Origin of the sequence: Enterobacter bugandensis, assembly GCF_900324475.1 — a bacterium.
Lineage (GTDB): Bacteria > Pseudomonadota > Gammaproteobacteria > Enterobacterales > Enterobacteriaceae > Enterobacter > Enterobacter bugandensis.
Genome location: NZ_LT992502.1, coordinates 512,692 through 741,791 on the forward strand (window position 1 = coordinate 512,692; position 229,100 = coordinate 741,791).

A 229,100-nucleotide genomic window follows, 5' to 3' on the forward strand; every position below is an offset into this window, starting at 1 on the left:
GTGGCGGAGGCGATATCCTGCTTCGTTAAGCGGTTTTTAACGCCGTCGCTGCCCTGCGTTTCGACCTTAACCTCAATATTGTGCTCTTTAGCCCATGCAATAATTTTATTCGCCGCCATAAAGGTATGTGCAATGCCCGTTGGGCAGGCCGTTACCGCGACAACTTTCTGTTTCGTCATTGTCATAATTCCCTGGATGTGAAAACAGGGAAAGTATAAAGAGAACCTAAAACAGTTTTTAACGTTTGCTAATACTAATTACGTATCGCGATACGCGTAAATGCAATGTGTGAAGCGCCTTCCAGAGACTATTTCTCTGTTGTGTTAATATCATGCCGGGATTAAACAGGGTGTAATATATGAATTCATTCCAGGGAAGTGAACGCTTGATATTTGAATACATTCAGCATCACGCGTGTAATATTTCTAATATTTCGGCAAAAGAGATTGCCCGTGATACCTTTACAACGACAACATCCGTTAATCGTGTGTGTAAAAAAATGGGGTATAAAAGCTATACCGAACTTCGGTATCGTTTTTTACGCGATCATTTTACCCCTGCGCCTGCAGTGCCCGACGCGGGTCCGCAGGCGGACGACATTGTGGCGGAGGTGTCCAGGCTGCTCATCCATTCCAGCCATATCTATCTGTACGCACGCGGCGCCTCGCTTACCAGCCTCAACTACCTGTCGCGCTTTTTATCGCTGGCGAGCCTGCCGCATCTTATTTTGAATGACATGCACCAGCTGACACGGGTATCGAAGGGGACGCTGGTGCTGATCAGCAAATCCGGGGAGACACAGTCGCTGATAGAAATGGCGCGAAACGCGCTGCGCAAGGGCTTAAAGATTATTGCAATTACCCGTCAGGGGGCGACGCTGGCGTCGATCTCAACGCTATGCTGGCCGTTATCGATCGACATTAACGCGGTATCGCTGTATCAGCGGGAGGGACAGCTTGAACTGTTAAGCGCCGTGGACCGTATCGGCTGCAGGCTGCTGCAGCACGATACGGTGTAGTCAGGCCGTCAGAGCTGCTTCACTATCCCCAGACGTACGGCATAATCATTTTCATGGTTGCCGTCATTGTTGATATAGGTTTTATCCAGTGACACCAGCTCGACGTAAGGCGTCCAGCCATCGTCGAGCTGGTAGTTGAACGCAACGGTATGCTCCCAGTAGGTATCATCCCCGGTTCCCTGATCGACATTATCCTGCCAGCGGAAGCGCGGGTTGTAGGACATACCGAATTTGCCAATATTGTACGCGAACCAAATGTCGAACTGGTGTGACTGACGGCGGGTATAGCCGCTGCCGTCGAGTTCTTTGTCGCTGTGCGCGTCATTGATGGTGTTATAACGGTAACGGGCAGAGAGGTTCAGACCGTTATCAAACGCTTTCCAGCCCTGAATGAAGGGGCGATAGTGGGTATTACTGGGGGTGAAAACCGTCACCATGCCAGGCGCAACGGCAAAGCCATTGCCCAGATTGAAGCGCCAGCGCGTTTCAATCTCCTGTGCCGCCTCCGTTAATCCTTTGTCATCGGGATTATTTCGGTCGGTATCACCAAAAAAGGTGTCGTTATGGTTTTGTGCGGCTTCAACGGAGAAGTAAAAACCGTTATCCGCCTGATGCATAACCTTAATACGAGAATCATTTACGTCAGAGCGCGTATTATGGCCAAAGCGAAGGTCGACGGACGTATTTCTGCACCATCCTTGTGTGCTCAATAATAATGCGCTAATACACGTTACTTTAATAATTGTCTTTTTCATCATGTCCTGCCGAGGTTATTTAATTGGCAGGACTATTTTTATTTTCGGTACGCCGTGATGTAAAAGTTATCGTCGTACATTTAGCGTATCGCTAAACATAAAAAAGGAGATACAGCATGCTGTATCTCCTGACGTTTATTCCTGCACCCACCAGATGGCTTCAAACGGGCGCAGTTGCAGCGTATCGGGACGAGAGGGGACGTCCTCATAGTTGCTGAGTGCGACCTGCCATGCGCCCTGGACCGGGTCCGGCTGCCACTGCTGGCGCTCTCGGCTCAGGTTTGCCACCACCATCAGCGTCTGGCCCTGCCACTGGCGGCGATAGCACCACAGGGAAGGGTGTTCCGGCAGCAGATCGTCGTAATCCCCCCACGTCAGCACCGGGAGGGTTTTGCGCAGACGAATCAGCGACTGATAGGTGTAGAACACTGAATCCGGGTCGTCCAGCGCCGTACGGGCATTCACGGTTTCATAGTTATCGCAGACCCCAATCCACGGCTCGCCCTCGGTAAAGCCCGCATTGTGCGACGAGTCCCACTGCATTGGGGTTCGCCCGTTATCGCGGGATTTACTCGCCAGAATCGCCAGTAATTCATCCGGCTCACGGCCATTGGCCCGCAATTCGGCGAACATGTTCAGGCTTTCCACGTCGCGGTAGTCGGTGATGCGGCTGAAGTGCGGGTTGGTCATGCCCAGCTCTTCACCCTGGTAGATATACGGCGTGCCCTGCATGCCGTGCAGCACCATGCCGAGCATCTTTGCAGCGTGAACGCGGTGTTCCCCTTCGTCGCCAAAGCGCGACACGATGCGCGGCTGGTCGTGGTTACACCAGAACAGCGCGTTCCAGGCTTTGTTGTGCATCCCCTGCTGCCAGTGGCGGAAAAGGGTTTTCAGCGCCACGAAGTCCGGCTTTGCCTTCGTCCACTTTTCGCCGCCGGGGTAGTCCACCTTCAGGTGGTGGAAGTTAAAGGTCATCGACAGCTCGCGCCCGTCGAGCGACGCGTACTGCTGGCAGTTCTCCAGCGAGGTTGACGACATCTCGCCCACTGTCATCAGGTTGCGCGGGGTGAAGACGTCGCGGCTCATCTCCTGGAGATATTCGTGGATGCGCGGCCCGTCAGTGTAGAAGCGGCGACCGTCGCCAATGGTGTCGTCCGGGAAATCCTGATCTTTAGAGATGAGGTTAATCACGTCCAGACGCAAGCCGTCCACGCCGCGATCGGCCCAGAACTCGCATACCTTTTTCAGCTCGGCGCGCACCGCCGGGTTTTCCCAGTTGAGATCCGCCTGCTCGGGCGCGAAAAGGTGCAGGTAATACTGCTCGCTCTCGGCGTGCCAGCGCCAGGCGTTGCCGCCAAACTTGGAGCGCCAGTTGTTGGGGAGCTGCTCCGGCGTGCCGTCGCGCCAGATGTAGAATTGGCGGTACGGGCTCTCTTTGTTCAGCGACTCGCGGAACCATGCGTGCTGCGTGGAAGTATGGTTAAACACCATATCCAGCACGATGCGAATGCCGCGTTCGTGCGCTTCGGCAACCAGCTCGTCAAAGTCATCCAGCGTGCCAAAGGACGGGTCGATGGCGGTGTAATTCGCCACGTCGTAGCCGTTATCCACCTGCGGGGAAATATAAAACGGCGTCAGCCAGATAGCGTCGATGCCGAGGGTTTTCAGGTAATCCAGCCGCTGCGTCACGCCGCGCAGATCGCCGGTGCCGCTGCCGGTGGTGTCCTGAAAACTCTTTGGGTAAATCTGGTAGATGACGCCGTTTTGCCACCAGTGAGGAAGGGTATTCATAGTGCGTTCCTGCAAATGCGAAGGGGCGCAACTGCGCCCCGAAAGATGAAGTTAAACAATCTGCAGCGTGCCCTGACGGAACTTACGCTGGTAAACCACGGTGGTGAGCGCCATGGGGACGATAATCGCCACCGCCATTGCCAGGGCAAACACCTGCCAGAAAGTAGGCTGGATGGAGAGGATGCCCGGCAGGCCGCCGACGCCAATCCCGTTCGCCATCACGCCGTTCAGGCCGCACAGCAGGCCCGCCAGGCCAGAGCCGATCATCGCGCAGAGCATCGGGAAGCGGTACTTCAGGTTGATGCCGTACATCGCCGGTTCGGTGACGCCGAGATAGGCGGAGATGGCCGCCGGAACGGAGATCTCACGCTCGTTGTGCTTACGGCTAACGATAATGATGCCGGTCACCGCAGAGGCCTGCGCAATGTTAGAGAGGGCGATAATCGGCCAGACCGGGGTACCGCCGAGGCTCTGGATCATCTGCATATCGATGGCCAGCGTGGTCTGGTGCACGCCGGTGATCACCAGCGGGGCATACAGGAAGCCAAACAGCGCGGCACCGATTGGCGCGAAGCTGCCGGTCATCAGATGACGCACCGCGAAGGCCACGCCGTCGCCAATCATGCGGCCAAACGGACCGATAAAAGCGTGCGCCAGGAAGACGGCCAGGATCAGCGAGCAGACCGGCACCACCACCAGGTAGAGGTAATCCGGCACGATGCGCTTCAGACGCGTCTCAATAAAGCCCAGCGCCAGACCCGCCAGCAGGGCCGGAATGACCTGCGCCTGATAGCCCACCTTGGCGATGGTAAACAGACCGAAGTTCCATACCTCAGGCACCTGCTGACCAAGTAAGTAAGCGTTCATTAACTGCGGAGAGACCAGCGTGACGCCCAGTACGATACCGAGAATTGGCGTACCGCCCATCTTGCGCACGGCGGACCAGCAGATCCCGACCGGCAGATAGAAGAAAATCGCCTCGCCAATCAGCCACAGGAAGTCATAGATGCTTTGCAGCGCCGGGTACATCTGCGCCAGGGTTTTACCGTCGCTCATTGGCACATCGCCGATGACGTTACGGAAGCCCAAAATTAAGCCCCCGCTGATCAGCGCCGGCAGCAGCGGGAAGAAGATTTCTGCAAAGTGGGAAATCAGCTGCTCGTGCCACTTCATATTCTGGCGCGCCGCCTTCTTCGCCTGCTCTTTATCGGCAGAAGAGTGTCCGGTGGTCGCCAGCAGAGCCTGATAGTAATCGCCCACTTCGGTACCAATCACCACCTGGAACTGTCCGGCGTTGGTGAAGCAGCCTTTCACCATGGAAAGCTCTTCAATCGCCTTCGGGTTGGCCTTGGCCGGATCGTTCAGCACGAAGCGCAGGCGGGTAATGCAATGGCTGACGGTGGCGATGTTTTCGCGGCCGCCGACCAGGACGATCAGCCGATCGATATCTGCTTGTTTGACTTTACTCATCATGAAACCTCATGACAGATGTTGAGGGGGGTAATGACCTGAGCGCAAGCCTACTCCTTCAGCGTGACGGCGAAAATGGGAACGTTCCCGAAATCGGGCGAAGATCACAATAAACGATTCAGGGGGGTTATGAGAGACGGGCAGGAATAACGATCTGGCGCGGCTCGCTCCGCCCGTTGATCTGCTCGATCAGCTGCGCGGCGGCCTGCCTGCCGGACTCGGCGTAGCCCGGATCGACGGTGATAATTTCAGGGTGCAGGAACTTCATCAGCGGCGTGCTGCCGACGCTCGCCACCTGCAGGTTATCAATGCGCTGCTCCTGCAGATACTTGCTGGCACCCAGCGCAAGGGTGTCCGTGGCGCACACCAGCGCGGTGGTCTGCGGCGTCAGGACGCTGGCGACCTGCTCGTAGCCCTGCTTCATGCCCAGCCCCGGCAGGGAGGCCACGGCAGGGAGATTGTGCTTTTTGCAAAAGGCCAGATAGGCCTCGTGGCGGCGCTTGCCGGTGGTAACGTCCGCGTGCGGCACGCCCAGATAGCTGATGTGGCGGTGGCCTTCTTCGTACAGGCGCTGCATCAGGGTGATAATCGCCCCCTCATCGTCATAACAGACGGAGGCAAAGCCGTGGGCATCGCGCGCCAGCAGCACCAGAGACGGCTGCCAGTGTTTCAGCATCTCCTCGTCAATGCCGGTAAAACCAAACAGCACCACGCCGTCAATGTTACGGCGCTGGAGCATGCCGAGATGTTCTTCCACCAGCTGTGGCGAGAACTGGCTCTCCATCATGATCGGATCATAGCCCTGCTCGTAGAAGGCAGGCAGCATGGTCTGAACGGCGAGGTTTTCGGAGAGGGAATCCAGACGCGAAACGATGATCGCAACCACTTTATCGCTCTGCCCGCGCATGGCGCGCGCGGAGCGGGAAGGGGAAAAACCGTGCTGATTCATGACCGCCTCAACGCGCTCGCGGGTGCGTTCGCTGACGCCGCTTTCGTTGTTCAGCACGCGTGAGACGGTTGATTTCCCCACGCCGCTTAAACGCGCGATGTCTTTAATCGTAAGGCGGTTCTGCATGCTGTATTCCCTGTAACAACGACAAAATGGTCAATTGAGCCTAATGCTATAGCGCGATTTCGCTATGGGCAAAGTCTGGTTTACGTACTGTTTATTTGCAGGCGCGTATAATACCGCCCGAATCGTCACAAAGGGTACGCTTAAATCTTTATACTGCGCGGCGACACCCTGTTTTTTTACTTACCGGAGGCTTTATGGATCCCGATCCCGCACCTCTCCTGAACGGGAGAATTTGTTCTTTCCGGTAAGCCAGCTTTTGCTGTCTCACCGGTAATGTGAGGCAGCAACGTCCCAAACGTTCCTGCTTGAAAAATTGAGTGCCTGACAGGTACGGCTTTGCCACGCCTGAAGGGAATGCTGCGTCCGCCTGGCGGATGCGGAGGAATGTCTATGTTTAAAAATATCACCCGGCAGCTGCAGGCGCTGCTGAGCCGCCATCTGCCACACCGTCTTGTTCAGCGCGACCCGCTGCCCAATGCCAAAAACATGGCGGGAGCGGCGATCCCGGCGTCCCTGACCGAACGCTGCCTGAACGTGGCGGCGATGGATGAAAACGAAGTCTGGCGCGCCTTTGGCGGCCATCCGGAAGGGCTGAACGCGTCTGAAGTGGAAAAAATCCGCGCCGTGCACGGCGATAACCAGATCCCGGCGCAGAAGCCCTCTCCGTGGTGGGTGCACCTGTGGCTCTGCTACCGCAACCCGTTCAACCTGCTGCTGACCGTGCTCGGCATCATCTCTTACGCGACGGAAGATCTCTTTGCCGCGGGCGTGATTGCCCTGATGGTGGGTATCTCTACGCTGCTGAACTTCATTCAGGAAGCCCGCTCCACCAAAGCGGCGGACGCCCTGAAGGCGATGGTCAGCAACACCGCGACCGTCTCGCGCGTGATTAACGACCTCGGCGAAAACGCCTGGGTTGAGCTGCCCATTGACCAGCTGGTGCCGGGCGACCTGGTGAAGCTGGCGGCGGGAGACATGATCCCGGCGGATTTACGCATCATCCAGGCGCGCGATTTGTTCGTGGCGCAGGCCTCCCTGACTGGCGAGTCCCTGCCCGTTGAGAAGGTATCGCGCAGCCGCGACCCGCAGCAGATGAACCCGCTCGAGTGCGACACCCTGTGCTTTATGGGCACCACGGTGGTCAGCGGCACGGCGCAGGCAATTGTCACCGCCACCGGCGGCAACACCTGGTTTGGGCAGCTGGCCGGACGCGTCAGCGAGCAGGAGAGCGAGCCGAACGCCTTCCAGAAAGGGATTGGCCGCGTCAGCATGCTGCTGATCCGCTTTATGATGGTCATGACGCCGATTGTCCTGCTGATCAACGGCTACACCAAGGGCGACTGGTGGGAGGCGGCGCTGTTTGCGCTCTCCGTGGCCGTCGGCCTGACGCCGGAAATGCTGCCGATGATCGTTACCTCCACGTTGGCGCGCGGGGCGGTCAAACTCTCTAAACAAAAGGTGATCGTCAAACACCTCGACGCCATTCAGAACTTTGGCGCGATGGACATTCTCTGCACCGATAAAACCGGCACCCTGACGCAGGATAAAATCGTGCTGGAGAACCACACCGACATCGCCGGTAAAACCAGCGAGCGCGTGCTCCACAGCGCGTGGCTGAACAGCCACTACCAGACCGGGCTGAAAAACCTGCTCGACGTGGCGGTGCTGGAAGGCGTGGACGAGGAGGCCGCCCGTACGCTCTCCGGCCGCTGGCAGAAGGTGGACGAAATCCCGTTCGACTTCGAGCGCCGCCGCATGTCGGTGGTGGTGAGCGAGCAGCCGGACGTGCACCAGCTGATCTGCAAAGGCGCGCTGCAGGAGATCCTGAACGTCTCCACGCAGGTGCGCCATAACGGGGAGATCGTGCCGCTGGACGACACCATGCTGCGCCGCATCAAGCGCGTCACCGACAACCTGAACCGTCAGGGGCTGCGCGTGGTGGCGGTGGCGAGCAAATTCCTGCCCGCGCGGGAGGGGGACTATCAGCGTATCGACGAATCCGATTTGATCCTCGAGGGTTACATCGCATTCCTCGATCCGCCGAAAGAGACCACCGCACCGGCGCTGAAGGCGCTGAAGGCGAGCGGCATCACCGTCAAAATTCTCACCGGCGACAGCGAGCTGGTGGCGGCCAAAGTGTGTCACGAAGTGGGGCTGGACGCAGGCGACGTGGTGGTGGGGAGCGACATTGAGCACCTCACCGACGACGAACTGGCGCAGCTTGCCCAGCGCACGACGCTGTTTGCCCGCCTGACGCCGATGCACAAAGAGCGCATTGTGACGCTGCTGCGTCGTGAAGGGCACGTGGTGGGCTTTATGGGCGACGGCATCAACGATGCGCCCGCGCTGCGTGCGGCGGACATTGGCATCTCCGTGGACGGCGCGGTGGATATCGCCCGTGAAGCGGCGGATATCATCCTGCTGGAAAAGAGCCTGATGGTGCTGGAGGAGGGCGTCATCGAAGGGCGTCGCACCTTCGCCAACATGCTCAAGTACATCAAAATGACCGCCAGCTCCAACTTCGGTAACGTCTTCAGCGTGCTGGTGGCGAGCGCGTTTCTGCCGTTCCTGCCGATGCTGCCGCTGCACCTGTTGATCCAGAACCTGATGTACGATGTCTCTCAGGTAGCGATCCCGTTTGATAACGTGGACGACGAGCAAATCCAGAAGCCGCAGCGTTGGAACCCCGCCGATCTGGGTCGCTTCATGCTGTTCTTTGGGCCGATCAGCTCCATCTTCGACATTCTGACCTTCTGCCTGATGTGGTTTGTGTTCCACGCCAACACCCCGGAACACCAGACGCTGTTCCAGTCCGGCTGGTTCGTGGTAGGTCTGCTGTCCCAGACGCTGATTGTGCATATGATCCGCACGCGCCGCATTCCGTTCATCCAGAGCCGTGCCGCGTGGCCGCTGATTATGATGACGGGCATTGTGATGGCGCTGGGTATCGCGCTGCCGTTCTCGCCGCTGGCAAGCTACCTGCAGCTGCAGGCGCTGCCGCTGAGCTACTTCCCGTGGTTGGTGGCGATCCTCGCGGGTTATATGGTGCTGACCCAGATGGTGAAAGGATTCTATGCGCGTCGATATGGGTGGCAGTAAGCTCATTTTGCCACAATCCAAACGTAGGCCGGGTAAGGCGAAGCCGCCACCCGGCATCTGGCTTTCCTCCCAAATTCAACAACCTGTGATCTCCGTCGGCGCATTCGCTTGACGACAATTTGTACGCATGTTAACAGAATGTTTTGCCTGTATTTGGCCCGTCAGATAAGGAACATTCATGTTACGGTACAGTCTCTTAACCGCCGGGCTTATGCTCGGCGCCTCCGCTTTTGCCGCGCCGGCAGGCGACCTTCCCCTGATGCCCTGGCCTGCGAAGGTTGAACGCCCGACGACGCAGGGCGCGCTGGTGCTTAACAATCAACTCTCCGTGAGCGTCAGCGGCGACGATCTGGGGGACGCGGTCAACCGCCTGCGCCAGCGCATTGCGCTGCAAACCGGCTGGACGCTACAGCCACAGGCCGAAAAACCTGACAAGCCGACCATCCGTATCGCCATCGCTAAAAAGGTGAAGCCGCAGCCGCTGCCGGACAGCGATGAGAGCTACAAACTCATAGTGGATGCCAACGGCGTGAACATCTCCGCTAACACCCGCTTTGGCGCATTGCGCGCAATGGAAACCTTGCTCCAGCTGATGCAGAACGGTGCCGAAAACACCTCGATTCCGTGGGTTACCATCGAAGATTCGCCGCGCTTCCCGTGGCGCGGGCTGCTGCTCGATTCGGCGCGCCATTTCATCCCGTTACCCGATATCAAGCGTCAGATCGACGGCATGGCTGCGGCCAAGCTCAACGTCCTGCACTGGCATCTGACTGACGATCAGGGCTGGCGCTTTACCTCGAAGCGTTATCCAAAATTAACCCAGCTTGCCAGCGACGGGCTGTTCTACACCCCTGAGCAGATGCGTGAGATTGTGCGTTACGCAGCCGAACGCGGCATACGCGTGGTGCCGGAAATCGATATGCCGGGCCACGCCTCAGCGATTGCCGTCGCCTATCCAGAGCTGATGAGCGCGCCGGGGCCGTACGCTATGGAGCGCCACTGGGGCGTACTAAAGCCTGTGCTGGATCCCACCAAAGAGGCGACCTACACCTTCGCCGACGCGATGGTCAGCGAACTGGCGGCGATCTTCCCCGATCCGTATCTGCATATTGGCGGCGATGAGGTGGATGACAGCCAGTGGAAGGCAAACGCGGCGATCCAGAGATTTATGCGCGACAATAAACTGGCGGATAGCCACGCGCTGCAGGCGTATTTCAACCGCAAGCTGGAGACGATCCTTGAGAAGCACCACCGGCAGATGGTCGGCTGGGATGAGATCTACCATCCCGATCTGCCGAAAAGCATTCTGATCCAGTCCTGGCAGGGGCAGGACGCGCTGGGGCAGGTGGCGCAGAACGGCTATAAGGGCATTCTCTCAACCGGCTTCTACCTCGACCAGCCCCAGTCCACCGCCTATCACTACCGCAACGAAATCGTGCCGCAGGGGCTGAATGGCGTGGACGTGATAGCGGACACCGACAGCGTCCAGAACTGGGCTTTCTCCATGCCGCGCCTGAAGGGCAAACCGGTGGAAGGCAGCTTTACGCTGGTGAAAGGTGACGCCGGGTGGCGCGGATTTATTGATTTTGCCGGGAAATCGCGTCGGGCGGTGAATAACATTCAGTGGCGCGACGACAACCAGGTGACTTTTACCGTCGACACCTGGATGGGTGAAACGCGCCCGGTGGTCAACGTTGATAACGACAAACTCACCGGCTATTTCCTGGTGGGAAACACCCGCTACCCGATTAGCGGCACGCGTCTGGACGACGTGCCGAAAGGTACCCCTCCGGTCGTGCCGGACGTGGCGAATCAGGCCAACCTGCTCGGCGGCGAAGCCGCGCTGTGGGCGGAAAACGTGGTCGCGCCGGTGCTGGACATCCGCCTGTGGCCGCGCGCCTTTGCGGTGGCGGAGCGGCTGTGGTCCGCGCAGGACGTCAACGACGTCGATAATATGTATACCCGCCTGCAGGCGATGGACAGTTGGTCGACGGTGTCCGTCGGGCTGCAGCAGCATACCCAGCAGCAGGTGCAGTTCACGCGCCTCGCTAACAATGCCGACACCCTGCCGCTGCAAATCCTCGCCCAGGCGCTCGAGCCGGCCCAGTATTACACCCGCCAGCACCTGAAGTTCCAGGCCGGAAACTACCATCAGTTTGAGCCGCTTAACAGACTTGCAGATGCGTTGAACGCCGAAAGCGCCACCGTGCGCCAGATGCACAAGTGGGCGGACCGCCTGGTGAGCGACGCGGAAGACACGGAGAGCGCCGAGGCGCTGCGCCACGTCTTTAACCGCTGGCAGAACAACACCAGCGACGTGCTGGCCTTGAGCGAAAACAGCTATCAGCTGAAGGCCATTAAGCCGGTCATTCTGGAGGTGGATAAGCTGGCCTCGATTGGCCTGAGGCTGACGGATCTGGTGGCGCGTCAGGGGACGCTGGACGACAAAGAGATCGCGTCGATCCAGAGCGAGCTGGACAGCGCGGCGAAGGTGCAGGATGAGGTGGTGATTGCGGCGGTCTATCCGCTGGAGACGCTGCTACGCGCCACGCGAAATCAGTAACACGCATGCCCGGTGGCGCTGCGCTTGCCGGGCCTACGTGGTGTAGGCCCGGCAAACGCAGCGCCGCCGGGCGTAAAGGCCACTCAGTTCTTCAGAACCCACGCCTCTTTCCAGTGTGCGCCAACACCTGGCTCATACTGGTTTGCGGTTGGGCTGTACTGCACGCAGAAGCCGCTGTACGGGAAAGGCTTACATTCGTAGGTCTTACCGTCTTTAGGCTGAAGCACCACGGTACCTGCCTTGTACGACGCGATATTGTCCGGGAAGGTAAAGTCGTGGTGGCCGGTGCTATCCGCAGCGGCATCGTCTTCCAGCATCAGGTTCAGGACGTCCTGCGCGAACAGGGTGCCGTCTTTATTGGTCGCGTAGTATTTCAGCATGTGGTGACCGGCGGTCACGTCGGTCAGGGTCATGGTGACGTCCTGATTGCTGTTGTTCATGTCCTGCTTCAGGTAGCCTTTTTCCGCACCGTGGTGGTTCATCACGTGTGCTTCAAAATTCACGTCACCCTGCGTATTCACGTGGAAGGTCACGGTCGCGTTGCCATGTTCGATTTTGCTGTATTGCAGATCGGTAACGGCGATGGTTTCGCTCACCTGCGCTTTCTGCTCTTCATAAGAGATAGCAACGGACTGTAAGGTGCTGCCGTCTTTCACGAAGACGCTGTTGGCGCCGTGAACCGGGCTGATGTCACCGGCTTCATCCTTCACGCCGACGCGCACGTCGTGCTGCGCGGTGTTGATCTTCTGCGCCAGATCGTAGGACCACTGGTTAGCGTCGCCTTGTTCAGCAGAGCCGATGGTCATCTCGGTGCGCATGGCGGTCACTTCGCCGTGGGCGTCGAAGAAGCGTGCGATAACTTTATCGCCCACGTTCAGGTTATTACCGGCAATCTGGCCGCTCAGGGTTTTGCTCCACTCGGACACAACCGCAGGTGTTTCGTCCGGGGTAACGTTGCCGCCATTCCCGAAATCAACGTCGATAGCCTGATAGAAGCTGTTTGTGGTATCTGCAATTTCCCATACGCCGTAAATTACCTGATAGCCTGTACGTTCAGGAACATTACAGGTCATGGATTTAGTTACGGCTGGCGCCTGGCTATTTCCGTTAATTGTACAGAACGGGGTTAATTCAAACTGATCGCGAGTTAGCGGCTTATTTGGGTCCCAGTTTTGTTTGGTAATGTAATAACGCCAGTTGGTGGTTTTGTGCGGCGCAGTATGGTGCCAGACAAATTCATGCGGGCCCGCGGTCATCGGGTTTTTAGTCCACGCATTCAGGCTCTGCTTATCCAGCTGAGAATATTGAGAGATACCCGCGCTGGCGAGGTGTCCGTCTGCTGGCTCTGCCCCGGTCGGGAAGCCGGAGGTTTTCTCTACGCTCTGCGGTTCATACTGTACGGAGCCGCAATCAATATTTTGACCCAGCTTACACATATAGGCGCGGCTGGCAGGAGATTCAATATATCCGTGAGCAAATGCCGAAGATGCAACGGTCACTGTTGCGAGGGCAAGTGCAATTTTTGAAAGTTTCATTACTCATCCATTATTAGAGAATATTACTAGGCGAGGGAGAGTCTAATAATGGATCTGGCTCTGTGTCATTTTACCCGGAGAGTAAAAATAACCGAAATAAAAAAGGCAGCCCGAGCTGCCTTCTGTTTATTGAAATGTATTAACGACGTACGGCGATCGCTTCAATTTCAATTTTCACGTCTTTTGGCAGACGCGCCACTTCCACGCAGGAGCGCGCCGGGAAGGTGGCGTTGTGCTCGGTGAAGAACGCTTCATACGTAGCGTTAACGGTGGCGAAGTCGTTCAGATCTTTCACGAACACCGTCGTTTTGACGATATCACCCACTTTCAGGCCCGCAGATTCAACGATAGCCTGCACGTTTTCCAGCGACTGACGCGCCTGCGCCGCCACGTCGGCCGGTACTTCACCGGTTTTCGGGTTTACCGGGATCTGGCCAGAGGTGATGATCATGCTGCCCAGATCAACGCCCTGAACGTATGGGCCGATAGCCGCTGGTGCATTTTCCGTCGCGAGTACTTTGCTCATTTTTTCTCCAGAATTACAGCGTTAAGAATGTTCCCGGCCATTATAACAGCCGGGATTTCATTACCAACCTCAATTAGTTGGCCAGCACCACATAATGGGAAAACTCTTTTTCGCAGTATTTGCATTTGAGCGCGATGTCATTGGCGCGCTTTTTCACTGCAAAGCTGGACGAAACCGGCTCGGCGTGGCTGATGCAGTTGCTGTTCGGGCAGACCAGCACGCTTTCGATGCGCTCCGGCAGGCTCGGGCGGGATTTGCCCACCACGTCGTAATCGTCGATGCGGTTAACCGTGGCCTCCGGCGCGTACAGCGACAGCTGGTTGACCTGCTCGTCGGTCAGGAAGGTGTTCTCGATCTTGATCAGATCTTTACGGCCCATTTCGCCGGAAGGCAGGTTCAGGCCGATGGTGATGCGCTGGTCGGTTTCGGTCAGTTTGAACAGCGTCAGCAGCTTAAAGCCCACCTGCGCAGGGATGTGGTCAATCACGGTGCCACGCTTGATGGCTTCAACCTGGAGTTTGTTATCGTGTGTCATGGTCGTCTCCCCTTACAGAGCTAATTCGCGATTCAGAACCAGTGCCAGTAACGCCTGGCGAGCGAAGATGCCGTTTCCGGCCTGCTGGAAGTACCAGGCGTGCGGCGTTTTATCCACGTCGGTGGCAATCTCATCGATGCGCGGCAGCGGGTGCAGCACCTTCATGTTGTCGCGCGCGCCGTCGAGGTCGCTGGCGCGCAGCACGAACTGCGCCTTCACGTTGGCGTATTCGGACGGATCCAGACGCTCTTTCTGCACGCGGGTCATATAGAGAATATCCACGTTGCCCACCACCTCTTCGATGCTGGCGTGCAGGCTCCACGTAATGCCTTTCTCGTCCAGCATGTCGAGGATGTACTGCGGCATCGCCAGCGCGTCCGGGGCGATGAAGAAGAAGCGGTTGCCGCTAAATTTCGCCAGCGCCTGGGTCAGGGAGTGGACGGTGCGGCCGTACTTCAGGTCACCGACCATGGCGATGTTCAGGTTTTCAAGCGTGCCCTGCGTCTCCTGAATGGTGAACAGGTCCAGCAGGGTCTGCGTCGGATGCTGGTTGGCGCCGTCACCGGCGTTCAGCACCGGAATGCCGCCAGAAAACTCGGTCGCCAGACGCGCCGCGCCCTCCTGCGGGTGGCGCATCACAATCGCGTCAACGTAGGTGCTGATCACTGAAATGGTATCCGCCAGGGTTTCGCCTTTTTTGCCCAGCGACGTGTTGCTGCTGTCCGAGAAGCCCACCACGCTCGCGCCCAGGCGGTGCATGGAGGTTTCAAAGGAGAGGCGGGTGCGCGTCGAGGCTTCAAAGAAACAGCTCGCGATCACCTTGTGCTTCAGCAGCTCCGGCTGCGGATTGGCCTTCAGTTTTGCCGCGGTTTCCAGAACCAGTTCCAGCTCTTCGCGGCTGAGGTCGTTTATGGAAATGATGTGTTTTTGATAAAGCGGATTCATGTTTATCTCCTGACGCCGGGCAAAAAAAAGCCCCTCAAATGAGGGGCTCTGGGAATAGGTTTAGCAACGGGAAGAAAAACGGCAGGCCAGCGTCTGATTTCAGACGCGGTAAGACGTTATGTCGTACACGCTTGACCATGCTTCCTCCCGGCAAATTGTCGGGCATTATACGCAGCTCGTTTTTGGGATCAAGCGATTTAATGCACGCTTTACTCAATGCAAACGGTTCTTTATGAATATTAATGCATTCTGAGTAAATAATTAATTTGCTTGTGCACCAGCGCGGTACGCTTCACCACCCGGGGCGCGACCCAGACGATACTGCTTCCCGCCACCACGCCTAAAATTTCCGGTAACTGGTGATAATCCAGAATACGCGCCACCGCGCGGCCATATCCGGCAACGGTATGAATAAGGATAAATTCGCTATTGTGCTCCACGCTTACCACCATTTCGGAGACGGTACGCGCGGCGTCGGGGGCAGGGCGCAGCTGGGGATTCAGCGAATAAATCTTTAGCCCTTTGGCATTGCGAATTTTTATGACGCCAAGCAGCTTGAGCAGACGTGAAACGGTGGACTGGCTGATGGTCTCAAAACCCCGCTCCTGCAAGTCGCGGCGGATCTCTTCCTGAGAGAGATAGCTCTTTTCCGCGATCAGACGCTGGCAGACCGTTAGCTGTAGTTGCTCTTTGGGAGAGTACTCTTCGTAATCCATCATAGTTCCCATATCAGTTCCCGAAATAACCGGTGGCACCGCACCGATCCGTAGGCCGGATGAGCGCAGCGCCATCCGGCAAATCACAACAACGCGCCCAGGCTTAACGCCACCATAATCACCACCGTCAAAATCCCCAGCAGCGGCGCGACCCATTTCAGATAACGCACGTAGGGCACGCGGGCGATAGCCAGCCCGCCCATCACGACGGCAGAGGTGGGGGTGATAAGGTTAACGATGCCGGACGCCGACTGGTAAGCCGTAACCACCAGGTCGCGGTTGACGTTAGCGAAATCGGCAAGGGGCGCCATGATCGGCATCGTCAGAACGGCCAGGCCGGACGAAGAAGGCACAAGAAACGACAGCACCACCTCCAGCCAGTACATCACGTTAATGAACGCCACCGTCGACAATCCGGTGACCATCCCCTCGGCGCTGTGCAAAATGGTGTGGGTAATCATGCCCTTATCCATAATCACTACGATACCGCGCGCGATGCCGATAATCAGCGCGACGCCCAGCAAATCTCGCGCGCCGTTGATAAACGTCGACGTCAGCTCCTCTTCGCTCATGCGGGCGATAAGCCCAACGATAATGGCGCTGGCGAGGAACACCGCCGAGATCTCCGCCATCCACCAGCCCAGCACCGCCACGCCGTAGATCATCACCGCGAAGGCGAGGGCGAAAATCACCAGGATGAGTTTGCGCACCGGGGTAAATTCCAGCGACTGCTCGCCCTTGTTGCCGAGGAAGTGGGCGAGGTTCTCCTCCTGTTTATCCGCCACGATCGACAGGGACGGATCTTTGCGCACCTTGCGGGCATAGCGCATCACCCACGCCACGCAGATGATCCAGCCGATGACCAGCAGCGCGATGCGCAGCATGATCCCATTGGTGAAGGGGATCCCGGCGGCGTTAGCGGCGATCACCGTCGCGAACGGGTTAATGGTGGACCCGAGCGTGCCGATCCCCGCCCCGAGCAGTACGGTGGACGCGGCAACCACCGGATCGAACCGCGCCGCCAGCATCACCGGCACCAGTAAGGTATAGAAGGGCAGCGACTCTTCGGCCATGCCGTAAATCGTGCCGCCTGCGGCAAACAGCGCCATCAGGATCGGGATCATCCACTCTTCGCGCCCGCGCAGCTTAGTGGTGACGCGCTCGATCCCGGCGTCAATTGCCCCGGTTTTGGTGACGATCCCGAGAAATCCCCCGATGATCAGGATAAACAACGCAACGTCGATCGCCCCGGCCTGGCCGGACTCCGGATCGTACAGCCCGGCAATCGGCGCCATCAGCACCGACACCAGCCCCTGCGGGTGCGATGCCACGTGCGCATAGGTGCCGGCAACCGGCACCTCTTTGCCGAGCGCCTCGTTCATCGCCATATGGTACTGCCCGGCCGGAACAATCCACGTCAGCACGGCAACCACGGCAATCAGAAAAAAGAGAATGGTGTAAGCGGAGGGAAACTTGAACTTGCCCATGATGTTCTCCTGAATCCCGGCGCACCCCGCGGCGCGCCGGGCGGTGATTAGTCGCCGAGTGTCGCCACCATGACCGCCTTAATGGTGTGCATGCGGTTTTCTGCTTCGTCAAAGACGATGGAGTTCGGTGATTCAAAGACCTCTTCCGTCACCTCCAGCCCCTTCAGGCCGTACGCCATCTCGATCTCGCGGCCCACTTTAGTGTGCTCGTTGTGGAACGCGGGCAGGCAGTGCATGAACTTGACGTTCGGGTTGCCGGTGGCCTTCATCACGTCCGCGTTGATTTGATACGGCTTCATCAGGCTGACGCGCTCGGCCCACGCCTCCTTCGGCTCTCCCATGGAGACCCACACGTCGGTGTAGAGGAAATCGGTGCCCTGCACGCCTTCTTCCACATCGTCGGTGAGGGTGATGCGCGCGCCCGTTTCTTTGGCGATGGCGCGGCACTGCTCAACCAGCCCGGCTTCCGGCCAGAAGGATTTGGGCGCGACGAGGCGGATATCCATCCCCATCTTGGCCGCGCCGACCATCAGGGAGTTGCCCATGTTATTCCGCGCGTCGCCGAGATAGGCAAAGCTCAGCTCCGGCAGAGTTTTGCCCGGTGAATGCTCCAGCATGGTCATCAGATCCGCGAGAATTTGCGTCGGGTGGAACTCGTCCGTCAGGCCGTTCCATACCGGCACGCCCGCATACTCGCCCAACTCCTCGACGATGGCCTGGCCGTAGCCGCGGTACTCGATGCCGTCATACATGCGGCCCAGCACGCGGGCGGTGTCTTTCATCGACTCTTTATGGCCGATCTGCGACCCGCTTGGGCCGAGGTAGGTGACCTGCGCGCCTTGGTCAAACGCGCCCACTTCGAAGGCGCAGCGGGTGCGGGTGGAGGTTTTTTCAAAGATCAGGGCGATGTTTTTCCCGACCAGCGTCTGCTTTTCGCGCCCGGCTTTTTTGGCCGCCTTCAGCTCGATGGCGAGGTCGATCAGGTACTGAATTTCCGCCGGGGTGTAGTCCAGCAGTTTGAGGAAGTTGCGGTTTTTCAGGTTGATGGTCATGGCTAAATCCTTTTTAAATGAGTGATCAGTTACGAATCAGCGTGCCTTTCTCGCCCGCGAGGATCTCCGCGCCGTCGGCCAGCGCGCCGATCCCGGCAATGCCGTTGCAGGCCTCAACAAATTCGCGGCAGGCGGCCACTTTCGGCCCCATCGATCCGGCGTCGAACGGCATGTCTTTAAGCAATTCCGGCGTCACCTGCGCCAGCGGGCGCTGGGTCGGCTTGCCCCAGTCGAGGTACACCGCGTCGGCATCGGTGAGGATCAGCAGGGCGTCGGCCTCGATCTGGCGCGCCAGCAGGGCGGCGGAGAGGTCTTTGTCGATCACCGCTTCAACGCCGCGATAGCCGTTGGCGTTTTCCACTACCGGCACGCCACCGCCGCCGTTGCAGATGACCAGGTGGTCACGCTGGATCAGCGCCGTAATGGCATCGCTCTCGACGATGCGCTTCGGCTGCGGAGAGGGCACCACGCGGCGGAAATAGGTGCCGTCGGCCCTGAACGTCCAGCCTTTCTCCGCGGCCAGCGCTTTCGCCTGGGCCTCGCTGTACACCGGGCCGATGTATTTGGTCGGGTTGCTGAACGCCGGATCGGCGGCGTTCACTTCCACCTGGGTGAGCAGGACGCTCACCTCACGCTGGGGCAGATTGTTTTTCAGCGCCTGCTGGAGCATGTAGCCGATCATCCCCTGGCTTTCCGCGCCGAGAACGTCCAGCGGGTAGGGCGTCACTTTGTCGTAGGCGCTGTTCTGCAGCGCCAGCAGCCCGACCTGCGGCCCGTTGCCGTGCACCAGCACCACGCGCCACTGCGCCGTCAGCCCGGCGATGATGCGGGCGGCCTGCTCGATGTTCTGGCGCTGGATATCCGCTTCCAGCGGCTCGCCGCGCTTGAGCAGCGCGTTGCCGCCCAGGGCCACAACCAGAGTGGGTTTTCGTTCCATGATGGCTCCTTAAATTCCGTCGCGTTCCAGTGGGCAGCTCATGCAGCGCGCGCCGCCGCGACCGCGTCCCAGCTCGTCGCCGGGGATCGGCAGCACGGTAATGCCCGCTTTGTCGTACTTCTCGTTGGTCCAGACGTTACGCTCGTAGCCGATCACTACGCCCGGGCGGATGGTCAAAACGTTGTTGGCGTCGTTCCACTGCTCGCGTTCCGCTTCAAAGGCGTCGCCGCCGGTGGTGATCAGGCGGACCTGGTTAATGCCGAGGGCTTTTTCGATGGCGTGCAGCAGGTCGGTTTCCTGCGTGCGCAGCAGGCCGCCGCGTCCGTCCGGCGTGAGCGTCCAGCACTGGGCATCTTTGCGCACCACTTCCGGATAGACGGAGAAGGTGTCCACGTCGATGTGAGTCATCACCGTGTCGAGGTGCATGCAGGAGCGATGTTTAGGCAGCTCAACGGCGATTACGCGTTCGGCCTGACGGTGTTTAAACAGGCTGTTGGCGAGGAACTCCACGCCCTGCGGCGTCGTGCGCTCGGACATGCCGATCAATACCGCGCCGCGGCCAATCACCAGTACGTCGCCGCCTTCTAAGGTGGCGTGGTCGTAATTAATATTCTCGTCGCCGAAATACTTAATAAAATCGCCGTCGGCAAATGCCGGGTGCCAGCGATATATCGCGCGCAGATTATTGGTTTCACGCTGGCGGGCGGGTTTCGCCATCGGGTTAATGGAGACGCCGTTATAAATCCAGCAGGAGGTATCGCGGGTAAATAAATGGTTCGGCAGCGGCTTCATAATAAAATCATTCGCCGTGTGGGTATCCACTACCATATTTTTAATGGCTGCCGGAATTTCGCCGTAGGTTAATCCCCCGCTTAATCGCCGCGCCAGTTCGCGGTGCGGCATATCCGCCAGCCAGCCGCGCACGTCGCCGGCAAAGGTTGGCCCGAGGCGATAGTCGGAAATTTGTGTTTCAAGAAGCCAGGCTTTCGCTTCTGCGATATCAAGGGTTTGCGTGAGCAGGTCGGTCAATAGCAGGACTTCCACCCCCTGCTCGCGCAGCGTGTTGGCGAAGATGTCATGCTCCTCACCCGCCCGTTCAACCGACAGTACATCATCAAATAACAGTTCCTGACAGTTTGAGGGCGTTAACCGCTTCAGGCTTAAATTAGGGCGGTGCAGCATAACGCTACGCAATTGACCAATTTCAGAACCGACGTAATGCTTTTCCATAATTATTCCTTTAACTGTTTTTCAGAATAAAAAGGGCATGCGCCATGTGGTGTGTTTAATTACATGGCGGCTAAGCTCAATTGATTTCGTGATTTATACTAGGCAGTTAAATAATCCGTAATGTGATATTGCTCACGCGAAAATTGATATTAATGAGTTTGTTTTCATTTGCATGATTCGCATCAGATAATGATTAATTTCATATTATTGGGAGTTGAATAGCTAAGCAGGATCCGGTGGCATTATTTGAGGTTGTTATTATTTTGTAGAATTACACATTTTGTAATTATTAGTTATCCATTTGATTTTAAAAGATTAAATAAAATGGAAGGAATGGCTATGCAATAATGGCAATTAACTATTTTTGACTTAAGTAAAATCCATAAATAATTATGGGCTTATAACGGAAATTATCAAAGTCGTAAAATGTGATACGGCAGCGGGTTTTGTTATTAAGCTCTTTATTTCAGTGGGTTATGTGAGAACCTTAGCGCGCGCGAAATGAGGTTATGCATAACCGCTGCATAATTGCCTGGGCAGGGTTAACAGTGGGTTAACACCTTTCCCGATAAACATGCGCTCGCGCAAGCCTCGTCGAAAAAGGGCTGGTATGGCAGGCTTAACTCTCGTATAAAAGACAAAAATGAAACGTTGTTTTACATCGAGAGGTTTCCCATGATTATCGGCAACATCCACCATCTGCAGTCCTGGCTGCCTGACGCGCTGCGCCAGGCCATTGAGCACGTTAAAGCCCACGTCACCGACGCCACGCCGCTCGGCAAGCATGACATCAACGGCAACAGCCTGTTTTATCTGGTGTCAGAAGACATGACCCAGCCGTTCGCCGAGCGCCGCGCCGAGTACCACGCGCGTTATCTGGATATCCAGATTGTGCTGAAGGGCCAGGAAGGGATGACGTTCAGCACCCTGCCGCACGGCACGCCGGACACCGATTGGCTGGCGGATAAAGACATCGCGTTCCTGCCGGAAGGCGAGCAGGAGAAAACCGTGGTGCTGAGTGAAGGGGATTTTGTGGTGTTCTGGCCGGGTGAAGTGCATAAGCCACTGTGCGCGGTGGGGGAGCCTGCTAAGGTCAGAAAAGTGGTTGTTAAAATGCTGGTGGAGTAATTTCCCCTCACCCCAGCCCTCTCCCATGTACGGTCCGGGGACATAGTGAACACTTGTTCGGGGACATGGTAGACACTTACAACTGAGGCATAAGAACCCGTTTATGGAGTCACTTATGCCCTGGGATGCGAGAGATACCATGTCATTACGTACCGAGTTTGTACTGTTCGCCTCGCAGGACGGGGCGAACATCCTTTTCCTCTGCCGTCAGTTCGGCATTTCTCCTGCCACCGGCTACAAGTGGCTTCAGCGCTGGGCTGAGGAAGGTGCCTCCGGTCTTCAGGACCGCTCCCGCGCACCTCATCATTCCCCGAACCGCTCATCTGACGACATCACGGCCCTGCTGCGCATGGCGCATGACCGTCATCAACGCTGGGGCGCCCGCAAGATTAAGCGCTGGCTTGAAGACCAGGGGCACCGTATGCCCGCCTTCAGCACCGTCCATAATCTGATGGCCCGTCACGGTCTGCTGCCGGGCGCATCACCGGGCGTTCCGGCTACGGGACGCTTCGAACATGACGCGCCGAACCGGCTCTGGCAGATGGATTTTAAGGGCCACTTTCCCTTTGGCGGTGGCCGCTGCCATCCGCTCACCCTGCTGGACGACCACTCCCGTTTTTCCCTGTGCCTGGCGCACTGTACCGATGAACGGCGCGAGACCGTGCAGCAGCAGCTGGTCAGCGCGTTTGAACGCTACGGCCTGCCGGACAGGATGACGATGGACAACGGCTCACCGTGGGGCGACACCACCGGCACCTGGACGGCGCTGGAGCTGTGGCTGATGCGCCACGGTATCCGGGTGGGGCACTCCCGGCCTTATCATCCGCAGACGCAGGGCAAGCTGGAGCGTTTTCACCGCAGCCTGAAGGCGGAAGTGCTGCAGGGAAAATGGTTCGCGGACAGCGGAGAGCTGCAGCGCGCTTTCGATCACTGGCGCACGGTGTACAACCTTGAACGCCCGCACGAGGCGCTGGATATGGCGGTACCGGCCTCGCGTTATCAGCCGTCTGCCCGGCAGTACAGCGGCAGCGTAACGCCACCTGAGTACGATGAAGGCGTGAAGGTCAGGAAAGTGGATGTCAGCGGAAAGCTGAGCATACAGGGTGTCAGTCTGAGCGCAGGCAAGGCGTTCAGGGGAGAACGGGTCGGGCTGAGGGAGACACAGGATGACGGCTGCTATGAAGTGTGGTGGTACAGCACGAAAGTGGGGGTGATCGACCTGAAGAAAAAGTCGATCACCATGGGTAAAGGATGTTAAAAAGTGTTCACCATGTCCCCGAACACCTGTCTACCATGTCCCCGGACTGTACACCCACAGGGAGAGGGCTGGGGCACCAGACCGCACCCACGCATAATGTGATCCAGCTTAAACTTCCCGCACTCCCTCCTCATCTCCCATTTACCTCCCCTTTTTCTGCGTCATAGTATGATCGTTAAATTAATGAACGCTGTTCTATAATGTAGAACAAAATGATTCAACAAGGAGATCTTATGCCGCAGTCCGCGTTGTTCACGGGAATCATTCCCCCTGTCTCCACCATTTTTACCGCCGACGGCCAGCTTGATGAGCAGGGCACCGCCGCGCTGATCGACGATCTCATCAAAGCAGGCGTTGACGGCCTGTTCTTCCTGGGCAGCGGCGGCGAGTTCTCCCAGCTCAGCGCCGAAGAGCGTAAAACCATTGCCCGCTTTGCTATCGATCATGTCGATCGTCGTGTGCCGGTGCTGATCGGCACCGGCGGCACCAACGCCCGGGAAACCATTGAACTCAGCCAGCACGCGCAGCAGGCGGGCGCGGACGGCATCGTGGTGATCAACCCCTACTACTGGAAGGTGTCGGAAGCGAACCTGATCCGCTATTTCGAGCAGGTGGCCGACAGCGTCACGCTGCCGGTGATGCTCTATAACTTCCCGGCGCTGACCGGGCAGGATCTGACTCCGGCGCTGGTGAAAACCCTGGCCGATTCGCGCAGCAATATTATCGGCATCAAAGACACCATCGACTCCGTCGCCCACCTGCGCAGCATGATCCTCACCGTTAAAGCCGCTCATCCGCACTTCACCGTGCTGTGCGGCTACGACGATCATCTGTTTAATACCCTGCTGCTCGGCGGCGACGGGGCGATTTCGGCCAGCGGCAACTTTGCCCCGCAGGTGTCGGTGAATCTTCTGAAAGCCTGGCGGGATAAAGACGTGGCGAAAGCGGCTGAGTATCATCAGACCCTGCTGCAAATCCCGCAGATGTATCAGCTGGATACGCCGTTTGTGAACGTCATTAAAGAGGCGATCGTGCTTTGTGGTCGTCCTGTCTCCACGCACGTGCTGCCGCCCGCCACGCCGCTGGACGAGCCGCGTAAGGCGCAGCTGAAAACCCTGCTGCAACAGCTCAAGCTCTGCTGAGCCGGACGATAACGATGACCATTGAGAAAATTTTCACCCCACAGGACGATGCGTTTTATGCGGTGATCACCCACGCGGCGGGGCCGCAGGGCGCGCTGCCGCTGACCCCGCAGATGCTGATGGAATCCCCCAGCGGCAACCTGTTCGGCATGACGCAGAACGCCGGGATGGGCTGGGACGCCAACAAGCTGACCGGCAAAGAGGTGCTGATTATCGGTACCCAGGGCGGTATTCGCGCCGGGGACGGACGCCCGGTTGCGCTGGGCTACCATACCGGGCACTGGGAAATCGGCATGCAGATGCAGGCGGCGGCGAAGGAGATCACCCGCAACGGCGGGATCCCGTTTGCGGCCTTCGTCAGCGATCCGTGCGACGGGCGCTCGCAAGGCACGTACGGCATGTTCGACTCCCTGCCGTATCGTAACGACGCGGCGATCGTGTTTCGCCGTCTGATCCGCTCCCTGCCGACGCGCCGGGCGGTGATCGGCGTGGCGACCTGCGATAAAGGGCTGCCCGCCACCATGATTGCGCTGGCCTCCATGCACGACCTGCCGACCATTCTGGTGCCGGGCGGGGCGACGCTGCCGCCGACCGTGGGGGAAGATGCGGGCAAGGTGCAGACCATCGGCGCGCGCTTTGCCAACCATGAGCTCTCATTACAGGAGGCTGCCGAGCTCGGCTGTCGCGCCTGCGCGTCGCCGGGCGGCGGCTGCCAGTTCCTCGGCACGGCGGGCACCTCGCAGGTGGTGGCGGAAGCGCTGGGGCTGGCGCTGCCGCACTCCGCGCTGGCGCCGTCCGGGCAGGCGGTGTGGCTGGAGATCGCCCGCCAGTCGGCGCGGGCGGTGAGCGAGCTGGATAACCGCGGCATCACCACGCGCGATATCCTCACCGATAAAGCCATCGAAAACGCCATGGTGATCCACGCGGCGTTCGGCGGTTCCACGAACTTACTGCTGCACATCCCGGCCATTGCCCACGCGGCGGGCTGCACTATTCCGGACGTAGAGCACTGGACGCGCGTCAACCGCAGGGTTCCGCGTCTGGTGAGCGTGCTGCCCAACGGCCCGGACTACCACCCGACCGTGCGCGCGTTCCTCGCGGGCGGCGTGCCGGAAGTGATGCTCCACCTGCGCGATCTCGGCCTGCTGCATCTGGACGCCATGACCGTCACCGGCCAGACGGTGGGCGAGAACCTCGACTGGTGGCAGACGTCCGAGCGCCGTAAGCGCTTCCGCCAGTGCCTGCGCGAGCAGGACGGCGTGGAGCCGGATGACGTGATCCTGCCGCCGGAGAAAGCAAAAGCGAAAGGGCTGACCTCGACGGTCTGCTTCCCGACGGGCAACATCGCGCCGGAAGGTTCGGTGATCAAGGCCACGGCGATCGACCCGTCGGTGGTGGATGACGATGGCGTTTACCGCCACACCGGCCGGGTGCGAGTGTTTGTCTCGGAAGCGCAGGCGATCAAGGCCATCAAGCGGGAAGAGATTGCGCAGGGCGATATCATGGTGGTGATCGGCGGCGGGCCGTCCGGCACCGGCATGGAAGAGACCTACCAGCTCACTTCCGCGCTGAAGCATATCTCCTGGGGCAAGACGGTGTCGTTAATCACCGATGCGCGCTTCTCGGGCGTATCGACGGGCGCCTGCTTCGGCCACGTGTCGCCGGAGGCGCTGGCGGGGGGACCGATTGGCAAGCTGCGCGACAACGACATCATCGAGATTGCCGTCGACCGCCAGACATTAACAGGCAGCGTGAACTTTATCGGCACGGCGGATAACCCGCTGACGCCGGAGGAGGGCGCGCGCGAGCTGGCGCTGCGGCAGACGCACCCGGACCTGCACGCCCACGACTTTTTGCCGGACGACACCCGCCTGTGGGCAGCATTACAGTCGGTAAGCGGCGGCACCTGGAAAGGCTGTATTTATGACACCGATAAAATTATTGAGGTAATTAACGCCGGTAAAAAAGCGCTCGGCATTTAATTATTTTTCACGCGATTGTCGTCTACGGAATATATTCCGTGGGCGGCTTTTTCGTATCTGTAATTTGTTAATTTAAACAATATGTTGCGATATATCGTTGGCGTCACAAAAGCAAAATAACATAATTCAGAAATAAGATATGACCATTGCTGGTTAATTGAACAGCTCATTACACTCCATTAACACGATGTTGTAATTCAGCACACTACCAAAGGGTGTAATTCTGATGACGCAATTAACCATGAAAGACAAAATTGGCTACGGGCTGGGTGACACCGCCTGCGGCTTTGTCTGGCAGGCCACGATGTTCCTGCTGGCCTATTTCTACACCGACGTGTTTGGTCTCTCTGCGGGCATTATGGGCACGCTGTTTTTAGTCTCCCGCGTGCTCGACGCCGTGACCGACCCGCTGATGGGGCTGCTGGTAGACCGCACCCGCACGCGGCACGGCCAGTTCCGCCCGTTCCTGCTGTGGGGTGCCATCCCGTTTGGCATCGTCTGCATGCTGACCTTCTACACGCCGGACTTCTCCGCGCAGGGCAAAATCATCTACGCCTGCGCGACCTACATTCTCCTGACCCTGGTCTACACCTTCGTTAACGTCCCGTACTGCGCCATGCCCGGCGTCATCACCGCCGACCCGAAAGAGCGCCACGCCCTTCAGTCCTGGCGTTTCTTCCTCGCCGCGGCGGGCTCGCTCGCCATCAGCGGCATCGCGCTGCCGCTGGTCAGCATCATCGGCAAGGGGGATGAGCAGGTGGGCTATTTCGGCGCCATGTGCGTGCTGGGGCTGACCGGCGTGGTGCTGCTCTACGTCTGCTTCTTCACCACCAAAGAGCGCTACACCTTTGAGGTGCAGCCGGGTTCGTCGGTGGCGAAAGATCTCAGGCTGCTGCTCGGCAACGGCCAGTGGCGCATCATGTGCGCGTTCAAGATGATGGCGACCTGCTCCAACGTGGTGCGCGGCGGGGCGACGCTCTACTTCGTGAAATACGTGATGGATCATCCGGAGATGGCGACCCAGTTCTTACTTTACGGCAGCCTCGCCACCATGTTCGGCTCGCTCTGCTCCTCCCGCCTGCTGGGCCGCTTCGACCGCGTCACCGCCTTCAAGTGGATCATCGTCGCCTACTCGCTCATCAGCCTGCTGATTTTCTTTACGCCAGCAGAGCATATTGCCCTGATTTTCGCCCTCAACATCCTGTTCCTGTTCGTCTTTAACACCACCACGCCGCTACAGTGGCTGATGGCCTCCGACGTGGTGGATTACGAGGAGAGCCGCAGCGGGCGTCGCCTCGACGGGCTGGTGTTCTCCACCTATCTGTTCAGCCTGAAGATTGGCCTGGCGATTGGCGGGGCGGTGGTGGGCTGGATCCTGGCCTGGGTGAACTACTCCGCCAGCAGCAGCGTGCAGCCGGTTGAGGTGCTCACCACCATCAAAATTCTGTTCTGCGTGGTGCCGGTGGTGCTCTACGCGGGCATGTTCATCATGCTGTCGTTCTACAAGCTCACCGACGACCGCGTGGAGGCCATCAGCCAGCAGCTGATCAAACACCGCGCGGCGCAGGGCGAGGCCGTACCCGACGCCGCGACAGCCGCATCCCATTAACCGGAGGCAACATGGAAATTACTAACCCGATCCTGACCGGCTTCAACCCGGACCCGTCTCTCTGCCGTCAGGGCGAGGACTACTACATCGCCACCTCGACCTTCGAGTGGTTCCCGGGCGTGCGCATCTACCACTCCCGCGACCTGAAAAACTGGTCGCTGGTCAGCACGCCGCTGGACCGCGTGTCGATGCTGGACATGAAGGGCAACCCGGACTCCGGCGGCATCTGGGCGCCTTGCCTGAGCTACGCCGACGGCAAGTTCTGGCTGCTCTATACCGACGTGAAGATTGTCGACTCGCCGTGGAAAAATGGCCGCAACTTCCTCGTCACCGCGCCGTCGATTGAGGGGCCGTGGAGCGAGCCGATCCCGATGGGCAACGGTGGGTTCGATCCGTCCCTGTTCCACGACGACGATGGCCGCAAATACTACCTCTACCGTCCGTGGGGGCCGCGCCACCACAGCAACCCGCACAACACCATTGTGATGCAGGAGTTTGACCCGCAGACCGGCACGCTCTCGCCCGAGCGCAAAACGCTGTTTACCGGCACGCCGCTCTGCTACACCGAAGGGGCGCATCTTTATCGCCACGCGGGCTGGTACTACCTGATGGTTGCCGAAGGCGGCACCAGCTACGAGCACGCGGTCGTGGTACTGCGTTCAAAAAATATCGACGGGCCGTACGAGCTGCACCCGGACGTGACGATGATGACCAGCTGGCACCTGCCGGAGAATCCGCTGCAAAAGAGCGGCCACGGCTCGCTGCTGCAGACCCATACGGGAGAATGGTATATGGCCTACCTCACCAGCCGCCCGCTGCGCCTGCCCGGCGTGCCGCTGCTGGCCTCCGGCGGGCGCGGCTACTGCCCGCTGGGGCGCGAGACCGGCATCGCCCGCATTGAATGGCGCGACGGCTGGCCGTACGTGGAAGGCGGCAAACACGCGCAACTGACCGTGCCCGGCCCACAGGTGGCGGAGCAGCCCGCAGCCGCTCAGGGTAACTGGCGGGATGACTTCGACGGCAGTACGCTTGACCCGGAGCTGCAGACCCTGCGCATTCCGTTCGACGACACCCTCGGCTCGCTCACCGCGCGCCCGGGCTTCTTACGGCTCTACGGCAACGACTCGCTCAACTCGACCTTCACCCAGTCGACCGTGGCGCGCCGCTGGCAGCACTTCACCTTCCGGGCCGAGACGCGGATGCAGTTCTCGCCGATCCACTTCCAGCAGAGTGCCGGGCTGACCTGCTACTACAACAGCAAAAACTGGAGCTACTGCTTTGTGGATTACGAGGAGGGGCAGGGGAGGACCATCAAGGTGATTCAGCTCGACCACAATGTGCCGTCGTGGCCGCTGCACGAGCAGCCCATTCCGGTGCCGGAACATGCGGAGAGCGTCTGGCTGCGGGTGGACGTGGATACGCTGGTCTACCGCTACAGCTACTCGTTCGACGGCGAGACGTGGCACGCCGTGCCGGTGACCTATGAGGCGTGGAAGCTGTCGGACGATTACATCGGAGGGCGCGGCTTCTTTACCGGCGCGTTTGTGGGGCTGCACTGCGAGGACATCAGCGGTGACGGCTGTCACGCGGACTTCGACTACTTCACCTACGAGCCGGTATAGCCCAGCGCACGTGACAGCTCGAGCCCGGCCTGCTGAAGCTCCTCGCGGAAGCGGGCCAGCTCGGCGTCATCCACGCGGGAGGTGAGCGTCGACAGGCTCAGGGCGGCAATCACGTGGGATTCGTGGTTCCACACCGGCACCGCCACGCAGCGCACGCCCTGCTCGTTCTCTTCGCTGTCCAGGGCGTAGCCCTGCTCGCGGGTCTGCGCCAGGGCGGTCATTAACGCTTCACGAGAGGCGAGGGTCGCGGGAGTAAAGGTGGTGTAGTGATAGCCCTCCAGCAGGGCGTTCAGCTCGGCCTCGCCCAGCCAGGCAATCAGCACCTTGCCGATGGCGGTGGCGTGAACCGGCAGGCGGCGGCCGATGCGCGAATAGGCGATGGCGGCCAGCTTGCCTTCAATCTTCTCGATATAGACCCCTTCACGCCCGTCCAGGATCCCCAGATGGGTGGTCTGCCCGGTACGCTGGGACAGCTCCGTCAGCCAGCCTTTCGCCTTCTGGCGAATATCGATTGAGCCCACGACAAAATGACCGCGCTCGACCAGCTTCATGCCGAGGCGATATTTGCCGTTCTCCGGGTTCTGATCGATATAGCCGTGAAGCTGGAGGGTTTTCAGCAGCGAGTGGAGGGTACTCTTGCTCAGCCCCATCAGTTTGCTGATGTCGGTGATCTTAAGCTCGGTGGCCTGCTCGTTGAACAGGTCGAGGATCTGCAACGCACGTTCAACAGACTGAATAATCGGCATAATGCTGGCATGTCCACGCTGGAATGAAGGCGAAAACGTACCTTTTTTGGGGTGAAAAATCAATGAAATGGAGCCGGTTTGCCCGGCGGCGCTTCGCTTGCACGGGCCTACGGGTTTTGTAGGCCGGGTAAGCGCTGTGTCACCCGGCAGGAAGATCGCACCGATCCAATATCATGTCAGTACGTTGTTTGGCTCAGTTCGGTTTAGTCAGGTTTCTTGAAAATTCAACAGCAGAAACCGACTGCACCTTCCATAAGTTGTTTTCTTTAACCATGCAGTCTATGACTACGTGGTCCTGCTTTTTACCGAATGCAATGTATACGTTGACACAGACTGGATCGGTATCCCCGGCTATGGCTGTTACATTCTGCGGCCAGTCATCGCCGACGTATTGCGCTTTTAAAAATATATCAGCCTCGTAAAAGTCTTCGTCTGAATAGCGAGGATCCTGCGCGTGACGGAGTTTTTTCATTGTTGATGCTGTGACATATTTATCTATTTCGTTTCCATCAGTGATGGGAAATACGTCTTTGTTGATTTGATTTACGTACCAGCTGTTAAATTTTACAGCACGCTCAATCGGATCAGAATGGCCAGCCATTGCAGAAAAAGAGAATATGAAGAGAAGCAGTAAGATATTTTTCATATCAATAGTGCCTGTAAAGGGTGATTTTGGGCTGTATCTTCCGATATGTCTGGCCGGGATAAAGGCTATTCTGTTTAAAGTCTGAATACCAGGTACCCGATCCGTCGTAGATACAAGCATGCCCGTTCTGATGCGCTCCAGGTAATGCGTCAATGACTGCAACATCACCCTCAATAGGGGTGCCATACACTTTACTGAATCCTGCCTTCTCAAGAGAACGCCAGAAGTTTTTGGCATCAGCGCCATCAATCTTCAGTCCTCCGGCGCGGATAGCTGCAGCAACGGCGCGGGCGCAGTAACCGGTACTTTTATGATGTGCGTGGCTGCGGGCATACGATACAGCTTCATGCTTATTCCATGACATAAATAATCCTTATTAACGAAATGCAGCAATAAGGAAATATTACGCCGATAATATACGGTGTTTTGTAATTGATAATGACCTGATATTAACCATTATCTACTCAATAAATAATGGTTAATAAAAACATAAATTCTTATTATGGTTAATGCCTGGCTGAGAAAGCGTCAGTAAAATGAATTTTTCTGCCAGACCATAACGCTATTGTCGTTTTTAGGGTTTTCTCCCTCTCCCTGTGGGAGAGGGCCGGGGTGAGGGCACCAGCGCGCAGAGGACCCAATCACTCCCCAAGCGTCGCCACCATCACCGCCTTAATCGTATGCATCCGGTTTTCAGCCTGATCGAACACGATGCTCGCCGCCGACTCAAACACCTCGTCCGTCACCTCCATCCCGCCGTGCAGGTCGAACTCCTTCGCCATCTGCTTGCCGAGCGTGGTCTGGTCGTCATGGAACGCGGGCAGACAGTGCAGGAACTTCACGTTCGGATTGCCGGTCAGCGCCATCATTTGCGCGTTCACCTGATACCCCCGCAGCAGCGCAATCCGCTCAGCCCACTTCTCTTTGGCTTCGCCCATCGACACCCAGACGTCGGTATAGATAAAGTCCGCGCCCTTCACGCCCGCCGCCACGTCTTCCGTCAGGGTGATTTTGCCGCCGTGCTTCTCCGCCAGCGCGCTGCACTCCGCCACCAGGCTCTCTTCCGGCCAGCAGGCCTTCGGGGCCACCAGGCGCAGATCCAGCCCGGTCAGCGCCGCCGCTTCCAGCATTGAGTTGCCCATGTTGTTGCGCGCGTCGCCCGCGTAGACCAGCGTCATCTCGTTAAACGCCTTGCCCGGCAGGTGCTCCTGCATGGTCAGCAGGTCCGCCAGCAGCTGCGTCGGGTGAAACTCGTTGGTCAGCCCGTTCCACACCGGTACGCCCGCATACTGCGCCAGCGTTTCGACGACTTCCTGGCCGTGGCCGCGATACTGAATGCCGTCGTACATCCGCCCGAGAACCCGCGCGGTGTCCTTAATTGACTCTTTATGTCCAATCTGGCTGCCGCTCGGCCCTAAATACGTGACGCGCGCGCCCTGGTCAAATGCGGCAACTTCGAAAGAGCAACGGGTACGGGTCGAGTCTTTTTCGAAGATGAGCGCGATATTTTTACCGGTAAGTTTCTGTACTTCCTTGCCATTTTTCTTATCGGCCTTGAGCTGTGCGGCAAGGGTCAGCAGAGAAGTGAACTGTGCAGGGGTAAAGTCGAGCAATTTCAGAAAGTGTTTCTTGTACAGATCAGACATTTTATCCTCGCATGGCGAACGCCACTTATTGAATTAAAATTCACTTTATATGTGTAATTATTCATTTGCAACCCCGTTTCACAAATCTTTCCAACAAAGGTGGAGGCAAACCCGTCCGTGTGTGAAAATAGAAGTATCTGCCGCACTTTAAAGAGGATTGAGCCATGGCAAACCCGGAATTACTGGAAGAGCAACGCGAAGAGACGCGTCTGATTATTGAAGAACTGCTGGAAGACGGTAGCGATCCGGACGCGCTGTATACCATCGAACACCATTTCTCTGCGGACGACTTTGAAGCGCTGGAAAAAATGGCCGTGGAAGCCTTCAAGCTGGGTTACGAAGTGACCGAGCCGGAAGAGCTGGAAGTGGAAGAGGGCGATACCGTCATCTGCTGCGACATCCTGAGCGAAGGCGCGCTGAAGGCGGAGCTGATCGACGCGCAGGTTGAACAGCTGATGAACCTGGCCGAGAAGTTTGAAGTGGAGTACGACGGCTGGGGAACCTACTTCGAAGATCCAAACGGTGAAGACGGCGAAGAAGGCGACGACGAAGATTACGTCGACGAAGACGACGACGGCGTGCGTCACTAAGTGATTCAGGCGGTGGCGCACGCCACCGCTTTTTTCAAGGCAGAACCATGGATTACCCGCAGATACTCGCCCCCGTACTCAACTTCCTCCAGTACCCGACCCCGCAAGCATGGATTGATAAAGCCCGAGACCCGTCGAACCTGCCGCTGCTGCTCACCGACCATATGGTGTGCGAGCTCAAGGCCGCCCAGACCGCGCTATTACTCGTGCGTAAATACGTCGCCGACGAAAGCGGTGCCGACGCGCTGCTCGACTGGCTCAAACCCTACGAACAGTTCACCTTCCGCGACGGCCCGGAGCCGGACTTCATCGCCCTGCATAAGCAGATTGGCAAAAGCGTAATGCCCAAAACCGACGACCCGTGGGGCCAGGCGCTCATCGACAGCATGGTGCTGCTGATTAAAGAGGAGCTGCACCACTTCTGGCAGGTGCGCGAGGCGATGCTGGCGCGCGACATTCCGTACGTCAAAATCACCGCCAGCCGCTACGCCAAAGGGATGCTGAAGGAAGTGCGCACTCACGAACCGCTGACGCTGATCGACAAGCTCATCTGCGGCGCCTACATCGAAGCCCGCTCCTGCGAACGCTTCGCCGCGCTGGCCCCGTTCCTCGACGATGATTTGCAGAAGTTCTATCTCTCGCTGCTGCGCTCCGAAGCGCGCCACTATCAGGATTACCTGACGCTGGCTCAGCAGGTGAGCGACGACGATATCTCACCGCGCATACAGCATTTTGGCGAAATTGAAGCCACACTTATCTCGACACCGGACCACGAGTTTCGCTTCCACAGCGGCGTGCCGGTGTAAACCGGCATAACGCAAGGATAAGGATGCGAGATGAAAAAAACGTGGATCAGTACGGTCATTGTTGTTGTCGCGGCTGCCGCCGTGGCGTTCTGGGTCTTCTTCGACAGACAGCGCGCTCCGGAAGCGCAAATTGATACTGCCCTTAACGCGATGCCCGCCTGGCAGGTGATTAAGGAGCAGGAGCCTGTGCTGCATCAGCGCATCCTCGACCAGATGGCCGCCCTGCAAAAGGCCGGCGAGCCGGAGCAGCACATTATCGACACCATCCAGCCGCAGATCCTGCATTTGCAGATGACGCGCCTGCAAAATGCCCCGGACGCCAACGTGGTGAACTACATGACCATCAACATGGAGCAGACCGCCGCCATCCAGAAGGTGAGCGACGACGCCTGCTTCCGCTTCCTCTACCCGATGGTGAAGGGCGGCATCAACCCGATGCGCATGCTGGATAAAGACCTGATGACCCGGCGCATGCAGGCCGATGCCGACATGATGCGCGCGGCCTACGGCAAAAACCGCCACACCGTGACCCAGGCCGAACGCGAGGCGGCCGTCGAGGATGTGCGGCCAATTATGAAGGCGCTTGCCGATAAGTACGGCGAGGACATTCAACTGTTGCAGATGCCGGAGAAGGCGGCGGGCAAAGAGAAGCTCTCCTGCGATATGGTGCAGGAGATGTGGGCGAAGGTGCTGGCGCTGCCGGAGCAAAAGGCGGCAGGGGTGATTCGGCTTGCGGTATCTGAGCTGGAGTGAAAGGGCGCTGGTTTTTTGGGCACTTAGAGCGGGTTTCGCGCGTCGTCGCTTGCATGGCGGCGCGCGACAGGTATAATCCACAACGTTTCCGCATCCCCTTCAGTGCCGAAGTGGCGAAATCGGTAGACGCAGTTGATTCAAAATCAACCGTAGAAATACGTGCCGGTTCGAGTCCGGCCTTCGGCACCATAAAAAGCTTTTTTTAAGTCTACTAACGTCTACTTTAGTCCATAAAAACAGTAAGTTAAGCATGTATCTGGCTTTTCTTAGTCTGTCCACGTCTACTCAATTCCTTGAACATATACCAACTGATGATGGTATAACTGATGGTATTCCCGGTTCGATTGATTTTGGTACCAACACTGGAGGTATCAACTGATGGCTCTCACCGATATCAAAGTTAGGACTACCAAGCCCTCTGACAAACCCTTCAAACTTACTGATGGGCAGGGTATGCACCTGCTGATCAATCCTAACGGCTCGAAGTACTGGCGATTACAGTACCGTTTCGACGGCAAACAGAAAGTTTTAGCATTGGGTGTTTATCCAATGGTCTCTCTTGGTGAGGCCCGCAGGAAGCGAGATGAAGCCAAAAAGTTGGTATCTGATGGTATCGACCCTTCTGAGAAGAAAAAAGCCGACAAGATCGAGCAGAGCGAAGCTCTTACTTTTGAATCTGTTGCCAGGGACTGGCATAAGGCTTGTAAAAGAAAATGGTCAGATTCCCACAGCGAGAGAGTTCTAAAAAGCATGGAAGATGGTCTCTTTACTGCCATTGGTAAAAGAAAAATATCCGAGCTTAATACCAGAGATCTTCTTGCCCCTATCAAGGCTGTTGAAGCTTCCGGGCGATTGGAAGTTGCTTCCCGCCTACAGCAAAGAACAACAGCAGTAATGCGATATGCCGTCCAAAATGGGCTGATAGATTACAATCCTGCTCAGGAGATGGCAGGAGCTATTGCGGTAGCTAAAAGAGTCCACAGGCCAGCTTTACCATTCGAACGATTCTCAGAACTTTTAGAACGAATTGATAGTTTCAAGGGTAGAAAACTCACGAAGTTAGCCGTGAAACTCACATTGCTCATTTTCATTCGGTCAAGTGAACTCAGGTTTGCTCGTTGGTCCGAGATAGATTTCGACAATGCCATGTGGACTATCCCTGGGGAACGTGAGCCATTGCCAGGGGTCAAACATTCTCATCGAGGCTCAAAAATGAAGACCCCACACCTCGTGCCGTTAAGTCGTCAGGCTTTAGAACTCCTCAAAGCTATCAGAGAAATCAGCGGTGAATGTGAACTTGTGTTCATTGGTGATCATGATTTTAGAAAGCCTATGAGTGAAAACACGGTAAACAAGGCTTTAAGGTCTATGGGCTACGACACTACTGTTGAAGTATGTGGACATGGTTTTCGTGCGATGGCATGTAGTGCGTTGATCGAATCGGGAAAATGGTCAAGGGATGCTGTTGAACGGCAGATGAGCCACCAAGAGCGAAACTCCGTTCGTGCTGCCTACATTCATAAAGCAGAACACCTTGATGAAAGAAGGCTTATGTTGCAGTGGTGGGCTGATTACCTTAATGCCTTGAAAGATAGGTTTATCAGTCCCTTTGATTTTACAACAAAGTAGCTTGATCAACGATTAACTATCCACTGGCATAGCCGTGTGATATGATTACAATGGCTATATTTTTAATTTAAATTTAATAGGTAAAAAATGTCCACAATTAACCCCGCAATTTTTTCTTTTTTCTCTGGTTCAGGATTTCTTGATCTTGGATTTGAAAAAAATGGTTATGAAGTGGTTTTCGTGAATGAATACCATGCTCCGTTTATGGATGCATATAAACATTCGAGGAAAAAATTAAATATAGCACCACCTCGTTTTGGGTATGCAGAGTGCAGTATTGAAGATGTAGAACATGAAAAAATTAAGTCTTCTATGCTTCAACTTAAAAATGAGGGGCGATTGACTGGATTTATTGGTGGTCCACCATGCCCGGATTTCTCTGTAGCGGGTAAAAATAAAGGTCGAGATGGTGAAAACGGTCGGCTTTCACAAAGCTATATTGATATCATTCTTGAAATGAAACCAGATTTCTTTCTTTTTGAGAATGTTAAAGGTCTATACCGTACCAGTAAACATAGGGAGTTTTTTGACCATTTAAAAACTCAATTAGAATCGGTTGGTTATTGTTTGCATGAAAAACTAATAAATTCTATTGAGTATGGTGCTCCTCAAGATAGGCAACGAATCATATTGATTGGTTTCCTTGATGAAAAATACGCAAGTCAGTTCAATTGGGGGCAAAGAGTCTACCCTGAAAGAACTGCATTTGAATATAAATGGCCGACGACAAACCAATTTTCAGAAAACACTTCTGTTATAAAACCAAAGGGTATCCCAGAAGAGTTAACAGTAGAGCATTGGTTCAAGAAAAACCAGGTTGATAATCATCCAAATGCAAAGCATGTATTCGCGGCAAGAGCAGGGCTTGCGAGGTTTTTGACTGTCGAAGAAGGGGACGATAGTAAAAAATCCTATAAAAGGTTGCATAGATGGAGATTTTCACCAACTGCTGCTTATGGTAATAATGAGGTACATTTACATCCTTATAAACCAAGAAGAATTACTGTTGCCGAAGCATTAGCAATTCAGTCTTTACCAAAAGAATTTGAATTACCTGCTTATATGACTCTGTCTAATATGTTTAAAACAGTCGGTAACGGTGTACCCTACTTAGCAGCGGCCGGTATTGCCAAATCTATTATAGAGCATTTAGGAATCGAATATGAGAGTAACTGCGGCGAACTTAGCACAGGCGATTGCCAATCTACCAAAAAACACGCAGTTTAATTATGTAAATGTGCGAAATTCGGGAAGAATCATTGTAACGAATGTCCAACTTCCCGAAGGCCCAATAGAATTTAAAAGATTCGATCCAAAAAAGGGTGAGACACTACATAGTTCTAAATCGGAAAGTATCTCCACACAAATGTTGTGGAGATTGGCTAATGCTTTACAGGAAGATGTCCCTGTCAATTTGGATCGTATTTTTGGTGCAAGCTATAATACACGTGCTGTTCTCGAAAGCCTTTTGGCCCATACTCCTGAGTTTTATTGGTGTAAGCTTGATCGCCTTGAGGTAATGAACACTCAGAAAAACATTAAAAAAGGTCACAAGCACCTTATTTATAGACCAAATGACCCACATGAAAATGGTGTAGCAATAGAACATATTACTAATGTTATAATTTCTGAAATGAATTTAGATGTTGTCCATCAATCAGTTGATATAGAGACAATCTTACCTACTAAAGGAATGACGATTGAGGAAAAAAGACGTCATGCACAAATTCAAATCTCATTAGTAAAAATAGGTCATTACTTAGGTTATCGAACATGGGTTGCAGCAAATGATCGAGGCCTCCAATATAATGGAAAATCTATAGCTCAAATGGATGGGGTCATAGATAATTTAAGAAATGAACAAGTGCTTCAATCATATGATAAAGCTATCAAGGAAGCTCGGCTTATAGATTGCATTTGGTTTCGAAATGGAAAATTAATGCCTGCAGTTATGGAGATTGAACATAGCACTGGTATTAAAAGTGGTTTGGTAAGAATGAAACAATTTTATGATTATGCACCACAGTTAAAAAATATACGTTGGACCGTTGTGGCACCTGACGAATATAGAAATAAAGTTATAGAGTTTTCTAATATGCCACAGTTTAAAGAATTAGACACTCGATTCTTCCCCTATTCTGCTGTAGAGGAACTCTATTCATTATGTGCAAGAAGGAATCCTCAAGGAATTACAGACGATTTCCTCGATGCATTCATGGAAAAGTGTGTGACACATTAGTACTCCATAATCAGTTACCAGAGCAAATTACTTTGCTCTGGTTGGTTAACTGAAAATTAGTATTGAAATATGAAGGTGTTTATTTTATAAATAAATATCAAATTTAATGTTATTTTCAATAATTATTTCTAAGAGCGGTTTATGAGAGCAATTAGCCCCTTTGAGGAATTGAAGAACTGGTTTAATCTTGATAACTACGAACCGATAAAATCGTTTACAATCAAGGAACTGCATAGAGAAATTGTCTTTAGAGAAGTGATTTTTGATAGTATAAATTTTGAATGGGAAGATGAAAATCAAAATTTGAAGTCAATCCTTGACGGTAATCCTATTTTAAGTAGACAAGAAAATTATTATGATCCCTATGTTAAGGGACAAAAACATGTTGTACAGATAAGTTTCGGTGATATAGAAAAATTAGAGAAAAAACTAATAATGTTTGATATGGATTTCTTTGAACAGAATGGTGATTTCAAGAAAGAATTAAAAAATAAACCCATAACACAAACCATGAGAGACTTTTTTCTCAACAAAAATAGCAGCAAGATGTGTGTATCATTTGATTTGGGGTTATCTAGTGATGAGGAAATTATATCAGCCCTGCAAACTATGCTTCCAACTCTAAGGAAAGAATACGAGATTGATCCAGTAAAAACAGAAAAGATAGGGCTCGCAAAAATAAGAAAACTTGTCGATTACAACATTATTCCTATGATGGACCTACTAATTTGGTCAAAATTCAAAAAAGCAAAAATCTCAAATATGGTCTTGTCTCGTGTGTTGTATCCTGATTTCACTCACGAGATTAGAGGCGAAGATCACATTAAAGATACAGATAGGCCCGTTGCTGAGAAGGCTTTAAATGGAGAGATAACTCGTAGTTTGGAGTACTTTCTTAGTAAAAACAGTCATCTCATCAACATACCGATTTCAGAACTCGGATCTCTCTAGCTATAAATCATCATGCAATTGTCAAGGGGATGGTGAAAATATTTTTCTTCCCCTAAATTTCTCTCCATTCTTCCCTCATCTAAATTTTCAGTTATCAGCACTCCCTTCATAGATACAAATCTGTGTGGCTAATATCTCCTTAACGGAAGCGGAGGAGACAGCCAAATGAATACAATCAATCAAAGCTTAATTCGTTTACCAGAAGTCTTGAAACGAACTGGTTTCGGCAAGGCCTGGATCTATCGTCTGATCAGTGAAGGTCGGTTTCCGGCACCCGTTAAGATCGGAGTTCGTGCCGTTGCTTTTGTCGAGAGTGAAGTTGACGAGTGGATTCAATCAGTTATCGAAACAAGCAGAATTAAAGTTGCTTAATTAAACCTGGGAGAGATTTTTATGAATATCGAAGAATTTATGAATGAAGAAAACCATATGTGCAATTTAGGCGAGGATCTTTTTTGCAAGATCTTCCAACCCGGAGCTATTTATGATTTGCCGAATAGCGATTTTAATAAAGAAATCATTTACTGGCTCAGTCAGTATCTTGTCGGAAATTTGAGACAACCTTTAGACGCGATCTCTGAGCTTGATATTTTCGAGCAGTTTTATGTTTACGAGACATGGTTCTCACTAATCAAATGCCCTGATGAAATTAGAAATTTATCGAAACGGATAATTCGATATCAGATTGGGTTGAAAACAATTCTTTGAATGAATCAATATTTAGTACTATTTTGTAAATTGCATTGTTGAAATGATAGTGCTATTTACTTTTTAATTTACAAAACACCTCTAATTCCTTTTAAAATAATGGGTTAACTATTTCAAGTGAAAAGAAAGGATTATAATATCCCTCTAGAGGGATATTATAAATTTTCGACCGGGATGCGTCATTGTAAAAGGGAATAATGTTAAATTCAGGAAAATATATTTGTAAATTGCTTATGTTATATGCTTTATTTATTTTCACTGACGATTAAATGTAAATAGAGGTGATATGACTTTGAAATATAAAATAAAAAGATTGAAGAATAAGGATGGTATCAGAAGTTGCATTATTATTAATGAGAGCAACGGATTACCCTTGGTATATCCTAACTTATATATGAGTGTTATTTCACGAACAAATAGCTATTCATTTTCAACAATGGAAGCAATAGCAAATGCTTTGCTTTTATTTGAAAGATATAATGCTGACATGAATGTGGGTGTTTTTGATATGGTAAATCATGATATCGAAAAACTTGTCTCGAACAGAGGATATTTATTCGGGTTAATGAATGCCCTTTCTTACAGAAACGACTTAGAGAATGTTACAAGCATTCTTAAAGAACAGCATGTCTCTAAAAGAACCCTTTATTTCAAGATAATGACAATTGAAAATTACGTCAAATGGTTTTTTGATAACATTGCTATCAATAATATTGATTCTTCTCGTTATGAAACAATCAGTCGAGCATTTGATTTTATAAAGCCAAGAATAGAGAACGGAAAGAATTACAATATCGAAAGCGAAAGCAAATCATTGACAAATGAGCAGGTTACAACTTTGACTGATATGGTAAGTGTTAAATCTAAGATTAATCCATTTTCGGAGCATGTAAGGTTTCGAAATAATCTAATAATTGAAATTTTGTTAGAGACAGGTATTAGGGGAGGGGAACTACTTAATATTAAGTTGGTTGATTTTGACTATGTCCACAAAAGTCTATGCATAGTAAGAAGGCCAGATGATCAAAACGAACCACGATTAAGGCAACCATTGGTTAAAACTTTAGAAAGAAAAATACCATTGAGTATAGAATTGACTGAGTTAATACAGAATTATATTAGTGATTTCAGAAGTAAGCAGTGTCATGCAGGGGAGCATGACTATCTGCTTGTTACTCATAGCAGTAAAGGTCAATTAGGTCATGCATTGACTATTTCAGGTTATCAGAAAATTTTCGAACAAATTAGGAAAAATAGTAATGTATTGAGCGATATTGTGGGGCATTCGCTAAGACATACCTGGAATGTGAAATTCTCAGAAATGATACTCATGAATTCGAACTATCAGGATTATATTACTTATGAGAAAGTAAGAAATTATCTTATGGGGTGGAAGAAGAATAGTACAACCTCAGATATCTATAACCAAGCATTTATAGCACAAGAAAGCCGAAAAATAATGGCTGTTATTAACCCACTCAAAAACATAGTAGAGGACAAATCCAATGTTTCAAACTCTAAGAAAGCTACAAGAAAGTCAATATTCGGTTTTTGAAACCAAGGATGGTAATTTCAAAGTGAACTTTTCTTATTCCAAGTGGAAGATAAGTGAAAGTATAACATTGAACATTGATTCTTTAAGAATGGTCATCAGTGCATATATACCTATCAAAACCACTTTGGCATATTTCGCTATAAATTATAGTGCCAGTTATACTAAGAAAATGTTTTATGCAGTAAAACATTACATTAAGGCCTGTAATACGAATGATAGCTTGTTTTCTAAAGATTGCATAAAGTATTACTATAAAGTTGTGAGCTCATTAGATTACACACATGCAGAGACAGTGAAATATTTTTTTATGAAGATGAGTGGTCTTTACCCATCTTTGTTTTCGTCAGAAGCAATCATATTTTTAGAAAATATTAAAGTTAAAAAAACAAATGCAAACAAGTCTATAAAGACACGTGATTATAAAAAAGGTCCCTTTAGTGACTCGCAATTAAAGGTAATTATCGATTCTGTAGCGATAGCTTATAAGGAAGAAAAGATAAGTCTGTCAAACTATCTGCTAACCTTCCTTGTTGCATATTCCGGGCGGCGACCTATGCAAATATCTCAACTTGAAGCTGGTGATCTCTTAGCTTTTAATGGAGAGTACTTTCTCAATATCCCAAGAATTAAACAACGAAATGGATATAGAAAAGAGTTTAGAAAATTACAAATTCCAGAAGAGCTTTTCAGCCAATTGACATATCTCGTTGAAGCTGTGAATTCGCTGGTCAATGACACATTAAAAATCGATTTAAGTGAAAAACAAAAGAGAAAACTACCAATTTTTATAAACACATATCCATTCAAAAAAGGATGTGTTGAGCTAAACATGATTGAAAGTGGTGGATTAAAACTTAACCCCTATGCCATAACACTAAAAATAAGGAACACTATAAATCGTTCAATAAATGAATATCAAGCCTATCTGGGGTGTATAAATTCGCGCAGATTTAGATATTCATTAGGCACTAAGGTTGCACAATTGGGTTATAGTCCTTCACTGATAGCAAATGTTTTGGACCATTCTTCAATCAATTCTGTTATGAGTTATATAGAAAATACAGCGGAAAATGGCAAGAGGATTAATGAAGCTGTAAACGAACTAATGAAGCCACTGGCTAACAAATTTATTGAGGGAAAAGAGCTTCAGCAAGAGTTAGATTCTTTGAAGCATTTGATAGAAGAATACTGCGGTGGATCTAAAACTAACTCTTTTGATAATACAGCAATATCGTTAGTAACTAATTCTATCGACGATATGATCAATAGCATTTAAAAGAAGGATAAAGTGATGAAAGAAATCCATGATAAAATGATCAATAACTTCATTATCGCTAATAAGGCTCATGCGAAAAATTTTGGAAATTTTGAGTGGGATAATTCAAGTTGGGGAGGCGGAATTACATTTTTTAGCGGAATCAAGGTTAGAATGGGGAACAAGAATAAGAAATTAATGAATTATAACATTGCAGAGTTCGCAAAAGCATATGTATGGCATGAGTGCTTTCATGATTTATCTGTAGCTTTCAGAGTGCTGAGATTATTTAGGATGTTAGAAATTGCCATAGTTAAAACAAATAAAGAAGTTAAGGATTCAAGTATAGATCATAAAGTATTAGATGAAGTTATGACTATTGTTCAAGAAAATTTTGCAATATCCACTTCTTATAAAATATATTTAGATCTTAGGGTATTATGTTCTTTTATGTCTAAGAACGAAATGTTGCCAGAATCCATTACACGATGGTCATATCCATTTAAGGCATATGATGCTTACACAAATAGCACAATGGATTCGATGGGAAATTTATCCAATCAGAAAAAACTTCCTGATGAAAAGGCTATAGATTTTATTGGTAAAATATTTAGCTCTAATCCAGTTAATGAAAGGGACATATTTACATCTTCTATTTTTGCATTGCTCTTATGTGCTCCATCTCGAATTAGTGAAATTATGCTTTTGGAAGAGGACTGTGAAGTTATAGTTGAAGATAGTAATGGCATATCAAGATATGGTTTGCGATTTCTTTCTCTGAAGGGCTTTGGATACAATACCAAATGGATTCCAGACTGTATGGTTCCTGTAGCTTCAAAGGCTATCATGCGATTGAAAAAACTTACAAGGAATGCAAGGGTTGTTTCACGGTTGATAAAAGCAGGGGAAATAAATTTATACGAGTCATTAAACAGAAGTGCATTTGATTGTTTAACAATTGAAGATCTCCACAAACTTGGCTTTGTTATAAATCAATTAAATATCTCCCAAGAAAATCTAAAATTCTTGTCTAAGATAAAACATGGCACAGTCAGTGTAAAAGCATTTTGGATTTATATACAGCGAAAGAATGTTAATTCTGAAGATATTAATGCTAATTTATGCTCCATAAATCATAATTTATTGGACTCTATCAAGGGTGCTGATATTTTCACAACAATTAAGGCATCTTCAAAGTATTTTAGAGGGGATTTTCGCACCGATAATATGAATAACATATTTCATAGGAATATACATTTTAACTGTGATAGTCCTGTTTTAATTTTCCGCAGCCATCAAATTAGACATTTACTTAATACTATAGCTCAACGAAGCGTATTGCCAGAGATACAAATTGCCCAATGGTCTGGGAGAAGGAGTGTTAAGCAGAATTCAGTATATGATCATATGTCTCACGACGAGTTATCAGAACTATCAAGGAAACTATTGAACAGAAACACCTACGAAGAAACAAAAATTTCAGAATCTTCATTTAATGAACAATCGATTATTATGAATTTGATTAAAGATAAATTTGAAAAACTAGAATTAAAAATCCAAAATTCAGATCCAAGAAAAAGAAAATATATTCTGGAAAAAATTAAAGATTTAAGATTGGAAATTGAATGCATATTAATGTGAGGAGATTATATGGCAAGAAAATTTTATGATAAAGAAATAAAAGCTATCGTTAAACTTATTGAAACCTGGAGTAAGCCTAATTTTACTTGGGATTCTTTATGCGTGGCTTGCAAAAAAATTTTAGGCAAAGTACCTACACGGCAAGCATTAAGCCAGCATAGTGAGATTGTCGTTGCGTATAGGACCAGAAAAAGATCTGGTATGGTTAAACGTCAAAATACGAAGTTACCCGGTAGCCTGAGCCTTGCGGCGAAAAGAATAGAACGACTTGAAAATGATAACTCGGCACTAAAATATGAAAATAATAATTTACTGCTTATGATTCAAAGAATGCACGAAAATGCTTACAGGCATAATATATTGGCTTCTATTCTTGAAGAAGAATTTCAACAGAGAGCAAGAAAATAATATTTTGATAGGTTTTACCTATTGACAGGTTATGTTAATATGGTATTTGTATATATAGTCAGGAAGACAAAACTAACTTGCAAGGATGCAATTTATGGACAAACAAAACAACTTTCCAGTGGTAACACTGGAAGAGCAGCTTATCGTCATCGTAGATAAATATATCTCTAAGCAATATCAGCCACATGATAAAAGTTTCTCCTATCATTTATACTTAGTGTTCGTTGGCTATCACTTAAAGTATTTCTATCCAAAACAACTATACACCCGTTCTAACCGAAACATAGACAATATTATGACGATGTTTAGTTCTGTGTATAAATGCCTTACGAGTAATCTGTTACAGCGATTAAACAATAAAGAAGCTGTTCTCAGAGAACTAAACTCGCTTGTTAACTACATAGATAGCAATCAAGAAAGAGCCGAAGGGATCTATACTGTTGTAAAAGCACAGTATGAAATGAAAATTATCGAGAACGAGTTGACCCATGAAGTTCGAGTGAGAACCGTCAGATTATAGGCAATAAAAGCCCCTATGCAGGGGCTAAAAGAGACTTCTCGATATAAACTACTACTGAACTTCTTTCCAGACACCATCAGCTTTCACAAGCTTAACAGGCCTTGTCTGTTTCATATTGCTAATGGAGGCATCAACTATGCAGTTATAAACATTGTTTGTTTTTTCTGTGCAACTTACTTTCTTCACATAGTCGATTCTTAGAAGGTCTTTTTCTGAAACTCTTGAATCAAAAGCTTTCATACTTGCATTTGATCTATCTACAACACTTTTGAATACATTATAGATGTCTTTATCGGAAGGTTCAGAATTACAGGCTGTTAATAAAAAAGTTGAAAGAATGATTGTTATGATAGCATATGTTTTCATTTTCTTATCCAGAAATAATTAATTGAGAATGCCTGATTTTGTATTGTTATTATCAGTAGAGAATGTCCATTTGCTGACAATTTCGCCTTTGAAATCTATTTCAAGAGTTTTAGACTGAGTCTGAGAACCGCCAGTTAGCAAACCGACAACAGGGATAAAAGTCGAGGCATTGAACTGATTGTTATACATGAAGTATCTCCACTGCTCGTTGCCATCGTCAAGAGTCGTTCTTGTATCTGGTTCACCTAACTTAGCGAGTAGATCGTTCTTAGTAGTCTTGTTTTTAATGATCTTTGACTGAAGACTTTGTGCAGTTTCATTTTTAATTTGTTGGTTCCCTGATGTTGAGCAGCCAGAAATTAAAAATATTGCAATGAAAAAGGCGGTAACAATAGATTTATTCATTCTATCTTCCTTATTATATTTGGTCAGGGTTAACTTTTATATGTGAAAACGGCTCTGTGGGCAAATTTCTTGCGTAAATAAAATCTTAAAGAAATTGCTGAGGCAAAATAGATAACGACAGTTAATATAAAACTTTGACTGATAGCGAATATGAAGAAAGCAATTACTAACAGCACAATTCCTATGAGTAAAGCTAACCAGGATGAAACGGCTCCATATTTGATAGTCGAATGACAGCCAGTGCAGACACGAACACCATGTTCGCTTTCTTTAAAGCAAAATGGACACTTTATTGTTTCATTTTTCATAGCTATCCCAATCTGGAAGATTAAATGCTGTTTGTAGGGATTCTCGATGGCTGGCTGGCTAAAGTAAAATCACTTGTACCGATCGATGTTTGAATCATGATAGGTAAAAGCTATCGTAACTAGTTTATTGATCTGTAATAACGATCAATTTGTTATTGACTTATCCTAAATTAACCACTACCCAAACGATATTGCTGTCAGGGATAAGCGGTAAGATTTTGTTTATAAATGAATTTTCCTTTCTTTATGTAAAGGTCGTGTTACATAGAGATTTGAGAATCCTGGGAGGGGCTTGTGAAGAATGCTCTTACCATAGCTTCGGAGAAGCTCTGCAAGCCTTCTAAGAAATGGAAGCCAGCCGATAAGCCTGAGATGCTTTTGCTGGTTAACCGCATTCTTTTGGAGAATCTTCTCAATGATCTCGTTTCGTCTGTCTTTTCTGAGTCGCAGTTCGAGTTCAGCAATTTTTTCACTGATACTTTCCTTTCTCTCAGTGGTTTTTAAAATGGTTGCAGGAGCAGGAGCAGGAGCAGGAGCAGGAGCAGGAGCAGGAGCAGGAGCAGGAGCAGGAGCAGGAGCAGGAGCAGGAGCAGGAGCAGGGTGGTCTTTTGTCGGTGTGTTGGTTCGTATAGCTTCTAAGTGGTCAGGATTGTAGTTAAGTTGCTTTTGAAGATTTGCCCAAGAGTAACCCTTGCCTAACTGTGAAGCTTTGAAAGCAATATCGCGGTAGGAAAATGAGAACCCGTTCATTTTACCTGTGCTTGCGACATTTGCCGTCCAGCCGACTTCTGCTTCTTCCAGTCGTTTTGTGAAAGTTAGAAGGTCCGGCTTATCAGATAAACTTTTATCAAGTATCTGCTGCAGAGCTTCTCTTGGTGAAAGCACCCCGGTTCGTTCCGATAGCATTTTCTCATTACGGGACACTCTCTTCCGCTTCGGTTGTGCTTGCGAGGGGGGAGATGCAGTTTTTGTCACTGTCAGGCCATGAGCGACTTCGAGTTTACTGATGATCTGTGTGCTGATGAGATTTTCATTCCTACCCAAGTACAGCTTCCCTCCATTAAGATCTATGCGACTTGCAATAATGTGTATGTGCTGACCAGCCGGATCGTCATGAAGCACATAGCAACGGAGATGAGTATCACTGAATCCCATTCTCTCCATATAGTCATCTGCGATGCTGGACCACTGTTCAGCCGTTAGTGATTCACCATCCGGTAATCGAAGCGAGTTGTGCCATACGGCCTTCTGAACATCTGGCCGAAGCTGTTTAGTGCCATCAAATTCAGCGATCAGTTCAAAGGCTGAATCACCTAACATGTTCCCGCCAATGACGATTGGATCACTTGTATGATGTGAATCTGGCTTCAATGCATACTGGACCACACCTGAGAAGTTCTTACCCCTTTTGATCTTCTGCATACCCTTCATCGGAGTTGCTCCATATGTCAGCATTTATCAGGTGATGGCGAAGCTCTTTAATTAATCTTCTAACAGCAAATAGTTCAGTATGGGTAAGCTGGCTATCTTTGCTCTTACCATCGATATGGATCGTAATTCTTTTTAGCTTTTGAGATATTTCAGATAATACTTTCCAAGTTTCATTGTTAATGGATGGAACAGTTGGTGGGATTTTTTCTAGTGCGATTAAACGAAGCCACTCTGCTTTGCTTCTTTCTCCTCTTTTAAAATTAAGAACTTTTAATTCTTCATCATTAAATCTAACACTGATGCAATTATTCCTTAAATTAGGATCGCGAGATGTTCTTTTTGTTTTTAGATTATTGGTATAATAAAATAAATTATAATTTCCATTGTTCATATGAATTCCTTTTCATATAGTTGAAGTCTTAGTTAAACCACAATATGAAATAATGTCAATATCCATTATTAATAGCACCAACATATTGACTTTTACTGTGGATTGCTAAAAAATTAGTCAATGGACAATATTTTTTAAAGAAATGGCTAGGAAAATCAGATGGTTGGGTCTTCGATAGTGATAAAAGAGCATTTAATAGAATCAAAAAAATATGTGATCAACCCCAAACATAGATGTAATGCAGCTAAAGCTGATTGCACCCAATGGACGGTTACTGAAAACGAAGAGCTTGTTTGCTTTGGTAACTCCATAGTTAACAATTACTTATGCCCATCCCAATGCTATTGGTGGGTAGTTGATAAAGAAACTAGTCAGCGATTAGGGAAAACTGATATTGACGATGCCTATATTGCTAAATTCGTCGTTGATAATAATGCAACATGGCATGGATATCCAGTCACAGGGAAAAGAGAGTTGGATATCCCTGATAGTTCTATTTTGAGTATTTGGGGAAACAGTGGTGTTCTTAAAAAGAAATACATAAGAAATATAGCAAAAAGGATGGGGTATGTCTGATATCGCACTTAATTTAGAAATTGAAGGTGACTATATTGACTCATTTATCTATATGGGTGTTTTATTTTTAGTTGATTTCGATTTCAATATTCATTCATATCAATGGAATGAAATTTGTGATTTTATTTGGAGACGGAATGGATTTAATGATAAAAATAATGCTGAATCGGTTATATCCTATTTAACAAAAGGTAGATACAGTAGTCAACGAAAGCATGATTTGATTGATACACTTATTAATCAAGATGAGTTAAATTCACTTAGCTCTGATAAACATCATATAGGATATTATCCCTCAGATATATATATATATTCTAAGAAAATATATTACACTCATGAGAAAGGTGTTTATTTTTCAGCATTAAAGCATGAAACAGGAGGAGTTAGTGGTAATAACCCTGTCAAAATTTTTGATACAAGATGTTTTTCAATATCACCTAATACTTTAGATCGCCTCGCATTAGCTGCAGGTCGGGAAGGAGTGCTAACATGCGAAGCTGGCTACTTTACTAATTTCCGGAAAAATAAAGACTTCAAGCAAATTTCAAATAGTGACTCCATTGATATCGAGTGGATTGATAACTATTTAATGATAAATAATACTGGGAAAAATGTAATAGTTAATAAATTCAAAGAGCAGCCTAAAGACGAAGACTTTATTTTGAATAAGGAATTATTGCTGAATATTCTTAAGGAAAATAACAAAACAAATCCCGAAATTATGGAAGCATTCAAAAGTGAGTCTGGAATCCCAGATAAAATAAAAAAAGAAATCAAAAGAATTGTAGTATCTCTAAGTCCGGAGGAAATTAAGACTGATAAAAATTATGTTTACTCATGGACATCTGGAGATTTTAATTTCTTTTTAGATGACAATCTAGCAGTAGATATTTTTAAAGACAATACACTCTTAGAAACTAAGAAATTCATTAACATTCTTGATAAACAAATCGATAGGGTCAGAACCTCCGGTTGTGGAACATATTTAGAAAGTGATAATAAATTGCTCTCTTTGAATGATGATAAATTAACCATGGTTGATGATGATATTGTCAATTGGCGAGTATTTCCAAGAGCAAAAAAACATTGTAATCATTTGCATATAATTAAAGATGATCTGATTAACATAAAAGTTTTTGATATGAGTCCAGATGATCCTTTTAAATCATATCTTAAAAAGCATAATTAGAGATATAAGGCGGAATAAGGAGCTGAGATTTATCGTCTTATCTTTTTAAAAAGCAAAGCGCATTAAAAAGCAAGGCAACCAAAAGAAGCAGAGCTTCTTTTGGTTAGCCCTTGCTTATTCATATGATTTGTATTTCTTTTCATCTACTAAATTTATTATGGACGATGAGGTTTTATATATCAACTTTACATTGTGTAAAGATATATTGTGTTTGCTAATAACATATAAGAGATCCAATAGCATCTGTTCTTGCCGTTCTTGTGGAAACTCTAATTTTACGATTGGAGTAAATTCAACAATAAAACCACTATTCAACAGTAGTTTTATGTAGCTAAATGAGTTTGGCGTAACTGTTTTGATTTTTATTATTTTATTATTAATTAGATGCTTATGGTTTATAATAATGTGAGGGTTGAGCAGTGCCATATCATATGACATGAATGTTAAACCATGACTATCTATTATGTTCAAGTCGATACCAAGTTGTATAAACAAATCGATTATTGCTTTGCTAAGTATCCAGTTATAAAATAACGGTGTCCTTCCATAGTTATCTAAATGATATAGGTCGGCTCCTGCAGCTAAAAGAGATGTTGTAAGTAAATAATCATTAGAATAAAATAATGGTGTACGACCACAATTATCCTTTAAGTTTATTAAACCATTGTCTATGAATATATTAGAAATTATTGTGCATTTTACCTCCTTTTATCATTATGTATATTGAAAAAAGGAGGTTGTCAATATTCAGAGGTTAGTTAACCACCAAATGTTTTTTTCTTAGGTTGTGGGGGCTCTGCATTAAGTATGATAGTTTTAATATTTGCATTTATTTGATTGATATTATCAGTCAAAATATTAATAACTGATAATGCTTCTACAGGTGTGCTAAATGGTGATTCTAAAAACACGCCTGAGCCTTTCAAAAATATATGGTAAGTGAGTATACCATTTTCTTCATTTTCATAGATATCATAAACTTCATTTACTGTTTCGTACAATTTCATTATTATACTCCTTGATAATAATGGTTTATTTCAATGGGCTCGCGATATCACTACCTTATAAATGATCTCCAATGTGAGCAATAGCGATTTGTGCCGGTCTATCAGGAATTCTATTAAAGAAGCCAAAGTATATTCTATTGTAGTAATAAGTTCCTTTTCGATTAGTATTGTCCATGTATTCAAGTTTATAATGGAATTCACAATTCACGTCTTTATAGATACAATCACCCACTTTAAAATCACGTTTTAATTCCCCTATGGCTCGTTTATTTTTGCCGCCACCTTCTGGTGTTACAAGATAAGGTAACGATGAATTCATAATTCTAATGTTATTTTGTGAGTCATTAGGTATAATTGTATAGTTATTAGCAAAATAAAGAAATTCAGTGATGCTTTTCAAAAAATTTTCATATCCACCTTCAATTTTCCTAATAAAATTAAAGGATTGTGGTGGGTTATCCAAAAAAATGACATTCTTGAAAATGTTTTTAATATTGTCAGCATATTCATCACAATCCGCTGGGAATTCATCAAGGATTTTCTTAGAAAGATCAATTATTTCACTTTCACTAGAAACTGTATTATCCTTTTTTAAAGGTATGTCTGGAGATTGATAGGCACAGAGTTTTCTTTCGGCAAGTATCGATGGGGGTGTATTGATAATATTTAGAAGTTCATTGCAGCCTATTTCATCCAATAAACTAATTTGGCCTATTTTATAATACTCATTAACAAGGCCACCGTAATCAGGGTTTGTTGAAAATAATTTAGTGACAAATTTTCCATCAAATTCATTGGAGCGAAGAAACTTTATAAAATCTGAATCCACTCTCTCTACAAGTGCTTTAAGATCTTTAATCTGGTTAAAAATCTTAATTTGTTCTTCTTCAAGAGAAAAACTATCTATGAACAAGCAAACACCTGCTTTCATGAAATCCCCTTAATTTTCAATATCAGGAGTATTAAATGATCCTGTCATAATGGTATACATATCAATTGATTGCTGGTCAAAGAATCCTTTCGGCCAACTAGACAGTTTTCCATCTTTGCCAATAGATATCTTTTCTGCAGTAGATTCATTATTCTCATGTGAAATATAAAATAACGAAATTAGCTCAGGTGAAAAGTCAGGAGATGTTCTTGCTACGACACGGATTCCGTTGAGAAGGTGATCGCTATGAGTTTCTATCAATACCTGTACTCCCGCTTGAGCAGTGTAAGCTATTAATCTACCCATATAGCTTTGTCCTCTAGGGTGCAAATGGGCTTCCGGGTTTTCTAAAACTACTAATTCGCCCGGTTTTGCTAAAAGTAATGCTGAAACAATACTCAAAGCATAGCTATAACCAAAACCAATGTTTTTGGGTTTAGTTTGTTTTCCTGACTCAGCCTGTATTGTGTTATAAGCAATGTTTGCACTAACTTCCAATTTTGGCTGTATTTTATAATTTGGGGATATTTCATCCATCCATGCCTGTATATTATTCGCAACCCTGACATTATTATAATTATGATGTATTCTTGGGTCGTCTTTGTTTGGATTATCATCTTTCAGTATTAGTCTATCTTGTCTATTCATTATATTGTCTAATACTTCGATGACATATTCACCTTTTTTCCCCAACCAATCGCTATGAAAATTGTGTTGTGATAAAGAAATATTGTCTCTTGGACCAATACGTTCGGCTTCAATATATTGAAAATTACTTGCATTTATAAAGTCTTTAATTGTTTTAATGCTATCCATACCTGAAATACATGGAAGTTCATTACGAAGATTTGCTGAGTCCTCTTGTGTAACCCCCCAACTGACTTCACATTCTTTAACTGATAGAGTGATTTTCAGTTGATCATCATCTGAAATAAAGTCATTAATAATATCGTCAATACGACCAATGTTTATCAGTTCACCATTTAACTTTATATCATTTTTACTACCAAAATCAGACTGTAACACCATACCTATGGCTTGCATTACTGTACTCTTACCGACAGAGTTATTACCACAAAATACATTTAGACCTGACAAATCAAAAGATTGCTCTTTGTATGATTTAAAATTTTTGAGTTTTATCGATTTAATAGGGAGCATTATCAATTACCCTCATTAGCATTAACAATCTTAATGCCTGTGCTTTGTTCAAGAATTTTCGCAAAAGAATTGAATCTATATAATATAGTTATTTTCTTTCCTGTTGAGGTAGAGATAGAGTCCTTGAACCCTCGCTCTGCTTCAATGTAAGTCTGTGAATCCCATTTGGCATATTCTTTTGAATTGCTATCAATAGCAGAATAAAGGGTATCAACCAATTTATCAGAATTTTTCAGCAATAATTCTTCTTGTTCCTCAGTAACATAATAGAAATAGTAAATTATCACTTCATAAAGTTGCTTACTTATAGGTGATGTATTAGAGCCAATCTCTTTTATGAAAGCTAAATCACCGAAAACATCATAGGCGAGGTTTAAAGCCCTCAAATATTTTCTTTCTATTTGAAGATACTCGTTGCATTCATTCGAAATGTACGCACTTCCTAAATCTATTTCTTTTTCGTTTAATAAGTTTAGTTTATATAGATTTAAGTTTTCCATGGCTTTTGATAAAAACTTATCATAGGAATTAAAATTATAATTTTTAAAGCCAATATTTATAAATGCAAGAGCAGCAAGGCAAAGCTCCATATCCTTTTGTCTATCAGGCTTAACCTTACCATGCGTTGCTTGTTTGAATTCGTTTTTGGATGCCAGATACCGTAAAAACTTAACACTTGAACCTTGATTCAGGGCCGAACGAATTTCTTGATCACTTAACTTAACACCATATGTATTGATACGGTGGAATAATTCAACTATGAGATCAGTGCTATCTTTATTCATTTCTATAAAGTAAGCCGTGATTTCATATTCTCTTATGGCTCTTTGTTCAGTGCGAGTAAGCTCACCAAACTCTTTACCATTTAAATCCTCAAGGATATCAAGTTTAGAAAGTTTAAATTCTCCACTCATAAAATCATAAATTGTTGTGATCCGTTGTAAACCATCAACAACGACCCACTTATCCTCTGCGATTCGATTACCAAAATAAAATACAGGAAGTGGGAGTTTTAAGAGAATAGACTCGATTAATTTAGACTTCTTCTCATTATTCCAAATACGATCTTTTCTTTGGAAGTCAGGTTGTAGTTCAATATCACCAAAATGAACCCGATCAAAAATGAGAGATAAAACTGGGGTCTTGGAGGTAATTCTTGCAACACCAAGTTTAGCTTGTAGAGTTTTTAATTCCAAGTTCAACTGTGATGATGTTGTATCATTTTCACCCTCATCTACTCCATAAGTATTGGGTGACTCTATAAGTTCTTCTACGGTAGTATTATTACTAATTTTTAATGTTGGCACCTCTATATTATAATCAAGAGTCACAACTGAGTTAGCCATATCTGCGGAAAGCTCTTTAAATCTATTAAGAGTAACCTCAACCTTTTTTGAAGCAATTTCAGATGGGAATTTCTTCAAAACTATTTGATAAGCATCATCAAGGCTTTGAACTAATTCAACCTGCTGTTCATAAATTTTCCCAAGATTCAAATTGAGAAAATTATCAATTTTTTTTCTTAAAACCCTAAATTCAGAGCCTTGAACTTCTGATAATGTCGCTGCCTCATGGACATTATGACTACGCAATAACAGATGTTTTTTGTTTTCATACTTGAAATGTTGAATATAGGGTAAGTTAGCAAATATTGTTTCTGGTTGGTTCCTGCTTGAAGAGCTACCGTAAAGAACCTGCTCTACATTACAAAAACCTCTAATATTTAAATTGCTGTAAATCGATTCAAGCTCTGATAATGAACGTGTTTTAGATTCAGAATTAGAAGAGACTTTATATTTACCGTTTTCACGATCAATGCTTGTAATACATAGTGGAGGCGTAGAAGGATTAATTGGCTGTAGCTGTTTGCCAAAAAGAAGATTTTCGATGTCGTTTAGCACTTGTTCAAAGTTAAGCATTAGTGCTTCCTAAATCCATGTTAGAATTGAAAACCATCCTGTAGGATACCATCATTTGGGTATTGGTTCAATTTATATCTTTACTTCAATAAAAAATTGCGTTATGCGTTTAAATGACTATGTTGCGTGATGGTATTTATGATGGTATTGATTATATTGTATTCAGAAAATGACATATAAACCAATGAGGTAAGTGCGATGTTCGAGTCCGGCCTTCGCACCATAAGATGCAAATCAAAGTCGCTTAAGGGCGGCTTTTTTTGTGTCTGAAATCCAGTTACTACAAGCTTTACCGTTTCTTTGTCTTTGAAAAAATTACAATTTTGTTCTAGGGGTAGATGAATCCAGTTGCGTAGGCTGCTTATATCCTTAAAGCTGTTCTTTTGAAGATGAATCAATCGATTTGAGAGTTCTTCCTAAATGCATGTTGGTTGAGAAGAATTAGTCTGATTGCCCTTATCATAAATCTTCAGTGTGTTTGGTAAACAAAACAAGAATCGATAATGTATTCTTGAATAGTTTCCAATTGTTTTTTATAAATAGATCAGGCTTCCTTTTAAGAGATGCACTATGAAGACTTTCGATACCCAACTTGCTATGAGCATTGTTTCGCATTCGACTGGCGGATTTAGCTATGACACCCTTGCTAGGGCATTGATTTCAATGGATAAAAGTGAAGACTCAACAAAATTACTCGAGAGTTGTAGGGTTTTTTGCCTTTCGTTGGAAGAGAAAGGAATTTTGAGACGATGCCATAAATGCACTTACTCACAAGATGAATACTTTGAGTATGTTGCTCACTAACAATAACCAACCAAAAAAATCACGGTGAGTAGCAATTCGTTTCTTGCAACATCTCTTTTTCTGAGGTAGCTTTGGCTGCACAGTTTCAGGAGAGCGATTGTGAGTAACATCAATTTAATAACAACTTGCACAAATGGTAAAAACAGTGATGGCAAGGCTATATTGAGTTTAGCCCACTATACCTCTGGACAGACCCCTCCAAATGTATTGGTGAACTCTTGGTGTAATGCTTTAAATGAATCCCTAAAAACATCTGCTACAGTATGTGCTGTAGATCTGTATAAGGGGGGGCACTGGGCTACTGCTAAAGAAATATTAAAATCCTATCATGTTGATTTATGGGTTGTTTCTGCAGGTCTTGGCCTCCTTCACTATACTGATCAAGTCGTACCCTATAAAGCAACATTTGCGATTGGGTATGATGAATCAATACCGCTATACTCACGTGAATATGTAGGCAAATCTTTCCATAGAACATGGTGGAAAGAATTAACAGAGAGATCTCCATTCATTTCTGAGCATCCATCATCAATTAAAAGTTTGATGAAAAAAAACAAGGAACATTATTATATTATTTGTGGTTCTCCTGATTACATCAATGCCATTGAATTAGATATCATTAATGGTCTTGAGTATCTGGTTGATTCTAAAAAGCAATTGCTAATTATCACATCAAAGGTAATTAACGACAGGCTGATGAGTTATTTATTTAAAACTAACCACGATATGGCTCAATGGTTAAAGTGCAATATGCTCATGCTAAATGTGAGTATGGCAAAGCATATTATTCGTGAGTTTACTGAAAGAGGCTTGGATAATTTAAGTGATTTTTCTCAGAGGTTATCAACTGAATTAAATGAATTGCCTGCGCGAGAAGTAAAAAAAGGAATTAGGCGTAGTTCTGAAGAAGTTAAGTTGTACATTTTGAAAATTTTGCAACATCAACCAAGTATCAGTGCAACACAGGCCTTGCGCGAGTTTCGTGACTTAGGGAATTCATTCGAGGAAAAGCGGTTCCGTGTGATTTTCAAGAGTTTGACGGGCAGCAAAGCTTGATGCCACTGGTCAGGTTTTCATGATAGAATCTTCCGTTTTTTGAGGCTTTGCAGTGGCGTCACAGGAGAGTAAGTTGTCGAAGCTTAAATATTTTTTCCCGGATAGTCAGGATTTTATCGATCCTAGTTTCGACTTCTTCCATGAAACGCGAAACGAACATCGCGTTCGCCAGCGTGACGATCATTATCCACATGAGGTATTTTCTCGGCCTTATGACGGCATGCTGGTTTCGAAAGCAGTAGTTGACGGTCTTGGCAGTGGAGAAAGTAAATATACGCGAGCCCAGCGCTTACGCTACTTCCGTAATGGCATGAAGCACTTCTTCCGCTTGCCGGAAAATATGGAAACTATGGGTGATTGCGGAGCCTTCACCTATGTTAACCAAGATGTGCCGCCATACCGAGTGGAAGAGGTTATTGAATTCTACGAAACCTCCCGATTTAACCATGGTGTTTCTCTCGATCATATCGTTTTTGGCTATGAGAAACCTGGTGAGGCATTCAGTGGCGAAGTATTGACTGAGTGTCGCCGACGCCAGGATATCACGTTGACCTTGGCTCAAGAGTTTTTAAATAAGTCTCAAAAGTCCTGTTTCACCCCCTTTGGCGTTGCACATGGATGGAGCAAAACCTCCTACCGTCAGTCAGTAGAGGCTCTGCTGGCCATGGGATACAAAAATATCACCATGGGGGGGATGGTGCCGTTGAAAACGGCGCAGATCCTTGAGACTCTCGAAGAGATTAAGCCGCTGCTGAAAAGTGATACACGTGTTCACTTGTTAGGTATTGCTCGTCCAGAGAGTTTCGCCGACTTTATCAAGTTTGGTGTGACCAGTATTGACTCGACTACACCGCTTCAGCAGGCCTTCAAAGATCGAAAAAATAACTATCATACGCCTGATGGCCCGGCCTATACCGCTGTGCGAGTCCCTCAGTTTGATGCTAATCCAAGTTTAAGCCGCAAAATAAAATCTGGCGTTATCGATCAGGATATTGCTCGACATCTGGAAAAGGATGCCATGAATGCCCTGTTCGAATACGATAAAGGGACTTTGTCCCTTGAGAAAACTCTTGAGGCAGTACTGGCTTATGAACGCCTGCATTCAGGTGAAAAAGAGGCCGATAAAATCCGTGCGGATTATGAACGCACACTCGGTGAACGTCCCTGGAAACAGTGCCAATGCAATATTTGCCAGGCTATCGGTATCAACGTCATCATTTTCCGCGGAGCAGAACGTAACCGTCGCCGCGGTTTCCATAATATTCAGGTGTTGTACAACCGTTTACAGCACACATTGTCATTACGCTCAGAGGAACTGTCATGAGTGAATATCGTGTTCCCGCCCTGCGAATCCGACAGGGTGAGGAGAGGCAACTCTATAGCCTTGCGATAGAAGGTAAACAGATCAGCAAAATTGCAGCGATTTCGCGTATTCGTCGCGGCGAAGAGAATTTGGTTGGCTATCAGCGTCCAGAAGTACGTAACCATATTCGCGAAATTCAGCGCTATATTGAGAGCTCAAACCCGATGATACCAAACCCGGTGATTATCGCTTTTGATAAGCGTGTGCGTTTTGAACCACTTACAGATAATGGCGACATGGGGCATCTGGTAATACCTTTCTCCGAAGATAAGGATTTTGAGAAGCCAGGATTTATAGTGGATGGTCAACAACGTACCGCTGCTTTGCGGGATGCGGAAATAGACTCGTTTATGATGCCGGTATCTGCATTTATCGCTAATGATGCAGAAGAACAGCGTGAACAGTTCATGCTGGTTAACTCCACAAAACCGTTGCCCAAAACGTTGTTATACGAACTGGCACCGCATACCCACGGTCGTTTGCCATCCGATCTGCAAATGCGTAAGTTTCCTTCACTGCTAACTCAACGACTGAACTTCGGCGAAGGTCCACTTGCAGGGCGCATCAAAACGGCGACCAACCCTGATGGGGTTATTGCTGACAACTCGATGATCAAAATGATCGATGCCAGTCTTCGTGAGGGAGCATTGTATCGCTTTCGTGACCCCGCGACAGGGTTGGGGGATGAAGGGAAGATGGTGAAACTGCTGAATAACTTCTGGTCGGCTGTGGAAACTGTGTTTACTGATGACTGGGATAAAAAGCCTCGTTATTCCCGCTTGCTACATGGCGTTGGTATTCTTGCGCTTGGCAGTTTGATGGATGAAATCGATCAGGTTCATCAGGACTATAAAGGTGAACCAGGCTGGACTGAGATCCCTTCCTATACTCGTTTTGTCGAAGAGTTAAACCGTATTAAGCCGCTTTGTGCATGGAGTAGTGGCGTGTGGAACTTCGGCACAGATGTTGATGGTCAGCCTATTGTTCGTAAATGGAATGAACTGCAAAATCTTTCAAAAGATATATCTTTGGTTACTGATTATCTTGTAACCAGCTATATAAAGACGGCAAACGCAAACATCTAAAAAAATAAGGGGCGAATGCCCCTTATTTTTTATACGTCAATACTCATGGGTTGTTGAAGACGTGCAACAAAGGCATTGAGAATCGAACCAGCACCTTTACCTTCAGGATAAATGAGATCGCGACGATGAGGCGTTATCGCATACAGTGCCTGATGTTTTGCGCTCGCAGCGGCAAAAATAAAGTAATCAGCCTGTTTTGCTAAATTGACCAGCTTATCGGTTGCGTTATGGTCATGATTCACATCTACTCTGATCCCCTGAAACAACACTTCAATCATCCCCTTGGCCCGGCGGGCAGATCCTTCTGTCAGGGTATAAATGGCGACACGTTTGCCCGAGAGATCCGGAAGTGTTTCAGGCTCGCTATCATCGCTTCGTGCCGGTTCCGGAGGAAACGCTGAATCAGCACCATTGCCCAATACGTTGATGGCCAGACTACGCATGATGGCTCGGGTTGAGTGATCGAGGCGCGGCCATACACCAACGGCAAAAGTCTGAATATCCATCCATAGCGCGTTTCGTGTGGCGTTATCGTGCTCCGGTGCATCAAGAAACAGTTCGATCATCTCTTCAAGCGAGGTCAGATTTTTAAGTGAACTGCAGCGCTCAATAATAAGTTGCAATGTAGCAACAAAATTCTGGTATTCAGCCAGGGTGAGAGGACCTTGCAGGAAATATTCGGTTGCTAGGGTCGCCAGTTTGATGTCCGCCGGACTGACGCTTTGTTCCATCGCCAGAACATCCATCCATTTCAGCCATGTTGTACTCTGCAATTGCAGCTGGTTTTTCCCCAGCCACTCGATAAAGGCGGGCATGGCGTTGCGTAGTGTTGAAAAGGCATGCGGCGGAAAATCCTGCGCCAGCAGGTGAACAAAAGCCGATTCTTGGAAGGAGGCGACTGGCCAATGCTCGCTCTCCAGCGCGACAATTTGCATCAGAGCGTTTCTATCGGCATCGGGTTCGCGCAGGCGCGAGAACCAGTTGTCCCAGCCGGTGATGCTCGCGGCAGTAAGCCGGTTGATGCTCTCAATCAGCGTTTTTAGAAGAGGGGTTTTCTGAGCTTGCTCATACAGTTGTGGATCTATCTTGCTGAGCATCTCAGCATAGCGCCCCAGCGTTTCGGCTGTGGCTGTCAACGACGTTTGTAGATAACTGGCCAGAGATTCAAGTGTTGTTGGCGGCAGCGACAACGAGACAGGAGATGAGGCTGGAGTATCGTACGCGGTGCTCTTGAGTTCGGCCCAGTGCTGTAATTCCTGAAGCCATCCTGATTTCAGCGTGTCAGGTATTATGCTGAGCAGGTTTTGTTCACCCACCAGCGCCACGCCAATCGCCCAACTTCTCCAAGAGTTAATTTCCCCTTCCTCGCTTCCTAGCAGTGGAACCTGCGTAAAAAGCGGTTGGAGGGCAAGGAAGGCTGGGCGCAAAGCCGATGGCGTCTCCTGCGTGTAGCTAAGGGCATCATGGCCCAGATAGCGGTGCTGATAAGCGGCAAGCAGCATTCTGGTCAGCGACGAGGGAATGCGCCCTCTGATCAGATCTGGCAGGTCTTGGTGGTTTAGCAGGGCATCCCAATTTTGCCATTTCCCGGCCTGCTGAAGCTCAAGTAGCAGTAGATTGCGTTTGGAGAGCAGACCGTTATCACGCAGTTCTTGCAGAAAGTCATTGCTGGCCTCCACCTCTTTTTGATTTGTTGCCAGCATGAAATCGCTAAGGATACGACCAAACGGGCGCTTGCGGGTGCGAACGAGAGATGGACGCTTTCGGAACAGGTCAATCAACTCTTTCAGGGCGGCAAAAACCCTTTTGCCTGCTTATCCTCACGTTTACCTTCCAGCAACTCAATACGAATAAACCCTGCTGGGCTATGTTCGAGCAATGCGGTTTCTGCCGTAAAAGTCGGGCCAGAAGTCGGACTCAAGTAAATTCGGCGGTCGGGCTCAACGTCAGCTGAACCAAGCCGGGCATTGATAACTTTGGTGAGTTCCTGCAGGGTGCGCTCATCTTCTGCCATCGCGAAGAAAACCCAGTGTTGGCGGTCGCACCAAGGCAGAATAATGGGCCATTCACCGTCAAGCGCGCTCTCCACAAGAGGCAACAGCGCATTTTTCTGCTCAGGCGCGTAAGCACCGGGGGAGTCGCTTAGCAGTTTATCAAGGCTGAGCAAATTGCTTTCGCCAAAGAAGGCCCTAATCCAAGAGGGGATATTATTCATCACTGTCACCGAAGGTATATTGTCCACCGAATTCAATCAGTGCGTCAGAAATGAGGGTTTTGTTGCTAGAGAACAGCAAATGCTCATCGTTAAGGTTCGCACCGCTCCAGGTATAGTTCATCGAACCTTTCAGAAAGAAGTGCTTTGTTAACATGCCTTTGGCATGTAGGTTCTCATAATAGGAGCATTGCATATCATGATTCGGCGAAAGTCTTGCCTGCAGTCGCTCAACGAACACTTTGTTAAGCGTGTCCGGGCGAGTGACTATCCTGAGTGGACAGCCGTTATTCACTGCCGTCGCCAGAAGCTCCTGGAAACTGACCATTCTGGCACCCCACGACGGATCAAGAAAACTCCATTGCCCCCCGCGATTATCAATGACGTCAAAATCGCTCATCCATGGCGAGATCAGCCAGATGAGTTCAGGGTACAGGATAAGCCCACTGAACTGCGCACTCAGTACTTCCCTCAGTTGTCGCTGTCCGAGAGGTCCATGGAGAAATATTTGTCGTTGCTCTTCCATTCATCGTTCTCCTTACTGCAGGGCTTCAGCCAGTTCGACTCGCAACACGATGTTGCCGCCTCGATAGTCGACGGCCCCAATTCTCGGGTAGAGGTGCAGGCCGAAATAATCGACAGGTACCAGTTGTAACGCGGATACGGTCTGTACCACCTGTTGGCGGGCTTCCCGGGGGATCAGTAATTCAGCAAACCCTTCGCGAGAGATCGCCGTGTGGATCTGCGAAAGCCAGTCGCTGTCTGTCACATCAATCTGCGTCGCAGGTTGCCAGAACAAGGTGCTGAGCAGCAGCCTTTCCGTGAGTTTTGGCCCGTTATCAAAGGGGTTGTAGTAGCTGAGTATCGACTGGCGGATAGTATTGCCACGCTGCCACAGCATGCCCTGAATCTGGCAAAAACGGTCGAAAATTTTTGTGACGTTCGCTCCGGGAAGTTCCTGAATTGCCTGAGTATGGGCAAAAATGTTCAGGTTAATTTCATAACCGGCTTTGGCCTCCAGCGCCCGCCATTCGCGCAGATAGTCCAGCAAGCGCCGATCGTGAGAAAGCTGGCTGCCAGGGCGAAGGATGCGGGTATGCAGCACAGACATAAAGCTGTGAGAAAGCGCAAATCCTTGTTTTTTTAGCTCAGTACGTAGGTTTCCATTCGCAACCCGACGATCATGATGACTCTCCGCCAAGCGTAAATCGTTCAGCGTCTGCTGCAATGTGGTGTTTGAAGGGAGTTGCGAGAGCAGTTCGAAGAGATCGTCATCGATCTGCTCGTAGTCGCTGGCGGCAAAGCTACGAATAAACAGATTCAGCAGGGCGACCGGATCGCCGTGGAACGCTTCTTCGAGGCGGGTGATAATCCCGCAGCCCCCAGGCTCTGATTCGGTGAGCCAGATATCGAGTTGCTCCCCATCAAGAACGGCGTCAACAAGCAATCCTCTGTCGTCCACCTCAGGCAGCAACATATGGCTGGTCTGTTTTACGGCACCTGAGAAGGTGCTTATCAACAACGTCTGGAGCCACTGGCAAAAAGAGGCATTTTGGCTGAGGTCGTCAGTTAACACGGCGCTATGCGTATCAAGCATTGCAAGCAGTTCCGGCTCGTTGAACAGGCTCCTCAACTGCTGCTGTAGCTCCTGGCGCTCCGCTGAGCCCTCTCCATCTTCGTTGTTTTCAAAAATATTTTCGGCCTGGAACAGCGAATCGGCAATTGTCGCCAGCGACTCTCTGCCCTCCGGCGTGCGCAGAGCGTGAATTGCATCCGCGAGGGCTGTGCTGCTGACAATTTCTTTGGTCAGCGCCGCTATATAGCACTCGTAGATCCAGTCCGCGGTGAAACTGTCATATTCAAAACGAGCTTCACTGCTAATACAGTGGCGGAAATAGAGCGTTCTGAGAGACCCGGCTAACTTTGTATCATTCATGACCTGCTGATGCAGTGCGGAAGGCAGCGTAAAACTCAACTTCATGCCATCCACCCACTGGCGGGCACCTACTGCGACCGGGTGACCGTTTTCGACCCATCTAAAATTCACCCAGGCCTGCTGTTTGCTTTTACTCCGCAGCGAAGCGCTGGCGGCGGTGGCATAACGCGTCAGCTCAAGGGGGGTCATATGTTGATGTGTATAAAACGTGGCGGACCGCAACACTGTGCTCCATGGCCCCGCGGGGATCGCCATCGCTTCGGCATGGGCATCTGCGGAAAAGTGAGTGTGCCACGTCAACTGAGAATTACTCTTCTCCGTCAGATTCTGTTTGAAATCAAGAGCTCGGGTAAGAATTTGCAGAGGACGAATGACTTTTAGCTGCGATGCATCCGCAAGGGTTACCAGACACTCCGGCTGCCAGGTATCACCAAATGCCTCGTTGATCTCGAAATCGACGTCTGAAACCTGGTTCAGTTGCGGCACAAAATTGTTTGGCACCAGCCAATCGGCTTCCAGATCCGAATAAATGGCGTAGCGCTTGGAGATGCGGCCCGGTGCAAACTCCTTCAGGCCTTGAATAAATGGCAGATTTTCATATTTCGCAAAGCGGCGTTCAAGCTGGATGCTCAGTTCAGGCAAGTTCAACTCACTGAAGAGGGCTGCTGGAATAAACGAAGGTAGAGGTGAACGCCCCATCGATCTGTCTGCGCCGGGAATACCCATCAGCGACCACCGGGTGGTCAATTGGCGCTTCAAGGTCGGGAGCATCTCCATCATGATAGAGCGCGGCGGAGACCACATAACGCGCTGAAGTTGCGGCTCGGTTATTTTGAGCGCGTAGAATAAGTATTGTTCCAGTTCCTGCTGAGAGACATTCTTTTCCAGCACGGCGGAAATCAAAGTGAGTATGCGCTCTAGATGCCCTTGCTGCTCTTTGCTTTTGGGCGGATTGTTCAATAATGACCAGATGTTACTGCCAGGGATCTTCATGCTTAGCCAGTCCAGAGTTGCCATCGCTGCCTGCATTTTCTGGATATGGATATTGCCTAGAGGAAGCGACTGGCCCTTGATTTCCGGTGTCACTAACTCCTCATAACGTTGGTACACCACGCGATCGCGACCGAATTCTGACAGCACGACCACCATCCAGGGGCGCATGGTTCTTGAACGCCCGGCACGGCCTTTGCGTTGCAGATAAGAGGCGACATTGCGCGGTGCTTTATGCTGAATCACTACCCCGACTGAAGGATCGTTAAAGCCGACTTCCAGCGAGGCGGTTGCTACGACAATGTCGGCTTTAGGATTGACTCCAGCGTCCTGGCTGGATGTCCGCGCCACTATGGCACGATCGTGACCATCAAGAGGATGCCCAATATCGATCACCATTCGCCAATTTTGACCGGCAAGGGTCAATGCGTCGAGAGCACCACTGTTTTCGTTACGCTGAGCTGCGAGCGGAGTTTCGTTAGGCAGAAGTTGTTGTCCGCGCGTACGCCACCCTTCGGCATCGCAAAGCTGGTGGTAGAGGCGGTTATTGATATCAAGATCGTCGGTAAAGACGAAGGCTTTGCGACCCCAGGTGCCGTGCGACGCGGCTTTGCGGGTATCCATAATCCGGCGTGCCAGCATACTGGTTTGGATGGTGGTTGAGAGCAGAGCCGTTTGCGAAACGGGATCGCCCCGCAGTGCCAACAGATATTCAGCCCCTTCGTCTACCATCTCCTGGAAAGCGGGCTCAATGAGCATGACATGTTTTTTGTTGGCTCCTACCAAGTCTGCGAAGAACCGCTCAGCATCGCTCAACGTTGCCGAGAGGCCAACAAAATGCGGGCGGCAGCGCGCCAGTTGCATCCAGCGACGAAGTAGATAGGCAGTTTGCGCGCCGCTGTTGCCTGAATAGGTATGGACCTCATCGAGCAAAACCACCGGCGGTGCAATTACGTTCATGCCGACGCCGAACAGATGGCTGGCCTTGTTGTTGCCTAGATGCTGGTTGAGCATTTCAGTGGTGGTAAACAAAATATCCGGTGGGTTATTCATCAATGAGACGCGGGTGAGCACCACTTCATCTTCACCCACGCTGTGCGTGCAGTGCGTACAGCGCAAGATCTCTTTGCCCTGACGGATATCTTCCGCTTTCCAGCGCATTTCGCCTTGGCATTTTGGAGTGCTACAGCGTAGCAGATCAAAAGGAAGATCTTTGTCTTTATCAACGTACTGGATGCTGTACGGCGTATCGCCAAAGAATGAGCCAATGCGGATTTTTCGCCCTGAAAGTTTCTGTGCCTGGGTATCCACTTCACGGCATTTTACCCAAGTCTCCATAAACTGATCTTTAAGCAACTCTTTACGCGGATAAAGAGCCAGTGAGCGAACCCGCGCCGAGCAATCGCGTTGCAGATCGTTGATAAGTGACGTTAGAGCAGGCAGATAAAACGCCAGGGTTTTACCGCTGCCAGTGCCAGCACATACGATGGTGGCGGTTGCTTCTTTGGCGTGTGGGTGGCGGCTGTGAAAATCCCATGCCCTCAGGATGCGTGCCGTCGCCTTGGACTGAAAACCGGCTATGGAGAAATCACCGATAAGCGTTTGCAGGGCCTGACGTTTAATGTCGTTCATCCACTCAACGTCGGACCATTGATTCAGTACCTCTTCAGCCGGATGTATCCTTGCCGGGTAACTGCGCGGGCGGCGTATAAAGCGATAGTCAGCCACCAGCGACCGCGTGCGATTCAACTGCTGGCCGCGAAACCACTGGCGCTGATGGCGAAACAGATGAACAGATTCCGCCATACGAGTGCGATAAAGCCTCATTCCCTGAGTATTGGGGATGCTAAATAACATCGCGGCGTCTTGAAGATCCTGCATCAGCACTTTGCCGTTATCATCAGGAAAATGGTGGGCAAACAGGGACAGAATATCCGCATCCGTAAAGGCACCTTCCGTGTCTCCCCAGACTAGCAACTCGGCTTCGCGCCCTTCGAGCACGTCCAGCGCCGCATGCAGACGACTTATATCCTCAACAGTCATGTCACTATTTCCTTGTAATCACAAAGTCTTCCAACATGTCTTCATCTCGAAGCCACTCAAACACTTCTGTTGTCAATGCGCTCAGCGTTGGTTTGTTTCGCTGCGGGCCATTGATGCGATCAAGGAAGTTCTGCACCGCTTCTGGCCAGTCAGTTTTCATCATGCCGCGCAGGGTGTTCAGGTGCTCCGCCATTGCCCGGATCTTTGTCACGCTCTCGCCGTTCTCAGGCAAAGGTTGGATCAAGGTGTCAAACTTGTCGCGCAGGCTTAGGTATTCGTCAGCAATCTCTTTCAGTTTCTCGAGTTTCTGCTGAGCATCGAGGGTTTTGCTGTCTACCTGAATCTGCTGATGCAGGATTTGTTGCCACTCTTCCCATGCGTTTTTCAGCTGGTCGCTCAGAGTGCGGTGCAGGCTGAGCGCCTGGCTCACGCAGTTGGTCAGGGAGTCATTCTGAATGATGTCATATGCTGTAGGTTCCTGCGTTGCGATCACTCCATCCAGCGGTTCATCCGAGGCTTGCGTATCGGCAGCTACTTGGGTCTGATTATTCAGCCAGCGTCTCCACTGAGACAGCAAGTTATTGACACCGTTAACCACATTTTTGAGTTCATTTCGTTGATCTTCTCTCCAACTGACCCTCAGTTCAGGCGGCAGAAGTTGTAGGGCCGGGTACTGGTATTTAAGGCGACAATAATGTCCAGCGACGGTGTCAGTTTTTGAGAGCACTACGCCGCATTTCTCAATAATCTGCGTGGCTTTACTTGCTTGGACGCTTAAATCCAGTTGCTTCTGCATCTCTGCAAGCTGTTGGCGTAATGTACTCATTCATTCACTCCAGAGGCGCTGATATCAGCCGCCAGATTTTTCAGTCGCTCTTCAACTAGCGTGCAGGCATTTTTCAGTTTCGGTGCGTCACCCTTACTGTTTATCTGCTGTAGCGTAAAGCTGATTTTCGATTGAATATTCTGCCATTGCGCAAGAAGGTTACCGATACGGCTGACGTAATCACCATCCAGATGGGAAATGTCATGCCACAGCATGAAGGCATCTTTCTGTCTGACGAGGGAATTAAGCGTGAGCAGCGTGTTCAGGCTGGCCTCTGCGTCTACTCTTAATGCTTCAATTTCACCCAGCAACCATGATGAGTTTCTGATCTGCTCGGATTCCGAAGGGTAATATTGGGTGCGTACCGCTTCGATAAACATCTGCCACTCATCAAGAAGGGCAATGAAGTCATCCTGATTTTTTATATTTTCAAAGAGTTGTGCATTTTCGATAGTTGATGCGATCTCTTTGCGGGCTTTCTCTGCCGCACGCTGCACATCCGCTCCAAGCGGTTCCTTCTGGATCTCTCGCAACGCGGAGGTTACCACTTCGGCTTCAAGTGCTCGGACTGAGGTGAGCCCGGAACTTAATTCAGGGACGGCAACCAGAGAAAGCCATGCGTCGCGGGCGTCGTCCCACCCCTGAAGTGCTGCCTGCCGGGCTTCAGCCACTTTTATGCTGGAATGTGGTTTCTGGTTGGCCTCGAGTCCGTAGAAACAGAGATCGGATGGGCTTGTTTTGATTGTTCGTCCTTGATTCTTACCCTCAGTTCGACCGACGCCTTTCTGCGTCAGGCAAAGTGCATCAATGAGCTCCGTCGGATTTTCTTTGCCAGTCAACAGGCCCAACAGCAGCGCTTTTTGGTAATGATTACGCAGCGCAGGCTTCAGTTTCCGCGCCCGGGCATGGTTGATTGCAATCTCCGCGGTCTGCGGCACCCACCAACTGGCAAAGTTTTCATAGTGGGCGTAGTCTTCCATAGCTTCAGGGTAGCTAAGCCCTTCGCTTAAGTTGGCGTAATGCTGGATACGCAAAATCGCCAGCGACACGTTGTAGATCTCTATCCTGCGTAGCGGATCGTTGAGGTCTTTGAGTTCATAGAATTTCACAATAGCGTTCGAGGGATCTGAAGCCGCCAGTGGCAGGCTAATCAAAGGATTACGCTCAATCAGTGAAGGTCGCTCTGCCATACTGGAAAATTCCACTTGGGCATAGAGTTCATAGCAATTGTTAAGTCCTGCGCGCAGATCACTGGCAATTAATTGAGGTAAAACGGTTTTTTCATCGACCCAGGCTTTGAGATGTTTGATGAAAGCTAGCTCAGATTTCGGTTCAGGTTTAGGTTCAGGAACTGTAATACCGGTTGGTTTGTTAAGTTTTTCATCATCGTTGCCTCCTGCTGGTGGGGCAGAAATTTTACCGTTAATACGTTCGGCCAACTCAGTGAGACCAAAAGCTTTTGCTACTCCCGGCGGCAGTTGATTGCAGACTTTTTCCCAAGAGTCGCAGCCATAGCTCCAAAGTGCGGTCAATGACGCTGCACTGGTAACTCTGTTTCTGGTTAACTGATTTATGTTGTGAAGTATTTCTGTGCCAACGTCAATTCCTGCAAGGTTCGGCGGTGGAAATAGCCCGCGCTCTGCCTCAACACGGCAATCACGCAAAATATCCAGCAGGATACGGTTAATCACAATTCGTGGGTTAAAAGTCAGTTGGCCGCTGCTGTCACGGCAGTTTTTATCAGCCAGCGCACGGATAGCTTCGCGGTTAAACGGGAACAGCGGAACTTGCTGTTTGTCTGTCATACCAAAGTCCTTCAACCATTCCGGCTTTTCTTCGTCTTGCCAGACAGTCGGCCAATTTGCCTGGTTTTGCGCCCGCGACTGCTTCAGCGCCGTTGCGCCATGGCGCGCTGCATTCAGATAACGACCGCACAGTGACACAATACGCCCTTCGTTGTTGTCTCTGTCGGTGTGCTCAATGATCCACTCGTAGCCCGCTCGTGTCATCAGCGTTTCCTGACGCCGTTTGTAGCCCGGATAGTTATCGGTAACGGCAATAACCGAATGCACCGGGCATAGTGTTTTCACTCCATCACGCATGCCTTCTTCGATCAGACTGTCAATCAGTACATCTTCAATGGCCGAAATAGCTGCCATATCTTCCACCAAGATCACAAGGCGGCGATCTTGTGCGAGCAACTCACGGCGAATCTGCTGGAACAACTCCTGGAAGTTACCGCCGTTGAATGTAAAGAGTTTGGCAAATAGTGATTTTAACGCCGCATGCATCGCTTCATTCAGAACGCTTACAGCCTGAATGCGGGCTTTTTCATTATCATGTTCATCAATACGCGAGTGTCGAATATATTCACGAGCAAGCGACGACAGGTCATCTATGTTGTCTTGGAAAAAGAGATCGGCGGGTGCCAGTTCGTAATTATCGTGATCCTCATCCTCCTCTTTAAGCCCATCGCTCATTCGACTGGCGCGTTTATAGAGGCAATGATCTTGTTTGAGCAGATTCAGCTTAAAGTTAGGGTCAGTAATCAGGTTGCCAATGCCGTTTTCGACTTCTTCAATGATGGCTTCGAGTCGGTTCAGAAGATCTGCCGGGATCTCTTTCCCTTGCGATTCGTAATCTTGGCCGATCTTCATCGCTTCGTTATACATGCTTTCTAATTGATGAGACATCATGGTCAGCATCAGATCAGCGAGATCTTTAGCGGAGTGTTGTTCAGCCACATCATCAACACGCTTACGCGCGTCATCAAAAATTCCACCGTGCAGATTTTTCAGGATCAGCAGCAGAACCTGACGCAGGCTGGCGTTTTTCGGAATACGGACAATTTCCCACTGTGCCAGTTCGCCGTTTGCATGCAGATGGCTTTTTAGACGACAGTCAAGCCAGCGCACCAGATGTGATTTCCCCATCCCTGAACGGCCGATGAGTGGGATAGCCCGCTCGGTGGTGAGCAGTTGTGTAAACATGTCTTCGTCGCGGAGGGCTACCTGATTGTTGTTAACATCACGACGGGTAAGCACCATTGGCTCATGTACCGCTAGTAGTACATCATCCTGCAACTCTTCGGCTTCGTTACGGATGCACTGCTCGATATTTTCAAGTGACGGCCAGTAGTTCATGATACTCATTGTGCGGCCTCCCTGAGACGGACCTGGCTGACTGGGCGAATCTCACCATTGGGCAATTGTAGCGATAATGATGCGGCGTCATCGCTCCCAACGATCAGCTGAATTTTCTGGTCGATTTCCAAGCGACGCAGCGCAAGTGATGTGCTGGTGCTGATATTTTTACCTTCCGGAGCAGACCAGTTGCGTTCGCTCATGATCTCCTGCATTTTTACCCGGAATTCACCGCCGTCCATCATTGGCATCACTTCAGCCATATTGGCCATGAAGGTTTTAATGGAGAGGCTATTTTGTTCGCCAAAAATCTGCGGCAAAAAGCACTGAATCGCCCGGGTTGGATCGGTATAGTAGTTCTGGTCCGGCGCTAGTTCCAGAAAGCCCAAATAGCGTCCATATTCCCTGACCAGCTTTTCGGTATTGGAGTTAACGGTTTCGGTTGGAAGCCATCTTTGCAGTTTTTCAGTGATGATATTTGGGGCCAGCGGTTCCTTGCCGCCTAATGAGTGCTGCTGAAGATTCATCAAACAGGTTAGCACTCGCCACAATGGTTCACATTCCTTACCTTCAGCGATACCTTTTTCTTTGCAGGCATCAATGGTGCATTGCAGCACGCGCTGATAGAGCGGACGAGTCTCATTGGGCTGCGGCAGAATCCTCTCTTCTTCCATAGGCCAGAGTCCCAGTCGGCACCAAAAGGCGAGGTTCTCTCTGATTTTTCCCCAAGCGTTATCGTTAGCGGGCAGGTTATTGGGCCGATAGCGAGCCACAACCGCTTCCGGGGAAAGCGGTGCCTGGGCATTTTGTACAATGCGATCAAATAAGGGGATCAGCACCAGGCTGCTTCCTGGGTTTGCGTTATTGATGATTGACATGCTGTAGTTGCCTGATAAAAGTGTCCAAGGGTTGCGCGTTGCCTGCGCTTTCCCACCATTTTCTGTAAGGATGCTGCGGATCGGCCAGGTGCTGCGGGGCGATGATGATGCGTTCATATCGCGAGGCCGGTAGGTCCGGTAGCGCAGTGGCAGTGTTAGACACAATCACAATTTCCGCACTGTCCGAAGTGGGTGCAGCAAGTTTTTGCACGCACCAGAAGCGAGAGATGGAATCCAAGGCGCGTTCCAGATGCCTGAAATCGGCCTTATCTGCTCGGATGGTCTCGTAATCGCCAGAGCCGATCAACTGACGAAGCGGTACGCGGAGTTCTGATAGAAGAGCCCTCATTTCCAGTTCATCGGTGTAATACACTTTCCTGACGGCACCAGCGAAGCGCGCTCGTTTCTTCGGCGTCGCTCGTATAATTTCCACATCGGCCCCAACTGTTGGGGAGAACGCGCCTTTACCCTGAGCCCGACACCCCGGGCATCCGCCGCAAGTGATTTCTGGCGCATGGTGCTGATAAATATAAAATTTTCTTAGTATCTGGCACAGGGGAGGTCGAGGGTCGAGGATCCACGTTTTTAACAAGGTAAATGCCGCGCGGCGCTTAGCTAGTTCTTCTTGGCGGGCCCTATCAACAAAGGTGTTCCAATACTCTTCAGAGTGGTGCGAGTCGTTGCAGTGGCGAATATGCACTTTGTTGTAATACTGGGCAAACCAGTCGTGAACTGCCTGAGCGTTTTCTTCTTCATCTTTTCGCAGGTTTTCTGGCAGCTCAGGGGCTGCGAACACTAGCTCAATCAGCCCGGTGCGCTGCATCAATAGTAAGGTTCTGCGGTTCCAGGCTTGATTTCGATCGCCCTGATAGTCGATATGATCGGGTTTAGTATCCAGTGAGATGCTGTAACTGGCGATGTCGCTGGGCTGGTACCGCTTAAACATGGCCATCCAACGCTGGTAGCCTTTTTCGACGCTGATAAGTTTTTCAACCGAAAGGCTTTCTGCCGTCTCCATTTGTGCACTATGCCAGACCAGATGCGCCTGGCAGGCTTTGCCATCACGCCCGGCGCGTCCACATTCCTGATAATAGCGATCGATATTTTCCGGAATGGCGGCATGAATGACCGAACGGACGTTGCTTTTATTCATTCCTACCCCAAACGCCGAGGTGGCAACCATGATGTCCAGTTGGTCGCTTGCCCATTGTGAAATCAGTTTTTTGCGAGCTAGGGTTTCCGTGTCGCCATGGAACAGGCCAACACGCTGGTATTGCTGTTGCTGAAGTCGGAGATGCCAGTTTTCCGCTTCTTCCTTCGTGGTGCAATAGAGGATGAGCGGGCGTGGGAGCGTCATTAGCAACTGCTCCACGCGCTGCTGATGCGCACCAGGGGTGGGCTCAGCATGTACGAAGTATTCGGGTTCGGGGCGCAGGAAGTTCGCTGTAATCTCAATCAGTTCGCTGTCATCTGAGCGGAACTGCTCAACAATCACATCACGGGTGTTCTGGCTCCAGGTGGCGGAGAGCAGCAGGGTGCGAAAACGGCATCCGGGCTGGGCTTTTAATGAACGAATCAGCGGCGCAATCAGCTGAAAATCAGGGCGGAATTCAGCGCCCCACTGGTCTATAAGATGGGCTTCGTCGATAACGACGGCACCTATTAGGTTATTTTTCGCCAGGTCAAACAGTACCGGAACCAGCGACGATTTTGCCGCCTCCGGCGAACAAAAGAGCACGCGCTGTGAGCCGTTTCTCAACCGCTCTTTCAGCGTCTGGCGCGTTGTGTGATCCTGACCGCCAACCCAGGCATAGGTTCCTCCGTGATCCTGCTCAGCCTGCCGCAGCATGTCCCGCATAAAATCCGCTTGTTCTATGGCGAGGGCGACCGTTGGGACAATCACCAGCGTTAACGAACCGAACGGCGCACTGATGGCCTGGATTTGCGTGATAAGGCTTTTACCGCAGCTGGTGGGGAGATTCACCACCAGAGTGCTGTTGACGTCGGAGGTGAGCAGCGTGCGGATTGCCGCCTGCTGTCCGAAGCCACGGTAGTGCGTATGGGGCGTGTCGACCAGCAAGTTCTTGAGCGCCGGATCCATTTCCGGCTGCAATAAGTTACGTCGGGTTCGGCTCTGGTAAGTGGCCCGGGTGCTCGTCAGGTCCGCTTCAGCAGCGAGTGACAATATCTGTCCCACGACGGATTTTTCCAGCCCCCAAAGTGGGTCTGGGGTCTCCGTCAGCGACGGTGGAGAAGGCAGCCAGGGATCTTCGATGCCGTTCACCTGTGCAGTGCGAAGGGCATCGGCATAGCCGGCAAAAATATCATTCAGGCCTGCAGTAGGGTCGATGATGATATTCATTAACCGCATGAAGAAGGGATTTTCAATCCCCTCTTTGAAGGTAACGTCATCGGTAAAATAGGTGGTTAGCGCAAACTGCAGACGTGACCATTGTTCCGTCATCAGGCGACTCCAGATAAAATATTGCTACTGCAAAGAATGATCGCTTTTACCGACATCAGCTGGATATAAGCGTTGGCTTGAGACAAATCACGCTGTTTTTGCAGCGCTTTATCATATACCTGCTCAACCTGTTCTTTCCACGCATCAGCGGAAATCAGCTCTTCAATTTCTTGCCATCTAGTGGCTCGCAGATTGAGGTCCACATAACTTTTTGTGGCAGAAGGGGTCTTGCTGTACTCGCTGTTCAGCATTCCAAGCAGTTGTGGATTTGTCACCTGAGAACCGTCTGCAGCTACCCACTCCTCAACAATGCGTGGCGGCTCCAGTTCATCGCATTGACGAAGAGTGGCGTAAGGGCTTAGCGGATCGCAGCCAGTAATGAGCCAACTCATCTGAAAGAAATAGCGAGGTTCATTTAGTTCTGCGTTAATCATACGTAGCATCGCCACCGAACTGCCCCGCGCGTCCTGATTCAGTAACTGCCAGATCGCATCGACGAAAGGTTGGCCGTAACGCAAGGGATAAACCGTTGTCCCGTCAATGGCAGGGATACGTTCTGCACTCATTAGATGGGTAGACGGTGGATTGCCTCCCTCTTTGTCGAAGCTGAGCATGCAGGTTGACAGAAAAGTTTTAAAATCTACCAGCGTCCCAGAACTGCGTTCAGCTAGTTCAAAACTAAAACGCATCCCTTCTTCAGCATTTCCTGATGAACGGAAACGCAATCCTTGAGAGATCCATGGCGTAAGTGCTTTACACTGTTCTGCTGCAATGAGATCGTCATTACTAAGTTGCTGAGCGAAAAGTGCCGCTTGCGAGACTTCTTCATCCATCGCCAGCAATTTTTCCTGCATGTTGATTTTGTTGGTCTCTCTGACCAAAACGCCATTTTCGCCAGGAAATTCTGCCGCAAGGTTTCCCAGCACTTGTGGGCCTTCGAGGAATAGTCTGTTCCAGGCATCACCGATATAGTCATCCAGTACGAACTGCAGGCTAGCGATGGTATTGTTAAATACGCCAATGCTGTTCACCAGAATGTCGGCCCACTGATTGCGTAAGCTATCGGTCACATGGTTTTTTAGTATCAGGCTTTGAACCGGTTTGATACCACGCAGGTTGGCGCTGTAGCGGTTGAGACGGCCCAGACGTTGCTCAATCCGACTGCAGGATCGCGGCAAACCATAATGAACGGCCAGACGACGTCCTCCGTGGAGATTCAGCCCATCCTCGCCGCTTCTATCGCACAATAGAACCCGAACGGGGGTTTGAGCCTGAGTGAACTGTAGTGGTTGGCCTGGCTGATAGCGTTCTATCGGGTAATCCAGCAGAATGCTCATCTTAACTGACAGGTGCTGCGCTAGTTCAGGACGATCGCAGAAGACAATAGCTTTGCCATCTGGAAATTGATTTAACCAATCATTAAGCGATGCGGCCAGCATATTGTCGATAGCTTGTTGCTCATTTTTAGCCGTCGAGACGATATGTTCCAGTAAGGCTTGCTCATCCTTGGGCAGTCCAGTTGACTCTGTGAGAATGGCTTTTGCCCGCTGCAGAACACAAATCGGACTGGAAAAGAGATCGTCAATCCAGGCGATGTAGTTCGCTTCTTTTAACGACCAATGCTGGTTTTGCGGTAGTACGGCCATAGCGCGATACTCTTCCAGCAACTCATCCAGGGTTAGTCCTTCGGTTTGCCAGTGAGATTCCCTCACTCCGTTCAGACCAGGGAAGAGAAGATCCAGATTCAGATTTTTGCTTTCATCCTGACTCAGTGCAACCTGACGGCGATTTCTCAGCAGACGGTGGTGGATGCGGTAATTCTCGCCAAGATGTAGTCTTATCGCTTTAATACCCGCTTCACGTTCAGGAGTTGGCTGAGAAAATCTCCCAATCAGTGGAAACAGTCCTTGGCATAACGTTGCCAACTGATGGTCGTCGGGGAATTGCACCAGAACCTCTTCAAGGTTACGGCGAAGACTAATATTAGACACAGATGGAACTAGAGAAGAGAAAACACCGCCAAGGCTCTCACGGTTTTTCACTAGTTCGGTGAAGGCATGCAGATGGTTTTCATCAATCTGGAATGCTTCCGGATTGATGCAGTGCAGCATCGACAGGAAGTTGCGCTCATGGCCATGCAGCGGCGTACCGGTGAGAAGCAATGCGTAATGTGCTTTCTGACATGTTTGTGATATCAGTTTGAAATCATCACGCTGTTCTTCGTCCGTAGACCACGGCCAGTCGGCAATTTGATGGACTTCATCAATAGTAATCAGGGATGGTGAGAATCCTCTGCTCAGCAGGAGGCATGCCTCAGAATAACTACAGATAACAATCCCTTGTGCAGCACCATCTTGCTTTAACAAGGAGAGCATTGCTGAAACACCAACGAGCAACTGTTTTAGCTGAAAACGTTCACCTAATTCTTCCCGCCACTGGCTGACGAGTTGGCTTGGCACGGCGATAAGCATACTGACATGCCCCGCTTCTTCCAGAGCATGTTCACGGATAACCATACCTGCTTCAATGGTTTTCCCAAGACCCACTTCATCTGCCAGAATATATTTCGGCGTTTTATCTTGTAATACTCGCCGTACAACGGCCAGTTGATGTGGTTCCAGTTCGACAGCGCTGCTGGAAATGGATGCTAGACCCCGGCAGGAAGCGCGTTGCTGGATATAGGTCTTGATGAAGGAGTGTCGGCGAGGAAAGAAGAAGGGAGCGTCATTGGCCTGGTAAGCCAGAAAATGTGCAGGATTAATAGGTTTATCGGGTGCTTTGTTCAGTATGAAGATCTTATCGATAGGCAGCGTCGTTGCGTCATCTTCGCGAAAAATGACCAAAAAATCACCATTAGGTCGCGATCCACCGAATCGAGCGCGCGTCCAACGTTGACTTTGTGGTTCAAGACAGTAGACGACAGCTTCTTCATGGGGAAGGGTCGGTGTCAAGTTCTCAAGGCTAATCGCAACCTGACGTGTATAGGGGTGTGCTGGTGACTCAAAAAAAGCAACAGTTGCATTATTTGCCTCAATATCAATGCTGACGACTTTTCCGATACCGTCAAAACTCTCGGAAGCAACCAACGACCCTATAGGTAATATGTTCATCATCACAATCCTTGAAATTATCTTCGCATGTATGATTTGTGCGAAAAATGAACAGTCATGGGATGAAGTAAGGGGTTTCCATGCCTGAACGACACACATTGAGAAGCAAAAGTTCAGTCGATACTGACAGGATACTGAGATGAATCCCATATTCAAGTGAAAAAAATCAAAGTTCTTAGTAGATTCACAAATAACACAGTAAGTGAATAGCTTTCTTTGTAGTGATTGATTTCTATACGTAAAACCCCATTTCCAACTACTATTTTTCGTATTAGTAGTATCGAGTTTAACTTAAGACTCATTAAATTGATCTGAACTAGGTGATTAATCAATTGCAATATATGAAATATTCTTGCTGTAGTACTTACATATAACAATGGGATTTTAAAAGAATAGATAGCCAATATAATTTTGGCTATCTAGATAAGTTATTTTATGCCGCGATAAATGCAGCCTGCAGAGCATGTCTCTTTCACGACGACTGCGCTAAGGATCGGGAGTTGAGGTTTAATCTGATTCCAAATCCATTCAGCAAGCACTTCGCTGGTAGGGTTTTCCAGGCCTGGAATGTCATTGAGATAGTAATGGTCCAGCCTATCCAAAGTAGGTTTAAAAATCGCTTTTAGTTCGGCGAAATCAATAATCCAACCAGTGTGCTTATCCACATCATCGGTTATCTCGAGTCGCACGACAAAGGAATGTCCGTGTAAGCGACCGCATTTATGGCCTTCCGGAACATTCGGAAGACGGTGTGCGGCTTCAAAGGTGAAATCTTTGTATAACGTAGTTTTCATAGTGACCTCATTTTTTTGTTATACAGTAACAATAAGAACCAAGATCTCCTAGCATTTCTGAGTTAGCTGCCACTACTCTTTTGATAGACAAAAACAGTCCGGTCTAGCTATACCGGACTGTTTTCGATTGTGAGCCTTTAGGCGGGATGGGCATGACGCTAAATTGTGGGTTATCGGTAGCCACAGCCGAACGTTGAACACTTTATTTGATGCCCTCTTAATGGTGTTAAAATGGTGGAAAGGAAAAACCTCAAGATTTTCAAATGGTCACAGTTGCTAGTTGGCTGGCGGCTCAAGTACATCAACTCAGGAAGTAACGTTCACCATGTAATCGGCTGCATATTGTGAGCATTACCAGCCGACTTTACTGACCCTGGGAAAAGGAGGTCTGGTCTAAACCCTATCAGGTAAAAGGGGACATTTTCTATCTGTACTTCAATGCCACCACGGGTGAAGTTGAGCTGACCAAGGTGATAAATGACTGAGTTAATTTACTCCGTATCGATTAGCACCGCCTGATAATCAAGCGGCGTTTTTTCGTAATATTCCATTCAGCCATGTCTCATCTCTGTCCGGTCGGTTATCCTGCGTCGCCCACAGCGAAGCGCTCTCCATCCCCGGAACCGTCTTCAGCAACTCCCGCAATCCCTCTTCATCCAGGTCCGTAAACCGTCTTTCCCCCTGCACACGCTCACCATTGCCATACTTAAACGACACGTACCAGACGCCGCCAGGCTTAAGCGCATCCGCAAGCTTCTGCATCACCGCAGGCAACTCAGAAGAGGGGACATGCAGCAAAGAGGCACAGCACCAGATCCCATCGAACTGCGCTTTACTCTCGATTTCTGAAAACGCCATCAACTGCACGGGTAACCCGGTATGTTGCCTTGCCAGCTCCACCATCGCGGGAGAGGCATCAAAAGCATCCACCAGATAACCCATCTCATGAAAGGCTTTTGCATCCCGGCCAGAACCGCACCCAGCATCCAGAACCCGGGCACCGTGAGGCAGATGTTGGGTAAAAGCCTCGTAAAGCGGGGTCATATCGACATTGACCGTGCCATCGAAGAAATCCTGTGCGTGATTCTGATAGTAGTGAAGTGTCATTAAAACGTTGCCTCGCCTTCCACGTTGGGTTTCCAGGTATGGATAAGTTTGTCCAGCGCGGCCTGCCAGTTACGCTGAAGAAAGCTTCTCCGTGCTTCAGGACGTTGCCCTGTCTGTAGAACAATCGTCTCATGCAACGGCAGTTTGCTCTGAATAAAATACTCATTGCGGGTGTGTAACCGTTGCAGGAGCCTGAGGTCGGGAATGCGTGCATATTTACCTTCGACGCCACGGTTACAACATCGACAGGCCAGCACTAAGTTCCATACGCCGTTAATATTGCTCACTTCATTGCGGGCAGCCCAGGGAATAAAGTGGTCGACGTCCGCCAGTTCTGCATCTCCCGGTACTAGGCTGATGGGTTTGAAGCAGTAAAAGCATCGTCCTTTCTGGTAACCATTAAGGCTGTCGCGGCAGCTGGTGATGTCTACGCGACGCGCGTTCACCCTCGTGAACAACAGCTGATTATCTTCGTCGAACTCCACGCCCACAAGATTACGAGAAATCCCCATCGACCAGGCCTGTTCTACCAGGTTCCAGCGGGCATTGGTTTCAAAAGCGAGGTTTTTATACTGCAGGCGTTCGCCCAGTAAAAAGAAGTTATCCGTCAGGCGGATCCCATTGTTGGTTTTGCGCTCATCGAGGAAAAAACGTTTATCGATCTCGCCCTGGTTGACGTAGTGAAAGGCATCAATCACGTTGTTAAAGCCAAGGCGCACCGTCGCTTCAATGAGCTGGGCGTGGGTGATTTCACCTCTGTTGAACTTCAGACAGGTTTCCAGAAATTGGCTGCTGCGGGAGGTGATCTGTTTTGGCGCATGTTTCAGGTGCTCGCAAAGATAGCGGCTAAACGGCACGGCAAGCTGGTCGAGCGTTATCAAATCGCTGCCCGTCTTATCCACTTCATACAATGCTGACGCCAGCGCAAATTTGTAAGATGCGACGTTCCTTCCAAAGAGGATCACACCACGCCAGTAGTTCTCAAGCGTCGGATCGGCCTGATAAAATTCCATCAATGAAGTCCTGTTACGGTTGGCTGGGCAGGGCGTTACTAAAGCCTGTAACAGGATCACATAACAAAATCAGGGTGATGTAAATCGTTAATCTATAGGTCTGATGAATTTTTGTGGGATCTGAGAAGAAGGGCTGGATGCGACGGATTTGTCGTTAAAGGCAAGTTAGCGAATGAATAGATTTATGGATGAGGAAAATAAGACTGATTTTTCAAGCCTGCGATTTACCAGTATCCCCCAAACCCATTCCCTGAATCCCCCTTGTATTTCCCAATTTTACCTGTCGCAAAACCGCTGTATTTATATTCAGTTCTGTATAATAGGCAGCGGTAATTACGCCAGTCGGAAAAACGCCTCTTCATGGGGATGTCCTCATGAGGCTTATGAAGACATTACTAGCATCAGGGAGCAGGTCACTCTGCCAGCGGTTCGGTCATGCCCCTGAGGGCACATGGTCAACTTGATAAACCTAGCTTCCTGACACACCTCTGATGTTACCGCCTAACGGCCTTACGCGTTGTCTTACCACCAACGGGCTATTGTCTGAAAATCAGAGGTCTCTCGGAAGAAAACCTTCTTATGTCCGATTGCGTAGGAGTACGATAAGCCAACAAATCATTATAGATAAAAGGGTTATCTATGGCTCTACATGGAAAGTTCGTAATTAATGATGCGTACTATTCCCCGTTATCGTTTCCTGGTATAGGCACGTTTTTAGCTTTCTCTGGTAATGGTGCTTACCGTAATCGTGGGGCATGTGGAATGATGCCCAAAGAGGGGCCAGTACCAGCGGGTAAATAATGGATTGTTGACCGCCCTCAAGGTGGACTCAAGTCACAGCTAAACACAGTGGGAAGAGACATTTATAATCACTTCGCCAATGGTACAACATTCAAACATTCTGAATGGTTCGCATTATGGCGTGATGTTTGGGGGATCGACGATTACACATGGATTGAGAGCGTTCAGCGTGGCAATTTCCGTTTGCATCCAGGCGTACTATCAGAAGGTTGTATCACTCTCCCACATGATTCTGATTTTGCCATGTTGCGTAATGCTCTGTTGAGAAGCCAGAGAATAGATGTTCCTTGCATGAGGAAGCTACAGGCATACGGCACGATTGAGGTGATTTCCAATGGCAAAACATGCCCTTAGTTTATTCATCAAGATAGTGCTGTTCGCTGTTGTTGTGCTGATCGTTGCTGAAATGGTTCCGTATGATGGATTAGTTAATTCTATTACGGGGCTTTTTGATTTCCAAAGCGCCGACAAGTTTACCCGCTTCATTTTGGGTGAACCTGATTCAGAAGTTTGGGAATCGTTAGACGCCTATTTTAGCATCTTAATCAATACGTTAATCAGCGTACCTGTCATGAGCGCCATTACCACGGCGTACAGTGGCACGACACACAAAGTTAGTCCAGCTGGTATCCCCAGAGAGTGGTTCAGTTCCACATTGCGACGGTTAGCTAAAATCTTCGGGTTTACCTTCCTGTTTTGGGCGTTGTTTCGCTTGCTGCCTTATCAGTCTTTATTCCCGGATCAAACGTATTCAAATTTCACAATAGCGGCGATTGTGGGCTTTCAGTTGCTCTTAACGATTGTTTGCTACTGGTTCATCACGATGAAAATCACAACTAAAAGGAGTTTGTAAAATGCCTATTCCGGCTTACATGTGGCTTAAGGACGATGGCGGCGCAGACATTAAAGGAGCTGTAGACGTTCAGGATCGTGAGGGGAGTATAGAGATTGTTGGCTTTAGTCATGGGCTGAACATTCCAGTAGACAGTGCCAACGGGAAGATTACTGGCAAGCGTTCACATTCTCCGATGATGATTAAAAAGGAGTTTGATAGCTCCAGCCCGTATCTATACAAAGCCGTTGCCACCGGCCAAACGTTGAAAAGTGCGGAGATTCGCTGGTATCGCATTAACCATGCAGGACAAGAAGAGTGCTACTTCGTCATGACCATTGAGGGTGTGAAAGTGACGGGCATTAACCCAGGGATGCCAAACGCTAAGATGGCAGGAAACTCACAGATCAACCACATGGAATCTGTTTCCCTGATGTATGACAAAATCACCTGGCGTTATGTTGATGGTAATGTCCAGTATACGGACGATTGGAACGTAAGAGCGTAACAAATAGAAAGGAGGCATTGAGTGCCTCCTCTTTATTAACGCTTATCCTCTCAAAGGAGCCTGTCCGTAATGCTGTGTAACTGCCATCGTATTAAAGGCGATCGCTCAGTCGGTCACCGAACTTGATAATAAAACGACTCATTGCCAGCCCGCAGAGCGGCGAATGGTTGCTCTGAGGTCCATGCGGGCGCTCACCTTATATTCTGATAGTCCTCGCTGCGTAATTTCCCTGACCCAACCCTTTTCCTGAATCCCCCTCGCAAATTTTAAATTTACCCCGCACCAAACTGCTGTATTTATATTCAGCCCTGTATAATGGTCACCAGAATTTACGCCGAATGGCAAAGGAAGTATCAAAGAATATTTAACGAGAGAATTCGCGATATGAAGGTGCTGCAACACCCCCATACCGCTAACCACAACCAACTTGATAGGAGTTGTATATGGCTGCGACGAATTTTAAGCCAGAGTTTACCGTTTGCAAAACAGAATCAGACGCTTTCACCGGCATGATTGAAAACCGCGAGTTGGTACGCAAAAACAGCGCCCGCCGTCTTCACGGCAACCCGCCTAACGCGGCGCCCGTCCATCCCCGAGCGGAAACGCCGCAGGACAGTGCCGCCTGCTGCGAACTGTATGCACGCATAGACATGAAATATCTTCTTCTGGGCGGCGAGTGGTTAACCCGTGCAGGCTTTATCAACGGCATGCCGGTAAAAATCCGCGCCATGAAAGACTGCATTGTGATTACACCACAGCATACAAGAGAATTATGGGGATGCCTTGAAGGGATGAGCATGGTGAATATAAATAAGCAGAAAGTCGCGCAGTGGTTGAAGACCTTTCCGGGAGCGCTGAATGATACAGGTGATATACCGGCTGTTAAACGTGGAACAGGGAAGGCGATGTCGGAGTAACCGTGCTTCCCACCTCATGTAATCCTTGAAGCAATAAAACGATACGGGCATGTTATCCCATGCCCGTAATCTTCAGAAATCACTCGTGCTTTACCTGCTCTTTCACAGCCTTAACCAGCACAGCGTGAAGTTCGCCGACGGTTAAATCGCGTATAACAGGTTCGGGTATGCCATGCAACCAGCGCATAAACCTACAGATGCCAAAAAAATCTATACCCTCGCCCGTAAACAGATACTCATTCTCAGCAAGAGAGAACGTTTTCATATAGCCATCTTCTTCCGTGGTAAGCTGAACGCCAAACGCTTCTTCGCAGTCTTCCTGTAGGTCTTCGCCGTCCCTACCACAAATATGCAAATCGGCCTCAATTTAAGGTTTATCACAACAAGAGCTTGAGCTTCTCTCAAAAAACTTAAATTGATGCCTTCTTTTGCCATTTCCAGGTGTTGGTTCATAGAGCCTGAATGTCCCTTTGGATATGTTTTCCATGAAATAAATCCTGCATCTACCAATTCGTCATGACTTTTCCCTGGATAAACAATCATTGCCTCATGTTTGTAATCATCTGTATAAGTCCACCCTATAGTTTAAACGTAAGCTTTTTTTTCTCGTTTCAGGATTTAGAGTTATAAAGTACCGTCCAGATGTAAATTCTTAGGTTTTCGAAATGAGAAAAGGGGCATTATATATTTAATCTTCATTTAAAGCTCTCCTCCTGAAAGCTGAAAAATTAAATCGTCCGAGTAGAATGTTTTACCTATGAGCATTTCTAAAAGATGTGCCTGTTTTTCGTTTATATTATAAACACCGATGCCATACGAGAAGTCGGCTTCATCTTCCTCTGAAATACCCATAATGTCATACAGCGCAGCTACATTTCGCTGAGAGATTATGATTTCATAAAGTAAAAGTTCATTTGTTTTACTGTATACATCTATAGAGTAAACGATCATTGTTTAAATCCTAAAAAATCACTTAGACTTGAAGCAAGGTTTACCATGAGGCTGACACCACTCTTTTACTTCCTGGACAACGCCTTCCGGGCTATCATCTTTTCCATCTTCAGGATAAAAATAAGATCTGTGCCAGAAGGATGCTCGGCAAGTCGTACGAACTCTTTAACCTGACGATTACCATCTTCCTCTGTTTCACTTGTGGCGGTACAAATTTTTCGCACCAGACTTAGAAATTCACTTTCAGTATAATCTCTTAAATCCTTCATTGTTTTTAACTTTTTGAATTTTATTGTACACATTCCGCGCCCGAAAGCGCGGGAGTCTCAAAGATTGTTATTCTTTAAATCCGGATTTACTATTTTCTTTACGCCACTCCTTAACTTCTCTAACAATACCTTCTGGACTATAATCTTTGCCCTCTTCAGGATAAAAAATCAGGTCAGAGCCTGCGGGATGCTCGGTAAGTCGTTTAAATTCTCTAACCAATCGATTCTCGTCTTCTTCAGTTGGTGCGTCCGCATTGCAAATTTTGCGTACCAGTTCTAAAAATTCTTCTTCTGTGTAATCACTTAACAGTCTCATATCACTCTCCTTTATGAATTTTGATGTGATGTTTTGGAGTGGTTATTCCCATATTATCAACGTCATACACCTTACCGCCCTGACGGATAGGTTGTATGTGATGAATTTCATAACGTTCTCTTTTTCCAACCGAGTCAGGTGTGCGTGTGAAAGGGGCGTTTCCTTTACGCATACTTGCGCGGTTATTGCTGATAAATTGCTCCAGCAGTCCCGGATCCCTCGACACCTCCAGCCAAAACGCCTTACGAAACTGGTCAAAGTCCGTAAATGTCTGACCACGTAACCGATCCGCTATCTGGCTTGGAATAGGAGACCCATTCCCCGCATTCGCATCAGATAACCAAACCCCGCTAACTTTTTGCCCCTTGCCTGTGACCTGTCCGGGATTGTGGCGGATATAAACATAAATCGGCGGCACCCCGCCCACCGGCAGAATCAGAATATAATCCGCAAACGTCTTCTCTTCCGGTGTCGGGCTGGTCGTCGCACCAATCCCCGTATCCTCCGGCAGCGGATCTACCACAACCGGGTTCGGTATCCGTACCGGGTTGTGATTGCCCGTATCCCACGGCTTACTCTCTCCGGTGCGGTCCGGTGTCCAGATGAGGGTGATGCCAGGGTCTTCTTCGGTAGTAAAGGTGTACGCCTGGCGTCGGCTATCCCACTCCATCGTGCGAACGCGCACGCTGTCTTTGCCGGGCGGCGTATGCCAGCCTCGCGGTGTTGGGTTGCCGCTGGCGTCGTTCTCCCAGGTGAAGCGAACGCGGGTAGGGGCTTCCCGCATCTGTTCGGCGCGCATCCTGTCGATAAAATCCTGTTCGCCGTCGTTCAGCTTGCCGGGGTACATTCCTATCAGCAGCCCTGCGACAGGGGCACCAAGGCCTCCCGTGGCTATCTCGCCAAATGCAGCGCCGCGCACGGCCCAGGTGCCAGGAGTGATTGTGCTCCCGCCAACCAGAACAAGTTCGCTGGCATCGGCGATCGCGGTCCGTGCAATCCAGGCCCTTTCTTCGTCCGCAACGGCAGCCTGATAGTCCATCTCCTCGTGATGCCCATTCCACCAAAGATAAAGCGCGCTGCGTTGCTTCGGCTTTGGGATCGCCTTACGCTTTGCCGCCTGAGCGTGTTGCGGGGCGTCGTTAGGCATGGCCTGGTAAAATGCCATCTCGGCGAAGTTGGTGTGCGGCTCGCTTCCGGTACCCGCATCGTTACATCCTTCACCACGCAGGCAGGATTTCGCAAAGACCCGATTGCGATCGCGTTCTTCTGTTCGCCGCAGCGCTTCGGCCTCTTGCTCTTTTTGGCGCGCTGCGAGCATGGTCTGATGCTTTTCCTGTGCGATCTGTTCAGGAGAGGGACCGAAGCCGAGCCACTCTCCCGATGGGGCAATCACGCGGTTGGTTCCGTGCGGGCAGCCACAAATAACGACAGAACCATCGACGGCTGAGGCTTGCCCCATCCAGTTAACGCGAGGTTCACCGTCTGCAACAACGCCCTGCTTGCCGCATTTAAGGCATGCAGTGGTTTTATCGCCGACGCGGATAACGCCGCGACCGTGCTCGGTGCAGTTGGGCAAGGTACTACAGCATATTGCGCCGGTGGTCGTTCTGTCGCCGTGCAGCGCCTGTCCGCGGCCGTAGTTCGTTGAACGGTAGCCCATGGCCTATTCTCCGGGCCAGGTTAAGAAATCCTCTTGAGGTGGAATCCCTTCGCGGGTTACCAGATAAGTACTGCCGAGCGGTGTGCTGATAATCTCGTCATCGTTATCAAGCAGGCTACCAACCAGGGCAACGCCGTGTCCTTTCCACGTAAACGCGGTTCCTGATGAGGTCATAATCGTGGCGAGCGTTCCATCCGGATAGGCCACACAGTCTCCTTCGACAATCGGGCTGGTGTAACTACCATCGTCCATGAGCATTGTGGCTTCACGATCGACGGGAAGTACCATGCCGCCCATTCGGGTCTGGCTGCCAGCCGTGGCAATCCGCCAGATGGCGGTGACGGGATGTAGTCGATGAAAGGCTTCCTGTTCGGCAATAATGGCGCGCGCGTCCTCAGGCATGGCGGCCAGTTGTTCATCGGAAAAAGGCGAACGATCTATTTCCGCTTTTAACTCAGCGGTAAATTCATTGGTATAAAGCTGCATGACAATTCCTTGTAGGGGTAGAAGAGTAAATGCAGCAATGCTAGGTTTTAGACTGTATGGCGAATATACATAAAGTGGTTAATAAACCGGGCTAAAATCCGAAATAAATATCCAGATTGATGTCGGTCATGTTCCAAGCAGGGGTTGTAATGGTTCCTGTTAATTAAAAATGTAATACTCTCTGAGTTGCCGATAAATAATATTATGCAGCGCATGTAATATTTGAATGCATACGCTGCATGACGTTATTTCAAAACACCGGCACCCCCAACCCAACCTTCATCTCCCTCAACGTCTCCTGCGTCACCCCCTGCGCCCGTTCGGTCCCGCGCTTCAGCATCGCCATCAGCTCCCCCTTGTCCTGCATATACATCGCCCGCCGCTCCCGCATCGGCGCAATCAGTTCCTGCAGGCACGCCTCCAGTTCGTTCTTACATACCCGGTCACCCAGCCCGCCCGCCTGATAGTGCGCCTTCATCGCCGCCACTTTCTCCTTGTCCGGATGAAATGCATCTAGATACGTAAACACCACGTTCCCCTCAATCTGCCCCGGGTCGCTTACCTTCAGGTGGTTCGGGTCGGTGTACATCGCGCTGACCGCACGGTGAATGGTCTCTTCACTGGCCGAAAGGTGCAGCGTGTTGCCCAGCGATTTCGACATCTTGGCGCTGCCGTCGATGCCGGGCAGGCGGCTGGTGTCGCTCAGCATCGCCTTGCAGTGGCGCAGCACCGGGGCGGGCAGCAGGCTGTTCATCTTGTGCACAATCTCGTTGGTCTGCTCAATCATCGGCAGCTGGTCGTCGCCGACGGGCACGCACTCGGCCTTGAACGCTGTGATGTCCGCTGCCTGGCTGATGGGATAGGCCATAAACCCGACCGGCAGCGAGCGGGCGAAGCCTTTCTGCGCAATCTCATTTTTCACCGTCGGGTTACGCTCCACGCGGGCGACGGTGACGATGTTCATATACAGCATCGTCAGCTCGGCGAGGGCGGGCAGGGCGGACTGGAGGCAGATCGTGGTCAGGTTCGGGTCGATGCCGGCGGCGAGGTAGTCGGCCAGCACTTCGGGGATGTTGTCGCGAATTTTTTGCGGGTTGCTGCCGTTGTCGGTCAGCCCCTGCAGGTCGGCAATCAGCACAAACTGGTTGTGTGTGTGCTGGAGCGCCACGCGCTGGCGCAGCGATCCGACAAAGTGGCCGAGGTGCAGCGGGCCGGTTGGGCGATCGCCGGTGAGGATGGTGGGTGCGTTCATAAAGACTCCTTAACGTTGTAATGCCGAAAGGGGTCTTAAAATGTGAAAGCCGCCTTTCGGCGGCTATCTGAAAATGGGGAAAACTACTCCGTGCCGCCTTTAAGAAGGCAGCCACCAGCGGTTTACGGTGAGGACGGCGTGGTTTATGTTCATCTCTTTACCGTACCACGTCCGGCGCGAAAAACAAAAGGGCACGTCATGCTGCAATCACTCAACCACCTGACCCTCGCGGTCAGCGACCTGCAAAAAAGCGTCACCTTCTGGCACGAGCTGCTGGGACTGACGCTGCACGCCCGCTGGAATACCGGGGCCTATCTCACCTGCGGCGATCTGTGGATCTGCCTGTCGTACGACGAGGCGCGCCGGTATGTGCCGCCGCAGGAGAGCGACTATACCCACTACGCGTTTACCGTGGCGGAGGAGGATTTTGAACCGTTCTCGCAAAGACTTGAGCAGGCGGGCGTCACCGTCTGGAAGCAGAACAAAAGCGAGGGGGCGTCGTTTTACTTTCTCGATCCGGACGGGCACAAGCTGGAGCTGCACGTGGGCAGCCTCGCCGCGCGGCTGGCGGCGTGTCGCGAGAAGCCCTACGCGGGCATGGTGTTTACCTCAGACAAGGCTTGAGGCACGCACCTTCAGCCTGCCCGCCAGCGTCACGTGCGTGGCGGCATCTTCCTCATTGCACAGGTACTCCACCGCCAGTCGTCCCAGCTCGCTGTAGGGCAGCTGAATACTGGTCAGCGGCGGGGTGAGCTGCTCGGAGATCTTCTGGTCGTCGTAGCCCGCCAGCAGCATATCCTGCGGGATGCGCACGCCGTTCACCGCCAGCGCCTGATAGCAACCAATCGCCAGCCAGTCGCTGGCGCAGAAGATGGCGTCCGGGCGCTCGGCCAATTCCAACAGGGCTGTGGTGGCGGTAAAGGACTCGCTGAACTGCCAGTTGGTCTGGCGCACCAGGCTATCGTCGCAGGTTAATCCGGCCTGCTGTAGCGCTGCCCGGTAGCCCGCCAGACGCTGGCGGGAGGCCTCCATCCAGCTCTCGCCGGTGATGTGGGCGATGCGCGTGGCCCCGCAGGCGATGAGGTGTTTAGTCACCTGGAAAGCATTGGCGTAGTCGTCCGGGATAAACGACGGCAGCAGCGGCGAGCCGGGGTCTCGCTGGTTGAGTAGCACCAGCGGGATGCGGGTGCAGTCGTGAAACGCCGTCATGTCCACCAGCGTGGTGACCGGAGAGGCGAGAATAATCCCGATGCAGTTGCGCTTCTCCAGCTGGCGGATAATGTTCAGCGCCAGCTCCACGTCGTCGCCGTAGTCGTAGACGGTGAGCAGGGTCTCGTTGCGCCACGCGGCTTCCCGCGCCTGGCTGATGGCGTCGATAAACGGGTCAAAACTCTGCAGCGAGCTGACCAGCAGGGCGATCTCTTCCTGGTTGCGCGGGGCGTGAACGGCGGGGAGGCGGTCATAGCCGAGCTCGGTGGCGACGCTAATCACCCGCTGGCGGGTGTCGTCGCTGAGCTTGATGTTGCGGGACTGGTTGAGCACCAGCGATACCGTTGCCTGCGACACCCCTGCCGCCCGCGCAATATCGTTCATCGTCACTTTTGTTTTTCGCTTCATCCGTCCTCTCCCTTTCGCGACTTCGCATCATACCCTAACCGCACGCTTTAGCGCCGTCGATCACGTTTCTCATTCATCGAAGCGTGAACTTTGTGAGGGGCATCGCTTTTCTAAACGCCGTGATTTGCGCATTTATCCTGCAGCTAATATTTATTAGCTAAACATTATCAGTAAGAGGATGCGTAATGAAAGAGCAGTGGAGCAGGGAGCAGGCACAGGCGTGGTATGAGCAGAAAGGCTGGCTGTGCGGGTTTAACTATTTGCCGTCGACGGCGGTGAACTGGACCGATATCTGGCAGGCAGAGACCTTCGATGCCGCAACCATTGACCGCGAGCTGGGCTGGGCGGCGGAGGCGGGCTATAACACCCTGCGCATCAACCTGCCGTTTATCGTCTGGGAGCATGACCGCGACGGGCTGATGGCGCGCATCGACCGCTTTTTGACGATTGCCGACGGTCACGGGTTCAGCACCATGCTGACCCTGATGGACGACTGCGGCTTCTCCGGTGACGAGCCGTACCTCGGCCCGCAAAAGCCGCCCGTGCCGGGCAAGCACAACAGCCAGGCGGCGGCGAGCCCCGGTCGCGATAAGGTGTGCGATCCCGACTGCTGGGCAGACATTGAACGCTATATCCGCGACGTTGTTCGCCAGTTCCGCGACGATAAGCGCGTGCTACTGTGGGATCTCTATAACGAGCCGGGCAACCGCGGCATTTTCGCGACCGGCACGCAGGAGGTGCAGTACGACGCGAAGCTGGAGACCTGCGCCCACGCGCTGATGAAGCTGGCGTTCCAGTGGGTGCGTGAAGAAGACCCGACCCAGCCGCTCACCGTCTGCGCGTGGCGCGTCCCGCCGGAAGAGGAGGGCGAGACGTTCTTCCAGCACCCGCTGGACCAGACCGCGCTGGCGCTCTCGGACGTGGTGAGCTTTCACGCCTACACCCACACGGGGCGCATGACGGCGATGATTCAGCAGCTGCAAAAGCTCGGTCGCCCGCTGTTCTGCACCGAATGGCTGGCGCGCCACGTGGGCAGCACCATCGAAGAGCAGCTTCCGCTGATGTACATGGCGAAGGTTGCGCCGTATCAGTGGGGGCTGGTGCGCGGCAAGACCCAGACGTGGCTGCCGTGGCCGGTAGTGATGAAGGAGTCCACGGACTACTGTCGCCTCTGGTTCCACGACGTGTTTGAGGAGAACGGCATTCCGTTCTCACGCGCTGAAATTGCGCTGATGAAGAAGCTGCGCAAAATCGCCCCGAATCCGCAGGGCTAATAATAACGACCCGGCGCGCTGTCGCCGGGCAACCAGGTACGCACTATGACAACGACAATGAAAATACCGTCTCGCGAGTTGTGGTCTTATTTTGGCTATGGTTTAGGTCAGTGTTTTAGCTTTGGTTTAGTGGGTTCGTTTATTAACTATTTTTACACCGACGTGCTGGGGATCTCGGCGCTGGCGGCGAGCACCATCTTCCTGATTGCCCGCGCGTGGGACGCGGTTCACGATCCGCTGTTTGCCAGCATAATGGACACCATTAACAGCCGGTTCGGCAAGTTTCGCCACTTTTTGCTGATCGCGCCGCTGCTGATTACCGGCGTCACGCTGCTGTCGTTTTATAAAATCGAAGCGGACATGACCACCAAAATCCTCTACGCCGGGGTGACGTATATCCTGTGGGGGACGCTGTACGCCATCTCCGATATCCCGTTCTGGTCGATGTCGTCGGTGATGACCAACGACTCCGCCCAGCGCACCTGCGCGGTGACGGCGGCGATGCTCGGGGTGAACGCCGGGATTGCCTGCGCCAATATCTTCTTCCCGAAGCTGGCGGCGTTCTTCGCCCAGTACAGCAACGATAAAGGCTACTTTATGGCGGCGCTGGTGATGATGCTGGTGGGCCTGCCGCTGATGCTTAACGGCTTTATACAGATCAAAGAGCGTGTGCCGCCGAGCCCGGAAAAGGTGACCATCCGCGACACCTTCCACAACCTGCGCCAGAACAAGCCGCTGTTTATCGTCCTGTTGTCGTTCTTTTTTTGCGTGTTCCACAACGTAGCGGGCGGGCTGTATATCTACTTCTTTATCAATAACCTGGGCGACGGCAGCCTGCAGATGGCGATTGGCGTGATGGGCATTGTGGCGGCGGTGCTGTGCCTGGTCGCCCCGATGCTGACGCGCCGGATGCAGAAGCGGAAGCTGTTTATGATCCTCTGCGGGCTGGACGTGGCGGTGCGCGTGGTGATGTGGTTTGTCGGATATCAGCAGGTGACAATGCTGTTTATTCTCCTCGGCCTGAGCACGCTATTCGTGATGATGACCAACATCCTCACCTCGTCGATGATTGCCGACACCATCGAGTACGCGGAGTACCACACTAACAAGCGCTGCGCGGCGATCACCTTCTCCGGGCAGACCTTTACCGGCAAGATGTCGGTAGCGGTGGGCGGCGGGTTAATTGGCGTGTTCCTGACGATGATCGGCTACGTGCCGCAGGCGCAAATCCAGAGCGAAGGCGTGCTGTCGGGGCTGTTCTTTGGGATTTGCCTGCTGCCGGCGATTGGGTCGCTGATCCGCATGGGCTTTATGTCGCGCTTTACCTTTACCGAGGAGAAGCATGCGGAAGTGTGTCGGCTGCTGGCGGAGCGCAGGCGGGGGAGCGAGCAGAATGGCATCGGGGATGAGGCGTTGACCCGCCCGGTATCGGTCAATTAATCGCTTCAGACGCCTGCTTTGCAGGCGTCTGTTTCTAATTCCGCAGCTTCAGGGACTCGGGGAGGTGGAGTATCGAGTTCTGAATACTGGTTCCGATGGTAAAAGGGACGACCCACAAACGTAGCGCATGGCTGTCCGGCTTATGAAGTTCGAAGGGATGGGGAAGCGCATCGCTAAAACCGTCATACTGCGGGTAGATCAGGATCATATCGCCGCGGCTATCGAGATATTTCGTTCCGTAGGCCAGCATCTGGTAAAGATCGCTTTGCGAAATGTTAAAGCCAGGTTTATGAGGCTTAATCTTTTTCCATTTCGTATCGCAAATAATTGAAGAATGTTTCGACGTGTCATACGGGCGAAGCCAGATATCCGGCTTGAGTCTAAACATATACCTGGTGTGATAGCGAGCCAGAGTGTGTGTTTTTGCTTGGGTATCAATTTGGTAACGTTGATGATGATGATGCCTCATCCACGCCGCAACAAAGGATTCAAATACCGCTTCCATTGGAAAGAGCAGCGATATGGCATCAGCATGACCCTGCATACAAAGTGGTGACTCCCCGTGTAGGATCAATTTGGCCCACTCCAGCGCCTGTTCATAGTGATGCATATGCCTGTCGAGGCGAACCAGATCGAACGCGTGAGCGGTATCAACAACGGGAGGAATACCTTCGAAGGCCGACTGCAAGGGGCGAAGCTGCTGGATGAGCTGAGGGTTGCGGGTCAGGCGCGAAACCGTATCGATGGCCGTTTTGAGAATGCGGTTCTCCGGTCGGTCAACACTGTACTCGTCATACTCCACCTGAAAGCGATCCCGGCGAACGCTATTTGTCGACAGTTGTGCTGAAACCCGCAGTTTTCCCTTCATCCACGGTAGATTCTCCTGCTGGCGAAGGTAGTCACGCTTAAGACCCTGCTGCAGGACCGCCTGGACGCTCTGGATAAATTGATGAATAAAGATATCCATCAGCGGCATGCGCGAGGTTTTGATACTGGCGGAGGTTGTGGCGATGTGCCGGAAGGTTTTCAGCGTGCGCAGCATCATCATCAGCTGTTCGCGGGCGTTATCATGGCCGGTCTTTGGCAACACCTCGATGAACGCTCCTCCCGGCAGCGCAATGACGCCGACATAGTTTTTCACCTGCAGCACCTTCACGCGCCCGACCGTTTTCAGCGTTAGCAGGCGCGCGTCGTATTCCGCATCGTCGTTCAGGCAGCATTGCTCCAGCCACGCAAAACAGGCCGGAGGAAGCTCCACTGCGTCCTTAACCCGGCCGCTGTCCTCTTTACTGACCAGATAACCGTATTCAAAGGTGGACCACTGCCGCCGCCCGGTCATTCGTCGTTCTCCGCGCCTCGCGCACCTGCATCGTAAATCTGACGCCAGGCGATGGCATTATTCCAGACAGGATCGTCTTCGCCTGCAAGGTGATAGCGCTCTCCCTCTTCCTGCAGATCGTCCGATGCATCCGTTCCAAACAGCCGCTGAATATTTCCCTCGTTTTTGATCGAACGGATGAAGCACAGGGCGGGATCCTGCTTCTGGTTATCTCCAAGGACCAGACGAATTTTCTGCCAGTCGTTGTAAAAGTACTCCTCCAGCAGCGGCAGTACTTTATTTTTCATCACCCGCTGCAGACGGGCGAAAGCAATGTCATCGTCCTCCGTCTCAATTACCGGTATGAAAAAAGCGTGCCCGAGCGTGTGCTCGCTATCGTACAGCGCCTCAATGCGTTCATTGAGCATCTGCAGTAGCCGTTTGAGATCGATACCTTTGATGACGTGGCCTTCCAGAATGGAGGCTTTCGGCAGCATGGCCTTAAACTCGAAGCGGCGGCGCAGGGCGGTGTCCAGAGCGGTCAGGGAACGGTCCGCGGTATTCATGGTGCCGACCAGGAACAGGTTGTTTGGCACGCTGAATTTTTCGCCCGAATAGGGTAGCGTCACGCTCAGGGCCTCGGGTTCACCCATGCGCTTGGATTTCTCAATTAAGGTGATGAGCTCTCCGAAAATTTTGGAGATATTGCCACGGTTAATCTCGTCAACAATCAGCACGTAGTTCTGGCGTTTTGCCGGTGCATTTTTTTTCGGTGTGACGGGAAGATTATAATTATCATGAAGATAGTTGAGGATACCCCGGACATACGACTCGTTGTGGATATCAATCCCGTTGTTCTGATACCAGGCTTTGATGTCTTTCACGTAGGCGTTGTATCCATTCCCCAGATCCCCTTTTTTGCTGTTTAAAGGGAAGATGCCGAAGTTCGTTTCACTTTTATAGGTGACGCCGAACGGTTTACCTGATGTCGTTTTGAGCGTGGCGGCTTCGCCATTAAGCAGTTCTTTTTGAAACTTTGATAGCGCCTCGTTCAGCGCCAGCTGTTCACCTGCGTAACCAAACGCCGCATCCTCACAGATTTGCTTAAAGACGCCGGATTTAATGTCATAGCGAACGTTACCGTCACGGGTGGTATCGGCGCGTAGCCCTTCAATAAACTCTTCATAACCAAAGCTTTGGTGGAAAGTGACAAAGCGGATGCGCTGTTCGGAGACCAGCCGGTCATAAAGCGCTTTAAGTGCGTTCCGGTAATCACTGCCCTGAAGGCCATCCAGCAGGCGGGAATACTCAGCGGGTTCACAGGCGCGGACGGCATGCTCAACGGTGGAATAGGTTTTACCTGTCCCCGGAGGGCCATAGAGAATGACGTTCAGTGGAACATCCGCCACGCTCTCATCCGTATCCTGATCGTCGTCTTCGGCCCAGGACTCGCTACCTACCAGGCCGATATCACTTTTATCTTTGATGAAATGCGTGTAGAGATGCCACAGCGACATATTGAGTTCGACAGGGTCTACATGGCCGCCCAGCTCGCGGTTCAGAGCCGCCTTCAGCTCCAGGTTTTTTTCAAACCACGTCCCTTTCCCGGCGAGCCCAAGCCCGAAGCGGTTATTACAGTAGTTATAAATGCGGGAAAACATTTTGGTATTTACCACGTTCGAAACCCGCTCAGGGTACAGCGTGGCAAAAGCCCGGTGACACAACGCCCAGTACTGTTTCTTGAGAATGGATTTGGCCTTAAGCGCCTGTAGCTTGTTGACCACCTTTTCATAAACGGCCGGGGTGCAGCCCTGTGCCATCAGGGTTGTGATTTCCCGCAGGTGAATCTGGGCCGCATTGTATTCGTTCTGCGACATTCCACCCTGTTTAATGCTGGCGACGCCGTTGGAGCGTTCATACCAAAGTGCCTTGATAAGGCTTTGATCACGAAACTCGGGCCGCTCTGTCGCTACGCGTTTGACCATCTGGTGATAGGCTGGCCCCCATTTAGGGCTGTATCGGCTGTTGTTATTGATATGCTCATTAAAGAAGGGGGCTAACGCGGTGCGATCCTGAACCATCACAAACTCCGGAAGTCGGGTAAAGGCGGTAAAGGTCAGTATTTTATAGGATTAATCTGAATAGTGTCACTGCTTGTTCAGGTGGGTTGAGGTGATAAGGGGGCTGTCGCCATTGGCGTCAGCCCTCAGACTTACAGCGACTTCACAAACGCCAGCAGATCTTCGTTGAGCTGATCCTGGTGGGTCAGCGCGAAGCCGTGCGGCGCGTTGTCGTACACCTTCAGCGTGGCGTTTTTGATCATCTCCGCCGCCAGCTTGCCGGTGCTTTCAAACGGCACGATCTGGTCGTTGCTGCCGTGGATCACCAGCGTCGGTACGTCGATTTTCGCCATATCCGGGCGGAAGTCGGTTTCGCCGAAGGCGGTCACGCAGTCGATGGTGCCCTTCAGGGATGCCAGCAGGGCGATGTTCAGCGTCTGGGTCAGGGCACCGGCAGAGACGGTCTGCCCGGCGTTGGTGCCGTAGAACGGCGTCGCGAAGTCGCTGATGAACTGGGCGCGATCTTTACGCAGTCCGTCGCGAATACCGTCGAACACGCTCTGATCCACACCCTGCGGGAAGGAGTCGGATTTACCGAAGATTGGCGTGACCGCGCCCAGCAGCGCCAGACCGGCCACGCGCGCGCTGCCGTAGTTGTTGATGTAGCGGGTCACGTCGCCGCCGCCCATGGAGAAGCCCACCAGCGTCACGTCCTGAAGGTCCAGGGTAGTAATCAGGTCGTTGATATCGGACGCAAAGGTATCGTAGTCGTAGCCGTTCCACGGCTGATCCGAGCGGCCAAAGCCGCGACGGTCAAAGGCGATGGCGCGGAAGCCGCGCTCCGCCAGGTAGTTCAGCTGGCTGTCCCACATGTCGCCGTCCAGCGGCCAGCCGTGGCTGAAGAGAACCGGTTTGCCCGCGCCGCAGTCTTTGTAGTAAATCTGCGTGCCGTCTTTTGCCTTAAACGTTGCCATAGTGTGTTCCTGTACAGGTGATGGTTATGGTTATACCGGCGCGACCAGATAGCGAATTGCCGGTGATGTTGTGCCCTGATGAAAAGCCAGAACGCGGCTCTGCAGCAGGAGGTCATTCATGGTATGGCGCTCCTGCTGGCGCAGATGCTCAATCCAGGAGCCCATCAGGAAGGTCTCGATAAACAGACCGGGGCGCTCAATATCCTCGTACACCGCCCAGCTCATCGCCCCGGCGCGGCGGCGCACCCGGCGCAGCTCGTGTACCGCCTCCAGGAAGGCTTTCGCGTTCTGCGGGTCGATGATGTACTCGTGCGACACCAGCACCGGGCCGCGCTCGTTCGGCAGCTCAATCTCCACGCCGTCCAGCGGCTGGCCGCTCAGGTCGAGGTTTAAATCAGGATCTTTCTCCAGCTTCCAGCGGAACACCGTTGCGCTTGCCAGCACCATCCCCAGCGTGGCGACAACCAGCGAGGTCGGGGTGCCAAACTGCGAGGCGATCTGCCCCCAGATGGCGCTGCCCGTGGTCATCGAGCCGAAGAACACCGTCAGATAAACCGCCAGCGCCCGGGCCTTCACCCAGCGGGCGGCGCTGCGCTGTGCGCCGAGGTTGAGGGTGGAGAGCACCGCAATCCACGCGAAGCCGGTGAAGAACTCAAACAGATTGAGCAGCCAGACGTGGCGCACGAACGCCAGCGCCAGCATGGTGAGGGCAAAAACCAGGCTCGCGGCCACCATCAGCCGATCGGCGTTCAGCCGCTGGCGCAGGCGCGGCAGCAGGATCGCCCCGGCAATGGCGCCCAGGCCGATGCACGCCAGCATCACGCCGTAGCCCGCCGGGCCTAAGCCCAGCTCGCGGCGCGCCACCAGCGGCAGCAGCGCCCAGCCCGCGCTGCCGAAAACGAAGAACGCCACGGTGCGCACCAGCACGTTGCGCAGCACCGGCGCGGCGTGCACGTAGCGAATGCCGGAGCGCACCGCAGAGAAGAAGTGTTCCGGCGGCAGGCGCTGCACGGACGGCGCCGGACGCCAGCGCCACAGCACCCACGCCACGCCGACCACGGACAGCGCGTTCAGGGCAAACACCATCCACGGCCCGGCGAGCGAAAGCAGAAAACCGCCCAGCGCGGGGCCAATCGCCCGGCTGATGTTCACCCCGAGCGAGTTCAGCGCCACGGCGGCACCCAGCTCCGGCTTGCTCACCAGATCGGGCACCACGGCCTGGAACGGCGGCGAGCTCATCGCCGCGCCCACGCTCAGCAGGAACGTCGCCACCAGCAGAACGGTAGGGGTGACGTGTCCGGTGAAGGAGAGCACCGTCAGCCCGGCGGCGGCGATGAACACCCACAGCTGGGAGAAGAGCAGGTATTTACGCCGGTCAACGATGTCCGCCATCACCCCGGACGGCAGGGAGAAGAGGAACATCGGCAGGCTGCTCGCCGCCTGCACCAGCGCGATATCCAGCGGATCGGCGCTGAGCGTCAGCATGCTCCAGTTGATGCCGACGTCGCTCATCCATGAGCCGACGTTAGAGACCACCGTGGCGATCCACAGCATGCGGAACACCGGCTGGCTCAGCGGCTGCCACGGCGAAGCCGCCCGCGCGGGCGTCGTCTCAACGTGTGCGTCGCGAACGTCGTTAACCTGGGTCATGCGAACCTCTCCGTCGCCTTACGCTGCAGCCGCCACTGGCCCGGCCCGGTGAGGGCGAGAGTGGTGAAGATAATCAGCAGCAGCCAGCCAAACTGCCCTTCGGCAATCGACCAGTCCGGGTGTACCGCCAGCATCGCCACCAGCAGCACGGCGATAATCGGCAGGCACGCCAGGCGGGTGTAGACGCCCGCAATGATCAACAGCGGGCAGATCACCTCGGCGACGATCGCCGGGATCAGGCTCGCGTAAGGCCCGAAGCCGAACGGATCTTCAATGCGCGTCAGCTCTTCGCTGAAGTGGAGCACCTTCGGCAGGCCGTGCACGTAGAGCAGCAGCAGGCTGCCGGTGAGGCGCAGGAAGAACAGCCCCAGGTCGACCCGGGGCGGCATAGTAGTGTTTTTCATCAGAATGCAAAGCAGCTGCAGCCCAGCGCCCCCCAGAAAGCGTTATCGTCGGACACCGGCATCTCTGACGTGCGGGCGAAATCATGCTGGTGGCTGTGAACCCCGCACGGGCCGCTGCAGTGGTGAGCCACACTCAAGCCGACGCGCGTAGCCTGCGGCGGCGCGCTGCGGTAGTGGCCCGGTACCTTCACCACCGGAGACCACTCGGGCAGAACCGGAATGGCCGGTGGCGCGAGCGGGCCGAAGGTGCCTGCGGCGTAGACGATGTCGCCGTTGACCACCGTCAGGACGGACTCGATGCCCTTGATCTCCTCTTCCGGCACGCGGAAGTAGTCTTTGCTGAGCACCGCCAGGTCGGCGAGCTGGCCGACCTTGATCTGCCCCTTCTGGTTCTGCTCGCTGGAGAACCACGCGCTGCCCTGGGTCCAGAGCATCAGGGCTGTGTCGCGGTCCAGACGGGCGCTATGATCGTACATCTGCATCCCGCCTACGGTGCGGCCGGAGACCAGCCAGTAGAGCGCGGTCCACGGGTTATAGCTCGCCACGCGGGTGGCGTCGGTACCTAAGCCCACCGGCACGCCGGTCTCGAGCATTTTTGCCACCGGCGGCGTGTGGCGGGTAGCTTCGATGCCATAGCGCTCGGCAAAGTACTCCCCCTGGAAGGCCATGCGGTGCTGGACGGCAATGCCGCCGCCCAGCGCTTTGATGCGGTCTATGTTGGCCTGGGTAACGGTTTCCGCATGGTCGAAGAACCAGTGCAGGCCGTTGAACGGAATGTCGCGGTTAACTTTTTCGAACACGTCCAGCATGCGGCTGATGGATTCGTTGTAGGTGGCGTGCAGGCGGAACGGCCAGCGGTGCTCCACCAGATGGCGCACCACGCGCTCCAGCTCGTCCTCCATGCCCGGCGCGAGGTCCGGACGCGGCTCGAGGAAGTCTTCAAAATCGGCGGCGGAGAAGACCAGCATCTCGCCCGCGCCGTTGTGGCGGAAGAAGTCGCTGCCCTGGCCCGGCGTGAGCATGTCGGTCCATTTTTCAAAGTCTTCCAGCTCGTGGCCCGGACGCTGGGTAAACAGGTTATAGGCGATGCGGATGGTCATCTGCTTTTTCTCGTGCAGCTCGGCAATCACCTCGTAATCTTCCGGGTAGTTCTGGAAGCCGCCGCCCGCGTCGATGGCGCTGGTCAGCCCCAGACGGTTCAGCTCGCGCATAAACTGGCGCGTGGAGTTGACCTGCTGCTCCAGCGGCAGCTTCGGCCCTTTCGCCAGCGTGGCATAGAGGATCATGGCGTTCGGACGGGCAATCAGCATCCCGGTCGGGTTGCCGTTGGCGTCGCGCTGGATCTCGCCGCCCGGCGGGTTCGGCGTCTCTTTGGTGTAGCCGACCACCTTCAGCGCGGCGCGGTTGAGCAGGGCGCGGTCGTACAGGTGCAGAATGAAGACCGGGGTGTCCGGCGCGGCGTCGTTAATCTCATCCAGCGTCGGCATGCGGCGCTCGGCAAACTGGAACTCGCTCCAGCCGCCCACCACGCGCACCCACTGGGGCGACGGCGTGCGCAGGGCCTGCTCTTTCAGCATCCGCAGGGCATCAGCCAGCGACGGCACGCCTTCCCAGCGCAGCTCGAGGTTGTAGTTCAGCCCGCCGCGGATCAGGTGCAGGTGCGAGTCGTTCAGGCCGGGGATCGCGGTGTGGCCTTTCAAATCCACCACCTTAGTGCCGTCGCAGTGGTGCTGCATCACCTCGGCGACGGTACCCACTTCCAGAAATTTTCCGTCGCGCACGGCAACGGCTTCCGCGACAGGGTTCTCGCGATCGACGGTGTGAAACTGGCCGTTAACCAGAATGAGATCGGCTTTACCGAGGGTAACCATAACTGCTCCTGACTGAGAGGGGGAATGGTCAGGATTATGGGAACCGGTTTCGGCAAAGATCCAGTTATACAATAGGATAGGTATACCAAAGTATAACTATACCTAAGGTTAACTATACGAAGAGATAATTACGCGCGGCGACGGAAATCCGCAGGATGAGGGTGACTTTATCGTCGCGGCGCTCGCGGCGATTTCTACCCTTAACCACTGGAAAATGCTATGACCTCTTCAAAGCTCGAAGTGTTAACCCCTGCGAACTGTCAGATCATCTTTATCGATCACCAGCCACAGATGGCGTTTGGCGTGCAGTCTATTGACCGCCAGGTGCTGAAAAACAACACCGTGGCGCTGGCGAAAGCGGCCAAAGTGTTCAACATCCCGACCATCATCACCACCGTTGAGACAGAAAGCTTCTCCGGCAATACCTATCCGGAGCTGTTGGACGTCTTCCCGGGCCAGGACATTCTGGAGCGTACCTCCATGAACTCCTGGGACGACCAGAAGGTGCGCGACGCGCTGAAGGCTAACGGCAAGAAGAAGGTGGTGGTTGCCGGCCTGTGGACCGAAGTGTGCAACAACAGCTTTGCCCTGTGCGCGATGCTGGAAGGCGACTACGAAATTTATATGGTGGCGGACGCGTCCGGCGGCACCTCCAAAGAAGCCCACGACTTCGCGATGCAGCGCATGATCCAGGCAGGCGTGATCCCGGTGACCTGGCAGCAGGTGATGCTGGAGTGGCAGCGCGACTGGGCGCGTAAAGAGACCTACACCGCGGTGATGGATATCGTGCGCGAACACTCCGGCGCGTACGGCATGGGCGTGGATTACGCCTACACCATGGTGCACAAAGCACCGTCTCGCCAGAAGAGCGAGCACCGCACCTTAGCGCCGGTCCCGGCTCGCTAAGTTCCGCTGGCGGGCTGGTCCCTCATCCGGCTCGCCGCTGCCTCTTTCTCTGGAGTTCACAATGAGTACTGGGCTGATATCCCTTGCCGCAGGCGTGTTGATTGGCCTGATGTATGCCGTGCTGAAGGTGCGCTCCCCCGCGCCGCCCGCGCTGGCGCTGATTGGCTTGCTGGGGATGCTGGCGGGTGAACAGGCGACGCGCCATCTGTTATCCCGCGACGGCGCGCCGCCTCCTCAGGTAACGGTTCCGCAGGTGAAATCGCAGACGGGAGCGACGTCATGAGAGCATGGATAATTTCGCTGGTGTGCGGCGTGGTTGCTGGGGTAATTTACGCCCTGCTCGACGTTCATTCCCCGGCACCGCCGGTTGTCGCCCTGCTTGGCCTGTTTGGCATGCTGGTGGGTGAACAGCTCATCCCGGTGGGACGGCGTTTACTGAGTCGCGAACCGTTTACCCTCGCCTGGTTTCGTCACGAATGCGTGCCGAAAATCAGCGGCACGGCGCCCCCCGCGCCCGCGAAGGACGATCGCGACGTTTAATGATTTTTTTGAGGAAAGACAGCATGACGCTGCCGTGGCGCATTGCCATCATTGATGACGAACGTTCCGTCCGCAGCGGGCTGAGTAATCTCCTGGAGTCGGAAGGGTATGCCGCCGATACGTTTGATTCGGCAGAGGTGTTTCTGAGCCATCCGCTCGCCCTGTCCGGCGCGGCGCTGGTGATCGCCGATATCAAGCTGCGGGGCATGAGCGGCCTGGAGCTGTTTGAAAAGCTGCGGCTGCTGGCCGTCCCCCCGCCGCCCGTGATCTTTATCTCCGGTCATGCTGATGAAAATATGCAGCGGTACGCTCTTAGCCTGGGCGCCGCTGCATTTTTGCGTAAACCCATTAACATCGATATTCTGCTGGATCATATACAGCGGGAGCTGGCCCGCCGACGATAAGGATCGCGGATGAACGAACACGAGCAGCCTGCATTCTGGCCCGCCCAGGGGAATCTTCACCAGGGGCGGGTTTTTGTCCTTAAAGAGGATGTGATTTTTACCGTGCTGGCGCAGGAGGGCGGTATCGCCTGGATGCACGCGCGCCATCCCCATTCAGGCGGCTCGTTCATCATTGCCACCGCGGTGAGCGACGAAGAGGAAGAGCGGGCCACGCGGCTGCTAAAAAACGAATTTGCGCTGCGTGACGTGCTGCAGGACAGCTGGGCCATCCGCGCTGTTGCCTCCACCCAGTACCGGGGACGATTCGCGCTGGTGTATGCGCCGTTTGCGTTTGAGCTGCTGGCGCGACGCGCGGGCAGGGCGATCTCGGGGATCTCGCGCTTTATTGAGATGGCGATCCAGATCTGCGTTCCCCTGCGCCAGATGCACCTGCAAAACCTGATCCACGGCGATATCAAGCCCGGCGCGATTTTTGTTCATCACGATGCCACCTGCCGTCTGGGCAGCTTTGGCCTCTCCTGTAGCCTCTCCGGTGCCTTCTCCCAGACCCGGCTTGCCGTTTCAGGCGGTACGCCCGCGTATATGTCGCCGGAGCACACCACCCGCACCCGGCGTCCCGTTGACGGCCGCAGCGATCTCTACAGCCTCGGCATGGTGCTGTATGAACTCCTGACCGGACGCCTGCCGTTTGAGTTGGGGGAGGACGATCAAACCAACTGGGCGCACTACCATATTGCCTCGGAGCCGCTGGCCCCGGACGTGATTCGCCCGGACGTGCCGGGGATGCTGTCGACCATCATCCTCAAGCTGCTGGAAAAGCACCCCGATAACCGCTACCAGACGGTCGACGGGCTGATTGCCGACCTCCGCCGCTGCCAGGCGACGCTGACCTGCGAGGGTGAGATTGTCGCCTTTACGCCCGGCCAGCAGGACCGCACTCCCGCGATCCATCTGGCGGACTCCCTGTTCGCGACGCATCCGCAGGCGAATGACGTCATTGCCGCGTTTGAGCGGGTGGGGCAGAACCTGGTGCCGGAGCTGGTGACAATCGGCGGGCCGTCGGGGATTGGCAAATCGTCCATCATCGCGACGGCGCTCAAAACGCTGCAGCAGCGTCAGGTTTTGCTGGCGGTGGGGAAAGTCGATCAGTTCTCGCCGTCTTTACCCTACGGCGTATTAAGCTCCGCGTTCCGCACCCTGACGCTGCACCTGCTGGGGCTGCCCGCGGAAGATGTGGCGAAGTGGAAAATCCGCCTGTCGCGCGCCCTGGAGGGGTACGAAGCGCTGGCCGTCAGCCTGGTGCCCGAGCTGGGGCTGCTCCTTGAGAGCAAGCTGCGCTACTCGGCGGATACGTTTTCCATTGATGCCCGGGCGCGCTTCAGCCATATGGTGCTGGCGCTGGTTAAAACCTTTGCTTCTCAGGGCTGCCCGCTGGTGCTGGTGCTCGACGATCTCCAGTGGAGCGACGCGGCCAGCCTGCATACGCTGAAACATCTGCTGGTGACCTGCGGCGCTATCCCGCTGCTGCTGGTGGTCGCCCACCGCGATATCGGTTCGTTGTCTGAACCGACGCTGCAACAGCAGCTGGCGAGCCTGCCGGAAGCGGCGCAAAACGCGACTGAAATTGTCCCGCAGGCGCTGTCCGTGAAGGCGGTGGCGCGCTGGCTGGCGACGATATTTCGTGCCCGCAGCGCGGCGACGACCGACCTCGCCACGCTGATCCACGAGAAAACCGGGGGTAACCCGCTCTTTGTGCACGAGTTTTTCCGCCGCATCGTGGATGACGGGCTGGTGGTGCACAACAAATATCAGGATAAGTGGCACTACGATCTGCAGGCGATCCGCGCCCGGCACTACACCGAAAATGTCGTTACCCTGGTGCTGGAGCAGCTCGAAGAGCTGCCCGACGAGACGCGCCGCCTGCTGGGCAGCCTCGCCTGCCTCGGCGGCACGGGCGAGATGGAGATGATCTGCCGGGTGGTCAGCATGTCGATGGCGGAAATGCGCTATGCGCTGCATCCGGCGGTGATGGCCCAGCTCATTGTGCTGACGGAAAAAGAGTACGCCTTCACCCACGACCGGGTGCAGGAGGCGGCCTTTGCGATGCTGGATCAGCATGAGAAAAGCCATCTTCACCTGACCACCGCCAGCCTGCTGGCCGACGCCGCGCGTCAGGCCGCGGGGAACGAACTGCTGTTCCGCGCCGTTCACCACGTCACGGCCGCGCTGGACTGCATCCAGCCCGTGCCGCAGCGCCAGATGTTCCGCGAGCTGAGCCTGCTGGCCGCACGACGGGCAAAGCGTTCGGGGGATTATCCATCGGCGCTCAGCTATATCCAGACCGCCAGAGCGCTGGGCAACGCCGGGACGGTGTCAGACTTTATGCTTGATATCGAAGAGGCGGGCTGCGAGTTTGCTCTGGGGCACCTGGAGCGCACCCGCGAGCTGTGTGACGCCATCCTCGGCTGCCCCGGCGGGCTGACCGAAAAGGCGCTGGCGGCCAACCTGCTGGTGGAAGTGTACATTCGCCAGTCGGACAGCCGTCTGGCGCTGGAGGCGGCGCTCTGCTGGCTGGGGATTTTTGGTATTCAGATTGGCCGCCACCCGGAAGATGCCGACTGCGACGAGGCCTGGGAACACTTCTGCAACCGCACGGCCGACGCGCCGCAAAGCCTTTTTGCCCAGCTGTCGCGGATGGATAACCCGGAAACCGAAGCGGTGATGAACCTGCTCTACAGCGCCAGCATTTGCGCCAGCTTCATCTGCCCGCGCCTGCATTTTTTGCTGCTCTGCCGCATGATGCACCTCACCCTCGACCACGGCATCACTGGCGCCTCCACCACGGCGATGGCCTGGTTTGGCGTGCTGATTGGCCAGCGCTACGCCGAGTACCGCCTCGGGTTCCAGTACGGCACCCTGGCCCGCGAGCTGGTGAACCGCCACGGCTACGACGCGTTCGAAGCCAAAACCCTGCTGCCCCTCGACCAGCTCAGCGTCTGGACCCAGCCGCTGTCATTCACCATTGAGTGCGCAACAGCCTGCTTCACCGCCGCCGTTACCCACGGCGATATGACGGTGGCCTGCTTTGCGGCCTGCCATCAGGTCATTAACTTCCTCTCTCGGGGCGATCACCTGGACGGAGTGTTGACCAGCATCGATCGCGGCCTGGCGTTTGTACGTAAAACCCACTTCCAGGACGTGGAGACCATATTGATGCTCCAGCGCACCTTCGTGGAGTTTTTGCGCACGCCGACGATCGGCACCTGGACCGCGTCGCAGGCGCTGCCCGAGGCGCTGCTTCCCGCGTCGCCGGAGCAGGCCCCGGAGCAGACCTCCACTATGCTGTTCTGGTACTGGCTCTACCGCGGCATGGCGCACTTTACCTGCGGCGAGTATACCGACGCGCAGGCGGATCTTGAGATGGCGGGCTGGTACGCGTGGTCTGCGCCGGGCCATATCCATCTGCTGGATTACCATCTCTACAGCGCGCTGGCGCTCTCACGTCAGCTGACGCCGGAGACGTTTTCGGCAAATCACCGCCGCAGCATTCACGCTCACTACGACAAAATCGCCCTCTGGGCGCGCATTAATCCCGGCACGTTCGCGGATAAAGAGGCGCTGATCTACGCCGAAATTGTCCGTCTGGACGGGATGAACAGCATTGCGCTTGAGCAGTATGAGAAGGCGGTCCGGCTCTCCCGCGAGGGTGGCTTTAACCCGATTAACGCCCTGGCCCACGAGCTGGCGGGCCGCTTTGCGCTGGCCTGCGGCTACCCGACCGCATCAGACGCGCACTTCCGCGGCTCGATTGCCGCCTGGGGCCGCGCGGGCGCGCAGGCCAAGGTGCGCCAGCTGGAGCAGGATTTCCCGCACCTGCTGGCCTCCGGGCAGGCCAGCGCCTACGACACGGTGGCGTTTGCCCAGAACGAGACGATCCGCGATCTGCAGAGCGTGATCAAGGCTTCCCGCGCGCTGTCGGAAGAGATCAATCTTGAGCGCCTGATTGAAAACCTGATGACCATCCTGCTCGAACGCGCCGGGGCGCAGCGCGGCTTGCTGCTTCGCGTGAACGATAACCTGATCCCGGAGATCGAGGCCAGCGCCTGGACCAGCACCGACGGCGTGCGGGTGCGGATCCTGAAAGACGTGCCGATGGCGACCGACATGCCGCTGTCGGTGCTGGCTGCGGTGATCCGCACCGGGCAGGAGATCCGCACCGGCAAGCCGGAGGAGTTTCATCCTTTCAGCCAGGACCCTTATCTGGTGACCTCGGGGGCGGCGGTGATGTGCGTCCCGATGTTCAAACAGGCGCGGCTGGTGGGCGTGCTCTACCTGGAAAACCGCCTGATGCCGGAGGTCTTCACCGCCGAGCACTCGCGCGTGGTCAGCCTGCTGGGCGCGCAGGCAGCGGTATCCCTGGAGACGGCGCGGCTCTACGCCGAGCTGCTGGCGGAGAACATTCAGCGCCGCCGGGTGGAAAAAGAGCTGCGCGCCAGCCAGACCTCGCTGATGCTGGGCGAGCAGATCAGCCACACCGGCAGCTGGCGCTGGGAGCTGGAGCAGGATCTGATGTTTGTCTCGGAAGAGTACGCCCGCATTCTCGGCCTGCCCGACCAGCAAAAGATGATCTCCATGGCGGAGTTTTTAACCTTCGTCCACGAGGACGATTACGCCCGCATCAGCGCCATCGTCACCCAGAGCGTGCGCGACGGGCTCTCCATGCGTGCGGAGTTTCGTATAAAGCGCACCGACGGCTCAACGCGCTACATCCTCGGGATTGGCGATCCGGTGGGGGTGGGCAGCGAGGTGAACGAGTACTACGGCATTATTACGGATATCACCAGCCAGCGCGCCGCGGAGGATGCCATGCGGGTGGCGCAGGCGGATCTGGCGAGGGTGTCCCGCGCCACCACCGTCGGGCAGCTGACCTCCTCCATCGCTCACGAGATCAACCAGCCGCTGATGTCGATCGTCTCGAATGCCGGGGCGAGCCTGCGCTGGCTCAGCCGCGAGCCCGCCCGCCTGGATAAAGTGCGCGAAGGGCTGGAGGAGATCGCCGCGGAAGGCGCGCGTGCGGGGGAGATCATTCGCAGCATCCAGTCCCTGACGCGCAAGCAGGATCCCACCTTCTCGCGCATTGATATGCACTACCTGATCCACCATATCATCACGCTTTCGCGCAGCGAGCTGGAGCAGAGACACATTAGCGTTGATTATCTGTTGAACGCCAGCGACAGCTTTATCACCGGGGACAGCGTGCAGATCCAGCAGGTGCTGCTGAATCTGGTGATGAATGCGGTAGAAGCGATGGCCGAGGTGAGGGATCGCGCCAGCACCATCATCCTCAGCACCGCCAACGCGGAAGGGAAAGTGCTCGTTGAGATCGCCGATACCGGGAGCGGCATTGAGCCCGAACGGCTGGAGCAGATTTTTGACTCGTTCTACTCCACCAAGCCGCAGGGGATGGGGATGGGGCTGACCATCAGCGCCAGCATCATCGAGCGCCACTGCGGAAAGCTGAGCGCGCGCCGCCGGGAGCCGCACGGCACGGTGTTTACCTTCGCGCTGCCGCTGGCCGCGCAGGAAGGGTAAACGTTACTCAGCGGGCTGGCTTTTGGTCAGGCGCTCAACGGCCCTGACCAGCTCGGCCACGGAGCGCACCTGCATTTTCTCCATCACGCGGCGGCGGTGCACTTTCACCGTGATCTCGCTGACGCCCAGCTCGGCGGCAATCTGCTTGTTGAGCTTGCCGGTGATGGCAAGCTCAAGCACCTCGTGCTCGCGCGGCGTGAGGGACAGATGGCGCTGCTTCAGGGCGTAGTGCTCTTTATTGCGCACGGCGTTGTTTTCCGCCAGCTGCAGCGCGGACTCAATGGCGTCGATCAGCGCGGCGGATTCGACGGGCTTGGTGAGAAATTCGTACGCGCCGCCTTTGATGGCGCGCACCGACATCGGGATAGTGCCGTGGCCGGTGAGAAAAATAATCGGGATCTCGCGCCCGCTGTCTTTGAGCGCGTCCGCCACCTCGAAGCCAGAGATGGCGGGCATCTGCATGTCGAGGATCACGCACGACGGCAGATCCTCAAACCGGTGTTGAAGAAACGTTTCTGCTGATGAAAAGCCGATGGCGTTTAAGTCTGCCGATTCCAGTAGCCCGATTACGGACTGCCTGACCGCGTCATCGTCATCAACCACATACACAATGTGTTCCATTCACCGCCCCGGTGCTGATTTAAATGTCGAGGATGCAAACAGTCTCAACGGTGGCGTAAGAGACTGTTTATGCTGACTTTCATCTTAACACATTAAATATCATTATCATTTAACAATATGATAACCATATGAAGTATAGCGAGCCGGGGCGGGGGTGGTGAAGGAATGAAACGCTGTTTTTATGCACCGACAAGTTCGATGCGGTTGCCGTCCGGGTCCGCGATTACCGCTTCATAAAAGCCGTCCCCGGTCATGCGCGGGGCGCTGAGCAGCGTGCCGTTTGACTGCGCCCGCTCGGCCATGCTGTCCACTTTTGCCTTGCTGCCGACGTTAATGGCGATATGCGCCCAGCCGATAAACTCCGGGTGCGACGGGGCGTCGGGCAGGTCCGGCAGCGTCATCAGCTCGAGGGTCGGCCCGTCATCCAGGGTAATAAAATGGGATTCAAACCCCGGACGGTTTTTGCTGACGTAGCGTTCGTTACTGCGGCCATTAAACACCGTTTCCCAGAACTGAACCTGGGCCTCAAGGCTGCGGGTCCAGAGTGCGACATGTGCAATATTCATAAGATCCCTCGTTATTTGTCTGTGAGGACTTTCACCGATAAAACAGGCTACACTCTGGTTTTGAGCGCGACAAGCTGAGGAAACAACAATGCACTACACACTGAAAGAAAGCGACAAGGACAAAGCGGAAGGGTCAAGCGGCGCGGGCGCTCTGCAGCAAAAACTGCTGGAGTCCCGTTCGATTGTTATCTCCGGCGAGATCAACCAGGAGCTGGCGCAGAAGGTCATTACCCAGATGATCCTGCTGCAAAGCGTCAGCAACGATCCGATCAAGCTGTACATCAACAGCCAGGGCGGCCACGTGGAAGCGGGTGACACCATTCACGACTTCATCAAGTTCATCCGCCCGGAAGTGCACGTCATCGGCACCGGCTGGGTGGCGAGCGCCGGGATCACCATCTTCCTGGCAGCGAAAAAAGAGCACCGCTACTCGCTGCCGAATACCCGCTTTATGATCCACCAGCCGCTGGGCGGCGTGCGCGGTCAGGCGACGGATATTGAGATCGAAGCGCGCGAGATCATCCGCATGCTGGATCGCGTCAACAAGCTGATCGCTGACGCCACCGGCCAGCCGCTGGAAAAAGTGAAAAAAGACACCGACCGCAACTACTGGATGTCTCCGGCAGAAGCGCTGGACTACGGCATCGTGGGCAAACTGATTACCCATTACGACGAGCTGAACCTGGATTAAGTTTTACTGCCGTGTACGTGTCGGGTAGCGGCTTCGCCTTACCCGACCTACGCGCGCTCGTTTGACCCATGACAAGTTCCCCCTCTGCCTTCTTGCCTATAATCGCGCCTGTTTCCCCTCTCACTGGTGCTACCCATGGCGTATCAATTGAACCTGAACTGGCCGGAATTTCTTGAGAAATACTGGCAAAAACAACCCGTAGTGCTGAAAAATGCCTTCCCGAATTTTGTCGACCCGATTACCCCGGACGAGCTGGCAGGCCTGGCGATGGAGCCGGAAGTCGATAGCCGTCTGGTGAGCCACGCTAACGGCAAATGGCAGGCCAGCAATGGTCCGTTTGAGCACTTTGACGGTCTGGGCGAAACCGGCTGGTCGCTGCTGGCGCAGGCGGTGAACCACTGGCATATGCCCGCCGCGGAGCTGGTGCGTCCGTTCCGCGCCCTGCCAGACTGGCGTCTGGACGATCTGATGATCTCCTTCTCCGTGCCGGGCGGCGGCGTGGGTCCGCATATCGATCAGTACGACGTGTTTATCATTCAGGGGATGGGCAGCCGCCGCTGGCGCGTGGGCGACAAGCTGCCGATGCGTCAGTTCTGCCCGCATCCGGCGCTGCTGCACGTGGAACCGTTTGAGCCGATCATCGACGAAGATCTTGAGCCGGGCGATATCCTCTATATTCCGCCTGGATTCCCCCATGACGGCTTCACCCATGAAACGGCGCTGAACTACTCCGTCGGCTTCCGCGGGCCGAACGGCCGCGATCTGATCAGCAGCTTTGCCGACTACGCGCTGGAAAACGATCTGGGCGGCGAGCACTACAGCGATCCGGATCTGACCTGCCGCGAACACCCGGGCCGCGTGGAGCAGTATGAGCTCGATCGTATCCGTCAGATGATGATCGACATGATTAGCAAGCCGGACGATTTCACGAAATGGTTTGGCAGCTTCGTCTCCACGCCGCGCCACGAGCTGGATATCGCCGCCGCCGAGCCGCCGTATTCGGCAGACGAGGTGCTGGACGCGCTGCAGGGCGGCGAAACGCTGTCGCGCCTGAGCGGCCTGCGCGTGCTGAACGTTAACGGCAGCGTCTTCATCAACAGCGAACAGCTGGAGACGGTAGACGCGAAGGGCGCGGATGCGCTGTGCCGCTACACCGAACTCGGCCAGGCCGAGCTGGGCGATGCGCTGAAAAACCCGGCGTTTGTTGACGAACTCACCGGGCTGATTAACCAGGGGTACTGGTACTTCGACGAGTAACCGGAGGCGGCGTTTAGTCAGCCTAAACGCCGCTACGTTCAAACCAGCATATTACACGCCTTCCAGTAGTTCAAAAGCCGCTCGTCGTCGCGTTCTTTCTCCGCTTTGATTTTCATCGCCTGGGCGAGATTCTCTCGCGATAACTCATGGCCTTTTTGCACGATGTCCAGGACCGCTTCACCAAGAGCCAGCGAAATTTCTGCCCGATTATTGTTGCGAATCGTCATAAATACCTCCTCGTTGGTTGCGATAATTTAATTATGATCGGGAAATAATCAGTCGGAAATAATTCATCTCATTCTTATTTTATTCACTTCGGCGTTAAATAGACATCATATTCCATTCTGTCAATGATGTTTCAAAATGCTAATAAGCCTTTTAAGCCTGAATTTATGCGCTACAGTTATTTTTCGTGCAACAGGCAAATAACCGAAACAGGAGAATGATTATGGTAGATAAAAGCGCAATTAAGGATCACACTCAGGTTGTCGCCAGCTGCGGAACGCACGTCGGGGTTGTGGACCATTTAGACGGCGAGCGTATCAAGCTTGCTAAGAGTGACCCTGAATCAGGCGGCAAGCACCACTTTATTCCTCTCGGCTGGGTCGATAAGGTCGAAGATAATAACGTTATCCTGACCAAAAACCATAAAGAGGTTTTTGCTGAGTGGCAGGAAGCATAAATATATTTCTCGTAAAGAAATATATATCTTCGCTCCGGCTTTGTCCGGAGCGTAATAGTGTCTGCGCCCGGTGATTGCTGACATGGCAAATGGATGGTACTGTTTTGCCTGTCCTTTTCCCGATGCAGGCCCCGAATTATGCTCCAGAGTGAAAATAGATCAGCGAAACGCATATTTTTTGTTGAGGATTTTCAGGTATTCGGCGAGCGCTACGGCATCGACTACCGTTTCCCGCTGTTAAAAGGGGAGCAGATCAGCGGCAGCCCGGTGTTGCAGGGGAATGTGGAAGAGATGACGCTCTCGTCCGGCATTTCGCTGACTCACTCCGACGTGCATGTATTACAACCCTACGAAACCACATCCCGCCACAGCAGCCCGCTCTATATGCTGGTAGTCCTGGAAGGGTGCGTTACGATCGCGCTCAATGGCATCGACTATCACGTTCGTCCCGGCATGGCGTTCAGCGCCCGTCTGAGTGAGGAACAGGTGATGAGCGCGCGTCACGACGCCGACAGCGCGCTGAAAACGCTCTCGTTTGGCGTGTACCCGCATGAAGCCGGGCGTGAAGCCCTGCTTGAGTCGCTGCTGCTGGAATGGCAAAACCTGAATACACCCACGTTTGTCTGGCACGTTCCCGAGTTTGTTATGTCAGGCATTCAGCATGCGCAGCAGCAGAGGGGAAGCGTGCTCGCGCGTAAGCTATTGCTGGAGGGGCTGATGTACCAGCTGCTCGGCCACGGCCTGAATCAGCGCCAGCAGCCCTGCCCGAGCCGCCCTGAGCATGCGCGCCTGGAACGCGTACGGAGCATGCTGGAACAGTCTCCTGAACGGGATCATACTCTCGCGCAGCTGGCAGCCCTGGCTGCAATGAGCCCAAGCAGCCTGCGCAGCAAGTTCCGTCAGCGCTACGGCTGTACCCTCTTCGATTATCTTCGCGACTGTCGCCTTGCGCTGGCGCGTCGCTATCTGCTGGAAGGCCACAGCGTGCAGCAGGCGGCCTGGATGTGTGGGTATCAGCATGCCACCAACTTCGCTACCGCGTTTCGTCGTCATTACGGGATTTCTCCGGGCGACGTGCGCAAACTCCGCTAACGTAATTTCGCCCATCGCGCGAACGCATCCCGTGCGGTTTAGCATCGCGCATACGTAACCTGGCGGCGCGCATAGCCGTTTGCACTCTCAAAAAGGTAATAATTCTTATTAACAATAAGAAATATCTCTGGAGAGGGTTATGTTTGCTAAATCGCGTCTGGCACTGCTGGTGGGATGGGTTACCGGTAGCGTCGCTTTTCCTTTACTGGCGCAGGATGCGCAAAAAACTGACACCGTGGTGGTGACCTCGCAGATGCAGTCTGCGGCCACCAAGCTTGAAACGCCGGATATTGAAACTCCGCAGTCGGTCTCTATCGTCACGCGCGAGCAGTTCGAAGAGCAGGGCGCAACCAGCGTGCGTCAGGCCGTGAGCTACACGCCGGGTGTCTACAGCAACCAGATTGGGGCGTCTAACCGCTTTGACTACATGGTGCTGCGCGGCTTCTCTGACGGCAGCCTGGACAACGTCTACCTGGACGGCCTGAAGATGATGGGCGACACCAACTCCCACAGCTCGCTGGTGGTTGATCCGTGGTTCCTGGACAGTATCGAAGTCGTGCGCGGTCCGGCCTCCGTGCTCTATGGCCGTTCATCGCCGGGCGGGATTGTGGCGCTTACCTCCCGTAAGCCGTCGTTCGATCCGGGCGGGGAGATCAAGCTCTTCGCCGGGAACAATAGCCAGCGTGGGGCGATGTTCGACGTCACTGGCCCGGTTGATGATAATGACCGCGTGGCGGTGCGCCTCAGTGGGATGACCCGCTATGCCGATTCCCAGTTCGATCCGCTGAAGGAAGAGCGTTACGCGCTGATGCCGAGCCTGACCTGGCGTATCACCGATAACACCCGTCTGGATCTGATGGCCTACCTGCACCGCGATCCGGAAGGCGGCAGCCACTCCGGCCTGCCGTACGAGGGCACGGTTGTGCCGCACAGCGGGAAGAAAATCTCCAACACGTTCTTTGAAGGTGAAGACGATTACGACAAGTACGATCGTCGGGAAAACATGGTCGGCTATAACCTTGAGCACCTGTTTGACAGCGGCTGGTCCGTGCGCCAGAAGCTGCGCTACCTGCACACCAAAGTGGAGCTGAACCAGGTGTATGCCGCAGGCTGGCTGAATGACACCGAGCTGAACCGCGGCTATTCCGGCTCTGACGAGAAGATGAACGCCATCACCCTGGATAACCAGGTCGACGGCAGCTTCGACACCGGGGCGGTGAACCACCGCGTGCTGATCGGCATGGACTACCAGGACCGCACCAACAACGTGACCGGCTACTATGGCGGCTTCCCGCCGATTGACGCCTTCCACCCGGTTTACGGTGCGAAGCCGGACTACATCACCCAGTACAGCAGGGAAAAGCATAAGCTTCGCCAGACCGGTTACTACCTACAGGATCAGATGTCCGTTGACCGCTGGCGCCTGACGCTCGGCGGGCGTTACGACCAGGTGAGCGTGTCGAACGTCGACAACTTTAACCACACCCGCAGCGATCTGGATAAAAACAACTTCAGCAGCCGCGCGGCGCTGCTGTATCTGTTTGATAACGGCGTTGCGCCGTACGTCAGCTACTCCACCGCCTTTACGCCGACCAGCTTTGCCGACGAGCAGGGCAATATCCTGGATCCGATGAAGGGCAAGCAGTGGGAAGCGGGCGTGAAGTATGAGCCAGAAGGGATGAACAGCCAGTTCAGCGCCTCGGTGTTCCGCATCAACCAGAAGAACATTGCCACCAAAGAGGAGCCGACCGATCCGTACCGTTCCATCGGTGAAATCGAATCCGAAGGCGTTGAGCTGGAGGCGATTGGTCAGCTGACCGACAGCCTGCGTATGCAGGCGGCGTACACCTACACGGATGTTCGCTATAAGAAGAGCAGCCCGGAAGAGGAGGGCAAGCGCGCCGTCTATGCCCCGCGTAACATGGCCAGCGCCTGGCTGAGCTACGACGTCAAAACCGGCCCGCTGGACGGCCTGACCGTCGGCTCCGGCGTGCGCTATGTCAACGGGATCGCCAGCGATCGCCAGAACACCCATACGCTTCCATCGTACACGCTGGTGGACATGGTCGTGGGATATGACCTGTCGAAAGTGGGGCTCACGGGCGTGAGCGCGCAGCTGAACGTCAATAACCTGACGGACAAAAGCTACGTTGCGGCGTGTAACTCGCTCTCTTACTGCTACTTCGGTGCAGAACGCAGCATTGTGGGCAGCGTTTCGTGGAAGTTCTGAGTCGTTGATTTTGCCGGGTGGCGGCTTCGCCTTACCCGGCCACTTTATTCCGTAGCGCCACCGGCGCTAAAAAACGTACTACTCCTCCATCGCAATCACAATCGCCTCGCCCATCTTCTTCAACGCCTCGCGATGCTTATCCGTCGGCGGCAGCGCCACGTTGATCCGCAGGCAGTTGCGGTACTTCCCTGACGCGGAAAATAACGATCCGGCCGCCGCCTGGATCTTCAGCCGGCACAGCTGCTTGCTGACGCACACCATATCCACCTTCTCTGGCAGCTCAACCCACAGCAGGAAGCTCCCCTGCGGGCGCGTGACGCAAATCTCCGCCGGAAAATACTGCCGCACCCAGCAGGTGTAGGTTTCCATATTCTGCTGATAAATCTGGCGCATACGGCGCACGTGGCGATGGTAATGGCCGTCGCGAATAAACGCCGCCACCGCCATCTGGGTGCCCGGCACGTTAAACCCGCCCGCGGCGTATTTCATGTGCATCACCCGGTCGTAATAGCGTCCCGGCACAATCCAGCCGACGCGAAGGCCCGGCGCCACGGTTTTGGTAAACGAGCTGCAGAGGATCACGCGGCCATCGATGTCCATCGAGTGAATGGTGCGCGGGCGCGGGTACTCCGCCGCCAGCTCACCGTAAATGTCATCCTCCACAATCACGATATCGTGCCGCTGGGCGAGGGCTAAAACCTGTTTTTTCCGCGCTTCCGGCATGATAAACCCGAGCGGGTTATTGCAGTTGGGCACCAGGATCACCGCCTTGATCGGCCACTGCTCCATTGCCAGCTCTAACGCCTCAATGCTGATCCCGGTTTCAGAGTCGGTGGGAATTTCAATCGCCTTGATGTCAAACCCGCGCAGCATCTGCATGGTGCCGTGGAACGACGGCGATTCCACCGCCACGATGTCCCCCGGCTTGCACACCGAGAGCAGGGCGATCGACAGCGCGCCGTGGCAGCCGTTGGTGATCACAATGTCGCTTGCCGAGACGGTAGAGCCGCCGTCCAGCATCAGGCGGGCGATCTGCTCGCGCAGCTCAAGGCGGCCGTCGAGCACGTCATAGCTCAGCATCTCGCTTGGGTTATGCTGCGCAAGGCGGCTCATCTCGCGCCACAGGGGCTTCAGGCTCGGCTGGTAAATGTCCGGCGAACCGCCGCCAAAGGAGATCATCTCTTTGTCGGCGCGGGCGTCCAGCAGCATCATCACCTCATCCCACTGGGTGACGTCTACCGGGCGCTGCACCGGGCGCGTCATCGCCGGGACGGGCGGCTGGGCTTTGCGTTTCGAGACAAAATAGCCGGAGCGCGGCTGGGGGGTGATCAGCTGAAGGTTTTCGAGGATCTGGTAGGCCTGCTGTATGGTGCTGATGCTCACGCCGTGCTCCTGGCTCAGGGCGCGCACCGACGGCAGACGCTCGCCGCTGCGATACAGCCCTTGTTCAATGCGTTCTGCCAGAAGGTTGGCCAGGTGTTGATAGCGTGTCATGCTGTATCCTTTATTTTCACCATACAGATTATTAAACCAGTACAGATTGCCGCAAAAAACGGCATGCAGATACCGTTTTAGCGGATCTGTATGTTAAACAAAAGTTGTTTTTGCATCTGTATTGCGCAGGTCGATTTGCAGGAAGATAACCCCACTGGCACAGTGAGGAGAGCATTATGGAATTCTACGAGAATCGTTCAAAACGTCCGTTTATTGTGTTTGTCTGGATCGCAAAAACGCTGCGTAACTGGTACCGCATCAACCGGACCCGCCGCATCCTGAGCCAGATGAGCGACGAGCAGCTCAAGGACGTTGGGTTATCCCGCAATGATATTTAAACCGTGGCCGGGTAAGGCGCAGCCGCCACCCGGCGTTTTTCAGCTCAACAGCGCGAGCGTCTGCCGTTTCGGCCTTTCCAGCAGCTCCACCGCCTCCTGATACGTCCGTACGTTGTTATAGCCCATCACCAGCCCGTAGCGTTTGCCCGACCCGCGATACCACTCCGAGAGCGCATTGACCTGCAGCTGCTGTTCCTGCCAGCAGCGGGCCATTTCCCGGTCGCAGCTACCTTTGGTGAGAAACGCCACGATATGCATCCCGCCGTCGTTTTGCTCGGTGAAAAACAGATCGCCATACACCTCGCGCAGGGCTGTAGTCATCCAGTCGCGGCGGGTCTGGTACAGCGCGCGCATCTTTTTCAGGTGACGGAAAAAATGCCCTTCGTTGAGAAGCGCGGTGAGGATCTTCTGCGTCAGCACCGGCTGGCCGCTGGTGGTGATATCCGCGCAGTCGGTAAAGGCCCCGACGGTGCTGGCGGGCATCACCACGTAACCCATGCGCAGCGACGGCATGATGGTTTTACTGAAGGTGCCCATAAAGATCACCCGGTCGTGCTGGTCGAGGCTTTTCAGCGACGGCAGCACTTTGCGGGTGTAGTGAAACTCCCCGTCGTAATCGTCTTCGATAATCCACGCCTCGTTCTGGCTGGCCCAGTCGAGCAATTGCTGCTTGCGCGGCAGGGAGAGCGTCACCGCCAGCGGGCTCTGGTGCGAGGGGGTGACGATGGCAAAACGCGCATCACGATGGTGACGAAGCAGGTAGTCCGTATCAATGCCGCAGCGATCGACCGGCGCCGTATGCAGGCGCGGCACGATCCGCTTCAGCAACTGCTGACCCATAAAGTAGCCCGGATCTTCAAACACCACCTTGTCGCTGCGGCTGGCGAGGGTGTCAAGGATCAGCCGCAGGCTGCCGCTGTAGCCGCTGGTGATCAGCACCTGTTCGGCGGTGCAGGACAAGCCGCGTGAGATATTGAGATAGCTGGCGATGGCCTGCCGCAGCGGATACCAGCCCAGGACGGGCGGGTTGAGCATCTCCTCCTGACGCATGGCGCGCGTCGCCTGGCCCGCCAGCAGCAGCCATTTTTTATACGGGAAGCTGTCGAGGGCGGGGATGCCGGGGCGCAGAAAACCGGCCCGCTCGCGCTGGCTGATAAGCGAGGCCGGAAGCGTGCCGGTAGGCTGTTCTGCAGGGGCATTGTTATCCGGCAGCAGTAAATCCGGGTTGACCCGCGTGCCGCGCGCGCCCTGGCTCACCAGATACCCTTCACCCGTCAGAATGGCATACGCCGTTTCGACGGTTTTGCGCGCCACCTTCAGCTCTTCCGCCAGTACGCGGATGGCAGGCACCTTATCGCCCGGCTTCAGCACGCCGCGCGTGATGTTGTCGCGATAGCGGGAATAAATGTCGTGATAGCCCGGCTTCATGTCCTACCTCATTTCACGCTTTTTGTATCTTTTTACTATGTCATGAACGGCGTAGATTTGCCTCATCGCACGGCACATGCCGCACAAAAAGAGGAAAGACAATGAGCACTCGCGTTAACCACCATAAAGTTACACCTGCCCTCGCCAACGCGCTGTCTGCCCTGAGCATGGAGGTGGCAAAAACCTCCATCGACCCGGCGCTGAAGCACCTGATCGACATTCGCGTGTCGCAGCTGAACGGCTGTACGTTCTGTCTGGATATGCACTCTAAAGAGGCCAAAATCGCCGGGGAACGCGAGCTGCGCCTGTACCATCTGGCGGCCTGGCGCGAGTCCCCGCTGTTCAGCGCCCGCGAGAAAGCCGCGCTGGCCTTCACCGAAGCGCTGACCCAGATTGGCGTTCACGGGGTGAGCGACGCGCTGTACCGCAGCGTGGCGGAGCACTTCTCGGACGTGGAGATTTCAGAGCTGAACTTCGCCATCGTGGCGATCAACGCCTGGAACCGTCTGGGGATCACCTCCCGCATGGCGCCCGGCTCGCTGGACGCGGCTTACGGGCTGAATAAGGCTAACCTGGAATAATCCCGCGCTCGCGGATCATCGCCACCAGCGCCCGCAGTCCCGGCGGGACGTGGCGATGGCCGGGGTAATACAGGCGCAGCCCGGCAAAGGGCTGCGCCCAGTCGTTTAAAACGCTCACCAGTTCTCCACGCTCAAGCTCTTCCCGGATATACAGTTCCGGCAAAAATCCTACCCCTAATCCCGCCTTTACGGCGCGGATCGAGGCGAAAAGATCGGATGTCGCAAAGCGCGGCGGTACGGCAAGGGCGTACGTTTCCCCCCGACGCGCCAGCTCCCAGCGGTAGATCCCGCCGTGGGCCATGCGCATGCCGATCCCCTGATGTGAAAGCAGATCGTCCGGCGTCTGCGGAGTACCGTGACGGGCAAAATAGTCCGGCGTGGCGGTCACCAGCTGACGGATCTCGCCGGTCAGCGGCACGGCGATCATGTCCTGCGGCACGGACTCCTCGAGGCGGATCCCCGCGTCGTAGCCTTCCGCGACGATGTCGATCATGCGCGCTTCGCTGACGGTTTCCACGCGCATCTTCGGGTAGCGGATCATAAAGTCGATCAGCAGCTGGTCCAGAAACAGGGTGCCGATATGGTTCGGCACGTTCAGACGCAGCGTGCCGGCGGGTTCCCCGGTGTCGCTGTGGATCTCCTCGCTGGCGAGGCGGATCTCCTGCAGCGCCGGGCCAACGCGCGCCACGTAGCGCTGTCCGGCGTCGGTGAGCGCCATGCTGCGGGTAGTGCGGTTAAAGAGGCGGGTATCCAGGCGGCTCTCCAGCCCGGCGATGGCGTTACTGACCGCCGTGGCGGACATGCCGAGCTCCTGCGCCGCGCCGCGAAAGCTGCCGCGCCGCACCACCGCCATAACCACTTCCAGCTCTGTCAGACCTGAACGATGCATAGATTATCCTGAAAATCGAAACAACCCTTGCAGCATAGCGTGGATTATCGCAACGGAGAAGCCGTGCCAGACTGTGCTCACACAGCCTGAGGAGGTTTATATGCACACTATCGAACAGATCTTTATTAACGGCGAATTTGTTACCCCGCACGGCACCGAACGGTTTGATTTATACAATCCGGCGACGGCGCAGGTCATCGGGCAGGTACGCCTGGCGGATGAGGTTGACGCAGCGCGCGCCGTTGCGGCGGCAAAAGCGGCGTTCCCCGCGTGGTCGCAGACGACAAAGCAGGAGCGCATTGCCGCGCTAAAACGTATGCACGCCGCCGTGGCCGCTCGTCACGACGATCTGCTGGAAGCGGTCATCGAAGAGTACGGCGCGCCCGCCTCGCGCTCGGCGTGGATGGCCAGCTATCCGGCGGAGGTGATTGCTCAGGCGATTGAGGCGCTGGAGGCGTTTGAATTCGTCACCCACGCGGGCGTAGCCACGGTGCAGATGACGCCGCTTGGCGTGGCCGGGCTGATTACGCCGTGGAACAGCGACGCAGGATTTATCTGCGGCAAGCTGGCGGCAGCGCTGGCCGCGGGCTGTACGGCGGTGATTAAGCCGAGCGAAATGAGCGCCCTGCAAACGCAGATTGTCACCGAAGCGCTGCGCGATGCGGCTCTGCCGCCGGGCGTGTTTAACATCGTCACCGGGCGGGGTGAGACGGTCGGTGACACAATCAGCCGCCATCCGGACGTGGCAAAAATCTCGTTTACCGGTTCGACGCATACCGGCAAGGCGATCCTGCGCAACGCGGCGGAAAGCTTTAAGCGCGTGACGCTGGAGTTAGGCGGGAAATCGCCGACGATCCTGCTGGATGACGTGGATCTGGCGCAGGCGATCCCGCTTGTCATTCAGGCCGGGTTTATGAACAGCGGGCAGGCGTGCGTGGCCGGTACGCGCATTCTGGTGCCTTACTCGCGTAAGGCGGAGATCGAAACCGCGCTGGCGCAGGCCGTAGCGGCGGTGAACTCCGGCGACCCGCGCGATAAATCAACGGACGTCGGCCCGATGGTCAGCGCAAAGCAGTGGCAGCGGGTGCAGGGCTATATCCGCAAAGGTGTCGAAGAGGGGGCGCGCCTGCTGGCGGGCGGCGAGGGGCGGCCGGAAGGCACGCAGGACGGCTGGTTTGTGCGCCCGACGCTGTTTGCCGACGTGAACAACCAAATGACGATTGCCCGCGACGAGATTTTTGGCCCGGTGCTGTGCGTAATTCCCTATCGTGACGAGGCGGAGGCGATTGCCATTGCCAACGACACGGACTACGGCCTGAGCGCGGTGGTGCTGGGCGGTGCGGACCGCGCGCGCCGCGTGGCGCAGCAGATTGTTTCCGGTCGCGTGCTGGTGAACACCCTGGCCCATGAACCGAAAGCGCCGTTCGGCGGGTTTAAGCACTCCGGCGTGGGGCGCGAGATGGGCGAGTGGGGGATCCGGGCGTTTATGGAGCCGAGGTCGGTTCTGGGCTAAAGCTTCGCTCTTTACCGAAGCATTGTGTTTTTCCATCCTGCATTCTCTCCTCAACATCACAGCGGAGAGACCATCATGATCGCAGTCCTTTTCGAAGCCAAAGCCGCGCCTGCCCATCAGGCGCGCTACCTCCAACTTGCCGCAGAGCTTAAGCCTTTGCTGGCCGACATCGACGGCTTTATCGATATCGAACGGTTCCAGAGCCTGACGACCGACGGCAAAATTCTTTCCCTTTCCTGGTGGCGGGATGAAGAGGCCGTCCGCCGCTGGAAGCAGAACGTTTTCCATCAGGCGGCGCAGGCCGAAGGGCGGGAGTCGATTTTCTCTTTCTACCGTATTCGCGTGGCGCAGCTGGTGCGGGAGTACAGTTCTGAAACGGGAGGGCGCGCGAATGTATGACGTTCACGTGATTTTCCGCGACGGACCCGGCGAGCTGGCGCGCTTTGGACAGCTGTTGGGGCGCAACGGCGTAGGGCTTGAGGGGGGCGGCGTATTCGGTACCGATGCCCATTTCCTGGTGGAGGACGGGGAAAAAGCCCGCCGCGTGCTGGTGGAGGCCGGGTTTACCGTGCAGGCGGTGCGCAGGCCGGTTATCAGAAAACTCAGGCAGTCGCGTCCCGGCGAGCTGGGTGAAATCGCGGCGGCGCTGGCGGCACGCGGCGTGTCTGTTCTTACCCAGTACAGCGACCATGCGAATCACCTTATTCTGCTGACGGATGATGATAAGCTGGCCGCAGAGATCACCGAACCCTGGGCAGCACATGTTAAAGACAAGCTTACCGACTGATAACGGCGCGGCGCTGGAGCAGGCCATTGCGGCGGTGGCGGCGGCAATGGCCGATCCGTCGCGCGTGAAGATGCTGTGTGCGCTGATGGACGGGCGGGCGTGGACCGCCACCGAACTGAGCACCGCGGCAGACGTCGCCCCCTCGACCGCCAGCGGGCATCTCGCCCGGCTGGTGGAGGGAAAGTTGATTACCTGTCTGTCTCAGGGGCGGCACCGCTACTATCGTCTGGCGGGGCACGACGTGGCGGAGCTGATCGAACAGATGATGGGGCTCTCCTGGAGCCGCATTGCGCCGCCGGAAACCACCGCGCCGAAGGCCATGCGGGAGGCGCGCACCTGCTACGATCATCTGGCGGGCGCGGTGGCGGTAAAGATCTACGATTTCATGCAGGCGGAAGGCTGGCTTGAGGCAGACGGTTCAGCGCTCACGCTGTATGGCCGGGAGCAGTTTCTGAAGCTCGGCGTGTCGTTAAGCGCTCATCCGCGCCGCAAGGCCTGCTGCGCCTGTCTGGACTGGAGCGAGCGGCGGTTTCACCTCGGAGGCGAAGCTGGCGCGGCGCTGCTTATTCATCTGGAAAGCAAAGGGTGGATCCAGCGGGTGGCGGGGTATCGGGAGGTGGTGGTGACGGCTTCGGGAAAAAGTGCCGTCAGGAGGCATTTTAGCCGCTAAACTCCACTGCGGGCTGGTGCCCTCACCCCGACCCTCTCCCACGGGGAGAGGGAGACATCGTTTTCGCAATTCCTGCGCTTTTGCCTCTCGTTTCTTGATACTTACCCTGATAACTATTATCTTGGCCGCGTGTGACGAGAGGTTTCCCCATGAGTGAAGAAGCGCTGTTTAGCCGCAGGCCGATGGGCATGCGGATGGCGATGATCGTGCGCCAGTGGCGTGCGGTGATCGATGATGCCATTCTCGATACCGGCTTAACCCAGTCGAGCTGGACGGTGATGATGCAGCTTCATCAGCTCGGGGATAACGTCTCAATGAGTGAGCTGGCGGAGGTGCAGGGTATTGAACTGCCGCCGCTGATGCGCACCCTGACACAGCTGGAAAAACAGGGTTACCTGCTGCGCACCACATCGCCTTATGACAAGCGCATCCGGCTTCTGACGCTGACGCCTGAGGGAAAAGCCATATTAAAAAGGCTCACTCAGGTGATTGAGACCTATCAGGCGCGCGTGTCGCAACACATCGCGCCGGAGCATATTGAGATTTTCAGCGCCACGTTAAATCAAATCGCCTGCAATTTGCGGACAATCCGCGAAGAAGACAACAAGACCGAAAAATAATGACCCCTGAACAAAAGTTTGCCCGCTGGGTAAGGGTGAGTATTGCCTCTTTCCTGCTGATGTTTATCTATTTTGTCGTCGCGGATATCTGGATCCCGCTGACGCCGGACTCCACCGTCATGCGCGTGGTGACGCCGGTTTCTCCGCGCGTCTCCGGCTACGTGGCGGCGGTACATGTCCACAACAACAGCCAGGTGAAGAAAGGCGATCTGCTGTTTGAGCTCGACGACACGCCGTTTCGCAATAAAGTGGAAGCGGCGCAAATCGCGCTGGAGCAGGCGCGTCTCTCTAACGAACAGCTGGACGCGCAGATCGCCGCCGCGCAGGCCAGCCTGAAAACCGCGGTGCTGACCGCGCGTAACGACAAGGTGACCTTCGAACGCTATCAGAAGCTGAGCACGTTACAGAACGTCTCGCAGGCGGATCTGGATAAGGTCCGCACCGCCTGGCAGAGCAGCGAGCAGTCCGTCAGCACGATTCAGGCCAACATCCGGAACCTGCGCATCCAGCGCGGCGAGCGCGAAGAACACCGCAACGTGACGCTGCAAAAATACCGCAACGCGCTGGATGAAGCAGAGCTGAACCTCGGCTGGACAAAGGTCTACGCCCAGGCGGACGGCACGGTCAGTAACCTGCAGTTAAGCCCCGGTTTTTACGCCTCATCCGGCTCCGCCGCGCTGGCGCTGGTAAACAACCAGACCGATATCGTGGCCGATTTCCGCGAGAAGAGCCTGCGCCATACCCGTCAGGGCACCGATGCCGCCGTAGTGTTTGACGCCTTCCCGGGGCAGGTGTTCCGCGCCCACGTGGCCAGCAGCGACGCGGGGATCCTCGCAGGCCAGGAGGCGGTTAACGGCCAGCTCTCCCAGCCGGAGACCTCTAACCGCTGGGTACGAGACGCTCAGCGCATGCGCATTCACGTCACGCTGGATGAGCCGCTGCCGAAGCCGCTGCCAACCGGCGCGCGGGCGACCGTGCAGCTCTACAACAGCGAAGGGCCGTTTGCGCGCTTCTTCTCCGGAATGCAGATCCACCTGGTGAGCCTGCTTCACTATGTCTATTAATACGCTGGCACGGGTCTTTACCCCGCACGGCAACATCGTCTACACGGCAAACGACTTTCGCCAGACCCTGCGCATCGTTTTTGCCGGGATGATTGCCTTGAGCATATCGAGCTTCTACAACACCAGCTACGGCGTGTTTTTCGTGGTCTATCCGATCATGCTCCTCTCGCTGGTGCCAGTTTTTAACCGCCACGTGGCGAAGCAGTTTATCTTCAGCGCATCGCTGAACTGCGTCGAAATGGTGATTATCATCGGCTATCTTTCCCAATGGCCGGTCATCATGACGCTGGTGGTATTTGCCCTTTACGTGATGCGTTTTCGCTTTATGAGCAAAGGGCCGCTGTTCCTCTTCGGCTCGATGGGCGTTGTGTGTCAGAGCGTAATGCTCAACTTTATGAGCTACCCCACCACAAACTGGCACACGCTGCTGTTTTCCAACATTGAAGCGAGCGTGATGGCGGTGTGCCTGAGCGCGCTGATGAACTACCTGCTGCCGGACGTGGAGCCCCGCAAGCCGCCGCCGCTGATTGAGAAAGACGACGCCCGCGTGCGCCACGAGTCGCTGCTCTCCGGCAGCGTCGCGACGATGATTTTCGTGGTGTTTCAGATTAGCGACTTAAGCGATTCGCTCTCGGCGCTGATGGCAGGAATTCTGATCTTGTTCCCTATGCACTACCGCGGCGCGGTGATGAGCTCCATCTGGCGCGTGGTCGGGGTAGTGCTGGGCTGCCTCTACATTCTGGTGGTGCAGCTTATCCTCTACGATCACAGCAGCCATATGCTGCTGATGATGCCGCTGATTGGCCTCGGCCTGGCGTTTGGCGCGCGGCTGCACGTGATGGAGAAAGTGGGCGCGGGCGTGGGGTTTTCCAGCATCACGACCATCGGCATTATGTTCGGGCAGAACATGCACCCGGACAGCGACCTGGTGTTCAGCGATCTCTATCGCATCACCTCCGTGACCTTTTCGCTGGTGGCGACGCTGACGATGGTCTTTCTGGTGCATTTGATCCTGAACCGTTTCGCCGCCACGCGCTACGTCATTCAGGGCTGATAGCGTTTGCCGCCGCTGAAGCTCCAGTCCTCAGCGGCCGTAAACTGGATAACGACCATCACGTCTCCACCTTCAATGCCCATCTTCTCATTCAGTTGCGCAGCCAGCTGGTGGTAGAGGGCAGATTTCTGTTCAGTGCTCCTCGGCTTACCAGCAACGATATTAAACAGTATCGCCCCCTCCGTTCTGCCCGTGCTGAGATAGTGCCGATCAATGTATCGATCCCCGGCTGCGAAGCATTCAAAAAAATGGAATCTGTCCTGTGCGGGAACGGCGAAGGTTTCCGTCAGCGCCTGGTGCAGAATGTCCGAGATCTGCTTTTGCTGCATCTCGCTATAGCGGTCACCCGTCATGATACGAACAAACGGCATTATTGTTTCTCCTCTGCAAGGCTGCTCAGCGCGCTGACGGCGGCCGGCCAGCCTGCGTAAAACGCCAGATGGGTAAACGCTTCGGCTATTTCGTCGTCCGTCACGCCGTTTTGCCGGGCGAAGCCGATATGCCAGGGAAGCTGCGCGGTGCGCCCCAGGGCTGCCAGCGCGGCAAGCGTGATCAGACTGCGATCCCGCGGGGCTAGCTGCGGACGCTGCCAGATATCGCCAAAAAGTACCTGCTGGCTCAGTTCAGCCAGCTTAGGGGAAACCTGCGCAAGCGTGTCGCGATTCAGTGTTGTGCTCATTTTTATTCCTCCTGTCGTCTGGAAATCACTCTCGCAGGCTGCCACCATAAATAAAATCGCAATGTTCAGGACTGAATGTCCTGAAAATGAGGATGATATGGATAAACGCTTTTCAGCATTAGACCTGGACGCGCTGCGCAGCTTTGTGGAGGGGATCCAGTCCGCCAGTTTTGCCGAGGCAGCGGACAGGCTGTGTCGGTCCACCTCTGCGGTCAGTGCCCAGTTAAAAAAGCTGGAGCAGCAGTGTGGCGTGGCTCTGACCGTTAAGCAGGGGCGTACGCTGGCACTGACCCGAGAGGGTGAAATTCTGCTGAGCTACGCCCGACGCATGCTGGTATTAAATGATGAAGCGCTCCGGGCTATCAGAGGTGAGTTGCTTCAGGGCGAGGTACGGCTGGGTATGCAGGAGGACTTTGGCGAGTCCGTGATGCCGAAGGTCCTCGGCGATTTTCACAGACAACACCCTGAGCTTCGCATGACGGCACGTGTCGATCGCAACCCGCCGCTGCTGCGCGGCGTGGCGGCGAATGAACTCGATCTGGCGCTGGTCTGGCAGGAAGGTCGAGAAGGCGACTACGTGCGAAGCGAATCGCTGGCATGGATTTGCCGGTCCCGCGAGGACATTGAGGTCCTTCTGCAACGAGGTGAGCCGCTGCCGCTGGTGATGTTTGACGCGCCCTGCCTCCTGCGAAGCCGGGCCATCGCGGCACTGGATGCCGCAGGTATTCCCTGGCGTATCGCTTATACCAGCTATAGCCTGAGCGGGCTGTGGGCGGGAGTTAGCGCGGGGCTGGGTATTACGCTCCGCACGCGTATTGGTCTGCCCGAGACGTTACGGATCGACAGCCACCTGCTGCCAGATGCAGGAGAGCTGGGGATCGCGCTGCATCAGGGGAGCGCCTCCCCCGATGCAGCTATTACCAGCATGAAGGCGCTGATCCTCAGGACGCTGAATGGATAAGCGTTGGGACTTGCGAGAGTAAGAACAGGATTAGGCCTATCGTCCCGCCCACCAGCGTGCCGTTGACGCGGATGAACTGCAGGTCTTTGCCGATGTTCAGCTCAATCTGGCGGGACATGTCTTTGGCGTCCCAGCTTTTGACCGTGTCGCTGATGTGGCGGGTCAGGAACGCGGCGAAATCCGGCGCGACGCGGTGCGCGGCCTGCTCCAGATGCTCGTTCAGCGACGCGCGCAGGCTGGCGTCGTTTGTTAGCGTTTCGCCAAACCACAGCCCGGCGTTGGCGATGCGCTGCTTCACGCGCGAATCCTCGCTCTGCATATCCGCCTTCAGCCACTGGCGCAGGTCAGCCCACATCTCGCCCAGATAGCGGTTAAACGCCTCATCGTTTTTCAGGTAGTGCTTGATGTTGTCGGCTTTCGCCGCCATTTCCGGATCGTTTTTCAGGTTGTCGATAAGCTTCAGCGTGGCGCGGTCGAACGCCTGACGGATCTGGTGCGTGCGGTCGTGGCTGATATCGTCCAGCAGCGTGTTCACCGCGTTCGACACCATCTCCGCGCTTTGATCGCCCAGCCACTCCGTGGGGAGCACCATCGCCTTGCGGGGATGCTCGGTTTTGAGCCAGTGGACGATCTGATCGGCAATAAACTCCCGCGTGCTTTCCCGCTGGATCAGGGTAATCAGCCGGTTGATGATGGCGTCCAGCAGTACCTGATGGCGGTTGTTTTTGGTCATGCTCTCCAGCATGACGGCGCTGGTTTCGGTGAAATCCACCTTATCGATGGCCTTATGCACCGCCCGTTTTAGCAGGCGCTGAATACGTCCGTCATCGGTTAACTCAAGAAAACCGCTCATCACCTGCATCAGATGCAGCCCGACGCGCTGGGCGTTGTCGGGCTTGCTGAACCAGGCGCCAATCATTTGCGCTGGCTCATAGCGCCGGATCAGCGCCACAAGCGACTGAGTATCAAGAAACTTCTCCTGCACGAACTGGCCGAGATTGTCGCCGATTCGGTCCTTATTGCGCGGGATGATCGCCGTATGGCGCGAAATAAACGGAATGGGAACCCGGCGGAACAGCGCGACGACGGCAAACCAGTCCGCCAGCGCGCCGACCATCGCCGCCTCGGCAATGGCTTTGACGCCGCGCACCCAGAAGGTCTGCGGCAGGAAGAGGGTGGTGACAAAGGCCGCGGCGGCAATCAGCAGCAGCGACAGCGCCAGCAGCTTGGCGCGTTTGAGTTCAGCGATTTTTTCCATGGGTTAAGGATAGAGGGAAGCGGGGGAAAAGTGCAAAAATCGCCACAGCACCCACCCGCCAAACCCCATCAGCACCACCCCCGCCGTGCGCTCTATCAGCCACAGCGCACGGCTGAGCTTCTGCTGGACCGCGGGCAAACCCATCAGCGACACCAGCGCCAGATCCCATACCAGCACCACCATCACCATCCAGAGACCGCAGGTCGACTGCTGAAGCAGCGTCACGTCCGGTCCCAGTAGCGCCGTCATCAGCGCCAGATAGAACAACGCGTTCTTCGGATTAAGCAGCGCCGAGCCGAGCCCCAGCAGGATCTGCTTGCGCAGCGAGGGGCAGCGCTGACGGGGTTCATTCAGCGCCAGTGCCTGCGGTTGGCTGCGCACCAGATGCGAGCCGATCCACAGCAGGTACAGCGCCCCGCATACCTCGATAAGCGTAAACAGCCACGTTAACTGGCGCAGCGCGCTCCAGCCGATAATCACCAGAACAATATAGAGCGCGTTACCCGCGGCGATGCCGACGCACAGCCCGGCGCTGCCGCGCAGCCGATAGCGCGCCGCGTAGCCCACAAGCAGGAAAAAATCCGGGCCCGGGCTCAACAGCGCAACAAAATGCGCCAGCGCCAGAGCGAGAAAAGCGGAAGGGAAGAACAGTTCCATAGCGACCTCAGTTAACCATCTGAGGACAGGCTACGGCGCTGCAGAACCTATTTATTGTCTGATATTGATCGGCCCGTGGCGTACTGGCGCGGCGTGGCGGCGGTATAGCTGACGAAGGTCTTGTGAAAATGGCTCTGGTCGGCAAAGCCGCTCTGGTAGCCGACGTCGGCGATGTCGTCCCCGGCACGTAGCCGCGCTTTGGCGAACTCCACGCGGGAGATGTTGAGGAAGCTGCCCGGCGTCAGGCCGGTGTCCTGCCGGAAGGTACGGATCAGCGTCTCCTTGCGCAGCGAGAAGCGTTGGGCAAGTTCGTCAAGCGAAGGCGGTGCGGCCAGGTCGGCAAGAAACGCCTGCCGCACCTGCTGGCTGGTGGGCCGAAGCGCGTCTGCGTTATCCGCGCAGCGGGGAAGGGCAGAAAGCAGCGCCTCCACGGACGCTGGAGACATTGTCTTAACGACGTCCAGGTAACGGGCAAACAGGGCAGGGTTACGAATCACCTGTAGCGCCAGAGGAAGATCGGTGTCGATATAGAGCATATGGTAGCTGCGCGGCTGCCCGTCGACGGGGTTGCAGCTGTGCGGCACATAAGCCGGGATCGCAATGAGGTCCCCCGGATGAAGAATGTACTCTTGGTCATGACACACGCAGCAGGTCTGGCCCTCAACAATCGCGCCGATGGAGAGTTGAGGGTGACAGTGGCGTTTGTACGCCTGCGTGCTTTGCCAGGTGCTGCGCAGCTCAAGGCCCCTGGCGCGGTGAAAAGTCTGGCGAACGTGTCGGGTATCGGTCATGGAAACTCCTTCTGGACGTTTTTTATACCACGTCAGCGAACTGTCCGGCACTGCTTAACTCAGAACCTTCCGGATATACCCAACTTTACGTCCACAGCCAGTCATGTTGACTACCCTTAATACCCTAAGCGGTAAAACATGGAGATTCGATATGGCTTATCAGACAGTAAATCCTGCCACTAACCAGCTCATCAAAGAATACCCCTCACATACCGACGCGGATATCGAAGCGGCGCTGAAGGCGGCCGATGCGCTTTACCATTCGGAATGGGCGAAAGGCGACATCAGCCAGCGCCTGCCGGTGCTGCATAAGCTTGCCGACCTGATCGACGAGCGCGTGGAGGATCTGGCCAAAATCGCCAGCCAGGAGATGGGTAAGCTCATCGAACAGAGCCGCGGCGAGGTGAAGCTTTGCGCGCAGATCGCCCGCTACTACGCCGACAACGCGAAGCAGTTCCTCGCCCCGGTGAAGTACGACTCTGAACTTGGGGAAGCGTGGGTGGAGCATCACCCCATCGGCGTGCTGATGGCCGTCGAGCCGTGGAACTTCCCGTACTACCAGCTGATGCGCGTCCTGGCACCAAACCTGGCGGCGGGTAACCCCGTTATCGCCAAGCATGCCAGCATCGTGCCGCACTGCGCCGAGACCTTTGCACATCTGGTGCGCGAGGCGGGCGCGCCGGAAGGGGCGTGGACGAACCTGTTTATCTCGTCCGAACAGGTGGCGAATATCATCGCAGACGATCGCGTGCAGGGCGCAGCGCTAACCGGCTCCGAAAAGGCGGGCAGCGTGGTGGCCGCGCAGGCGGCGAAGCACATTAAGAAATCGACCCTCGAACTGGGCGGTAACGACGTCTTCGTGGTGCTGGACGACGCGGACCTGGATAAAGCGGTTAAGATTGGCGTGAATGCGCGGCTCAACAACGCCGGGCAGGTCTGTACCGCGGCGAAGCGCTTTATCCTGCACGAGAAAATTGCCGACGCGTTCCTCAGCAAATTTACCGAGGCGTTTAAACAGGTGAAGATTGGCGATCCGCTGGACGAGAGCACCACGCTGGGGCCGCTCTCTTCCAAAGATGCGCTGGAAACGCTGACCAAACAGGTTAACGAGGCGGTGAAAAACGGTGCCACGCTGCACTATGGCGGCAAGCCGGTGCAGCGCGACGGGAGCTTCTTCGAACCGACTATCCTGACGAATATCTCCCGCGATAACCCGGCGTACTTCGAAGAGTTCTTCGGCCCGGTTGCGCAGATGTACGTGGTGAAAAACGACGACGAAGCGGTCGCGCTGGCGAACGACTCCCACTACGGCCTGGGTGGGGCGGTGTTCAGCCGGGACATTGAGCGCGCGAAGAAAATGGCGTCGCGGATCGAGACCGGGATGGTGTACATCAACTGGCTCACCGATACCGCAGCAGAGCTGCCGTTCGGCGGCGTGAAGCGTTCCGGCTACGGACGCGAGCTGTCGGATCTGGGGATCAAAGAGTTTGTGAACCAGAAGCTGGTGGTGGTGCGTAAGTAAGAGGTAATAAAAAAACCTGCCGGTTGGCAGGTTTTTTCAGTTGATTACTGTACTTCGATCTTGTCCCAGCCGCTTTTGAACATGCAGCTGTCGACTAACGTATCCCGGCGATATTCATTCGCGTCTTCAACCGTGTAGCTCGTGGAAATATCCTTTTTCTTGTTCTTTTTGTCCGTTTTTTCCGAGCTCGAACCGGTCACCACGTTATCCGGAGGCAGATCGATCAGGGCCTGCGCTTCGCATTCCGTAAGCTTTTTATTCATCTCAGCGTCGCTCACGCCCGGTTTTACCCATTTGTACTGGACGCAGCCGGTGAGCATCAGCGTGAGGCTCAGAACGCAAAGCGCGGTAACGCGGTGTTTCATCAGAAGCTAACTCCACCGCCGACATATGCGCCATCAATCAGGGTGTGGTTTGGACGACCATCTTTGCCGTCAACGCTCACGTGGCGGTAGCCTACTTTCAGCGTAACCGGTTTGATTGGGGTCCAGCTTACGCCGCCGTTAGCTTCAACGTAGTTTTTCACGCTGTTGTTCAGGCCTTCTGGTGCCGCATAGCCTTCGCCATAGACGTGGATGCTGTCGGTCAGCGCAACGTTTACGCCGCCGCCAATCGGGAAGGCCACGCCGTTATCGCCTTTTTTCGGGCCGATGTAGATGGCTTTTGCGCCCGCATTCAGCATCACCGGGCCCACTTCCAGGTTGTAGCCTGCGCCCACGCCACCGGTCTGGGTACCGTCGTCGGTGTTTTTCAGCCAGTTACTTTCGAGATAAACACCGGATGAGGATTTGCCCATTTCCAGGTTGAGGTTGGTAAAGTTTTTACCCTGCTCAATGCTGCCGCCCATTGCCAGTGCGGAACCCGAGATGGCGGTCAGTGCAGAAAGAAGAAGAATGTTCAGTTTTTTCATGTTTCGTGCCTCATCATCAAATTAATCTGGGGGCACCTTAACAAGCGATGTTTATGACTGCAAATGTGATGCAAATCGACTTTTCATGCTGTAATTGTTAATTCTTTTATCTTTATTTGTAACGCTTAAGTTGGGTTGTCGGTGTGTCAACGCGCAAATTTCAGGTGTTGAGGAACAGTTTAATTTTTTGACTAAACGAAATCTGAACGAGGCAGGGATAGTGATTTGAGACGCATTAATTGCGCTTCTAATAATTTCCAATTCCATTTCTAAAATCACATAAAAAAACAAATTTTTACATTTTTATGGTCATTATTCGTTCAGATGTCCGGCCACGTTTCCTTTCCATGTCATTTTTCTGACACGTTTGTTCATTACGTTGTGGGCTTCACTTTCCGGATGCTAACAATATGAAAAGAAAAATCATTCCTGTGCTTATCGGCTGTACGCTCTCTTTCTCTGGCCTGGCGGCGCAGCCCACGGCTGAGCGCTATGTTGTCAGCTTCCCTGACGGCTCACACGTGAAATACAGCGGCGCGTTTGCCGGTGCGTTTCCGAATGGACTCCCGGTAGGGATTGGCTCCGGCCTGCTGTTTACGGGCAAGCAGGGCGATGCTCTGACCTTCGCGACCGTGACCGATCGCGGTCCTAACGCCGATGCGCCCAAAATGGGTAAAAACGAAGCCAAAATTTTTGTCACGCCGGATTTCGCGCCGCTGCTGATGACAATTCGCGTTCAGAACGGCAAAGCGGAGGCAACGGATGCCCGCCCGCTGCATGATGATAAAGGCGAGATTAACGGCCTGCCGCTGCAAAGCGGCGTGATCGGATCTACAAATGAGGTGGCGTTCAGCGATACCCTCAACATTCTGAAGGGTGACAACCGCGGGCTGGACACGGAAGGCATCACCCCGGACGGCAAGGGCGGCTTCTGGCTGTGCGACGAGTATGGCCCGTTCCTGATTAACGTCGACAGCAAAGGGAAAATTCTGGCGATCCACGGGCCGCAGGCGGCGGAAGGGGAAAAATCCATCGCGGGCGGTCTGCCAAACGTTATCAAATGGCGCCAGCCGAACCGGGGCTTTGAAGGCCTGACCCGGATGCCGGACGGGCGGATTATCGCCGCCGTGCAAAGCACGCTGGATATCGACGGTAAGAGCAAAAAGCAGGCGCTGTTTACGCGTCTGGTCAGCTTCGACCCGGCGACCGGGAAAACGGCGATGTACGGCTACCCCATCGACAGCGCGGCCTACAGCAAAAACAGCGACGCCAAAATCGGCGACATCGTGGCACTGGACGACCAGCACATCCTGCTGATTGAACAGGGTGAGGATAAAAATGACGCGATGCGTAACCTTATCTACAAGGTGGATCTCAGCAAGGCGAGCGACCTGACCGCTTTCGACAAGCCGGGCGAGTACCCGGAGTTTGATGATGAGAAAACCCTGGCACAGCGCGGCATTACCCTTGCTGCAAAAACGCAGGTCGTCGATCTGCGCGCGCTGGGCTGGCAGCAGGAAAAGGCCGAAGGGCTGGCGCTGATCGACGGCAAACGGCTTGCGGTGGCGAACGATAACGACTTTGGCGTGAAGGTGGCGATGCAGCATCCGGTCGAGGGCAAAAAGCTCAAGGACTATCGGGTGAACGAGGAAGGCAAGCTGACGCTGGATGATAAACCGGTGGAAACCACGCTCAGCGTGAAGCCGCTGAAGAAGCCGGAGTCAGAGAGCGAGCTGTGGATTGTGACGCTGCCGGAGGCGTTGAAATAATTTTACCTCTCATCCTTCCCCTCTCCCCACAGGGGAGAGGGGAAGCAAGGCGGTTATTTCTTCAGACCTGCAAACGCTGCTCGGATTTCTTCTTCCGGCAGCTGGATACCAATAAACACCATCACGCTGTGCGGCGCTTCATCGCCCCACGGGCGGTCCCAGTCGGCGCTGTACAGGCGCTGTACGCCCTGAAACAGCAGGCGGTTCGGCTCGCCGTCGATCCACAGCATGCCTTTGTAGCGCAGCAGCTTGTCGGCAAACGACAGCAGCAGGTTTTCCATTACCCGGGAGACTTCGCTGATGTCCACCGGGTAGTCCAGCTCCACCACAATCGACGCCACATCGTTTTGCTTGTCTCCCATAAAGTGGAAGCGCGGTTTCGTGGTGACGTTCTCCTCCAGCATAAAGCCGTTGGTGTTAAACAGCTGGGATAGATCGATATCGCCATGCGTCACCGTATAAATCGGCGCGCGCGAGTTGATGCGCGTCAGGCGCTCGCGGAGTTTTTCGCTGTCGCCTGCCACGTCGGTTTTGGTCAGCAGGATGCGGTCGGCGTAGCCCACCTGAGACTGGGCAATGGTGAACTGGTTCATCTGCTCGTCGGCGTGGACCGCGTCTACCAGGGCAATCACCCCGTCCAGCAGGTAGCGCTGGCAAAGAATATCGTGAGAGAAAAAGGTCTGAATAATCGGGCCGGGGTCGGCCATGCCGGTGCACTCGATCACCAGGCGGTCGAAGCCGATGTCACCGCGATCGCGGCTGTCGAGCAGGTCCAGCAGGGCGTCTTCCAGCTCGTTAGAGCGGGTGCAGCAGATGCAGCCGTTGGTCAGGGTTTTGATTTGCGTGGCGCGGTCTCCGATTAATTGATCGTCAACGGAGACTTCGCCAAATTCGTTTTCGATGACGGCGATTTTGAAGCCGTGCTGCTCGTTCAGAATGTGGCGCAGCAGGGTGGTTTTACCGGCGCCGAGGAAACCGGTCAGCAGGGTAACGGCAATCGGGGTCATGGTCTCTCCTTTAGCAGCATCGGACGCCGCCTTCTCCACTTCCGCCGTAGCGCGCTTCCTGACGCTCGCGGAAGAATTCGGTGTAGGTCATATACGGCTTATCCGGATGGTTGGTCTTCATATGCTCAACGTAGTTGTCATAGTCCGGAATGCCAATCAGCATCTTCGCCGCCTGACCGAGGTATTTTTTTGCTTCGCCTAAGTTACCAAACATAGTCCATCCTGATAAGAACAAAGCCCCGCCGGAGCGGGGCTGAATACAACCAGATTAATGGTGTGAAGAGGTCTTCACGCCGCCTTCCGGCACCGGCACGTACGGGGTCTCTTTATCCGTACGGCCATCGGTGTTGCGCACTTTCATCCAGGTTTTGATGCCGTAGAAGATAATGCTGTACACCACCACCAGGAACAGAATGCTCAGACCCGCGTTGGTGTAGTTGTTCACCACGATATGGTTCATGTTAGCAATCTGCTGCGCGGTCAGATCCGCGCCGCCTGCGGCAATCTTCTCTTTGTACTGGTTAGCCATGAAGAAGAAGCCTTCCAGCTGCGGGTTGGTGCTGAACAGCTTCAGGCCCAGCGCCCAGGTGGTGCAGAGCAGCAGCCACAGCGCAGGAACCACGGTCACCCAGATGTATTTGGTGCGTTTCATCTTCACGAGGACGACGGTACCGAGCACCAGGGCAACGGCTGCCAGCATCTGGTTAGAGATACCGAACAGAGGCCACAGGCTCTTCACGCCGCCGAGCGGGTCGACAACGCCCTGATACAGCAGGTAGCCCCACAGCCCTACGCACCCGGCAGTACCCAGAACACCCGCTACCAGAGAGTCGGTTTTCTTCAGGAACGGCACGAAGTTGCCCAGCAGATCCTGCAGCATGAAGCGGCCCGCACGGGTACCGGCATCCAGCGCGGTGAGGATGAACAGCGCTTCGAACAGAATACCGAAGTGATACCAGAAGCCCATGTCCGCCCACGGCAGCACTTTGTGGAACACGTGTGCGATACCCACGGCCAGCGTCGGCGCGCCACCTGCGCGGTTCAGCACGGACGGTTCGCCAATGTCCTTCGCGGTCTGCATGATCTGCTCAGGCGAGATCACGAAGCCCCAGGAGCTGACGGTCGCCGCCGCGTGTGCGCTGGCCTCTTTCAGCTGCGCCATGATCAGCGCGGTATTTTCCCCGCCCATCTCATGCAGGTTTGGCATGGTGATGCCCAGACCCGCCGGTGGAGTGTTCATCGCGAAGTACAGGCCTGGCTCGATAATCGAGGCTGCAACCAGCGCCATGATCGCCACGAAGGACTCCATCAGCATCGCGCCGTAACCGATAAAGCGCGCGTCGGTTTCGTTAGCCATCAGCTTCGGCGTGGTGCCGGAAGCGATCAGCGCGTGGAAGCCTGAAACGGCGCCGCAGGCGATGGTGATAAACAGGAACGGGAACAGGGCGCCTTTCCACAGCGGACCGGTGCCGTCAATGTACTGGGTCACCGCCGGCATTTTCAGCTCAGGGTTGATGATCACAATCCCGATCGCCAGCCCGACGATGACACCGATTTTCAGGAAGGTCGCCAGGTAGTCGCGCGGAGCCAGAATCAGCCACACCGGCAGCAGGGCGGAAACGAACGCGTAACCGATCAGCGCGAAGGTGATGGTGGTGTCTTTAAAGGTCAGCGCCGGGCCCCAGTACGGGTCGTGCGCAATCACGCCGCCGAAGTAGATGGAGGCGACCAGCAGCACGATACCAATGACCGACACTTCACCCACGCGGCCAGGGCGCAGGAAGCGCATATAGATGCCCATGAACAGCGCAATCGGTACGGTAGAACAGACGGTGAAGACGCCCCACGGACTTTCGGCCAGCGCTTTCACCACGATCAGCGCCAGCACCGCGAGGATGATGATCATGATCAGGAAGCAGCCGAAGAGGGCGATAGTGCCCGGCACGCGGCCCATCTCTTCTTTGATCATCTCGCCCAGCGACGAACCGTTACGGCGCGAGGAGATAAACAGCACCATAAAGTCCTGCACCGCCCCCGCCAGCACCACGCCCGCCAGCAGCCAGAGCGTACCCGGCAGGTAGCCCATTTGCGCGGCCAGTACCGGGCCAACCAGCGGGCCAGCACCGGCGATAGCTGCAAAGTGGTGACCAAACAGCACGTAGCGGTTGGTTGGCACGTAGTTCAGACCGTCATTGTTAATGACCGCCGGGGTGGCGCGCGTCGGGTCGAGCTTCATGACCTTCTGCGCGATGTATAAGCTGTAGTAGCGATAAGCCACAAGGTAGACGGAGACCGACGCGACCACGATCCACAGGGCGCTGACGTGTTCGCCCCGGCGTAATGCGACAACCGCCAGACAAAAAGCGCCGAGGATCCCGAGTAAGGCCCAGGGCACGTGCTTAAGTAGTTTTTTAGTATCCATAGTAAGACCTGGTTTTTTATGTAAAGAAAAAAGGGTCAGGGTTCGTTGTGAGGAGGTATTGATTAATGCTGGAGCGATCGTGCCAGATCCGCGCGCGCGTAAAGGACGGTAAATGAGTGAGTGGTTGAAAGTGATGGGTGAGCGGTCAAAGGACGCGGCGAGTGGTTCAGGCTCGCCGCTGGTCGGGGAAATTATGTGATTGAGATCACGTGGTTTTCCGGGCTGCGCTCCATCGACAGGTAGCTTTCCAGCGTCTTGATGAGCTTCTCCTTCAGCCAGCTTGGCTCCAGGATCTGAATATTCGGCAGCCAGTAGAACAGCAGCGGCAGGATCTGGTTTTCGTGTGCCGCCTGGCAGCGCAGCGTGACGCCGCCGCGCCGCTCCTCCAGCAGCTCCTGTTCCGGCAGGAGATCGCGGCGCAGGAAGTAATGTGAAATATTATCCTTAATGAATATTTTCACGGTGAAAGTAGTTTCGGACACCCACGGGTCGAGGCTTTTTTCCAGCAGTTCCCGAACATTTTCATCAGGAGTAAAAAAGGTTTTTTGAACATCAAACCAGCTAATCTGGCTTAATGAAAAGGATTTCAACCGGCTATTTTCGGTAGCTTGTAAATACCATATATTTTTTTTGTTAATGAGTTTATAGGGATTAATCAGACGGGTTTTACCCTTATAAACGATCTGACAGACATTATGGTTCTTAATCGATTTCTCGATTTTCGCTAAATGGCGGCGGATATCTCGCTGCACCGTGTGCTCTGCGTCATTACCGAGGATAAGAATATGGTTTTCGTCGACGCGCGCCTCCAGCTTTTGCCAGAAGTCAGTATTTCTTTCAGGGAAAAAATTATCGGCATTCAGGAAGTTAGCCAGAGCATGATGTAATCCCTGCCCGCCGGGAGATTGGGCGGAGTGGATCAGTCGATATAGCCCGTTACCGGTATGTTCAACAATGGGCGAGAGCGCATTTAAATCCCGGTAGACGGTACGCTCGGTAATTTTAAATCTCTCCATTAGCGCACTGCGGTTTACCACCCCGTGTAAATGTAGCTCAAGGAGAATATCGACCAGACGTTCAGCCGAGCGGCTCCGCGTCGTTTTAGCCATAAGGTCTTCCTGTATATTGGGTATGCGCTGAACAATGCAAAAGCACTGACCGGAGATGTCAGTATTCAGGCACAGAAAATTTCTCTTATGGATATATAACGGCGTGATTTAGCGGAAACCTTAGGAATTTTTGTAGAAAGCGGCGCTGGCCCGAAAAAAGGCCAGCGCGAGGGGGATCACACGACGGCTTCCATCTCCATCATCACCGGGTGGAAACGGCGCTTAAAGTAGATCAGGCCGTGTCCCGCGTCACTCAGGATGATGTTTTTCACTTCGACAAGATAAACCAGATGCGTGCCGATGGTTTGCACCTGGGTAATCTCGCCTTCCAGACTCGCCAGCGCGCCTTTCAGCACCGGCTGCCCCAGCGGGCCTTTCTGCCAGCAGGAGAGGGCAAAGCGCTCCTCCATTGCCATCCCGGTCATCCCGGCGAAGTGGCGGGCCATGATCTCCTGCTCGTGGTTTAGCACGTTGACGCACAGCCTGCCGTTGCCCTGAAAGACCGGGTTCATGGCGCTGTTGGCGTTAATGCAGACCATGACCGACGGCGGGGTATCCGTCACCGAGCAGACGGCGGTGGCGGTAATGCCGCAGCGTCCGGCGTCGCCCTCGGTGGTGACCACATTGACCGCCGCCGACAGGCTGCTCATTGCGTCGCGAAAACGCAGGCGTTGTTCATCTGAATGCATTGTAACCTCCCGCTGCGCTATTTCAGCAGCTTGTCGAGCATGTTGATATCGCTGTTGTTGTGCAGGTGCGGCACGGTCCAGCCGTGCTGGTCGTACTCGGACATGCAGCGGTCGACCATTGCCATCATCTTGTCCATATTCCCGGAGCTTTGCGCCTGACGCAGGCATTGCAGGCGGATCTCATCCTGGCTGCCGGAGTAGTTGATTTCGTACAACTCGTGACGACCCCCAAACTCGCTGCCGATGGCGTCCCACATCAGTTTCAAAATCTTGATGCGTTCGACGTGATCCATTCCGTTAGAGCCGCGCACGTACTTCGCCAGATACTGGTCGATCTGCGGGTTGTTAAGGTCCCGCGCGCTGGACGGCAGATAAATCAGCCCGGAGGTCACGTTACGTTCGATGATGTTCTTGATCTTCGCGTAGGCCATCGGGGCCATCACGCGGTAGGTTTGCAGCGCCGCGTGGTCCGGCAGGTACGCGCCGTTCACCCACGGCGTCGCTTCTGAGCACATGGAGTCGCTCAGCGCCCAGAACATATTGCGCCAGGCCACTACTTCACCGAGATCCGCCTGCACGCCGCGGAACTCCAGGGTACCGGTGCACTCCAGGGATTTCTTCAGAAGGGCGGTGATGAAGTCGAGCTTCACCGCCAGACGCACGCAGGCCTGCAGCGGGTACATGCGGGCGAAGCCGCCCTCCATCGTCCAGCGACGGCAGCGGTCGAAATCGCGGTAGATCAGCACGTTTTCCCACGGGATCAGCACGTTATCCATCACCAGGATCGCGTCGTTCTCATCGAAGCGGCTGGAGAGTGGGTAGTCGTACGGGGAGCCGGTTGCGCCTGCCACCATCTCGTACGAGGCGCGGGAGATCAGCTTCACGCCTTCGGCATCCATCGGCGCGACGAACATCAGCGCGAAGTCCGGGTTTTCGCCCATCACCTGCGCGGAGCCAAAACCTATCATGTTGTAGTGGGTCAACGCCGAGTTGGTCGCCACCACCTTCGCGCCGCTGACAACGATCCCGGCGTCGGTCTCTTTCTCCAGCTTGATGTAAACGTCCTTCACCTCGTCCGCCGGCTTGTGGCGGTCGATCGGCGGGTTGACGATGGCGTGGTTAAAGTACAGGCCGGTTTCCTGAATGCGGGTGTACCAGCTGCGGGCGTTCTGCTCGAACTGACCGTAGAAGGCAGGGTTCGCTCCCAGCGCGCAGCCGAACGCCGCTTTGTAGTCCGGCGTGCGGCCCATCCAGCCGTAGCTCAGGCGCGACCACTCGGCGATGGCGTCGCGCTGCTGGCGCAGGTCGTCGGCGCTTTTCGCCACGCGGAAGAATTTGTGGGTGTAGCCGCCGCTGCCGGTGTCGGTGCCCCAGCACAGCGTGTCCTGCATGTCCGGCTTGTGCAGGGCGTCGTACATCTGGGCGATGGACGCCGCCGCATTGCGAAACGCCGGGTGGGTGGTGACGTCCTTAACGCGCTCGCCGTAGATATAAATCTCGCGTCCATCCTGCAGGCTTTTTAAATACTCTTCGCCGGTTAACGGACGTTTGGCATCAGCGCGGAAATCTTCAGGCTTCATAGGGACCTCGTATCGGAAGATGATTGTTAAATTTATGTTTTGTTTTTGTTGTTTAATTGAAGCGTGAGAGGGGCGGAACGTGAAGGGACGATTGGGACAACGGCGGGTACTTTTCGGGCGGAGAAGGGATTTGTGATCTGTGCGGGTTTTTGGCGGGTGGAGCTGCGCTTACCCGCCCTACATACCGCGATGCGCTCAGGAAACCGGTACTTTCTGCGCCCGATACGCGCTGGGCGAGCAGCCCGTCAGGCGATTGAAAAACCGGGCGAAATAGGCCGGATCTTTAAATCCCAGCTGCCAGGCAATCTCGCTGACCGCGCTGTCGGAAAACAGCAGCAGGCGCCTGGCCTCGCGCAGCTGCCGGTCGAAGATCAGCCGTTTCGGCGAGCGGTTGGCGAAGCGGCGGCAGATGTCCGTCAGGCGGGATTCGGTCAGGTGCAGTTCGCTGGCGTATTCCGGCACCGTCCAGTGCTGGTGATAGTGGGTGTCGATCAACTGGGTAAAGCGCTGAAACAGCTTCAGCTCGCCGCGCATCCCGCTGGCCGCGTGGTCGTCGAGCTTCGCGTTGCGCAGCAGCAGGGTAAATACCGCCTGCGCCAGCAGGACCAGCGTATGCTCACGGCCCGGCAGCTGCGCCGTGGATTCCCGGGCGATGAGCTGCCAGTAGTGCTTCAGCGCCGCCAGTTCGTCAGGCTTGTCGGCAAGCGACAGGCAGATCCCCGGCAGGCCGAACGCTTCCCGCGTGCCGGGGTAGAGCACCTCCAGCAGCGGCCAGATGAGATCCTCGCGCACCGTCAGCACGTGCCCGTCGCTGTCGGATTCGGTGATAAACGCGTGCGGCACCGACGGCGGCGTCAGCACAAACAGCGGCGCCTGCACCGAATAGCGGTGGTCGTCGAGCTGGAGCTCAATCTGCCCGGTGTCGAGAAAGTGCATCTGAAAATACTGGTCGTGACGATGCGCCTGCATGTCGCGGCCAAAAAAGGCCGCCATGCGGGCGAACGATTGATAGTGCACGTCGTCGGTGCCCAGGCTTTCGTCGTACTCCTTGCTGATATCAATGTTGGCGATAGGGCTCTGGCACATGATCGTTCCTATGTTGAACCCGCTGCGTCATCGGGATACGCGTCAGCACCAGCGCGCCGACCACCAGCAGACCCGCCACGAACCACAGCCCGGAGCTGAAGCTGCCGGTCGCGTCGCGCAGGATCCCAATCAGCAGCGGGCTAACGGCGGATCCGACGTTACCGATGGCGTTGATCACCGCCAGCGCCACCGCGCGGGATTGCAGGCTAATAACCTGGTCCGGTGTGGTCCAGAATATCGCCATGGCGGTAAACGATCCGGTTGAGGCCATGATGATGCCAAGCAGCTGGATCAGGCTGTGATCGGTCGCTGAGGCCAGCATCCATCCCGCCGCTGCAAACAGGTACGGCAGGATGGTGTGCTTTTTTCGCTCTTTCAGCCTGTCGGAGCGGCGACTCCACCAGATCATCCCGAGGATGGTACAAAACTGCGGGATCGCCGCCAGCAGGCCAATCACGATATTACTGCTGCCGGTGTTGAAGCTTTGCAGGATCTGCGGCGTCCAGATGTTGATCGCGCTCAGCGTATTGGTCAGGCAGAAGTAGGCCAGCGTGTAGAGCAGCACGGCGGGCGTAAGCACCTCGCGAAGCGTCGATCGCGGCGTGACGGATTGGGCGATGGCGACCTCCTGCTCGCGCGCGATCATAGTTTTCAGCGCCTGCTTTTCGTCCTCATCCAGCCAGGTGGCCTGGTCCGGCGTGTCGTTGAGGTAAAACCAGGTCACCACGCCGAGCACCACCGACGGCAGCCCCTCCAGCAGAAACAGCCACTGCCAGCCCTTCAGGTTCCACAGCCCGTCCATCGCCAGAATATACCCGGAGAGGATCGAGCCAAGCATCATGGTCACCGGCATGGCGATCATAAACAGCGCGTTGGCGCGGGCGCGGTGATAGGCCGGGAACCACCAGGTGAGATAGACCAAAATCCCCGGCAGGAAACCGGCTTCCGCAATGCCCACCAGCATGCGCAGGACGTAAAGCGTTTCGGGGCTGGTAGCGAACATGGTGCAGGTGGAGGCAATGCCCCACACCACCATGATCCCGGCGATCCAGCGGCGTGCGCCGACCTTCGCCAGCATGATGTTGCTGGGGATCCCGCACAGCACGTAGGTGACGTAAAACAGCGTCGCGGCCAGGCCAAACATGGTCGACGTGAGGCCCAGATCTTTGCCCATCGTCAGCCCGGCAAAGCCGATGTTAATGCGATCGAGAAACGAGAAAACAAACAGGATAAAGAGAAACACGATCAAACGACGGAACAGCTTATTTATTGCGCGATGTTCTACATCTTTATTATGCAGGGTTGAGGTCGTCATGTTGCGCTCCACATCGTACGTTTAGTAGACGGATTTATTGTTATCAACTGCTGTGGTGACGTCGGTAAAGCGGGCCGCCAGCGCTTCGGCGCTGCGGGCGAGCAGGGTGGTATCCACACCGACCGCCACAAACAATGCGCCGAGGCCGAGATAGCGTTTCGCCAGCTGTTCATTCGCCATCAGGATGCCGGGCGCTTTGCCCGCGCTGAGGATCTGGGCGATCGCCTGCTCGATGGCGGCCTGCACCTCCGGGTGCTGCGGATTGCCGGCAAAGCCCATGTCGGCGCTCAGATCCGCCGGGCCGATAAACACGCCGTCGACGCCTTCCACGTCCAGGATCTGCGGCAGGTTTTTCAGCGCCTCGCGGGTTTCGATCTGCACCAGCACGCACATGGCGTCGTTAGCCTGATGCAGGTAATCCGGGATGCGATTCCAGCGCGACGCGCGCGCCAGGGCGCTGCCGACGCCGCGAATGCCCGCAGGCGGGTAGCGGGTGGCGCTTACCGCCAGCCGCGCCTCGTCAGCGTTTTGCACCATCGGCACCAGCAGGGTTTGCGCCCCCACGTCCAGCAGCTGCTTGATCTGCACCGGATCGTTCCACGACGGGCGCACCACCGGCTGGCTGGGATAAGGGGCGATAGCCTGGAGCTGAGTCAGGACGGTTTGCACGCTGTTCGGCGCGTGCTCGCCGTCGATCAGCAGCCAGTCAAAACCGGCCCCGGCCAGCAACTCAGCGCTGTAGCTGCTGGTCAGCCCCAGCCATAAACCGATTTGCGGGCGGCCCGCCTTCAGCGCCGCTTTGAATGCGTTTTGCATGGTCGCCTCCTTATACAAAGCGACAGCTGATGGAGCCCATGTTGCCGTAGTCAACATGGAAGGTGTCGCCCCTGCTGGCGGCAACCGGACGGGTAAACGAGCCGCCGAGGATGATTTGTCCGGGCTCAAGCTGCACGTCGTACGGCGCGAGCTTGTTCGCCAGCCACGCCACGCCGTTCGCCGGGTGGTTAAGCACGCCAGCGGCGACGCCGGTCTCTTCGATCACGCCGTTGCGGTAGAGCAGGGCGGAGATCCAGCGCAGATCCAGCGCGTCGGGCTTAATCGGACGACCGCCGAGGATCACCCCGGCGTTGGCGGCGTTATCGGAGATGGTGTCGAACACCTTGCGCGGGCGCTGGGTCTCCGGGTCAACGTTGTGGCAGCGGGCGTCGATCAGCTCCAGGGCGGGAATGACGTAATCCGTGGCGTTGTAGACGTCGAAGATCGTGCAGTTCGGGCCGCGCAGCGGTTTTGCCAGCACGAAGGCCAGCTCCACTTCGATACGCGGGACGATAAAGCGGTCGACGGGAATGTCGCTGCCGTCGTGGAAGAACATGTCGTCCAGCAGCGCGCCGTAGTCCGGCTCGCTAATCTGCGAGCTGGCCTGCATCGCTTTCGAGGTGAGGCCAATCTTGTGGCCTTTCAGCACGCGGCCTTCGGCAATTTTCAGGCTCACCCATTCGCGCTGTACGGCGTAGGCGTCTTCGATAGTGATCTCCGGGTACTCCAGCGAGATCGCGCGGATCTGCTCCCGGGACTGTTCCGCCTGATGCAGGCGGTGGGCGATCAGGGTATGGGTGTGTTTGTCGAGCATGGTGATATCCTGTTTTTGCCGGGTGGCGCGTAGCGATCCCGGCCTACGTTCTTGGCCGTTGTAGGCCCGGTAAGCGAAGCGCCACCGGGCGAGCAGACGGCTACTTAAACAACGCGTGCACGTTGTTTTGTTTGTAGTTGAGCGTCGGATCGAGTTCTTCCATGGCGAACGACAGCGCCAGATAGCGCTCCGCCATCAGCTCCGCGAAGTGGGTTTTGATCAGCGCAAACAGCATCTCCCCCACGGCTTCCCGGCTCTCCAGGCTGCGCCCGGCGCCGATCTTCAGCGTCATATGCACAAAGGCGTAATCATGCTTACCGTCCGCCATCTGCCAGGTGTCCAGCCAGTGGGCGCGGCTGCGGATGCCGCCGAGCGGGAAGATGCCCGTGGCGGCCAGCGCCTCGTTCACTTTGGCGAACAGCCCCGGCAGGTCGGCCTGCGCGCGGATATTGTCGGTACATTCAGCAATAAAGTGCGGCATAACGGCTCCTTATGCGGGAAGCGGGAAAACGGCGTTGACCTGGCCGGTGCCGGAGCTGGCGAACAGCTCGGTGAGGAACTCCACCTTGCCGTCGTATTTATCCCAGCCCAGCATCCCCAGCAGCATCACCGTGTCATGCATGTTCCCCTCGCCGTAGCAGTAGTCGGCGTACTCCGGCAGCATGCTGCAAAACTCTTTAAACTGGCCTTCGCGCCACAGCTTGACCACCCGCTCGTCCATCTGACGGTCGAACTCGCGGGTGTAGCTGTTCATCCCTTCTTCCGCACGCTGGTCGTCGATAAAGCGGTGCGACAGCGAGCCGCTGGCGAGCACCGCCACGGTGCCGTCGTACTTTTCGATGGCGCTGACGATGGCCTCGCCCAGCCTGCGGCTGTCGGCGAAGTCGTGAACCGTGCAGAACGCGGAGATGGAGATCACTTTGAAGTGCTTATCCGCGTTCATGTAGCGCATCGGCACCAGCGTGCCGTACTCCAGCTTGAGGCTCGGGATGTTGTGCGCCTTGGCGCGCACGCCGAGCTTCACCGCTTCGTCGGCGATCAGCTGCCCGAGCTCCGGGTTGCCGTCGTAGTCGTAGGTCATGTCGCGGATAAAGTGCGGCAGCTCGTTGCTGGTGTAGACGCCCGAAAAATGCTCCGCACAGTTGATGTGGTACGCGCTGTTCACCAGCCAGTGGGTGTCGAACACGATGATGGTGTCCACGCCCAGTTCACGGCAGCGCTTGCTGATCTCTTTATGCCCGTCGATGGCGGACTGGCGGCAGCCGTGGTTTTTCCCCGGCAGCTCGGAAAGATACATCGACGGCACGTGGGTGATTTTTGCCGCTAACGCTAGCTTGCCCATTGTCAGATCCCCCATTTTGGAATCGGATGGTCGCCCATGGAGATGCAGACGTTCTTCATCTCCGCGAACACTTCAAAGCTGTATTCGCCGCCTTCGCGCCCGGTGCCGGAGGCCTTCACGCCGCCAAACGGCTGGCGCAGGTCGCGCACGTTCTGGGTGTTCACGAACACCATGCCCGCTTCAATGCTGCGCGCCAGACGGAGCACCTTGCTGACGTCCTGGGTCCAGATGTACGACGCCAGGCCGTACTCCACGTCGTTCGCCAGACGCAGGCCTTCCGCCTCGTCCTTAAACGGCAGCAGGCAGGCCACCGGCCCGAAGATCTCCTCCTGCGCCACGCGCATGCGGTTGTCGACGTCCGCCAGCACCGTCGGGCGCAGGAAGTTGCCGCCTTTCAGGTGTGCAGGCAGATCCGTCGGTTTGTCCGGGCCGCCCGCCAGCAGGGTGGCGCCTTCCTCGATGCCGAGGCGGATATAGCCGGAGACTTTCTCCCAGTGCTGCTGGCTGATGAGCGCGCCAATCTGGGTGTTCGGATCGGTCGGATCGCCCACGCGCAGGCGATTGGCGCGTTCGGCGAAGCGCTTGACGAACTCCGGGTAAATGCTCTGCTGGATGAAGATGCGCGAGCCCGCGGTGCAGCGCTCGCCGTTGATGGAGAAGATGGTGAACAGCGCGGCGTCCAGCGCGCGCTCGATGTCCGCATCTTCAAAAATCAGCACCGGGGATTTTCCGCCCAGCTCCATGGAATATTTCTTCAGCCCGGCGTTTTTCATGATGTTGCGCCCGGTGGCGGTGCCGCCGGTGAAGGAGACGGCGCGCACGTCGTGGTGGCGCACCAGCGCGTCGCCTGCCGTCGCCCCGTAGCCCTGCACCACGTTCAGCACGCCCGCCGGAATGCCCGCCTCCAGCGCCAGCTCGCCCAGACGGTCGGCGGTCAGCGGCGAGAGTTCAGACATCTTCAGTACCGCGGTATTGCCCAGCGCCAGGCACGGCGCGACCTTCCAGGTGGCGGTCATAAACGGCACGTTCCACGGCGACACCAGCGCGCAGACGCCCACCGGCTGCACCAGCGTGTAGTTGAGCATTTTGTCGTCGACCGGGTAGGTTTTGCCGTTCATCTGCTGGCACACCTCGGCGAAGAACTCGAAGTTGTGCGAGGCGCGCGGGATGAGCACATTTTTGGTCTGGTGGATCGGCAGGCCGGTGTCGGCGGTTTCCATGGCGGCGATCTCGGGCACGTTCTGGTCGATCAGATCCCCCAGGCGACGCATCAGGCGCGCGCGCTCCTTCATCGGCAGGTTGGCCCATTTCGGGAACGCCTCTTTAGCGGCGGCAACGGCCTGATGAATTTCCGCTTCACCGCCGGAGGCGACTTCCGCTAATACCTCGCCGGAGGCCGGGTTAGTGGTATGGAAGTACTCGCTTCCGGCGACGTTTTTACCGTTGATCCAGTGGTTAATCTTTTTCATTTTGCAGTCTCCTCGCTGACAATCCGGTTCACCAGGCGGCCCACGCCTTCCACTTCCACCACCACTTCATCGCCCGGCACCACGTCGGACAGCCCCTTCGGCGTGCCGGTGGCGATCATGTCGCCCGGCTGTAGGGTCATAAAATCGCTCAGATACGCAATCAGGTAAGGAATGCTGAAAATGAGATCGGCGGTGGTGCCTTCCTGACGCAGTTCGCCGTTGACGTAGGTGCGAAGACGAAGGTTATGCGGGTCAGGGATGGCTTCTTTCGGCACGATGTTCGGGCTGATGGGGGTTAATCCGTCGCGGCTTTTGACCCGCAGGTTCGGGCGGTAGTAATTTTCCAGGTAGTCGCGGATGGCGTAGTCGTTGCAGACCGTGTAGCCCGCGACATACTCCATCGCCTCGGCTTCGCTCACCTTACGCGCGGTTTTACCGATGACCACCACCAGCTCCGCCTCGTAGTGCATGTATTCGATATTGTTCGGGCGCACCGAGGTCTGGTTGTCGCCATTGAAAGTGTTCGGCGCTTTGATAAACACCAGCGGCTCGGTGGGAGGCTTGAAGTCCAGCTCGCTGGCATGATCGGCGTAGTTAAGACCGAGGGCGAACAGCGTGGCGTGTTCAGGCGTGCGGTGGGAAAGGGCAACGTCGCGCTCGTTCACCACCGGGTTTTCCAGTGGCGGGAAACCTTCCGCCAGAATCCGCACGCGATCGCCCGGGCGGATCTCCACGCGGCTTTGCGGCGTGCCGAGCAGGATCGCATCGCCGGGATTGAGGGTGGCGAATTCGCTCAGGGCGCTCAGCAGTTCGGCGGCGCTGCGCTGCAGATCGGCGGTGTTCCAGTGGTCCGCTTCGCGGCCGTTGATCTCGGTGATGATGGTCAGGTTGCCGACGTTATCAACGGCGGCCAGTTCGCCAAGCGGGCAAAAGCCGTCCCGGCATTTGGCCTTAATGGCCGGGCGGTAGAAGCTCTCTTCCGGCAGGCTCACCTCGTTGGCCAGCGCGTACCCGGCGATGTAGGCCGCGGCGTCCTCTACGCACACCCTGCTGGCGGTTTTACCCACAACCAGCGCCACCGTAGCGCCGCTTAACACCGTTTCCCCCTGCGGGAAAGGAATGGGCTCGCCCGCGCGAATCACCGTGTTGTGCGGTTTGATAAACCACACCGGCGTTTTTGGCGGCGTGTTGTAAGGGGCTTTTTCAAACGCCTCAGCCCAGGCTTCTTGCTGACTCTGGTGGTTCAGCGCGACGGCAAATACGGTACCTTTCATTCACCTACTCCTCACCCCGACGGTCCGGGTTATGATTTCATTAATATGTTAATGATCTGTTTTTATGCTTTTGCTGTTTATTTCGCAATCAGAAGTGAAGAATTTGTGATATGAATAACAATAAATTTACATGTTGGATTTTAATGTCATCTAAATCAGTTGCTTAATAAAACAGAATGGTTTCTGTTAGACTTTCTGGCAGGAAACGTGTTGTTTATAAAAACATCTTTTATGAATCGTTTACTTGTTAATGATGTGAAGGGGAGAGGCTATGCATGATTCATTAACCATCGCGCTTTTGCAGGCGCGGGAAGCGGCGATGTCGTACTTCCGTCCGATTGTGAAGCGGCATAACCTCACCGAGCAGCAGTGGCGCATCGTGCGCGTGCTGGCTGAACATCCGTCGATGGATTTTCACGATCTGGCGTTTCGCACCTGTATTCTGCGCCCGAGCCTGACCGGCATTCTGACGCGCATGGAGCGCGACGGCCTGGTGCTGCGCTTAAAGCCGGTGAACGACCAGCGCAAGCTGTACGTGTCGCTGACCAAAGAGGGAAATGCGCTGTACGAGCACGCCCAGGCGCAGGTGGAAGAGGCGTATCAGCAGATTGAGGCGGAATACACGCCGGAGAAGATGAAGCAGCTGACGGCGCTGCTGGAAGAGTTTATTGAACTCGGAAACCGGCATAACGCAGCGCGGGAAGAAGAGTAAAAACCACAAATTCCAGGATGATTTTCGTAAAGTTTTCCCTTTCCAGGCCGAAAATTCTGTATCTGTCTGAGGAAAGAGAAAACATGTTAAACCGTATCAAGATTGTCACCAGCTTAATGCTGGTTTTAGCGATATTTGGCCTTTTACAACTCACATCCGGTGGTCTTTTCTTTAATGCTCTGAAGAATGACAAAGAGAATTTCACCGTCCTGCAAACCATTCGTCAGCAACAATCCACCCTTAACGGGAGCTGGGTTGCGCTGCTGCAAACCCGTAATACCCTGAACCGCGCGGGCATCCGCTACATGATGGATCAGAACAATATCGGCAGCGGCGCGACCGTTAACGATCTGATGCAGATTGCGTCTGCCTCGCTGAAACAGGCGGAAAAAAACTGGGCTGACTATGAAGCCCTGCCGCGCGACCCGCGTCAGAGCGACGCCGCTGCGCTGGAAATTAAACGTAACTACGATATCTACCACGGTGCGCTGGCTGAGCTAATTCAGCTGCTGGGGGCGGGCAAAATCAACGCCTTCTTCGACCAGCCGACCCAGAGCTACCAGGATGGATTCGAGAAGCAGTACGTGAGCTACCTGCAGCAGAACGACAAGCTGTACCAGATGGCGGTTGAAGACAGCAACAGCTCTTACACTCAGGCTATCTGGGTGCTGATCAGCGTGCTGGTTGCCGTGCTGGTGGTGATCGTGGCCGTCTGGCTGGGTATCAAGCAGGCGCTGATCTCTCCGCTGACGCGTCTCATTGACAATATTCGCCACATCGCCAGCGGCGACCTGGTGAAGCGCATCGACGTGGAAGGCTCTAACGAGATGGGCGAACTGGCCGACTCGCTGCGTCATATGCAGGGCGAACTGGTGCGTACCGTGGGCGACGTGCGTAACGGCGCGAACGCTATCTATAGCGGCGCGAGCGAAATCGCGATGGGCAATAACGACCTCTCTTCCCGTACTGAACAGCAGGCCGCTTCACTGGAAGAGACCGCTGCCAGCATGGAGCAGCTGACGGCGACCGTTAAGCAGAACGCCGAGAACGCCCGTCAGGCGAGCCACCTGGCGCTAAGCGCGTCTGAAACCGCGCAGAAGGGCGGCAAGGTGGTGGACAACGTGGTGCAAACCATGCGTGACATCGCGGGCAGTTCGCAGAAAATTGCCGATATCATCAGCGTGATCGACGGCATTGCCTTCCAGACCAACATCCTGGCGCTGAACGCGGCGGTAGAAGCGGCGCGTGCGGGCGAACAGGGCCGTGGATTTGCGGTGGTGGCAGGGGAAGTGCGTAACCTGGCCCAGCGCAGCGCTCAGGCAGCACGTGAGATCAAGAGCCTGATTGAAGACTCCGTGGGACGCGTGGAAGTGGGTTCAACGCTGGTGGAAAGCGCCGGTGAAACCATGGGTGAGATCGTGAACGCGGTGACCCGCGTGACCGATATCATGGGCGAGATTGCCTCTGCGTCCGACGAGCAGAGCCGCGGTATCGACCAGGTGGGCCTGGCGGTGGCAGAGATGGACCGCGTGACCCAGCAGAACGCCTCGCTGGTGGAAGAGTCTGCCGCAGCGGCTGCCGCACTGGAAGAGCAGGCAAGCCGTCTGACCCAGGCCGTGGCGGTGTTCCGCATTCAGCAGGAGCAGATGAAGGCGCGTGAATTCGCTTCGGCGAAAGCCGTTGCCGCACCGGTAATGACGCGTAAAACCGCTACTGCCGATGCAGGTGATAACTGGGAAACGTTCTAACGCCGTGCGTTGTGCCGGGTGGCGGCTGCGCCTTACCCGGCCCACTGTTCAGTGTTTTGTAGACCCGGTAAGCGCAGCGCCACCGGGCGATATTACAGAGGCAGGCGCATGGCGCAGCGCGTTTCATACGCTAAACCGTGCGCCGTCTCTTCTTCCCTTTTCTGACGCAATTCAGGCGTCAGCCTCGTCATCATTTCAAACCCCAGCCGCGCATAGAACGGCGCATTCCACGGTACGTCCCTGAACGTCGTCAGCGTCAGCGCGGTCAGACCCCTTTTACGGGCGCAATCTGCCACGCAGGCGATGAGCTGTCTGCCAATCCCTTTTCGCTGCCAGTCCAGATCAACCGAGAGTTCGACAATAAACAGTGATGACGGGTGGGCTTCGGCAAGGACAAACCCGACGGGCTGGTCGTTTGCCAGCGCCAGCCAGCTGAGCCCGCGTTCGGCATAGTCGAGGTGTTGCTCAGCGGGAATGACCTCGCCGTCGGCAAGCCAGGCGAGTTCCGGGATGTCGCGGAATCGCCCGGCCGCCGCGCGTTCAATGGCGGACAGGGCGGCAACGTCGCTGAGGGTGGTGGGGCGAATGCGAATAGTCATGGCGGCAAGTATAGCCTGACCCGTCGACATTATTCCGAGCAGATCAGCACCGGCGAATAAAAATTGCTGATCACCAGCGCGTCTTCCGGCGTGCGCTCTATCGTCAGAAGCCTTTTATTGCCCAGCGTCAGGCCGGCAACGTATTTTTCAAAGACCCCGGGCGGCATCGCGTCATGGCTAAAGCGCTCCACTTTTTGAATGACGATCTCATACAGTTCGTCCTCCACGTGACGCCATTTAAACATCTCCTGGCGAGAAACCTCCCAGCTGCGCGGGGCATTCACCACGTTGCCGTTAACCGTGATGTACCCCGTTTTGTCGGGGTGAAAGCGCATAATGACCTCACCGTCAAAGGTGAAATTGTGGCTGTCGCGCTCGTCGGTAAACGTCAGGTTTCCGTCGCAGGTTACCGACAGCGGAGGCGTGTGAAAATACCACGCCAGCGCGGTGCCCAGCAGCAGCAGGTTGAGGATCAGGATTAGCCAAACTTTTTTCTGTCTCATATCACCACTCGTAATAGTAAAGCGTACGACAGGCGCTGGCTTTACCCCGCGTGAGGGAGCATTGGGAGAGCACCAGCCGCCCTTCGTGGCCGTAGAAAAGCGTTCTCTGAATGTGCATGTAGAAAATCGAATTTTTCAGACACGGAAGGTGACCGTCCTTTTGAAGCGTTTGCGCGAGCGTAATCGCCTTCCCGTGAAACACGTCCGCCAGCGGCGTAAAGGTGTAAACCGGACAGGTGCCGATATGCGTCAGCAGATGGATCTCCCGCTGCGGGGCGTCTGGCTTGATGAGCACGATCCAGATGCTTAGCGCAACGACGACCAGCGTGAGCGCGCCGCAGAACAGCCATTCCGGGCGAACGCGCCATGCAGGTTTCACCGTTTTGGCGATCGGGGGGGCCTCCTCCAGCGGAGTGACGGTGACGTCTGCGCTGAGCATAAAGCCCGTTTTCGGTACGGTAACGATAAACAGCGCGTCGGGAAGCAGGGTCGCCAGCATCTTGCGCAGAATGCTGATGTACTGGTTTAAGGAGTTGTTAGACCCCTGGAGTCCTCGACGATCCCAGACTTCCTGGAGAAAGGTTTCCCGTTCGACCACGTTCCCATGATGCTGAACCAGCAGCCTCATGATGGTATTGGCCGTGCAGGTGAGGAGCTGCGCATCCTCATCCGGCGCATTGATAAGAGAAACAGAGCCGTCCTCGTCGTTATAGACGATGGCGTCAGCAAGCAGGTATTTCATAAGTTGTTGTAATAAAAACAGAGATAATGAATGAAAAAAGGCTTACGCCCTCAAGGCTGCATTGCTGGCTATTTTAACGCCACTGTTACCGATAACATTGATCCAGACAGGTTTTTGGGTGATTTAATAAGTCAGCGTGATAATCACGTCATCAATAAACTCCCCGGTACCGGTTAGCGGCTGTGCCGGGACCTCGCCGTAAACGGTGTAGTTCTGGGTGCCGCCTGCAGGGTTGGTGACCTGCAGCGCATCGCCGCTGCTTTGATCTCCCCAGCGTTGCGTGGCCGCCTCATCCTGCCAGAGACCGTAGCGCAGGCAATGACCCTCGCTGTTGCAGAGCTGCCGCTGGTTACCGCTGGCATGGTTGCCTTTTCCCATGGCAAGGGTGAACGCGGTTCCGGCCGGACAGCGCGTGGTGAGGGTGGCGGAGGATCGCGTCGGGCTCAGGGTAGCGGTGCTGGTCAGCGTGCCGAAGTTAAGCGGCGTCACGCGCTCGATGTAGCACCCCTGGCTGATTTCGGCCTGCGCGCTGGTGCCGCCCTGCACCTGCTCCCCCTCTGCGGAACCGTCCGAGCAGTTTTGCAGCGCGTCCTGGCGCAGGGCGCTGTGCCAGGCGATGCGCAGATTCATGTTGTAGTTGTAATAGTGATAGGCCGGAAGCTGGCTTTGCCCTGGCGGAATGGTAGCGATAAGCGGAAAGGTACCGCTGACGTTGGCATTGCTTTCCGCGGCGAGGGTCTGCTGAATCAGGTTCCCGTTGCTGACAGGCCCCAGCTCCTGAGAGCGCGCTGCGCCGTTAAGCAGGCGGAAGAGAAGGGTGTACTGTTTCCCCTCCTGATCTCCCTGGGAGATCATCTCAAAGGGCGGGGCGTCTACGCTGCTCAGGCAGACGTTAATATATTCCGTCCTGCCCTCGTTGTCGGCCTGGCAGCTAAATTTGACCTCGGTGTTGACGGAGGTGGTATTGCCCGCCACGACGTTGCCAAAGTTAATGGCGGGCATGGAGGTTATCCAGCAGGCTGCCGCCATCGCCTTCACGGACAGGACGAGCAGCAATAATAACGGCGCTCTTAATGACACAGTTGTTCTCCGATATTCTGTATAGATGACGCGGTACGGGGCGCCGGAAGCGTGACCCGGCACTCTCCCTCACCGGTCTTAACCACCAGTTCGCCCGGCAGGGGCGGATCTTCAAGCCAGATAAAGCCGTCGCGTCCCACGATGGTGGCACCCTGCGGCGTTGACACGATGCTGCCCAGCGGGAGCGGCCTGCGGCGGCTGTCGACCAGCCGGGCCTGAACCGTGACGGCGTGATGGACGTTAAACTCGACTTTCACCGCGCTGCTGTTGCCCGGTCTGGCATGCATGTCGGTAACAGGGGCGATCACATCGGCGGGCAGATCGAGCGGGTTAATGCTGACTTTGCTGTTGTGGTAGCGCGGCAGGTCGGTCAGCAGGAGATAACCGTCTTCATCCGTTTCACCGGCCGGGCGGTTTTCCAGCATTACCGGTACGTGCCCAATGCCGTGGGTGGACACCAGCGCCATGCCCTGCTGGATGTAGCGCAGCGGGTACAGGCTGCCGTCCAGCAGCGTCAGGCTGCCTTCGGCGGAGGCGTACTGGTTGCCCTGGTTGGCACCTTGCTGCAGCCCAACGTGCCATTCGCCCGCTCGGCCTAGGTAGCCGAGGTCCGCATATCTTTCACGTCGTTCGCCGAAGCCCTGGCCCAGCTCCCATGACCAGCCGCCGGCCTCATCGTCCGGCTGGTGGCGGTAATCCATGCGCGGCGTATCCCGGCTGACCTGAGCGGAGAGCGTGTCCTCGCGACCCAATGGGACGGAAAGCAGCAACTGAACGTGGCTCGACGCGTCCGTAAACGAGCGGGTGTAGCTCAGCGTGGTGGAGATGTGTGCCGGCAGCGATACCGACCAGGAGGCGTTGAGGTAACGCTCTGTGCTGCCCTGAATGTTCTGCTGTACCCAGCCCGCGCCCACGGTACCGAAGTGGGGGATGGACTGGCTTACCCAAACGCTGTCGCTGCGTCTGACGGGCGCGGCACCGCTCATGCGGGCGTTGTCGGCGAAATCCGCCTCGGTACGGACGGTGCTGGCAGAAATGCTCGTTCCCCTGCCGTTCCACTGCCAGCCAAGGCCCCACTGAACGCCCTGACCGTAAGGGCTGTCGCTCACGGCAACGTGCTTGCTGACCACCCCCACGGCGGGAGAGACCAGCCAGTCAGTGCCCATACCCACGTTGCGCAGCCTGCGCTGCTGTTCCGTATGCAGCGCCAGCGTCAGGCTATTATTCACCCCATAGCGCCAGCCCGCGTCCAGCAGCGGCGAGGCGGCATAGTCGTCGGAGCGCAGGGCGTAGTTTTCGCGCATCCAGCCGATGTCCAGCGAACCGCTGCTGAACCCTTCCGCCAGCATGCCCGGCGCGCCGTAGAGGTCGAGCTGTACGGTGCGACGCTGGCCGTTGATATCGGTAATGACCACCTCCGCCTGTCCGCTTCCGGTGAAGGAGGGCAGGGTATCCAGTAGAAAGTCTCCCGGCGTGACGCGCTGGCTGCTCTGCTTAAGGCCGTCGATATACAAATCGACCGTGGAAGGCAGCACGGCCGTGTCGCTGTAGCGGCTGCGCGGTTCGGTATTGAGCTGGGGATTGAGCTCAAAGTTACGTGCCCAGTGCAGCCCGCCAAAGCGTACCTGTCGGCTCCAGCCGGTGCCGGTGGTGACGCTGTCGCCCAGCGCCAGCGTGGTCAGCGAGTCGGTGTTGTCCCACTGCCAGCGGGTTTCGAGACGCGTATGGGTCGGTCGACCGGCGCTGTTTTCCTCCCCGACATGGCTTGAAAAACTGCTGCTGAACGTTCCGGGTAGCCCACCGGACGCGGTCAGCATGGTCTGGGCGTTAAGCTGGCGCTTCCCTTGCACGTCGCTGGCGTAGAGCGCATATCCGAGCGTATAGGCGTTGACGGGCTGCGCATCAGGATAGCGGTACATCGGCGTGGGCCTTGAGACGGTCAGATGCTGCTGGCCCTCGAGCGCGTCTGCCTCTGCGGTAATCGACACCTGCTGGGACAGCACGTCGAGATTGACGTTCAGGCCCGGCAGGGAGGTCAGCTCAACCCACTCTGCGCGATCGTCCGGGGCGTGAAGCCCCAGCTTTTTCATGTCGCTGCGGCTTATCCATAGCGCATTATCCACCACCCGGCAGGCCCATAGCTCGCCTCGCGGGGCGTGGTTCACGGTGATGGCCAGCCATTGCACGGTGTCGGCGGGCTCAGTCCGGGCTGACAGCATGAGCGGTAGCCAAAACAGGAGCGCGAGAAGCGAGCGGGCGCAGGGGTATCTGGCTGGCATGATGGTCATCATTAAGATAGACGCGCAGCGAGCTGAGCGCGTAACGTGTGGGCTGCTTGAGCGATAAAAGGGCGGTTTGTCCCGGGAGCACATAGCCCGCCAGGCCTTTAATCGACCCGACAACCTTCCCATCGGCCGTCAGGGCCTCAAGGTGGCTCAGGCGGATGTGGCGGTTTCCGGCGTTAAAGCAGCGGAGAGTGGCCGGTATGTCTGCCTGCTCACAGCTCAGGGCATCGTGGCTGACGGGCGCGCTCTGGCTCCCGGCAATAAACACCGGAATCGAGTAGCGCAGCAGGAAGTGTACCGCGGAGGGGTTGGCGGCACGGGACGCGGCGTCCGGCAGTTCATCAATAACCAGCCGGTAACTTTGCTCCTGCGCACGGATGCCGGGCTGCATGACGATAATGCGCACCAGTTGCTGCTGGCCCGGCGCCAGTGAAGTCATCGCCGGGCTGGTGACCACCTCCCCGGTGGACACCAGCACATCTTTACCGTTTTTTTGCGTCCATTCGTATACCCGAATCTGCGCATTGATGGCCGCTCTCCCACTGTTTGTGAGATAGACCGCCGCTGCCCGCTGGTCGCTCTGCAGATCGAGCGTTACCGGGGCCACCTGAAGCGTGGCGGCCAGCGCGTAGCGCGACAGCAGCGCCAGCATCATGAGCCACAGAATGAAGCAGGGAAGGTAGCGACGCACGATCAGTACTCCAGGTTTAACGTGATATCGTCGCTGTAGTTCCCTGCCTGGGCGGTTGTCAGCGCCCCGGCGTCAATGACGCCATACAGCGTTTCTTCCTGTTCCGCACCGTTGCCGGTATCGTCCAGACCAGTCGTCTCGTTGATTTGCTTCTGTTTGCCTTCGTCAGCAAAGAGTTTCCACGCAATCTTCTGCGCCCCGGTTTCGCCGTTTTCCGGCTTCAGCCAGAAGGTGCCGCTTTCGCCGTCGGGGCTGGTGGCGGTGAGGGTGAACGGCGTGCCGTTGGTACAGACGATATCGACCTGCGTTTTGGCCAGGATTTCGCTCGACTCATCGGAGCCGTGACGCGAGAAGTTGAGGTCGTTGGCTTTGAGGGTGCACGACTTCACGACCTCAAGTGATACATGCATCGTCGCGCTTGCGGTACTGTCTGCGGCGATCGCAGCAGCAGGAAGCAGGAGCGCGGAACAACATACAGCGGTGGGAATAATTTTCATGATCTTATTTCCTGACGTGAGTAACAGTGCAATTACAAAGCGAATGACTGAGCGTCCAGCAGGCAGCGTTTTTGATGGCATTCCGCCAGGGTATGGCAGCAAAAAGTGGGGCAAGGCCATAAGCAGGCGTTGCCGCGCAGAACGATGACCCGATCGCCAGCATTCAAAATGAAAGGGGTCATTTTCTCCCCCACAGATAGCCCTGGCCGTAATCGGCCGCGCTCGCGCAGGCCAGCGCGAAATCACCCGCGGTTTCGATGCCTTCGATCAGCACCTTGCTGGCGACGCGCTTGCACTCGCGGGTGAGATGCAGAAACTTCGCCTGCTCGGTCCGTCCGTTCCAGAAGGTATGTTTGTCAATTTTGATGCCGCAGAAGCGGATCTGGCTGGTCAGCAGGTCGGGAAGTAGGTCTTCGCAGACATCGTCTGCCCACACTTCTATCCCCCACTGATGGAGCGTCGCGATGCATTTCCTCAGCGCCTGGCTTTGCGTAACGTCGAGTTGGACCATCGTATGGAGATCGGTGATCTCGATAGCAAGTTTCTCCGGGCACGGGGTTTCTTCTTTTAGCCTGTCGAGGAAGTCCGTTTCCAGCAGTAAATCCGATGCTGCATTGAGGTAATACTTGTCGCCATCCTTGCAAAACATGGCGTGACGAAGCTGCGCAAAGAAGTGCGCTTTACGCTGCGTCGCCGACATCGAGCCAAAGTAATCTTCAAGATTGACGTTGGGCTTTGCCGTGGACAATACCTCCCAGGCAATCACATTTTCAGTGCGCAGTGCCCAGATGGATTCGAACTTATAGCCGGTTAGCATGATAAACGTGCGTAACGCTCCGTGGTGATTTAAGGAGCTTGGAATTTTACGGATATGGATTTTGGCGGGATATTTATAGATTAAAATGGCTGATATAAAGTGTTTTAATCTAATTTATAAGAATATTATAGGATTATTTATTTTCATAAGCGCCCGGCAGAACGCCGGGCGCGACGCGTCTTAACCCGCTTTGCTGACGATTTTGATTTCGACCATGCCGATCCCGAGCTGGCGCGGTGAATGGCCGAGAATATTTCCTTCATTGGTGGACTGCGGGTCTGGCGGCACAATCACCAGGGTACTGCTGCGCGATGGATTCTCAAAATGCAGGGTGTGAGTGCTTACGTCATTTCCAAGCGTAAGCGTCTGCTCTTGATCGCCCACGCGCACCGGTACAGGTTTATTCGCGTTAGGCCCGTACGCCCTGGCCGTGATCACCAGATCAAATTGCTCCGGCAGCGGATGGGTGTACTCAATTTTCACCTCGTTACCCAGCTGCGCGTTTGACCAGCGTCCCCACGACTCCGGACGGGAGATGCCGCTAAACTGCTTCACCTCTTCGGGCGCGCCGGCCACGTTAAAGATAAAGCTGTCCGCTTTATAGCGGATGTCGTTGTCGACGATTTTCAGCATGTCGATGTTGTGCTGATAGCGAGCCGTATCAATCACCGTATCTTTAAAGGCAGTTTTGCCTTTCCACTGGGCTTTGTCGACATGCTGCACGGTTTGCTCCCCGCCAAGCTGGCCCTGAGAGACGCACCAGTCCGTAGAGAGCGCCAGCGGCTGCGACCAGAGCTGACCCATTTTGTAACACCGGTCAATCCAGACGAAGTTATCGCGAGGGGCGAAATCGGCCAGCTGGAAGCGCAGCGGTGCGGAATACTCGCTTTCCGGCAGCGGTTCGACGCGACTATCCGACACGCGCACCAGCAGCGGCAGGCGGAAATTGCTGCCGGAGAAGGCAACGGTGTTTTTATCCCGATCGACGGTGAAGTCTTTCATCTCTTTCGGGAAATTCCACAGGCGGATGATGTCGGGCTTCCAGGCGAGGATTTTCTCCTTCATGTTGAGGAACACTTCCGACAGGGATTGCCCCGACAGCGTGCTGCGCCCGAGGCCAATAAAGTTGTCGCCCCCCAGAATGTCCAGCACGGTTGCGCCGTTATCCATGGAGTTGCGTTTGGTGGCGATTAACTCCTGCTGCGGCTGGTCGCCGCGCAGCACGAAGAACAGGTTGCTGCGATCCTGCTTGCTGAGCTGGTCCCACGCGCTGTTTTTCATCGCCAGATGGTCAGACGATACGACGATGACGGTGTTTTTAAACCAGGGCGAGGCTTTGATTTTCTCGACCAGCGCGGCGATGTGCTCCTGGCTACAGGTCACGGCGCTGAAAGACTTGTTGTTTTTGCCGTCCACGTCATAGCTTTTTCGCTTACAGGTGCGCGAGACGAACCCGTCCGGATGGTGCGTATCTACCGTCAGCGCAAAGAGAGAAAAACGCTTCCCGGCACGGGAAAGTTCCTCGAATTTCTTCCAGGTTTCGTCCAGCACCGTATCGTCATAGAAGCCCCAGTCGTTGCGGTAGGTGGGATCGGCAACCGTCGTTTTTAACTCTTCTGAGCCATACAGGTGGTCAAAACCGTGGGATTTCAGGAACACATCTTTTCCGGCAAAGCGCAGGTTTGCTCCCTGCATAAAGTAGTTTTCATAGCCGGAGTTTTTCAGGATATCGCCCAGGCAAATATTCTGCGGGAAGAACGTCGACATCGAGGCGGAGGCGTTGCCTTCAAAAGGTGCGAACAGCGGGATACCGCACTGGGAGGCCACCATCCCGGCGATAGTGTAATCCGTGCCGGGTAACTGCATGGTGTGGCTGAAATCGAGGCCTTCGTTTTTCAGCGCGCCCAGTTCCGGCGTGAGGTTCGGAAACGCATCGTTATCAAAGTAGGTGCGCTCCAGGCTTTCACCGTAGATGTAGACCAGGTTGAGCTTCGGGTTGGCGATCGTTTTCGACGGCTCTTTATAGTAGGCCACGAAGTCCGGATCGCCGTCGCGCGACTGGGATTTTACAAGCTCGGTGATCTGATGAAACGCGGGGCTGGCGTCGACGGAGGCCAGCGCCAGGAAAAGCGCCAGCAGGCTGTAGCCATGATGGTGAGGAAGATGGCGACGGCGGCGCAGCACCCAGGCGAGCGCGCCGAAAATCGTCACCAGCGCCACGATCAGTCCCAGCCCCGGAAGGATGTATTTACCTACTCCCGCGCCCGTCAGGCTGTTCGTCAGGGTGTAGAGCACAGCATCGTTAATGCCGTCGCCGGTGAAGTAATCGCTGGCGTATAAGGTAATGTTTAAAACGATAAAAATGCCGAGCACCACCAGCGTGGCGATAAACCACCAGGTGTTACGGCCGGCTTTCCAGGCATAAACGCCGACGGAAGCCAGAAAAAGGATAAGAGAGATGAATTCTGACAACAGCATATCCTCATGACGCCAGGTGCTTCGCTGGCTAACTGTTTATTTTTGGTAAGACAATGTAATGGCGATGTCGTTTAGCTGCAATTTTAGTGTCACGAAAGTGTGCTGTTGTTAGGATTTGGTTTATAAAATCGTTTTTATGAGGATGGTCGCATCCTGACAAACGGACGCTGAGACGGTGGCAGGTAGGAAAAACGCTCGTTTAACGCCGCGATGCAAGCCTATCGCATTAAACGCGGCGTGTTGTGGCAGAAAATGGGGCGGATCAGGAGATGAAATTAACGCCTTGTTTCAGCACCAGATCGCAGGCTTTGGTTTTCACCTGTTTTGCCAGGGCGGAGTTGCCGAGGGTGCTCAGGTTAAGCTGTTGGCCGTTTTGCGCGTTAAGCAGGCCCTGAATGCCGTCCATATAGCTGGTATCCGCTTTTTGCTCCTGCGTGTCGAGACCCAGTTTACCCAGCACCTGGTTTTTCACGTTTTGCGCGTCGGTCACCGAGGCCAGCTTTTGCTTAGCGCAATATTCCAGAATCCCCGCCGCGTTGTTCATCGTGTCCGCGCTCAGGCTCTGGGAACTGTTGCTCAGCAGGCTGGTGAGAGAAGAGGCCGAGAGCCCGCCCTGGGCGCTGCTGCTCTCTTTGGTCAGCTCATTCGCGGCGCTTGACAGGGACTCCTGCCACGAAGCCGCTTGTGCTGCGCCGGTAACCAGCAGCGCGCCTAAAAAGGTGCTGATAAGAATCTGTTTTTTCATAATGGCTTTCTCAAAAAGGTCCGTTTTGGGCCGGAAGGGGTTCCAGTATATACCTGCGCCCTGCTGGCGATTCCTGGAACTGTCTTAATACTCTTTGCCGGTGACGCGGCTGCGGTAACTGTCCCAGTCGAAAATGACATACAGACTGTTGCCCAGCTTCATGCGGTCCATGACGCGTTCACCCAGTAAGCGGGTCATCTCGTCAATGTTGTGGTTCGTCAGCATCCCGGTGGGACGTTTGGACGAAGAGCGGCGATCGACTATCTGGTTAATGATGACCTTTTCATAACGGGATTCGGTCTGAACGCCAATCTCGTCGATGACCAGTAGATCGACATTGCTCAGATCGTTAAGAAGCTGCTCTTCGCTGGTTTCACGGTTGCTGAAGGTGTCTTTCATGGCGGACATGATATCGGCCACGGTGATGATGAGGACCGATTTACCGCGCAGAAGCAGTTCGTTGCAGATGGCGGCCGCGAGGTGGTTTTTACCTGTGCCCGGCTTGCCGCTAAAAATGAAGCTGGCGATATTGCCGTCAAATTCATCCACGTACTGACGCGCGGCGGCGAGCGCGTTCATCTGCCCGCTGGTCTCAATTTTATAGTTATCAAACGAGCAGTTCTGATGCAGGGGACGAATACCGGAGCGGTTAAAGGTGCGCTGCATTTTCATTGCCCGGTTTTCGCGGGCGAGCGCGGCGGCACGAATTTTACCTTGCTCCTTTTGCCACGCCAGCAGCTCTTCACCCGTGGTGAAGGCGGGCTTCACGTTGGCTGGCATCATCTTTTGCAGACGTTTCATCAGGTCGCCGACGTTCTTCATTTCGCACCTCGGAATCCACTTGGGATCTGTTTATCCGGTTCTGAAAACGTGTTGATATCGCGCTTAGGCTGGCCATTGTTACTGGCGCGGGTAATTTGAAGATGACGCGCGAGCTTTTGCTGCCACTGAATGTGGGTGAACACTTTGCCTTCCGCCTGCCACCAGGCGATAAACGCGGCGAGCTCTTCCGCGGTGGCTGGCTGAGTTAACGCAATGCCCCACAATGCTGCCTGCCGCTGAAAATCTGCGTCAGGCTGCCAGCCCGCGTACAGGACAAATTTGCCCATCGGAACGGTTAGCGGGGTATTAACCGGTTCTTCAAAAAACTGGTTATCCAGCGTGACGTCGCTTGCCGGACGTGACATCTGCGCTTCGATCTCCAGAAGCTGCGCCAGACGTTCCGGCGTGATTGCGTAAAACGCCGGCGCGTTGTCGGCAAAAACCGCAACCGTGCCGCCTTCGGCGTGGGTCAACACACCGCGTGGGTCGCGCATAAAGGCATCAATGCCAGCAATGCTGGTGGTCAGAATTCTGGAGGACATAACGCTTACTCAACTGATTACTACGGGCGTGATATGGGCTTATGGTAGCACAGAGAGGGGAGGGGATGGAGGGGATTTCCCCGGTGGCGCTGCGCTTACCGGGGCTACAGTCGTAGGCCTGAAAAGCGCAGCGCCATCAGGCAGTTATCACGCGATAATATTCAGGATCACGTCGATGTTGCCACGGGTCGCGTTAGAGTACGGGCAAACGATATGCGCCGCATCGACCAGCTTTTTGGCTTCCGCAGGATCCATACCTTCAACGTGGATATTCAGTTTTGCTTCGATACCAAAACCGGTCGGCAGCGGGCCGATACCCACTTCGCCTTCAATAAACGCCTCTTTTGGCAGGGTAAATTTGTCGCGAGTCGCCACAAACTTCATCGCGCCCAGGAAGCAGGCAGAGTAACCCGCAGCAAACAGCTGCTCAGGGTTCGTGACTTCTCCACCCATACCGCCCATCTCTTTGGGCACGCCCAGTTTAACGTCCAGAACTCCATCGGAAGAGGTCGCGCGGCCGTCACGGCCCCCGGTTGCTTTTGCTTTGGCGGTATAAACAACTTTTTCTAAAGACATGGCAGGTTCCTCATCTTACTTTTGTATGTGCTATTAAATAGCGTGCGATGTATATGGGTAAATAAAAACGCGTAAAGTATAGCCTTACGCGCGTTGAATCTGTTGTCGTAAAAGTTCCAACTGCTGCTTGAGCGCCAGCATGGTGTCGGTATCACACTGTGCGGCGCACCCCACCGCGTGAGGGATACCCAGTGCCTGCTGCTGAAGTTCACGTCCGGCTTCAGTCAGCGTGACGGCGACCTGACGTTCATCTTTACGCGAGCGGTGGCGGTTGATTAGCCCTGCGCTTTCCAGACGCTTCAGAAGCGGCGTCAGCGTTGCGGAGTCAAGGAACAGCCGTTCACCGATGTCCGACACCGTCACGTCATCCTGCTCCCACAGCACCAGCATCACCAGATATTGCGGGTATGTCAGGTTTAGCGGCGCCAGCAGTTGCCGGTACAGCTTATTAAGCGCCAGATTTGCTGAATAGAGGGCAAAACAGAGCTGGTTATCCAGCAGGAGCGCAGCGGTCGTGTCGTTCGTTTTTGCGTTCATGAAATGAATATAGATTGTGCGCGATTTAATTGCAAGCAATTTTAGGGGCAGGTATAACGCAGCGCCACCTGAACGGCCATTTTACGGTAGTGCTGGCGCTGGGCCTGCTCGTCTGCACCCTCTTCAAACAGCAGGGTGAAGGTGTAGCTGTTGGCAACGTAGTGAAAGCTGAAGCTGCTGATCAGACGGTGAAGGTCGCGGGCGTCAACCGTCTGGCTGAAAAGCTGTTTTTCTTTGCCCCGACGCAGGATACCTTCCAGCAGGTCGAGCGCGCTGCGGTTGACCTGCCGCAGATAGTTTGACTGCTGCATGAAACGGCCGCGCTGCATGTTTTCCATGCAGATAATGCGGATGTAATCCGGGTGGCCGGCATGATAGTCAAAGGTGGCTTCAACCAGATGGACCAGCGCTTCGACGGGAGGCATATCCGCCAGGCTAAGCGCCTTTTCACTGGCACGAATTTGGGTGTAAACGTACTCCAGGACGAGCAGGTAGAGATTTTCTTTGTTTTTAAAATGGTAAACGACCATGCGTTTGGTGGTACCTGCTTTCTCCGCGATCTGCTCCATGCGGGCGCCGTTCAGTCCAAATTCGGCAAACAGCGCGATAGCGCTCTGAAAAATTTTCTCTTTCAGGCTCGATTCTTCACTGTGATCGGGGTGTTCGCTGCCAGAGTTAGCCACATCCTTTCCTTATTTTTACCAAACGGACCAGAAAGATTATCTCCACGGCAGCGAAATAACACAAATATCAAACGCGCGGGCGTTTGCGGTAGAGCCATAGCCCGGGTATCGACAGCCCGATAGAGAGCGCACCGACGATGGAGGACGCCTTAAGAAAGTTGCTAAGGAGAAGGATCATCTGCGGCTCGGTGTAGCCAAAATGGCTGATTTTCACCGCGGAAATCATCGCCGTATAGGCAGATATGCCGGGGAACATCGGGATAACGGCGGCGACGGTGAACACTTTCGGATGCGCCAGATACCAGCGCGACCACTGAATACCGATGCTGCCGACCAGCATAGAGGCGATAAACGTCGACCATTCGATGTTAAAGCCCGCCGTCATCATCACCATTCGCGAGCCGTGGCCAATTGCGCCCAGCAGCGCACACCACGGCAGAGCGCGTTGCGGAACGTTAAATACCATCGCAAAGCCGACGGCAGGAATGGCCGCCAGGGCCATGTCCTGTGCCAGCGCCAGCAGAAAATCTATCACGCCCATCCTCGTAACCCCCACAGCGTCATCGCCATCACCACGCCGATGCAGGTCGCCAGCGTCAGCAGGCTGGCGATAGCCCAGCGTGCCAGCCCGGTATTGATGTGCCCTTTAAACATGTCGGCAACGGCGTTAATCAGCGGGAAGCCCGGCACCAGCAGAAGCACGCTGGCGGCCATCGCAATCGTCGGGGTAGCGGCAAACTGCGGCAGGCGCAGCAGCAGGCCAGACACCGTAGTGGCAACAAACGCGGTAATGCAGAAGTTAATTTGTGGGTGCAGCTGCCGGTGCGTCAGCAGCTGGCGCACGTACATGGCGATGCTGCTGGCGAAAAAGGTGACGATCGCGCCGTCCCAGCCGCCTTTATTGAGCTTACAAAAACAGGCGCATGACAGCCCCACCATGAGCACGACCAGCCAGCGTGGATAACGTAATGGCTTGATTTGGTTAAAACGTTTTTCAATCTCCTTGAGATCGAGAAGCTTATGCTCAGCCAGGATGACGATGTGCTGGACCTCGGTTACAACGTGCATATTAATGCCGCGGTCGTGGTTTTTACGGGTGGACGTAAGACACTGCCCGTCTTTAATGGTGGTCAGCACAATGGCGTTGGACGAGATAGCGCTCTCAACGCTGTCCATCCCCAGCGCCAGCCCCAGCCGGGTTGAAAGCTCCTCGACCAGCGCGCTTTCCGCGCCGTGCTGGAGCAGAAAAAGACCGCACTGAATACAGAGCCGCGTGATAGCACGCTGCGTTGACCGATCTGCCTGCATGTATTATCCCGAAGATAAGGTGAATAGTTGCCGGTTGGCCCGTAATGCCTACTTTTAGCATAAAGTGCAGTGGCTCTTGCTGTGGGTCAGATCAAGGTTTATGCAAACAGTTACCCCCCTCGTCACGACGACTTACAGGATTAATTTATTAATACGCTGAATTATTAATTTGAAATAATAAAATATTTGTATTTAGAAATTCTAATTTTATTTTGTTGTTATTTTAATGTCTGCACAATTAAATTGATTTGCGCTTTGTGAGATATTAGCGCTGTTTTAGGCATTTCCTAAACTAAGAACATATCTCATCTTCTGCTTGTATTAATCTTTTTATACTCAGGGAAGAAAATATTTATACCTTGGTGCGTTTTACATGACGCACCGAAGGAAAATGGACACGGAGGGTCTATGTTGTCGTTGCCTGGTAAGCATGGCGTTGTCATTAGCCGGATACCCGTCATGCAGAATGGGTTAGGGGACGTGATGGCACGTCATTTCCCCGATTTTGAATTGACCTACTGCCGCTCACTGCAGGAGTTAACCCTGCTTCAGTTGCGCCGCGCAGATGTGATTATCGCCGACGTTTCAGGCGAATACAGGAACCCACGGGGTACGCTCGAAGAGTATTACCGCTTACTGAACCAGTACCGGGAAATCCACTGGATCTTTTTGGTCTCCCGGCCGTTTTACCCTATTGCCGTTGAGCTGCTTATGCGGCCGGAAAGCACGCTGCTTTCTGATATGGAACCTATCGAAGGTGTCGTTAACGCTATCCGGGCAGGGAGTGAACGCGCAGAACGGATAAGCCAGACGTTATTAACCCCAGAACCTGAGGAAAGTGAGGATGACGACGAACACTTTATTGCGCTCACGCACTCAGAACGTAAGGTGCTTCGCCTGTTAGGCAAAGGGTGGGGGATTAACCAAATCGCTACGTTGCTTAAAAAGAGCAATAAAACGATCAGTGCGCAGAAAAACAGTGCGATGCGAAGGCTCTCATTGCGGAGTAATGCCGATATGTACGCCTGGATCAACAGTACACAGGGAATGAGAGAGCTGAGTTTAATGTCAGCCTATGGAGAGTTCGAGGAATGGAAAAAACCGATTCAACAAGACATATCGCCATCATCGAAAATTGCTCGATGAGTGCGGTCGGGCTGCAGCATCTTTTTACGCAGCCTGAACTCAGCCAATATCAACTGCACCTGTTTAATGATTTTGATGGCTTTAAGAAAGCACTGCAACACGTGAATTTTTTCTCGCTGATCTATTCGCTTTCCGATGCGCGAGAAGAACGACGTAACTGCCTGGCGCATCTGCGGGATCTCGCGTTTACGCATAGCCATATTCAGCGCATTATCCTGGTCTCGGATGAGATGGAGGCGAGATTGATTAGCCATCTTTCGCCTTCACGTCTTCACGGTGTGGTCAGTAAATCGGTGACCCTTGAACACCTGCTGAAGGAGTTAGTGGTATTGTTGAGCGAAACGCTGCGCATTAATGACAATATGCTTAACCACTGGTACTGCAGTCAGAACCGGATGTTAAGCCCAACGGAAAGAGCAATTTTACGTTATATGTCATGCGGATATTCCATTCCCGAAATCGCGGCGCAGCTTGAACGCAATATCAAGACTATTCGCGCGCATAAGTTTAATGCGATGGTGAAGCTAGGGGTGAATTCTGACGTAGGATTGCTTGATGCAGCGGATATTCTTACCCATCTTCCGGTTAGAGAACCGCGAACTGTGGGGCTAAGCAAACCGACATTTTTGTAACCTGTGCCTTTTGCGCGCCAGATATGCCCTGGCGCGTCGTCATTCAGATGCACACATCAACCCACTTTGCTGAAGTCAGCTCTGCCATTCTGTCCGGAGAAATACGTACGGCACTATGGATAGCGCCAGCGGCGGGGAGCACTTCAGCGTATTGTTTTAAAGAGATATCGCAGTAAACCGCAAGTGGGTTTTCAAGCCCAAACGGGCAGACGCCACCAACGGGATGACCCGTCACGGTAACCACTTCATCACTGCTGAGCATGCGTGCTTTCGCGCCAAACGTGTCTTTCAGTTTTTTGTTATCCAGACGCGCATCACCCTTCGCCACTACCAGAATCACCTCATTTTTAACCTTCAACGATAGGGTTTTGGCGATTTGTCCCGGCTCTACACGGTGGGCGGCAGCAGCCAGCGCAACGGTAGCCGTACTCTGGCTAAGTTCTATTACCTCTATTTCCGGCGCGTTGTCGGCAAAAAACTGCTGTACGGACTGCAAACTCATTGTTTCCTCCTGACAAATATCCTGCGTAATCTGTCATAAGAATTTATGCTCTGTAAATATCTCTTAAGTAACAAATATCCCGGATGGCTGATTTCTGGATCCTCTTCACAATCACAGAAACCGGTTACAGTAACCGGTTGCAGAGCGTGATGCGTAGATTAATACTGAGTATGTAACGTCCCCTGTATCCAATAATAAGAGCCAATTATGAAACCATTTCGTCTGAGCAGTACCGCTGGTACGCAAGCCAGCAAGGTTGTGAAGCTGATTTATGGAACAACGTGCGGCGCGAGCGCGCCTGTAATAAACGTCTGACAGGAGATCAACCATGTCTGCCAACCATGCTGCGTTTAATCTGATATTCCGTTTCGTTGAAAATTACGTGAGCCCGATCGCCGGGCGGATCTCGTCCCAGCGTCATGTCATGGCTATCCGTGATGGGTTCATCTCTGCGATGCCGTTCATGATTGTGGGTTCATTTTTATTAGTGTTTGCTTACCCACCGTTTTCGCCTGATACCACCTGGGGTTTCGCGCGCGCCTGGCTGGATATGGCGAAGCAGTTTGAAGGCCAGATCCTGACGCCGTTTGATATGACCATGGGCATTATGTCCATTTATATCTGCGCGGCCATCGCCTATAACCTTGGCAAACATTATGTCAAAACGCACCAGCTGGATCCGTTCATGTGCGCCATGCTGTCGCTGATGGCGTTTCTGCTGGTTGCCGCCCCGAAAACCAAAGGCACGCTTCCCGTCGATAGCCTGGGTGGAACGGGTATTTTTACCGCCATTCTGGTGGCGATTTACTGCGTTGAAATGATGCGTTTCCTGAAGGCGCATAACATCGGTATTCGCCTGCCGGACCAGGTGCCGCCGATGATCAAAAACTCCTTTGATCTGCTGATCCCGGTGCTGGTGGTGGTGTTAACGCTTTATCCGCTGAGCCTGGTGATTCAGTCTCAGTTTGACATGCTGATCCCGCAGGCAATTATGTCCATCTTCAAGCCCCTTGTTTCCGCGGCGGATTCACTGCCCGCGATCCTGCTGGCGGTGTTGATTGGCCACCTGCTGTGGTTCGCCGGGATCCACGGGGCGGCTATTGTCTCCGGGATGCTGCAGATGTTCTGGCTGACTAACCTCGGAGCGAACCAGACCGCGCTGGCCGCCGGCCATCCTCTGCCACATATTTTTATGGAAGCCTTCTGGACGTTCTTCATCGTGATTGGCGGGTCGGGTGCAACGATGGGTCTGGTGATTTGCTATCTGCGCAGCCGTTCAGCGCATTTACGCTCTATTGGCCGATTGAGCGTGGTGCCCAGCTTCTTCAACATCAACGAACCCGTTATCTTCGGTACGCCGATTGTAATGAACCCGGTGTTCTTTATTCCGTTCCTGCTAGCCCCGATGGTTAACGCCGTGCTGGCCTGGGCGGCGATGACGTTTGATCTGATTGGTCGTGTTATTTCAGTGGTTCCCTGGACGGCACCGGCGCCGATAGGCGCAGCATGGGCCCTGGGCTGGGATTTCCGCGCGGCTATCCTGGTTGTGGTTCTGGCCTGCGTGTCGGCAATCATCTACTACCCGTTCTTCAAGGTGTACGAGAAGCAGCTGCTGGAGCAGGAAGCGGAAGAAGCACAGCGTAATGGGGAAGAGGACAATCAGCAGGTGGCTTAAAGACGTTGTGCCGGGTGGTGGCTGCGCCTTACCCGGCCTACGAGTCGAGGTTTTTGTAGGCCCGGTAAGCGAAGCGTCACCGGGCAATTCACTGCACTACTTTAGCGTGCAATCCCCGCACTGCTTAACGTCCGGCAGGCGATAGCGCTGGCAGCAGGTACGGCGTACCAGAAGTCCGTCACGGAGCACAACGGTACGGAATAACGGATTATCGCGACCATCGGAAAGCTGTTTGGCAAAGAAGCAGGACTGGCGCAGGGCCTCCACTTTCTCATCGCCAAGCAGCGGCTTCATTTCTGTTAAATACCAGTGAATTAAATACCCGGTATTACTCCAGATAAGCTTCCCGTTGATCTCGCCCGTTGCTTCAAGTGCCTCTACCACTGGGATCAGGGCCTGGATGACAAGCTGTTCCAGACGTTCCTGAGCAGAGAACTGCTCTGCGCCGCGATCTTCGTGCAGATCAATCCAGAAGCAGGCTGCTCGGCCGGTTTCGTGGAACTCGACATGAAAATGATCCGGGGAGAGCGCCAGCATGCTCTTTTGGGTTAATACCGCCAGCATGAGCGGGGGAACCATCAGCCCGATATACCACTGTGCCCACAGGGAAAGCAGAGGTTTATTTTCCCGCGTTAGGGTCGGCTGATTGCGATAGATATGGTCGGAATAGGTTGCAAGCAGCGACTGCAGCGTAGAGGGCTGCTGCCACTCAGCGAGCGTCATGGCGTGATGCGGGGGCGCTTCATCAAGCCTGATAAAGTCCAGCAGGTGGGCGCGCGTCTTAGCAATCTTGTCCCGTATGGCATCCGCAAGCGACGCATTCCCGCTGGTGAGGGGCGCTCGCCAGAGGAGTGGTTCAACGATGTGTGCGGTATGCGTAGCCATAGTTGAGATAGAAATCTAAATGATAATGATTGCCAATCCTAACTATTGCTCATACCAATGGCAAGACTTTTGTCCTGATTAACCGAAGACGCGCTTAAGCGGTTTGTAGCTCTTCACTCAGCAGAATGTTATTGCGACCTAAATGCTTTGCTTCATAGAGGGCTCTGTCCGCTCTCTCCAGAGCGCTTTCCACGTCCTCGTTTTCGAAAATGGCAATACCGATGCTGATGGTGACATTGGTGGCGACGCTTTCGTTGAACAGATGGGGGATTTTCAAATCATAGACTTTTTGACGGATCCGCTCTGCCGTATGGCGGGCGTGTTCAAGTGAAATATTCGTCAGCAGCACCATGAACTCTTCCCCACCGAAACGCGCCACAATATCGCGCGAACGGACGGCATCACGAATTGCCGCAGAGACGCGCTTCAGCGCCTGGTCACCCATCATATGGCCATAATGGTCGTTATAGGCTTTGAAGTGATCGATATCCATCAAAAGAACAAAATGTTCGCCGTTTTCTACCGCCGGCAGGTTCTCCAGACGGCTCTGCAGGCCGCGACGATTATAGAGCCCGGTTAGCGGGTCCATCATACTGAGATCGGTCAGAGTTTCCCGTTCTTCCAGCAGGCGAGAGAGCAGCTCCTGGGCGAAGCGATCGTTGCGCCGTTGCAAAATGTTATGAATAGCAATAGCCACCACAGGAAGTGCGAAAGAATAGGACATTCTTAGCCATATATCCTGGTCACTTAACCACAGGCAGACAATAAAGGCGGGGAGCGAGTGCAGCGTAAATGCTTTGATATTACTGGCGAAGGCCAGCGTTCCGATAAAAAGCACCGTGAGTAAAGCTATTATCAAATACATCGCCTGGTCATGGGTAATTAGCGAAAATTTCGAATCTATTTGCCAGGCCCACAAAATACCAAAGATTGCTGAAACGGCAGGAATATTTATCTTCCGCGCGCGTTTTTTCCAGTGCCAGACGAACAGGCCAGTACTGATCGCGAAAATAGCAATCAGAGGGGCAGAAAACACGCGTACAGAATAGAGCGGGTTTGTTACCGAGAACACGGCTGACGTTGCGTTCAGAAATAAAAATAAACGTAACGATAATTGATATTTTCTTTGAACCAAAGACCGCCAGGATTGTGATGTCATAGTCGTGCGTTTTTATTAAAACTTAATTAAAACAGATGAATAGGTGTGGTTTCGCACTTAATTATGCAAAAAACTCAAAGCGTAATTATAAGAAAAAGTTTATGTGTAGTTAACAGGTGAGCAATTTATCACCTTAGGAAATTTCTGTCATTCTACATAAGGGGAAAGGGCGATTTTTTTTGCTTCACCGCGCTGACAAATGATAATTTTTATCATATGATATTGTTTATCATTATCGTTATGAAAGGGCGATGTATGTTGAACAGGGCGCTGGGAAGTGCATGGGGAGTATTGCTGCCGGGCGTAATCCTTGGCGGTTTGATGTTTGCCGATCTCTCCATCGAAAGCTGGAAGGCCATCATTGTGGCAGGGCTGCTGATGACGTCAGGCATGATCTGGCACAAGCACCTACGCCATTATGTGTTACTGCCATCATGCGTCGCATTAGTCAGCGCAATTCTGGTGATAATGATGAGTTTGAAATAACAGGGAAAATAAGAGGTATTACAGAAGGGAGATAAGATAATTGGTGCGAGGGGGGGGACTCGAACCCCCACATCCGTAAGGACACTAACACCTGAAGCTAGCGCGTCTACCAATTCCGCCACCTTCGCACAGTCATCTTACTATTTTTGATATCGCCTCGTTGGTGCGAGGGGGGGGACTCGAACCCCCACATCCGTAAGGACACTAACACCTGAAGCTAGCGCGTCTACCAATTCCGCCACCTTCGCCCAGTGCGAGCAATATCAACGTGATTTATGGTGCGAGGGGGGGGACTCGAACCCCCACATCCGTAAGGACACTAACACCTGAAGCTAGCGCGTCTACCAATTCCGCCACCTTCGCATACCATCGATACTGTAAAAGTATCGTAACCACGGAGGCGCATTCTAGATGTTTTCAGCTTTACGTCAACAGAAAAGTGCGCGCCTTTTATTGATTGCTGCAAAAATGGACGGAATTGCGACGCCTGCTTGCCGGATGGCGCTGGCGCTTATCCGGCCTGCATTGTATGGCGAATTATTTTTTTGCCTGACGCGTCATCACGGTGCGGTAGACCTTAAAGCGGCCCGTCTGGGCGATCACTTCGTGGAAGCCGAAGGTTTCGTCCAGCACTTTCGGGTACGCCAGGAAGGCGTTCGCCACGATGCGCAGCTCGCCGCCGCTGTTGAGGTGACGAGTCGCGCCACGGATCAGGGTTTGCGCAGCTTCGAGGCTGGTTTCCATCCCGTCGTGGAACGGCGGGTTAGAGATGATCATGTCAAAGCGGCCGGTGACGTCAGAGAAGACGTTGCTGGCAATCACATCGCCTTCAATGCCGTTGGCCGCAAGCGTTGCGCGGCTGGCTTCTACCGCCGGGGCGCTCACGTCACACAGGGTTAAACGCACTTTTGGTGAATGGCTGGCAAGCACCGTTGAAAGCACGCCCGCGCCGCAGCCCACGTCCAGCACTTTGCCTTTGGTGTGCGGTGTCAGGGTGGAGAGCAGCAGCTTGCTGCCCGTATCCAGCGCGTCACGGCTGAAGACACCCGGCAGGGTTTTGATGGTCAGACCGTCAAGCTGGTACTCGTCCCAGTATGCCTGCGCATCAAACGTTGTCTGCTTTTCCAGACGGCCATGATACAGACCGCAGCGACGTGCGCTGTCGACTTTGGTCAGCGGCGCGTAGGCTTCCAGCATCTGCTCGGCGCTACGGACACCGCTGCGGTTTTCACCGACCACGAAAATATCGCAGCCAACCGGCAGCAGGGAGAGCAGGTTCATCAGCTGGAACTGGGCTTCTGGCTTGTTCTTCGGCCAGTAGTAGATCAGCGTATCGCAGTCGGCAATATCGCTCTGCTCCGCCACCAGGCTGAAGCGTGCGCGCTCGCCCATCTGGCGGCTCAGCACCTGCCAGTGGTGGTAGTATTGGGTGTGGGCACGGCTTTCAGCACAGTCGAAACGCGCGGGCAGGTCATCCTGCATATCTCCGGCAAACAGAATACGGCTTTCTTCGAAATCATCACTGTGACGCAGCAAGACTTCACTTGCCGGGGTAAATGCAGACATGAATTGTTCCTCAATAAACTCAGGCGGGGATTATAGTAGGTAGATGGCGCACTTTCGACACATTTGCTATATTTGCGCGCCTGAGAGACAGGAGTTATCCCTATGACATCCCGACGAGACTGGCAGTTGCAGCAGCTGGGCATCACCCAGTGGGCTTTGCGTCGCCCGACGGCGTTGCAGGGCGAAATCGCCATCTCCATCCCCGCGCACGTTCGGCTGGTGATGGTGGCGGAAGAACTGCCTGCCCTGAATGAGCCCCTGATCGGTGATGTCCTTCGCAGCCTGAAGCTGACGCCCGACCAGGTCTTACAGCTGACGCCGGAACGGGTTGCCATGCTTCCTCCTGATAGCCGCTGTAACAGCTGGCGCATCGGAGAGACAAACGACATCTCTCTTCAGGGGAGCCAAATCAGCTCACCAGCGCTGGACGAGCTGAAAGCCAATCCAAAGGCGCGCAGCGCGCTATGGCAACAAATCTGCGAATATGAACACGATTTCTTCCCTCACGACGCCTGACCTGACCGCAGCGTTCGCGATTGAAACACGCGCCCACGCTTTTCCGTGGAGCGAAAAAACGTTTGCCAGCAATCAGGGCGAGCGCTATCTGAACTACCGTCTGGACGTTGACGGCACTCTGGCCGCGTTTGCCATCACGCAGGTGGTTCTTGACGAGGCGACGCTGTTTAACATCGCCGTCGACCCGGCGTTTCAGCGCCGTGGGCTGGGCAGAGAACTGCTTGAGCATCTCATTCGTGAGCTCGAAACCCGCGACGTTTTCACCCTGTGGCTGGAGGTGCGCGCGTCGAATGTCGCCGCCATCGCGCTCTATGAAAGCTTAGGCTTTAACGAGGCGACAGTCCGACGTAACTACTACCCCACCGCAGAGGGACGTGAAGACGCCATTATCATGGCTCTGCCAATTGGATAACGAATATAAGGTTGTAACGATGAAATGGGACTGGATTTTCTTTGATGCCGACGAAACGCTGTTTACGTTTGACTCGTTCGGCGGCCTACAGCGGATGTTTCTCGACTATAGCGTGACCTTCACCGCCGAAGATTTTCAGGACTATCAGGCGGTGAACAAGCCGCTGTGGGTGGATTACCAGAACGGTGCCATCACCGCGTTACAGCTACAGCACCAGCGATTTGACGTCTGGGCGGAGCGCTTAAAGGTCAGTCCGGGGACGCTGAACGAGGCTTTCCTTAACGCCATGGCCGATATCTGTGCGCCCCTGCCGGGCGCGGTTTCCCTGCTGAATGCGTTGAAAGGCAAGGTGAAACTGGGGATCATCACCAACGGTTTTACCGCCCTGCAGCAAATCCGCCTGGAGCGCACCGGCTTGCGCGATCATTTCGATGCGCTGGTGATCTCCGAAGAGGTTGGGGTGCCGAAACCGGATCCGCGAATTTTCGATTATGCGCTGGCGCAGGCCGGTAATCCCGACCGCGATCGCGTGCTGATGGTGGGTGATACCGCAGAGTCTGATATTCTTGGCGGTATGAAGTCAGGTTTGTCGACCGTCTGGCTGAATGCGCATGGCCGCGTGAAGCCTGAAGGCATCGAGCCAACCTGGACCGTCACGTCATTGACCGAACTGGAGCAACTCCTGTGTAAACAATGATTGCCTGCCCCCCGTTGATGGGTAAAATAGCCGCAATTTTGTATTCCATGATGCGTAGCGTGCTGCCGCGCTTATAAAAGAAGATTTAATTATGACGTTGTCTCCTTATCTGCAAGAGGTGGCCAAGCGCCGTACTTTTGCCATTATCTCGCACCCGGATGCCGGTAAAACGACCATCACCGAGAAGGTGTTGCTGTTCGGACAGGCGATCCAGACTGCGGGTACCGTTAAAGGCCGTGGCTCCAGCCAGCATGCAAAATCTGACTGGATGGAGATGGAAAAGCAGCGTGGTATTTCGATTACCACCTCCGTGATGCAGTTCCCGTATCACGACTGCCTGGTGAACCTGCTGGACACCCCGGGGCACGAAGACTTCTCCGAAGATACCTACCGTACCCTGACGGCGGTGGACTGCTGTCTGATGGTGATCGACGCCGCGAAGGGTGTAGAAGATCGTACCCGCAAGCTGATGGAAGTTACCCGTCTGCGCGATACGCCGATCCTCACCTTTATGAACAAACTCGACCGTGACATCCGTGACCCGATGGAGCTGATGGATGAAGTGGAAAACGAGCTGAAGATCGCCTGTGCGCCAATCACCTGGCCAATTGGCTGCGGTAAGCTGTTCAAAGGGGTTTATCACCTCTATAAAGACGAAACTTACCTGTATCAGACCGGTAAAGGCCACACCATTCAGGAAGTGCGCATTGTGAAAGGTCTGGACAACCCGGATCTCGATGCCGCCGTTGGCGAAGAGCTGGCCGCGCAGCTGCGCGACGAGCTGGAGCTGGTGAAGGGCGCGTCTCACGAGTTCGACAAAGAGCTGTTTCTGAGCGGCGAAATTACCCCGGTCTTCTTCGGTACCGCGCTGGGTAACTTCGGCGTTGACCACATGCTGGACGGTCTGGTGGAGTGGGCACCTCAGCCGATGCCGCGTAAAACCGACACCCGCGAAGTGGAAGCGAAGGAAGAGAAGTTCACCGGCTTCGTCTTTAAAATTCAGGCCAACATGGACCCGAAACACCGCGACCGCGTGGCCTTCATGCGCGTGGTGTCCGGTAAGTATGAGAAGGGCATGAAGCTGCGCCAGGTGCGCATCGGTAAAGATGTCGTGATTTCCGACGCGCTGACCTTTATGGCGGGCGACCGTTCGCACGTTGAAGAGGCGTATCCGGGCGACATCATCGGTCTGCACAACCACGGTACGATCCAGATCGGCGATACCTTCACCCAGGGCGAGATGATGAAGTTCACGGGTATTCCGAACTTCGCACCGGAGCTGTTCCGTCGCATTCGTCTGCGCGATCCGCTGAAGCAGAAACAGCTGCTGAAAGGCCTTGTTCAGCTCTCTGAAGAGGGCGCCGTGCAGGTGTTCCGTCCAATCGCCAACAACGATCTGATTGTTGGCGCGGTCGGTGTGCTGCAGTTCGACGTGGTGGTTGCGCGCCTGAAGAGCGAATACAACGTGGAAGCGATTTACGAATCGGTCAACGTGGCGACCGCGCGCTGGGTTGAGTGTTCTGACGTGAAGAAATTCGAAGAATTTAAGCGTAAGAACGAAATTCAGCTGGCGCTCGATGGCGGCGACAACCTGACCTATATCGCGCCAACGATGGTCAACCTGAACCTGACGCAGGAACGTTATCCAGACGTTCAGTTCCGCAAAACGCGCGAACACTAATCCCTCCCGGAGCACGGCAATCGCCGTGCTCATCTTTTATTCCTGTCTTATTAGTCCCTTGCGGAATGTTCTTAATTCACCGCAAATTCACGCTATTCGCGCGTTTTTTACGCAATTCTGAAAGCGGCATTGTGAGAGTGATCTATATTTAACTCAGTGTTTAGCACCGGGCATGGATGAATTAACTGTTCAATGCATGTCGATTGGTTCTCCATTTCACCCGTGTGTTTATTCGCGATATATAAAACTACTAAGGAAGTATTTAGCCCGAATAACGGGTAAAACACAGGAATACATCGATGAATATGACAAGACTGAAGATTTCTAAAACTCTGCTGGCTGTAACACTGGGTAGCGTTCTGGTTAGCGGTTCCGCCCTGGCGGAAAGCAGCACCATGGATAAAGCACAGTCCACGGCCGACACCGCAGGGCAAAAAATCGATAGCTCTATGAATAAAGTCGGTAATTTCATGGACGACAGCTCTATCACAGCAAAAGTGAAAGCCGCACTGGTGGATGATGAAGCCATCAAGAGCACCGATATTTCCGTTAAGACCGACAAAAAGGTCGTTACCCTGAGTGGCTTTGTTGAAAGCCAGGCCCAGGCCGAACAGGCTGTGAAGGTGGCGAAGGGTGTCGAAGGTGTCGCATCCGTGAGCGATAAACTGCACGTTCGCGACGGTAAAAACGCCTCGGTGAAAGGTTATGCCGGTGATGCCGCTACTACCAGCGAAATCAAAGCTAAACTGTTAGCAGATGACATCGTGCCGTCTCGTAAGGTGAAAGTGGAAACCACCGATGGCGTGGTTCAGCTTTCCGGTACGGTTGATTCACAGGCGCAAAGTGAACGCGCCGAGTCAATTGCGAAAGCCATTGATGGTGTTAAAAGCGTTAAAAACGATCTGAAAACGAAGTAATTCTGGACCATTCGCCCGTAAGGTTTAACCCTGCGGGCGAAATAAGAACGACTCTGGAAAAACGCCGGTGAGTGACCTGAGCGCTCACGTTTAGCGGCCGACATTAACTATGGTAAAGGAGAAGCTTATGTTTCGTTGGGGCATTATATTTCTGGTTATCGCGTTAATTGCCGCCGCATTGGGCTTTGGTGGTCTGGCAGGTACGGCGGCATGGGCAGCTAAAATTGTCTTCGTCGTCGGTATTATTCTGTTCCTGGTCAGCCTGTTTACGGGTCGTAGACGTCCGTAGCAAACGCAATATTCCTTCAACAAAATAAAGCCAGTCACTGCGACTGGCTTTTTCTTATTTGCGTTACAGGTCGGGTGCGTTACTGTGGAGTGATAAAATAATCAAAACAGGAAAGCAGAGGTGGGGCAACGAATTCCCGTTACGCTCGGCAATATTGCGCCGCTGACGTTAAAACCGTTTAGTGCGGGTCAACTCGCACTTGTCTGCGAGGGGGGAGGACAGCGCGGCATTTTCACCGCTGGCGTGCTGGATGAATTTATGCGCGCGCAGTTCAACCCGTTTGACCTCTACTTCGGCACGTCCGCCGGGGCGCAGAATCTCTCTGCGTATGTCTGTAACCAGCCCGGCTACGCGCGAAAAGTGATCATGCGCTTCACCACGGCGAAAGAATTTTTTAACCCGGTGCGCTTCGTGCGCGGCGGCAACCTGATCGATCTCGACTGGCTGCTGGAGTCGACCTCCAGCCAGATGCCGCTGGCCATGGATACCGCTGCCCGCCTGTTTGATAGCGGCAAAGAATTCTGGATGTGCGCCAGCCGGGGGGATGACTATTCGCCGGGCTATTTCTCACCGCAGAAGGAGAACTGGCTCGACATCATCCGCGCCTCCAGCGCCATTCCCGGTTTTTATCGTACCGGCGCGTTGCTGGACGGCATCAGCTATCTGGACGGCGGCATCAGCGACGCGGTGCCGGTGCAGGAAGCCGCGCGACGCGGGGCGAAAACTATCGTGGTGATCCGTACCGTTCCATCGCAAATGTATTACACCCCCCAGTGGTTTAAGCGGATGGAGCGCTGGCTGGGCGACAGCAGCCTGCAGCCGCTGGTGAACATCGCGAAGCAGCATGAAACCACCTACGGCGCGATGCAGCGCTTTATTGAAAAACCCCCGGGCAAGCTGCGCATCTTTGAAATTTATCCGCCTAAGCCGCTGCTGAGCATGGCGTTGGGCAGCCGGTTGCCTGCGTTGCGTATGGATTACAAAACGGGGCGGCTGTGCGGGCGTTACTTCCTGGCGACCGTCGGGAAAATGCTGGCCGAGCAACCGCCTCTGCATCGGCATAAACGCATTATTACGCCACCTGCAATTGTCGCCAATGACGCCCTGACCATGCCGCTGGTGGACATTCCGCAGGCGAATGACGCTTTACTGGATAACGAGGATCTGGCGTGACGCACCGCTTTGTTGATACCCACTGCCACTTTGATTTCCCGCCGTTTACGGGGAATGAAGCGCTAAGCATTGCGAAAGCTGCCGAAGCCGGCGTGCAGGCCATCATTGTGCCGTCGGTTGAAGCCGCCTATTTTACCCGCGTGCTGGAGCTTTCCGCGCGATACTCCGCGCTTTATGCCGCGCTCGGCCTGCATCCGATTGTGATTGAGCGCCATCGTGATGAGCATCTTGAAGAGCTGGATCGGGTGCTGCAACGTGCAGGAGAGAAACTTGTCGCCATCGGCGAGATCGGCCTCGATCTCTATCGCGAAGATCCGCAGTTTGAACGCCAGCAGACGATCCTCGACGCGCAGCTTCGGCTGGCAAAACGTCACGATCTGCCGGTGATCCTCCACTCCCGACGCACTCATGACAAACTGGCGATGCACCTGAAGCGCATCGACCTGCCGCGACGAGGCGTAGTGCATGGTTTTTCCGGCAGCCTGCAGCAGGCGCAGCGTTTTATTGAACTGGGCTATAAAATTGGCGTCGGTGGCACCATCACCTATCCGCGCGCCAGTAAAACTCGTGACGTAATGGCGCAGCTGCCTCTCTCTGCGCTGTTACTGGAAACGGATGCCCCCGATATGCCGCTGAATGGTTTTCAGGGGCAGCCGAATCGCCCGGAACAGGCGGCGCGGGTATTTGACGTGCTGTGCGAACTACGTCAGGAACCTGAAGAGGTCATTGCCAGCGCGCTGCTCGAAAATACCCGTGCGGTTTTTGGTATCACGCTATAGATAAAGCGCCGGACGAATCACCGTTATCTTCTGTTTTTCCAGCGCCCGCGCCAGCGGTTCAATATCCTCCTGCGTGGCGCTACGCCATGACGCCGCATCGCCGTAAACTCCGTGTGTATGAAACGCGTTAATACGCACCGGAACATTCCCCAGCCCGTGGATGAACGCGATCAACGGTTTGATATGTTCCAGATAATCACACTGTTCCGGGATGACCAGCAAGCGGAGCTCCGTCAAACGGTGACGGTCTGCCAGCCAGCGAATGCTCTCCTTAATCTGCGGGTTTTCGCGTCCGGTCAGGAAGCGGTGATGTTCATTCCCCCACGCTTTGAGATCCAGCATTGCGCCATCCAGCACCGGCAGCAGTTTTTGCCAGCCGGTTTCGCTTAGCAGACCGTTGCTGTCTACCAGGCAGGTTAAATGATGTAGCTCAGGATCGGTTTTGATCGCGGTAAACAGGGCGATCAAAAACGGCAGTTGGGTTGTGGCTTCGCCGCCGCTCACGGTGATCCCTTCGATAAAGGGCGCGGATTTACGGACCTGAACGAGGATCTCGTCGACGCTCAGGCGGTGCGCCATGGGCGTGGCCTGCTGCTGGCACAGGCGCAGGCAGGTGTCGCACTGCTGGCAGTGACTCTCCTGCCACCAGACGCGTCCGGCCTGAATGGTCAGCGCGTCGTGCGGGCAGTGGGGCACGCAGTCCCCGCAGTCGTTGCAGCGCCCGATGGTCCACGGGTTGTGGCAGGTTTTGCAGCGCAGGTTGCAGCCCTGCAGGAACAGCGCCAGGCGGCTGCCCGGCCCGTCCACGCAGGAGAAGGGGATGACCTGACTAACTAAAGCGCATCTGCTGTTCATGGCTTATCACGCGCGGCTGACGTTCCAGAATACGGGTATTGCGTGCGGCCTCTTCCCCCAGCCACGTGGTGTTCGTTCTTGAACCCGCTTCCCGGTATTTCTCCAGATCCGACAAGCGAACCATATAGCCGGTCACGCGTACCAGATCGTTACCGGCCACATTCGCGGTGAACTCACGCATACCGGCCCTGAACGCCCCCAGGCAAAGCTGAACCACCGCCTGCGGATTGCGTTTTACCGTCTCATCCAGCGTTAAAATATCGCTGATCCCGGAATGATAGTGTTTATGGTGCGGCGCTACGGCCAGCAGATGACTGACAGGATCCGGCTCGTCACCGTACGGCAGACGCGCCCCCGGCGTGGTGCCCGAATCGGAGCTGATGCCTGACTGGGCGTGCAGCATCGCGCGATGCTTCCAGCCGTGCTTCACCGGCGTATTTTCAACAAACGCCGCAAGCTGTTCGCTGATGCGATAACCCAGCGCGTTGGCCTGCTCGTCTTTCCCGTAACGCCCCGCCATGCCTGCTTTCTCACACAGTACGTTCACCGCTTCGGCAAGACCGTACATGCCAAACATCGGCACAAACCGATCGGCATCAATCAGCCCCTCTTTCACCAGGAAGCTATTCTCAAAGAAGCCGGATTGCCCGTACAGAAAATCGCAGCGCGCATCGATGATGGCGATTTGCTGCTGGCAGTAGTGCGGTAGCGTGCGGGTGAAGAAGTCGTCAATGGATGTGCTGTGTTCGGCGATTGTCTTGAGGTTAAGGCGCACCAGGGTGCTGCCACCGCCCGCCAGCGGCAGAGAGTTGTAACAGCTCACCACGCCAAAACGGCCTTTTGTGAAAATTTTATCATTCACTGGGCCGTTTGAAATATGCGGTTTGCTGCATTCACAAATGTTTTTTGCCACCTCAAGCAGTAAATCGTCTGGGGTGATCTCAGGATCGTAGATAAAGGTCAGATTGGGCGCAACCTGCTTCAGTTCAGCATCTGCACGCAGAATGGCACGGGTGACAGGGCCGTCGGCGGGCCCGATGTTGGCGTGCATAAACGCATCGGGCAGCGTTCTGTCGAGATAGCGCCAGAAACGTTTTATTCGGCTATCGATTTCTTCTTGTGTTAGAATTCTAACATACGGATTCAGTAGCGCATCAAGCTGCCCCAGATAGACCGGCATTGATGTCACTGAAGGAACATGGTGATAGAGAATAGTTAACAGAGAGAGGGCGTCATCAAGATCTTTCGCGCCTTCCAGCTCCAGCCATTCCGAACCGTTAGCCAGGAATTTTTCATAATCCGGCAGCACGTAGCGCGGTTTGTAGGGCGCATGGCCTTCGTACATGTCGCAGATAAACCCCTCGTCCAGCGCGGCGCGGGCGGCCGGAGATAGCGTCGGGTAGGGCAGATAATTTTCCGCTTCCAGCGCCAGAAAATGACGTTTTTGCTCCGGGGTTAACAGCGGGCTTGTCACAATGTGCTGGCAACGTTGTTGCAGGGCGTCGGGCATGTTCACTTCCTTGAATGTTCTGCGGATGATGAACGGATTGTAGGAAGCCAGCCTGCCGGCGCTTTTGATCCAACAAGGGGTATCGCTGCTTTAGTCAGCAACTTGCACGCTAAAGTTTGAAGAAGATCTCATTACAGTAATGCAAATTTGTACGCAGTTTTCATTAACTGTGATGAATGTCGAAGTGTGGATGCGGGTGAATGTTAGAATACTCACAGACCCGCAAGGTAAAATTTATACGGCACTGCCGTTGGAGAATGTTATGACCGATTTAACTGCAAGCAGCCTGCGCGCGTTGAAGCTGATGGACCTGACCACCCTGAACGATGACGACACCAATGAAAAAGTCATCGCCCTGTGCCATCAGGCAAAAACGCCAGTGGGTAACACCGCCGCCGTCTGTATCTACCCGCGCTTTATCCCGATTGCCCGCAAAACGCTGAAAGAGCAGGGCACGCCGGACGTGCGCATTGCAACCGTGACTAACTTCCCGCACGGCAATGACGACATTGAGATTGCGCTGGCGGAAACCCGCGCGGCAATTGCCTACGGCGCAGACGAAGTTGACGTGGTGTTCCCGTACCGCGCGCTGATTGCCGGCAACGAGCAGGTCGGTTTTGACCTGGTGAAAGCCTGTAAAGACGCGTGTGCGGCGGCAAACGTGCTGCTCAAAGTGATCATCGAAACCGGCGAGCTGAAAGAAGAGGCGCTGATTCGTAAGGCTTCAGAAATCTCCATCAAAGCCGGTGCGGATTTCATTAAAACCTCTACCGGTAAAGTGGCGGTCAATGCGACCCCGGAAAGCGCGCGCATCATGATGGAAGTTATCCGCGATATGGGCGTGTCCAAAACCGTTGGCTTCAAGCCTGCGGGCGGCGTACGTACCGCGGAAGACGCGCAGCAGTTCCTGGCGATTGCCGACGAACTGTTTGGCGCTGAGTGGGCTGACTCCCGCCACTACCGCTTCGGCGCGTCCAGCCTGCTGGCCAGCCTGCTGAAGGCGCTGGGTCACGGCGACGGTAAGAGCGCAAGCAGCTACTGATTGCCAGACAATGCCGGATGGCGCTTCGCTTATCCGGCCTACAGGATCGCAGGGCGGGTAAGCGTACCCGCCGCCATTCACCCGATTCCGCATGGGGGTTACCGTGTTTCTCGCACAAGAAATTATTCGTAAAAAACGTGATGGTCTTGCTTTAAGCGACGAAGAAATTCGCTTCTTCATCAACGGCATTCGTGACAACACCGTCTCAGAAGGGCAGATTGCGGCTCTGGCGATGACCATTTTCTTCCACGATATGTCGATGCCTGAGCGCGTGTCGCTGACCATGGCGATGCGAGATTCAGGAACCGTTCTGGACTGGAAAAGCCTCAACCTTAACGGCCCGATTGTGGACAAACACTCCACCGGCGGCGTGGGTGATGTGACTTCGCTGATGCTCGGCCCTATGGTGGCAGCCTGCGGCGGTTACGTTCCCATGATCTCCGGGCGCGGCCTGGGCCACACCGGCGGTACGCTCGACAAACTGGAAGCCATTCCGGGCTTCGATATCTTCCCGGATGACAATCGCTTCCGCGATATTATTAAAGACGTTGGCGTGGCGATTATCGGCCAGACCAGCTCTCTTGCTCCGGCAGACAAGCGTTTTTACGCGACGCGTGATATTACCGCCACCGTAGACTCCATCCCGCTGATCACCGCCTCTATCCTCGCCAAAAAACTGGCGGAAGGGCTGGACGCGCTGGTGATGGACGTGAAGGTGGGCAGCGGCGCGTTTATGCCGACCTATGAACTCTCTGCTCAGCTTGCCGAAGCGATCGTTGGCGTCTCCAACGGCGCGGGCGTGCGCACCACCGCGCTGCTGACCGACATGAACCAGGTGCTGGCCTCCAGCGCCGGTAACGCGGTTGAAGTCCGCGAAGCCGTGCAGTTCCTCACAGGTGAATACCGTAACCCGCGCCTGTTCGATGTCACCATGGCGCTGTGCGTGGAGATGCTGATTTCCGGCAAGCTGGCCAAAGACGACGCGGAAGCCCGCGCGAAGCTTCAGGCGGTGCTGGACAACGGCAAAGCGGCGGAGATCTTTGGCCGCATGGTGGCGGCGCAAAAAGGCCCGACCGATTTCGTCGAAAACTACGCGAAATACCTGCCAACCGCGATGCTCAGCAAAGCTGTTTATGCGGATGGCGAAGGTTTTGTCTCCGCCATGGACACCCGCGCGCTTGGCATGGCTGTTGTATCTATGGGTGGCGGTCGTCGTCAGGCATCGGACACTATTGATTACAGCGTCGGCTTTACCGACATGGCCCGTCTGGGCGACAGCGTTGACGGCCAACGTCCGCTGGCAGTGATCCACGCGAAAGACGAAGCCAGCTGGCAGGACGCGGCGAAAGCGGTGAAAGCGGCAATATCTCTTGACGATAAAGCACCGGAAACCACACCGACGGTCTATCGTCGTATCACTGAATAGCGGTATACTGATCTGATCGCATTTTTATGAAGCACTAAGTACGGAGAACAATTATGAAACGTGCATTTATTATGGTGCTGGACTCATTCGGCATCGGCGCAACCGAAGATGCAGAACGTTTTGGTGACGTGGGTTCCGATACCATGGGTCACATCGCGGAAGCCTGTGCAAAAGGCGAAGCGGACAACGGTCGTAAAGGCCCTCTGACTCTACCTAATCTGACCCGCCTCGGGCTGGTAAAAGCGCATGAAGGCTCTACCGGTAAAATCGCAGCCGGTATGGACGGCAACGCGGAAGTGGTGGGCGCCTACGCCTGGGCGCACGAGCTCTCTTCCGGGAAAGATACCCCTTCCGGTCACTGGGAAATCGCCGGTGTGCCGGTGCTGTTTGACTGGGGCTACTTCTCCGATCACGAGAACAGCTTCCCGCAGGAGCTGCTCGATAAGCTGGTGAAGCGTGCCAACCTGCCGGGCTACCTCGGTAACTGCCACTCTTCCGGCACCGTGATTCTGGATCAGCTCGGCGAAGAGCACATGAAAACCGGCAAGCCGATTTTCTACACCTCTGCTGACTCCGTGTTCCAGATTGCCTGCCACGAAGAGACGTTTGGCCTGGATAAACTCTACGAACTGTGCGAAATCGCCCGTGAAGAGCTGACCGAAGGCGGCTACAACATTGGCCGCGTAATCGCGCGTCCGTTTATCGGCGACAAAGCGGGTAACTTCCAGCGTACCGGTAACCGTCATGACCTGGCCGTTGAGCCACCGGCACCTACCGTGCTGCAAAAGCTCGTCGACGAGAAGGGCGGTCACGTGGTGTCCGTGGGCAAAATAGCGGATATCTACGCCAACTGCGGTATCACCAAAAAAGTAAAAGCGACCGGTCTGGATGCGCTGTTCGATGCCACTATCAAAGAGATGAAAGAAGCGGGCGATAAGACCATTGTCTTCACCAACTTCGTGGACTTCGACTCCTCCTGGGGCCACCGTCGCGATGTAGCCGGTTATGCTGCGGGCCTGGAACTGTTTGACCGCCGTCTGCCGGAGCTGATGGAGCTGGTGGGGGAAGATGACATTCTGATCCTGACCGCAGACCACGGCTGTGACCCAACCTGGACCGGTACCGACCACACCCGTGAGCACATTCCGGTACTGGTGTACGGCCCGAAAGTGAAGCCAGGCTCGCTCGGTCACCGTGAAACCTTCGCGGACATCGGCCAGACCCTGGCGAAATACTTTGGTACGTCTGACATGGAATATGGCAAGGCCATGTTCTAAACGGATTGGGTGCGGCCTGATGCCCTCACCCCGGCCCTCTCCCACAGGGAGAGGGAGAACAGAATGTAAGCCGGGTAAGGCGTAGCCGCCACCCGGCAAAAACAACAATGTAAAAGGAACTGAAGATGGCAACTCCTCACATTAATGCAGAAATGGGTGATTTCGCTGACGTCGTATTGATGCCGGGCGACCCGCTGCGCGCGAAGCACATTGCAGAAACTTTCCTCGAAGACGTGCGTGAAGTGAACAACGTTCGCGGCATGCTGGGCTTCACCGGTACCTATAAAGGCCGCAAAATCTCCGTTATGGGCCACGGCATGGGTATCCCATCCTGCTCCATCTACACCAAAGAGCTGATTACCGATTTCGGCGTGAAGAAAATCATCCGCGTAGGCTCCTGCGGTGCGGTGCGTATGGACGTTAAGCTGCGTGACGTGGTGATCGGCATGGGCGCGTGTACCGACTCTAAAGTTAACCGCATCCGCTTTAAGGATCATGACTTTGCGGCAATCGCTGACTTTGACATGGTGCGTAACGCGGTTGACGCGGCAAAAGCGCTGGGCGTTGACGCGCGCGTGGGCAACCTGTTCTCTGCCGATCTGTTCTACTCGCCAGAAGGCGACATGTTCGACGTGATGGAAAAATACGGCATCCTGGGCGTGGAAATGGAAGCGGCGGGTATCTACGGCGTGGCGGCTGAGTTTGGTGCGAAAGCGCTGACCATCTGCACCGTGTCTGACCACATCCGTACCCACGAGCAGACCACCGCTGCCGAGCGTCAGACCACCTTCAATGACATGATCAAAATCGCGCTGGAATCCGTTCTGCTGGGCGATAAAGAGTAAGAGCTGTTGTGCCGGGTGGCGGCTTCGCCTGACCCGGCCTACGGTTTTCCAGGCCCGCTAAGCGCAGCGCCAGCGGGCTTTTTTACTAGCGTACTGCCTGCGCAATCCATGCCGATAAGTCCCGCAACTCTTGTTCCTGCTCCGGGAAATCCCCCATTAACGCGTCGCACTCCTGCTGCAGCATATCCGCCCGATACAAACAGCCCTGCAAGCGGGCCGCCAGCGCTTCCAGCGGTGCCGGGTTGAGGCTGTCCGTAAACACCTGCGTGCGGGTAATGTGGCCTTTCTCCACGTCAAAGTGCAGCTCCACGCCGCCCCAGGTAAAACGTTCGTCCAGCAGGTGTGAAAACGCCGGTGCCTGGCCGAAGTTCCATTCCCAGCTGCTCTGGCGTGCAAATGTTTCGGCGAAGTTGGGCAGATCCGGGGTCTTATCCGGTGAAATCACTTCCGCATCCACGCGCTCGCCGTAATGTTCAAAGAACGCTTCACGGATCGCGTCGCAAATCTGCTCGTGCGTAATCCCCGGCAGCAGCTCCACCAGATTCGCCACGCGTCCGCGCACGGAGGTAATGCCCTTAGCCTGGAGCTTTTTCTTATCAGGATTAAGGTAGTTCGCCAGACGGCTCAGGTCGGCGTTCAGCAGCAGGGTGCCGTGGTGGAACCCGCGATCCATCGTTTCGCGGTAGGCGGAGCCGGAGATCTTGCGGTCGCCCTCGGGCGTTTTGACCACGAGATCGTTCCGCCCCGAGGCTTCAGCCGTCACGCCGAGCGCATTGAGCGCATTGAGCACAATAGACGTAGAGATAGTTTTGTCGTATTCCGGTTTTCCCGCCATAAAGGTAAAACAGGTATTGCCCAGATCGTGAAACACCGCGCCGCCGCCGCTGCTCCTGCGTGCGAGACGGACGTTGTCCTCTTCCATACGCCGGGTGTTGCACTCTTTCCACGGGTTTTGCGCGCGGCCGATGACCACCGTATCGGCGTTACGCCAGAGAAACAGGACGCGCTGGGTGGCGGGCATCTGGCGGAAGATGCACTCTTCAACCGCGAGATTAAACCAGGGATCGTGAGAGTCAGAGATAAGCAGGCGTAACGTCGTCATGGCAGAGTTCCTTTTCCATATCTTTCGCCTACTTTATCACTATTCCTTCTTCTCGCTCTCTTCGTCTTCGGGAACCGACCTGCTGGCGGTCAGCAGGAACGGCGACTGCTGCCAGCGGGTACGCTTGCCCTGAAGCAATGTGCGCGCCAGCACGACGCCAATCGCCAGCGAGAGTAACAGCATCAGGCGCAGAATATTGGTGGTGTTATCCACCTGCTTAGCTTCTGTTGGCAGGGTGTGGGTATCCAGCGTCAGGCGCAGATACCCCAGCGGGCCATTTTTACCCTGAACGGGTTCGACAATCTGCTGGTTGAAATAGCCTCCGGCTTTTTTGCCGTCCAGCGCCAGCCTGTCGCGCACGTCGACGTGCTCACCGGCGCGGACAATCAGGTCGCCTTTTTCATCGTACACGCCCGCATCCAGAATGCGGCTGTTTTCCGTGAGCTGACGCAAGACCTGGCCTATCCGCTTATCGTCCGGCGTTTCATTGCGCATCAGGGGCGCAACGTTAAGCGTCACCTGACGCGCCAGGGTACGGGCCAGCTCTTCAAACTGCGGGTTGCGCTGCCGCTGATGATTCTGGCTAAACCACGATGCCCCTTGCATCAATGCGACTAACAGTGCGAGACAGATCAGGACAATCACGGCGCGATGAAGCCGGAATTTCAGTTTTGCGCGAGCCATATTCCACCTGCTGAAAATTTAGGGCTTAATGTTGCCAGAAGTGATGGTTACAGGGTAGCCTCATGCGTTATTTTCCCTCTGGAACCTTCCGGCGCGAACAAAATTACAGGAGCTTTAATGCCGAACATTACCTGGTGTGACCTGCCAACGGATGTCTCTTTATGGCCAGGATTGCCGCTCTCGTTAAGTGGCGATGAGGTGATGCCTCTGGATTACCACGCTGGCCGTAGCGGCTGGCTCCTCTATGGACGCGGTCTGGATAAGCAACGCCTGACCCAGTATCAAACCAAACTGGGCGCGGCGATGGTCATTGTTGCCGCCTGGTGCGTGGAAGATTACCAGGTCATTCGCCTCGCGGGTTCCCTGACGCAGCGCGCCACGCGTCTGGCGCATGACGCCGGGCTGGACGTAGCGCCTCTCGGCAAAATTCCGCACCTGAAAACGCCGGGTCTGCTGGTGATGGACATGGACTCCACCGCTATTCAGATCGAATGTATTGACGAGATTGCTAAACTGGCAGGCAGCGGTGAGCTGGTGGCGGAAGTCACCGAGCGTGCGATGCGCGGCGAGCTGGACTTCACCGCCAGCCTGCGCCAGCGCGTGGCGACCCTGAAAGGGGCCGATGCTAACATCCTGCGCCAGGTGCGCGACGTGCTGCCGCTGATGCCGGGGCTGACGCAGCTGGTGCTGAAGCTCCAGTCCCTCGGCTGGAAAGTGGCGATCGCCTCCGGTGGCTTTACCTTCTTTGCGGATTATCTACGCGAGAAACTGCATCTGACCACGGTGGTCGCTAACGAGCTGGAAATCATGGACGGCAAGCTGACCGGCCAGGTGATCGGCGATATCGTGGATGCTCAGTACAAAGCCAATACCCTGACGCGCCTGGCGGAAAAGTATGAGATTCCGGTCGAGCAGACCGTCGGCATTGGCGACGGCGCGAACGATCTGCCAATGATCAAAGTGGCTGGCCTTGGCATTGCCTACCATGCCAAACCAAAAGTGAATGAAAAGACGGAAGTCACTATCCGTCACGCTGACCTGATGGGGGTGTTCTGCATTCTCTCCGGCAGCCTTAATCAGAAATAACGAGGTAAACCGTGGCGAAAGCTCCAAAACGCGCATTTGTCTGTAATGAATGTGGTGCGGATTATCCGCGCTGGCAGGGGCAATGCAGCGCCTGTCATGCCTGGAACACCATCACCGAAGTGCGTGGTGTGGCGGCTTCGCCGAGCGTGGCCCGCAATGAGCGCCTGAGCGGCTATGCGGGCAATGCAGGCGTGTCGAAGGTGCAAAAGCTTTCTGATATCAGCCTGGAAGCGCTGCCGCGCTTTTCCACCGGCTTCAAAGAGTTTGACCGCGTGCTCGGCGGCGGCGTGGTGCCGGGCAGCGCGATTTTGATCGGCGGTAACCCAGGGGCGGGGAAATCGACCCTGCTGCTGCAAACGCTCTGCAAGCTCGCCGAACAGATGAAAACCCTGTACGTGACGGGTGAAGAATCCCTCCAGCAGGTGGCGATGCGCGCTCACCGTCTCGGCCTGCCGACTGGTAACCTGAACATGCTGTCGGAAACCAGCATCGAGCAGATCTGCATGATTGCCGAAGAAGAGCAGCCGAAGCTGATGGTGATCGACTCCATCCAGGTAATGCACATGGCGGACATTCAGTCCTCGCCGGGCAGCGTGGCGCAGGTGCGTGAGACCGCCGCTTACCTGACGCGCTTTGCCAAAACGCGCGGCGTGGCGATTGTGATGGTCGGCCACGTTACCAAAGATGGCTCTCTGGCGGGTCCGAAGGTGCTCGAACACTGTATCGACTGCTCGGTGATGCTCGACGGCGACGCGGATTCCCGCTTCCGCACCCTGCGCAGCCACAAGAACCGCTTCGGCGCGGTGAATGAGCTGGGTGTGTTTGCTATGACCGAGCAGGGGCTGCGCGAGGTCAGCAACCCGTCGGCCATCTTCCTGAGCCGCGGCGATGAGATCACCTCCGGCAGTTCGGTAATGGTGCTGTGGGAAGGGACGCGCCCGCTGCTGGTTGAAATTCAGGCGCTGGTGGATCACTCGATGATGGGTAACCCGCGGCGCGTGGCGGTCGGTCTGGAGCAGAACCGCCTGGCGATCCTGCTGGCGGTGCTGCACCGTCACGGCGGGCTGCAGATGGCGGATCAGGATGTGTTCGTCAACGTGGTTGGCGGGGTGAAAGTCACTGAGACCAGCGCAGACCTGGCGCTGCTGCTGGCGATGGTCTCCAGCCTGCGCGACAGACCGCTGCCGCAGGATCTGGTCGTCTTCGGTGAAGTGGGTCTGGCCGGGGAAATCCGTCCGGTGCCCAGCGGCCAGGAGCGTATCTCCGAAGCGGCAAAACACGGCTTCCGTCGGGCGATCGTTCCCGCCGCCAACGTGCCGAAAAAAATCCCGGAAGGGATGCAGGTCTTTGGCGTTAAGAAACTCGCAGATGCGTTAAATGTCTTTGACGACTTATAATTACGTATTCGATTTTGCAGGAGGCACCGTAATTTATGTCATCATTTGACTACATCAAGACCGCGATCCGCCAGAAGGGCTGCACGCTGCAGCAGGTGGCGGACGCCAGCGGCATGACCAAAGGCTACCTGAGCCAGTTGCTGAACGCCAAAATCAAAAGCCCCAGCGCGCAGAAGCTTGAAGCGCTGCACCGCTTTCTGGGGCTGGAGTTCCCGCGAATGCAAAAGAACATCGGCGTGGTGTTCGGCAAGTTTTATCCGCTGCATACCGGGCATATCTATCTGATCCAGCGCGCCTGTAGCCAGGTGGACGAGCTGCACATCATCATGGGCTACGACGAAACGCGCGATCGCCAGCTCTTTGAAGACAGCGCCATGTCGCAGCAGCCCACCGTGCCTGACCGTCTGCGCTGGCTGCTTCAGACCTTTAAGTACCAGAAAAACATTCGCATTCATGCCTTTAACGAAGAGGGCATGGAGCCGTACCCGCACGGCTGGGACGTGTGGAGCAACGGCATCAAAGCGTTTATGGAAGAGAAGGGCATTGCACCTAACTGGATCTACACCTCTGAAGAGTCCGACGCGCCGCAGTTCCGCGAGCATCTGGGCATCGAGACGGTGCTGATCGACCCGAAACGCACCTTTATGAACATCAGCGGGGCGCAGATCCGCGAGAACCCGTTCCGCTACTGGGATTATATTCCGACCGAAGTGAAGCCGTTCTTCGTGCGTACGGTGGCTATTCTGGGCGGCGAGTCGAGCGGTAAATCAACGCTGGTCAACAAGCTGGCGAACATCTTCAACACCACCAGCGCGTGGGAGTATGGACGCGATTACGTCTTCTCTCACCTCGGCGGCGACGAGATGGCACTGCAGTATTCCGACTACGATAAAATCGCGCTCGGGCACGCCCAGTACATTGATTTCGCGGTGAAATACGCTAACAAAGTGGCGTTTATTGATACCGATTTCGTCACCACGCAGGCGTTCTGTAAAAAGTACGAGGGGCGCGAGCACCCGTTCGTGCAGGCGCTGATTGACGAATACCGCTTTGACCTGGTGATCCTGCTGGAAAACAACACCCCGTGGGTGGCCGACGGCATGCGCAGCCTGGGCAGCTCGGTGGACAGGCGCGAGTTCCAGACCATGCTGGTGGAGATGCTCAACGAGAACAACGTTGAGTTTGTGCATGTGGAAGAGTCGGATTATGACACCCGCTTCCTGCGCTGCGTCGAGCTGGTGAAGGAGATGATGGGGGAGCAGGGGTAATAACTTCCCCCTCGCCCTTTTGGGGTGAAGGGGGAATACCTCAGAACTCAACCACCACCTTCCCGCGCATATGCCCCTCCAACACCTTACGGTGCGCTTCGGTAATGCTTTCCACGCTCAGCCCGTGCAGCGTTTCGCTGAGCGAGCTTTCCACCACGCCGTTATCCACCAGCTTCGCCACCTCATTTAAGATCTCACCCTGACGCGCCATATCAGCCGTCTTGTACATGCTGCGAGTGTACATAAACTCCCAGTGCAGGGCGGCGGATTTGGACTTCAGCTTGTCCTGGTTCAGCGGATGTTCATTCTCAACGATGGAACAAATATGCCCCTGCGGCGCAATCAGTTCGCTGACCGCATCCCAATGCCCGTCGGTGTCGTTGAGGATGAAAATATAATCCACGAAGGTAAGCCCCTGCTTCGCCAGCTCGCCTTTTAGATCGCGGTAGTTGACCACTATGTCAGCACCGCGATCGCGGCACCATTGGGCGGAATCTTCTCGTGAAGCGGTTGCGATAATCTTCACCTTGCTGTTGTGCTTCGCAAACGGGATCGCCAGCGATCCCACGCCGCCCGCGCCGCCGATGATCAGCAGGGTTTTGTCCGCTTCGGCGTCCTGAATATTCAGCCGTTCAAACAGACCTTCCCACGCGGTGAGCGCAGTTAAGGGTAGCGCAGCGGCTGCCGCCCAGCCGAGGCTGGCAGGTTTGTGGCCGACAATGCGCGCATCTATCAGCTGATGAGTGGTATTGCTGCCCGGGCGGGTGATGTCGCCCGCGTACCACACCTCATCACCTGGTTTGAAACCGGTGACGCCAGCTCCAGCGGCTTTGACGACCCCGCTGGCATCCCACCCCAGAATTCGCGGCTCGTTCAGCCCATTTTTGGCGATGCCTGCATGCACTTTGGTATCAACCGGGTTAATCGATACGGCTTTCACCTCTACCAGCAGATCGTGTTCGCCAGGCGTCGGCATTGGCGGTGTGATTTCAATGAAGGTGGACGGATTTTCTGGGTTAACGGCAATGGCTTTCACTGACATGGTGTGCTCCTCAATGGAATGCGTTTTGTTGAGGCTAGTCTATTAAGTGGCCAGCCGCATGATAAGATGGACAATCATGAACTCAGCGTTCGTACAGGGTGAACAATCATGTTTAAACAGCTGCAGGATATGGCGCTGTTTGCGCTGGTGGCGGAGATGGGCAGTTTCACCGCGGCGGCGCAGAAAGCCGAACTGCCGAAATCCAGCGTCAGCCAGCGGATCAGCCAGCTGGAACAGCAGGTGGGGATCCGTCTGCTGAATCGCACGACGCGCAGGATCAGCCTGACGTTCGCGGGCGAGCACTATCTGGTGCACTGTCGGGAGATGCTGGCGGCCAGCGAGCGGGCGGAGTATGCCATTCAGCGCCTGCGTGAAAACCCCAGCGGCCGGCTGCGTATTACCTGCCCGGCGGGGATTGGCGCGACCCTGCTGGCGCATATGAATGCCGAGTTTCAGCTTCGCTATCCTGACGTGTCGCTCGATGTATCGATCTCTGACGACGTGGTGGACCTGGTCGAGTCCGGTTTTGACGTGGCGCTGCGCACCGGCAAGCCGCAGGACTCCTCTCTGATTGGCAGAATGATCGGGCACTGCCCGCGCTACATGCTGGCCTCGCCGGATTATCTGGCACGCCGGGAGCCGTTAATCCATCCCCGACAGCTGGTGGAGCACCGCTGTATTACGCACCGGGCGTGGTCGGAGTGGCTGCTGCGAAGCGAGGGTGAGGATTACCGCTACCTGCCGGACAACGGCCACATGACCGATAATCTGGTGTACGCCCGCGAATGCGCGATTGCCGGGGCGGGGATCACGCTGCTACCCGCATTTCTGCTGGAAGATAAGATCGAAAAGGGGGCGTTGGTTCAGGTGCTGCCGGAATGGCGCGTTGAAGGTAACGATCTCTGGCTGGCCTATCCGAGCCGGAAGCTGAATTCGCCCGCGCTGATGAGCTATATCGAGTTTGCGATGCAGTTTGATGAGGTGAAGCGGTATTACGTGGGTGGGTGATGTTGTGCGGTCTGATGCCCTCACCCTGAATAAAAAACGGCAACCGAGGTTGCCGTTTTGCTTTTATTTCGCAATACGCTTGTACTTAATACGCTTCGGCTCCAGTGCGTCTGCGCCCAGCGTGCGTTTTTTGTACTCTTCGTATTCGGTGAAGTTACCTTCGAAGAACTCCACTTTACCTTCGTCCTGGTAGTCCAGGATGTGGGTCGCGATACGGTCCAGGAACCAGCGGTCGTGCGAGATAACCATGGCGCAGCCCGGGAACTCCAGCAGGGCGTTTTCCAGTGCGCGCAGGGTTTCGATATCCAGGTCGTTGGTCGGTTCATCGAGCAACAGAACGTTACCGCCCACCTGCAGCAGCTTCGCCAGGTGCAGACGTCCGCGCTCACCGCCGGACAGCTCGCCCACGCGTTTGCCCTGGTCGGTGCCCTTAAAGTTAAAGCGGCCAACGTAGGCGCGGCTTGGCATCTCGGTGTTGCCGATACGCATGATATCCAGACCGCCGGAGACTTCTTCCCACACGGTTTTGCTGTTATCCATCGCGTCACGGAACTGGTCAACGGAGGCCAGCTTCACGGTTTCACCCAGGGTGATTGAGCCGCTGTCTGGCTGTTCCTGACCGGACATCATACGGAACAGGGTCGATTTACCCGCGCCGTTCGGACCGATGATGCCAACGATAGCGCCTTTCGGTACGGAGAAGGTCAGATCGTCGATCAGCACGCGGTCACCGTAGGACTTACGCAGGTTGGTCACTTCAACCACTTTATCCCCCAGACGTGCTCCAGGTGGAATAAACAGTTCGTTGGTTTCGTTACGTTTCTGGTATTCGGTGTTGTTCAGTTCTTCAAAGCGTGCCAGACGGGCTTTGCCCTTAGACTGACGGCCTTTCGCGCCCTGACGAACCCACTCCAGCTCTTTCTCGATAGACTTGCGACGGGCCGCTTCCTGAGAGGCTTCCTGCGCCAGACGCTGATCTTTCTGCTCCAGCCAGGAAGAGTAGTTGCCTTCCCACGGAATACCTTCACCGCGGTCCAGCTCCAGGATCCAGCCGGCGACGTTGTCGAGGAAGTAACGGTCGTGGGTAATTGCCACCACGGTGCCTTCGAAGTCGTGCAGGAAGCGCTCCAGCCACGCCACGGATTCCGCATCCAGGTGGTTGGTCGGTTCGTCGAGCAGCAGCATGTCTGGTTTTTCCAGCAGCAGGCGGCACAGCGCCACGCGGCGGCGTTCACCACCGGAGAGATTCGCGATTTTCGCATCCCAGTCCGGCAGACGCAGGGCATCCGCCGCGCGCTCCAGCTGCACGTTCAGGTTGTGACCGTCGTGCGCCTGGATGATCTCTTCATATTTGCCCTGCTGAGCGGCCAGTTTGTCGAAGTCCGCATCCGGCTCGGCGTATTTGGCATACACTTCATCCAGACCTTTCAGCGCGTTAACCACTTCGGATACCGCTTCTTCAACGGATTCACGTACGGTGTGTTCCGGGTTCAGCTGAGGTTCCTGCGGCAGGTAGCCGATCTTGATGCCTGGCTGCGGACGGGCTTCACCTTCGATGTCTGTATCGATGCCGGCCATGATGCGCAGCAGGGTGGACTTACCGGCACCGTTGAGACCCAGCACACCAATTTTTGCGCCCGGGAAGAAGCTCAGCGAGATATTTTTAAGAATATGACGTTTCGGCGGGACAACTTTGCCGACACGATGCATGGTATAAACGAATTGAGCCACGTGGACTTCGCCTCTTTTATCGTAAATGAGAAGGAATTTCAGCCTCGAAGTGTAGCCTTTTTCACGCCCTAATCCCAGCCAGGAACGTCGGGAGTGTTAAAACGCGCAAGAAAGGTAAAAAAGTGTCCATGACGTGGCGCGTTGCTGGATGCCTGGTTAGCATAAGTTGTTGTGACTTTGACGTGGCAAGACGCTGCAATTGACGAAAAAACAATGAGGAAGAGCTTGTGGAAAAAGCCAAACGGGTGGTCTGGCGTCTGCTGGCTGCCAGCGTATGCGTAATGGCGGTAAGCCAGGCGGTGCATGCCGATTCACTGGATGAACAACGTAACCGCTACGCCCAGATTAAACAGGCGTGGGACAACAAGCAGATGGATACCGTGCAGGCGCTGATGCCGACGCTGAAGGATTATCCGCTGTATCCGTACCTTGAGTATCGCCAGATCACGGACGATCTCATGAATCAACCGACCGTCACCGTGAATAATTTCATTCAGGCGAACCCGACCCTGCCGCCTGCCCGAAATCTCCAGTCTCGTTTTGTGAATGAGCTGGCGCGGCGTGAAGACTGGCGCGGCCTGCTGGCGTTTAGCCCTGACAAGCCGAATACCACCGAAGCGCAGTGTAATTACTACTATGCGAAATGGGCGACCGGGCAGCAGGAAGAGGCCTGGGCCGGGGCGAAAGATCTGTGGCTGACCGGCAAAAGCCAGCCGAACGCCTGTGATTCCCTGTTCGGCGCATGGCGCGCTTCCGGCAAGCAGGATCCGCTGGCCTACCTTGAGCGCATCCGCCTGGCGATGAAAGCCGGCAACACGCGTCTGGTGACCGCGCTGGCAGGGCAGATGCCGTCCGATTACCAGACGATCTCCTCGGCGGTTATCGCGCTGGCAAACGATCCGAACAGCGTCCTGACCTTTGCCCGCAGCACGGGCTCGACCGATTTTACCCGCCAGATGGCGGCGGTAGCTTTTGCCAGCGTGGCGCGTGACGATGTCGAAAACGCGCGGCTGATGATCCCGCAGCTGGTGCAGGCGCAGCAGCTGAATGAAGATCAAACCCAGGAGCTGCGCGACATCGTGGCCTGGCGACTGATGGGCACGGACGTGACCGACGAACAGGCGCGCTGGCGTGACGATGCGATCATGCGCTCAAACTCGACCTCGCTTGTCGAGCGCCGCGTGCGCATGGCGCTGGGCACCGGCGACCGCCGTGGCCTCAACACCTGGCTCGCGCGTTTGCCGATGGAAGCCAAAGAGAAGGACGAATGGCGCTACTGGCAGGCCGATCTGCTGATGGAGCGCGGTCGTGAAGACGAAGCCAAAGAGATTCTTCACTCGCTGATGCAGCAGCGCGGGTTCTACCCGATGGCGGCGGCGCAACGGCTGGGCGAGGAGTACACGCTTAAGATCGACAAAGCGCCCGCTAACGCGAACCCCGCTCTGACGCAGGGGCCAGAGATGGCGCGCGTGCGCGAGCTGATGTACTGGAACATGGATAACACCGCGCGCAGCGAGTGGGCCAACCTGGTGACCAGCCGCACCACGGATGAAAAAGCGCAGCTTGCCCGCTATGCGTTTGATAATCGCTGGTGGGATCTGAGCGTGCAGGCGACGATTTCAGGCAAGCTGTGGGACCATCTCGAAGAGCGTTTCCCGCTGGCGTATAAAGATCTGTTTGACCGCTACACCAGCGGCAAAGATATCCCGCAAAGCTACGCCATGGCGATTGCCCGTCAGGAGAGCGCCTGGAACCCGAAAGTTCGTTCACCGGTGGGTGCCAGCGGGCTGATGCAAATTATGCCGGGAACGGCGACGCATACGGTGAAGATGTTCAACATTCCAGGTTACAGCAGCCCGTCACAGCTTCTCGATCCGGATACCAACATCAACATCGGCACCAGCTATTTGCAGTATGTCTATCAGCAGTTTGGCAATAACCGCATCTTCGCGTCGGCGGCGTATAACGCCGGTCCGGGCCGCGTGCGCACCTGGCTTGGCAACAGTGCAGGACGCATTGACGCAGTGGCGTTCGTGGAGAGCATTCCGTTCTCGGAAACGCGCGGCTACGTGAAGAACGTGCTGGCTTATGACGCCTACTATCGCTACTTCATGGGGCAGAAAGATACCCTGATGAGCGATGCCGAGTGGCAGAGACGTTACTGATCGGCATGGGTTGTGTTATGCTGTACTCGCTAAAGAGTACAAGAGGCAGCATAACATGACCCAGCATTCCCCGTATTCCTCGGCAATGGCCGAACAGCGTCACCAGGAGTGGCTTCGTTTTGTGGAGCTGCTTCGCCAGTCTTACGAGCAGGATTTGCACCTACCCCTCATGCAGCTGATGCTTACGCCGGACGAGCGTGAGGCGCTGGGCACGCGCGTGCGGATTATTGAAGAGCTATTGCGCGGTGAGATGAGCCAGCGCGAGCTGAAAAACGAGCTGGGCGCGGGCATCGCGACGATCACCCGTGGATCGAACAGCCTGAAGTCTGCGCCGGTTGAGCTGCGCCAGTGGCTCGAGTCAGTCTTATTGAGCGATCAACGATAAATGGCGTTATGAAACGGGCTCAGCGCCAGGATCACCGCCTGATGGTAAACCCCTGAACGCGTGAGCTTACCCGCCGTAAAGACGCCAATCGCCCCTTCTTTACGCCCAATCTCATCAATGCCGGTGTACTGTGACATCACCGGCCCGAGCGCTTCACCTGCACGGACTTTTTCCAGAATGATCTCCGGCAGCGGCAGGGTGGCTGAGCGCGCTTCGCCGCGCTGCTCACGGCTTTCAATCACCACCCAGCTAAAGGTTGCGCCTTCGTCGATGCCTGCTTCAATGGCGACCCAGAAGTCAGCCTTCGGGGCCGCGGCTTTTGCATTTGCCACGCGATTTCGTGCGCCAGCGCGCGTTTCCTCGCTGCCAAACGGCTGTTCAGGTACGCCACTCTCGACGCCGATGGCCTCAATATGGCAGGATCCTTCGCCGAAAATCTCTTCAAAAGCCTTTAGAATTGCCTGAATTTTGGCAGGATTGGTGGTAGCAGAGACAACATGGTGCATAATTAAGCTCGATTCAAAAAAAACTCATCGCAGTATAACGGAAAAAAAGCATGTTACAGGTATACCTTGTTCGCCACGGTGAAACGCAGTGGAACGCCGAGCGACGTATTCAAGGCCAGTCAGACAGTCCTCTCACCGAGAAGGGTGTGCAGCAAGCGTGGCAGGTGGCGGAACGCGCCAGAACGCTGGGCATTACCCACGTTATTACCAGCGATTTAGGTCGCACACAGCAGACGGCGCGCATCATTGCCGACGCCTGCGGCTGCGATGTGATGCTTGAGCCGCGCCTGCGCGAGCTGGATATGGGCGTGCTGGAAAAGCGCCATATTGATACGCTGACGGAAACGGAAGAGGGCTGGCGCCGCACGCTGGTGAACGGTACCGAAGATGGTCGTATTCCTGAAGGGGAATCCATGCAGGAGCTGAGCGTGCGTATGCATGCCGCGCTGGCTGAATGCCTCAAGCTTCCGGCAGGCAGCCGTCCGCTGCTGGTGAGTCACGGTATCGCGCTCGGCTGCCTGGTGAGCACTATTCTGGGGTTACCGGCTTACGCTGAGCGTCGGTTACGCCTGCGTAACTGCTCCATTTCACGGATTGATTATCAGGAAAGCGCGTGGCTGGCGTCGGGCTGGGTCGTGGAGATGGCAGGGGACATTTCGCATCTCGATGCCCCTGCGCTTGATGAACTGCAGCGTTAACGACGGACAGGAATCAAGAATTCCATACGCAGATTGATTGGGCCTTCTTCCGGTTTGGCATCCTGCGCCGGGTAGTAGCGCTCGATATCCTGACCTTTACGGCGATTCAGATTCAGCATTGGCATGCACGTCCCGTAAACGGTCAGGATAAACTCCTGGACGCCCGTACCCAGTCCTTCATACGAGAACATCACGTACTCGCCGCCTTCCAGCACGACCGGCTTCGAACCCTGAATGTAGCCATTCGCCAGCTCCGGCGTCAGCGCGGTGGTGTAAAACACCTCCTGCTCGTCGTCTTTTTCCTGGCTTGGATGCGTTTCGTTGAGGCCATACAGGATCGGCGGAATGGCCGGCGCATGGCTCAGGAAATCGCGCCAGAACTGGACGCGCATCTGATGGCGGAACTCAGAAATCTGCTCCAGAGAGCACGAGTAGCTCTGGGTTGTACCGATCAGATGGGTTTCCGGCAGAGTGACCATTTCGTATTTCGGCATCGCGAACTCGCCCAGACGCAGCGGCGGACGCATGCCAAACGAGCTCCAGTCAGGCGAGCGGCGATAGAGCGCTGGCGTCAACGAGAACTGTTTTTTAAAGGCACGGGTGAAGGTCTGCTGCGAATCAAAACGGTACTGCAGGGCAATATCCAGAATTGGCCGCGCGGTCAGGCGCAAAGCCACCGCAGATTTCGATAAACGACGTGCGCGAATATAGGCACCGATAGCATGACCGGTGACATCCTTGAACATCCTTTGCAGATGCCACTTGGAATAGCCCGCTTTAGCCGCCACATTATCCAGTGACAAAGGCTGGTCGAGATGACCTTCCAGCCAGGTGAGCAGGTCGCGAATAATTCCAGCCTGATCCATATACTATCCTCATCCTTAAAACAGCAGGTGCCTGATAACAGGTTAGCGGATAATAGCATTTTTTGATGTTTTAGCATTCAGTGTTTTTTTTGCGCATTAATGCCTTTTCTCTCTCATTTTGGGTGAATATATTCTAATCCTGTGATCTTGCTACATTTTTGACTAACGTGTTGAATAATCGCTCAAAGCAATTTTAAAGAATGGTAACAATATGAAATACAAGACTTTGCTTCTTACTGCCCTGTTGCTGGTAGCGGGCCGTGCGGCGCAGGCGGAACAGATTGGTTCTGTCGATACCGTGTTCAAAATGTTCGGTCCGGACCACAAAATTGTGGTGGAGGCGTTTGACGATCCGGACGTGAAAAACGTCACCTGCTACGTCAGCCGCGCGAAGACGGGCGGTATTAAAGGCGGCCTGGGGCTGGCGGAAGACACTTCCGATGCGGCGATCTCCTGTCAGCAGGTGGGACCGGTTGAGCTGAGCGATAAAATCAAAAACGGCAAAGCGCAGGGCGACGTGGTGTTCCAGAAACGGACCTCGCTGGTGTTTAAAAAGCTCCAGGTGGTGCGTTTCTATGATGCGAAACGCAACACGTTAGCTTATCTGGCTTATTCCGACAAAGTCGTGGAAGGCTCACCGAAAAACGCGATCAGCGCGGTGCCAATTATGCCGTGGCATTGATTTTCCTGAATATTATTGATCGTACCAATGACATTATTACCTTATTAAATATGCGGTTTTAGGTGTAATGAAGTCGGTGCGATCAATTTTTAAAAGGAAATCAGCTAATGGCCGTACCCGCTCATCTCTGGCTTTATGACATAAATGGTTCACTTATCCCGGGAGGGAGTGAAGTCGCAGGAAGAGAAGGCAGTATAGAAATACAGAGTTTTGTTCATGGATTACATGTTCCCTTTGACGGTAATACTGGCCGGCTGACGTCTACACGTGTACACAACGTGATGAGTATTGAAAAGGAGTTCGATAAAGCCTCTCCGTATCTTTACCGTGCTGTAGCGCAAGCCGAGAGATTGCAAAGAGCACAAATTCGGTGGTATCGAATAACAACTTCAGGCACGGAAGAGGAGTTTTTTCATATTTTGCTTGAGGATATACGTCTCATCCATATAAATCCTTCGATGCATAATTTCAAACAGCCCATTGGGCAGCTTTCGGTTCCAACGGAGTCTCTTGGCCTGGGGTATGCACGTATCACCTGGAAATATCTCGACGGCAACATTCAGTTTACCGATGAATGGAATTCACGCATGTGCGCTTAAGGTTGAGAGAAATGATCTATTGTGAGTTCAATTACAACGAGCATTTTTCAGCAAATAGTTTAATGCTTCGTTGCGCTGGTGTAGGCACATTCCCGGTATTTTCTGGCCTGGGCGCATTCATGAATATTTCTGAGTATTCCGGACACCGTAATGGACCGATACCGCTGGGTAAATATTGGATTGTAGACAGGCCTATGGGAGGGATTGGCTCAATGGAAAGAATGGTGGAGAAATGGTTCAAAACGGGGAATCGCTACTGGGAATGGTTTGCCCTGTACCGCCAGGATGGTTTGATAGACGATAGGACGTTTGTCGATGGCGTGATGCGAGGAAATTTCCGTCTTCATCCACTCCGTCCAGACGGCAGTGGCGTATCTGATGGTTGCATCACGTTCCGTAATCAGGCTGATTTCGATCAGCTGCGTCAGGCGCTTCTTAAAACGACTACCCAGGTGCTTCCCCATAGCAAGATAAAGGCTTATGGAGAGCTCAGCGTGATTGGGATGAGGCGGGCATAAAGTGAAACGGTACTTGCCCCTGCTGGCGCGTATATGCATGGCTCCCATGGGTTTTGTGCTGATTGGTGTTCTGGCTGTTAACTCACTGGATTTCGGCAGTTACGCATGGGGAGGATATCAACTAACGTATGCCCAACTTCTTTTGGCTCTTTGCGTAAATCTCTTTCTGGCATCAGTCATTCTAATAGCCTGTTATCTGTGCATTCTGAAGATAGCTGGATTGTGGGTCAGAAAGGAAATTTATGTAGGCATCTTTTACATCTGCGTCTTTCAATTGTTCTTTGCCGTTTTCACCATTATGGATTGCGACGTTGCTTTGAAATCGGCTGTAGAGCATTTGCTCCATCTTTGTGGCAAGTGGGAGTGGGCGGAATCCCTTGATTTTGATAAACAAGAAGCACAAAGAGAGAGCCGGGATGCCTGGATTACATTAATTTACCTCGCAGGCAATACCGCGCTTTCGCAGGTGTCGACGATGATATTCTCCAGACGTATGTAGATAAAAAAAACGGCGCAAATGCGCCGTTTTTTACTGCGTGACGTGACGGATTATTCCTGCAGATCACCGCAGAAACGGTACCCTTCGCCGTGGATGGTGGCGATGATTTCCGGCGTATCCGGCGTCGATTCGAAATGCTTACGAATACGACGGATGGTCACGTCTACGGTACGGTCATGAGGCTTCAGCTCACGACCGGTCATTTTCTTCAGCAGTTCTGCACGGGACTGAATTTTGCCCGGATTTTCGCAGAAGTGCAGCATCGCGCGGAATTCGCTGCGCGGCAGCTTATACTGCTCACCGTTCGGGCTAATCAGCGAACGGCTATTGATATCAAGTTCCCAGCCGTTGAATTTGTAGCTGTCGACGCTACGACGCTCTTCGCTGACCGTGCCCAGGTTCATGGTGCGGGACAGCAGGTTGCGTGCACGAATGGTTAACTCGCGAGGGTTGAACGGTTTGGTGATGTAGTCATCCGCACCGATCTCCAGGCCAAGAATTTTATCAACTTCGTTATCACGGCCCGTCAGGAACATTAACGCGACGTTCGCCTGTTCACGCAGTTCGCGCGCCAGCAGAAGACCGTTTTTGCCCGGCAGGTTGATATCCATGATCACCAGGTTGATATCATTTTCAGAAAGGATCTGATGCATCTCTGCGCCATCGGTCGCTTCAAAGACATCGTAGCCTTCTGCTTCGAAAATGCTCTTTAACGTGTTGCGTGTTACCAACTCGTCTTCAACGATAAGAATGTGCGGGGTCTGCATGTTTGCTACCTAAATTGCCAACTAAATCGAAACAGGAAGTACAAAAGTCCCTGACCTGCCTGATACATGTCGCAAATTAACATGATCGGCTTAACGTGACTAAAGTACGTAATTGCGTTCTTGATGCACTTTCCATCAACGTCAACAACATCATTAGCTTGGTCTTGGGTACTTTCCCTTTGGACCCGACAGTGTCAAAAACGGCTGTCATCCTAACCATTTTAACAGCAACATAACAGGCTAAGTGACACCAGACACCCAATAAAACTACGCTTCGTTGACATATATCAAGTTCAATTGTAGCACGTTAACAGTTTGATGAAATCATCGTAGCCGAATGCTAGCCTTTGTCACAATTTTTCAATAAACCAACTAGTTGCGGAGATTGATTTATAAACAAAGCGAATCCAATCAGAACAGGGTATTCACGTTGCCATTATCATTATAAAACATAGGGATAATAGGCTTCTGTTAACATTCTAACTGATTGTTCAGACACAAAATAGTTTAGCGTCTTTAATTTGTTATGAAACGCTATTTCGGTGATTTGTGTTGCAAATTTGTAAATTCGTGCTGCGTAATATGTTGAAGTGCATCACACTTTTCTCCGCTAACTGATTAAAAAGAGAGCATAAATGCATCTGTCGATTGTACTGGTCGCTCCAGCCAGAGCCGAAAATATAGGCGCTGCGGCGCGTGCCATGAAGACCATGGGTTTTACCGATTTACGTATTGTGGACAGCACTGCGCACCTGGAACCTGCCGCCCGCTGGGTGGCGCACGGTTCGGGGGATATTCTCGATAATATAACGACTTACGCTACGCTTGCCGACGCGCTGCATGACATTTCATTTACCGTTGCCACCACAGCACGCAGCCGGGCGAAGTTCCACTACTACGCCACGCCTGCTGAACTGGTGCCCATGCTGGAAGAGAAAAGCCAGTGGCTTGAGAAAGCCGCGCTGGTATTTGGTCGTGAAGATTCCGGGCTCGCCAACGAAGAGCTTGAGCTGGCGGACGTTCTCACCGGTGCGCCGATGGTAGCCGATTATCCTTCCCTGAATTTAGGCCAGGCGGTAATGGTCTATTGCTATCAATTAGCTTCCCTAATGCAAATCCCTCAATCCCAGACAGAAGCCGCCAATGAAAATCAGCTGGCCGCGCTTCGTGCTCGCGTAGAGCGTCTTTTATCGAGCCTTGGCGTTGCGGACGATCAAAAAATGGCCGACTGGCTACAGCAGCGCCTTGGACGTCTTGAGCAGCGGGACACCGCCATGTTGCACCGTTTGCTGCACGATATTGAAAAAAAATTGGCCGAGTAAAATGCTGTCATAAGTTTTTACTATGGCGAAATGGTCTGTCGTGGAGGGTTGGGGCTGGGGGATTCGGATGAAAATAAAACGTCATGCAGCGTGACGTGAACGTCCGTGGAATTGTGATCAAATTAAAAATTCATTGACTTAAGGTGCCCGATCCTTTAACCCTAAAAGAATACAGCACAGACAGATAATAATGACAGAGTACACAACATCCATGAAACGCATCAGCATCACCACCATTACCACAACCATCATCATTACCACAGGTAACGATGCGGGCTGACGCGTACAGGAAAAACAGAAAAAAGCCCGCACCTGAACAGTGCGGGCTTTTTTTTCGGCTAAAGGAAACGAGGTAGAACCATGCGAGTGTTGAAGTTCGGCGGTACATCAGTGGCAAATGCAGAACGTTTTCTGCGTGTTGCCGATATCCTGGAGAGCAACGCCAGGCAGGGGCAGGTTGCGACCGTGCTCTCTGCCCCGGCAAAAATCACAAACCATCTGGTGGCGATGATTGAAAAGACCATCGGTGGCCAGGATGCACTCCCGAACATCAGCGATGCCGAGCGTATCTTCGCCGAGCTGCTGCAGGGGCTGGCAGAAGCCCAGCCTGGTTTCCCGCTCGCGCAGCTGAAGTCCTTCGTTGAGCAGGAGTTTGCTCAGATCAAGCATGTGCTGCACGGCATCAGCCTGCTGGGCCAGTGCCCGGACAGCGTCAACGCGGCGCTGATCTGCCGGGGCGAAAAACTCTCCATCGCCATCATGGCGGGCGTGCTGGAAGCGCGCGGCCACAACGTTACCGTGATCAATCCGGTTGAGAAATTGCTGGCAGCGGGCCACTATCTCGAATCTACCGTTGATATTGCCGAATCAACCCGCCGTATTGCCGCGAGCAAAATCCCCTCTGACCACATGATCCTGATGGCGGGCTTTACCGCCGGGAACGAGAAGGGCGAGCTGGTAGTGCTGGGCCGTAACGGCTCCGACTACTCCGCCGCCGTGCTGGCCGCCTGTTTACGCGCTGACTGCTGTGAGATCTGGACTGACGTCGACGGCGTCTATACCTGCGATCCGCGCCAGGTGCCGGACGCCAGGCTGCTGAAGTCGATGTCCTACCAGGAAGCGATGGAGCTTTCCTACTTCGGCGCCAAAGTGCTTCACCCGCGTACCATCTCCCCCATTGCCCAGTTCCAGATCCCATGCCTGATTAAAAACACCGGTAACCCGCAGGCGCCAGGCACGTTGATTGGTGCCAGCAGCGATGAAGATGGTCTGCCGGTGAAAGGCATTTCCAACCTGAATAATATGGCAATGTTCAGCGTCTCCGGTCCGGGGATGAAGGGGATGGTCGGCATGGCGGCGCGCGTTTTTGCGGCCATGTCACGCAACGGTATCTCGGTGGTGCTGATCACCCAGTCCTCTTCCGAATACAGCATCAGCTTCTGCGTGCCTCAGGTCGACTGTCTGCGCGCCCGCCGCGCGCTGGAAGAAGAGTTCTATCTGGAGTTGAAAGAGGAACTGCTGGAGCCGCTCTCCATTCAGGAGCGCCTGGCGGTGATTTCCGTGGTTGGCGACGGTATGCGCACGCTGCGCGGTATCTCCGCCAAATTCTTTGCCGCGCTGGCGCGGGCCAATATCAACATCGTGGCGATTGCCCAGGGCTCGTCCGAGCGTTCAATCTCCGTGGTGGTGGATAACGATGACGCCACTACCGGCGTGCGCGTGGTTCACCAGATGCTGTTCAACACCGATCAGGTTATCGAGCTGTTCCTGATTGGCGTGGGCGGCGTCGGCGGTGCGCTGCTGGAGCAGGTGAAGCGCCAGCAGGAGTGGCTTAAGAAAAAGCACATCGATCTGCGCGTCTGCGGAATTGCGAACTCGAAAGCGCTGCTTACTAACGTTCACGGTCTGAACCTGGAGAACTGGCAGGCGGAGCTGGAAGAGGCGAAAGAGCCGTTCAACCTGGGGCGCCTGATCCGTCTGGTGAAAGAGTATCACCTGCTTAACCCGGTTATCGTTGACTGTACCTCGAACCAGGCGGTGGCCGACCAGTACGCCGACTTCCTGCGCGAAGGCTTCCACGTGGTGACGCCGAACAAAAAGGCCAACACCTCGTCGATGGATTACTATCACCAGCTGCGCCTGGCGGCGAGCAAGTCGCGCCGCAAGTTCCTGTACGACACCAATGTCGGTGCCGGCCTGCCGGTCATCGAGAACCTGCAAAACCTGCTGAACGCGGGCGACGAATTGCAGCGTTTCTCCGGCATCCTCTCCGGCTCCCTGTCGTTTATCTTCGGCAAGCTGGATGAAGGGATGAGCCTGTCGGAAGCCACCCGTGCCGCGCGCGAGCTGGGCTACACCGAGCCAGATCCGCGCGACGATCTCTCCGGGATGGACGTGGCGCGCAAGCTGCTGATCCTGGTGCGCGAAACGGGCCGCGAGCTGGAGCTTTCGGATATCGTGATTGAACCGGTGCTGCCAGCTGAGTTTGACACCAGCGGCGATGTCAGCACCTTTATGGCGAATTTACCTCAGCTTGACGATGCCTTTGCCGCACGCGTTGCGAAAGCCCGTGATGAAGGTAAGGTATTGCGCTATGTTGGCAACATTGAAGAGGACGGCGTATGCCGGGTGAAGATTGCCGAAGTGGATGGTAACGACCCGCTTTATAAAGTCAAAAACGGCGAAAACGCCCTCGCGTTTTACAGCCACTATTATCAGCCATTGCCGCTGGTGCTTCGCGGCTATGGCGCAGGGAATGATGTGACGGCGGCGGGCGTGTTTGCCGACCTGCTGCGTACCCTGTCATGGAAGTTAGGAGTTTAAGATGGTTAAAGTATATGCCCCGGCTTCCAGCGCCAATATGAGCGTCGGATTTGACGTGCTGGGTGCGGCGGTGACGCCGGTGGATGGTTCGCTGCTGGGCGATACGGTAACGGTTGAGGCGGCAGAAAGCTTCAGCCTGAATAACGTCGGCCGTTTCGCCAGCAAGCTGCCGCCTGAACCACGCGAGAATATCGTTTATCAGTGCTGGGAGCGCTTCTGTCAGGAGATCGGCAAAAACGTGCCGGTTGCCATGACGCTGGAAAAAAGCATGCCGATTGGCTCGGGCCTGGGCTCCAGCGCCTGCTCGGTTGTCGCCGCGCTGGTGGCGATGAACGAGCACTGCGGCAAGCCGCTGAATAATAGCCGTCTGCTGGCGCTGATGGGCGAGCTGGAAGGGCGCATCTCCGGCAGTATTCATTACGATAACGTGGCGCCGTGCTTCCTCGGCGGCATGCAGCTGATGATTGAAGAAAATGGCATCATCAGCCAGCAGGTGCCAGGGTTTGATGAGTGGCTGTGGGTGCTGGCGTATCCGGGCATCAAGGTCTCTACCGCAGAAGCGCGTGCGATCCTGCCTGCGCAGTATCGTCGCCAGGACTGTATCGCCCACGGGCGTCATCTGGCGGGCTTTATCCACGCCTGCTACACCCGTCAGCCGCAGCTGGCGGCGAAGCTGATGAAAGACGTCATTGCCGAGCCGTACCGTACGAAGCTGCTTCCCGGCTTTAACGAGGCGCGACAGGCTTCAATGGATATCGGCGCGCAGGCGTGCGGCATCTCCGGCTCCGGCCCGACGCTGTTCGCCCTGTGCGATAAGCCAGACACCGCGCAGCGCGTGGCGGACTGGCTCTCTAAACACTACCTGCAAAATCAGGAAGGCTTTGTTCATATTTGCCGTCTGGACACGGCTGGCGCACGAGTACTGGGATAACGAATGAAACTCTACAACCTTAAAGATCATAACGAGCAGGTCAGCTTCGCGCAGGCGGTGACTCAGGGGCTGGGCAAAAATCAGGGGCTGTTTTTCCCGCACGACCTGCCGGAATTTCAGCTGACCGAAATCGATGAGCTGCTGAAGCTGGACTTTGTCACCCGCAGCACCAAAATTCTGTCTGCGTTTATTGGCGATGAAATCCCGCAGGAGCTGCTGGAAGAGCGCGTGCGTGCGGCGTTTGCTTTCCCGGCTCCGGTTAAGCAGGTTGAGCCTGACGTCGGTTGTCTGGAGCTGTTCCACGGCCCGACCCTGGCGTTTAAAGACTTCGGCGGCCGCTTTATGGCGCAGATGCTGACCCACATCAGCGGCGACAAGCCGGTGACCATCCTGACCGCGACCTCCGGTGATACCGGTGCGGCGGTGGCACACGCGTTCTACGGCCTGAAAAACGTCCGCGTGGTGATCCTCTATCCGAAAGGCAAGATCAGCCCGTTGCAGGAAAAACTGTTCTGCACCCTCGGCGGCAACATTGAAACCGTGGCGATCGACGGCGATTTCGATGCCTGCCAGGCGTTGGTCAAGCAGGCGTTCGATGATGAAGAGCTGAAGGCCGCGCTGGGGCTGAACTCGGCGAACTCCATCAACATCAGCCGCCTGCTGGCGCAGATCTGCTACTACTTCGAAGCGGTGGCTCAGCTGCCGCAGGAAGCGCGCAATCAGCTGGTAGTTTCCGTACCAAGCGGCAACTTCGGCGACCTGACGGCGGGGCTGCTGGCGAAATCTCTCGGTCTGCCGGTGAAACGCTTTATCGCTGCCACTAACGCCAACGATACCGTGCCGCGCTTCCTGAAAGACGGCAAATGGGCGCCTAACGCCACGCAGGCGACGCTCTCCAATGCCATGGACGTGTCGCAGCCGAACAACTGGCCGCGCGTGGAAGAGCTGTTCCGCCGCAAGGTGTGGCGTCTGGGTGACCTGGGCTACGCTGCGGTGACGGACGAAACCACCAAAGCCACCATGCGCGAGCTGAAAGCGGTGGGCTACACCTCTGAGCCGCACGCGGCAATTGCGTACCGCGCGCTGCGCGACCAGCTTAACCCGGGTGAATATGGCCTGTTCCTGGGCACCGCGCATCCGGCGAAGTTCAAAGAGAGCGTGGAAGATATTCTGGGCGAAACGCTGCCGCTGCCAAAAGAGCTGGCCGAGCGCGCCGACCTGCCGCTGCTGTCTCATGAGCTGCCGGCGGATTTTGCGGCACTGCGGAATCTGATGATGACGCGCGCGTGATTTTGTTGCCCGGTGGCGCTACGCCTTACCGGGCCTACAACGACGAGATGACCGTAGGCCGGGTAAGCGCAGCGCCACCCGGCTTTTTTATGAAGAAATTAAGGAGAAAAATTGCAGGAAAAAAGCAGAAATTCCCAATAAATGCGGTCACTTAGCGTTTAGGATTGCAGAGAATAACATCCACCGTTCCCCTCGCGTACTCTCCTTACATCGGCCCACGTTGGGCAAGAAGAATAAGGAGTCACCTGTGTCTACACTAAAACCTGCACTCATCGCGCTTTCTCTGGTGCTGGTCGCCCCCATGGCGGTACAGGCATCTGAAATTACTCTCGTACCTGCGGTAAAACTGCAGATTGGCGATCGGGACAATAGCGGGCATTACTGGGATGGCGGCCGCTGGCGCGACCACGACTGGTGGAAGGCGCATTATGACTGGCGCGATAACCATTGGCGTCCGCATGACGAGCATCGCGATCGTGATGACCGACACGACCATCATCACGACGACCACCGTCCGGGCCCGGACTGGAAGCACCATTAACGCAAAACCCCGCCAGATGGCGGGGTTTAGTTTTACTGCTCGTGGCGCTTAAATACCAGCTCACCTTTCCCTGACGACGACTCGTCAAAGAAATAGCCGTCGGTGTTGAATCCCGTTAACTGCTCCGGCTTCGTCAGGCGGTTCTGAATGATGTAGCGGCTCATCAGGCCACGCGCTTTTTTCGCATAGAAGCTGATGACCTTGAACTTGCCGTTCTTCTCATCAAGGAAGACCGGCTTAACGATCTCCGCGTTCAGCTTTTTCGGCTTCACCGACTTGTAGTACTCATCGGATGCCAGGTTAACCACCACGTTATCACCCTGAGCATGCAGCGCCGCGTTCAGCTTGTCGGTGATGATGTCGCCCCAGAAATGGTAAAGGTCTTTGCCTTTGGCGTTTTCCAGGCGAATCCCCATCTCCAGACGATATGGCTGCATCAGATCCAGCGGGCGCAGTACGCCATACAGGCCCGACAGCATGCGCAGATGCTGCTGGGCAAAATCAAAGTCGGCTTCGCTAAAATCTTCCGCCTGCAGGCCGGTGTAAACATCGCCCTTAAACGCCAGGATCGCCTGGCGCGCGTTGGCGGGGGTGAAATCCGGGTGCCACTCGTGGAACCGGGTCGCGTTCAGGTCTGCCAGCTTGTCGCTGATGCTCATCAGCGAGGCGATTTGCGGCGCAGAGAGCTTGCGCGCTTCGCGGATCAGCTGTTGCGAATAGTCCAGCAGTTCTGGCTGGGTATAACGCTCGGTGGCGAGCGGGCTCTGGTAGTCGAGCGTTTTTGCAGGTGAAATCAGAATCAGCATATCCAGTCCTTGCAGGAAATTTAGAGCGACTTTAACAAAAAATCGCCCTGAATTGATCGATAGCTGTTATCGCCGGGGCAAATCATCCCAGGTGCCGGGGGCAAGCTGTGACTGAATTTCGGGATAGCGTGCGGCATCAAATACCGGGGGAACGCCCAGCTTGCGCTGGCGAAGATAATCCCTGGCAATAAGGTTCACAACGGGCGAGAGCAGCAGGATCGCCGTCAGGTTAGTGATTGCCATTAGCGCCATAATAACATCCGCCAGCTGCCAGACCAGCGGCATATTCAGAAGGGAGCCCGCGATCACCATCAGTACTACGCCCAGGCGAAGCAGGAGGATGGCTGGACGAGAGTCGTATTTCAGGAAGATAAGGTTATTTTCGGCATACAGGTAATTCACCACAATCGAACTGAAGGCGAACAGCATCAGAATGAGCGAGACAAATCCCGAACCCCAGCCGCCGGTCAGGTTCACCAGCGCCTGCTGAAGAAGCTGTATTCCGTCGATATCCGAGTCATGCGCCACAGGACCGGCCAGCAGGAGGATCATGGCGCTGGCGGAACAGATAATAACGGTATCCATAAACACGCCTATCATCTGCACGATACCCTGCGCTGCCGGGTGCGGCGGCCAGGAAGAGGCGGCCGCGGCGGCGTTGGGAGTAGAGCCCATCCCGGCTTCATTGGAGAACATGCCTCGCTGAAAACCTGCCATCAGCGCCTGGCTCAGGGTGTAACCCAGCGCGCCTGACGCCACCTCACGCCAGCCAAAGGCGCTTTTAAAGATGGTCGCAATCACGCCCGGAACCTGGTCGGCATGCAGCGCAGCGACGACCAGGCTCGCGGCAACCCAGAGCAGAGCCATGATGGGAACCAGCCACTGCATCATGCGGGCAACGCCTTTCAGGCCGGCAGAAATGGTGAACAAAACAAAGAGGGCTAAACCGATGCCGGTGATCCACTCCGGGCAGGAGAAGGTATAGCGCAGGGCATGGGCGACGGAGTTTGACTGCACGGTATTAAAAATAAGACCGTACGCGAGCAGTAAAAAAAGCGAGAACAGAACGCCCATCCAGCGCATTCCTAAGCCACGCGCCATATACCAGGCCGGACCGCCGCGAAACTGCCCGTTTCTGTCTTTCTCTTTGTAGAGCTGCGCCAGTGAACTTTCGGCAAAAGAGGTAGCCATTCCGAGAAGCGCCGTGACCCACATCCAGAACACCGCGCCTGGCCCACCGGCGCTGATGGCCAGCGCAACGCCCGCCAGGTTTCCGCTACCGAGGCGGGCAGCCAGGCTGGTACACAGCGCCTGAAAAGACGTTAATCCGCCCGGCTGGGGCGTGACGCTGTTTTTCAGACTTCTGCCAAACTTGCGAATATAGCGAAACTGGATAAACCCACTGCGTAGCGTAAACCAGATACCTGCTCCCAGAAGCAGGTAGATCATTATCGAACCCCAGAGGACTTCGTTAATAAAGAAAAGGAAATCAGGCATTAACGTCCCTCTTGTTGATGCCAACGTGAATATGTAAGCGCTACCACTGATTGGGCATGCTGTTGCTTAGCAGCCTGTTAATATTTTGAGTTTATCATACTCTGCCTAAGCGCACTGTCTGCGGTTGCGCTACCCCTCCGTCGTGTTATCATCAGGGCAGACCGGTTACATCCCCCTAACAAGTAAACCTGTCATTTTTCCGCTGCAGGCATGCTGTCGGTAGCGTGAATTATCCAGGGCACGTTAAAAGAGAAACACTATCATGACGGATAAATTGACCTCCCTTCGTCAGTTCACCACTGTCGTAGCTGACACCGGAGATATCGCGGCAATGAAGCTGTACCAGCCGCAGGATGCCACAACTAACCCTTCTCTGATCCTTAACGCCGCACAGATCCCTGAGTATCGCAAACTGATTGACGAGGCTGTGACCTGGGCGAAAGCACAGAGCAATGACCGTGCGCAGCAGGTTGTGGATGCTACCGATAAACTGGCAGTGAACATCGGTCTGGAAATCCTGAAGCTGGTTCCGGGCCGTATCTCTACCGAAGTGGATGCACGTCTCTCCTACGACACCGAAGCGTCAATCGCGAAAGCAAAACGCCTGATCAAACTGTACAACGATGCGGGCATCAGCAATGACCGTATCCTGATCAAACTGGCGTCGACCTGGCAGGGCATTCGCGCTGCCGAGCAGCTGGAAAAAGAAGGCATCAACTGTAACCTGACCCTGCTGTTCTCCTTCGCGCAGGCGCGTGCATGTGCGGAAGCAGGCGTGTACCTGATTTCTCCGTTCGTGGGCCGTATTCTGGACTGGTACAAAGCCAACACCGACAAGAAAGAGTACGCGGCGTCTGAAGATCCAGGCGTGATTTCCGTGACTGAAATCTACGAATACTACAAACAGCATGGCTATGAGACCGTGGTTATGGGTGCAAGCTTCCGTAACGTGGGCGAAATCATTGAGCTGGCTGGCTGTGATCGTCTGACCATCGCCCCTGCGCTGCTGAAAGAGCTGGCAGAAAGCGAAGGTGCTATCGAGCGTAAGCTGTCTTACACCGGCGAAGTGAAGGCGCGCCCGGAGCGCATCACCGAATCCGAGTTCCTGTGGCAGCACAACCAGGATCCAATGGCTGTAGACAAACTGGCGGACGGTATCCGTAAGTTTGCTATCGACCAGGAAAAACTGGAAAAAATGATCGGCGACCTGCTGTAATCATTCTGCGTGACCGGGCTCCCGGTCACGCGTCTTCTTCTGTCCTCTGTCTGAATTTTCCCTCTGCGTGTATCATTCCCTTTAATCAGTACTTTTTGAATGGAATGGATATGAATACCTTACGCATCGGCTTAGTGTCGATTTCTGACCGCGCCTCCAGCGGCGTTTACCAGGATAAAGGCATCCCCGCTCTGGAAGAGTGGCTGGCAAGCGCGCTGACCACCCCGTTTGAGATCCAGACTCGCCTTATCCCCGACGAACAGCCGATCATTGAGCAGACCCTGTGCGAGCTGGTGGATGAGATGAGCTGTCACCTTGTGCTAACCACGGGCGGAACCGGCCCCGCGCGTCGCGACGTGACGCCGGACGCGACGCTGGCTATCGCCGACCGTGAAATGCCGGGCTTCGGCGAACAGATGCGCCAGATCAGTCTACACTTTGTCCCGACGGCAATCCTTTCCCGCCAGGTGGGGGTGATCCGCAAACAGGCGCTGATACTGAACCTGCCGGGGCAGCCAAAGTCGATCAAAGAGACGCTGGAAGGATTAAAAGCCGAGGACGGTCGCGTCATTGTGCACGGCATATTTGCAAGTGTACCGTATTGTATACAGTTGATTGACGGGCCGTACGTGGAAACTGACGACAAAGTGGTAGCAGCATTTCGTCCTAAAAGCGCACGCCGCGAGACAATCTCCTGAAATTTACTAAAATGTGACATTAGCGCCAGCCGCAGTAGCGTGTAAATAGATTTACGATATAGTAATTTTTTCTTTACGATTGCTGTAAAAAATAATCCACAACACATGCACAATGGTTCGCTATGTCACATAACACCCGACCTCTGAATCGACAGGACTACAAAACGCTTACGCTCGCCGCCTTAGGTGGCGCGCTGGAGTTTTACGACTTCATCATCTTTGTCTTCTTCGCCGCCGTGGTGGGGGCGCTCTTCTTCCCGGCGGATATTCCGGAATGGCTGCGTCAGGTGCAAACCTTCGGCATCTTTGCTGCCGGGTATCTGGCACGTCCGCTGGGCGGCATCGTCATGGCTCACTTTGGCGATCTTGTCGGGCGTAAGAAGATGTTTACCCTGAGCATCCTGCTGATGGCGGTACCGACGCTGGCCATCGGCCTGCTGCCCACCTATGCCTCCATGGGCATTCTCGCCCCGCTATTGCTGCTGCTGATGCGCATTCTTCAGGGCGCGGCCATCGGCGGGGAAGTGCCGGGGGCCTGGGTGTTTGTGGCGGAGCACGTTCCTGCCCGCCGCATCGGGATCGCCTGCGGAACGTTAACGGCGGGGCTGACCGTCGGGATCCTGTTGGGGTCGGTGGTGGCGACGATAGTCAACACCAGCATGACGCAGCAGGCCGTGCACGACTGGGGCTGGCGTATTCCGTTCCTGCTGGGCGGGGCGTTTGGCCTGGTGGCAATGTACCTGCGCCGCTGGCTGCAGGAGACGCCGATTTTCCTCGAAATGCAGCAGCGTAAAGCGCTGGCGCAGGAGTTGCCAGTCAAAGCCGTTGTGGTGCGTCATAAAAAAGCGGTGGTGGTGTCGATGCTGCTCACCTGGTTGCTGTCGGCGGGCATCGTGGTGGTGATTTTGATGTCGCCGGTGTGGCTGCAGAAACAGTACGGTTTCGCCCCTGCCGTGACCTTACAGGCAAACAGTATTGCGACAATCATGCTCTGCTTTGGCTGTCTGGCCGCCGGGCTGGCGGCGGATCGTTTCGGTGCCAGCCTGACCTTTATTGTCGGCAGCCTGCTGCTGGCCGCGTCGAGCTGGGCGTTCTACCATCTGGCGGGCAGTCATCCTGAACAGCTGTTCCTGCTGTACGGCGTGGTCGGACTGTGCGTGGGCGTCGTGGGGGCTGTGCCTTACGTCATGGTGCGCGCCTTCCCGCCGGAGGTTCGCTTCACCGGGATATCGTTCTCTTATAACGTCGCGTATGCCATTTTCGGCGGGCTGACGCCGATAGTGGTCACGGTGATGATGGGGGTGTCGCCGATGGCGCCTGCCTGGTATGTACTCGCGCTCTCGCTGATGGGGCTGGGATTAGGCGTTTGGCTTCGTCAGGCGGGGGAATATCGTGCCCGCGAGGCGGGCACGACAGAGGGATCAGTGTTTTTCACCAATAGGTAAAATGGTGCGGTCAAACTGTTCGTTCAGCACTTCACCCATTGCCAGGTAGATAGCGCTTGCGCCGCACACCAGGCCAATCCAGCCTGCTACGTGAACGATGCCTTCGTTATCCGCCAGGTGGCCAATTGCCAGCAGAGCGAACAGTACGGTCAGGCTCAGGAAGACGAACTGCAGCGCGCGGTTGCCTTTCAGGGTGCCGAAGAACATGAACAGGGTAAAGACGCCCCACAGGCCCAGATAGACGCCCAGGAAGTGTGCGTTTGCCGCGTCTGCCAGGCCCATTTTAGGCATCAGCAGGATGGCGACCAGGGTCAGCCAGAACGAGCCGTAAGAGGTGAAAGCAGTTAAGCCGAAGGTGTTGCCTTTCTTATATTCCAGCAGGCCCGCGAAGATTTGCGCGATACCGCCGTAAAAAATGCCCATCGCCAGGATTACGCCGTCCATCGGGAACATCCCGATGTTGTGCAGGTTCAGCAGAATGGTGGTCATGCCAAAACCCATCAGGCCCAGCGGAGCCGGATTAGCCAACTTAGTGTTGCCCATAAGTCCTCAAAAAAATCATCATTAAAATGGTGAAATGGTTAAACCCGCGTCAATACTCCCTGACGGGGCGCGGCATCATAATGGGCGGCATCGACGCCGTCTATGATCTCATCAGGGTGAAATTAAAATTTTTTTTATGCTTGCCCCTTGATGGATGCCGTCGCGACCCCATCTTGTAGTCAACCGCAGTGTGTGGACCTGAAAAAAATCAAATCTGGGCAGTTGAAAAAGCACGTTCTGCCCTTATTACAGGTACACAACCACATGTTGACTGAATTTTTAGTGGAGACGTTTAGATGGGTAAAATTATTGGTATCGACCTGGGTACTACCAACTCTTGTGTAGCGATTATGGACGGCACTACTGCACGCGTGCTGGAGAACGCCGAGGGCGATCGCACCACGCCTTCTATCATTGCTTATACCCAGGATGGTGAAACTCTGGTTGGTCAGCCGGCTAAACGTCAGGCAGTGACAAACCCGCAAAACACCCTGTTTGCGATCAAACGCCTGATTGGCCGCCGCTTCCAGGACGAAGAAGTTCAGCGTGACGTTTCTATCATGCCTTACAAAATCATCGCAGCAGATAACGGCGATGCGTGGCTTGATGTGAAAGGCACCAAAACGGCACCACCGCAGATCTCTGCTGAAGTGCTGAAAAAAATGAAGAAAACCGCTGAAGATTACCTGGGTGAGCCGGTAACTGAAGCTGTTATCACCGTTCCTGCTTACTTCAACGATGCTCAGCGTCAGGCAACCAAAGATGCTGGCCGTATCGCAGGTCTGGAAGTAAAACGTATCATCAACGAACCAACCGCAGCGGCGCTGGCTTACGGTCTGGATAAAGAAGTCGGCAACCGTACTATCGCGGTTTACGACCTGGGTGGTGGTACTTTCGATATCTCTATTATCGAAATCGACGAAGTTGACGGCGAAAAAACCTTCGAAGTTCTGGCAACCAACGGTGATACCCACCTGGGTGGTGAAGACTTCGATACCCGTCTGATCAACTACCTCGTTGACGAGTTCAAGAAAGATCAGGGCATTGACCTGCGTAACGACCCGCTGGCGATGCAGCGCCTGAAAGAAGCCGCTGAGAAAGCGAAGATCGAACTGTCTTCTGCTCAGCAGACCGACGTGAACCTGCCGTACATCACCGCAGACGCGACCGGTCCTAAACACATGAACATCAAAGTGACCCGTGCGAAACTGGAAAGCCTGGTAGAAGACCTGGTGAACCGTTCTATCGAGCCGCTGAAAGTTGCACTGCAGGATGCTGGCCTGTCCGTATCTGACATCCAGGACGTTATCCTGGTGGGTGGTCAGACCCGTATGCCAATGGTTCAGAAGAAAGTGGCTGAATTCTTTGGTAAAGAGCCACGTAAAGACGTGAACCCGGACGAAGCGGTAGCTATCGGTGCGGCGGTTCAGGGTGGTGTATTGACCGGTGAAGTGAAAGACGTACTGCTGCTGGACGTTACCCCACTGTCTCTGGGTATCGAAACCATGGGTGGCGTGATGACTGCGCTCATCAACAAAAACACCACCATCCCAACCAAGCACAGCCAGGTGTTCTCTACCGCTGAAGACAACCAGTCTGCGGTAACCATCCATGTGCTGCAGGGTGAGCGTAAGCGTGCGTCTGATAACAAGTCTCTGGGTCAGTTTAACCTGGACGGCATCAACCCGGCACCGCGCGGCATGCCGCAAATCGAAGTTACCTTCGACATCGATGCTGACGGTATCCTGCACGTGTCTGCGAAAGACAAAAACAGCGGTAAAGAGCAGAAGATCACCATCAAGGCATCTTCTGGCCTGAATGAAGCGGAAATCGAAAAAATGGTTCGCGATGCCGAAGCTAACGCGGAATCCGACCGTAAGTTCGAAGAGCTGGTTCAGACCCGTAACCAGGGTGACCATCTGCTGCACAGCACCCGTAAGCAGGTTGAAGAAGCGGGCGATAAACTGCCAGCAGAAGACAAAACTGCTATCGAAGCTGCACTGACCGCGCTGGAAACGTCTCTGAAAGGCGAAGACAAAGCGGATATCGAAGCGAAGATGCAGGAGCTGGCACAGGCTTCCCAGAAGCTGATGGAAATCGCTCAGCAGCAGCACGCACAGCAGCAGGCAGGCGCTGATGCTTCTGCGAACAACGCGAAAGACGACGACGTTGTCGACGCTGAGTTCGAAGAAGTTAAAGACAAAAAATAATCGCCCTGATGCAGGGTAATTAATCGGCACGGGCGTAGGAGAACTCTCCACGCCCGTGCTCGCATGTTAAGGGGCTTAAAAAAACCAATGGCAAAGCAAGACTATTACGAGATTTTAGGCGTTCCGAAAACTGCGGAAGAGCGTGAAATCAAAAAGGCGTATAAGCGCCTGGCCATGAAATTCCACCCGGACCGTAACCAGGGTGACAAAGAGGCTGAAGCAAAATTTAAAGAGATCAAAGAAGCCTACGAAGTCCTGACCGATGCACAAAAACGTGCGGCCTATGACCAGTACGGCCACGCGGCCTTTGAACAGGGCGGTATGGGTGGCGGTGGATTCGGTGGCGGCGGCTTTGGCGGCGGTGCGGATTTCAGCGACATCTTTGGTGACGTGTTCGGCGATATCTTCGGCGGCGGTCGTGGTCGTCAGCGCGCATCGCGCGGCGCAGACCTGCGCTACAACATGGATCTCACTCTTGAAGAGGCCGTTCGTGGCGTCACGAAAGAGATCCGTATCCCGACGCTGGAAGAGTGTGACGTTTGCCACGGCAGCGGCGCGAAAGCGGGTACCCAGCCACAGACCTGTCCAACCTGTCATGGCTCCGGCCAGGTACAGATGCGCCAGGGCTTCTTCGCGGTACAGCAGGCCTGTCCGCACTGTCACGGTCGCGGTACGCTGATAAAAGATCCGTGCACCAAGTGTCACGGCCACGGTCGCGTTGAGAAAACCAAAACCCTGTCCGTTAAGATCCCGGCTGGCGTTGATACGGGCGACCGCATCCGTCTGGCGGGTGAGGGCGAAGCAGGCGAGCACGGCGCACCGGCAGGCGATCTGTACGTTCAGGTTCAGGTGAAGCAGCACGCCATCTTCGAGCGTGAAGGCAATAACCTGTACTGTGAAGTGCCGATCAACTTCGCGATGGCGGCTCTCGGCGGTGAAATCGAAGTGCCGACGCTGGACGGTCGCGTCAATCTGAAAATCCCTGGTGAAACCCAGACCGGCAAGCTGTTCCGCATGCGCGGCAAAGGCGTGAAATCCGTTCGCGGTGGTGCGCAGGGCGATCTGCTGTGCCGCGTCGTCGTGGAAACGCCGGTTGGCCTGAACGACAAGCAGAAACAGCTGTTGAAAGAGCTTCAGGAGAGCTTTGGCGGCCCAACGGGTGAGAAAAACAGCCCGCGCTCCAAAAGCTTCTTTGATGGCGTCAAAAAATTCTTCGATGATTTGACCCGCTAATTCGTTAGCTGTGTCTAACTTCAAAAAGCCCGGAAGCGATTCCGGGCTTTTTTTTGCAGTTATAGATCGGTAAAACTGAGTCTATACCCAATATTAATCTGTTTTTGCCGAGCTATTTGGCTTGGTATTATGGTTTTATCGAGGTATCGTTGTAAAAGAGAGAACAAAAATGAAATTACTACACCGTTTCTTTAGCAGTGAGGCGTCCGGTGGTGTGATCCTGATTATTGCCGCGGCCGCCGCGATGGTGCTGGCTAACCTGGGCATGACCCGCGATCTCTATCACGCATTTCTGGAAACGCCCGTCGAGCTGAAGGTCGGAGCGCTGGAAATTAACAAGAACATGCTGCTGTGGATCAACGATGCGCTAATGGCGGTGTTCTTCCTGCTCGTTGGTCTTGAGGTTAAGCGCGAGCTGGTGCTAGGTTCGCTAGCCAGCCGCCAGCGCGCGGCGTTCCCGGTTATTGCCGCGCTCGGTGGGATGGTCGTTCCAGCGCTGCTCTTCCTCGCATTTACCTGGCAGGATCCTGTCGCGCGTGACGGCTGGGCGATCCCGGCCGCAACGGATATCGCCTTTGCGCTCGGTGTCTTAGCTCTGCTCGGCAGCCGCGTGCCGGTTGCGCTGAAAATCTTCCTGATGGCGCTGGCGATCATTGATGACCTGGGTGCCATTGTGATTATCGCGCTGTTCTACACCAGCGATCTGTCGATCCTGTCCCTGAGCGTAGCCGCAGGGGCGATTGCGGTGTTGGCGGTGCTGAACATCTTCAACGTTCGCCGCATCGGTATCTATATCCTGGTGGGGATGGTGCTGTGGACAGCGGTGCTGAAATCCGGCGTGCACGCCACGCTGGCCGGCGTGATTGTGGGCTTCTTCGTGCCGCTTAAGCCGCAGGACGGTAAGTCACCCGCTAAACAGCTGGAACACGTGCTGCACCCGTGGGTCGCCTTTATGATCCTGCCGCTGTTTGCGTTTGCCAACGCGGGCGTTTCCCTGCAGGGGGTCACGCTGGACGGGCTGACGTCTGTCCTGCCGCTGGGCATTATTGCCGGGCTGTTTATCGGTAAGCCGCTGGGGATCAGCCTCTTCTGCTGGCTGGCGCTGAAGATGAAGCTGGCATCGTTGCCGAACGGTACAACCTTTAGTCAGATCATGGCCGTCGGCATACTGTGCGGTATTGGATTCACCATGTCGATCTTTATCTCGACGCTGGCGTTTGGTGCAAACGCGCCAGAGCTCATCGTCTGGGCGAAGCTCGGCATTCTCATCGGGTCATTACTGGCGGCAGTGATTGGGTATACTTTGTTGAAGGTGAAGTTGTCCGGACAGGCCGTCCAGGCATAACGGAACACCGGGAGAAGGTCACTCTTCTCCCGATACACACTCAGGGAGCGAAGACGCGATGCCTCATTTGAATTACAACCATCTTTACTACTTCTGGCACGTTTACAAACAGGGCTCGGTCGTGGGGGCTGCAGAGGCGCTTTACCTGACGCCGCAAACCATCACCGGGCAAATCAAAGCCCTTGAAGAACGGCTGCAGGGTAAGCTCTTCAAGCGCAAGGGCCGTGGGATTGAGCCCAGCGAACTGGGGGAACTGGTTTTCCGCTATGCGGACAAAATGTTCACCCTCAGCCAGGAGATGCTGGATATCGTCAACTACCGCAAAGAGTCGAACCTGCTCTTTGACGTGGGGGTGGCGGATGCACTGTCCAAACGGCTGGTAAGCGGCGTGCTGGATGCCGCCGTGGTAGAGGATGAACAAATCCATCTGCGCTGCTTTGAATCCACACACGAGATGCTGCTGGAGCAGCTGAGCCAGCACAAGCTGGACATGATTATCTCGGATTGCCCCATCGACTCCACGCAGCAGGAGGGGCTGTTCTCGGTGAAAATTGGCGAATGCGGCGTGAGCTTCTGGTGCATCAATCCACCGCCGGAGAAACCTTTCCCGGCCTGTCTGGAAGAGCGTCGCCTGCTGGTGCCGGGAAGGCGTTCCATGCTCGGACGCAAGCTGCTGAACTGGTTTAATTCGCAGGGGCTGAACGTGGAGATCCTCGGCGAGTTCGACGATGCGGCGCTGATGAAGGCCTTTGGCGAAGCGCATAATGCGATCTTCGTGGCGCCAACGCTCTACGCGCACGATCTCTATTCAGACGATAAGATTACGGAGATTGGCAGAGTAGATAACGTGATGGAGGAGTACCACGCCATATTCGCCGAAAGGATGATTCAACACCCGGCGGTGCAGCGAATCTGCAACCGTGACTACTCGGCGCTGTTTACGCCACCGGCATTCTGAAGACATAAAAAAACCCGCGTTAAGCGGGTTCTTTAAACAAGCAACAACAAGTAGCGATTAAGCCAGTTTGTTGATCTGCGCGGTCAGGTTTGCTTTATGACGCGCTGCTTTGTTTTTGTGGATCAGACCTTTAGCAGCCTGACGATCCACGATTGGTTGCATTTCGTTAAATGCGTTCTGCGCTGCAGCTTTGTCGCCAGCTTCGATTGCTGCGTATACTTTCTTGATGAAAGTACGCATCATAGAGCGACGGCTTGCGTTGTGCTTACGAGCCTTTTCAGACTGAACGGCACGTTTCTTAGCTGATTTGATATTAGCCAAGTCCAACTCCCAAATATGTTCTATGTGGACAATTCAAAGGCCGAGGAATATGCCCTCTTTGCCTTCTTTTGTCAATGGATTTGTGCAAATAAGCGCCGTTAATTAGCGACGCTACGTTACGTAGTGATGGCGCAGGATTCTACCAGCTTGTCTTTCGTGAATACAGCCTTTCGGCGTAAAAATCGCAGTTCACGGGCAGATTTTTTCGCTGTGAAAGGTCAGCCTGATGAAATCATTACGGCTTTCTGTTTTGCGCGAACAATCGCCGGTTAACCTTAACCGCTGTACAAGGTATACTTTGGCGATTTTCACTGTTTTGAGCCAGACATGAAGCTGATACGCGGCATACATAATCTCAGCAGAGCGCCACACGGGTGCGTGCTGACCATTGGTAATTTCGACGGCGTGCATCGTGGTCATCAGGCGCTGTTGCAGGGATTGCGTAAAGAAGGGGAGGCCCGTGGCCTGCCCGTTGTGGTGATGATTTTCGAGCCACAGCCGCTGGAGCTGTTCGCGGGCGATAAATCTCCCGCTCGGCTCACTCGCCTGCGCGAAAAGTTGCGCTACCTGGCGGAGTCCGGCGTGGACTACGTATTGTGTGTGCGTTTCGATCGCCGCTTTGCCGCACTGACAGCACAAAATTTTGTCAGCGACCTGCTGGTTAAGCGTCTTGGCGTTCAGTTTCTCGCCGTGGGGGATGATTTCCGCTTTGGCGCTGGTCGTCAGGGCGATTTCTTGCTATTACAGAAGGCTGGTCTGGAGTACGGTTTTGACGTCACCAGCGCGATGACCTTCTGTGAAGGCGGCGTGCGCGTCAGCAGCACGGCGGTGCGGCAGGCGCTGGCTAATGATGAACTGGAGACGGCAGAAAATTTGCTGGGCCATCCGTTCACCATCTCTGGCCGCGTGGTTCATGGCGATGCGCTGGGCCGCACGATTGGTTTCCCGACGGCGAATATACCGCTGCGTCGTCAGGTTTCCCCGGTTAAAGGGGTCTATGCGGTGGAAGTGGCAGGACTGGGCGATAAGTCGTTTTACGGCGTTGCCAACATTGGCACGCGTCCTACCGTTGCCGGTGTGCGTCAACAGCTAGAAGTGCACCTGCTGGACGTTGTAATGGACCTTTATGGTCGCCATATAGATGTAATACTGCGTAAAAAAATACGCAACGAGCAGCGATTTGCTTCGCTGGATGAACTTAAGGCGCAAATCGCGCGAGATGAATTAACGGCCCGCGAGTTTTTTGGGCTTTAGAACCGGCTTAACTGCCTACGTGATAAATACGGAACCGAGAATCTGATGAGTGACTATAAATCAACCCTGAATTTGCCGGAAACAGGGTTCCCGATGCGCGGCGATCTCGCCAAGCGTGAACCGGGAATGCTGGCGCGTTGGACCGATGATGACCTGTACGGCATCATTCGTGCAGCCAAAAAAGGCAAAAAAACCTTCATTCTGCATGATGGCCCTCCATATGCGAATGGCAGCATTCATATTGGTCACTCTGTAAACAAGATTCTGAAAGATATTATCGTGAAGTCCAAAGGACTCGCGGGATTTGACTCGCCTTACGTGCCGGGCTGGGACTGCCACGGTCTGCCGATCGAGCTGAAAGTGGAGCAAGAGTTTGGCAAGCCAGGTGAGAAGTTCACCGCTGCAGAGTTCCGCGCGAAGTGCCGCGAATACGCGGCCACCCAGGTTGAAGGCCAGCGCGCTGACTTTATCCGTCTGGGCGTGCTGGGCGACTGGTCGCACCCGTACCTGACCATGGACTTCAAAACTGAAGCCAACATCATCCGTGCGCTGGGTAAAATCATCGGTAACGGCCACCTGCACAAAGGCGCTAAGCCGGTGCACTGGTGCGTGGACTGCCGCTCTGCGCTGGCAGAAGCGGAAGTAGAGTATTACGACAAAACCTCTCCATCTATCGACGTGGCGTTCCATGCCGTCGATCAGGATGCGGTGAAAGCCAAATTTGGCGTGTCGTCCGTTAACGGCCCAATCTCTTTGGTTATCTGGACCACCACCCCGTGGACCCTGCCAGCTAACCGCGCGATCTCCCTGTCCGGTGAGTTCGAATACGCGCTGGTTCAGGTTGAAGGTCAGGCGCTTATCCTGGCGAAAGATCTGGTTGAAAGCGTGCTGAAACGCGCGAATATCACCGACTACACCGTGCTGGGCACCGTAAAAGGCGACGCGCTGGAGCTGATGCGCTTCAAACACCCGTTCCTGGACTTCGACGTTCCGGCGATCCTGGGCGACCACGTCACGCTGGACGCGGGTACCGGAGCGGTACATACCGCCGGTGGCCACGGTCCTGACGACTACAACATCAGCCTGAAATACGGCCTGGAAATTGCCAACCCGGTAGGCCCGGACGGTTCTTACCTGCCTGGCACCTACCCGGCGCTGGATGGTATCAACGTCTTCAAAGCCAACGACATCATCGTTGACATGCTGCGCACCAGCGGCGCGCTGCTGCACGTTGAGAAAATGCAGCACAGCTATCCGTGCTGCTGGCGCCACAAGACGCCGATCATCTTCCGTGCGACCCCGCAGTGGTTCGTCAGCATGGATCAGAAAGGCCTGCGCGAGCAGTCTCTGAAAGAGATCAAAGGCGTGCAGTGGATCCCGGACTGGGGTCAGGCGCGTATCGAATCCATGGTGGCTAACCGTCCTGACTGGTGTATCTCTCGTCAGCGTACCTGGGGCGTGCCAATGTCGCTGTTCGTGCATAAAGAGACGCATGAGCTGCACCCGAACACCCTGGAACTGATGGAAGAAGTGGCGAAGCGCGTCGAAGTTGACGGCATTCAGGCGTGGTGGGATCTCGACGCCCGTGACATCCTGGGCGCGGACGCGGACAACTATGAGAAAGTGCCAGACACCCTGGACGTGTGGTTCGACTCCGGGTCGACTCACGCCTCCGTAGTTGACGTGCGTCCGGAGTTTGCCGGTCACGCTGCCGACATGTATCTGGAAGGTTCCGACCAACACCGCGGCTGGTTCATGTCATCCCTGATGATCTCCACCGCGATGAAAGGTAAAGCGCCTTACCGTCAGGTACTGACCCACGGCTTCACCGTGGATGGTCAGGGCCGTAAGATGTCTAAATCTATCGGCAACACCGTTTCGCCGCAGGACGTGATGAACAAGCTGGGCGCGGACATCCTGCGTCTGTGGGTAGCCTCAACCGACTACACTGGCGAAATGGCAGTGTCTGACGAGATCCTGAAGCGTGCTGCCGACAGCTATCGTCGTATCCGTAACACCGCGCGCTTCCTGCTGGCGAACCTGAACGGGTTCGATCCAGTGAAAGACATGGTGAAACCGGAAGAGATGGTCGTGCTGGACCGCTGGGCGGTAGGGTGCGCGAAAGCGGCGCAGGAAGATATCCTGAAAGCCTATGAGTCTTACGACTTCCACGAAGTGGTGCAGCGCCTGATGCGCTTCTGCTCCATCGAGATGGGCTCGTTCTACCTCGACATCATCAAAGATCGCCAGTACACCGCGAAGGCGGACAGCGTGGCGCGCCGTAGCTGCCAGTCCGCGCTGTTCCACATCGCAGAAGCGCTGGTACGCTGGATGGCGCCGATCATGTCCTTCACCGCGGATGAAATCTGGGGCTATCTGCCGGGCGACCGTGAGAAGTATGTCTTCACCGGCGAGTGGTATGAAGGTCTGTTCGATCTCTCCAGCACCGAAGCAATGAACGATGCCTTCTGGGACGAGCTGCTGAAAGTGCGTGGCGAAGTGAACAAGGTTATCGAGCAGGCGCGTGCGGATAAGAAAGTTGGTGGCTCTCTGGAAGCGGCAGTGACCCTGTACGCCGAACCGGAGCTGGCGGCGAAGCTGACCGCGCTGGGCGATGAATTGCGATTTGTCCTGTTGACCTCTGGTGCAAAAGTTGCGGATTATGCCGAGGCTTCTGCTGATGCTCAGCAGAGCGAGTTGCTCAAAGGCCTGAAAGTCGCACTGAGCAAAGCCGAAGGTGAGAAGTGCCCGCGCTGCTGGCATTACACTACCGATATCGGCCAGGTGGCGGAACACGCAGACATCTGCGGACGCTGTGTAAGCAACGTCGCCGGTGACGGCGAAAAACGTAAGTTTGCCTGATGAGTAAAACTCTCTGTTCAACAGGACTGCGCTGGCTGTGGCTGGTTGTGGTGGTGCTGATTATCGATCTGGGCAGCAAGTTCCTGATCCTCCAGAATTTCGCTCTGGGGGAGACGGTTTCGCTGTTCCCGTCGCTTAACCTGCACTATGCGCGCAACTACGGCGCGGCGTTTAGCTTCCTTGCCGACAGCGGTGGCTGGCAGCGCTGGTTCTTCGCGGGTATCGCTCTCGGTATCTGCGTGGTACTGGCTGTGCTGATGTACCGCTCGAAGGCCACGCAAAAGCTGAATAACATCGCCTACGCGCTGATCATTGGCGGCGCGCTGGGCAACCTGTTTGACCGCCTGTGGCACGGCTTTGTGGTCGATATGATTGACTTCTACGTCGGCGACTGGCACTTCGCGACCTTTAACCTGGCCGACACCGCCATCTGCATCGGTGCGGCGTTAATCGTGCTGGAAGGCTTCTTGCCTAAACCCGCAGCGAAAGAGCAGGCGTAATTGTCAATGCCGGGTGATGCGCTGCGCCACCCGGCACAACATTAAAGAGCAATGTGTATGTCTAAATCCGTACAGAGCAACAGCGCGGTTCTCGTTCACTTCACGCTGAAGCTGGATGACGGCTCCACGGCTGAATCCACCCGCAATAACGGCAAACCTGCCCTGTTTCGTCTCGGCGATACCTCCCTGTCTGAAGGTCTTGAGCAGCAGCTCCTGGGCCTGAAAGAGGGTGAGAAAAAAGCGTTCTCGCTGGAGCCGGATGCCGCGTTTGGCGTGCCAAGCCCGGACCTGATTCAGTATTT

217 protein-coding genes, 4 tRNA genes, 5 pseudogenes and 1 other annotated feature (2 of these 227 only partly in view) are annotated in these 229,100 nt (G+C 54.4%); of the genes and pseudogenes, 107 read left to right on the forward strand and 119 right to left on the reverse strand.

Annotated elements, in window-relative coordinates:
• On the reverse strand, positions 1 to 179 hold the 5' end (the start) of the coding sequence (locus DG357_RS02500) for a PTS fructose transporter subunit IIC (RefSeq protein ID WP_088204680.1). The gene continues 1,219 nt to the left of window position 1, outside the view; only the first 179 of its 1,398 coding nucleotides appear in the window; it begins with the start codon at positions 177 to 179; its stop codon lies beyond the left edge, outside the window.
• Positions 180 to 358: 179 nt separating this feature from the next.
• On the opposite strand from DG357_RS02500, the gene DG357_RS02505 reads away from it, so the two are divergent.
• Positions 359 to 1,018, forward strand: coding sequence for a MurR/RpiR family transcriptional regulator (locus tag DG357_RS02505; RefSeq protein WP_041911449.1), 660 nt, complete (start codon positions 359 to 361; stop codon positions 1,016 to 1,018).
• 8 nt (positions 1,019 to 1,026) lie between these two features.
• Here DG357_RS02505 and DG357_RS02510 read toward each other — a convergent pair whose 3' ends face one another.
• From DG357_RS02510 to treR, 4 genes are all read right to left on the reverse strand, one after another.
• Entirely contained in the window at positions 1,027 to 1,773 is a 747-nt protein-coding gene (locus tag DG357_RS02510; RefSeq protein ID WP_088204693.1) for an oligogalacturonate-specific porin KdgM family protein, read from the reverse strand.
• A gap of 135 nt (positions 1,774 to 1,908) precedes the next feature.
• Positions 1,909 to 3,564 carry an alpha,alpha-phosphotrehalase gene (gene treC / locus DG357_RS02515; RefSeq protein ID WP_088204679.1) on the reverse strand — a complete coding sequence of 552 codons (1,656 nt, stop codon included), beginning with the start codon at positions 3,562 to 3,564 and terminating at the stop codon, positions 1,909 to 1,911.
• A gap of 51 nt (positions 3,565 to 3,615) precedes the next feature.
• Positions 3,616 to 5,034: a PTS trehalose transporter subunit IIBC gene (gene treB, locus DG357_RS02520; protein ID WP_045259643.1), complete on the reverse strand. Its 1,419-nt coding sequence runs from the start codon at positions 5,032 to 5,034 to the stop codon at positions 3,616 to 3,618.
• Between the two features lie 127 nt (positions 5,035 to 5,161).
• A complete protein-coding gene (gene treR / locus DG357_RS02525; protein ID WP_028015312.1) occupies positions 5,162 to 6,109 on the reverse strand; it encodes a trehalose operon repressor TreR in 948 nt (315 codons plus the stop codon).
• Positions 6,110 to 6,499: 390 nt separating this feature from the next.
• Here treR and mgtA point away from each other — a divergent pair, with 390 nt between their 5' ends.
• Both mgtA and DG357_RS02535 read left to right on the forward strand, forming a co-directional pair.
• A complete protein-coding gene (gene mgtA / locus DG357_RS02530) occupies positions 6,500 to 9,208 on the forward strand; it encodes a magnesium-translocating P-type ATPase (protein ID WP_088204678.1) in 2,709 nt (902 codons plus the stop codon).
• 178 nt (positions 9,209 to 9,386) lie between these two features.
• Entirely contained in the window at positions 9,387 to 11,771 is a 2,385-nt protein-coding gene (locus DG357_RS02535) for a beta-N-acetylhexosaminidase (protein ID WP_088204677.1), read from the forward strand.
• An 83-nt stretch (positions 11,772 to 11,854) separates the two neighbouring features.
• On the opposite strand, the gene gbpA is transcribed toward DG357_RS02535, so the two are convergent.
• The 5 genes from gbpA to DG357_RS02560 all read right to left on the reverse strand — a co-directional run bounded on the left by gbpA (position 11,855) and on the right by DG357_RS02560 (position 15,451).
• Entirely contained in the window at positions 11,855 to 13,306 is a 1,452-nt protein-coding gene (gene gbpA / locus DG357_RS02540) for an N-acetylglucosamine-binding protein GbpA (protein WP_088204676.1), read from the reverse strand.
• A 139-nt stretch (positions 13,307 to 13,445) separates the two neighbouring features.
• Positions 13,446 to 13,832, reverse strand: a complete 387-nt coding sequence (ridA, locus tag DG357_RS02545) for a 2-iminobutanoate/2-iminopropanoate deaminase (RefSeq protein ID WP_003863373.1) — start codon at positions 13,830 to 13,832, stop codon at positions 13,446 to 13,448.
• Between the two features lie 73 nt (positions 13,833 to 13,905).
• Positions 13,906 to 14,367 carry an aspartate carbamoyltransferase regulatory subunit gene (pyrI, locus tag DG357_RS02550; RefSeq protein WP_048960123.1) on the reverse strand — a complete coding sequence of 154 codons (462 nt, stop codon included), beginning with the start codon at positions 14,365 to 14,367 and terminating at the stop codon, positions 13,906 to 13,908.
• 12 nt (positions 14,368 to 14,379) lie between these two features.
• A complete protein-coding gene (gene pyrB, locus DG357_RS02555; RefSeq protein WP_028015316.1) occupies positions 14,380 to 15,312 on the reverse strand; it encodes an aspartate carbamoyltransferase in 933 nt (310 codons plus the stop codon).
• A gap of 34 nt (positions 15,313 to 15,346) precedes the next feature.
• Entirely contained in the window at positions 15,347 to 15,451 is a 105-nt protein-coding gene (locus DG357_RS02560; protein ID WP_022646880.1) for a pyrBI operon leader peptide, read from the reverse strand.
• Between DG357_RS02560 and DG357_RS02565 the strand changes: the two are divergent.
• Positions 15,431 to 15,548: pseudogene (locus DG357_RS02565) on the forward strand (hypothetical protein). The gene DG357_RS02560 and the pseudogene DG357_RS02565 sit on opposite strands and share 21 nt — an antisense overlap.
• Before the next feature lie 3 nt (positions 15,549 to 15,551).
• Here the strand turns inward: DG357_RS02565 and DG357_RS02570 are convergent.
• From DG357_RS02570 to arcA (DG357_RS02590), 5 genes are all read right to left on the reverse strand, one after another.
• Positions 15,552 to 16,031: an arginine repressor gene (locus DG357_RS02570; RefSeq protein WP_028015317.1), complete on the reverse strand. Its 480-nt coding sequence runs from the start codon at positions 16,029 to 16,031 to the stop codon at positions 15,552 to 15,554.
• A gap of 80 nt (positions 16,032 to 16,111) precedes the next feature.
• Positions 16,112 to 17,515: a YfcC family protein gene (locus DG357_RS02575; RefSeq protein ID WP_045259604.1), complete on the reverse strand. Its 1,404-nt coding sequence runs from the start codon at positions 17,513 to 17,515 to the stop codon at positions 16,112 to 16,114.
• A gap of 47 nt (positions 17,516 to 17,562) precedes the next feature.
• Complete coding sequence (argF, locus tag DG357_RS02580) at positions 17,563 to 18,567, reverse strand: ornithine carbamoyltransferase (RefSeq protein ID WP_003863360.1); 1,005 nt, start codon at positions 18,565 to 18,567, stop codon at positions 17,563 to 17,565.
• Between the two features lie 25 nt (positions 18,568 to 18,592).
• Entirely contained in the window at positions 18,593 to 19,504 is a 912-nt protein-coding gene (gene arcC, locus DG357_RS02585; protein WP_088204675.1) for a carbamate kinase, read from the reverse strand.
• Between the two features lie 9 nt (positions 19,505 to 19,513).
• Entirely contained in the window at positions 19,514 to 20,734 is a 1,221-nt protein-coding gene (gene arcA, locus DG357_RS02590; RefSeq protein WP_008501384.1) for an arginine deiminase, read from the reverse strand.
• A 675-nt stretch (positions 20,735 to 21,409) separates the two neighbouring features.
• Here arcA (DG357_RS02590) and DG357_RS02595 point away from each other — a divergent pair.
• The 6 genes from DG357_RS02595 to DG357_RS02620 all read left to right on the forward strand — a co-directional run bounded on the left by DG357_RS02595 (position 21,410) and on the right by DG357_RS02620 (position 29,475).
• Positions 21,410 to 21,862, forward strand: coding sequence for a YhcH/YjgK/YiaL family protein (locus DG357_RS02595; protein ID WP_028015322.1), 453 nt, complete (start codon positions 21,410 to 21,412; stop codon positions 21,860 to 21,862).
• A 115-nt stretch (positions 21,863 to 21,977) separates the two neighbouring features.
• Positions 21,978 to 23,120, forward strand: coding sequence for an IS481 family transposase (locus tag DG357_RS02600; RefSeq protein ID WP_456298247.1), 1,143 nt, complete (start codon positions 21,978 to 21,980; stop codon positions 23,118 to 23,120).
• Between the two features lie 233 nt (positions 23,121 to 23,353).
• The gene (gene yagE / locus DG357_RS02605; RefSeq protein WP_047367011.1) at positions 23,354 to 24,262 is read left to right on the forward strand and encodes a 2-keto-3-deoxygluconate aldolase; all 909 of its coding nucleotides are present in this window, start codon (positions 23,354 to 23,356) and stop codon (positions 24,260 to 24,262) included.
• Between the two features lie 14 nt (positions 24,263 to 24,276).
• Positions 24,277 to 26,244 (forward strand): xylonate dehydratase YagF, encoded by a 1,968-nt coding sequence (gene yagF, locus DG357_RS02610; protein WP_088204668.1) that lies wholly within the window; start codon positions 24,277 to 24,279, stop codon positions 26,242 to 26,244.
• A gap of 226 nt (positions 26,245 to 26,470) precedes the next feature.
• Positions 26,471 to 27,853, forward strand: a complete 1,383-nt coding sequence (locus tag DG357_RS02615) for an MFS transporter (protein ID WP_028015325.1) — start codon at positions 26,471 to 26,473, stop codon at positions 27,851 to 27,853.
• 11 nt (positions 27,854 to 27,864) lie between these two features.
• The gene (locus tag DG357_RS02620; protein WP_088204667.1) at positions 27,865 to 29,475 is read left to right on the forward strand and encodes a glycoside hydrolase family 43 protein; all 1,611 of its coding nucleotides are present in this window, start codon (positions 27,865 to 27,867) and stop codon (positions 29,473 to 29,475) included.
• Here DG357_RS02620 and xynR read toward each other — a convergent pair.
• The 5 genes from xynR to argL all read right to left on the reverse strand — a co-directional run bounded on the left by xynR (position 29,460) and on the right by argL (position 32,578).
• Positions 29,460 to 30,221: a DNA-binding transcriptional repressor XynR gene (xynR, locus tag DG357_RS02625; protein ID WP_088204666.1), complete on the reverse strand. Its 762-nt coding sequence runs from the start codon at positions 30,219 to 30,221 to the stop codon at positions 29,460 to 29,462. The two genes, DG357_RS02620 and xynR, sit on opposite strands and share 16 nt — an antisense overlap.
• A gap of 193 nt (positions 30,222 to 30,414) precedes the next feature.
• Positions 30,415 to 30,867 (reverse strand): DUF3828 domain-containing protein, encoded by a 453-nt coding sequence (locus DG357_RS02630; protein ID WP_088204665.1) that lies wholly within the window; start codon positions 30,865 to 30,867, stop codon positions 30,415 to 30,417.
• A 1-nt stretch (position 30,868) separates the two neighbouring features.
• Positions 30,869 to 31,231 (reverse strand): hypothetical protein, encoded by a 363-nt coding sequence (locus DG357_RS02635; RefSeq protein ID WP_063867255.1) that lies wholly within the window; start codon positions 31,229 to 31,231, stop codon positions 30,869 to 30,871.
• 277 nt (positions 31,232 to 31,508) lie between these two features.
• Complete coding sequence (gene argF, locus DG357_RS02640) at positions 31,509 to 32,513, reverse strand: ornithine carbamoyltransferase (protein ID WP_023299201.1); 1,005 nt, start codon at positions 32,511 to 32,513, stop codon at positions 31,509 to 31,511.
• Entirely contained in the window at positions 32,483 to 32,578 is a 96-nt protein-coding gene (argL, locus tag DG357_RS23070; protein WP_213083700.1) for a putative translational regulatory protein ArgL, read from the reverse strand. The genes argF (DG357_RS02640) and argL overlap by 31 nt, the downstream gene beginning before the upstream one ends.
• A 99-nt stretch (positions 32,579 to 32,677) precedes the next feature.
• Here argL and rraB point away from each other — a divergent pair, with 99 nt between their 5' ends.
• The 15 genes from rraB (at position 32,678) to DG357_RS02715 (ending at position 45,568) form a co-directional block, all read left to right on the forward strand.
• Positions 32,678 to 33,103: a ribonuclease E inhibitor RraB gene (gene rraB, locus DG357_RS02645; RefSeq protein ID WP_017694625.1), complete on the forward strand. Its 426-nt coding sequence runs from the start codon at positions 32,678 to 32,680 to the stop codon at positions 33,101 to 33,103.
• Between the two features lie 47 nt (positions 33,104 to 33,150).
• On the forward strand, positions 33,151 to 33,909 hold the full coding sequence (gene miaE / locus DG357_RS02650) for a tRNA isopentenyl-2-thiomethyl-A-37 hydroxylase MiaE (protein WP_088204664.1): 759 nt from the start codon (positions 33,151 to 33,153) through the stop codon (positions 33,907 to 33,909).
• 30 nt (positions 33,910 to 33,939) lie between these two features.
• Positions 33,940 to 34,662, forward strand: coding sequence for a topoisomerase II (locus tag DG357_RS02655; RefSeq protein WP_088204663.1), 723 nt, complete (start codon positions 33,940 to 33,942; stop codon positions 34,660 to 34,662).
• Between the two features lie 104 nt (positions 34,663 to 34,766).
• Positions 34,767 to 34,851, forward strand: a tRNA-Leu gene (locus tag DG357_RS02660).
• Positions 34,852 to 35,040: 189 nt separating this feature from the next.
• A complete protein-coding gene (locus DG357_RS02665; protein ID WP_080168690.1) occupies positions 35,041 to 36,291 on the forward strand; it encodes a tyrosine-type recombinase/integrase in 1,251 nt (416 codons plus the stop codon).
• Positions 36,292 to 36,378: 87 nt separating this feature from the next.
• Positions 36,379 to 37,518, forward strand: coding sequence for a DNA cytosine methyltransferase (locus DG357_RS02670; protein WP_001399625.1), 1,140 nt, complete (start codon positions 36,379 to 36,381; stop codon positions 37,516 to 37,518).
• Positions 37,454 to 38,530, forward strand: a complete 1,077-nt coding sequence (locus DG357_RS02675; RefSeq protein ID WP_088204662.1) for a restriction endonuclease — start codon at positions 37,454 to 37,456, stop codon at positions 38,528 to 38,530. Before DG357_RS02670 ends, DG357_RS02675 begins: the two co-directional genes overlap by 65 nt.
• Before the next feature lie 141 nt (positions 38,531 to 38,671).
• Positions 38,672 to 39,481 (forward strand): DUF6387 family protein, encoded by an 810-nt coding sequence (locus tag DG357_RS02680; RefSeq protein WP_088204661.1) that lies wholly within the window; start codon positions 38,672 to 38,674, stop codon positions 39,479 to 39,481.
• A gap of 165 nt (positions 39,482 to 39,646) precedes the next feature.
• A complete protein-coding gene (locus DG357_RS02685; protein ID WP_088204660.1) occupies positions 39,647 to 39,853 on the forward strand; it encodes a helix-turn-helix transcriptional regulator in 207 nt (68 codons plus the stop codon).
• Positions 39,854 to 39,874: 21 nt separating this feature from the next.
• Positions 39,875 to 40,189 (forward strand): hypothetical protein, encoded by a 315-nt coding sequence (locus DG357_RS02690; RefSeq protein WP_088204659.1) that lies wholly within the window; start codon positions 39,875 to 39,877, stop codon positions 40,187 to 40,189.
• Between the two features lie 286 nt (positions 40,190 to 40,475).
• Entirely contained in the window at positions 40,476 to 41,744 is a 1,269-nt protein-coding gene (locus DG357_RS02695) for a tyrosine-type recombinase/integrase (RefSeq protein WP_088204658.1), read from the forward strand.
• A complete protein-coding gene (locus DG357_RS02700; protein ID WP_088204657.1) occupies positions 41,695 to 43,020 on the forward strand; it encodes a tyrosine-type recombinase/integrase in 1,326 nt (441 codons plus the stop codon). Before DG357_RS02695 ends, DG357_RS02700 begins: the two co-directional genes overlap by 50 nt.
• A 15-nt stretch (positions 43,021 to 43,035) precedes the next feature.
• Positions 43,036 to 44,640 carry a hypothetical protein gene (locus tag DG357_RS02705; protein WP_088204656.1) on the forward strand — a complete coding sequence of 535 codons (1,605 nt, stop codon included), beginning with the start codon at positions 43,036 to 43,038 and terminating at the stop codon, positions 44,638 to 44,640.
• 9 nt (positions 44,641 to 44,649) lie between these two features.
• On the forward strand, positions 44,650 to 45,048 hold the full coding sequence (locus DG357_RS02710) for a hypothetical protein (protein WP_088204655.1): 399 nt from the start codon (positions 44,650 to 44,652) through the stop codon (positions 45,046 to 45,048).
• 94 nt (positions 45,049 to 45,142) lie between these two features.
• Positions 45,143 to 45,568, forward strand: coding sequence for a hypothetical protein (locus DG357_RS02715; protein ID WP_088204674.1), 426 nt, complete (start codon positions 45,143 to 45,145; stop codon positions 45,566 to 45,568).
• A gap of 51 nt (positions 45,569 to 45,619) precedes the next feature.
• Here the strand turns inward: DG357_RS02715 and DG357_RS02720 are convergent, their stop codons facing one another.
• The 4 genes from DG357_RS02720 to DG357_RS02740 form a co-directional block, all read right to left on the reverse strand.
• Entirely contained in the window at positions 45,620 to 45,934 is a 315-nt protein-coding gene (locus tag DG357_RS02720) for a cell wall-binding protein (protein ID WP_088204654.1), read from the reverse strand.
• 18 nt (positions 45,935 to 45,952) lie between these two features.
• Positions 45,953 to 46,339: a hypothetical protein gene (locus DG357_RS02725; RefSeq protein WP_088204653.1), complete on the reverse strand. Its 387-nt coding sequence runs from the start codon at positions 46,337 to 46,339 to the stop codon at positions 45,953 to 45,955.
• A 530-nt stretch (positions 46,340 to 46,869) separates the two neighbouring features.
• Positions 46,870 to 48,078 carry a relaxase/mobilization nuclease domain-containing protein gene (locus DG357_RS02735; protein WP_108780312.1) on the reverse strand — a complete coding sequence of 403 codons (1,209 nt, stop codon included), beginning with the start codon at positions 48,076 to 48,078 and terminating at the stop codon, positions 46,870 to 46,872.
• Positions 48,047 to 48,469 (reverse strand): hypothetical protein, encoded by a 423-nt coding sequence (locus DG357_RS02740; RefSeq protein WP_088204650.1) that lies wholly within the window; start codon positions 48,467 to 48,469, stop codon positions 48,047 to 48,049. The genes DG357_RS02735 and DG357_RS02740 overlap by 32 nt, the downstream gene beginning before the upstream one ends.
• 159 nt (positions 48,470 to 48,628) lie before the next feature.
• Here DG357_RS02740 and DG357_RS22905 point away from each other — a divergent pair, with 159 nt between their 5' ends.
• Together DG357_RS22905 and DG357_RS02745 are read left to right on the forward strand one after the other, a co-directional pair.
• The gene (locus tag DG357_RS22905) at positions 48,629 to 49,045 is read left to right on the forward strand and encodes a hypothetical protein (protein ID WP_063921981.1); all 417 of its coding nucleotides are present in this window, start codon (positions 48,629 to 48,631) and stop codon (positions 49,043 to 49,045) included.
• Positions 49,038 to 50,234 (forward strand): hypothetical protein, encoded by a 1,197-nt coding sequence (locus tag DG357_RS02745; RefSeq protein ID WP_088204649.1) that lies wholly within the window; start codon positions 49,038 to 49,040, stop codon positions 50,232 to 50,234. The genes DG357_RS22905 and DG357_RS02745 overlap by 8 nt, the downstream gene beginning before the upstream one ends.
• A 758-nt stretch (positions 50,235 to 50,992) precedes the next feature.
• On the opposite strand, the gene DG357_RS02755 is transcribed toward DG357_RS02745, so the two are convergent.
• The 4 genes from DG357_RS02755 to DG357_RS02770 are packed head-to-tail and all read right to left on the reverse strand — an operon-like array spanning position 50,993 to position 55,252.
• Entirely contained in the window at positions 50,993 to 51,241 is a 249-nt protein-coding gene (locus tag DG357_RS02755; protein WP_004168107.1) for a hypothetical protein, read from the reverse strand.
• Between the two features lie 55 nt (positions 51,242 to 51,296).
• Positions 51,297 to 52,172, reverse strand: a complete 876-nt coding sequence (locus tag DG357_RS02760; protein ID WP_088204647.1) for a hypothetical protein — start codon at positions 52,170 to 52,172, stop codon at positions 51,297 to 51,299.
• Positions 52,173 to 52,181: 9 nt separating this feature from the next.
• Complete coding sequence (locus DG357_RS02765) at positions 52,182 to 53,333, reverse strand: DUF3696 domain-containing protein (RefSeq protein WP_088204646.1); 1,152 nt, start codon at positions 53,331 to 53,333, stop codon at positions 52,182 to 52,184.
• A 2-nt stretch (positions 53,334 to 53,335) separates the two neighbouring features.
• Complete coding sequence (locus tag DG357_RS02770) at positions 53,336 to 55,252, reverse strand: DUF262 domain-containing protein (protein ID WP_088204645.1); 1,917 nt, start codon at positions 55,250 to 55,252, stop codon at positions 53,336 to 53,338.
• Positions 55,253 to 56,155: 903 nt separating this feature from the next.
• Here DG357_RS02770 and DG357_RS02780 point away from each other — a divergent pair.
• From DG357_RS02780 to dbpB, 3 genes are all read left to right on the forward strand, one after another.
• Entirely contained in the window at positions 56,156 to 57,112 is a 957-nt protein-coding gene (locus DG357_RS02780) for a hypothetical protein (RefSeq protein ID WP_224222663.1), read from the forward strand.
• A gap of 73 nt (positions 57,113 to 57,185) precedes the next feature.
• Complete coding sequence (gene dpdA, locus DG357_RS02785; RefSeq protein WP_088204643.1) at positions 57,186 to 58,436, forward strand: tRNA-guanine transglycosylase DpdA; 1,251 nt, start codon at positions 57,186 to 57,188, stop codon at positions 58,434 to 58,436.
• Positions 58,433 to 59,560, forward strand: coding sequence for a DGQHR domain-containing protein DpdB (dbpB, locus tag DG357_RS02790; protein WP_023295837.1), 1,128 nt, complete (start codon positions 58,433 to 58,435; stop codon positions 59,558 to 59,560). The genes dpdA and dbpB overlap by 4 nt, the downstream gene beginning before the upstream one ends.
• Positions 59,561 to 59,589: 29 nt before the next feature.
• On the opposite strand, the gene dpdD is transcribed toward dbpB, so the two are convergent.
• From dpdD to DG357_RS02845, 12 genes are all read right to left on the reverse strand, one after another.
• Entirely contained in the window at positions 59,590 to 61,341 is a 1,752-nt protein-coding gene (gene dpdD / locus DG357_RS02795) for a protein DpdD (RefSeq protein WP_231940804.1), read from the reverse strand.
• Positions 61,342 to 61,346: 5 nt separating this feature from the next.
• Positions 61,347 to 61,775, reverse strand: a complete 429-nt coding sequence (locus DG357_RS23075) for a hypothetical protein (protein WP_231940805.1) — start codon at positions 61,773 to 61,775, stop codon at positions 61,347 to 61,349.
• Positions 61,768 to 62,298 (reverse strand): phospholipase D-like domain-containing protein DpdK, encoded by a 531-nt coding sequence (gene dpdK / locus DG357_RS02800; protein ID WP_016538299.1) that lies wholly within the window; start codon positions 62,296 to 62,298, stop codon positions 61,768 to 61,770. The genes DG357_RS23075 and dpdK overlap by 8 nt, the downstream gene beginning before the upstream one ends.
• Positions 62,299 to 62,310: 12 nt before the next feature.
• The gene (gene dpdJ, locus DG357_RS02805) at positions 62,311 to 66,741 is read right to left on the reverse strand and encodes a protein DpdJ (RefSeq protein ID WP_088204641.1); all 4,431 of its coding nucleotides are present in this window, start codon (positions 66,739 to 66,741) and stop codon (positions 62,311 to 62,313) included.
• 4 nt (positions 66,742 to 66,745) lie between these two features.
• Positions 66,746 to 67,567, reverse strand: coding sequence for a hypothetical protein (locus tag DG357_RS02810; RefSeq protein ID WP_088204640.1), 822 nt, complete (start codon positions 67,565 to 67,567; stop codon positions 66,746 to 66,748).
• Complete coding sequence (gene dpdH, locus DG357_RS02815) at positions 67,564 to 70,719, reverse strand: protein DpdH (RefSeq protein WP_088204639.1); 3,156 nt, start codon at positions 70,717 to 70,719, stop codon at positions 67,564 to 67,566. Before dpdH ends, DG357_RS02810 begins: the two co-directional genes overlap by 4 nt.
• Positions 70,716 to 71,588 (reverse strand): protein DpdG, encoded by an 873-nt coding sequence (dpdG, locus tag DG357_RS02820; protein ID WP_023295842.1) that lies wholly within the window; start codon positions 71,586 to 71,588, stop codon positions 70,716 to 70,718. Before dpdG ends, dpdH begins: the two co-directional genes overlap by 4 nt.
• Entirely contained in the window at positions 71,572 to 74,052 is a 2,481-nt protein-coding gene (gene dpdF / locus DG357_RS02825) for a protein DpdF (protein ID WP_088204638.1), read from the reverse strand. Before dpdF ends, dpdG begins: the two co-directional genes overlap by 17 nt.
• On the reverse strand, positions 74,052 to 77,165 hold the full coding sequence (dpdE, locus tag DG357_RS02830) for a protein DpdE (protein WP_224222664.1): 3,114 nt from the start codon (positions 77,163 to 77,165) through the stop codon (positions 74,052 to 74,054). The genes dpdF and dpdE overlap by 1 nt, the downstream gene beginning before the upstream one ends.
• 425 nt (positions 77,166 to 77,590) lie before the next feature.
• Positions 77,591 to 77,956 carry a 6-carboxytetrahydropterin synthase QueD gene (gene queD / locus DG357_RS02835; protein ID WP_088204637.1) on the reverse strand — a complete coding sequence of 122 codons (366 nt, stop codon included), beginning with the start codon at positions 77,954 to 77,956 and terminating at the stop codon, positions 77,591 to 77,593.
• Positions 77,957 to 78,478: 522 nt separating this feature from the next.
• The gene (locus tag DG357_RS02840) at positions 78,479 to 79,063 is read right to left on the reverse strand and encodes a class I SAM-dependent methyltransferase (protein WP_088204636.1); all 585 of its coding nucleotides are present in this window, start codon (positions 79,061 to 79,063) and stop codon (positions 78,479 to 78,481) included.
• Entirely contained in the window at positions 79,063 to 80,076 is a 1,014-nt protein-coding gene (locus DG357_RS02845) for an HNH endonuclease family protein (RefSeq protein WP_088204635.1), read from the reverse strand. Before DG357_RS02845 ends, DG357_RS02840 begins: the two co-directional genes overlap by 1 nt.
• Positions 80,077 to 80,715: 639 nt before the next feature.
• Between DG357_RS02845 and DG357_RS02855 the strand changes: the two are divergent.
• From DG357_RS02855 to DG357_RS02875, 4 genes and pseudogenes are all read left to right on the forward strand, one after another.
• Positions 80,716 to 81,231: pseudogene (locus DG357_RS02855) on the forward strand (DUF2778 domain-containing protein).
• The gene (locus DG357_RS02860; RefSeq protein WP_088204634.1) at positions 81,212 to 81,730 is read left to right on the forward strand and encodes a hypothetical protein; all 519 of its coding nucleotides are present in this window, start codon (positions 81,212 to 81,214) and stop codon (positions 81,728 to 81,730) included. The pseudogene DG357_RS02855 and the gene DG357_RS02860 overlap by 20 nt, the downstream one beginning before the upstream one ends.
• Before the next feature lies 1 nt (position 81,731).
• Positions 81,732 to 82,217, forward strand: a complete 486-nt coding sequence (locus tag DG357_RS02865; RefSeq protein ID WP_088204633.1) for an Hcp family type VI secretion system effector — start codon at positions 81,732 to 81,734, stop codon at positions 82,215 to 82,217.
• Positions 82,218 to 82,660: 443 nt separating this feature from the next.
• On the forward strand, positions 82,661 to 83,134 hold the full coding sequence (locus DG357_RS02875) for a SymE family type I addiction module toxin (protein WP_088204632.1): 474 nt from the start codon (positions 82,661 to 82,663) through the stop codon (positions 83,132 to 83,134).
• Between the two features lie 79 nt (positions 83,135 to 83,213).
• Here the strand turns inward: DG357_RS02875 and DG357_RS23080 are convergent, their stop codons facing one another.
• The 8 genes and pseudogenes from DG357_RS23080 to trpS form a co-directional block, all read right to left on the reverse strand.
• On the reverse strand, positions 83,214 to 83,399 hold the full coding sequence (locus DG357_RS23080) for a hypothetical protein (RefSeq protein WP_224222665.1): 186 nt from the start codon (positions 83,397 to 83,399) through the stop codon (positions 83,214 to 83,216).
• Entirely contained in the window at positions 83,396 to 83,677 is a 282-nt protein-coding gene (locus tag DG357_RS22910; RefSeq protein ID WP_159087771.1) for a DUF6392 family protein, read from the reverse strand. The genes DG357_RS23080 and DG357_RS22910 overlap by 4 nt, the downstream gene beginning before the upstream one ends.
• Before the next feature lie 156 nt (positions 83,678 to 83,833).
• Positions 83,834 to 84,085 carry a DUF7683 domain-containing protein gene (locus tag DG357_RS02885; RefSeq protein ID WP_088204631.1) on the reverse strand — a complete coding sequence of 84 codons (252 nt, stop codon included), beginning with the start codon at positions 84,083 to 84,085 and terminating at the stop codon, positions 83,834 to 83,836.
• Positions 84,086 to 84,103: 18 nt separating this feature from the next.
• A pseudogene (locus DG357_RS02890) lies at positions 84,104 to 84,354 on the reverse strand (bacteriocin immunity protein).
• Between the two features lie 67 nt (positions 84,355 to 84,421).
• On the reverse strand, positions 84,422 to 84,670 hold the full coding sequence (locus DG357_RS02895) for a bacteriocin immunity protein (protein WP_088204630.1): 249 nt from the start codon (positions 84,668 to 84,670) through the stop codon (positions 84,422 to 84,424).
• A 1-nt stretch (position 84,671) separates the two neighbouring features.
• Positions 84,672 to 86,330, reverse strand: coding sequence for an S-type pyocin domain-containing protein (locus DG357_RS02900; protein WP_088204629.1), 1,659 nt, complete (start codon positions 86,328 to 86,330; stop codon positions 84,672 to 84,674).
• 3 nt (positions 86,331 to 86,333) lie between these two features.
• Positions 86,334 to 86,816, reverse strand: coding sequence for a hypothetical protein (locus DG357_RS02905; protein ID WP_088204628.1), 483 nt, complete (start codon positions 86,814 to 86,816; stop codon positions 86,334 to 86,336).
• A 250-nt stretch (positions 86,817 to 87,066) separates the two neighbouring features.
• Positions 87,067 to 88,068 (reverse strand): tryptophan--tRNA ligase, encoded by a 1,002-nt coding sequence (gene trpS, locus DG357_RS02910; RefSeq protein ID WP_088204627.1) that lies wholly within the window; start codon positions 88,066 to 88,068, stop codon positions 87,067 to 87,069.
• A 198-nt stretch (positions 88,069 to 88,266) separates the two neighbouring features.
• Between trpS and fosA the strand changes: the two genes are divergently transcribed.
• Positions 88,267 to 88,692 carry a FosA/FosA2 family fosfomycin resistance glutathione transferase gene (fosA, locus tag DG357_RS02915; RefSeq protein WP_088204626.1) on the forward strand — a complete coding sequence of 142 codons (426 nt, stop codon included), beginning with the start codon at positions 88,267 to 88,269 and terminating at the stop codon, positions 88,690 to 88,692.
• Here fosA and DG357_RS02920 read toward each other — a convergent pair.
• Complete coding sequence (locus tag DG357_RS02920; protein WP_088204625.1) at positions 88,678 to 89,685, reverse strand: LacI family DNA-binding transcriptional regulator; 1,008 nt, start codon at positions 89,683 to 89,685, stop codon at positions 88,678 to 88,680. The two genes, fosA and DG357_RS02920, sit on opposite strands and share 15 nt — an antisense overlap.
• Positions 89,686 to 89,870: 185 nt before the next feature.
• Here DG357_RS02920 and DG357_RS02925 point away from each other — a divergent pair, with 185 nt between their 5' ends.
• The gene (locus tag DG357_RS02925) at positions 89,871 to 90,959 is read left to right on the forward strand and encodes a cellulase family glycosylhydrolase (RefSeq protein ID WP_063942943.1); all 1,089 of its coding nucleotides are present in this window, start codon (positions 89,871 to 89,873) and stop codon (positions 90,957 to 90,959) included.
• Between the two features lie 45 nt (positions 90,960 to 91,004).
• Entirely contained in the window at positions 91,005 to 92,399 is a 1,395-nt protein-coding gene (locus tag DG357_RS02930; protein ID WP_088204624.1) for an MFS transporter, read from the forward strand.
• A gap of 34 nt (positions 92,400 to 92,433) precedes the next feature.
• Here the strand turns inward: DG357_RS02930 and DG357_RS02935 are convergent, their stop codons facing one another.
• From DG357_RS02935 to DG357_RS02960, 6 genes are all read right to left on the reverse strand, one after another.
• Positions 92,434 to 93,738 (reverse strand): McrC family protein, encoded by a 1,305-nt coding sequence (locus tag DG357_RS02935; protein ID WP_063154875.1) that lies wholly within the window; start codon positions 93,736 to 93,738, stop codon positions 92,434 to 92,436.
• Positions 93,735 to 95,798 carry an McrB family protein gene (locus DG357_RS02940; RefSeq protein WP_045259561.1) on the reverse strand — a complete coding sequence of 688 codons (2,064 nt, stop codon included), beginning with the start codon at positions 95,796 to 95,798 and terminating at the stop codon, positions 93,735 to 93,737. The genes DG357_RS02935 and DG357_RS02940 overlap by 4 nt, the downstream gene beginning before the upstream one ends.
• 131 nt (positions 95,799 to 95,929) lie before the next feature.
• On the reverse strand, positions 95,930 to 96,751 hold the full coding sequence (locus DG357_RS02945) for an alpha/beta fold hydrolase (RefSeq protein ID WP_044597222.1): 822 nt from the start codon (positions 96,749 to 96,751) through the stop codon (positions 95,930 to 95,932).
• A gap of 30 nt (positions 96,752 to 96,781) precedes the next feature.
• Complete coding sequence (locus tag DG357_RS02950; protein ID WP_088204623.1) at positions 96,782 to 98,401, reverse strand: MFS transporter; 1,620 nt, start codon at positions 98,399 to 98,401, stop codon at positions 96,782 to 96,784.
• Positions 98,398 to 98,805 (reverse strand): DoxX family protein, encoded by a 408-nt coding sequence (locus tag DG357_RS02955; protein WP_028015359.1) that lies wholly within the window; start codon positions 98,803 to 98,805, stop codon positions 98,398 to 98,400. The genes DG357_RS02950 and DG357_RS02955 overlap by 4 nt, the downstream gene beginning before the upstream one ends.
• Entirely contained in the window at positions 98,805 to 100,676 is a 1,872-nt protein-coding gene (locus DG357_RS02960) for an amidohydrolase (protein ID WP_088204622.1), read from the reverse strand. Before DG357_RS02960 ends, DG357_RS02955 begins: the two co-directional genes overlap by 1 nt.
• Positions 100,677 to 100,895: 219 nt before the next feature.
• Between DG357_RS02960 and DG357_RS02965 the strand changes: the two genes are divergently transcribed.
• From DG357_RS02965 to DG357_RS02985, 5 genes are all read left to right on the forward strand, one after another.
• Complete coding sequence (locus tag DG357_RS02965; RefSeq protein WP_023331928.1) at positions 100,896 to 101,582, forward strand: hydrolase; 687 nt, start codon at positions 100,896 to 100,898, stop codon at positions 101,580 to 101,582.
• A gap of 61 nt (positions 101,583 to 101,643) precedes the next feature.
• On the forward strand, positions 101,644 to 101,865 hold the full coding sequence (locus DG357_RS02970) for a DUF1427 family protein (RefSeq protein WP_028015362.1): 222 nt from the start codon (positions 101,644 to 101,646) through the stop codon (positions 101,863 to 101,865).
• Positions 101,862 to 102,122, forward strand: a complete 261-nt coding sequence (locus DG357_RS02975) for a XapX domain-containing protein (protein WP_028015363.1) — start codon at positions 101,862 to 101,864, stop codon at positions 102,120 to 102,122. The genes DG357_RS02970 and DG357_RS02975 overlap by 4 nt, the downstream gene beginning before the upstream one ends.
• A 23-nt stretch (positions 102,123 to 102,145) precedes the next feature.
• A complete protein-coding gene (locus tag DG357_RS02980; protein ID WP_048960182.1) occupies positions 102,146 to 102,526 on the forward strand; it encodes a response regulator transcription factor in 381 nt (126 codons plus the stop codon).
• Positions 102,527 to 102,535: 9 nt separating this feature from the next.
• Positions 102,536 to 108,118: a trifunctional serine/threonine-protein kinase/ATP-binding protein/sensor histidine kinase gene (locus DG357_RS02985; protein ID WP_088204621.1), complete on the forward strand. Its 5,583-nt coding sequence runs from the start codon at positions 102,536 to 102,538 to the stop codon at positions 108,116 to 108,118.
• Between the two features lie 3 nt (positions 108,119 to 108,121).
• Here the strand turns inward: DG357_RS02985 and DG357_RS02990 are convergent, their stop codons facing one another.
• Both DG357_RS02990 and DG357_RS02995 read right to left on the reverse strand, forming a co-directional pair.
• Entirely contained in the window at positions 108,122 to 108,739 is a 618-nt protein-coding gene (locus tag DG357_RS02990) for a response regulator transcription factor (RefSeq protein WP_045259555.1), read from the reverse strand.
• Between the two features lie 179 nt (positions 108,740 to 108,918).
• Positions 108,919 to 109,305 carry a VOC family protein gene (locus tag DG357_RS02995; RefSeq protein ID WP_088204620.1) on the reverse strand — a complete coding sequence of 129 codons (387 nt, stop codon included), beginning with the start codon at positions 109,303 to 109,305 and terminating at the stop codon, positions 108,919 to 108,921.
• 85 nt (positions 109,306 to 109,390) lie between these two features.
• Between DG357_RS02995 and DG357_RS03000 the strand changes: the two are divergent.
• Both DG357_RS03000 and DG357_RS03005 read left to right on the forward strand, forming a co-directional pair.
• Positions 109,391 to 109,996, forward strand: a pseudogene (locus tag DG357_RS03000) (ATP-dependent Clp protease proteolytic subunit); the annotation flags it as partial.
• 135 nt (positions 109,997 to 110,131) lie between these two features.
• Positions 110,132 to 111,253, forward strand: coding sequence for a ribosomal protein uL16 3-hydroxylase (locus DG357_RS03005; RefSeq protein ID WP_088204619.1), 1,122 nt, complete (start codon positions 110,132 to 110,134; stop codon positions 111,251 to 111,253).
• Positions 111,254 to 111,291: 38 nt separating this feature from the next.
• Here the strand turns inward: DG357_RS03005 and DG357_RS03010 are convergent, their stop codons facing one another.
• Positions 111,292 to 111,480, reverse strand: a complete 189-nt coding sequence (locus tag DG357_RS03010) for a hypothetical protein (protein ID WP_028015370.1) — start codon at positions 111,478 to 111,480, stop codon at positions 111,292 to 111,294.
• A 221-nt stretch (positions 111,481 to 111,701) separates the two neighbouring features.
• Between DG357_RS03010 and DG357_RS03015 the strand changes: the two genes are divergently transcribed.
• The 3 genes from DG357_RS03015 to foxA all read left to right on the forward strand — a co-directional run bounded on the left by DG357_RS03015 (position 111,702) and on the right by foxA (position 115,257).
• A complete protein-coding gene (locus tag DG357_RS03015; RefSeq protein WP_063942935.1) occupies positions 111,702 to 111,935 on the forward strand; it encodes a DUF2171 domain-containing protein in 234 nt (77 codons plus the stop codon).
• A gap of 138 nt (positions 111,936 to 112,073) precedes the next feature.
• Complete coding sequence (locus DG357_RS03020) at positions 112,074 to 113,027, forward strand: AraC family transcriptional regulator (RefSeq protein WP_049138633.1); 954 nt, start codon at positions 112,074 to 112,076, stop codon at positions 113,025 to 113,027.
• Between the two features lie 121 nt (positions 113,028 to 113,148).
• On the forward strand, positions 113,149 to 115,257 hold the full coding sequence (gene foxA, locus DG357_RS03025; RefSeq protein ID WP_108780315.1) for a ferrioxamine B receptor FoxA: 2,109 nt from the start codon (positions 113,149 to 113,151) through the stop codon (positions 115,255 to 115,257).
• Positions 115,258 to 115,335: 78 nt separating this feature from the next.
• On the opposite strand, the gene DG357_RS03030 is transcribed toward foxA, so the two are convergent.
• Positions 115,336 to 116,751, reverse strand: coding sequence for an aminotransferase-like domain-containing protein (locus tag DG357_RS03030; RefSeq protein ID WP_088204617.1), 1,416 nt, complete (start codon positions 116,749 to 116,751; stop codon positions 115,336 to 115,338).
• Positions 116,752 to 116,927: 176 nt separating this feature from the next.
• Between DG357_RS03030 and DG357_RS03035 the strand changes: the two genes are divergently transcribed.
• The gene (locus DG357_RS03035; RefSeq protein ID WP_063154866.1) at positions 116,928 to 117,089 is read left to right on the forward strand and encodes a DUF1127 domain-containing protein; all 162 of its coding nucleotides are present in this window, start codon (positions 116,928 to 116,930) and stop codon (positions 117,087 to 117,089) included.
• Between the two features lie 39 nt (positions 117,090 to 117,128).
• Here DG357_RS03035 and pdxR read toward each other — a convergent pair whose 3' ends face one another.
• On the reverse strand, positions 117,129 to 118,517 hold the full coding sequence (pdxR, locus tag DG357_RS03040; RefSeq protein ID WP_088204616.1) for a MocR-like pyridoxine biosynthesis transcription factor PdxR: 1,389 nt from the start codon (positions 118,515 to 118,517) through the stop codon (positions 117,129 to 117,131).
• A gap of 101 nt (positions 118,518 to 118,618) precedes the next feature.
• On the opposite strand from pdxR, the gene DG357_RS03045 reads away from it, so the two are divergent.
• Positions 118,619 to 119,098 carry a carboxymuconolactone decarboxylase family protein gene (locus DG357_RS03045; protein ID WP_014882392.1) on the forward strand — a complete coding sequence of 160 codons (480 nt, stop codon included), beginning with the start codon at positions 118,619 to 118,621 and terminating at the stop codon, positions 119,096 to 119,098.
• Here DG357_RS03045 and DG357_RS03050 read toward each other — a convergent pair.
• On the reverse strand, positions 119,085 to 119,987 hold the full coding sequence (locus DG357_RS03050; protein WP_088204615.1) for a LysR family transcriptional regulator: 903 nt from the start codon (positions 119,985 to 119,987) through the stop codon (positions 119,085 to 119,087). The two genes, DG357_RS03045 and DG357_RS03050, sit on opposite strands and share 14 nt — an antisense overlap.
• Before the next feature lie 100 nt (positions 119,988 to 120,087).
• Between DG357_RS03050 and DG357_RS03055 the strand changes: the two genes are divergently transcribed.
• From DG357_RS03055 to DG357_RS03085, 7 genes are all read left to right on the forward strand, one after another.
• The gene (locus DG357_RS03055; RefSeq protein WP_108780316.1) at positions 120,088 to 121,500 is read left to right on the forward strand and encodes an aldehyde dehydrogenase family protein; all 1,413 of its coding nucleotides are present in this window, start codon (positions 120,088 to 120,090) and stop codon (positions 121,498 to 121,500) included.
• 75 nt (positions 121,501 to 121,575) lie between these two features.
• Entirely contained in the window at positions 121,576 to 121,899 is a 324-nt protein-coding gene (locus tag DG357_RS03060) for an antibiotic biosynthesis monooxygenase family protein (protein ID WP_041911331.1), read from the forward strand.
• On the forward strand, positions 121,892 to 122,287 hold the full coding sequence (locus DG357_RS03065; protein WP_045631062.1) for an amino acid-binding protein: 396 nt from the start codon (positions 121,892 to 121,894) through the stop codon (positions 122,285 to 122,287). The genes DG357_RS03060 and DG357_RS03065 overlap by 8 nt, the downstream gene beginning before the upstream one ends.
• Positions 122,262 to 122,957, forward strand: coding sequence for an ArsR/SmtB family transcription factor (locus tag DG357_RS03070; protein ID WP_041911329.1), 696 nt, complete (start codon positions 122,262 to 122,264; stop codon positions 122,955 to 122,957). The genes DG357_RS03065 and DG357_RS03070 overlap by 26 nt, the downstream gene beginning before the upstream one ends.
• A gap of 149 nt (positions 122,958 to 123,106) precedes the next feature.
• A complete protein-coding gene (locus DG357_RS03075; protein WP_028015381.1) occupies positions 123,107 to 123,577 on the forward strand; it encodes a MarR family winged helix-turn-helix transcriptional regulator in 471 nt (156 codons plus the stop codon).
• A complete protein-coding gene (locus tag DG357_RS03080; RefSeq protein ID WP_028015382.1) occupies positions 123,574 to 124,641 on the forward strand; it encodes an HlyD family secretion protein in 1,068 nt (355 codons plus the stop codon). Before DG357_RS03075 ends, DG357_RS03080 begins: the two co-directional genes overlap by 4 nt.
• Entirely contained in the window at positions 124,631 to 125,695 is a 1,065-nt protein-coding gene (locus DG357_RS03085; RefSeq protein WP_045259544.1) for a DUF2955 domain-containing protein, read from the forward strand. The genes DG357_RS03080 and DG357_RS03085 overlap by 11 nt, the downstream gene beginning before the upstream one ends.
• Here the strand turns inward: DG357_RS03085 and DG357_RS03090 are convergent.
• Complete coding sequence (locus DG357_RS03090; protein ID WP_069733133.1) at positions 125,686 to 126,066, reverse strand: tautomerase family protein; 381 nt, start codon at positions 126,064 to 126,066, stop codon at positions 125,686 to 125,688. The two genes, DG357_RS03085 and DG357_RS03090, sit on opposite strands and share 10 nt — an antisense overlap.
• Positions 126,066 to 126,374 (reverse strand): carboxymuconolactone decarboxylase family protein, encoded by a 309-nt coding sequence (locus DG357_RS03095; RefSeq protein ID WP_028015385.1) that lies wholly within the window; start codon positions 126,372 to 126,374, stop codon positions 126,066 to 126,068. Before DG357_RS03095 ends, DG357_RS03090 begins: the two co-directional genes overlap by 1 nt.
• A gap of 97 nt (positions 126,375 to 126,471) precedes the next feature.
• On the opposite strand from DG357_RS03095, the gene DG357_RS03100 reads away from it, so the two are divergent.
• Positions 126,472 to 127,335 carry a LysR substrate-binding domain-containing protein gene (locus tag DG357_RS03100; protein ID WP_063942928.1) on the forward strand — a complete coding sequence of 288 codons (864 nt, stop codon included), beginning with the start codon at positions 126,472 to 126,474 and terminating at the stop codon, positions 127,333 to 127,335.
• Here the strand turns inward: DG357_RS03100 and DG357_RS03105 are convergent.
• From DG357_RS03105 to DG357_RS03115, 3 genes are read right to left on the reverse strand one after another with little or no spacing between them, the layout of a single operon-like run.
• The gene (locus tag DG357_RS03105) at positions 127,316 to 128,593 is read right to left on the reverse strand and encodes a DUF445 domain-containing protein (RefSeq protein ID WP_028015387.1); all 1,278 of its coding nucleotides are present in this window, start codon (positions 128,591 to 128,593) and stop codon (positions 127,316 to 127,318) included. The two genes, DG357_RS03100 and DG357_RS03105, sit on opposite strands and share 20 nt — an antisense overlap.
• A gap of 3 nt (positions 128,594 to 128,596) precedes the next feature.
• Positions 128,597 to 129,250: a LysE family translocator gene (locus DG357_RS03110; RefSeq protein ID WP_088204613.1), complete on the reverse strand. Its 654-nt coding sequence runs from the start codon at positions 129,248 to 129,250 to the stop codon at positions 128,597 to 128,599.
• 47 nt (positions 129,251 to 129,297) lie between these two features.
• Positions 129,298 to 130,041, reverse strand: a complete 744-nt coding sequence (locus tag DG357_RS03115; protein WP_088204612.1) for a helix-turn-helix domain-containing protein — start codon at positions 130,039 to 130,041, stop codon at positions 129,298 to 129,300.
• A 151-nt stretch (positions 130,042 to 130,192) separates the two neighbouring features.
• On the opposite strand from DG357_RS03115, the gene DG357_RS03120 reads away from it, so the two are divergent.
• On the forward strand, positions 130,193 to 131,563 hold the full coding sequence (locus DG357_RS03120; protein WP_088204611.1) for an NAD-dependent succinate-semialdehyde dehydrogenase: 1,371 nt from the start codon (positions 130,193 to 130,195) through the stop codon (positions 131,561 to 131,563).
• 44 nt (positions 131,564 to 131,607) lie between these two features.
• Here DG357_RS03120 and DG357_RS03125 read toward each other — a convergent pair whose 3' ends face one another.
• Positions 131,608 to 131,928: a hypothetical protein gene (locus tag DG357_RS03125; protein WP_063438167.1), complete on the reverse strand. Its 321-nt coding sequence runs from the start codon at positions 131,926 to 131,928 to the stop codon at positions 131,608 to 131,610.
• Positions 131,928 to 132,473, reverse strand: coding sequence for a YfaZ family outer membrane protein (locus DG357_RS03130; RefSeq protein WP_028015391.1), 546 nt, complete (start codon positions 132,471 to 132,473; stop codon positions 131,928 to 131,930). The genes DG357_RS03125 and DG357_RS03130 overlap by 1 nt, the downstream gene beginning before the upstream one ends.
• Before the next feature lie 410 nt (positions 132,474 to 132,883).
• On the opposite strand from DG357_RS03130, the gene DG357_RS03135 reads away from it, so the two are divergent.
• A complete protein-coding gene (locus DG357_RS03135; protein ID WP_088204610.1) occupies positions 132,884 to 134,242 on the forward strand; it encodes an esterase-like activity of phytase family protein in 1,359 nt (452 codons plus the stop codon).
• Between the two features lie 53 nt (positions 134,243 to 134,295).
• Here the strand turns inward: DG357_RS03135 and yjiA are convergent, their stop codons facing one another.
• From yjiA to hpaG, 14 genes are all read right to left on the reverse strand, one after another.
• On the reverse strand, positions 134,296 to 135,249 hold the full coding sequence (gene yjiA / locus DG357_RS03140) for a GTPase (RefSeq protein ID WP_048959792.1): 954 nt from the start codon (positions 135,247 to 135,249) through the stop codon (positions 134,296 to 134,298).
• A 10-nt stretch (positions 135,250 to 135,259) separates the two neighbouring features.
• Entirely contained in the window at positions 135,260 to 135,463 is a 204-nt protein-coding gene (locus DG357_RS03145) for a YbdD/YjiX family protein (protein ID WP_003856610.1), read from the reverse strand.
• A gap of 54 nt (positions 135,464 to 135,517) precedes the next feature.
• Positions 135,518 to 137,671, reverse strand: coding sequence for a carbon starvation CstA family protein (locus DG357_RS03150; RefSeq protein ID WP_088204609.1), 2,154 nt, complete (start codon positions 137,669 to 137,671; stop codon positions 135,518 to 135,520).
• Between the two features lie 191 nt (positions 137,672 to 137,862).
• Positions 137,863 to 138,780 carry a helix-turn-helix transcriptional regulator gene (locus DG357_RS03155; protein WP_041911319.1) on the reverse strand — a complete coding sequence of 306 codons (918 nt, stop codon included), beginning with the start codon at positions 138,778 to 138,780 and terminating at the stop codon, positions 137,863 to 137,865.
• 176 nt (positions 138,781 to 138,956) lie between these two features.
• A complete protein-coding gene (locus tag DG357_RS03160; protein ID WP_041911318.1) occupies positions 138,957 to 139,469 on the reverse strand; it encodes a 4-hydroxyphenylacetate 3-monooxygenase reductase subunit in 513 nt (170 codons plus the stop codon).
• A 17-nt stretch (positions 139,470 to 139,486) separates the two neighbouring features.
• The gene (gene hpaB, locus DG357_RS03165; RefSeq protein WP_088204608.1) at positions 139,487 to 141,049 is read right to left on the reverse strand and encodes a 4-hydroxyphenylacetate 3-monooxygenase, oxygenase component; all 1,563 of its coding nucleotides are present in this window, start codon (positions 141,047 to 141,049) and stop codon (positions 139,487 to 139,489) included.
• A 195-nt stretch (positions 141,050 to 141,244) separates the two neighbouring features.
• Complete coding sequence (gene hpaA / locus DG357_RS03170) at positions 141,245 to 142,135, reverse strand: 4-hydroxyphenylacetate catabolism regulatory protein HpaA (RefSeq protein WP_047363639.1); 891 nt, start codon at positions 142,133 to 142,135, stop codon at positions 141,245 to 141,247.
• A complete protein-coding gene (hpaX, locus tag DG357_RS03175; RefSeq protein WP_088204607.1) occupies positions 142,107 to 143,450 on the reverse strand; it encodes a 4-hydroxyphenylacetate permease in 1,344 nt (447 codons plus the stop codon). Before hpaX ends, hpaA begins: the two co-directional genes overlap by 29 nt.
• A gap of 21 nt (positions 143,451 to 143,471) precedes the next feature.
• Positions 143,472 to 144,266: a 4-hydroxy-2-oxoheptanedioate aldolase gene (gene hpaI / locus DG357_RS03180; protein WP_041911315.1), complete on the reverse strand. Its 795-nt coding sequence runs from the start codon at positions 144,264 to 144,266 to the stop codon at positions 143,472 to 143,474.
• A 10-nt stretch (positions 144,267 to 144,276) separates the two neighbouring features.
• Positions 144,277 to 145,080, reverse strand: a complete 804-nt coding sequence (gene hpaH / locus DG357_RS03185; RefSeq protein WP_045259529.1) for a 2-oxo-hept-4-ene-1,7-dioate hydratase — start codon at positions 145,078 to 145,080, stop codon at positions 144,277 to 144,279.
• A gap of 100 nt (positions 145,081 to 145,180) precedes the next feature.
• The gene (locus DG357_RS03190) at positions 145,181 to 145,561 is read right to left on the reverse strand and encodes a 5-carboxymethyl-2-hydroxymuconate Delta-isomerase (RefSeq protein ID WP_063438163.1); all 381 of its coding nucleotides are present in this window, start codon (positions 145,559 to 145,561) and stop codon (positions 145,181 to 145,183) included.
• Positions 145,562 to 145,570: 9 nt separating this feature from the next.
• Positions 145,571 to 146,422 carry a 3,4-dihydroxyphenylacetate 2,3-dioxygenase gene (hpaD, locus tag DG357_RS03195; RefSeq protein ID WP_088204606.1) on the reverse strand — a complete coding sequence of 284 codons (852 nt, stop codon included), beginning with the start codon at positions 146,420 to 146,422 and terminating at the stop codon, positions 145,571 to 145,573.
• Positions 146,423 to 146,424: 2 nt separating this feature from the next.
• Entirely contained in the window at positions 146,425 to 147,891 is a 1,467-nt protein-coding gene (gene hpaE / locus DG357_RS03200; RefSeq protein WP_047367279.1) for a 5-carboxymethyl-2-hydroxymuconate semialdehyde dehydrogenase, read from the reverse strand.
• Positions 147,888 to 149,165 carry a 4-hydroxyphenylacetate degradation bifunctional isomerase/decarboxylase gene (hpaG, locus tag DG357_RS03205; RefSeq protein ID WP_088204605.1) on the reverse strand — a complete coding sequence of 426 codons (1,278 nt, stop codon included), beginning with the start codon at positions 149,163 to 149,165 and terminating at the stop codon, positions 147,888 to 147,890. Before hpaG ends, hpaE begins: the two co-directional genes overlap by 4 nt.
• A 271-nt stretch (positions 149,166 to 149,436) precedes the next feature.
• Between hpaG and hpaR the strand changes: the two genes are divergently transcribed.
• A complete protein-coding gene (gene hpaR, locus DG357_RS03210; RefSeq protein ID WP_023334396.1) occupies positions 149,437 to 149,877 on the forward strand; it encodes a homoprotocatechuate degradation operon regulator HpaR in 441 nt (146 codons plus the stop codon).
• A gap of 83 nt (positions 149,878 to 149,960) precedes the next feature.
• Positions 149,961 to 151,625 carry a methyl-accepting chemotaxis protein gene (gene tsr / locus DG357_RS03215; protein WP_045259638.1) on the forward strand — a complete coding sequence of 555 codons (1,665 nt, stop codon included), beginning with the start codon at positions 149,961 to 149,963 and terminating at the stop codon, positions 151,623 to 151,625.
• Between the two features lie 92 nt (positions 151,626 to 151,717).
• Here tsr and DG357_RS03220 read toward each other — a convergent pair whose 3' ends face one another.
• The 17 genes from DG357_RS03220 to DG357_RS03300 form a co-directional block, all read right to left on the reverse strand.
• The gene (locus tag DG357_RS03220) at positions 151,718 to 152,224 is read right to left on the reverse strand and encodes a GNAT family N-acetyltransferase (protein WP_088204604.1); all 507 of its coding nucleotides are present in this window, start codon (positions 152,222 to 152,224) and stop codon (positions 151,718 to 151,720) included.
• 29 nt (positions 152,225 to 152,253) lie between these two features.
• Positions 152,254 to 152,727, reverse strand: coding sequence for a hypothetical protein (locus DG357_RS03225; protein ID WP_041911308.1), 474 nt, complete (start codon positions 152,725 to 152,727; stop codon positions 152,254 to 152,256).
• Between the two features lies 1 nt (position 152,728).
• Positions 152,729 to 153,469, reverse strand: coding sequence for a winged helix-turn-helix domain-containing protein (locus DG357_RS03230; protein ID WP_041911307.1), 741 nt, complete (start codon positions 153,467 to 153,469; stop codon positions 152,729 to 152,731).
• 123 nt (positions 153,470 to 153,592) lie between these two features.
• Positions 153,593 to 154,549, reverse strand: coding sequence for a Csu type fimbrial protein (locus DG357_RS03235; RefSeq protein WP_041911306.1), 957 nt, complete (start codon positions 154,547 to 154,549; stop codon positions 153,593 to 153,595).
• Positions 154,540 to 156,768, reverse strand: a complete 2,229-nt coding sequence (locus DG357_RS03240) for a fimbria/pilus outer membrane usher protein (protein ID WP_028015411.1) — start codon at positions 156,766 to 156,768, stop codon at positions 154,540 to 154,542. Before DG357_RS03240 ends, DG357_RS03235 begins: the two co-directional genes overlap by 10 nt.
• A complete protein-coding gene (locus tag DG357_RS03245) occupies positions 156,749 to 157,525 on the reverse strand; it encodes a fimbrial biogenesis chaperone (protein WP_088204603.1) in 777 nt (258 codons plus the stop codon). The genes DG357_RS03240 and DG357_RS03245 overlap by 20 nt, the downstream gene beginning before the upstream one ends.
• A 2-nt stretch (positions 157,526 to 157,527) precedes the next feature.
• Positions 157,528 to 158,022 carry a Csu type fimbrial protein gene (locus DG357_RS03250; RefSeq protein WP_088204602.1) on the reverse strand — a complete coding sequence of 165 codons (495 nt, stop codon included), beginning with the start codon at positions 158,020 to 158,022 and terminating at the stop codon, positions 157,528 to 157,530.
• A 178-nt stretch (positions 158,023 to 158,200) separates the two neighbouring features.
• Complete coding sequence (locus DG357_RS03255; RefSeq protein ID WP_088204601.1) at positions 158,201 to 158,839, reverse strand: EAL domain-containing protein; 639 nt, start codon at positions 158,837 to 158,839, stop codon at positions 158,201 to 158,203.
• Positions 158,840 to 159,019: 180 nt separating this feature from the next.
• Complete coding sequence (opgB, locus tag DG357_RS03260; RefSeq protein ID WP_088204671.1) at positions 159,020 to 161,311, reverse strand: phosphatidylglycerol--membrane-oligosaccharide glycerophosphotransferase; 2,292 nt, start codon at positions 161,309 to 161,311, stop codon at positions 159,020 to 159,022.
• Between the two features lie 268 nt (positions 161,312 to 161,579).
• Complete coding sequence (locus DG357_RS03265) at positions 161,580 to 162,062, reverse strand: DUF2501 domain-containing protein (RefSeq protein ID WP_063438159.1); 483 nt, start codon at positions 162,060 to 162,062, stop codon at positions 161,580 to 161,582.
• Positions 162,063 to 162,146: 84 nt separating this feature from the next.
• Positions 162,147 to 162,884, reverse strand: coding sequence for a DNA replication protein DnaC (gene dnaC, locus DG357_RS03270; RefSeq protein WP_028015417.1), 738 nt, complete (start codon positions 162,882 to 162,884; stop codon positions 162,147 to 162,149).
• Positions 162,881 to 163,426, reverse strand: coding sequence for a primosomal protein DnaT (gene dnaT / locus DG357_RS03275; RefSeq protein WP_028015418.1), 546 nt, complete (start codon positions 163,424 to 163,426; stop codon positions 162,881 to 162,883). The genes dnaC and dnaT overlap by 4 nt, the downstream gene beginning before the upstream one ends.
• A 147-nt stretch (positions 163,427 to 163,573) precedes the next feature.
• Complete coding sequence (locus DG357_RS03280; RefSeq protein ID WP_088204600.1) at positions 163,574 to 164,002, reverse strand: organic hydroperoxide resistance protein; 429 nt, start codon at positions 164,000 to 164,002, stop codon at positions 163,574 to 163,576.
• An 84-nt stretch (positions 164,003 to 164,086) separates the two neighbouring features.
• Complete coding sequence (locus DG357_RS03285) at positions 164,087 to 164,539, reverse strand: MarR family winged helix-turn-helix transcriptional regulator (protein WP_028015419.1); 453 nt, start codon at positions 164,537 to 164,539, stop codon at positions 164,087 to 164,089.
• 41 nt (positions 164,540 to 164,580) lie between these two features.
• Positions 164,581 to 165,222, reverse strand: a complete 642-nt coding sequence (locus DG357_RS03290; RefSeq protein ID WP_088204599.1) for a TetR family transcriptional regulator — start codon at positions 165,220 to 165,222, stop codon at positions 164,581 to 164,583.
• Between the two features lie 67 nt (positions 165,223 to 165,289).
• Positions 165,290 to 165,763 (reverse strand): threonine/serine exporter, encoded by a 474-nt coding sequence (locus DG357_RS03295; RefSeq protein ID WP_041911301.1) that lies wholly within the window; start codon positions 165,761 to 165,763, stop codon positions 165,290 to 165,292.
• Positions 165,754 to 166,530, reverse strand: coding sequence for a threonine/serine exporter family protein (locus tag DG357_RS03300; RefSeq protein WP_028015422.1), 777 nt, complete (start codon positions 166,528 to 166,530; stop codon positions 165,754 to 165,756). The genes DG357_RS03295 and DG357_RS03300 overlap by 10 nt, the downstream gene beginning before the upstream one ends.
• A 408-nt stretch (positions 166,531 to 166,938) precedes the next feature.
• On the opposite strand from DG357_RS03300, the gene DG357_RS03305 reads away from it, so the two are divergent.
• Complete coding sequence (locus DG357_RS03305) at positions 166,939 to 167,676, forward strand: helix-turn-helix transcriptional regulator (RefSeq protein ID WP_041911300.1); 738 nt, start codon at positions 166,939 to 166,941, stop codon at positions 167,674 to 167,676.
• On the forward strand, positions 167,673 to 168,308 hold the full coding sequence (gene bglJ / locus DG357_RS03310; protein ID WP_041911299.1) for a DNA-binding transcriptional activator BglJ: 636 nt from the start codon (positions 167,673 to 167,675) through the stop codon (positions 168,306 to 168,308). Before DG357_RS03305 ends, bglJ begins: the two co-directional genes overlap by 4 nt.
• Before the next feature lie 43 nt (positions 168,309 to 168,351).
• On the opposite strand, the gene DG357_RS03315 is transcribed toward bglJ, so the two are convergent.
• The gene (locus DG357_RS03315) at positions 168,352 to 168,810 is read right to left on the reverse strand and encodes a YbaK/EbsC family protein (RefSeq protein ID WP_023331967.1); all 459 of its coding nucleotides are present in this window, start codon (positions 168,808 to 168,810) and stop codon (positions 168,352 to 168,354) included.
• Between the two features lie 328 nt (positions 168,811 to 169,138).
• On the opposite strand from DG357_RS03315, the gene DG357_RS03320 reads away from it, so the two are divergent.
• Positions 169,139 to 170,485 (forward strand): PTS sugar transporter subunit IIC, encoded by a 1,347-nt coding sequence (locus tag DG357_RS03320; RefSeq protein WP_028015425.1) that lies wholly within the window; start codon positions 169,139 to 169,141, stop codon positions 170,483 to 170,485.
• 96 nt (positions 170,486 to 170,581) lie between these two features.
• On the opposite strand, the gene fhuF is transcribed toward DG357_RS03320, so the two are convergent.
• Together fhuF and DG357_RS03330 are read right to left on the reverse strand one after the other, a co-directional pair.
• On the reverse strand, positions 170,582 to 171,370 hold the full coding sequence (fhuF, locus tag DG357_RS03325; RefSeq protein ID WP_028015426.1) for a siderophore-iron reductase FhuF: 789 nt from the start codon (positions 171,368 to 171,370) through the stop codon (positions 170,582 to 170,584).
• A 94-nt stretch (positions 171,371 to 171,464) separates the two neighbouring features.
• Positions 171,465 to 172,529: a GGDEF domain-containing protein gene (locus tag DG357_RS03330; protein WP_045631112.1), complete on the reverse strand. Its 1,065-nt coding sequence runs from the start codon at positions 172,527 to 172,529 to the stop codon at positions 171,465 to 171,467.
• Between the two features lie 216 nt (positions 172,530 to 172,745).
• Between DG357_RS03330 and DG357_RS03335 the strand changes: the two genes are divergently transcribed.
• Positions 172,746 to 173,015 (forward strand): DUF1435 domain-containing protein, encoded by a 270-nt coding sequence (locus DG357_RS03335; RefSeq protein ID WP_048959803.1) that lies wholly within the window; start codon positions 172,746 to 172,748, stop codon positions 173,013 to 173,015.
• Positions 173,016 to 173,056: 41 nt separating this feature from the next.
• Here DG357_RS03335 and DG357_RS03340 read toward each other — a convergent pair.
• The 4 genes from DG357_RS03340 to rsmC form a co-directional block, all read right to left on the reverse strand.
• Positions 173,057 to 173,143: transfer RNA gene (locus DG357_RS03340), tRNA-Leu, on the reverse strand.
• Positions 173,144 to 173,176: 33 nt separating this feature from the next.
• Positions 173,177 to 173,263: transfer RNA gene (locus tag DG357_RS03345), tRNA-Leu, on the reverse strand.
• A gap of 28 nt (positions 173,264 to 173,291) precedes the next feature.
• Positions 173,292 to 173,378 (reverse strand) — tRNA-Leu (locus DG357_RS03350).
• Positions 173,379 to 173,552: 174 nt separating this feature from the next.
• Positions 173,553 to 174,581, reverse strand: coding sequence for a 16S rRNA (guanine(1207)-N(2))-methyltransferase RsmC (gene rsmC, locus DG357_RS03355; RefSeq protein ID WP_047367286.1), 1,029 nt, complete (start codon positions 174,579 to 174,581; stop codon positions 173,553 to 173,555).
• A gap of 102 nt (positions 174,582 to 174,683) precedes the next feature.
• On the opposite strand from rsmC, the gene DG357_RS03360 reads away from it, so the two are divergent.
• From DG357_RS03360 to DG357_RS03395, 8 genes are all read left to right on the forward strand, one after another.
• Positions 174,684 to 175,097 (forward strand): DNA polymerase III subunit psi, encoded by a 414-nt coding sequence (locus tag DG357_RS03360; RefSeq protein ID WP_041911296.1) that lies wholly within the window; start codon positions 174,684 to 174,686, stop codon positions 175,095 to 175,097.
• The gene (gene rimI / locus DG357_RS03365) at positions 175,066 to 175,509 is read left to right on the forward strand and encodes a ribosomal protein S18-alanine N-acetyltransferase (RefSeq protein ID WP_028015431.1); all 444 of its coding nucleotides are present in this window, start codon (positions 175,066 to 175,068) and stop codon (positions 175,507 to 175,509) included. Before DG357_RS03360 ends, rimI begins: the two co-directional genes overlap by 32 nt.
• Before the next feature lie 19 nt (positions 175,510 to 175,528).
• Entirely contained in the window at positions 175,529 to 176,206 is a 678-nt protein-coding gene (gene yjjG / locus DG357_RS03370) for a pyrimidine 5'-nucleotidase (protein ID WP_041911295.1), read from the forward strand.
• Between the two features lie 91 nt (positions 176,207 to 176,297).
• The gene (prfC, locus tag DG357_RS03375; RefSeq protein ID WP_028015433.1) at positions 176,298 to 177,887 is read left to right on the forward strand and encodes a peptide chain release factor 3; all 1,590 of its coding nucleotides are present in this window, start codon (positions 176,298 to 176,300) and stop codon (positions 177,885 to 177,887) included.
• Between the two features lie 299 nt (positions 177,888 to 178,186).
• Positions 178,187 to 178,804 carry a molecular chaperone OsmY gene (gene osmY, locus DG357_RS03380; RefSeq protein WP_028015434.1) on the forward strand — a complete coding sequence of 206 codons (618 nt, stop codon included), beginning with the start codon at positions 178,187 to 178,189 and terminating at the stop codon, positions 178,802 to 178,804.
• Between the two features lie 127 nt (positions 178,805 to 178,931).
• Entirely contained in the window at positions 178,932 to 179,093 is a 162-nt protein-coding gene (locus tag DG357_RS03385) for a DUF1328 domain-containing protein (protein ID WP_003856556.1), read from the forward strand.
• A 120-nt stretch (positions 179,094 to 179,213) separates the two neighbouring features.
• Positions 179,214 to 180,266 carry a patatin-like phospholipase family protein gene (locus DG357_RS03390; RefSeq protein ID WP_032644971.1) on the forward strand — a complete coding sequence of 351 codons (1,053 nt, stop codon included), beginning with the start codon at positions 179,214 to 179,216 and terminating at the stop codon, positions 180,264 to 180,266.
• Positions 180,263 to 181,045, forward strand: coding sequence for a TatD family hydrolase (locus tag DG357_RS03395; protein WP_088204598.1), 783 nt, complete (start codon positions 180,263 to 180,265; stop codon positions 181,043 to 181,045). Before DG357_RS03390 ends, DG357_RS03395 begins: the two co-directional genes overlap by 4 nt.
• On the opposite strand, the gene DG357_RS03400 is transcribed toward DG357_RS03395, so the two are convergent.
• Both DG357_RS03400 and DG357_RS03405 read right to left on the reverse strand, forming a co-directional pair.
• Positions 181,040 to 181,900, reverse strand: a complete 861-nt coding sequence (locus tag DG357_RS03400) for a YjjW family glycine radical enzyme activase (RefSeq protein WP_063438154.1) — start codon at positions 181,898 to 181,900, stop codon at positions 181,040 to 181,042. The genes DG357_RS03395 and DG357_RS03400 overlap by 6 nt on opposite strands.
• The gene (locus DG357_RS03405; protein WP_088204597.1) at positions 181,875 to 183,410 is read right to left on the reverse strand and encodes a YjjI family glycine radical enzyme; all 1,536 of its coding nucleotides are present in this window, start codon (positions 183,408 to 183,410) and stop codon (positions 181,875 to 181,877) included. Before DG357_RS03405 ends, DG357_RS03400 begins: the two co-directional genes overlap by 26 nt.
• Before the next feature lie 262 nt (positions 183,411 to 183,672).
• On the opposite strand from DG357_RS03405, the gene deoC reads away from it, so the two are divergent.
• The 4 genes from deoC to deoD all read left to right on the forward strand — a co-directional run bounded on the left by deoC (position 183,673) and on the right by deoD (position 188,000).
• Positions 183,673 to 184,452 carry a deoxyribose-phosphate aldolase gene (gene deoC / locus DG357_RS03410; RefSeq protein ID WP_197710699.1) on the forward strand — a complete coding sequence of 260 codons (780 nt, stop codon included), beginning with the start codon at positions 183,673 to 183,675 and terminating at the stop codon, positions 184,450 to 184,452.
• A gap of 103 nt (positions 184,453 to 184,555) precedes the next feature.
• A complete protein-coding gene (deoA, locus tag DG357_RS03415; protein ID WP_041911290.1) occupies positions 184,556 to 185,878 on the forward strand; it encodes a thymidine phosphorylase in 1,323 nt (440 codons plus the stop codon).
• 53 nt (positions 185,879 to 185,931) lie between these two features.
• Entirely contained in the window at positions 185,932 to 187,155 is a 1,224-nt protein-coding gene (deoB, locus tag DG357_RS03420; RefSeq protein ID WP_025912138.1) for a phosphopentomutase, read from the forward strand.
• A gap of 125 nt (positions 187,156 to 187,280) precedes the next feature.
• Positions 187,281 to 188,000, forward strand: coding sequence for a purine-nucleoside phosphorylase (deoD, locus tag DG357_RS03425; RefSeq protein ID WP_003856538.1), 720 nt, complete (start codon positions 187,281 to 187,283; stop codon positions 187,998 to 188,000).
• An 85-nt stretch (positions 188,001 to 188,085) separates the two neighbouring features.
• Here the strand turns inward: deoD and lplA are convergent, their stop codons facing one another.
• Both lplA and DG357_RS03435 read right to left on the reverse strand, forming a co-directional pair.
• The gene (lplA, locus tag DG357_RS03430) at positions 188,086 to 189,102 is read right to left on the reverse strand and encodes a lipoate--protein ligase LplA (RefSeq protein WP_028015442.1); all 1,017 of its coding nucleotides are present in this window, start codon (positions 189,100 to 189,102) and stop codon (positions 188,086 to 188,088) included.
• Between the two features lie 39 nt (positions 189,103 to 189,141).
• Entirely contained in the window at positions 189,142 to 189,786 is a 645-nt protein-coding gene (locus DG357_RS03435) for a YtjB family periplasmic protein (protein WP_088204596.1), read from the reverse strand.
• Positions 189,787 to 189,903: 117 nt separating this feature from the next.
• Here DG357_RS03435 and serB point away from each other — a divergent pair, with 117 nt between their 5' ends.
• Genes serB through nadR form a run of 3 tightly spaced genes read left to right on the forward strand, consistent with a single transcriptional unit; the run spans position 189,904 to position 193,537 of the window.
• Entirely contained in the window at positions 189,904 to 190,872 is a 969-nt protein-coding gene (gene serB / locus DG357_RS03440; RefSeq protein WP_028015444.1) for a phosphoserine phosphatase, read from the forward strand.
• An 11-nt stretch (positions 190,873 to 190,883) separates the two neighbouring features.
• Entirely contained in the window at positions 190,884 to 192,269 is a 1,386-nt protein-coding gene (gene radA / locus DG357_RS03445) for a DNA repair protein RadA (protein WP_003856523.1), read from the forward strand.
• Between the two features lie 35 nt (positions 192,270 to 192,304).
• A complete protein-coding gene (gene nadR, locus DG357_RS03450; RefSeq protein WP_003856522.1) occupies positions 192,305 to 193,537 on the forward strand; it encodes a multifunctional transcriptional regulator/nicotinamide-nucleotide adenylyltransferase/ribosylnicotinamide kinase NadR in 1,233 nt (410 codons plus the stop codon).
• 40 nt (positions 193,538 to 193,577) lie between these two features.
• Here the strand turns inward: nadR and DG357_RS03455 are convergent, their stop codons facing one another.
• Entirely contained in the window at positions 193,578 to 194,579 is a 1,002-nt protein-coding gene (locus tag DG357_RS03455; RefSeq protein WP_088204595.1) for a zinc-binding alcohol dehydrogenase family protein, read from the reverse strand.
• Between the two features lie 108 nt (positions 194,580 to 194,687).
• On the opposite strand from DG357_RS03455, the gene DG357_RS03460 reads away from it, so the two are divergent.
• On the forward strand, positions 194,688 to 195,587 hold the full coding sequence (locus tag DG357_RS03460; protein WP_047367295.1) for a LysR family transcriptional regulator: 900 nt from the start codon (positions 194,688 to 194,690) through the stop codon (positions 195,585 to 195,587).
• 63 nt (positions 195,588 to 195,650) lie between these two features.
• On the opposite strand, the gene ettA is transcribed toward DG357_RS03460, so the two are convergent.
• Positions 195,651 to 197,318 carry an energy-dependent translational throttle protein EttA gene (ettA, locus tag DG357_RS03465; RefSeq protein WP_003856515.1) on the reverse strand — a complete coding sequence of 556 codons (1,668 nt, stop codon included), beginning with the start codon at positions 197,316 to 197,318 and terminating at the stop codon, positions 195,651 to 195,653.
• Positions 197,319 to 197,545: 227 nt separating this feature from the next.
• Here ettA and sltY point away from each other — a divergent pair, with 227 nt between their 5' ends.
• Positions 197,546 to 199,483 carry a murein transglycosylase gene (gene sltY, locus DG357_RS03470; protein WP_048960647.1) on the forward strand — a complete coding sequence of 646 codons (1,938 nt, stop codon included), beginning with the start codon at positions 197,546 to 197,548 and terminating at the stop codon, positions 199,481 to 199,483.
• A gap of 55 nt (positions 199,484 to 199,538) precedes the next feature.
• Positions 199,539 to 199,868 carry a trp operon repressor gene (gene trpR / locus DG357_RS03475; protein WP_024907404.1) on the forward strand — a complete coding sequence of 110 codons (330 nt, stop codon included), beginning with the start codon at positions 199,539 to 199,541 and terminating at the stop codon, positions 199,866 to 199,868.
• On the opposite strand, the gene yjjX is transcribed toward trpR, so the two are convergent.
• On the reverse strand, positions 199,859 to 200,374 hold the full coding sequence (gene yjjX / locus DG357_RS03480; protein WP_041911281.1) for an inosine/xanthosine triphosphatase: 516 nt from the start codon (positions 200,372 to 200,374) through the stop codon (positions 199,859 to 199,861). The two genes, trpR and yjjX, sit on opposite strands and share 10 nt — an antisense overlap.
• A gap of 50 nt (positions 200,375 to 200,424) precedes the next feature.
• Here yjjX and gpmB point away from each other — a divergent pair, with 50 nt between their 5' ends.
• On the forward strand, positions 200,425 to 201,072 hold the full coding sequence (gene gpmB / locus DG357_RS03485; protein WP_008502057.1) for a 2,3-diphosphoglycerate-dependent phosphoglycerate mutase GpmB: 648 nt from the start codon (positions 200,425 to 200,427) through the stop codon (positions 201,070 to 201,072).
• Here the strand turns inward: gpmB and robA are convergent.
• Complete coding sequence (robA, locus tag DG357_RS03490) at positions 201,069 to 201,938, reverse strand: MDR efflux pump AcrAB transcriptional activator RobA (protein ID WP_028015450.1); 870 nt, start codon at positions 201,936 to 201,938, stop codon at positions 201,069 to 201,071. The genes gpmB and robA overlap by 4 nt on opposite strands.
• Positions 201,939 to 202,149: 211 nt before the next feature.
• On the opposite strand from robA, the gene creA reads away from it, so the two are divergent.
• The 4 genes from creA (at position 202,150) to DG357_RS03510 (ending at position 204,236) form a co-directional block, all read left to right on the forward strand.
• Positions 202,150 to 202,620: a protein CreA gene (gene creA, locus DG357_RS03495; protein WP_014882476.1), complete on the forward strand. Its 471-nt coding sequence runs from the start codon at positions 202,150 to 202,152 to the stop codon at positions 202,618 to 202,620.
• Positions 202,621 to 202,727: 107 nt separating this feature from the next.
• Positions 202,728 to 203,219, forward strand: coding sequence for an Hcp family type VI secretion system effector (locus tag DG357_RS03500; RefSeq protein ID WP_088204594.1), 492 nt, complete (start codon positions 202,728 to 202,730; stop codon positions 203,217 to 203,219).
• 11 nt (positions 203,220 to 203,230) lie between these two features.
• A complete protein-coding gene (locus DG357_RS03505; RefSeq protein WP_088204593.1) occupies positions 203,231 to 203,737 on the forward strand; it encodes a DUF2778 domain-containing protein in 507 nt (168 codons plus the stop codon).
• Between the two features lies 1 nt (position 203,738).
• On the forward strand, positions 203,739 to 204,236 hold the full coding sequence (locus DG357_RS03510) for a hypothetical protein (protein ID WP_088204592.1): 498 nt from the start codon (positions 203,739 to 203,741) through the stop codon (positions 204,234 to 204,236).
• A 50-nt stretch (positions 204,237 to 204,286) separates the two neighbouring features.
• On the opposite strand, the gene arcA (DG357_RS03515) is transcribed toward DG357_RS03510, so the two are convergent.
• Entirely contained in the window at positions 204,287 to 205,003 is a 717-nt protein-coding gene (gene arcA, locus DG357_RS03515; RefSeq protein ID WP_003856501.1) for a two-component system response regulator ArcA, read from the reverse strand.
• Between the two features lie 95 nt (positions 205,004 to 205,098).
• Here arcA (DG357_RS03515) and yjjY point away from each other — a divergent pair, with 95 nt between their 5' ends.
• The 7 genes from yjjY to DG357_RS03550 all read left to right on the forward strand — a co-directional run bounded on the left by yjjY (position 205,099) and on the right by DG357_RS03550 (position 211,910).
• Complete coding sequence (gene yjjY / locus DG357_RS03520; RefSeq protein ID WP_085928893.1) at positions 205,099 to 205,239, forward strand: YjjY family protein; 141 nt, start codon at positions 205,099 to 205,101, stop codon at positions 205,237 to 205,239.
• 399 nt (positions 205,240 to 205,638) lie between these two features.
• The gene (locus DG357_RS03525; protein WP_088204591.1) at positions 205,639 to 206,325 is read left to right on the forward strand and encodes a tRNA/rRNA methyltransferase; all 687 of its coding nucleotides are present in this window, start codon (positions 205,639 to 205,641) and stop codon (positions 206,323 to 206,325) included.
• 211 nt (positions 206,326 to 206,536) lie between these two features.
• Positions 206,537 to 206,605 (forward strand): thr operon leader peptide, encoded by a 69-nt coding sequence (gene thrL, locus DG357_RS03530; protein ID WP_015572623.1) that lies wholly within the window; start codon positions 206,537 to 206,539, stop codon positions 206,603 to 206,605.
• Positions 206,544 to 206,661 (forward strand) — a sequence feature (Thr leader region). (Overlaps the previous gene by 62 nt.)
• 24 nt (positions 206,662 to 206,685) lie before the next feature.
• Positions 206,686 to 209,148, forward strand: a complete 2,463-nt coding sequence (gene thrA / locus DG357_RS03535) for a bifunctional aspartate kinase/homoserine dehydrogenase I (protein WP_028015456.1) — start codon at positions 206,686 to 206,688, stop codon at positions 209,146 to 209,148.
• A gap of 1 nt (position 209,149) precedes the next feature.
• The gene (gene thrB, locus DG357_RS03540) at positions 209,150 to 210,079 is read left to right on the forward strand and encodes a homoserine kinase (protein ID WP_041911275.1); all 930 of its coding nucleotides are present in this window, start codon (positions 209,150 to 209,152) and stop codon (positions 210,077 to 210,079) included.
• 3 nt (positions 210,080 to 210,082) lie between these two features.
• Positions 210,083 to 211,369, forward strand: a complete 1,287-nt coding sequence (thrC, locus tag DG357_RS03545) for a threonine synthase (RefSeq protein WP_045259424.1) — start codon at positions 210,083 to 210,085, stop codon at positions 211,367 to 211,369.
• Positions 211,370 to 211,616: 247 nt separating this feature from the next.
• Positions 211,617 to 211,910 carry a DUF2502 domain-containing protein gene (locus DG357_RS03550; RefSeq protein ID WP_028015459.1) on the forward strand — a complete coding sequence of 98 codons (294 nt, stop codon included), beginning with the start codon at positions 211,617 to 211,619 and terminating at the stop codon, positions 211,908 to 211,910.
• A gap of 32 nt (positions 211,911 to 211,942) precedes the next feature.
• Here DG357_RS03550 and yaaA read toward each other — a convergent pair whose 3' ends face one another.
• Both yaaA and DG357_RS03560 read right to left on the reverse strand, forming a co-directional pair.
• On the reverse strand, positions 211,943 to 212,716 hold the full coding sequence (gene yaaA / locus DG357_RS03555; protein ID WP_088204590.1) for a peroxide stress protein YaaA: 774 nt from the start codon (positions 212,714 to 212,716) through the stop codon (positions 211,943 to 211,945).
• 66 nt (positions 212,717 to 212,782) lie between these two features.
• Complete coding sequence (locus tag DG357_RS03560) at positions 212,783 to 214,213, reverse strand: alanine/glycine:cation symporter family protein (RefSeq protein WP_088204589.1); 1,431 nt, start codon at positions 214,211 to 214,213, stop codon at positions 212,783 to 212,785.
• 262 nt (positions 214,214 to 214,475) lie between these two features.
• Here DG357_RS03560 and tal point away from each other — a divergent pair, with 262 nt between their 5' ends.
• The 3 genes from tal (at position 214,476) to DG357_RS03575 (ending at position 217,572) form a co-directional block, all read left to right on the forward strand.
• Positions 214,476 to 215,429 carry a transaldolase gene (gene tal, locus DG357_RS03565; protein WP_003856481.1) on the forward strand — a complete coding sequence of 318 codons (954 nt, stop codon included), beginning with the start codon at positions 214,476 to 214,478 and terminating at the stop codon, positions 215,427 to 215,429.
• Between the two features lie 110 nt (positions 215,430 to 215,539).
• Positions 215,540 to 216,127, forward strand: coding sequence for a molybdopterin adenylyltransferase (gene mog, locus DG357_RS03570; protein WP_088204588.1), 588 nt, complete (start codon positions 215,540 to 215,542; stop codon positions 216,125 to 216,127).
• A 122-nt stretch (positions 216,128 to 216,249) separates the two neighbouring features.
• Complete coding sequence (locus DG357_RS03575) at positions 216,250 to 217,572, forward strand: MFS transporter (protein ID WP_028015463.1); 1,323 nt, start codon at positions 216,250 to 216,252, stop codon at positions 217,570 to 217,572.
• On the opposite strand, the gene satP is transcribed toward DG357_RS03575, so the two are convergent.
• Positions 217,549 to 218,115, reverse strand: coding sequence for an acetate uptake transporter (gene satP, locus DG357_RS03580; RefSeq protein ID WP_041911269.1), 567 nt, complete (start codon positions 218,113 to 218,115; stop codon positions 217,549 to 217,551). The genes DG357_RS03575 and satP overlap by 24 nt on opposite strands.
• 296 nt (positions 218,116 to 218,411) lie before the next feature.
• Here satP and dnaK point away from each other — a divergent pair, with 296 nt between their 5' ends.
• The 4 genes from dnaK (at position 218,412) to nhaR (ending at position 223,861) form a co-directional block, all read left to right on the forward strand.
• Positions 218,412 to 220,325, forward strand: a complete 1,914-nt coding sequence (gene dnaK, locus DG357_RS03585; RefSeq protein ID WP_028015465.1) for a molecular chaperone DnaK — start codon at positions 218,412 to 218,414, stop codon at positions 220,323 to 220,325.
• Between the two features lie 87 nt (positions 220,326 to 220,412).
• Positions 220,413 to 221,558: a molecular chaperone DnaJ gene (dnaJ, locus tag DG357_RS03590; RefSeq protein ID WP_047367304.1), complete on the forward strand. Its 1,146-nt coding sequence runs from the start codon at positions 220,413 to 220,415 to the stop codon at positions 221,556 to 221,558.
• A gap of 169 nt (positions 221,559 to 221,727) precedes the next feature.
• The gene (gene nhaA, locus DG357_RS03595; protein ID WP_041911268.1) at positions 221,728 to 222,903 is read left to right on the forward strand and encodes a Na+/H+ antiporter NhaA; all 1,176 of its coding nucleotides are present in this window, start codon (positions 221,728 to 221,730) and stop codon (positions 222,901 to 222,903) included.
• Between the two features lie 58 nt (positions 222,904 to 222,961).
• A complete protein-coding gene (gene nhaR / locus DG357_RS03600) occupies positions 222,962 to 223,861 on the forward strand; it encodes a transcriptional activator NhaR (RefSeq protein ID WP_028015467.1) in 900 nt (299 codons plus the stop codon).
• Positions 223,862 to 223,918: 57 nt separating this feature from the next.
• Here nhaR and rpsT read toward each other — a convergent pair whose 3' ends face one another.
• Positions 223,919 to 224,182 (reverse strand): 30S ribosomal protein S20, encoded by a 264-nt coding sequence (gene rpsT / locus DG357_RS03605; RefSeq protein ID WP_003856458.1) that lies wholly within the window; start codon positions 224,180 to 224,182, stop codon positions 223,919 to 223,921.
• Between the two features lie 101 nt (positions 224,183 to 224,283).
• Here rpsT and DG357_RS23085 point away from each other — a divergent pair.
• The 5 genes and pseudogenes from DG357_RS23085 to fkpB all read left to right on the forward strand — a co-directional run.
• Positions 224,284 to 224,502: pseudogene (locus DG357_RS23085) on the forward strand (DUF2575 domain-containing protein).
• 7 nt (positions 224,503 to 224,509) lie between these two features.
• The gene (gene ribF, locus DG357_RS03620) at positions 224,510 to 225,436 is read left to right on the forward strand and encodes a bifunctional riboflavin kinase/FAD synthetase (RefSeq protein ID WP_028015468.1); all 927 of its coding nucleotides are present in this window, start codon (positions 224,510 to 224,512) and stop codon (positions 225,434 to 225,436) included.
• Positions 225,437 to 225,481: 45 nt separating this feature from the next.
• Positions 225,482 to 228,298: an isoleucine--tRNA ligase gene (gene ileS, locus DG357_RS03625; RefSeq protein ID WP_088204587.1), complete on the forward strand. Its 2,817-nt coding sequence runs from the start codon at positions 225,482 to 225,484 to the stop codon at positions 228,296 to 228,298.
• Entirely contained in the window at positions 228,298 to 228,798 is a 501-nt protein-coding gene (gene lspA / locus DG357_RS03630; protein ID WP_028015470.1) for a signal peptidase II, read from the forward strand. Before ileS ends, lspA begins: the two co-directional genes overlap by 1 nt.
• A gap of 57 nt (positions 228,799 to 228,855) precedes the next feature.
• On the forward strand, positions 228,856 to 229,100 hold the 5' portion of the coding sequence (fkpB, locus tag DG357_RS03635) for an FKBP-type peptidyl-prolyl cis-trans isomerase (protein WP_003856450.1). 205 nt of this gene lie beyond the right edge of the window; 245 of the gene's 450 nt are visible here — the first part of the coding sequence; the start codon lies at positions 228,856 to 228,858; the stop codon falls past the right edge of the window.

Bases quoted from the DNA above. Each gene is read 5' to 3' on its own strand.
- DG357_RS02505 (WP_041911449.1), top strand. From the start codon at position 359: ATGAATTCATTCCAGGGAAGTGAACGCTTGATATTTGAATACATTCAG.
- DG357_RS02510 (WP_088204693.1), bottom strand. From the start codon at position 1,773: ATGAAAAAGACAATTATTAAAGTAACGTGTATTAGCGCATTATTATTG.
- treC (WP_088204679.1), bottom strand. From the start codon at position 3,564: ATGAATACCCTTCCTCACTGGTGGCAAAACGGCGTCATCTACCAGATT.
- treB (WP_045259643.1), bottom strand. From the start codon at position 5,034: ATGAGTAAAGTCAAACAAGCAGATATCGATCGGCTGATCGTCCTGGTC.
- treR (WP_028015312.1), bottom strand. From the start codon at position 6,109: ATGCAGAACCGCCTTACGATTAAAGACATCGCGCGTTTAAGCGGCGTG.
- mgtA (WP_088204678.1), top strand. From the start codon at position 6,500: ATGTTTAAAAATATCACCCGGCAGCTGCAGGCGCTGCTGAGCCGCCAT.
- DG357_RS02535 (WP_088204677.1), top strand. From the start codon at position 9,387: ATGTTACGGTACAGTCTCTTAACCGCCGGGCTTATGCTCGGCGCCTCC.
- gbpA (WP_088204676.1), bottom strand. From the start codon at position 13,306: ATGAAACTTTCAAAAATTGCACTTGCCCTCGCAACAGTGACCGTTGCA.
- ridA (WP_003863373.1), bottom strand. From the start codon at position 13,832: ATGAGCAAAGTACTCGCGACGGAAAATGCACCAGCGGCTATCGGCCCA.
- pyrI (WP_048960123.1), bottom strand. From the start codon at position 14,367: ATGACACACGATAACAAACTCCAGGTTGAAGCCATCAAGCGTGGCACC.
- pyrB (WP_028015316.1), bottom strand. From the start codon at position 15,312: ATGAATCCGCTTTATCAAAAACACATCATTTCCATAAACGACCTCAGC.
- DG357_RS02560 (WP_022646880.1), bottom strand. From the start codon at position 15,451: ATGGTCAAGCGTGTACGACATAACGTCTTACCGCGTCTGAAATCAGAC.
- DG357_RS02570 (WP_028015317.1), bottom strand. From the start codon at position 16,031: ATGATGGATTACGAAGAGTACTCTCCCAAAGAGCAACTACAGCTAACG.
- DG357_RS02575 (WP_045259604.1), bottom strand. From the start codon at position 17,515: ATGGGCAAGTTCAAGTTTCCCTCCGCTTACACCATTCTCTTTTTTCTG.
- argF (WP_003863360.1), bottom strand. From the start codon at position 18,567: ATGACCATCAACCTGAAAAACCGCAACTTCCTCAAACTGCTGGACTAC.
- arcC (WP_088204675.1), bottom strand. From the start codon at position 19,504: ATGGAACGAAAACCCACTCTGGTTGTGGCCCTGGGCGGCAACGCGCTG.
- arcA (WP_008501384.1), bottom strand. From the start codon at position 20,734: ATGGAAAAGCATTACGTCGGTTCTGAAATTGGTCAATTGCGTAGCGTT.
- DG357_RS02595 (WP_028015322.1), top strand. From the start codon at position 21,410: ATGATTATCGGCAACATCCACCATCTGCAGTCCTGGCTGCCTGACGCG.
- DG357_RS02600 (WP_456298247.1), top strand. From the start codon at position 21,978: ATGCCCTGGGATGCGAGAGATACCATGTCATTACGTACCGAGTTTGTA.
- yagE (WP_047367011.1), top strand. From the start codon at position 23,354: ATGCCGCAGTCCGCGTTGTTCACGGGAATCATTCCCCCTGTCTCCACC.
- yagF (WP_088204668.1), top strand. From the start codon at position 24,277: ATGACCATTGAGAAAATTTTCACCCCACAGGACGATGCGTTTTATGCG.
- DG357_RS02615 (WP_028015325.1), top strand. From the start codon at position 26,471: ATGACGCAATTAACCATGAAAGACAAAATTGGCTACGGGCTGGGTGAC.
- DG357_RS02620 (WP_088204667.1), top strand. From the start codon at position 27,865: ATGGAAATTACTAACCCGATCCTGACCGGCTTCAACCCGGACCCGTCT.
- xynR (WP_088204666.1), bottom strand. From the start codon at position 30,221: ATGCCGATTATTCAGTCTGTTGAACGTGCGTTGCAGATCCTCGACCTG.
- DG357_RS02630 (WP_088204665.1), bottom strand. From the start codon at position 30,867: ATGAAAAATATCTTACTGCTTCTCTTCATATTCTCTTTTTCTGCAATG.
- DG357_RS02635 (WP_063867255.1), bottom strand. From the start codon at position 31,231: ATGTCATGGAATAAGCATGAAGCTGTATCGTATGCCCGCAGCCACGCA.
- argF (WP_023299201.1), bottom strand. From the start codon at position 32,513: ATGTCTGATCTGTACAAGAAACACTTTCTGAAATTGCTCGACTTTACC.
- argL (WP_213083700.1), bottom strand. From the start codon at position 32,578: ATGAATAATTACACATATAAAGTGAATTTTAATTCAATAAGTGGCGTT.
- rraB (WP_017694625.1), top strand. From the start codon at position 32,678: ATGGCAAACCCGGAATTACTGGAAGAGCAACGCGAAGAGACGCGTCTG.
- miaE (WP_088204664.1), top strand. From the start codon at position 33,151: ATGGATTACCCGCAGATACTCGCCCCCGTACTCAACTTCCTCCAGTAC.
- DG357_RS02655 (WP_088204663.1), top strand. From the start codon at position 33,940: ATGAAAAAAACGTGGATCAGTACGGTCATTGTTGTTGTCGCGGCTGCC.
- DG357_RS02665 (WP_080168690.1), top strand. From the start codon at position 35,041: ATGGCTCTCACCGATATCAAAGTTAGGACTACCAAGCCCTCTGACAAA.
- DG357_RS02670 (WP_001399625.1), top strand. From the start codon at position 36,379: ATGTCCACAATTAACCCCGCAATTTTTTCTTTTTTCTCTGGTTCAGGA.
- DG357_RS02675 (WP_088204662.1), top strand. From the start codon at position 37,454: ATGAGAGTAACTGCGGCGAACTTAGCACAGGCGATTGCCAATCTACCA.
- DG357_RS02680 (WP_088204661.1), top strand. From the start codon at position 38,672: ATGAGAGCAATTAGCCCCTTTGAGGAATTGAAGAACTGGTTTAATCTT.
- DG357_RS02685 (WP_088204660.1), top strand. From the start codon at position 39,647: ATGAATACAATCAATCAAAGCTTAATTCGTTTACCAGAAGTCTTGAAA.
- DG357_RS02690 (WP_088204659.1), top strand. From the start codon at position 39,875: ATGAATATCGAAGAATTTATGAATGAAGAAAACCATATGTGCAATTTA.
- DG357_RS02695 (WP_088204658.1), top strand. From the start codon at position 40,476: ATGACTTTGAAATATAAAATAAAAAGATTGAAGAATAAGGATGGTATC.
- DG357_RS02700 (WP_088204657.1), top strand. From the start codon at position 41,695: ATGTTTCAAACTCTAAGAAAGCTACAAGAAAGTCAATATTCGGTTTTT.
- DG357_RS02705 (WP_088204656.1), top strand. From the start codon at position 43,036: ATGAAAGAAATCCATGATAAAATGATCAATAACTTCATTATCGCTAAT.
- DG357_RS02710 (WP_088204655.1), top strand. From the start codon at position 44,650: ATGGCAAGAAAATTTTATGATAAAGAAATAAAAGCTATCGTTAAACTT.
- DG357_RS02715 (WP_088204674.1), top strand. From the start codon at position 45,143: ATGGACAAACAAAACAACTTTCCAGTGGTAACACTGGAAGAGCAGCTT.
- DG357_RS02720 (WP_088204654.1), bottom strand. From the start codon at position 45,934: ATGAAAACATATGCTATCATAACAATCATTCTTTCAACTTTTTTATTA.
- DG357_RS02725 (WP_088204653.1), bottom strand. From the start codon at position 46,339: ATGAATAAATCTATTGTTACCGCCTTTTTCATTGCAATATTTTTAATT.
- DG357_RS02735 (WP_108780312.1), bottom strand. From the start codon at position 48,078: ATGAAGGGTATGCAGAAGATCAAAAGGGGTAAGAACTTCTCAGGTGTG.
- DG357_RS02740 (WP_088204650.1), bottom strand. From the start codon at position 48,469: ATGAACAATGGAAATTATAATTTATTTTATTATACCAATAATCTAAAA.
- DG357_RS22905 (WP_063921981.1), top strand. From the start codon at position 48,629: ATGGTTGGGTCTTCGATAGTGATAAAAGAGCATTTAATAGAATCAAAA.
- DG357_RS02745 (WP_088204649.1), top strand. From the start codon at position 49,038: ATGTCTGATATCGCACTTAATTTAGAAATTGAAGGTGACTATATTGAC.
- DG357_RS02755 (WP_004168107.1), bottom strand. From the start codon at position 51,241: ATGAAATTGTACGAAACAGTAAATGAAGTTTATGATATCTATGAAAAT.
- DG357_RS02760 (WP_088204647.1), bottom strand. From the start codon at position 52,172: ATGAAAGCAGGTGTTTGCTTGTTCATAGATAGTTTTTCTCTTGAAGAA.
- DG357_RS02765 (WP_088204646.1), bottom strand. From the start codon at position 53,333: ATGCTCCCTATTAAATCGATAAAACTCAAAAATTTTAAATCATACAAA.
- DG357_RS02770 (WP_088204645.1), bottom strand. From the start codon at position 55,252: ATGCTTAACTTTGAACAAGTGCTAAACGACATCGAAAATCTTCTTTTT.
- dbpB (WP_023295837.1), top strand. From the start codon at position 58,433: ATGAGTGAATATCGTGTTCCCGCCCTGCGAATCCGACAGGGTGAGGAG.
- DG357_RS23075 (WP_231940805.1), bottom strand. From the start codon at position 61,775: ATGAATAATATCCCCTCTTGGATTAGGGCCTTCTTTGGCGAAAGCAAT.
- dpdK (WP_016538299.1), bottom strand. From the start codon at position 62,298: ATGGAAGAGCAACGACAAATATTTCTCCATGGACCTCTCGGACAGCGA.
- dpdJ (WP_088204641.1), bottom strand. From the start codon at position 66,741: ATGACTGTTGAGGATATAAGTCGTCTGCATGCGGCGCTGGACGTGCTC.
- DG357_RS02810 (WP_088204640.1), bottom strand. From the start codon at position 67,567: ATGAGTACATTACGCCAACAGCTTGCAGAGATGCAGAAGCAACTGGAT.
- dpdH (WP_088204639.1), bottom strand. From the start codon at position 70,719: ATGAGTATCATGAACTACTGGCCGTCACTTGAAAATATCGAGCAGTGC.
- dpdG (WP_023295842.1), bottom strand. From the start codon at position 71,588: ATGTCAATCATCAATAACGCAAACCCAGGAAGCAGCCTGGTGCTGATC.
- dpdF (WP_088204638.1), bottom strand. From the start codon at position 74,052: ATGACGGAACAATGGTCACGTCTGCAGTTTGCGCTAACCACCTATTTT.
- dpdE (WP_224222664.1), bottom strand. From the start codon at position 77,165: ATGATGAACATATTACCTATAGGGTCGTTGGTTGCTTCCGAGAGTTTT.
- queD (WP_088204637.1), bottom strand. From the start codon at position 77,956: ATGAAAACTACGTTATACAAAGATTTCACCTTTGAAGCCGCACACCGT.
- DG357_RS02840 (WP_088204636.1), bottom strand. From the start codon at position 79,063: ATGACACTTCACTACTATCAGAATCACGCACAGGATTTCTTCGATGGC.
- DG357_RS02845 (WP_088204635.1), bottom strand. From the start codon at position 80,076: ATGGAATTTTATCAGGCCGATCCGACGCTTGAGAACTACTGGCGTGGT.
- DG357_RS02860 (WP_088204634.1), top strand. From the start codon at position 81,212: ATGGCAAAACATGCCCTTAGTTTATTCATCAAGATAGTGCTGTTCGCT.
- DG357_RS02865 (WP_088204633.1), top strand. From the start codon at position 81,732: ATGCCTATTCCGGCTTACATGTGGCTTAAGGACGATGGCGGCGCAGAC.
- DG357_RS02875 (WP_088204632.1), top strand. From the start codon at position 82,661: ATGGCTGCGACGAATTTTAAGCCAGAGTTTACCGTTTGCAAAACAGAA.
- DG357_RS23080 (WP_224222665.1), bottom strand. From the start codon at position 83,399: ATGAAAACGTTCTCTCTTGCTGAGAATGAGTATCTGTTTACGGGCGAG.
- DG357_RS22910 (WP_159087771.1), bottom strand. From the start codon at position 83,677: ATGATTGTTTATCCAGGGAAAAGTCATGACGAATTGGTAGATGCAGGA.
- DG357_RS02885 (WP_088204631.1), bottom strand. From the start codon at position 84,085: ATGATCGTTTACTCTATAGATGTATACAGTAAAACAAATGAACTTTTA.
- DG357_RS02895 (WP_088204630.1), bottom strand. From the start codon at position 84,670: ATGAGACTGTTAAGTGATTACACAGAAGAAGAATTTTTAGAACTGGTA.
- DG357_RS02900 (WP_088204629.1), bottom strand. From the start codon at position 86,330: ATGGGCTACCGTTCAACGAACTACGGCCGCGGACAGGCGCTGCACGGC.
- DG357_RS02905 (WP_088204628.1), bottom strand. From the start codon at position 86,816: ATGCAGCTTTATACCAATGAATTTACCGCTGAGTTAAAAGCGGAAATA.
- trpS (WP_088204627.1), bottom strand. From the start codon at position 88,068: ATGAACGCACCCACCATCCTCACCGGCGATCGCCCAACCGGCCCGCTG.
- fosA (WP_088204626.1), top strand. From the start codon at position 88,267: ATGCTGCAATCACTCAACCACCTGACCCTCGCGGTCAGCGACCTGCAA.
- DG357_RS02920 (WP_088204625.1), bottom strand. From the start codon at position 89,685: ATGAAGCGAAAAACAAAAGTGACGATGAACGATATTGCGCGGGCGGCA.
- DG357_RS02925 (WP_063942943.1), top strand. From the start codon at position 89,871: ATGAAAGAGCAGTGGAGCAGGGAGCAGGCACAGGCGTGGTATGAGCAG.
- DG357_RS02930 (WP_088204624.1), top strand. From the start codon at position 91,005: ATGACAACGACAATGAAAATACCGTCTCGCGAGTTGTGGTCTTATTTT.
- DG357_RS02935 (WP_063154875.1), bottom strand. From the start codon at position 93,738: ATGACCGGGCGGCGGCAGTGGTCCACCTTTGAATACGGTTATCTGGTC.
- DG357_RS02940 (WP_045259561.1), bottom strand. From the start codon at position 95,798: ATGGTTCAGGATCGCACCGCGTTAGCCCCCTTCTTTAATGAGCATATC.
- DG357_RS02945 (WP_044597222.1), bottom strand. From the start codon at position 96,751: ATGGCAACGTTTAAGGCAAAAGACGGCACGCAGATTTACTACAAAGAC.
- DG357_RS02950 (WP_088204623.1), bottom strand. From the start codon at position 98,401: ATGACCCAGGTTAACGACGTTCGCGACGCACACGTTGAGACGACGCCC.
- DG357_RS02955 (WP_028015359.1), bottom strand. From the start codon at position 98,805: ATGAAAAACACTACTATGCCGCCCCGGGTCGACCTGGGGCTGTTCTTC.
- DG357_RS02960 (WP_088204622.1), bottom strand. From the start codon at position 100,676: ATGGTTACCCTCGGTAAAGCCGATCTCATTCTGGTTAACGGCCAGTTT.
- DG357_RS02965 (WP_023331928.1), top strand. From the start codon at position 100,896: ATGACCTCTTCAAAGCTCGAAGTGTTAACCCCTGCGAACTGTCAGATC.
- DG357_RS02970 (WP_028015362.1), top strand. From the start codon at position 101,644: ATGAGTACTGGGCTGATATCCCTTGCCGCAGGCGTGTTGATTGGCCTG.
- DG357_RS02975 (WP_028015363.1), top strand. From the start codon at position 101,862: ATGAGAGCATGGATAATTTCGCTGGTGTGCGGCGTGGTTGCTGGGGTA.
- DG357_RS02980 (WP_048960182.1), top strand. From the start codon at position 102,146: ATGACGCTGCCGTGGCGCATTGCCATCATTGATGACGAACGTTCCGTC.
- DG357_RS02985 (WP_088204621.1), top strand. From the start codon at position 102,536: ATGAACGAACACGAGCAGCCTGCATTCTGGCCCGCCCAGGGGAATCTT.
- DG357_RS02990 (WP_045259555.1), bottom strand. From the start codon at position 108,739: ATGGAACACATTGTGTATGTGGTTGATGACGATGACGCGGTCAGGCAG.
- DG357_RS02995 (WP_088204620.1), bottom strand. From the start codon at position 109,305: ATGAATATTGCACATGTCGCACTCTGGACCCGCAGCCTTGAGGCCCAG.
- DG357_RS03005 (WP_088204619.1), top strand. From the start codon at position 110,132: ATGGCGTATCAATTGAACCTGAACTGGCCGGAATTTCTTGAGAAATAC.
- DG357_RS03010 (WP_028015370.1), bottom strand. From the start codon at position 111,480: ATGACGATTCGCAACAATAATCGGGCAGAAATTTCGCTGGCTCTTGGT.
- DG357_RS03015 (WP_063942935.1), top strand. From the start codon at position 111,702: ATGGTAGATAAAAGCGCAATTAAGGATCACACTCAGGTTGTCGCCAGC.
- DG357_RS03020 (WP_049138633.1), top strand. From the start codon at position 112,074: ATGCTCCAGAGTGAAAATAGATCAGCGAAACGCATATTTTTTGTTGAG.
- DG357_RS03030 (WP_088204617.1), bottom strand. From the start codon at position 116,751: ATGACACGCTATCAACACCTGGCCAACCTTCTGGCAGAACGCATTGAA.
- DG357_RS03035 (WP_063154866.1), top strand. From the start codon at position 116,928: ATGGAATTCTACGAGAATCGTTCAAAACGTCCGTTTATTGTGTTTGTC.
- pdxR (WP_088204616.1), bottom strand. From the start codon at position 118,517: ATGAAGCCGGGCTATCACGACATTTATTCCCGCTATCGCGACAACATC.
- DG357_RS03045 (WP_014882392.1), top strand. From the start codon at position 118,619: ATGAGCACTCGCGTTAACCACCATAAAGTTACACCTGCCCTCGCCAAC.
- DG357_RS03050 (WP_088204615.1), bottom strand. From the start codon at position 119,987: ATGCATCGTTCAGGTCTGACAGAGCTGGAAGTGGTTATGGCGGTGGTG.
- DG357_RS03055 (WP_108780316.1), top strand. From the start codon at position 120,088: ATGCACACTATCGAACAGATCTTTATTAACGGCGAATTTGTTACCCCG.
- DG357_RS03060 (WP_041911331.1), top strand. From the start codon at position 121,576: ATGATCGCAGTCCTTTTCGAAGCCAAAGCCGCGCCTGCCCATCAGGCG.
- DG357_RS03065 (WP_045631062.1), top strand. From the start codon at position 121,892: ATGTATGACGTTCACGTGATTTTCCGCGACGGACCCGGCGAGCTGGCG.
- DG357_RS03070 (WP_041911329.1), top strand. From the start codon at position 122,262: ATGTTAAAGACAAGCTTACCGACTGATAACGGCGCGGCGCTGGAGCAG.
- DG357_RS03075 (WP_028015381.1), top strand. From the start codon at position 123,107: ATGAGTGAAGAAGCGCTGTTTAGCCGCAGGCCGATGGGCATGCGGATG.
- DG357_RS03085 (WP_045259544.1), top strand. From the start codon at position 124,631: ATGTCTATTAATACGCTGGCACGGGTCTTTACCCCGCACGGCAACATC.
- DG357_RS03090 (WP_069733133.1), bottom strand. From the start codon at position 126,066: ATGCCGTTTGTTCGTATCATGACGGGTGACCGCTATAGCGAGATGCAG.
- DG357_RS03095 (WP_028015385.1), bottom strand. From the start codon at position 126,374: ATGAGCACAACACTGAATCGCGACACGCTTGCGCAGGTTTCCCCTAAG.
- DG357_RS03100 (WP_063942928.1), top strand. From the start codon at position 126,472: ATGGATAAACGCTTTTCAGCATTAGACCTGGACGCGCTGCGCAGCTTT.
- DG357_RS03105 (WP_028015387.1), bottom strand. From the start codon at position 128,593: ATGGAAAAAATCGCTGAACTCAAACGCGCCAAGCTGCTGGCGCTGTCG.
- DG357_RS03110 (WP_088204613.1), bottom strand. From the start codon at position 129,250: ATGGAACTGTTCTTCCCTTCCGCTTTTCTCGCTCTGGCGCTGGCGCAT.
- DG357_RS03115 (WP_088204612.1), bottom strand. From the start codon at position 130,041: ATGACCGATACCCGACACGTTCGCCAGACTTTTCACCGCGCCAGGGGC.
- DG357_RS03120 (WP_088204611.1), top strand. From the start codon at position 130,193: ATGGCTTATCAGACAGTAAATCCTGCCACTAACCAGCTCATCAAAGAA.
- DG357_RS03125 (WP_063438167.1), bottom strand. From the start codon at position 131,928: ATGAAACACCGCGTTACCGCGCTTTGCGTTCTGAGCCTCACGCTGATG.
- DG357_RS03130 (WP_028015391.1), bottom strand. From the start codon at position 132,473: ATGAAAAAACTGAACATTCTTCTTCTTTCTGCACTGACCGCCATCTCG.
- DG357_RS03135 (WP_088204610.1), top strand. From the start codon at position 132,884: ATGAAAAGAAAAATCATTCCTGTGCTTATCGGCTGTACGCTCTCTTTC.
- yjiA (WP_048959792.1), bottom strand. From the start codon at position 135,249: ATGACCCCGATTGCCGTTACCCTGCTGACCGGTTTCCTCGGCGCCGGT.
- DG357_RS03145 (WP_003856610.1), bottom strand. From the start codon at position 135,463: ATGTTTGGTAACTTAGGCGAAGCAAAAAAATACCTCGGTCAGGCGGCG.
- DG357_RS03150 (WP_088204609.1), bottom strand. From the start codon at position 137,671: ATGGATACTAAAAAACTACTTAAGCACGTGCCCTGGGCCTTACTCGGG.
- DG357_RS03155 (WP_041911319.1), bottom strand. From the start codon at position 138,780: ATGGCTAAAACGACGCGGAGCCGCTCGGCTGAACGTCTGGTCGATATT.
- DG357_RS03160 (WP_041911318.1), bottom strand. From the start codon at position 139,469: ATGCATTCAGATGAACAACGCCTGCGTTTTCGCGACGCAATGAGCAGC.
- hpaB (WP_088204608.1), bottom strand. From the start codon at position 141,049: ATGAAGCCTGAAGATTTCCGCGCTGATGCCAAACGTCCGTTAACCGGC.
- hpaA (WP_047363639.1), bottom strand. From the start codon at position 142,135: ATGTGCCAGAGCCCTATCGCCAACATTGATATCAGCAAGGAGTACGAC.
- hpaX (WP_088204607.1), bottom strand. From the start codon at position 143,450: ATGACGACCTCAACCCTGCATAATAAAGATGTAGAACATCGCGCAATA.
- hpaI (WP_041911315.1), bottom strand. From the start codon at position 144,266: ATGCAAAACGCATTCAAAGCGGCGCTGAAGGCGGGCCGCCCGCAAATC.
- hpaH (WP_045259529.1), bottom strand. From the start codon at position 145,080: ATGCTCGACAAACACACCCATACCCTGATCGCCCACCGCCTGCATCAG.
- DG357_RS03190 (WP_063438163.1), bottom strand. From the start codon at position 145,561: ATGCCGCACTTTATTGCTGAATGTACCGACAATATCCGCGCGCAGGCC.
- hpaD (WP_088204606.1), bottom strand. From the start codon at position 146,422: ATGGGCAAGCTAGCGTTAGCGGCAAAAATCACCCACGTGCCGTCGATG.
- hpaE (WP_047367279.1), bottom strand. From the start codon at position 147,891: ATGAAAAAGATTAACCACTGGATCAACGGTAAAAACGTCGCCGGAAGC.
- hpaG (WP_088204605.1), bottom strand. From the start codon at position 149,165: ATGAAAGGTACCGTATTTGCCGTCGCGCTGAACCACCAGAGTCAGCAA.
- hpaR (WP_023334396.1), top strand. From the start codon at position 149,437: ATGCATGATTCATTAACCATCGCGCTTTTGCAGGCGCGGGAAGCGGCG.
- tsr (WP_045259638.1), top strand. From the start codon at position 149,961: ATGTTAAACCGTATCAAGATTGTCACCAGCTTAATGCTGGTTTTAGCG.
- DG357_RS03220 (WP_088204604.1), bottom strand. From the start codon at position 152,224: ATGACTATTCGCATTCGCCCCACCACCCTCAGCGACGTTGCCGCCCTG.
- DG357_RS03225 (WP_041911308.1), bottom strand. From the start codon at position 152,727: ATGAGACAGAAAAAAGTTTGGCTAATCCTGATCCTCAACCTGCTGCTG.
- DG357_RS03230 (WP_041911307.1), bottom strand. From the start codon at position 153,469: ATGAAATACCTGCTTGCTGACGCCATCGTCTATAACGACGAGGACGGC.
- DG357_RS03240 (WP_028015411.1), bottom strand. From the start codon at position 156,768: ATGCTGTCAGCCCGGACTGAGCCCGCCGACACCGTGCAATGGCTGGCC.
- DG357_RS03250 (WP_088204602.1), bottom strand. From the start codon at position 158,022: ATGAAAATTATTCCCACCGCTGTATGTTGTTCCGCGCTCCTGCTTCCT.
- DG357_RS03255 (WP_088204601.1), bottom strand. From the start codon at position 158,839: ATGCTAACCGGCTATAAGTTCGAATCCATCTGGGCACTGCGCACTGAA.
- DG357_RS03265 (WP_063438159.1), bottom strand. From the start codon at position 162,062: ATGAAAAAACAGATTCTTATCAGCACCTTTTTAGGCGCGCTGCTGGTT.
- dnaC (WP_028015417.1), bottom strand. From the start codon at position 162,884: ATGAAGAACGTCGGCGACCTGATGAAACGTCTGCAAAAGATGATGCCA.
- dnaT (WP_028015418.1), bottom strand. From the start codon at position 163,426: ATGTCCTCCAGAATTCTGACCACCAGCATTGCTGGCATTGATGCCTTT.
- DG357_RS03280 (WP_088204600.1), bottom strand. From the start codon at position 164,002: ATGTCTTTAGAAAAAGTTGTTTATACCGCCAAAGCAAAAGCAACCGGG.
- DG357_RS03285 (WP_028015419.1), bottom strand. From the start codon at position 164,539: ATGAACGCAAAAACGAACGACACGACCGCTGCGCTCCTGCTGGATAAC.
- DG357_RS03295 (WP_041911301.1), bottom strand. From the start codon at position 165,763: ATGGGCGTGATAGATTTTCTGCTGGCGCTGGCACAGGACATGGCCCTG.
- DG357_RS03300 (WP_028015422.1), bottom strand. From the start codon at position 166,530: ATGCAGGCAGATCGGTCAACGCAGCGTGCTATCACGCGGCTCTGTATT.
- DG357_RS03305 (WP_041911300.1), top strand. From the start codon at position 166,939: ATGTTGTCGTTGCCTGGTAAGCATGGCGTTGTCATTAGCCGGATACCC.
- bglJ (WP_041911299.1), top strand. From the start codon at position 167,673: ATGAGTGCGGTCGGGCTGCAGCATCTTTTTACGCAGCCTGAACTCAGC.
- DG357_RS03315 (WP_023331967.1), bottom strand. From the start codon at position 168,810: ATGAGTTTGCAGTCCGTACAGCAGTTTTTTGCCGACAACGCGCCGGAA.
- DG357_RS03320 (WP_028015425.1), top strand. From the start codon at position 169,139: ATGTCTGCCAACCATGCTGCGTTTAATCTGATATTCCGTTTCGTTGAA.
- fhuF (WP_028015426.1), bottom strand. From the start codon at position 171,370: ATGGCTACGCATACCGCACACATCGTTGAACCACTCCTCTGGCGAGCG.
- DG357_RS03330 (WP_045631112.1), bottom strand. From the start codon at position 172,529: ATGACATCACAATCCTGGCGGTCTTTGGTTCAAAGAAAATATCAATTA.
- DG357_RS03335 (WP_048959803.1), top strand. From the start codon at position 172,746: ATGATATTGTTTATCATTATCGTTATGAAAGGGCGATGTATGTTGAAC.
- rsmC (WP_047367286.1), bottom strand. From the start codon at position 174,581: ATGTCTGCATTTACCCCGGCAAGTGAAGTCTTGCTGCGTCACAGTGAT.
- DG357_RS03360 (WP_041911296.1), top strand. From the start codon at position 174,684: ATGACATCCCGACGAGACTGGCAGTTGCAGCAGCTGGGCATCACCCAG.
- rimI (WP_028015431.1), top strand. From the start codon at position 175,066: ATGAACACGATTTCTTCCCTCACGACGCCTGACCTGACCGCAGCGTTC.
- yjjG (WP_041911295.1), top strand. From the start codon at position 175,529: ATGAAATGGGACTGGATTTTCTTTGATGCCGACGAAACGCTGTTTACG.
- prfC (WP_028015433.1), top strand. From the start codon at position 176,298: ATGACGTTGTCTCCTTATCTGCAAGAGGTGGCCAAGCGCCGTACTTTT.
- osmY (WP_028015434.1), top strand. From the start codon at position 178,187: ATGAATATGACAAGACTGAAGATTTCTAAAACTCTGCTGGCTGTAACA.
- DG357_RS03385 (WP_003856556.1), top strand. From the start codon at position 178,932: ATGTTTCGTTGGGGCATTATATTTCTGGTTATCGCGTTAATTGCCGCC.
- DG357_RS03400 (WP_063438154.1), bottom strand. From the start codon at position 181,900: ATGAACAGCAGATGCGCTTTAGTTAGTCAGGTCATCCCCTTCTCCTGC.
- DG357_RS03405 (WP_088204597.1), bottom strand. From the start codon at position 183,410: ATGCCCGACGCCCTGCAACAACGTTGCCAGCACATTGTGACAAGCCCG.
- deoC (WP_197710699.1), top strand. From the start codon at position 183,673: ATGACCGATTTAACTGCAAGCAGCCTGCGCGCGTTGAAGCTGATGGAC.
- deoB (WP_025912138.1), top strand. From the start codon at position 185,932: ATGAAACGTGCATTTATTATGGTGCTGGACTCATTCGGCATCGGCGCA.
- deoD (WP_003856538.1), top strand. From the start codon at position 187,281: ATGGCAACTCCTCACATTAATGCAGAAATGGGTGATTTCGCTGACGTC.
- lplA (WP_028015442.1), bottom strand. From the start codon at position 189,102: ATGACGACGTTACGCCTGCTTATCTCTGACTCTCACGATCCCTGGTTT.
- DG357_RS03435 (WP_088204596.1), bottom strand. From the start codon at position 189,786: ATGGCTCGCGCAAAACTGAAATTCCGGCTTCATCGCGCCGTGATTGTC.
- serB (WP_028015444.1), top strand. From the start codon at position 189,904: ATGCCGAACATTACCTGGTGTGACCTGCCAACGGATGTCTCTTTATGG.
- nadR (WP_003856522.1), top strand. From the start codon at position 192,305: ATGTCATCATTTGACTACATCAAGACCGCGATCCGCCAGAAGGGCTGC.
- DG357_RS03455 (WP_088204595.1), bottom strand. From the start codon at position 194,579: ATGTCAGTGAAAGCCATTGCCGTTAACCCAGAAAATCCGTCCACCTTC.
- DG357_RS03460 (WP_047367295.1), top strand. From the start codon at position 194,688: ATGTTTAAACAGCTGCAGGATATGGCGCTGTTTGCGCTGGTGGCGGAG.
- trpR (WP_024907404.1), top strand. From the start codon at position 199,539: ATGACCCAGCATTCCCCGTATTCCTCGGCAATGGCCGAACAGCGTCAC.
- yjjX (WP_041911281.1), bottom strand. From the start codon at position 200,374: ATGCACCATGTTGTCTCTGCTACCACCAATCCTGCCAAAATTCAGGCA.
- gpmB (WP_008502057.1), top strand. From the start codon at position 200,425: ATGTTACAGGTATACCTTGTTCGCCACGGTGAAACGCAGTGGAACGCC.
- robA (WP_028015450.1), bottom strand. From the start codon at position 201,938: ATGGATCAGGCTGGAATTATTCGCGACCTGCTCACCTGGCTGGAAGGT.
- creA (WP_014882476.1), top strand. From the start codon at position 202,150: ATGAAATACAAGACTTTGCTTCTTACTGCCCTGTTGCTGGTAGCGGGC.
- DG357_RS03500 (WP_088204594.1), top strand. From the start codon at position 202,728: ATGGCCGTACCCGCTCATCTCTGGCTTTATGACATAAATGGTTCACTT.
- DG357_RS03505 (WP_088204593.1), top strand. From the start codon at position 203,231: ATGATCTATTGTGAGTTCAATTACAACGAGCATTTTTCAGCAAATAGT.
- arcA (WP_003856501.1), bottom strand. From the start codon at position 205,003: ATGCAGACCCCGCACATTCTTATCGTTGAAGACGAGTTGGTAACACGC.
- DG357_RS03525 (WP_088204591.1), top strand. From the start codon at position 205,639: ATGCATCTGTCGATTGTACTGGTCGCTCCAGCCAGAGCCGAAAATATA.
- thrA (WP_028015456.1), top strand. From the start codon at position 206,686: ATGCGAGTGTTGAAGTTCGGCGGTACATCAGTGGCAAATGCAGAACGT.
- thrB (WP_041911275.1), top strand. From the start codon at position 209,150: ATGGTTAAAGTATATGCCCCGGCTTCCAGCGCCAATATGAGCGTCGGA.
- thrC (WP_045259424.1), top strand. From the start codon at position 210,083: ATGAAACTCTACAACCTTAAAGATCATAACGAGCAGGTCAGCTTCGCG.
- yaaA (WP_088204590.1), bottom strand. From the start codon at position 212,716: ATGCTGATTCTGATTTCACCTGCAAAAACGCTCGACTACCAGAGCCCG.
- DG357_RS03560 (WP_088204589.1), bottom strand. From the start codon at position 214,213: ATGCCTGATTTCCTTTTCTTTATTAACGAAGTCCTCTGGGGTTCGATA.
- tal (WP_003856481.1), top strand. From the start codon at position 214,476: ATGACGGATAAATTGACCTCCCTTCGTCAGTTCACCACTGTCGTAGCT.
- mog (WP_088204588.1), top strand. From the start codon at position 215,540: ATGAATACCTTACGCATCGGCTTAGTGTCGATTTCTGACCGCGCCTCC.
- DG357_RS03575 (WP_028015463.1), top strand. From the start codon at position 216,250: ATGTCACATAACACCCGACCTCTGAATCGACAGGACTACAAAACGCTT.
- satP (WP_041911269.1), bottom strand. From the start codon at position 218,115: ATGGGCAACACTAAGTTGGCTAATCCGGCTCCGCTGGGCCTGATGGGT.
- dnaK (WP_028015465.1), top strand. From the start codon at position 218,412: ATGGGTAAAATTATTGGTATCGACCTGGGTACTACCAACTCTTGTGTA.
- dnaJ (WP_047367304.1), top strand. From the start codon at position 220,413: ATGGCAAAGCAAGACTATTACGAGATTTTAGGCGTTCCGAAAACTGCG.
- nhaA (WP_041911268.1), top strand. From the start codon at position 221,728: ATGAAATTACTACACCGTTTCTTTAGCAGTGAGGCGTCCGGTGGTGTG.
- nhaR (WP_028015467.1), top strand. From the start codon at position 222,962: ATGCCTCATTTGAATTACAACCATCTTTACTACTTCTGGCACGTTTAC.
- ribF (WP_028015468.1), top strand. From the start codon at position 224,510: ATGAAGCTGATACGCGGCATACATAATCTCAGCAGAGCGCCACACGGG.
- ileS (WP_088204587.1), top strand. From the start codon at position 225,482: ATGAGTGACTATAAATCAACCCTGAATTTGCCGGAAACAGGGTTCCCG.
- lspA (WP_028015470.1), top strand. From the start codon at position 228,298: ATGAGTAAAACTCTCTGTTCAACAGGACTGCGCTGGCTGTGGCTGGTT.